This is a genomic window from Winogradskyella haliclonae (assembly GCF_014635865.1).
In the GTDB taxonomy this organism is placed as follows: domain Bacteria; phylum Bacteroidota; class Bacteroidia; order Flavobacteriales; family Flavobacteriaceae; genus Winogradskyella; species Winogradskyella haliclonae.
This window is the reverse complement of the sequence record NZ_BMDQ01000001.1, coordinates 1,556,399-1,734,228: the sequence shown is the minus strand read 5'-3', so window position 1 is coordinate 1,734,228 and position 177,830 is coordinate 1,556,399. Positions and strand designations below refer to the sequence as shown.

Annotated in this window: 170 protein-coding genes and 4 tRNA genes (1 of these 174 cut by a window edge); 103 read left to right on the top strand and 71 right to left on the bottom strand. The window is 33.1% G+C overall.

Features of this window, described 5'->3' with window-relative positions; all coding sequences use genetic code 11:
- Positions 1-296: 296 nt before the first annotated feature.
- The 4 genes from thrS (at position 297) to rplT (ending at position 3,517) form a co-directional block, all read left to right on the top strand.
- Complete coding sequence (gene thrS / locus IEV10_RS08050) at positions 297-2,237, top strand: threonine--tRNA ligase (RefSeq protein WP_188374157.1); 1,941 nt, start codon at positions 297-299, stop codon at positions 2,235-2,237.
- Positions 2,238-2,264: 27 nt separating this feature from the next.
- The gene (gene infC, locus IEV10_RS08045; protein WP_262890109.1) at positions 2,265-2,816 is read left to right on the top strand and encodes a translation initiation factor IF-3; all 552 of its coding nucleotides are present in this window, start codon (positions 2,265-2,267) and stop codon (positions 2,814-2,816) included.
- 57 nt (positions 2,817-2,873) lie between these two features.
- Positions 2,874-3,071 (top strand): 50S ribosomal protein L35, encoded by a 198-nt coding sequence (gene rpmI / locus IEV10_RS08040; RefSeq protein WP_188374156.1) that lies wholly within the window; start codon positions 2,874-2,876, stop codon positions 3,069-3,071.
- A 101-nt stretch (positions 3,072-3,172) separates the two neighbouring features.
- Positions 3,173-3,517 carry a 50S ribosomal protein L20 gene (gene rplT, locus IEV10_RS08035; protein ID WP_188374155.1) on the top strand — a complete coding sequence of 115 codons (345 nt, stop codon included), beginning with the start codon at positions 3,173-3,175 and terminating at the stop codon, positions 3,515-3,517.
- A gap of 69 nt (positions 3,518-3,586) precedes the next feature.
- Here the strand turns inward: rplT and IEV10_RS08030 are convergent, their stop codons facing one another.
- From IEV10_RS08030 to tgt, 8 genes are all read right to left on the bottom strand, one after another.
- Positions 3,587-4,660: an adenylate/guanylate cyclase domain-containing protein gene (locus IEV10_RS08030; protein WP_188374154.1), complete on the bottom strand. Its 1,074-nt coding sequence runs from the start codon at positions 4,658-4,660 to the stop codon at positions 3,587-3,589.
- A gap of 9 nt (positions 4,661-4,669) precedes the next feature.
- Complete coding sequence (locus IEV10_RS08025; protein WP_188374211.1) at positions 4,670-5,854, bottom strand: asparagine synthetase B; 1,185 nt, start codon at positions 5,852-5,854, stop codon at positions 4,670-4,672.
- 168 nt (positions 5,855-6,022) lie between these two features.
- On the bottom strand, positions 6,023-7,063 hold the full coding sequence (locus tag IEV10_RS08020; protein ID WP_188374153.1) for an AI-2E family transporter: 1,041 nt from the start codon (positions 7,061-7,063) through the stop codon (positions 6,023-6,025).
- Between the two features lie 70 nt (positions 7,064-7,133).
- Positions 7,134-8,666 carry a replicative DNA helicase gene (gene dnaB, locus IEV10_RS08015; protein WP_188374152.1) on the bottom strand — a complete coding sequence of 511 codons (1,533 nt, stop codon included), beginning with the start codon at positions 8,664-8,666 and terminating at the stop codon, positions 7,134-7,136.
- Positions 8,667-8,923: 257 nt separating this feature from the next.
- Positions 8,924-9,877 carry an acetyl-CoA carboxylase carboxyltransferase subunit alpha gene (locus IEV10_RS08010; protein ID WP_188374151.1) on the bottom strand — a complete coding sequence of 318 codons (954 nt, stop codon included), beginning with the start codon at positions 9,875-9,877 and terminating at the stop codon, positions 8,924-8,926.
- 135 nt (positions 9,878-10,012) lie between these two features.
- Complete coding sequence (locus tag IEV10_RS08005; protein WP_188374150.1) at positions 10,013-10,921, bottom strand: DMT family transporter; 909 nt, start codon at positions 10,919-10,921, stop codon at positions 10,013-10,015.
- Complete coding sequence (locus IEV10_RS08000; protein WP_188374149.1) at positions 10,908-11,987, bottom strand: LptF/LptG family permease; 1,080 nt, start codon at positions 11,985-11,987, stop codon at positions 10,908-10,910. The genes IEV10_RS08005 and IEV10_RS08000 overlap by 14 nt, the downstream gene beginning before the upstream one ends.
- A gap of 3 nt (positions 11,988-11,990) precedes the next feature.
- Positions 11,991-13,121: a tRNA guanosine(34) transglycosylase Tgt gene (gene tgt, locus IEV10_RS07995; protein ID WP_188374148.1), complete on the bottom strand. Its 1,131-nt coding sequence runs from the start codon at positions 13,119-13,121 to the stop codon at positions 11,991-11,993.
- Between the two features lie 169 nt (positions 13,122-13,290).
- Here tgt and IEV10_RS07990 point away from each other — a divergent pair, with 169 nt between their 5' ends.
- Genes IEV10_RS07990 through IEV10_RS07980 form a run of 3 tightly spaced genes read left to right on the top strand, consistent with a single transcriptional unit; the run spans position 13,291 to position 15,766 of the window.
- Positions 13,291-14,136: a transketolase gene (locus tag IEV10_RS07990; RefSeq protein WP_188374147.1), complete on the top strand. Its 846-nt coding sequence runs from the start codon at positions 13,291-13,293 to the stop codon at positions 14,134-14,136.
- Between the two features lie 35 nt (positions 14,137-14,171).
- Positions 14,172-15,125 (top strand): transketolase family protein, encoded by a 954-nt coding sequence (locus tag IEV10_RS07985; RefSeq protein ID WP_188374146.1) that lies wholly within the window; start codon positions 14,172-14,174, stop codon positions 15,123-15,125.
- 53 nt (positions 15,126-15,178) lie between these two features.
- Positions 15,179-15,766, top strand: a complete 588-nt coding sequence (locus tag IEV10_RS07980) for an outer membrane beta-barrel protein (RefSeq protein WP_188374145.1) — start codon at positions 15,179-15,181, stop codon at positions 15,764-15,766.
- Between the two features lie 76 nt (positions 15,767-15,842).
- Here the strand turns inward: IEV10_RS07980 and IEV10_RS07975 are convergent, their stop codons facing one another.
- Positions 15,843-16,874: an FKBP-type peptidyl-prolyl cis-trans isomerase gene (locus tag IEV10_RS07975; RefSeq protein ID WP_188374144.1), complete on the bottom strand. Its 1,032-nt coding sequence runs from the start codon at positions 16,872-16,874 to the stop codon at positions 15,843-15,845.
- A 126-nt stretch (positions 16,875-17,000) separates the two neighbouring features.
- On the opposite strand from IEV10_RS07975, the gene IEV10_RS07970 reads away from it, so the two are divergent.
- The 3 genes from IEV10_RS07970 to IEV10_RS07960 are packed head-to-tail and all read left to right on the top strand — an operon-like array spanning position 17,001 to position 18,455.
- Positions 17,001-17,372, top strand: a complete 372-nt coding sequence (locus tag IEV10_RS07970) for an RNA-binding S4 domain-containing protein (protein ID WP_188374143.1) — start codon at positions 17,001-17,003, stop codon at positions 17,370-17,372.
- Positions 17,359-17,949, top strand: coding sequence for a methyltransferase domain-containing protein (locus IEV10_RS07965; protein WP_188374142.1), 591 nt, complete (start codon positions 17,359-17,361; stop codon positions 17,947-17,949). Before IEV10_RS07970 ends, IEV10_RS07965 begins: the two co-directional genes overlap by 14 nt.
- A 2-nt stretch (positions 17,950-17,951) precedes the next feature.
- Positions 17,952-18,455, top strand: a complete 504-nt coding sequence (locus tag IEV10_RS07960; protein WP_188374141.1) for a phosphoribosyltransferase family protein — start codon at positions 17,952-17,954, stop codon at positions 18,453-18,455.
- Here the strand turns inward: IEV10_RS07960 and IEV10_RS07955 are convergent.
- Complete coding sequence (locus IEV10_RS07955; RefSeq protein WP_188374140.1) at positions 18,447-18,968, bottom strand: shikimate kinase; 522 nt, start codon at positions 18,966-18,968, stop codon at positions 18,447-18,449. The two genes, IEV10_RS07960 and IEV10_RS07955, sit on opposite strands and share 9 nt — an antisense overlap.
- Before the next feature lie 131 nt (positions 18,969-19,099).
- Between IEV10_RS07955 and IEV10_RS07950 the strand changes: the two genes are divergently transcribed.
- The 6 genes from IEV10_RS07950 to IEV10_RS07925 all read left to right on the top strand — a co-directional run bounded on the left by IEV10_RS07950 (position 19,100) and on the right by IEV10_RS07925 (position 23,099).
- Positions 19,100-19,172: transfer RNA gene (locus IEV10_RS07950), tRNA-Lys, on the top strand.
- A 53-nt stretch (positions 19,173-19,225) separates the two neighbouring features.
- A tRNA-Leu gene (locus IEV10_RS07945) sits at positions 19,226-19,310 on the top strand.
- 110 nt (positions 19,311-19,420) lie between these two features.
- A complete protein-coding gene (locus IEV10_RS07940; protein WP_188374139.1) occupies positions 19,421-20,323 on the top strand; it encodes a MerR family transcriptional regulator in 903 nt (300 codons plus the stop codon).
- Between the two features lie 3 nt (positions 20,324-20,326).
- Positions 20,327-21,787, top strand: a complete 1,461-nt coding sequence (gene crtID, locus IEV10_RS07935; RefSeq protein ID WP_188374138.1) for a bifunctional phytoene desaturase/3,4-desaturase — start codon at positions 20,327-20,329, stop codon at positions 21,785-21,787.
- Between the two features lie 12 nt (positions 21,788-21,799).
- On the top strand, positions 21,800-22,639 hold the full coding sequence (locus tag IEV10_RS07930; RefSeq protein WP_188374137.1) for a phytoene/squalene synthase family protein: 840 nt from the start codon (positions 21,800-21,802) through the stop codon (positions 22,637-22,639).
- A gap of 13 nt (positions 22,640-22,652) precedes the next feature.
- Complete coding sequence (locus IEV10_RS07925; protein WP_188374136.1) at positions 22,653-23,099, top strand: sterol desaturase family protein; 447 nt, start codon at positions 22,653-22,655, stop codon at positions 23,097-23,099.
- On the opposite strand, the gene IEV10_RS07920 is transcribed toward IEV10_RS07925, so the two are convergent.
- The 5 genes from IEV10_RS07920 to IEV10_RS07900 form a co-directional block, all read right to left on the bottom strand.
- Positions 23,092-23,658 (bottom strand): TlpA family protein disulfide reductase, encoded by a 567-nt coding sequence (locus IEV10_RS07920; protein ID WP_188374135.1) that lies wholly within the window; start codon positions 23,656-23,658, stop codon positions 23,092-23,094. The two genes, IEV10_RS07925 and IEV10_RS07920, sit on opposite strands and share 8 nt — an antisense overlap.
- 71 nt (positions 23,659-23,729) lie before the next feature.
- Positions 23,730-24,611 (bottom strand): hypothetical protein, encoded by an 882-nt coding sequence (locus IEV10_RS07915; protein WP_188374134.1) that lies wholly within the window; start codon positions 24,609-24,611, stop codon positions 23,730-23,732.
- A gap of 80 nt (positions 24,612-24,691) precedes the next feature.
- Complete coding sequence (locus IEV10_RS07910; protein WP_188374133.1) at positions 24,692-25,363, bottom strand: Crp/Fnr family transcriptional regulator; 672 nt, start codon at positions 25,361-25,363, stop codon at positions 24,692-24,694.
- A 106-nt stretch (positions 25,364-25,469) separates the two neighbouring features.
- A complete protein-coding gene (locus IEV10_RS07905) occupies positions 25,470-26,990 on the bottom strand; it encodes an OmpP1/FadL family transporter (RefSeq protein ID WP_229719633.1) in 1,521 nt (506 codons plus the stop codon).
- Between the two features lie 35 nt (positions 26,991-27,025).
- A complete protein-coding gene (locus IEV10_RS07900) occupies positions 27,026-28,126 on the bottom strand; it encodes a hypothetical protein (protein WP_188374132.1) in 1,101 nt (366 codons plus the stop codon).
- 102 nt (positions 28,127-28,228) lie between these two features.
- On the opposite strand from IEV10_RS07900, the gene proS reads away from it, so the two are divergent.
- From proS to IEV10_RS07880, 4 genes are all read left to right on the top strand, one after another.
- On the top strand, positions 28,229-29,707 hold the full coding sequence (proS, locus tag IEV10_RS07895; RefSeq protein WP_188374131.1) for a proline--tRNA ligase: 1,479 nt from the start codon (positions 28,229-28,231) through the stop codon (positions 29,705-29,707).
- A gap of 144 nt (positions 29,708-29,851) precedes the next feature.
- A tRNA-Glu gene (locus tag IEV10_RS07890) sits at positions 29,852-29,923 on the top strand.
- A 24-nt stretch (positions 29,924-29,947) separates the two neighbouring features.
- Positions 29,948-30,199: a 30S ribosomal protein S20 gene (gene rpsT / locus IEV10_RS07885; RefSeq protein WP_188374130.1), complete on the top strand. Its 252-nt coding sequence runs from the start codon at positions 29,948-29,950 to the stop codon at positions 30,197-30,199.
- A gap of 96 nt (positions 30,200-30,295) precedes the next feature.
- Positions 30,296-30,673 (top strand): nuclear transport factor 2 family protein, encoded by a 378-nt coding sequence (locus tag IEV10_RS07880; protein ID WP_188374129.1) that lies wholly within the window; start codon positions 30,296-30,298, stop codon positions 30,671-30,673.
- A gap of 77 nt (positions 30,674-30,750) precedes the next feature.
- Here the strand turns inward: IEV10_RS07880 and IEV10_RS07875 are convergent, their stop codons facing one another.
- The 5 genes from IEV10_RS07875 to IEV10_RS07855 form a co-directional block, all read right to left on the bottom strand.
- On the bottom strand, positions 30,751-33,018 hold the full coding sequence (locus tag IEV10_RS07875) for an aconitate hydratase (RefSeq protein ID WP_188374128.1): 2,268 nt from the start codon (positions 33,016-33,018) through the stop codon (positions 30,751-30,753).
- 263 nt (positions 33,019-33,281) lie between these two features.
- Positions 33,282-34,235 carry an AAA family ATPase gene (locus IEV10_RS07870; protein WP_188374127.1) on the bottom strand — a complete coding sequence of 318 codons (954 nt, stop codon included), beginning with the start codon at positions 34,233-34,235 and terminating at the stop codon, positions 33,282-33,284.
- A 3-nt stretch (positions 34,236-34,238) separates the two neighbouring features.
- Positions 34,239-35,615: a peptidylprolyl isomerase gene (locus IEV10_RS07865; protein ID WP_229719631.1), complete on the bottom strand. Its 1,377-nt coding sequence runs from the start codon at positions 35,613-35,615 to the stop codon at positions 34,239-34,241.
- Between the two features lie 25 nt (positions 35,616-35,640).
- Entirely contained in the window at positions 35,641-36,495 is an 855-nt protein-coding gene (locus IEV10_RS07860) for a peptidyl-prolyl cis-trans isomerase (protein ID WP_229719629.1), read from the bottom strand.
- Positions 36,496-38,436, bottom strand: coding sequence for a peptidylprolyl isomerase (locus tag IEV10_RS07855; RefSeq protein WP_188374125.1), 1,941 nt, complete (start codon positions 38,434-38,436; stop codon positions 36,496-36,498). It abuts the gene before it with no gap.
- Positions 38,437-38,615: 179 nt separating this feature from the next.
- Here IEV10_RS07855 and IEV10_RS07850 point away from each other — a divergent pair, with 179 nt between their 5' ends.
- Positions 38,616-38,858 (top strand): hypothetical protein, encoded by a 243-nt coding sequence (locus tag IEV10_RS07850; protein ID WP_188374124.1) that lies wholly within the window; start codon positions 38,616-38,618, stop codon positions 38,856-38,858.
- On the opposite strand, the gene IEV10_RS07845 is transcribed toward IEV10_RS07850, so the two are convergent.
- Complete coding sequence (locus IEV10_RS07845) at positions 38,850-39,983, bottom strand: lycopene cyclase family protein (RefSeq protein WP_188374123.1); 1,134 nt, start codon at positions 39,981-39,983, stop codon at positions 38,850-38,852. The genes IEV10_RS07850 and IEV10_RS07845 overlap by 9 nt on opposite strands.
- Positions 39,984-40,195: 212 nt before the next feature.
- Here IEV10_RS07845 and IEV10_RS07840 point away from each other — a divergent pair, with 212 nt between their 5' ends.
- Positions 40,196-41,470 (top strand): aminotransferase class V-fold PLP-dependent enzyme, encoded by a 1,275-nt coding sequence (locus tag IEV10_RS07840; RefSeq protein ID WP_188374122.1) that lies wholly within the window; start codon positions 40,196-40,198, stop codon positions 41,468-41,470.
- A gap of 65 nt (positions 41,471-41,535) precedes the next feature.
- Positions 41,536-42,288 (top strand): FISUMP domain-containing protein, encoded by a 753-nt coding sequence (locus IEV10_RS07835; protein WP_188374121.1) that lies wholly within the window; start codon positions 41,536-41,538, stop codon positions 42,286-42,288.
- A gap of 66 nt (positions 42,289-42,354) precedes the next feature.
- Here IEV10_RS07835 and guaB read toward each other — a convergent pair whose 3' ends face one another.
- From guaB to IEV10_RS07780, 11 genes are all read right to left on the bottom strand, one after another.
- On the bottom strand, positions 42,355-43,824 hold the full coding sequence (gene guaB, locus IEV10_RS07830; protein ID WP_188374120.1) for an IMP dehydrogenase: 1,470 nt from the start codon (positions 43,822-43,824) through the stop codon (positions 42,355-42,357).
- Between the two features lie 53 nt (positions 43,825-43,877).
- Positions 43,878-46,310, bottom strand: a complete 2,433-nt coding sequence (locus tag IEV10_RS07825; RefSeq protein WP_308694208.1) for a TonB-dependent receptor domain-containing protein — start codon at positions 46,308-46,310, stop codon at positions 43,878-43,880.
- Positions 46,288-47,670: an HTTM domain-containing protein gene (locus tag IEV10_RS07820; protein ID WP_188374118.1), complete on the bottom strand. Its 1,383-nt coding sequence runs from the start codon at positions 47,668-47,670 to the stop codon at positions 46,288-46,290. Before IEV10_RS07820 ends, IEV10_RS07825 begins: the two co-directional genes overlap by 23 nt.
- Positions 47,671-47,733: 63 nt before the next feature.
- Complete coding sequence (locus tag IEV10_RS07815) at positions 47,734-48,858, bottom strand: imelysin family protein (RefSeq protein WP_188374117.1); 1,125 nt, start codon at positions 48,856-48,858, stop codon at positions 47,734-47,736.
- Between the two features lie 102 nt (positions 48,859-48,960).
- Positions 48,961-50,181, bottom strand: coding sequence for a DUF4856 domain-containing protein (locus IEV10_RS07810; protein ID WP_188374116.1), 1,221 nt, complete (start codon positions 50,179-50,181; stop codon positions 48,961-48,963).
- Positions 50,182-50,291: 110 nt separating this feature from the next.
- Positions 50,292-50,552: a hypothetical protein gene (locus tag IEV10_RS07805; protein WP_188374115.1), complete on the bottom strand. Its 261-nt coding sequence runs from the start codon at positions 50,550-50,552 to the stop codon at positions 50,292-50,294.
- Between the two features lie 91 nt (positions 50,553-50,643).
- Positions 50,644-51,006, bottom strand: coding sequence for a DUF6686 family protein (locus IEV10_RS07800; protein ID WP_188374114.1), 363 nt, complete (start codon positions 51,004-51,006; stop codon positions 50,644-50,646).
- Positions 51,007-51,017: 11 nt separating this feature from the next.
- Complete coding sequence (locus IEV10_RS07795) at positions 51,018-53,219, bottom strand: PepSY domain-containing protein (protein ID WP_188374113.1); 2,202 nt, start codon at positions 53,217-53,219, stop codon at positions 51,018-51,020.
- 12 nt (positions 53,220-53,231) lie between these two features.
- Positions 53,232-53,726, bottom strand: a complete 495-nt coding sequence (locus IEV10_RS07790; RefSeq protein ID WP_188374112.1) for a DUF2271 domain-containing protein — start codon at positions 53,724-53,726, stop codon at positions 53,232-53,234.
- A 3-nt stretch (positions 53,727-53,729) separates the two neighbouring features.
- Positions 53,730-55,229: an ankyrin repeat domain-containing protein gene (locus tag IEV10_RS07785; protein ID WP_188374111.1), complete on the bottom strand. Its 1,500-nt coding sequence runs from the start codon at positions 55,227-55,229 to the stop codon at positions 53,730-53,732.
- A 6-nt stretch (positions 55,230-55,235) separates the two neighbouring features.
- The gene (locus tag IEV10_RS07780) at positions 55,236-56,141 is read right to left on the bottom strand and encodes a DUF6607 family protein (RefSeq protein WP_188374110.1); all 906 of its coding nucleotides are present in this window, start codon (positions 56,139-56,141) and stop codon (positions 55,236-55,238) included.
- Between the two features lie 91 nt (positions 56,142-56,232).
- On the opposite strand from IEV10_RS07780, the gene IEV10_RS07775 reads away from it, so the two are divergent.
- Positions 56,233-58,368: a TonB-dependent receptor plug domain-containing protein gene (locus IEV10_RS07775; protein ID WP_188374109.1), complete on the top strand. Its 2,136-nt coding sequence runs from the start codon at positions 56,233-56,235 to the stop codon at positions 58,366-58,368.
- Positions 58,369-58,382: 14 nt separating this feature from the next.
- Positions 58,383-59,033: an HmuY family protein gene (locus IEV10_RS07770; RefSeq protein WP_188374108.1), complete on the top strand. Its 651-nt coding sequence runs from the start codon at positions 58,383-58,385 to the stop codon at positions 59,031-59,033.
- Between the two features lie 191 nt (positions 59,034-59,224).
- Here the strand turns inward: IEV10_RS07770 and IEV10_RS07765 are convergent, their stop codons facing one another.
- A complete protein-coding gene (locus IEV10_RS07765) occupies positions 59,225-60,088 on the bottom strand; it encodes a hydroxymethylglutaryl-CoA lyase (protein ID WP_188374107.1) in 864 nt (287 codons plus the stop codon).
- Between the two features lie 46 nt (positions 60,089-60,134).
- On the bottom strand, positions 60,135-60,725 hold the full coding sequence (locus IEV10_RS07760; RefSeq protein WP_229719628.1) for a LysE family translocator: 591 nt from the start codon (positions 60,723-60,725) through the stop codon (positions 60,135-60,137).
- Between the two features lie 186 nt (positions 60,726-60,911).
- On the opposite strand from IEV10_RS07760, the gene IEV10_RS07755 reads away from it, so the two are divergent.
- Positions 60,912-62,657, top strand: coding sequence for a T9SS type A sorting domain-containing protein (locus IEV10_RS07755; RefSeq protein WP_188374105.1), 1,746 nt, complete (start codon positions 60,912-60,914; stop codon positions 62,655-62,657).
- 38 nt (positions 62,658-62,695) lie between these two features.
- On the opposite strand, the gene IEV10_RS07750 is transcribed toward IEV10_RS07755, so the two are convergent.
- Positions 62,696-63,733, bottom strand: coding sequence for a quinone-dependent dihydroorotate dehydrogenase (locus IEV10_RS07750; RefSeq protein ID WP_188374104.1), 1,038 nt, complete (start codon positions 63,731-63,733; stop codon positions 62,696-62,698).
- A gap of 114 nt (positions 63,734-63,847) precedes the next feature.
- Here IEV10_RS07750 and pepT point away from each other — a divergent pair, with 114 nt between their 5' ends.
- Together pepT and IEV10_RS07740 are read left to right on the top strand one after the other, a co-directional pair.
- Positions 63,848-65,089 (top strand): peptidase T, encoded by a 1,242-nt coding sequence (gene pepT / locus IEV10_RS07745; RefSeq protein ID WP_188374103.1) that lies wholly within the window; start codon positions 63,848-63,850, stop codon positions 65,087-65,089.
- A 41-nt stretch (positions 65,090-65,130) separates the two neighbouring features.
- Positions 65,131-65,730 (top strand): YdeI/OmpD-associated family protein, encoded by a 600-nt coding sequence (locus tag IEV10_RS07740; protein ID WP_188374102.1) that lies wholly within the window; start codon positions 65,131-65,133, stop codon positions 65,728-65,730.
- A gap of 64 nt (positions 65,731-65,794) precedes the next feature.
- Here the strand turns inward: IEV10_RS07740 and yajC are convergent, their stop codons facing one another.
- The 4 genes from yajC to IEV10_RS07720 form a co-directional block, all read right to left on the bottom strand.
- Positions 65,795-66,088 (bottom strand): preprotein translocase subunit YajC, encoded by a 294-nt coding sequence (gene yajC, locus IEV10_RS07735; RefSeq protein ID WP_188374101.1) that lies wholly within the window; start codon positions 66,086-66,088, stop codon positions 65,795-65,797.
- 9 nt (positions 66,089-66,097) lie between these two features.
- Positions 66,098-66,652: a DUF1573 domain-containing protein gene (locus IEV10_RS07730; protein ID WP_188374100.1), complete on the bottom strand. Its 555-nt coding sequence runs from the start codon at positions 66,650-66,652 to the stop codon at positions 66,098-66,100.
- Between the two features lie 124 nt (positions 66,653-66,776).
- Positions 66,777-67,721 carry a transcription antitermination factor NusB gene (gene nusB, locus IEV10_RS07725; RefSeq protein WP_229719627.1) on the bottom strand — a complete coding sequence of 315 codons (945 nt, stop codon included), beginning with the start codon at positions 67,719-67,721 and terminating at the stop codon, positions 66,777-66,779.
- Positions 67,722-67,811: 90 nt separating this feature from the next.
- Positions 67,812-68,915, bottom strand: a complete 1,104-nt coding sequence (locus tag IEV10_RS07720) for a Glu/Leu/Phe/Val family dehydrogenase (protein WP_188374099.1) — start codon at positions 68,913-68,915, stop codon at positions 67,812-67,814.
- Between the two features lie 131 nt (positions 68,916-69,046).
- Here IEV10_RS07720 and IEV10_RS07715 point away from each other — a divergent pair, with 131 nt between their 5' ends.
- The 3 genes from IEV10_RS07715 to IEV10_RS07705 all read left to right on the top strand — a co-directional run bounded on the left by IEV10_RS07715 (position 69,047) and on the right by IEV10_RS07705 (position 73,858).
- Positions 69,047-70,801, top strand: coding sequence for an ABC transporter ATP-binding protein (locus tag IEV10_RS07715; protein WP_188374098.1), 1,755 nt, complete (start codon positions 69,047-69,049; stop codon positions 70,799-70,801).
- A 67-nt stretch (positions 70,802-70,868) separates the two neighbouring features.
- Positions 70,869-71,258 carry a PUR family DNA/RNA-binding protein gene (locus IEV10_RS07710; RefSeq protein ID WP_188374097.1) on the top strand — a complete coding sequence of 130 codons (390 nt, stop codon included), beginning with the start codon at positions 70,869-70,871 and terminating at the stop codon, positions 71,256-71,258.
- Positions 71,259-71,353: 95 nt separating this feature from the next.
- Positions 71,354-73,858 carry a M14 family zinc carboxypeptidase gene (locus IEV10_RS07705; protein ID WP_188374096.1) on the top strand — a complete coding sequence of 835 codons (2,505 nt, stop codon included), beginning with the start codon at positions 71,354-71,356 and terminating at the stop codon, positions 73,856-73,858.
- A 26-nt stretch (positions 73,859-73,884) separates the two neighbouring features.
- Here the strand turns inward: IEV10_RS07705 and IEV10_RS07700 are convergent, their stop codons facing one another.
- Entirely contained in the window at positions 73,885-74,220 is a 336-nt protein-coding gene (locus IEV10_RS07700) for a tRNA-binding protein (protein WP_188374095.1), read from the bottom strand.
- A 20-nt stretch (positions 74,221-74,240) separates the two neighbouring features.
- On the opposite strand from IEV10_RS07700, the gene IEV10_RS07695 reads away from it, so the two are divergent.
- Positions 74,241-74,798 (top strand): thioredoxin family protein, encoded by a 558-nt coding sequence (locus tag IEV10_RS07695; RefSeq protein WP_188374094.1) that lies wholly within the window; start codon positions 74,241-74,243, stop codon positions 74,796-74,798.
- Between the two features lie 75 nt (positions 74,799-74,873).
- On the opposite strand, the gene IEV10_RS07690 is transcribed toward IEV10_RS07695, so the two are convergent.
- Positions 74,874-77,024 carry a TonB-dependent receptor gene (locus tag IEV10_RS07690; RefSeq protein WP_188374093.1) on the bottom strand — a complete coding sequence of 717 codons (2,151 nt, stop codon included), beginning with the start codon at positions 77,022-77,024 and terminating at the stop codon, positions 74,874-74,876.
- A 233-nt stretch (positions 77,025-77,257) separates the two neighbouring features.
- Here IEV10_RS07690 and IEV10_RS07685 point away from each other — a divergent pair, with 233 nt between their 5' ends.
- The 3 genes from IEV10_RS07685 to IEV10_RS07675 all read left to right on the top strand — a co-directional run bounded on the left by IEV10_RS07685 (position 77,258) and on the right by IEV10_RS07675 (position 78,718).
- On the top strand, positions 77,258-77,752 hold the full coding sequence (locus tag IEV10_RS07685) for an RNA polymerase sigma factor (protein WP_188374092.1): 495 nt from the start codon (positions 77,258-77,260) through the stop codon (positions 77,750-77,752).
- A gap of 4 nt (positions 77,753-77,756) precedes the next feature.
- Positions 77,757-78,398, top strand: a complete 642-nt coding sequence (locus tag IEV10_RS07680; RefSeq protein ID WP_188374091.1) for a DUF8845 family protein — start codon at positions 77,757-77,759, stop codon at positions 78,396-78,398.
- A 167-nt stretch (positions 78,399-78,565) separates the two neighbouring features.
- Positions 78,566-78,718 carry a hypothetical protein gene (locus IEV10_RS07675; protein ID WP_188374090.1) on the top strand — a complete coding sequence of 51 codons (153 nt, stop codon included), beginning with the start codon at positions 78,566-78,568 and terminating at the stop codon, positions 78,716-78,718.
- On the opposite strand, the gene IEV10_RS07670 is transcribed toward IEV10_RS07675, so the two are convergent.
- Both IEV10_RS07670 and IEV10_RS07665 read right to left on the bottom strand, forming a co-directional pair.
- Positions 78,695-79,492 (bottom strand): lysophospholipid acyltransferase family protein, encoded by a 798-nt coding sequence (locus tag IEV10_RS07670; RefSeq protein ID WP_188374089.1) that lies wholly within the window; start codon positions 79,490-79,492, stop codon positions 78,695-78,697. The genes IEV10_RS07675 and IEV10_RS07670 overlap by 24 nt on opposite strands.
- A 48-nt stretch (positions 79,493-79,540) precedes the next feature.
- The gene (locus IEV10_RS07665) at positions 79,541-80,182 is read right to left on the bottom strand and encodes an NUDIX hydrolase (RefSeq protein ID WP_188374088.1); all 642 of its coding nucleotides are present in this window, start codon (positions 80,180-80,182) and stop codon (positions 79,541-79,543) included.
- 2 nt (positions 80,183-80,184) lie between these two features.
- Between IEV10_RS07665 and IEV10_RS07660 the strand changes: the two genes are divergently transcribed.
- From IEV10_RS07660 to IEV10_RS07650, 3 genes are all read left to right on the top strand, one after another.
- A complete protein-coding gene (locus IEV10_RS07660; RefSeq protein ID WP_188374087.1) occupies positions 80,185-80,880 on the top strand; it encodes a peptidylprolyl isomerase in 696 nt (231 codons plus the stop codon).
- A 60-nt stretch (positions 80,881-80,940) separates the two neighbouring features.
- The gene (locus tag IEV10_RS07655; protein WP_188374086.1) at positions 80,941-83,085 is read left to right on the top strand and encodes a M3 family metallopeptidase; all 2,145 of its coding nucleotides are present in this window, start codon (positions 80,941-80,943) and stop codon (positions 83,083-83,085) included.
- A gap of 80 nt (positions 83,086-83,165) precedes the next feature.
- The gene (locus tag IEV10_RS07650; RefSeq protein WP_188374085.1) at positions 83,166-83,660 is read left to right on the top strand and encodes a hypothetical protein; all 495 of its coding nucleotides are present in this window, start codon (positions 83,166-83,168) and stop codon (positions 83,658-83,660) included.
- Between the two features lie 3 nt (positions 83,661-83,663).
- Here the strand turns inward: IEV10_RS07650 and IEV10_RS07645 are convergent, their stop codons facing one another.
- Both IEV10_RS07645 and IEV10_RS07640 read right to left on the bottom strand, forming a co-directional pair.
- A complete protein-coding gene (locus IEV10_RS07645) occupies positions 83,664-84,275 on the bottom strand; it encodes a trimeric intracellular cation channel family protein (protein ID WP_188374084.1) in 612 nt (203 codons plus the stop codon).
- 3 nt (positions 84,276-84,278) lie between these two features.
- Positions 84,279-85,004: an RDD family protein gene (locus tag IEV10_RS07640; RefSeq protein WP_188374083.1), complete on the bottom strand. Its 726-nt coding sequence runs from the start codon at positions 85,002-85,004 to the stop codon at positions 84,279-84,281.
- A 37-nt stretch (positions 85,005-85,041) separates the two neighbouring features.
- On the opposite strand from IEV10_RS07640, the gene IEV10_RS07635 reads away from it, so the two are divergent.
- The 10 genes from IEV10_RS07635 to IEV10_RS07590 all read left to right on the top strand — a co-directional run bounded on the left by IEV10_RS07635 (position 85,042) and on the right by IEV10_RS07590 (position 94,293).
- On the top strand, positions 85,042-86,025 hold the full coding sequence (locus tag IEV10_RS07635; RefSeq protein ID WP_188374082.1) for a stage II sporulation protein M: 984 nt from the start codon (positions 85,042-85,044) through the stop codon (positions 86,023-86,025).
- On the top strand, positions 86,022-86,942 hold the full coding sequence (locus tag IEV10_RS07630) for a hypothetical protein (protein ID WP_188374081.1): 921 nt from the start codon (positions 86,022-86,024) through the stop codon (positions 86,940-86,942). Before IEV10_RS07635 ends, IEV10_RS07630 begins: the two co-directional genes overlap by 4 nt.
- Positions 86,935-87,663, top strand: coding sequence for a hypothetical protein (locus IEV10_RS07625; protein ID WP_188374080.1), 729 nt, complete (start codon positions 86,935-86,937; stop codon positions 87,661-87,663). The genes IEV10_RS07630 and IEV10_RS07625 overlap by 8 nt, the downstream gene beginning before the upstream one ends.
- On the top strand, positions 87,656-88,855 hold the full coding sequence (locus IEV10_RS07620; protein WP_188374079.1) for a DUF4350 domain-containing protein: 1,200 nt from the start codon (positions 87,656-87,658) through the stop codon (positions 88,853-88,855). The genes IEV10_RS07625 and IEV10_RS07620 overlap by 8 nt, the downstream gene beginning before the upstream one ends.
- Entirely contained in the window at positions 88,855-89,916 is a 1,062-nt protein-coding gene (locus tag IEV10_RS07615; RefSeq protein ID WP_188374078.1) for an AAA family ATPase, read from the top strand. Before IEV10_RS07620 ends, IEV10_RS07615 begins: the two co-directional genes overlap by 1 nt.
- Entirely contained in the window at positions 89,916-91,247 is a 1,332-nt protein-coding gene (locus tag IEV10_RS07610) for a DUF58 domain-containing protein (RefSeq protein WP_188374077.1), read from the top strand. The genes IEV10_RS07615 and IEV10_RS07610 overlap by 1 nt, the downstream gene beginning before the upstream one ends.
- 48 nt (positions 91,248-91,295) lie before the next feature.
- Complete coding sequence (locus IEV10_RS07605) at positions 91,296-91,856, top strand: TetR/AcrR family transcriptional regulator (RefSeq protein WP_188374076.1); 561 nt, start codon at positions 91,296-91,298, stop codon at positions 91,854-91,856.
- A 64-nt stretch (positions 91,857-91,920) separates the two neighbouring features.
- The gene (locus IEV10_RS07600; RefSeq protein ID WP_188374075.1) at positions 91,921-92,667 is read left to right on the top strand and encodes an SDR family NAD(P)-dependent oxidoreductase; all 747 of its coding nucleotides are present in this window, start codon (positions 91,921-91,923) and stop codon (positions 92,665-92,667) included.
- Positions 92,668-92,831: 164 nt separating this feature from the next.
- Positions 92,832-93,245: a DUF2141 domain-containing protein gene (locus IEV10_RS07595; protein WP_188374074.1), complete on the top strand. Its 414-nt coding sequence runs from the start codon at positions 92,832-92,834 to the stop codon at positions 93,243-93,245.
- Positions 93,246-93,354: 109 nt separating this feature from the next.
- On the top strand, positions 93,355-94,293 hold the full coding sequence (locus IEV10_RS07590) for a LysR substrate-binding domain-containing protein (RefSeq protein WP_188374073.1): 939 nt from the start codon (positions 93,355-93,357) through the stop codon (positions 94,291-94,293).
- Positions 94,294-94,360: 67 nt separating this feature from the next.
- Here the strand turns inward: IEV10_RS07590 and IEV10_RS07585 are convergent, their stop codons facing one another.
- The 5 genes from IEV10_RS07585 to IEV10_RS07565 all read right to left on the bottom strand — a co-directional run bounded on the left by IEV10_RS07585 (position 94,361) and on the right by IEV10_RS07565 (position 97,599).
- Positions 94,361-95,401, bottom strand: coding sequence for a transporter family protein (locus IEV10_RS07585; protein ID WP_188374072.1), 1,041 nt, complete (start codon positions 95,399-95,401; stop codon positions 94,361-94,363).
- 62 nt (positions 95,402-95,463) lie between these two features.
- On the bottom strand, positions 95,464-95,847 hold the full coding sequence (locus IEV10_RS07580) for a hypothetical protein (RefSeq protein ID WP_188374071.1): 384 nt from the start codon (positions 95,845-95,847) through the stop codon (positions 95,464-95,466).
- A gap of 64 nt (positions 95,848-95,911) precedes the next feature.
- The gene (locus IEV10_RS07575; protein ID WP_188374070.1) at positions 95,912-96,109 is read right to left on the bottom strand and encodes a hypothetical protein; all 198 of its coding nucleotides are present in this window, start codon (positions 96,107-96,109) and stop codon (positions 95,912-95,914) included.
- Positions 96,110-96,264: 155 nt separating this feature from the next.
- The gene (locus IEV10_RS07570) at positions 96,265-97,065 is read right to left on the bottom strand and encodes a TIGR00266 family protein (protein ID WP_188374069.1); all 801 of its coding nucleotides are present in this window, start codon (positions 97,063-97,065) and stop codon (positions 96,265-96,267) included.
- A 78-nt stretch (positions 97,066-97,143) separates the two neighbouring features.
- Positions 97,144-97,599: a DUF4442 domain-containing protein gene (locus IEV10_RS07565; protein WP_188374068.1), complete on the bottom strand. Its 456-nt coding sequence runs from the start codon at positions 97,597-97,599 to the stop codon at positions 97,144-97,146.
- A gap of 431 nt (positions 97,600-98,030) precedes the next feature.
- Here IEV10_RS07565 and IEV10_RS07560 point away from each other — a divergent pair, with 431 nt between their 5' ends.
- The 6 genes from IEV10_RS07560 to IEV10_RS07535 all read left to right on the top strand — a co-directional run bounded on the left by IEV10_RS07560 (position 98,031) and on the right by IEV10_RS07535 (position 103,509).
- On the top strand, positions 98,031-98,477 hold the full coding sequence (locus tag IEV10_RS07560; protein WP_188374067.1) for a DUF4870 domain-containing protein: 447 nt from the start codon (positions 98,031-98,033) through the stop codon (positions 98,475-98,477).
- Positions 98,478-98,559: 82 nt separating this feature from the next.
- Positions 98,560-98,901 carry a PadR family transcriptional regulator gene (locus IEV10_RS07555; RefSeq protein WP_188374066.1) on the top strand — a complete coding sequence of 114 codons (342 nt, stop codon included), beginning with the start codon at positions 98,560-98,562 and terminating at the stop codon, positions 98,899-98,901.
- On the top strand, positions 98,898-100,757 hold the full coding sequence (locus IEV10_RS07550; protein ID WP_188374065.1) for a PspC domain-containing protein: 1,860 nt from the start codon (positions 98,898-98,900) through the stop codon (positions 100,755-100,757). The genes IEV10_RS07555 and IEV10_RS07550 overlap by 4 nt, the downstream gene beginning before the upstream one ends.
- A gap of 131 nt (positions 100,758-100,888) precedes the next feature.
- Complete coding sequence (locus tag IEV10_RS07545) at positions 100,889-101,623, top strand: head GIN domain-containing protein (protein WP_188374064.1); 735 nt, start codon at positions 100,889-100,891, stop codon at positions 101,621-101,623.
- A gap of 2 nt (positions 101,624-101,625) precedes the next feature.
- Positions 101,626-102,483 (top strand): hypothetical protein, encoded by an 858-nt coding sequence (locus tag IEV10_RS07540; protein ID WP_188374063.1) that lies wholly within the window; start codon positions 101,626-101,628, stop codon positions 102,481-102,483.
- A 183-nt stretch (positions 102,484-102,666) separates the two neighbouring features.
- Entirely contained in the window at positions 102,667-103,509 is an 843-nt protein-coding gene (locus IEV10_RS07535) for a GIN domain-containing protein (protein ID WP_188374062.1), read from the top strand.
- Positions 103,510-103,557: 48 nt separating this feature from the next.
- On the opposite strand, the gene trxB is transcribed toward IEV10_RS07535, so the two are convergent.
- Positions 103,558-104,541: a thioredoxin-disulfide reductase gene (trxB, locus tag IEV10_RS07530; protein ID WP_188374061.1), complete on the bottom strand. Its 984-nt coding sequence runs from the start codon at positions 104,539-104,541 to the stop codon at positions 103,558-103,560.
- A gap of 162 nt (positions 104,542-104,703) precedes the next feature.
- On the opposite strand from trxB, the gene IEV10_RS07525 reads away from it, so the two are divergent.
- On the top strand, positions 104,704-105,183 hold the full coding sequence (locus tag IEV10_RS07525; RefSeq protein WP_229719626.1) for a hypothetical protein: 480 nt from the start codon (positions 104,704-104,706) through the stop codon (positions 105,181-105,183).
- 193 nt (positions 105,184-105,376) lie between these two features.
- Here IEV10_RS07525 and IEV10_RS07520 read toward each other — a convergent pair.
- Positions 105,377-105,451, bottom strand: a tRNA-Pro gene (locus IEV10_RS07520).
- A gap of 282 nt (positions 105,452-105,733) precedes the next feature.
- Here IEV10_RS07520 and IEV10_RS07515 point away from each other — a divergent pair.
- The 18 genes from IEV10_RS07515 (at position 105,734) to IEV10_RS07430 (ending at position 125,947) form a co-directional block, all read left to right on the top strand.
- Positions 105,734-107,899: a TonB-dependent receptor family protein gene (locus IEV10_RS07515; protein ID WP_188374060.1), complete on the top strand. Its 2,166-nt coding sequence runs from the start codon at positions 105,734-105,736 to the stop codon at positions 107,897-107,899.
- A gap of 40 nt (positions 107,900-107,939) precedes the next feature.
- Complete coding sequence (locus IEV10_RS07510; RefSeq protein ID WP_188374059.1) at positions 107,940-109,124, top strand: PQQ-dependent sugar dehydrogenase; 1,185 nt, start codon at positions 107,940-107,942, stop codon at positions 109,122-109,124.
- Between the two features lie 4 nt (positions 109,125-109,128).
- Positions 109,129-109,587, top strand: a complete 459-nt coding sequence (locus tag IEV10_RS07505; protein ID WP_188374058.1) for a c-type cytochrome — start codon at positions 109,129-109,131, stop codon at positions 109,585-109,587.
- A 46-nt stretch (positions 109,588-109,633) separates the two neighbouring features.
- Complete coding sequence (gene udk, locus IEV10_RS07500) at positions 109,634-110,239, top strand: uridine kinase (RefSeq protein WP_188374057.1); 606 nt, start codon at positions 109,634-109,636, stop codon at positions 110,237-110,239.
- 1 nt (position 110,240) lies between these two features.
- Positions 110,241-110,567, top strand: a complete 327-nt coding sequence (locus IEV10_RS07495) for an FtsB family cell division protein (protein WP_188374056.1) — start codon at positions 110,241-110,243, stop codon at positions 110,565-110,567.
- Positions 110,560-111,921: a methylmalonyl-CoA mutase subunit beta gene (locus IEV10_RS07490; protein ID WP_188374055.1), complete on the top strand. Its 1,362-nt coding sequence runs from the start codon at positions 110,560-110,562 to the stop codon at positions 111,919-111,921. The genes IEV10_RS07495 and IEV10_RS07490 overlap by 8 nt, the downstream gene beginning before the upstream one ends.
- 9 nt (positions 111,922-111,930) lie before the next feature.
- On the top strand, positions 111,931-112,569 hold the full coding sequence (locus tag IEV10_RS07485) for a hypothetical protein (RefSeq protein ID WP_188374054.1): 639 nt from the start codon (positions 111,931-111,933) through the stop codon (positions 112,567-112,569).
- Entirely contained in the window at positions 112,569-114,692 is a 2,124-nt protein-coding gene (gene scpA, locus IEV10_RS07480) for a methylmalonyl-CoA mutase (protein WP_188374053.1), read from the top strand. Before IEV10_RS07485 ends, scpA begins: the two co-directional genes overlap by 1 nt.
- A gap of 131 nt (positions 114,693-114,823) precedes the next feature.
- Positions 114,824-117,682 carry a M16 family metallopeptidase gene (locus IEV10_RS07475; RefSeq protein ID WP_188374052.1) on the top strand — a complete coding sequence of 953 codons (2,859 nt, stop codon included), beginning with the start codon at positions 114,824-114,826 and terminating at the stop codon, positions 117,680-117,682.
- A gap of 134 nt (positions 117,683-117,816) precedes the next feature.
- Positions 117,817-118,581: a ParA family protein gene (locus IEV10_RS07470; RefSeq protein WP_188374051.1), complete on the top strand. Its 765-nt coding sequence runs from the start codon at positions 117,817-117,819 to the stop codon at positions 118,579-118,581.
- A complete protein-coding gene (locus tag IEV10_RS07465; protein ID WP_188374050.1) occupies positions 118,581-119,483 on the top strand; it encodes a ParB/RepB/Spo0J family partition protein in 903 nt (300 codons plus the stop codon). The genes IEV10_RS07470 and IEV10_RS07465 overlap by 1 nt, the downstream gene beginning before the upstream one ends.
- On the top strand, positions 119,473-120,075 hold the full coding sequence (locus IEV10_RS07460) for a DUF5683 domain-containing protein (protein WP_188374049.1): 603 nt from the start codon (positions 119,473-119,475) through the stop codon (positions 120,073-120,075). Before IEV10_RS07465 ends, IEV10_RS07460 begins: the two co-directional genes overlap by 11 nt.
- Before the next feature lie 11 nt (positions 120,076-120,086).
- On the top strand, positions 120,087-120,788 hold the full coding sequence (gene dapB / locus IEV10_RS07455; RefSeq protein WP_188374048.1) for a 4-hydroxy-tetrahydrodipicolinate reductase: 702 nt from the start codon (positions 120,087-120,089) through the stop codon (positions 120,786-120,788).
- Between the two features lie 63 nt (positions 120,789-120,851).
- On the top strand, positions 120,852-122,471 hold the full coding sequence (lepB, locus tag IEV10_RS07450; RefSeq protein ID WP_188374047.1) for a signal peptidase I: 1,620 nt from the start codon (positions 120,852-120,854) through the stop codon (positions 122,469-122,471).
- 5 nt (positions 122,472-122,476) lie between these two features.
- Complete coding sequence (locus tag IEV10_RS07445; RefSeq protein ID WP_188374046.1) at positions 122,477-123,781, top strand: ATP-binding protein; 1,305 nt, start codon at positions 122,477-122,479, stop codon at positions 123,779-123,781.
- Positions 123,781-125,013 (top strand): tetratricopeptide repeat protein, encoded by a 1,233-nt coding sequence (locus IEV10_RS07440; protein ID WP_188374045.1) that lies wholly within the window; start codon positions 123,781-123,783, stop codon positions 125,011-125,013. Before IEV10_RS07445 ends, IEV10_RS07440 begins: the two co-directional genes overlap by 1 nt.
- A 5-nt stretch (positions 125,014-125,018) precedes the next feature.
- Positions 125,019-125,633, top strand: a complete 615-nt coding sequence (locus IEV10_RS07435) for a WbqC family protein (protein WP_229719624.1) — start codon at positions 125,019-125,021, stop codon at positions 125,631-125,633.
- Positions 125,633-125,947, top strand: coding sequence for a DUF6122 family protein (locus IEV10_RS07430; RefSeq protein ID WP_188374044.1), 315 nt, complete (start codon positions 125,633-125,635; stop codon positions 125,945-125,947). The genes IEV10_RS07435 and IEV10_RS07430 overlap by 1 nt, the downstream gene beginning before the upstream one ends.
- On the opposite strand, the gene IEV10_RS07425 is transcribed toward IEV10_RS07430, so the two are convergent.
- The 8 genes from IEV10_RS07425 to IEV10_RS07390 all read right to left on the bottom strand — a co-directional run bounded on the left by IEV10_RS07425 (position 125,939) and on the right by IEV10_RS07390 (position 132,384).
- A complete protein-coding gene (locus tag IEV10_RS07425; RefSeq protein ID WP_188374043.1) occupies positions 125,939-126,952 on the bottom strand; it encodes an endonuclease/exonuclease/phosphatase family protein in 1,014 nt (337 codons plus the stop codon). The two genes, IEV10_RS07430 and IEV10_RS07425, sit on opposite strands and share 9 nt — an antisense overlap.
- A 6-nt stretch (positions 126,953-126,958) precedes the next feature.
- The gene (locus tag IEV10_RS07420) at positions 126,959-127,828 is read right to left on the bottom strand and encodes a rhomboid family intramembrane serine protease (RefSeq protein WP_188374042.1); all 870 of its coding nucleotides are present in this window, start codon (positions 127,826-127,828) and stop codon (positions 126,959-126,961) included.
- Between the two features lie 2 nt (positions 127,829-127,830).
- On the bottom strand, positions 127,831-128,592 hold the full coding sequence (locus tag IEV10_RS07415; RefSeq protein WP_229719623.1) for a rhomboid family intramembrane serine protease: 762 nt from the start codon (positions 128,590-128,592) through the stop codon (positions 127,831-127,833).
- Positions 128,589-130,457, bottom strand: coding sequence for a DNA mismatch repair endonuclease MutL (gene mutL, locus IEV10_RS07410; protein ID WP_188374041.1), 1,869 nt, complete (start codon positions 130,455-130,457; stop codon positions 128,589-128,591). Before mutL ends, IEV10_RS07415 begins: the two co-directional genes overlap by 4 nt.
- Positions 130,457-130,735 (bottom strand): riboflavin synthase subunit beta, encoded by a 279-nt coding sequence (locus IEV10_RS07405; protein WP_188374040.1) that lies wholly within the window; start codon positions 130,733-130,735, stop codon positions 130,457-130,459. The genes mutL and IEV10_RS07405 overlap by 1 nt, the downstream gene beginning before the upstream one ends.
- A gap of 9 nt (positions 130,736-130,744) precedes the next feature.
- Positions 130,745-130,960 carry a hypothetical protein gene (locus tag IEV10_RS07400; protein WP_188374039.1) on the bottom strand — a complete coding sequence of 72 codons (216 nt, stop codon included), beginning with the start codon at positions 130,958-130,960 and terminating at the stop codon, positions 130,745-130,747.
- A 144-nt stretch (positions 130,961-131,104) separates the two neighbouring features.
- Positions 131,105-131,617, bottom strand: a complete 513-nt coding sequence (gene ribH / locus IEV10_RS07395) for a 6,7-dimethyl-8-ribityllumazine synthase (protein WP_188374038.1) — start codon at positions 131,615-131,617, stop codon at positions 131,105-131,107.
- Between the two features lie 2 nt (positions 131,618-131,619).
- Positions 131,620-132,384, bottom strand: a complete 765-nt coding sequence (locus IEV10_RS07390; RefSeq protein WP_188374037.1) for a tetratricopeptide repeat protein — start codon at positions 132,382-132,384, stop codon at positions 131,620-131,622.
- Between the two features lie 138 nt (positions 132,385-132,522).
- Between IEV10_RS07390 and recF the strand changes: the two genes are divergently transcribed.
- The 3 genes from recF to IEV10_RS07375 are packed head-to-tail and all read left to right on the top strand — an operon-like array spanning position 132,523 to position 134,320.
- Complete coding sequence (recF, locus tag IEV10_RS07385; RefSeq protein ID WP_188374036.1) at positions 132,523-133,602, top strand: DNA replication/repair protein RecF; 1,080 nt, start codon at positions 132,523-132,525, stop codon at positions 133,600-133,602.
- A complete protein-coding gene (locus IEV10_RS07380; protein ID WP_188374035.1) occupies positions 133,599-134,021 on the top strand; it encodes a lipocalin family protein in 423 nt (140 codons plus the stop codon). The genes recF and IEV10_RS07380 overlap by 4 nt, the downstream gene beginning before the upstream one ends.
- A gap of 2 nt (positions 134,022-134,023) precedes the next feature.
- Complete coding sequence (locus IEV10_RS07375) at positions 134,024-134,320, top strand: DciA family protein (protein WP_188374034.1); 297 nt, start codon at positions 134,024-134,026, stop codon at positions 134,318-134,320.
- A gap of 138 nt (positions 134,321-134,458) precedes the next feature.
- Here the strand turns inward: IEV10_RS07375 and IEV10_RS07370 are convergent, their stop codons facing one another.
- Complete coding sequence (locus tag IEV10_RS07370; RefSeq protein WP_188374033.1) at positions 134,459-135,211, bottom strand: tetratricopeptide repeat protein; 753 nt, start codon at positions 135,209-135,211, stop codon at positions 134,459-134,461.
- 209 nt (positions 135,212-135,420) lie between these two features.
- Between IEV10_RS07370 and IEV10_RS07365 the strand changes: the two genes are divergently transcribed.
- On the top strand, positions 135,421-136,227 hold the full coding sequence (locus IEV10_RS07365) for a tetratricopeptide repeat protein (RefSeq protein ID WP_188374032.1): 807 nt from the start codon (positions 135,421-135,423) through the stop codon (positions 136,225-136,227).
- Positions 136,228-136,268: 41 nt separating this feature from the next.
- Here IEV10_RS07365 and IEV10_RS07360 read toward each other — a convergent pair whose 3' ends face one another.
- From IEV10_RS07360 to IEV10_RS07345, 4 genes are read right to left on the bottom strand one after another with little or no spacing between them, the layout of a single operon-like run.
- Positions 136,269-137,057 carry a hypothetical protein gene (locus IEV10_RS07360; protein ID WP_188374031.1) on the bottom strand — a complete coding sequence of 263 codons (789 nt, stop codon included), beginning with the start codon at positions 137,055-137,057 and terminating at the stop codon, positions 136,269-136,271.
- Positions 137,058-137,065: 8 nt separating this feature from the next.
- Entirely contained in the window at positions 137,066-141,007 is a 3,942-nt protein-coding gene (locus IEV10_RS07355; protein WP_188374030.1) for a DUF6443 domain-containing protein, read from the bottom strand.
- Between the two features lie 11 nt (positions 141,008-141,018).
- Positions 141,019-141,444 carry a hypothetical protein gene (locus tag IEV10_RS07350; protein WP_188374029.1) on the bottom strand — a complete coding sequence of 142 codons (426 nt, stop codon included), beginning with the start codon at positions 141,442-141,444 and terminating at the stop codon, positions 141,019-141,021.
- A gap of 18 nt (positions 141,445-141,462) precedes the next feature.
- Complete coding sequence (locus IEV10_RS07345; RefSeq protein ID WP_188374028.1) at positions 141,463-144,858, bottom strand: RHS repeat domain-containing protein; 3,396 nt, start codon at positions 144,856-144,858, stop codon at positions 141,463-141,465.
- A 278-nt stretch (positions 144,859-145,136) separates the two neighbouring features.
- Here IEV10_RS07345 and IEV10_RS07340 point away from each other — a divergent pair, with 278 nt between their 5' ends.
- The 11 genes from IEV10_RS07340 to IEV10_RS07290 all read left to right on the top strand — a co-directional run bounded on the left by IEV10_RS07340 (position 145,137) and on the right by IEV10_RS07290 (position 159,026).
- A complete protein-coding gene (locus IEV10_RS07340) occupies positions 145,137-147,344 on the top strand; it encodes a RelA/SpoT family protein (RefSeq protein WP_188374027.1) in 2,208 nt (735 codons plus the stop codon).
- 111 nt (positions 147,345-147,455) lie between these two features.
- A complete protein-coding gene (locus IEV10_RS07335) occupies positions 147,456-147,911 on the top strand; it encodes a Fur family transcriptional regulator (RefSeq protein ID WP_188374026.1) in 456 nt (151 codons plus the stop codon).
- 9 nt (positions 147,912-147,920) lie between these two features.
- On the top strand, positions 147,921-149,195 hold the full coding sequence (locus tag IEV10_RS07330) for an adenylosuccinate synthase (protein WP_188374025.1): 1,275 nt from the start codon (positions 147,921-147,923) through the stop codon (positions 149,193-149,195).
- A 91-nt stretch (positions 149,196-149,286) separates the two neighbouring features.
- Complete coding sequence (locus IEV10_RS07325; protein ID WP_188374024.1) at positions 149,287-151,035, top strand: OstA-like protein; 1,749 nt, start codon at positions 149,287-149,289, stop codon at positions 151,033-151,035.
- Position 151,036: 1 nt separating this feature from the next.
- Positions 151,037-152,212: an aspartate aminotransferase family protein gene (locus tag IEV10_RS07320; protein WP_188374023.1), complete on the top strand. Its 1,176-nt coding sequence runs from the start codon at positions 151,037-151,039 to the stop codon at positions 152,210-152,212.
- 159 nt (positions 152,213-152,371) lie between these two features.
- A complete protein-coding gene (locus tag IEV10_RS07315; protein ID WP_188374022.1) occupies positions 152,372-153,784 on the top strand; it encodes a tetratricopeptide repeat protein in 1,413 nt (470 codons plus the stop codon).
- Between the two features lie 36 nt (positions 153,785-153,820).
- Positions 153,821-154,795, top strand: a complete 975-nt coding sequence (locus tag IEV10_RS07310; RefSeq protein WP_188374021.1) for a DUF368 domain-containing protein — start codon at positions 153,821-153,823, stop codon at positions 154,793-154,795.
- On the top strand, positions 154,796-155,815 hold the full coding sequence (locus IEV10_RS07305) for a DUF368 domain-containing protein (RefSeq protein WP_188374020.1): 1,020 nt from the start codon (positions 154,796-154,798) through the stop codon (positions 155,813-155,815).
- Positions 155,784-156,542 carry a shikimate dehydrogenase family protein gene (locus IEV10_RS07300; protein WP_188374019.1) on the top strand — a complete coding sequence of 253 codons (759 nt, stop codon included), beginning with the start codon at positions 155,784-155,786 and terminating at the stop codon, positions 156,540-156,542. The genes IEV10_RS07305 and IEV10_RS07300 overlap by 32 nt, the downstream gene beginning before the upstream one ends.
- A gap of 92 nt (positions 156,543-156,634) precedes the next feature.
- Positions 156,635-158,608, top strand: a complete 1,974-nt coding sequence (locus IEV10_RS07295; protein ID WP_188374018.1) for a DUF349 domain-containing protein — start codon at positions 156,635-156,637, stop codon at positions 158,606-158,608.
- 205 nt (positions 158,609-158,813) lie between these two features.
- Positions 158,814-159,026, top strand: coding sequence for a hypothetical protein (locus tag IEV10_RS07290; protein WP_188374017.1), 213 nt, complete (start codon positions 158,814-158,816; stop codon positions 159,024-159,026).
- Between the two features lie 193 nt (positions 159,027-159,219).
- Here the strand turns inward: IEV10_RS07290 and mazG are convergent, their stop codons facing one another.
- The 4 genes from mazG to ruvX all read right to left on the bottom strand — a co-directional run bounded on the left by mazG (position 159,220) and on the right by ruvX (position 161,574).
- Positions 159,220-159,993 (bottom strand): nucleoside triphosphate pyrophosphohydrolase, encoded by a 774-nt coding sequence (gene mazG / locus IEV10_RS07285; protein WP_188374016.1) that lies wholly within the window; start codon positions 159,991-159,993, stop codon positions 159,220-159,222.
- A 66-nt stretch (positions 159,994-160,059) separates the two neighbouring features.
- Positions 160,060-160,485, bottom strand: a complete 426-nt coding sequence (locus IEV10_RS07280) for a DUF5606 family protein (protein WP_188374015.1) — start codon at positions 160,483-160,485, stop codon at positions 160,060-160,062.
- A gap of 11 nt (positions 160,486-160,496) precedes the next feature.
- Positions 160,497-161,087, bottom strand: a complete 591-nt coding sequence (gene def / locus IEV10_RS07275; protein WP_188374014.1) for a peptide deformylase — start codon at positions 161,085-161,087, stop codon at positions 160,497-160,499.
- A 73-nt stretch (positions 161,088-161,160) separates the two neighbouring features.
- Positions 161,161-161,574, bottom strand: a complete 414-nt coding sequence (gene ruvX / locus IEV10_RS07270) for a Holliday junction resolvase RuvX (RefSeq protein WP_188374013.1) — start codon at positions 161,572-161,574, stop codon at positions 161,161-161,163.
- Positions 161,575-161,712: 138 nt separating this feature from the next.
- Here ruvX and IEV10_RS07265 point away from each other — a divergent pair, with 138 nt between their 5' ends.
- From IEV10_RS07265 to IEV10_RS07250, 4 genes are all read left to right on the top strand, one after another.
- The gene (locus IEV10_RS07265; protein ID WP_188374012.1) at positions 161,713-162,528 is read left to right on the top strand and encodes a 2,3,4,5-tetrahydropyridine-2,6-dicarboxylate N-succinyltransferase; all 816 of its coding nucleotides are present in this window, start codon (positions 161,713-161,715) and stop codon (positions 162,526-162,528) included.
- Between the two features lie 95 nt (positions 162,529-162,623).
- On the top strand, positions 162,624-163,682 hold the full coding sequence (locus IEV10_RS07260; RefSeq protein WP_188374011.1) for a glycosyltransferase family 9 protein: 1,059 nt from the start codon (positions 162,624-162,626) through the stop codon (positions 163,680-163,682).
- A gap of 68 nt (positions 163,683-163,750) precedes the next feature.
- On the top strand, positions 163,751-164,431 hold the full coding sequence (locus IEV10_RS07255; protein ID WP_188374010.1) for a phosphocholine cytidylyltransferase family protein: 681 nt from the start codon (positions 163,751-163,753) through the stop codon (positions 164,429-164,431).
- Positions 164,432-165,469 carry a CDP-glycerol glycerophosphotransferase family protein gene (locus IEV10_RS07250; RefSeq protein WP_188374009.1) on the top strand — a complete coding sequence of 346 codons (1,038 nt, stop codon included), beginning with the start codon at positions 164,432-164,434 and terminating at the stop codon, positions 165,467-165,469.
- A gap of 27 nt (positions 165,470-165,496) precedes the next feature.
- Here the strand turns inward: IEV10_RS07250 and IEV10_RS07245 are convergent, their stop codons facing one another.
- Positions 165,497-166,321 carry a glycosyltransferase family 2 protein gene (locus IEV10_RS07245; protein WP_188374008.1) on the bottom strand — a complete coding sequence of 275 codons (825 nt, stop codon included), beginning with the start codon at positions 166,319-166,321 and terminating at the stop codon, positions 165,497-165,499.
- A 40-nt stretch (positions 166,322-166,361) separates the two neighbouring features.
- Between IEV10_RS07245 and IEV10_RS07240 the strand changes: the two genes are divergently transcribed.
- Complete coding sequence (locus IEV10_RS07240) at positions 166,362-167,123, top strand: glycosyltransferase family 2 protein (protein ID WP_188374007.1); 762 nt, start codon at positions 166,362-166,364, stop codon at positions 167,121-167,123.
- 1 nt (position 167,124) lies between these two features.
- Here the strand turns inward: IEV10_RS07240 and IEV10_RS07235 are convergent, their stop codons facing one another.
- Positions 167,125-167,883 carry a lipopolysaccharide kinase InaA family protein gene (locus IEV10_RS07235; protein WP_188374006.1) on the bottom strand — a complete coding sequence of 253 codons (759 nt, stop codon included), beginning with the start codon at positions 167,881-167,883 and terminating at the stop codon, positions 167,125-167,127.
- A gap of 63 nt (positions 167,884-167,946) precedes the next feature.
- On the opposite strand from IEV10_RS07235, the gene IEV10_RS07230 reads away from it, so the two are divergent.
- From IEV10_RS07230 to IEV10_RS07185, 10 genes are all read left to right on the top strand, one after another.
- The gene (locus IEV10_RS07230; protein WP_188374005.1) at positions 167,947-169,035 is read left to right on the top strand and encodes a glycosyltransferase family 4 protein; all 1,089 of its coding nucleotides are present in this window, start codon (positions 167,947-167,949) and stop codon (positions 169,033-169,035) included.
- A 41-nt stretch (positions 169,036-169,076) separates the two neighbouring features.
- On the top strand, positions 169,077-169,916 hold the full coding sequence (locus tag IEV10_RS07225) for an FkbM family methyltransferase (protein WP_188374004.1): 840 nt from the start codon (positions 169,077-169,079) through the stop codon (positions 169,914-169,916).
- A 10-nt stretch (positions 169,917-169,926) separates the two neighbouring features.
- Entirely contained in the window at positions 169,927-170,598 is a 672-nt protein-coding gene (locus tag IEV10_RS07220) for a class I SAM-dependent methyltransferase (protein ID WP_188374003.1), read from the top strand.
- Positions 170,599-170,683: 85 nt separating this feature from the next.
- A complete protein-coding gene (locus tag IEV10_RS07215) occupies positions 170,684-172,099 on the top strand; it encodes a CCA tRNA nucleotidyltransferase (protein WP_188374002.1) in 1,416 nt (471 codons plus the stop codon).
- A 24-nt stretch (positions 172,100-172,123) separates the two neighbouring features.
- The gene (locus tag IEV10_RS07210; RefSeq protein ID WP_188374001.1) at positions 172,124-172,576 is read left to right on the top strand and encodes a GNAT family N-acetyltransferase; all 453 of its coding nucleotides are present in this window, start codon (positions 172,124-172,126) and stop codon (positions 172,574-172,576) included.
- 1 nt (position 172,577) lies between these two features.
- A complete protein-coding gene (locus IEV10_RS07205) occupies positions 172,578-173,618 on the top strand; it encodes a COX15/CtaA family protein (RefSeq protein WP_188374000.1) in 1,041 nt (346 codons plus the stop codon).
- 33 nt (positions 173,619-173,651) lie between these two features.
- Positions 173,652-174,167, top strand: coding sequence for an IS1096 element passenger TnpR family protein (locus tag IEV10_RS07200; RefSeq protein ID WP_188373999.1), 516 nt, complete (start codon positions 173,652-173,654; stop codon positions 174,165-174,167).
- 125 nt (positions 174,168-174,292) lie between these two features.
- Positions 174,293-175,192: an ABC transporter ATP-binding protein gene (locus tag IEV10_RS07195; RefSeq protein WP_188373998.1), complete on the top strand. Its 900-nt coding sequence runs from the start codon at positions 174,293-174,295 to the stop codon at positions 175,190-175,192.
- 54 nt (positions 175,193-175,246) lie between these two features.
- On the top strand, positions 175,247-176,074 hold the full coding sequence (locus tag IEV10_RS07190; protein WP_188373997.1) for an ABC transporter permease: 828 nt from the start codon (positions 175,247-175,249) through the stop codon (positions 176,072-176,074).
- Positions 176,075-176,102: 28 nt separating this feature from the next.
- On the top strand, positions 176,103-177,830 hold the 5' portion of the coding sequence (locus tag IEV10_RS07185; RefSeq protein ID WP_188373996.1) for a T9SS type B sorting domain-containing protein. 1,629 nt of this gene lie beyond the right edge of the window; 1,728 of the gene's 3,357 nt are visible here — the first part of the coding sequence; it begins with the start codon at positions 176,103-176,105; the stop codon falls past the right edge of the window.

The following is a 177,830-nucleotide window of genomic DNA, read 5'->3' as shown; positions in this document are numbered from 1 at the left end:
CCCATTAAAAAACACATTAGGGATAGAACCTTTGTTGGAACCCTATAAACCTAATAGTCTATAAGCAACTCGCAATAGCTCAACCAAGCACAACCCTTGGGAACGCCATAATAATTTTAAAGAAAGAAGTTCGGTTTAACTTTATGCTAGATTACGGGGACTTGAATCCTAAAGCTCGACCTATTTTTAGTAAGAGAATCCCCATTAAAGAATATTACACAGTTATTAGCTCCTAGACTTTGCCAGTTGCTGATATACCTATATATTTGTCAGTTATTAAAAACTTATAATATATAATGATACAAATTACTCTACCTGACGGTTCGGTGCGCGCTTTTGATAAAGGTGTGACACCTCATGAAGTGGCTGTAGATATTAGCGAAGGGTTTGCTCGCAATGTGATATCTGCAAAATTCAATAATACAGTTATTGAAACCACCACTCCATTGACCACTGACGGTAGTCTTGTTTTATATACATGGCGCGATGATGACGGCAAAAAAGCTTTTTGGCATTCTTCCGCTCACGTACTTGCACAAGCTTTGGAAGAGTTATATCCTGGTGTAAAACTATGGGTTGGACCAGCCATTGAAAATGGTTTTTATTACGATGTTGATTTAGGAGAAGGTTCTATTTCTGAAAAAGATTTTAAGACGATTGAAAATAAGATGCTTGAGATTGCTCGCGGTAAGCACGATTTTAAGATGCGCTCTGTTTCTAAAGCCGATGCTTTAGATATGTATAGAGGTAAGAATGAATACAAGGTTGACCTGATTGAAAATCTTGAAGATGGTACTATTAGTTTCTGCGACCATTCTACATTTACTGATTTATGTCGCGGAGGACACATACCAAATACAGGAATTATAAAGGCCGTAAAAGTACTTAGTGTAGCTGGAGCTTATTATAAAGGTGATGAAAATGAAAAGCAACTGACTCGTGTTTATGGAATTTCTTTCCCTAAGCAAAAAGAGCTTACAGAATATTTACACTTACTAGAAGAAGCTAAAAAACGTGACCATAGAAAATTAGGTAAAGAATTGGAGCTTTTTACATTCTCTAGGAAAGTAGGTCAAGGTCTTCCGCTATGGTTACCGAAAGGTGCTGCTCTAAGAGAACGTCTGGAGAATTTCTTGAAAGCCGCACAGAAAAAAGCTGGTTACGAAATGGTTGTAACACCACATATTGGACAAAAGGAACTCTATGTCACTTCTGGTCACTATGCGAAATATGGTGAAGATAGTTTTCAACCTATTAATACGCCTGCCGATGGTGAAGAGTTTTTATTAAAACCCATGAACTGTCCTCACCATTGTGAAATATACAATACGCGACCTTTTTCTTATAAAGAATTACCAAAGCGTTATGCTGAGTTTGGTACGGTATATAGATATGAGCAAAGTGGTGAATTGCACGGCTTAACTCGTGTTAGAGGTTTTACTCAAGATGATGCTCATATTTTTTGTACACCAGATCAGCTAGATACAGAATTTAAAGAAGTTATTGACCTTGTACTTTATGTTTTTGGCTCTCTAGGGTTTGAAAATTTCACAGCTCAAGTTTCTATCAGAGACCCTAAAACTCCTGAGAAATACATAGGAAGTCTTGAAAATTGGGAAAAAGCAGAAAATGCTATTCTAAATGCTGCAAAAGACAAAGGCCTTAATTATGTTGTTGAAGAAGGGGAAGCTGCTTTTTATGGTCCTAAGCTAGACTTTATGGTAAAGGATGCGCTTGGCAGACAATGGCAATTAGGAACGATACAAGTAGATTACAACCTACCTGAACGTTTTGATTTGACTTACAAAGGAAGTGATAATGAGTTGCACAGACCAGTAATGATTCACCGTGCACCGTTTGGAAGTATGGAGCGTTTTGTTGCTATATTACTAGAGCATACTGGAGGAAACTTTCCGCTTTGGTTAATGCCAGAGCAAGCTATAGTATTATCAATCAGTGAGAAATATGAAAAATACGCTGAAAAAGTTTTAAATTTGCTAGAAAATGACGAAATTCGCGCCCTCGCAGACAATAGAAACGAGACTGTAGGTAAGAAGATTCGTGAAGCTGAAATGCAAAAGTTTCCGTTTATGATTATTGTCGGTGAGCAAGAAGAGAAGGATAATACAATAACGGTAAGGGCTCACGGTGGTGAAGACCTTGGCACAATAAGTGTAGATGCCTTTTCAGAAATTGTAAAAAAACAAGTGAATGAAAGTCTTAAGACTTTCAAATAAATAACGTTTAATTAAAATATATAAGCCATAGCAATACGTAGAAGAAAAAATTTCAGCAGACGTGTAGTCCAAGAGGACAAGCACAGAATTAACGGAAAAATTAGAGCCGAAGAGGTAAGACTTGTAGGTGATAATGTGGAAATAGGTGTATACCCTACACGAAAAGCCTTAGCCATAGCAGATGAGCAAGGGTTAGATTTAGTAGAGATTTCGCCAAATGCCAATCCACCTGTCTGTAAAGTTATGGATTATAAAAAGTTTCTTTACGAACAAAAGAAACGTGAAAAAGCTTTAAAATCTAAAGCGACTAAAGTCGTCGTTAAGGAAATTAGATTTGGACCACAAACTGATGACCACGATTACGAGTTTAAAAAGAAACATGCAGAAAAGTTCTTAAAAGATGGTGCAAAGCTTAAAGCTTTTGTATTCTTTAAAGGACGTTCTATTGTGTTTAAAGAGCAAGGTCAAATATTATTATTAAGATTAGCTCAAGATTTAGAAGAAGTTGGTAAAGTAGAACAAATGCCAAAATTAGAGGGTAAACGTATGATTATGTTTATTGCTCCAAAGAAAAAGTAAACTGAAATTATTCAGTATTAAAGATAATAAGCGAAACGTAATTAAAAATAGGAGAAAATGCCTAAAATGAAAACTAAATCGAGTGCTAAGAAACGTTTCAAACTAACTGGCACTGGTAAGATTAAAAGAAAGCATGCTTTTAAGAGTCATATATTGACAAAAAAATCTAAAAAGCGTAAGCTTAAGTTAACTCATGATGGTTTGGTACACGAATCTGATGAGAATAACATTAAAACAATGTTACGTTTAAAGTAATGATGTTTTAATCGGTTAAAACAATTTATAAACCCTGGAGTTAGGCAAAATTATTTAGCAAGTACCAATTTGGTCGCCTACTACAAAAAACAATTAAAGAAATGCCAAGATCAGTAAATTCAGTTGCAAAAAGAGCTAGAAGAAAAAAGGTTCTTAAGCAAGCAAAAGGCTATTGGGGAAGACGTAAAAACGTTTGGACAGTAGCAAAAAATGCGGTAGACAAAGCGATGCAATATTCGTACAGAGACCGCAGAAACAAAAAAAGAACATTCCGCGCGTTATGGATTATGCGTATTAATGCAGGTGCTAGACAACATGGAATGAGCTATTCAAAATTCATGGGAAAATTAAAAGCTAACAATATTGAATTGAATCGTAAGGTTCTTGCAGATTTAGCTATGAATAACCCTGAAGCTTTTGAAGCAATAGTAAACAAAGTTAAATAAGGCTTTTAGCCAAATTAATAACAACATTTCGCTTAAAAAAACCCAGCTCTTTCGAGTTGGGTTTTTTATTTATCCTTGATTAATGGCATAAATCCTCAAGCGTTCTTCTTTACCTCTTAATTCCATATCATGAGATAGAAGCTCATAATGTGTATCAGATACACTTAACTTTTCAATTACAGATTCTGAAACCAATAGTGATTTATTAAACGTATTACATAAACTCTGAATTCTTGAAGCCGTATTTATAACATCGCCATGAAAAGCCAAATCTTTTTTAATAGTACCTATTTCTGCAACCATAAGCTTACCAAAATGTAGTCCTGCTTTAAATTTTGGATTGAAAGCATACTTATTTGTGTAATAACTTTGTTTCTTCTCTAATCTCTTCTGAAACGCAAAAAACAAATTGATACAATTATTGTTTTTAAATCCTCTATTGCTTGGCCAATATATCACTGCTTCATCTCCTACATATTGATAGACTTCTGCGCCATAATTATTTAAAGACATATTTAAATCTATAAAACAATCTTGTATAAATTGACTATACTTTTGATGTCCTAACTTCTCAGCAATCTTTGTAGAGTCCTTTAAATCAATAAACATCAAAATATGCTCTTGTTCTTTAGGTCGTTTATATTTTCCAACTAAAACTTGTATAAAATTACCTCGACCAAACCTATCATTTGCAACACGAATTAAAGAGAATATGATTGAGGCTACAACAAAGTATATTACAGTAATCCAGAAGAAAGGATCATCTCGCCACCACCCTTTTTCATTTGGCAAATCTCTATCAATTTGTTCTTCTAGTAAAAATGAAATACCACTTAATACAACTATAATTAATACAAAATATACAAGCGACTTAAAAACTATACTAAGTCCTAAAACTACTCTTTTGCTTAATCTGTCAAAAACAAACTCTATAATAGCATAAAAAACACTAATAATTAAGCCGACAATAATAGCATGCTTATAATAAGCATTAACAGGTAAATACAGAATATCATCCGTAAATAAAGACAATTCTTCCTCTAAACCATTATATCGTATAGCTGTAAACAATACAAATGCAAATACCCAGAAAATTGATGATATTAAAAGTAGTTGAAAAAAAGATTTTATTTTGTTAGACATCTACTAAAATCAGGTCTTTTGTTTTTTCTTTTTTGCAGCAGGAAATAAAACGTTATTGAGAATTAGACGATAACCGGGTGAAGTCGGATGCAAGTCTAGCTCCGTTTTTGGGTCACCAACTCTATGCGTATAATCTTCTGGATCATGACCTCCATAAAACGTAAAAAAGCCTTTTCCTTTAATCCCATGAATATATTTTGCCTCACCATTAGTTTTATTCTCGCCCATAACCAAAACATTAGACTTGATTTGGTCTCTTGTGAAAGAGGTTGTTTGCCCCATAAATCCTTTGACTAACGCTGTGTGATTTTGAGTCAGCATTGTTGGTATAGGATCCCATTTAGCAGAGTATTCCATTAAGGAAAAATAGTCTGTTTCTTTTGGTATTCTTCGTTTTCTGGTCATATCTATTGAAGAGAATTCATAGATATTAGGGTTACGTTCTAAAAGGAAATCTTTGAACGCAAATGTATTTGTAAAGTCAATTTTATTCTGATATCCTGGATCACTACCATCACCATCAAACATGGGCTCGCAGATGTCTACATTTTCGGCAGAAAGTGCAATATCAAAACTATCAGTTGCTGAGCACATTGCAAACATAAAACCGCCGCCAGCAACATAGTTTCTTATTTTTAACGCTACTGCTAGCTTAGCATCAGACACCTTATTGTAGCCTAATCGTTTTGCCAAAGCTTCTGCTTCTTTCTTTTCTTTTATGTACCAAGCTGCTGAACGATATGTTCTATAAAATTTACCATATTGCCCAGTAAAATCTTCGTGATGCAAATGCAACCAGTCATACAGCAGTAACTCATCTTTTAAAACTTCTTCATCATAAATAGTTTCATAAGGAATCTCTGCGTAAGTTAATACCATAGTTACTGCATCATCCCAAGGTTGTTTTCCGTAAGGTGTATACACAGCTATTTTAGGTGCTTTCTCTAAAACTACCGCTTCTTGGTTAACGGAAGGGCTTGAAATTTCATTTAAAATTTGTTCTGCTTGCGCATCTGAAACGACTTCGAAAGAAACGCCACGGATTTGACATTCTCGTTGAATAATTTCGGCATCTGGCAATAAAAACGAACCACCTCTATAATTGAGTAACCACTTAACTTTTAAATCACGTTCTAGTGTCCAATAGGTCACACCATAGGCCTTGAGATGGTTTTCTTGAGACTCTGCATCCATAGGAATTAAAATATAGGATGCATGCGAAAGATAGCCAAATAAGGCTAATAGAATAAATAGAGTATGCTTTTTCAATTTCATAAATTTCAATTGAAAGATACTTAAAAAAGTAAACTAAGCGAAGTCTTTATTATTCTTTTAAGATATTTTGAAGTCAATATTAATGAACTAAATATTTTCTGGCTTAGAATCACTACCAGAAAGCAAACTGGCAATAATCTTAGTGCCCGAAAATTGTTCCATAATAATCTTAAGAAATACTGTTATTGGTATGGCCATAATTAATCCTGGAATACCCCATAAAAATCCCCAAAACATAAGCATCACCAATACGGCAATAATATTAATCGAGAATGATTTCCCCATAAAAATAGGTTCTAAAATGGCTCCAAAAACAACTTGAACCATTGTTATAGAAAGTATAAAAAACAATAATGTACTAGACGTATCTAACTCTACAAAAGCAAAAATTGAAAGTAAAATTACTGAGACAAATGAGCCAACCATTTGTACAAAGTTGATGGTAAATGCAAATAAACCCCAAAATATTGGGAAGCTCACATCAAAGAATACACACATCAATCCGGTAAATAATCCTGTTAATGCACTTACTAGGAATTTAACTTTTAAAAACTTAATCAAGTCTTTTTCAATTTTCATAAAAGTCTTAACCGAAGTATATTTCTTTTTAAGAATTGTATTATTAAGTAATTTATGAACATTGATGGATTCTGCTAGCCATAAAACGACAAAAAAAGCAGTCATTAGTAACGTAGTGAGGAATTTTCTAAGAAATCCGATTGTAGAACCAATATTCTCTTTCTGGAAGAATTGGGCAAATACATTCTTTTTAGATTCAAATTCAAAACCAAAACTATCAGATAAATAGTCTTTTAAGCTGGCAATTTTTGGTTCGGCTTTTTGTAAAAAATCTCCATTATTAGCCAATATTTCTTTGCTTGATAGCTGTATTAACTCTATACCTATTTTAAGACCACCTGCAACTAATAACAAGACAACAATGATACTAACAAATTTTGGAATTTTTCGACGTTCAAGCCAACGCATTAACGGCAAAAACAATAATGCAATAAACATTGAGAAAATCAATGGTATAAAAATAAAAGAGAGTACTTTAAGTAAATAAAATACGATAGGGATTGCTATTATTAACAACAATATATTTGTAGTGCGTCTTTCGTTAAGCATGGGGATTAATAATTGGCTTGCTAAGCTAGTTGTAAATTTCTTTAAAAACTCTCAAAGAAATTATAAAAATTTAAAAAGGTACGCCATCGTCATCTGGTGCATCAAAAGCATCACTTGCGGATGGGAAATTATCTGTTTTAAAAGTATCGTCATTAGCCGCTGCATTCATCTTTGAATGGAATTCTCCAAAAGGTGTATCAAAATCATCTAGGTTATCAAATTTACCTAAATGACCAATAAATTTAAGTCTTATATTCTCTAAACCACCATTTCTATGTTTAGCTACAATAAATTCTCCTTGCCCTTCTGTTGGTGAACGTTCTTCATCATCCCACTCATCGATTTTATAGTACTCAGGTCTATAAATAAATGATACAATATCCGCATCTTGCTCAATAGCACCAGATTCACGTAAATCTGATAGCAATGGTCGTTTACTACCACCACGGGTTTCTACAGCACGTGATAACTGGGATAATGCAATTACTGGCACATCTAATTCTTTTGCTAAAGCTTTTAAATTACGAGAAATCATAGAAATCTCTTGCTCTCGATTGCCTCCTTTTTGGCTTCCTCCTGCTGTCATTAATTGCAGATAATCAACAATTATCATTTTTATGCCATATTGTGATGATAAACGTCTGGCTTTTGCTCTTAAATCAAATATTGATAATGAAGGTGTGTCGTCAATAAAAAGTGGTGCTTTTTCTAAGGTTTTAACTTTTACATTAAGTTGTTCCCATTCGTGCTTTTCAAGCTTCCCTGTTCTAAGTTTCTCAGATGATAATCCTGTCTCACTAGAAATTAGACGCGTAATTAACTGTACAGAAGACATCTCCAATGAAAAGAAAGCGACTGGAATATTACTATTAACAGCAATATTTCTTGCCATTGTAAGCGTTAAAGCTGTTTTACCCATACCAGGACGAGCGGCAACAATAATTAAATCGGAAGGTTGCCAACCCGATGTTAACTTATCTAATTTATCGAATCCCGAAGGAATGCCGCTAAGCCCTTCTTTATTAGAAATTTCTTCTATCTTCTTCTTAGCTTGTATCACTAAGCTCTGAGCTGTCTCTGTAGATTTCTTTACATTACCCTGAGTGACTTCATACAATTTGGCTTCTGCATTATCCAAAAGATCAAAAACATCTTTGCCTTCATCATAAGCATCTTCAATAATTTCGTTTGATATTTTTATGAGGCTTCGTTGTATATACTTCTGAAGGATTATACGAGCATGGAATTCAATATGAGCCGATGATGAAACACGTTGGGTCAATGAAATTAAATAAAAATCACCTCCAACTATATCTAGCTTACCATCCTTGCGTAATTGGGTGGAAACTGTTAATAAGTCAACAGGTTCACTATTTTCAAAGAGTTTGAATATTGCTTCAAAAATAAAACGATGTGCTTCTTTATAAAATGCATCTGGGCTTAATATATCTATAACCTCATCCACACCTTTCTTATCAATCATCATAGCACCTAGTACAACCTCTTCAAGATCTAGTGCTTGAGGTGGTATTTTTCCTTTCTCCAAGCTAATTATGGAGCTTTTATCGACTTTGTAGCCTTGTACTGGATTAGGTTGCTTCATTATGTAATGAAAGATTTAGTTGGATTAATTTAATAAAAAGAAACTTAAAAATGGTGAAAAAAACCTTAAGAAAGCCCTCGAATTTTAACAGCTTACGAATGTAACCAAAACGTTTAGAAAACCTTGATTTATTATTAAGTCAATCATCAACAGTTCTTCAACATTTTAACTGTTAATAAGTTTGGTTTATTGTTAATAGCGACAAAAAAACTGAAGTCATAGACTTCAGTTTCAAAAATTGCTATGGTTTAATAGGGTTAAGATTTGTAAACTCCCATATCATCATATTTTTCCATACGCTGATTTACCAATTCTTTTGGTGATAAGTTTTTGAGTTCATCAAAAGTTTTGACAATAGCATCTTTTACAGCTAGAAATGTTTTTGCTCTGTCTTTATGAGCACCTCCTAAAGGCTCTTTTATTATTTGGTCAACAAGTTTCATACGCTTCATATCTTTTGCTGTGAGCTTTAATGCTTCAGCCGCTTGCTCTTTATATTCCCAGCTACGCCATAAAATTGAAGAACAAGATTCAGGAGAAATAACAGAATACCATGTATTCTCTAACATTAAAACTCTGTCTCCTACACCAATACCTAAAGCACCACCTGAAGCGCCTTCTCCAATAATTATGGTGATTATAGGGACTTTAAGTCTTGTCATTTCCAGAATATTTCTTGCTATAGCTTCACCTTGTCCGCGTTCTTCAGCTTCAAAACCTGGGTATGCACCAGGTGTGTCTACTAAAGTTACTACAGGAATACCAAATTTCTCTGCTGATTTCATTAAACGCAACGCTTTGCGATAGCCTTCAGGATTAGACATTCCAAAATTTCTGTATTGCCTAGTCTTAGTATTATACCCTTTTTGTTGACCTATAAACATGTAGGTTTGGTCTCCTATTTTACCCAAACCACCAATCATCGCCTTATCATCTTTGACGTTTCTATCGCCGTGTAGTTCTAAAAATGAATCGCCGCAAAGTGCATTGATATGGTCCAATGTGTATGGTCTATCTGGGTGACGTGATAATTGTACACGTTGCCAAGCGGTAAGGTTTTTATATATGTCTTTCTTAGTGTCTTGGAGCTTCTTCTCTATTTGCTTACAAGTTTCCGTAACATCTACATCACTCTCGTCTCCAATGAGTTTACATTTCTGTAATTGTTCTTCTAATTCTTTTATTGGTAATTCAAACTCTAAATATTCCATACAATTTGAAATTAGTTTTTTGTTAGTTAGTTGACAAACCTACGTATTCTGTTATAATTCTAATAATAAAGTATTAGAAAATTAAGATTTATTCAGTTTACAAAAATATAAATAACTGTTTAGGTAATCGAAATTTTAACCAGATAAATTAGTCTTTGCTATTTTATTTTTACGTCTATTTTTAAAAATTGCATCTAATATTACTGCACAAATAATTACAATAGCACCGTAATAGAATTGTGTAGACATTTGTTCTTTTTCAGGAAAAAAATATAATGCAAGTAATATACCATATACGGGCTCAAGGTTGTAACTAAGAATCACAGTAAATGGTGAGATGTATTTCATAATTTCAACAGCGGCAATAAAAGCATATGCAGTGCATATTGATGCTAGTATAAAAATGTAAATCCAATCGCTATTAGACAATGAAAAGAATTCTTTAGTAAAGCCGTCGTAAAAAAATAAGATACCAATAGTAATAAAGAAAACACCACTGACAAACTCATAAAACGAAATAACACTAGCCTTATGCTTTAAAATCAGTTTTCCATTAATAACAGCAAATAAAGTAGAGAACAAAGCAGAAGATAATCCTAAAACTATTCCATTAATATATTTAAGCTCTCCTTGCGTTATAAGTGAAACTCCAAAAATTACAATAACTCCAAATAAGATTTCATACCATAAAACGCTTCTTTTAAAAAAAATGGGCTCAATAAAAGATGCAAAAAATGCTCCTGAAGAAAACATAGCTAGTGTAATAGATACATTTGATTGATTTATTGCTTCAAAAAAAGTAATCCAATGTGCAGCAATAATTGCTCCAGCAATAGCTAGTTGAAGTGCTAATCTTTTATTTATTCTCAGTTGCTTTTTTGTAATCTTAATGTACAATAACATTAATACTGCCGCTATTAACATTCTAAACCAGACTAATGCAAATGATCCAATAGTAATTAACTCACCAAGTATGGCTGTAAAACCAGCAATAAAAACTAGAAAATGTAAGTGTAAATAATGCTTTAGGTTACCTTTTGGCATTGTAGAGTAAGTATATAGCTAAGATACCGAAAATTATGTTTGGGAACCATACAGCTATTAATGGTGAAAAATTTGATTGCTCGGCCATAACTCCAAAGATTTTATCAAAAAATACATAAATCATGGCTATAGTAATACCAAATGCTAGGTTTACTCCCATTCCTCCACGACGTTTAATTGAAGAAACTGCAACTGCAATAATTGTTAGTATAAATACTGATGCAGGCAAACTCCATTTCTTATATTTTACCACTTCATATCTACCAATATTAGATGAACCCCTAGCTTTTTCTTTATCAATAAAATCAACAAGCTCGTGATAAGGCTTCGTTTCCGCTATGTAATTTACTGGCGTTAAATCTTCTACATCGAAAGCAAACTCAACATTAACTTTACGCTTTTCTTCAACTGTTACATTACCAATACTATCATAGCTTCTTTTGTAGTATGAAGATAAAACATAAATAGAATCTTCTTCTACATATCTAATGTTATTAGCAAAGATTTTGTATTGTAATCTATTATCTTCAAAATGTTCTAAAGTAAAATTCTGTCCTCTTTTAGATTTTGGATCATAAGAACTTACATATATAATGTCATTATCAGTAATCCGTCGAAATACATCTCGAGTTTCTTGTATTTTTTTATTTCGAGATAAATACTTGTATTTAAATTCATTAAACCCTTGACTTGCTTTAGGCGCTAAAAACATCCCTAATATTAAAGCCAAACCTGCAATTATGGTTGCACCTATTATATATGGCCTTAAAAACCTGGAGAATGAAACGCCAGAACTTAAAAAAGCAACTATCTCAGTATTGTTGGCTAACTTAGAAGTGAAAAATATAACAGATAAAAATAGAAATAAAGGAAATAACAAGTTGGCAAAATAAATCGTAAAATTCAGTAAATACTCAGCTAGAGCATCAAAAGGCACATCATTATCAATAATTTTTCCAATTTTTTCTGCTAAATGAACCATTATTGCTATTGGAATAAAGAGCAATAACATCATTAAAAATGTAAATAGATAACGCTTAAGTATGTACCAATCTAAAATCTTCATCTATTACAAACGTTTATCCATTTGTTTAACCATTTTATCTTTCCAATATCTAAAATCTCCCGCAATAATATGCCTACGAGCTTCTCTTACTAACCAAAGATAAAAACCTAAATTATGTATTGTAGCAATTTGCTTACCTAATAATTCATTTACAGAAAATAAATGTTTTAGATACGCCTTACTATAATCGGTATCAACAAAAGTAATTCCCATATCATCTATTGGTGAAAAATCATCTGCCCATTTTTTGTTTTTAATATTAATAGTGCCATGAGCTGTAAATAACATTCCGTTTCTGGCATTACGAGTTGGCATAACACAGTCAAACATATCTACTCCTAACGCAATATTTTCTAAAATATTTATTGGCGTACCTACTCCCATCAAATATCTAGGCTTATCTTCTGGTAAAATTTCACAAACAACATCTGTCATTGCATACATTTCTTCAGCCGGCTCACCAACAGATAAGCCTCCAATAGCATTACCTTCAGCTCCGACATTAGCAATATATTCTGCAGATTGCTGTCTTAAATCTTTATAAGTGCTTCCTTGCACAATCGGAAAAAATGCTTGAGAATAATCGTATTTAAAAGGTGTTTTCTTTAAATGTTCTAAACAACGTTCTAACCAACGATGGGTCATATTCATAGAGCGTTTTGCATAATTATAATCACAAGGATAAGGTGTACATTCATCAAAAGCCATAATAATATCAGCTCCAATAGATCTCTGAATTTCCATCACATTTTCAGGGGTAAATAAATGCATACTTCCGTCTATGTGCGACTTAAACTTCACACCTTCTTCTTTAATCTTTCTATTTGCAGAAAGAGAGTAAACTTGATAACCTCCAGAATCAGTTAAAATATTTCGGTCCCAGTTCATAAACTTATGTAAACCACCTGCCTTTTCTAAAATTGAAGTTTGAGGACGTAGATACAAATGATATGTATTTCCTAATATAATATCTGGATTAATATCATTTTTTAATTCACGCTGATGCACGCCTTTAACACTTGCTACAGTACCAACGGGCATAAAAATTGGTGTTTCAATTTTTCCGTGATCAGTAGTTATTTCTCCAGCTCTTGCTTTACTCTGAAGGTCTTTAGCTATCTTTTTAAATTCCATGAAAACAGTTGTGAATGGGCAAATATAATTAACTCTTAAGCATATGCTCATAATTAAATTTAAAATTGTTAGCAATTCACTTAAATCGTTAATAAATGACATAAATCTTACTTTGTCACACTAGCTGAAACAACTATTTTTGAAACACTAAAAACAAGCTAAATTTAAGATGCCAAACATTCAAGAATTAAAAAATTTAACAATACAAGTCCGAAGAGATATTCTTCGCATGGTACACAAAGTAAACTCTGGACATCCAGGTGGTTCATTGGGTTGTGCAGAATTCTTTGTAGCACTTTACCAAGATATAATGAATAGAAAAGACCATTTTGAAATGGATGGAATTGGCGAAGACTTATTCTTTCTTTCAAACGGTCATATATCTCCAGTATACTACAGTGTCTTAGCACGTTCTGGCTATTTTCCTGTCGACGAATTAAATACATTTAGATTAATTGATTCTAGACTCCAAGGCCACCCTACAACACATGAGGGATTGGAAGGTGTAAGAATTGCTTCTGGGTCTCTTGGCCAAGGTATGTCTGTTGCAATTGGTGCTGCAGAGGCAAAAAAATTAAATGGAGATTCGCATCTAATTTACAGCCTGCATGGTGATGGTGAATTACAAGAAGGTCAAAACTGGGAAGCCATAATGTACGCAGCTGCGAAAAAAGTAGATAATCTTATTTCTACTATTGATTTGAACGGAAAACAAATCGATGGTTCCACGGATGATGTTTTACCAATGGGAAGTATTAAACAAAAATTTGAAGCTTTTGGTTGGATTGTTATAGATATTGAAGAAGGCAACTCTATTGAAGCAATATTACAAGGCATGGCTGAAGCAAAATCTAAAACTGGACATGGAAAACCAGTGTGTGTATTACTAAAAACAGAAATGGGTAATGGTGTAGATTTTATGATGCATACACATGCTTGGCATGGTAAAGCACCAAATGATGAACAGTTAGAAATTGCATTAATACAAAATGCTGAAACTTTAGGCGATTATTAATATTAAAAATATTTCCGCCTAAGGTGGACTTTATTATGAAAACATACGAAAATACAGGAAATAAAGATACACGTTCGGGTTTTGGAGCTGGTTTAACCGAACTTGGACAAACCAATGAAAATGTAGTAGCACTCTGTGCGGACCTAATTGGGTCATTAAAAATGGATGCTTTTAAAGCAAATCACCCTGAACGCTTTTATCAAGTTGGTATCGCTGAAGCAAATATGATTGGTATTGCAGCTGGGCTTACTATAGGAGGAAAAATACCTTTTACAGGAACTTTTGCTAATTTTTCTACGGGTCGTGTTTATGACCAAATAAGACAAAGTGTAGCCTATTCTGGAAAAAATGTAAAAATATGCGCTTCACATGCAGGAATAACTCTAGGTGAAGATGGTGCTACACACCAAATATTAGAAGACATAGGCTTAATGAAAATGCTTCCTGGAATGACAGTTATCAATACTTGTGATTATAACCAAACTAAAGCAGCCACCTTAGCTATTGCAGAACATAATGGACCTGTTTACTTACGTTTTGGACGTCCAAAAGTTGCTAATTTCACTTCTGAAAATCAAAAATTTGAAATTGGAAAAGCTATAAAGTTAACCGAAGGTAGCGATATTACTATTGTGGCAACAGGTCATTTAGTATGGGAAGCGTTGGAAGCCTCAAAAGCATTACATCAAGAAGGTATCTCTGCTGAAGTTATTAATATTCACACCATAAAACCTTTAGATGATAAAGCTATTCTAGAGTCTGTATCAAAAACTGGTTGCGTTGTAACTGCTGAGGAACACAATTATTTAGGTGGTTTAGGAGAGAGTGTGTCTAGAGTTTTGGTAAAAAACAATCCTCTACCGCAAGAATTTGTAGCAACTAACGATACTTTTGGTGAATCTGGTACTCCTACTCAACTTATGGACAAGTATGGATTAAACAGTAAAGCCATTGTAAAAGCAGCAAAAAAAGCGATAAAAAGAAAATAAGTTGAGTTTGGCAGCGTTTTTGTTAAAGTAATCTAAATCAAAAACGAATAATTATGAAGAATTTATTTTTTACTGCACTTTTAGTTGTAGGATTTTCAACAAGTTTATTTGCCCAAAAAGGGAGTGGCTTTGGTATCAAAGCAGGTTTAAATTATGGAGGTAACGGCGATTATTTTGAATCCGTAAACAACAATTTTCAGAATCCAGACCAAAATATCGGTTATCATATTGGTCTTTTCGGAAAACTTGGAAACAAAATATACTTTAGACCAGAGCTAGTGTATACTAAAATTAAAAGTGATTATAATGCTGGAGATTTTGATATGCAAAAACTTGATGTTCCATTATTAGTTGGACTAAAAGTTCTAGGACCAGTTAATGTTTTTGCTGGACCATCATTACAGTATATACTTGATACAGATTTTGACAACTTAAGAGTTGATGATATTGAAAATGACTTTAGTGTTGGTTTAAACTTTGGTATTGGTCTTAACCTCAATAGACTTGGTATCGATTTAAGATATGAAAGAGGTTTTAGTGATAATGAAGCTACATTTATTGATAACAATAATATCATTTCTTTAGACCGTCTAGACACAAGGCCAGAACAATTAATCTTAAGCTTATCTTATAAGATATAAGCCTTTAGTTAAGGGCAATAAAAAAAACCGCTAAATAAATTTAGCGGTTTTTTTATGTAAAATCATCAACTTGATATTAGTTATCTTCATTATAATCTATAGTAATATCAGCATCTAAGTAATCCATTATTCCATTATTATCAGAATCAATAATGGTTCCTGTTGTTATAGTAATCATACCCATCTCTTCAACTCTACTTAATTCAAATTCATTATTAGCTAAAGAAGGTTCTTCTCCTCCTACACTAATAATGTATTCTCTTCTTTCAAGTTCATTTATTGTTAGTATACCATCCCCATCATCATCTGGATCGAGGTAATTTGACACAAGATTTTCATCGCTGTCTTCATCAAAAACATCAAGATTCTCATTTAAATCTTCAATGTAAGAAGGTATACCATCATTATCATGATCATTAACTTCTGTTTGGTATAAAGCAAACTTAAAAATCAAATTTGAGTAAGATGGTATACCTAATAATTGAGTAGAGAAATACCCTAATCCTGAGGGCAAAAACATAACTCCTAAACCATAATCATCAAACTCTACATTTGCACCAGTCGTAAAACTTATTGCTGTATTAAATTCAGGAAATACTCTCTGCCAACCAGTTATTACACCTCCAGCATTACCTGAAAAACCAACAAGATTAAAGTCTACTGGGTTTATAGCACTGTCAAAAACTGAGGCATCCTCAACTAAATTACCTTCATATTCGACTCTTATTTTATCAGTAAAATTTGGCGCTGCATCTCCTCCACCTTGATTTATTCTTAAAATATAGTATTCATATAATGTGTCTTCAAAAATAGTTGTTTTAGTCTCTACTGCTGCCAATAATAATGTATGACCTGTAGGAACAGTCTCTCCTTCTAAAAGTTCAGTAATAACTATATCACCAACTTCAGGGTTTTGAATACCAGCTAATGTGCCACTATTGTAATAATGACTTTGTAAATACTCTAACAATATAGCTTTATCAGTTACTTGTTGCTCAGCCCTATCTCTATCAGGAACTATACTTACACCAGAATCATCATCCTGCGAGCAGGCTAAAATGATTAAAGAGAAAAGAGCTGCTATACTTAAGGTTTTTCTTAATTTCATAAAGTGTTTAAATACATGTTTGTAATAGTTACAAACTAGGTTCAATACTGCTTAATTTTTGGTCGCAAGATACAATAATATAATACCTTTGTGCAAATTCATTAACGCAGTTTTTAGTTAAATTATATGCGCATAGATAAGTTTTTATGGTGTGTTAGATACAGTAAAACCAGAAATCAAGCTTCAATAGCATGCAAAAAGGGTCAGGTTAAGGTAAATGATACGATAGTTAAACCAAGTAGAGAAGTATATGTTGGGGATATCATAATATTCAGAAAAAATCAGATAAACTATAAAATAAAAGTTAATGATATTCCTCCAAATCGTGTTGGCGCTAAACTTGTAGATATTTATAGAACAGACTTAACACCAAAATCAGAATTTGAAACTCAAGAGTTACTAAAGTATAGTAAAGATTATTACAGAAAGAAAGGTACAGGAAGACCAACGAAAAAAGACAGGCGCTCAATAGAAAGTTACACAAGTGAAGAAGAATAATTTAGATGCAAATTATTGGGAAAACAGATACCTAAACCAAAATACAGGTTGGGATATTGGTGAAATATCAAATCCTATTAAAAAATACATAAACCAAATTCCAGATAAAAGCATCAAAATCTTAATTCCTGGAGCTGGTAACAGTTATGAAGTTGAGTATTTATGGAAATTAGGTTTTAAAAATATTTATGCACTAGATATTGCTGAAAGCCCATTAAAGAACTTAAAAAAAAGAATACCTAGTTTTGCAAATGAACAATGTTTGCAAATGGATTTTTTTGATTTGAACATGAAATTTGATTTGATTATTGAACAGACATTTTTTTGTGCCTTAAATCCAAGTTTACGTAAAAATTATGTCTTAAAAATGAATGATTTGCTTAATACAAATGGCAAATTATCAGGCTTATTTTTTGATTTTGAATTGACAGAAAATGGCCCTCCTTTTGGCGGAAACAAAGAAATTTACTATAGACTATTTAAAGATAATTTTAAAATTAAAACGCTTGAATCTTCATTCAATTCTATAGAAGGTAGAAAAGATAAAGAACTCTTTTTTATATTTGAAAAAAAGTGAGTATGAGCGCAGAAAAAAATACCATTCTTAATCACCAAGAAATTCAACATAAAATAAAGCGCATTGCATATCAGATATATGAGAGTAATGTTGGTGAGGATGAATTAATTATTGCAGGAATTGAAAAAAACGGGTTCCTATTGGCTAAAAAAATTAAATCAACTTTAGATAAAATCTCTCATATAAATAGTACTCTCTGTAAAGTAATTATAGACAAAAAGTCGCCACTAAATACTATTACTACTTCAATAAATGCTGAACAGTACAGTAATAAATCTATAGTACTTGTTGATGATGTCTTAAATTCCGGAAGTACTTTAATGTATGGTGTTAGGCATTTTTTAAACGTACCAATAAAACAGTTTAAAACAGCTGTCTTAGTAAATAGAAATCATAAGAAATATCCTGTAAAGGCAGATTTTAAAGGTATTTCTTTATCTACTTCCTTAAAAGAACATGTCAATGTTAATTTAAGTAAGCAGCCTTATGAAGCTTACCTAGATTAATTTTAATAGTATCTGCTCTACAATTTCTGAAATCATTTTTCCATCTGTTACGATTGAGTGATGACTTCTAGAATAAAACAGAGAACGTTCAAATAAGTGTTTCCCTATATACTCAGTTAAATTCTCTTTTGAATTTATATGACTTATTAAAGGCCTATTTTGTTTCTCAATCCAAAGTCTATTTAATAATTCGGGAATAGATGTCTTTAAATAAAATGACTCAACACTATTATTGTTCATTATTAAGTCCATATTATTTCCATAACATGGTGTACCTCCACCTAGTGACAAAACAATTTTAATCTTTGAAGAAATTATATCTTTTAAATAGTGTGTTTCTTTTTTTCTAAAATAAATTTCTCCTTTTTGACTAAATATTTCTGGAATTGACAAGTTTTCATTTTCAGCAATAACAGCATCTAAATCAACAAAATCGTAATCTAAAACTTTAGCCAATTCTATTCCAATTGTAGATTTACCCGACCCCATATAACCCACTAAAACTATAATCATATGTGCTTATAAATTGATTGTGAAACTCCTAGCTAGATACTACACAAAAAAACGAAAAAATATCTAAAAAAAGCATTGTTTTATTAATTAAACATTTTATATTTGCACCCTCATTTAGAGAAACAAATAATGACTTGGTAGCTCAGTTGGTAGAGCATCTCCCTTTTAAGGAGAGGGTCCTGGGTTCGAGCCCCAGCCAAGTCACAAAAGTTAAGCAGTATAGCTTAACTTTTTTTTTATATTTACATCTCATTTATGCGCACGTGGCGGAATTGGTAGACGCGCTGGCTTGAGGGGCCAGTGACCGTTTAGGTCGTGGAAGTTCGAGTCTTCTCGTGCGCACTTTTTACTCTTAAATTTTATTGTTTATAGAATTGTTTATTTAATTTTTGTTAAATACACCCTTTTTTTGAGTTAAAAACTTATTTTTGTTTAACGATTAGCTATAATTAATGAACAATTTAAAGAATAAGTTTAGTATAAAGGATTTAGAAAATCTAACGGGTATCAAGGCGCATACTATTAGAATATGGGAAAAGCGTTATAACTTACTTTCCCCAAAAAGAACAGATACTAATATTAGATATTATGATTTAGCAAGTTTTCAAAAATTGCTTAATGTAAGTTACCTTAATAATAATGGTTATAAAATATCTAAGATTGCAACCCTAAAAGCTAACGAAATACCAAGCTTGGTAAGAGATATTGCATCCCAAACTAATCTTGAGAGTCATGCTATCAATTCTTTTAAATTATCAATGTTAAATTTCGACCAAGCATTGTTTTACAATACATACGAGTCCTTACTTAAAGACAAGTCTTTTGAAGATGTTTTTTATGATGTCTTTATCCCCTTATTAACAGAGATTGGATTGTTATGGCAAACAGATACAATAACACCTGCACATGAGCACTTTTTAACAACACTTATTCGTCAAAAAATACTAATAAACACGGAGTTTATTCAAGCAGAGGCGCAACCTACATCTAAAAAGACATTTGTACTTTTTCTACCAGATAATGAGATTCATGAGCTTGGTTTAATGTTTTTAAACTATCAAATAGCATCTCGTAATTATCACGCCATATTTTTGGGTCAAAGTGTACCTATAGATAGTCTTAGTGATATTCTGGGTTATTATGATGATTTAATTTTCTTATCCTACTTTACAATTAAACCTCTTAAGAATGATATAGAGGATTATATTAAGGACTTTGACAAGTTTATTCTTAAAAAATCTGATGCAGAGTTTTGGATTTTAGGACAAATGCTAAACTATTTAGACCTAGATAACTTGCCAAAAAAAGTCAAGTCTTTTAAATCTATAAAAGAAGTCGTTTCGCAACTAAACTAAGGTATGACAAAAGTATCCATCATAGGTTCTGGTTTCTCTTCTCTTTCAGCAGCATGCTATCTTGCTAAAGAAGGTTACGATGTCTCTGTATTTGAAAAAAATAATACCATTGGCGGTCGAGCAAGACAACTAAAAAAAGAAGGGTTCACTTTTGATATTGGTCCAAGTTGGTATTGGATGCCTGATATTTTTGAGAAATTTTTTAATGATTTTGGTAAATCTGCTAAAGATTATTACGAATTGGATAAACTAAGTCCAGCTTATAAAATCTTCTTTTCTGATGATGAAATTACCATTGGTGACACCATGGATAAAATTTGTGATGAATTTGAACGTATAGAAAATGGCAGCTCCAAACCTTTAAGAAAATTTATATCTCAAGCTCAAGAGAATTATGATATAGCTATCAACAAAATAGTTTTAAAACCAGGGCTTTCTCCATTAGAACTTGTTACGAAAGACACTATTACAAGAGTTGACCAATTTTTTAAAACAATAAGCAGTCAAGTTAGAAAGAACTTTAAAAACCCAAAATTAATATCAACACTAGAGTTTCCTGTTTTATTTCTAGGTGCGAAACCAAGTAAAACACCGTCATTTTATAGTTTTATGAACTTCGCAGACTTTGGTCTTGGTACATGGCATCCAAAAGGCGGAATGTATGAGGTTATAAAAGCAATGGGAGATTTAGCAGAAAGCCTAGGAGTGACTATACATACCAATTCTGCAGTTAACGAAATTAATGTATCAAAAGGAAAAACTACTGGTATCGTTGTTAATGGTGAAACTATAAAATCCGACTATGTTCTTAGTGGTGCGGATTATAGCCATTCTGAAACACTTCTGAAACCTCAATTTAGACAGTATAGCGAAGCTTATTGGGAAAAGAAAATTTTTGCACCGTCATCATTATTATTCTATGTAGGTTTTGACAAAAAACTAAACAACGTAGAACATCACAATCTATTTTTTGATACAGATTTTGAGGCTCACGCTGAAGACATTTACGATAATCCTAAATGGCCTGATGAACCATTGTTTTATGTCAATTTTCCATCTATAACGGATACAAGTATGGCTCCAAAAAATTGTGAAACTGGTTTTTTTCTAATACCAATTGCCCCAGACTTGGAAGATACTGAGCAACTTAGACAGCAATATTTTGACATTATTATAGAAAGATTCGAAAGAAAAACTGCACAAAAAGTTACAGATAATATTATCTTTAAAGAGTCTTTTTGTGTTAAAGACTTTAAAAAAGAGTATAATTCATATAAAGGAAATGCTTATGGTATGGCAAATACGCTTATGCAAACAGCATTTCTTAGACCTAATCTGAAAAGTAAAAAAGTACAGAATCTATATTTTACTGGACAGTTAACAGTACCTGGGCCCGGTGTGCCACCTTCATTAATATCAGGTAAACTGGCAGCAGACTTAATAAAGAAGCATCAATCAAATTAAAAACTTAGTATCATGAAATCAATCTTCGACAAGGTATCAAGAGAATGTAGTAAGTTAGTGACGACGTCTTACAGCACTTCGTTTTCTATGGCCACAAAAATGCTTTCAGAAAGTATTAGACAAGATATTTATAACATCTACGGATTTGTAAGGTTTGCAGATGAAATTGTAGATACGTTTCATGACTATGATAAAAAAGCATTGTTCGATAAATTTTCTCAGGATTTAGAAGATGCATTAGAAATGAAAATTAGCCTTAATCCTATTCTAAATTCATTTCAAGAAACATATCATAAGTATAATATTGAAAAGCATATGGTCGATGCGTTTATGAAAAGTATGCATCAAGATTTATATAAACAAGACTATCTTACTGATGAAGAATACAAACAATACATATATGGCTCAGCTGATGTTGTGGGTTTAATGTGCTTAAAAGTATTTGTTAAAGGAGATAATGAAAAATACAATCAGTTAAAGAGCTCTGCAATGCATTTAGGATCAGCTTTTCAGAAAGTCAATTTCCTCAGAGATTTAAAAGCTGATTTTGAAGACCTAAGTCGTACATATTTCCCAAACACAGATTTAAATCATTTAGATGAATCTTCAAAAAAAGCAATAATTGATGATATTGAAGAAGATTTTAAGAAAGGTCTTGTGGGTATTAAAAAACTACCACTTGATGCGCGCTTTGGTGTATTTATGGCTTACAGATATTACAGTAAATTATTAGAAAAGCTTAAAAAGACACCTGCTCTTGAAATAAAATCTGCCCGAATTAGAGTTCCTGACTACAAAAAAGTAGAACTTTTAACTCGTAGCTATGTAAAATATCAATTAAACTTACTTTAAAACTTAACCCCAAATGCAAATACTTTTCTGGATTCTTATATTTTTTGGAACGTTTTTTATAATGGAATTTAATGCATGGTTTACGCACAAGTACATTATGCATGGCTTTTTATGGAGTTTGCACAAAGACCACCATCATAAAGACCATGATAGTTGGTTTGAGCGTAATGATGCCTTCTTTATTTTTTATGCTGTTGTTAGCATGGTATGTTTTTATTTATGGAGCTATGAAGGAATCTGGTTCACTTTACCAATAGGATTAGGTATACTAGCTTATGGTATCGCGTATTTTATTGTTCATGATATTTTTATACACCAACGCTTTAAGTGGCTGAGAAATATTGATAACAAATATGCTCGTGGTGTTAGACGTGCACACAAAATACATCATAAGCATTTAGGGAAACATAAAGGCGAAAACTTTGGGATGCTTATAGTACCGTTTAAATATTTTAAATAGTTTTTTCTAAAAGTTTATCTATCTCTTTTTTCACCTTTTCTCCAAACCAATCTACAGCACCTGATTTATCTATAATAATTTCTCCTTTAGGGTTAATTATTAGAGTTCTAGGAATTGAGGACGTTTGCAACTCTTTGGGTGGGTTAGATAGTATTTGATATACCGGGAATGTATAATTGTTCTTTTCTTTAAAAGCTTCAATTTTATCTATTGAATCATTTGTGACAAATAGAAAATCTATATCTTGACCATATTTATCGTATAGCTTTTGTAAACTTGGCATCTCAGCAATACAAGGCGGACACCATGTTGCCCAAAAATTTACAATCACAATTTTATCTTTAGATTGATTAAAACTATAAGGCGTCTCTTGCTCTGTTTTTAATTGCCAATCATAATTACTTAAGGTAACTCTTTCTGTTTCTTCTTTAATAGTCACAGGGTTAATCAAAGCTATACCTTTATGCAAAAGCACTTGTATTGGTTGTCGAGTTTGTGGTAAAATCAGTAAAACTATTACTACTATAAAAAGAATATTATTTCGTTTGGTCTTATTCATTTATATAAAATATAAAGCGTAGCTTCTTAGACGAAACTACGCTTTATAAATAACATTTATGTGTTATAAAACTATCTTGTTACTGTACCAGTAGGTAAAGACGCAACATTTGCAGAAAAATCATGAGTAGAAGGCGCTGTTTCAGTACCTGCTACACCAACTAAAGGTTTAATTGCAAAAGGTGCCGGAGAATCATCTGGAACTGGCTCAAGTGAAATTACTACCATTCTATTTCTAACATCTAAAGGAAATACTTCTCCTGTAGGTGCATTTAAAAAGAAATCTTCTCCTGGTACTGGTGGACCTTGATTAAATTCAGTACCACTAAAACCTGTAAAATTATCACGACCTCCAAAGTTATCGAATGTACCAGTACTAATTGGTCCTGAATCCCCAATTACCCAACCTTCATAAGTCCAACCTGCATTCTGAGATACATCTGGTAAAGTTAAATTTGCTGTTGGAGGCATTCCAGGAGTACCGAACCACACGCCATACTCATCATTACCATTATTACCTGCTCCAGGCATCATTTCGTCTGTCGGTGTTCTTAAGAAAAAAGTTCCTGAAACATTGGTTAAATCACCAATTAAATCTGTATTTACACTTGCGCTATTACCTGTAAACTCTCCTCTAAGCACTTTTGTTGGTGCTGGTGCTGGGTCTGGATCTACAAGGGGTTCGATTGATAATACAAAAGCGGTTGCATTTGAAAGCTGCGTTGCATCTACAGGAAAGTTTTGAGGGAAATTAACACTTGTAAAACGACCTGTAGTTACTGGTTGTCCATCTACGATAATCCATCCTTCATATACAAAGTTAGAACCTAGAGCTTCTAATCCGTTTAGATTCAAAGTTAAGGTTTCTAAATTTGATGCATTATCATCATCGTCGCTACAAGAAGTTAGCATTAGTCCTAATGCTAAAACTCCTAAAAACATTTTTTTAATCATTGTCTTATTTTTTAAGTTCATATAATTTGATACTGCTAAATTATATGCCGACAATAAGAAAAAATGTTAGCTAGCTAACATTAGGCAATTTTTTTAAGGATTCTTATTTCTTTTCTATTGAAATTAATGATGTTATTATCCTTTAAATCATTTAAAAGTGTATTTAAAGTTGGTCTAGATATACCTATAAGCGAAGCTATATCTTTCTGTGTATAAGGGTGTTTGATAACGTGATCTCCTGTTCTATCACAGTTATAACCATATTCCAGACACAACTCATCTAAAAACTCTACAAGTCTTGTTTTTGCATCTTTAAATAACAAAAGCTGGAGTCTACGCTCAAGCTTCTTAAATTTGAAACCAATGAATTTATATATCTTGAAACTAAATGTTTGGTTATCTCGCATGAGCTCATGCATGGTACTAACACCTACTGGGCAAATAGACGTATTATTATCCAAAGATTGCGCAAACTCATCACGGATATTTTCTCCAAGTATGGCTTTTTCACCAAACAATTCGCCTTTTCTTAAAATGGCTTTCACAACTTCTTCACCATTTTCATTATAATACCCAATCTTCACTTTACCTTTTTCTATAAGGTAGACTTTATTGGCAGCATCTTCCTCAAAATAGATATAATCACTTTTCTTATAAGCATCAAAATCATGTTCGCTTTTATAAGCCTTAAACTTGTGCGGGCATAACAAACCAAAGAGGTTAACATCTTCAAAAACCCATAAAGAATTCATAATAAAAAAATTGATGATATTCTAACGAGTCGTAATCTTATAATTAACCTTACAAAAAAACTCCTAACATTTCTGTAAGGAGTTTTTATAAATTTTTAAAATTACCTTATATCCCAAAAGTAAGTGTTAAAACCACATCTGTAAATTTAGTATCTAAGTTTGCAGTTTCTCTAAATGTTGGTGCATTAGAATATAAGAATTCATTACGCTCTCTTTCTGCTTGGCTGTATGCTATATCTATGGCAAAATCACCAAACTTATAACCAAATCCTAGTGAATATGCTGTTAAATCTCCAACAAAAGTATCATCTATATATGGACTTTCTTCCATTCTATAGCCGCCTCTAAAGCTAAATTGTTTGTGTCTAAGCTCTCCTCCTATTCTATAGGTATTAGAAACTCCAAGTAAGCTAGATATTTCATCATTCTGAAATGCAAAAAATGGATCATCTGTTGGTCTAAAAACAGTATCACTAAAATCCTTTCTGGAATAATCAAAACTCAACAAACCTCTATCTCCAAAAACATATGCTAAACTTCCTGTCACCTTTCCTGGAGTACGTAATCTATATGCTGGATATATGTTTATAATGTTTGGACTAATAACTATCGGGTTACTAAAACCATCTACTGTAGTTTGCAGAAACTGAGTAGTTTCATCATTAATACGATACCAAGTAGGAGAATTATAGGTAAGTCCGACTCTAAATTCATTTGTAAGTTTTACAATAGAACCTATCTGGAATGACACACCTGTTCCTGTTGTTAAAAGCGTATTATCAAAACCAACTGCAGTAACTGTAGAGCCAGCATTAGAATTTGTCTCATCAAATACTGTAGAACGCTCATAGTTTAGGAAATGTGCATTAATATTTACTCCTATGTTTATTCTCTCGTCGTATTGTGCTGCAAAATTAAAAGCCATTTTGCCATTATATCCAGTAGAAGCTAAAGCATATCTTTGGTTATAATTTCCACCAACTATATTACTATCATAGTCTATATTATCGTCAACATCTGCAACAGGTTCTAGTATAAATGACTCAAACCCAAGAAATGCCTGTTGATGTCCAAATCCAAATACACTACCTATATCCGCATAAGCTTCATTAATAGTTTCTCCAGGTAATGCAGATATTTCATCCAGTCTCAAACCATTGGCAAAGCCATTAAAATATTCAGCAATAGAAGTATTCGTATTTACACCACTTGCAATCCAACTATCACTAAAATCTCCTGTTCTATCATATGCAATTCCTAAAGAAAATTTATTCCATTTTGTATTAGGGTTATTACTAGCATATACAAAAACACCACCACCTTGTCCTAGGTTAAAACTATTATCTTCAGAAGATCTGTTTATATTAAAATAATTGACATCATTATTTTTTGCCGATAAGCCTAAAGTAAATGAAGCTTTACTTTGCGCAAAAACTGCCGAGCTCGCAGGGTTTATATTTATTGCAGAAATATCTCCACCAAGTGCACCAAAAGCGCCTCCCATGGCTCTAAAACGGGCAGTACCACCAATTTCATCATTTGCATATCTTAATGCATCTGTAATATCCTGAGCGTTAACAAAAGACATAGAAATGGCCGTTATGAATAGTATAAGTACTCTTTTCATAATATATTTATTATAGTAAACTTAATTTGAATTATTTATCCTCTTCTACCGCCTCTTGAACCTCCTGAAGATCGAGAACCTCCTGAAGATCGAGAACCACCACCAGAACGTATACTTCCTGACGAACGTGAAGGACTACTTGATCTTCTTATAGTAGTACCTCTAGATGGCCTGGTTGTTGTACCACGTGAAGGCCTAGTTGTTGTACCTCTTGGCCTTGAAATAGTACCTCGTGAAGGTCTAGTCGTAGTACCTCTTGGCCTTGAAATAGTGCCTCGTGAAGGTCTTGTTGTAGTACCATTACCATTACGTATACGAGAATTACTTATTGCTCTTCTTGATCTAACTTCAGTTGTAGTTCTTGACCTTGCTATTGTTCCATCAGCATTTCTTCTAACTGTTCTTGTATTACCATTATTTGACGTTATTCTTCTAGAAACGGCGCTTCCTCTTCTACTTGCAGTTCTTCTATCTAATTGAGCAATAGATCTACTATTTAGTGCAGAGTTTCTTCTACCATAAACCGCTCCTCGTCTTCCTCTATTATATGCAAAACTATTACCGTAATAACCGCCAAAGCGACCATAACCAAAATTGTTCCAACCCCAGCCAAATCCTGGAGGGCAATAAAAAGGATCATTCCAACCCCAGCCCCAGCCGAAACCATAGCCGCCCCATCTATTCCATCTGTTCCAACGCCAATTGTTCCAACCCCAGCCAAAACCACCATTCCATAACCATGGGTCATTCCAACCCCAATTATTCCAACCCGTATTATAAAAATTTACAATAACTTGGTCATTAACTTGACCCCAACCACCATAATTTCCTTCTAAAACAACCTCTTCATTAACTTCCTCTCCACTACTGTAGGAGTCAATATCTGTAAAAATTTCAGACTCTTCTTCTATAGATTGCAACTTTTCAGATGTTTCAGCAAAATAATTTGTGTAGTATTCAGAGTTTGCTCTACTATTAGATGCATCATCTACTTCTACAACGACTTGGTCAGAATTGTAGATGCCATCATTATCATATCCAACGTATTGATAGGCACCGCATGAAAAAAGCATTAAAATTGCTCCTAATGCCATAAATGGTGCCGCTAATTTTTTGAGTGTAGAAGTAAATCGCATATCTATGATGATTTAAATTGTTGAACTTTACAAAAATAGTTAGTTTTGCCCTACTATTTTTTTATTTAACATAGTCACAATATTTGTGCCAAATAACAGAGAATGAGCAAAAATCTTACAAAAAGAGCAGAAGATTATTCAAAATGGTATAATGAATTGGTTGTAAAAGCTGATTTAGCTGAAAATTCAGCTGTTAGAGGTTGTATGGTTATCAAGCCCTATGGTTATGCTATTTGGGAAAAAATGCAAACTGAATTAGATAAAATGTTTAAGGCAACTGGACATCAAAATGCATATTTCCCTCTTTTTGTACCTAAGAGTTTGTTTGAAGCTGAAGAAAAAAATGCTGAAGGATTTGCAAAAGAATGTGCTGTAGTTACGCATTACAGATTACAAAACGACCCTGACAATGAAGGGAAGTTAAGAGTCGATCCAGATGCTAAATTAGAAGAAGAACTTGTAGTCAGACCAACGAGTGAGGCCATTATATGGAACACATATAAAGGTTGGATACAAAGCTATAGAGATTTACCAATCTTAATTAATCAATGGGCAAATGTTGTTCGTTGGGAAATGCGTACACGCTTATTTTTACGTACTGCCGAATTTTTATGGCAAGAAGGTCATACTGCACACGCCACTGAGGCAGAAGCAATCGCTGAAACCAAACAAATGAATACAGTATATGCAAATTTTGCTGAAAATTTTATGGCCATACCGGTAATTAAAGGTGTTAAGACTGAAAGCGAACGTTTTGCTGGCGCTATTGACACCCATTGTATAGAGGCTTTAATGCAGGACGGAAAAGCATTACAGGCAGGTACATCTCACTTTTTAGGTCAAAATTTTGCTAAAGCTTTTGATGTTAAATTCACAAATAAAGAAGGTAAACAAGACCACGTTTGGGCGACATCATGGGGTGTTTCTACTAGGCTAATGGGAGCATTAATCATGACACATAGTGATGATCAAGGATTAGTATTGCCTCCTAACTTAGCTCCTAACCAAGTCGTTATTGTACCTATATATAGAAACGATGAGCAATTTGAAGCTATTAAAGAGGTAGTGTCAAAAGTTAAATCTGATTTAGAAGCAAGAAACATTACGGTTAAGTTTGATGATAGAGATACTTTTAGACCTGGAGCAAAATTTGCGCAACATGAGTTACAAGGTGTTCCTTTACGAATAGCTATTGGACCAAAAGATTTAGAAAATGGAACTGTAGAATTAGCTAGACGTGATACCTTAACTAAAGAGGTTGTTTCAATTGAAGGCATAGATGAGAGAATATCTATTTTATTAAAAACGATTCAAGAAGATTTATTTAAGAATGCTCAAACATTTAGAGACAATCATATTACAGAAGTAAACGACTTCGAAACTTTTAAAACCATTCTCGAGACAAAAACAGGTTTTGTTTTTGCGCATTGGGATGGCACAGAAGAGACGGAAAATAAAATAAAAGAGCTTACAAAAGCGACGATTAGATGCATCCCTTATGATAATAAAATAGAAGAAGGAAAGTGTATTTATACAGGTAAAGTTTCTAAGCAACGTGTGCTCTTTGCTAAAGCATATTAATTTTTTTTAAAAAAAATTGCTTTGGTGTTGCAACATTTAAAAATAGTTGTATTTTTGCATCCGCAATGGAAACATTGTTGTTCATTTAAATTTTAAATTGATTTTTATAGCCTTTAAAATTGCTTTAAAAATCTGAATATAAATGGCCCGTTCGTCTATCGGCTAGGACGCCAGGTTTTCATCCTGGTAAGAGGGGTTCGATTCCCCTACGGGCTACAATTTTTTAATAAAATAATAGACATGGCAAATCATAAGTCAGCATTAAAAAGAATTAGAAGTAACGAAAAGAGACGCGTGCTGAACAGATACCAGCATAAAACAACACGTAATGCTATCAAAAAATTACGTGAGTTAACTAACGCAAAAGAAGCACAAGCAATGTTGCCTACTGTTGTTGGTATGATTGATAAGTTAGCAAAGAAAAATGTTATTCATGCTAATAAAGCTGGTAACTTAAAATCGCAATTAACTAAGCACGTTGCTGCATTATAGTTCATTAACGTTTACAATATTCATAAAAGCCTTTCTAAATAGAAAGGCTTTTTTTGTGATGAGTAATTATTATTTTTAACTTAGAAAGACATAATTATGACTTTACATCAAAACAAACAAAATGCGATTGCATTTTACAAAATGGCATACGAAGGTAATCCCAAAAGAGCAGTTGAATTATTTGTTGGTGATGACTATATACAACATAATCCATTAGTTGGTGATGGTAAGCAACCGTTTATTGAATATTTTGAACGCATGCAAAATGAATATCCTAATAAGTCAATTGAATTTGTTAGAGCTATAGCTGAAGGAGATTTAGTTGCCTTACACACTCATCAAACTTGGCCAGGAAATCAAGAATATGTAACTATGGATTTCTTTAAGTTTGACCTAAACGGAAAGATTATAGAGCATTGGGATGCTATGCAAGAAATTCCTAAGAGTTCTGCTAATGGAAATACAATGTATTAATAAAATAACCCACATAATATTAAAGAAAAAAGGCTTTGATTTTCATCAAAGCCTTTTTAAATTTTACAATTACCTAACTAAGCATTCTGCTTTTTAATTAGGTTTAGCGCAGAACCTTCATGATACCATTCAATTTGAGAATCGTTATAAGTATGGTTTAACTTAATAGTATCAGAACTGCCATCAGTATGTATAATCTCTAAAGTCAATTGTTTTCCAGGGGCAAATGTCTCTAAATCTACGAAGTTAAACGTATCGTCTTCTTGAATTAAATCATAATCAGCTTCGTTTGCAAACGTTAATCCTAACATGCCTTGTTTTTTAAGGTTGGTTTCGTGAATACGTGCAAAGGATTTTACTATTACAGCAGCAACGCCTAAATGACGTGGCTGCATAGCTGCATGCTCTCTAGAAGAACCTTCTCCATAATTATGGTCTCCAACAACTACAGACCAAACACTATTTTTCTTATATTCTCGCTGTGTGTCTGGCACTCCTCCATACTCACCAGTCAATTGGTTCTTAACAAAATTTGTTTTCTTATTAAAAGCATTAACCGCACCTATTAATGTGTTGTTGGCAATATTATCTAAATGTCCTCTGAAACGTAACCATGGTCCAGCCATAGAAATATGATCAGTCGTACATTTGCCAAAAGCTTTTATCAGTAATTTTGCACCACTAATGTTACCTTTAATAGGTGTAAATGGTGTTAATAATTGTAAACGTTCAGATGTTGGGTTTACAGATACTTCCACTCCACTTCCATCAGCAACTGGTTCTAAGTATCCATTATCTTTAACGTCAAAACCTTTAGGAGGTAATTCCCATCCGGTTGGCTCATCGAACATAACCTCTTCTCCATTTTCATTGATTAATTTATCCGTTAATGGATTAAAGTCTAAACGGCCAGCTACAGCAATTGCTGCTGTTAACTCAGGAGAAGCTACAAAAGCATGGGTGTTAGGATTCCCATCTGCACGCTTCGCAAAATTTCTATTGAATGAATGCACTATACTATTTTTAGGTGCATTTTTTGGGTCACTATATCTTGCCCATTGCCCAATACAAGGACCACAAGCATTGGTAAATATTTTAGCGTCTAGGTTTTCGAAAATTCCTAAAATACCATCGCGTTCAGCAGTGTAACGCACTTGCTCAGAACCTGGATTAATCCCAAGCTCAGCTTTCATTTTTAAGCCTTTATCTATAGCTTGTTGTGCAATAGATGAAGCTCTAGATAAATCTTCGTAAGAAGAATTGGTACAAGACCCAATTAATCCCCATTCAACTTGAAGAGGCCAATCATTTGCTGTAGCCTTTTCAGTCATTTCACTACCAACAGATGTAGATAAATCTGGTGTAAAAGGACCATTTAATAATGGGCCTAATTCAGAAAGATTAATTTCTATAACTTGGTCAAAATACTGTCCAGGATTTTCATAAACTTCTGCATCTGCAGTTAAGTAATCTTTAACTTGGTTTGCTGCATCTGCAACATCTGCTCTTTCTGTTGCACGTAAATAACGCTCCATAGATTCGTCATAACCAAATGTAGAAGTGGTAGCACCTATTTCGGCACCCATATTACATATTGTTCCTTTTCCGGTACATGACATTCCTGTTGCTCCAGGTCCAAAATATTCTACAATTGCACCAGTTCCGCCTTTTACAGTCAAAATTTCAGCAACTTTTAAAATGACATCTTTTGGTGCTGTCCAACCAGATAATTTACCTGTTAACTTTACACCAATCAGTTTAGGGAATTTAAGTTCCCATGCCATACCAGCCATAACGTCGACCGCATCAGCTCCACCAACACCAATAGCAACCATACCTAAACCACCAGCATTTACAGTGTGAGAATCCGTACCAATCATCATTCCTCCAGGGAACGCATAATTTTCTAATACCACTTGGTGAATAATACCAGCACCTGGTTTCCAAAAACCAATACCATACTTATTTGATACAGATTCTAAAAAATTAAAAACCTCACTACTTGTACTATTTGCATTTTTTAAATCTGTTGCTGCGCCTTCTTTTGCTTGTATAAGATGATCACAATGTACTGTTGTTGGCACAGCCACTTTAGGCTTTCCAGCTTGCATAAATTGTAGTAGTGCCATCTGTGCTGTTGCATCTTGGCAAGCAACACGGTCTGGAGCAAAATCCACATAGTCTTTGCCTCTAGTAAAAGCATTAGTGGGTTTTCCATCCCATAAGTGAGCGTATAATATTTTTTCAGAAAGGGTTAATGGTTTACCAACAATATCTCTAGCAGCATCTACGCGCTCAGTCATGTTAGCATAAACCTTTTTAATCATATCAATGTCAAAAGCCATATAGTATTTTTAAAGGTTGATAATTAATTTTTAGCAGCACAAAATTACAAATTTTAAAGCATTTTTAAAAATATGTAATAGAATTGAATAATCATTGAAAATAATTCAATGTGAAGCAATAAATTCGTAAGTAAATTGAATAAAATTCAATTTTATGGTTAATAGTTTAATAAGTTAACAATTGCAGATTAGCTAATAAGCTTTTCTTTTTGCAGCCTAATCATCAGAAAAACTAAAAAAGAGAAAAATTGAATTGAAAACTATTAAAATAAACTCTTAATAACAGTCTCATCAGTTACACCTTCTGCTTCAGCCTTATAGTTCTTGATAACTCTATGACGTAATATAGACGTTGCTACAGCTTGAATATCTTCGGCATCTGGAGAAAACTTTCCTTTAGTAGCTGCATATGTTTTTGCTGCTAAAATAAGATTTTGAGAAGCTCTTGGTCCTGCACCCCAATCTACAAACTCCTTTACCAAGTCAGTTGCCGCAGTACTGTTAGGTCTTGTTTTACCCACCATAGTTACCGCATACTCTATAACATTATCTGCTACAGGAATGCGACGTATCACATTCTGAAAATCTATAATCTCTTGAGCTGTAAATAATGAGTTAACAGAAACTTGAACATCTGTGGTTGTTGCTTTTACAACGTCAACTTCTTCCTGAAATGAAGGATAATTCAAGTTAATTGCAAACATAAAGCGATCTAGCTGCGCCTCCGGCAAAGGATATGTTCCTTCTTGCTCAATTGGGTTTTGGGTTGCCAAAACAAAATAAGGTAATTGCAATTTATATTGATGTCCCGCAACTGTAACAGCACGCTCTTGCATTGCCTCAAGTAAAGCCGCTTGAGTTTTTGGTGGTGTTCTATTAATCTCATCTGCTAAAATGATATTCGCAAATATTGGTCCTTTTATAAACTTAAACTTACGATCCTCATCTAATATCTCACTACCCAAAATATCACTTGGCATTAAATCTGGTGTAAACTGAATACGTTTAAAATCTAATCCTAGAGCTTGTGCAATGGTATTAACCATTAAAGTTTTTGCTAATCCTGGAACACCTATAAGTAAAGAATGTCCACCAGAAAATATAGATATCAATATTTGATCTATAACTTCTTCTTGTCCGACAATAATTTTTGCAATTTCTTCTTTAAGTGCTTTGTACTTTTTTACAAAATTTTCAATAGCAGTTACGTCTGACATCTATTATTTGTTTTTTAACCAGTTACCATTAAAATCACAACTTCTATAATCGCCATTGATTTTTATATAAGTAGACATAATTGTCTCTTCTTGCCATTTACCAAGAGCATCAAAATGTTTATTCTGAAGTGCTAAGCGCTTAATTTTTAAATAATCTCTAGCAAAATCTGCTTCATGATCGTCAATACGGTTAGTCACTGTCATGATTTTAAACTTAATCGGATTTTCTCGATCACCATCTTGAATAATAGGACTCACTTCCCCATCCTTTAAATCTTGTATCTGACCATAAATTTCTGGATCCATTTTAGTCAACTCAAAGTTAAAATCTTGAGTGGTAGGATTTGTCATCTGACCACCTTCGAATTTTGTTTCTTCTTCATCAGAAAATTCACGGGCAGCCTCAGCGAACGTAACAGAACCATCTACAATTCTAGTTCTTATATCTTCGATTTGTTTTCTTGCTTTTTCAATGGCATCTGGTGTAATTTCTGGTCTTAATAATATATGCCTTACATCATATTCTTGTCCTCTAATCTTTTCTAGTAATATAATATGGTAGCCATAAATAGACTCAAAAGGTTCAGATATTTCTCCTTCTTGAAGTGAAAATGCGACATCCCGAAACTCTTTTACCATTCGAGGACGCTTTCTATTTAACGTATACTTTCCTCCAGTAGATTTAGAACCTGCATCATCTGTGTAGAATAAAACTTTTGTAGTGAAACTTGCTCCATTTTCTTCGACATCCTTTTTAAACCCAGCAAGTTTATCTATAGCTACTTGCTTAGACGCTTCGGTAACCTCAGGAATAATAACAATATTTGCTATCTGTAATTCTGTCCCAAAAGTTGGTAACCCTTCTTCCTTTAAATCATTATAAAACTGACGAACTTCCTCAGGTGTAATTTCAATTTCTTCTAAGACTTTATTACGCATTTGTGAGGCCAAAGATTGATTTTTGTTAATTTCATAAATCTCTTCACGTAGAGCATCTTCAGAATCTTTTTTGTAAAAATTAAGCATCTCTGTCATAGAACCATTAAACTGACCTAAAATGCCTTGAATTTGTTGGTCTATCTGAGAACGAATCTGCAGTTCGTTGACAACGATACTATCTTGAATAGCTTGATGTGCATAGAGTTTTTCTTCAAGAATACTACCAAATATTTCGCAATTTGTAATATCTCCGATATCTCCACCAGCAGCTTTAATTTGTGCAATTCTTCTATTTACATCTGAGTCAAGAACTATATAATCTCCAACAACAGCTGCAACGCCGTCTGCCTTAATACGGTTTCCTTGACGTTTCGTTTCTTTTACTTCAGTTTTAACTTCGTCTTTAATAATCTCTTGAGAAAATCCGGCTGTAATCGTCATTAAAAAAACTGCAGAAAGCAGATTTTTACTTATAGACTTCAAATTGTTTATTCTTAATAGCATCCTTTGTAATTCCATTTTCTATCTCCTTAATCAACTCTAGTTTACGTTTATTACTTATAATTTGTTTAACTGTAGGCTTTACGTAATCTAGAGGCGCGTAATCGTTGCGCAAAAGTACATCATTTATTTGGATCAAATATAGGTTTAATGAGTCTTTGAGTTGTATAAAATTAGATTTTTTTAACAGTTGATTTTTATTAGACAGGTTTACCACAGGAATCTTATCTATAACCTGAGAAGCCTTAACCCAAACAGAATCTTTGAGCGAATACGATTTAAACTGAACAGCTATTGAATCTAAATAGACTTTATCTTCACTTTCAAAAGTTTTGAAACGTGATTTTATATTATCTAAATTCACTGCATTTTGAGGTAAGCTCAAATAACGAAGCATTAAGAGCTCGTCATTGAGCTTAAAGGATTCTTTATTTGTTTGATATATAAGCTCTGCTTCTTCAGTAGTAATTGTTGTATCAATCGAACGTTTAACCAAAGCTTCTAAATAAGCTTTTGTATATAAATCTGTTTCGTATTGTTTAACTAGTAAATTAAAATCTGATTGCTGCTCAGCTGACAAATTTAGCTTGGCTTTATCTATTAAAAGCAATCCGCTTGCCCATTTATTAATATAACTATTCGCTAAAAGCGTACTATCTGCTTTTGAAGCACCTTCAGGGATTATTTTTTCTATATCAGCTCTGTATAAATACGTATCGTTTACGCGTGCTACAGCATTTTCTGCTTCATCTGATTTAAAACGATTACAACCAACCAATATGGCAAATACAAGAAAACAATATGTTATATTATACTTCAATTAGTTATTGATTTTAGATTTAAGCTGTTTAAGTACTTTTTTGTCAACATCTACTTTAAACTTTTCTCGTAGCTTAAGTAGCCAGTCTTCTTCAATCTTATTTTGATAATCATTAACCACACTTCCTTTAGCGTCTTCTAATGTTTTGTTACCCGACAGCAATATCTCCTTTATATTAATTACATGATAAGCTTGGTTGTGCTCATATATGTCCGAAACTCCAGTAACCAACTCCATATCTTTTGGAAGTTTTGAATTAGACACTTCAAAAACACCTGAGGTAAAAATGACATTTTGTTTATCATTAGAGTTTAAAGCTTTTTTTATTTCTTCTTGTGTCTTACCGCTTTTTACTAAATTCTGAACGCTTTTAGCAATAGCTTTGTCTCCTGAAGAAGCGATAATTACATCAACTCTATCTTCCCAAATGTATTTTGCTTTATTAGCTTCATAATAGGTCTTTAATCCTATTGTATCTTTAGAGGCTTTGTTCCAAATCTGTTTTTCCATTAATGCAAATAACAATAGACCATCTCTGTATTCCTGAAGAATATCTGCGAATTCTTGATTTTCATTTTCTAGATTATCTTCTCTAAATTTTAAAACAGAGTTCTCATGGAAAAGCTCTAATTCTTTATCAAGAATTTTCTTTATTGATACTTGCTGACGCATATACTGACGCTGTTTTGCTTTTAAATGCTGAAGGAAATCATTGTTTGTAAAAACGGCATCATTAACGGAAAGCACAACATCGCTGCCATTATAATCTTCAGGCAAATCAAATTTACCAGCCAAGTACGATTCAGCAATAATAGACTTAAAATAAGCTTTCGTTTTTGGGTTTCTAGCAATCTTATAACGCTTAGATAACTCCTCGACCATAGCGCTATTTATAAGTTTTGAACGCGCATCACGTTTTATCTGTGCTTCAAGTGTAGGTTTTAATTCGTCAAATCCTTTAATAGCTTCTTTACTAATAAGCTTTATGATATGCCAGCCATATTTTGTTTTAATAGGCTCCGTAACATCACCTGGATTTTCTAAAGCAAATGCTGCATCCTCAAATACTGTTGAAGATAATTGTCCACTTTTAAAGGCACGAAGCTTGCCACCACTTCTAGCAGAGCTCTTATCGTCAGAGAATTGTTTTGCTAATGCTTCAAAAGACTCGCCTTGCTGTAGTTTTTTATAAATTTCTTTTATACGTTCTTTAGGATTTATAGTGCTATCTTTTTGTTTATCAGCAATCATAATATGTGCAGCAGTTGCAGTACCTCGAGATGGACGCTTCTCATCAACTCTAACAACATGATAACCAAAATCTGTTTTAAATGGCATAGACACATCCCCAGGTTTTGTTTCATAGGCTTTAGACTCAAAATCATAAACCATTTTAAATGTTGAGAAATACCCTAAATCTTCTACTAAAACCGTTTTACCATTATGGTATTGTTCTTTTGCAGATTCAAACCCCTTTTCTTGCAAAGTTTTACGATACTCTAAAAGTTTATTATAAGCGACCAATGTGTCTTCTTCTTCGGGATTATCTAGGATTAAAATATGAGAGGCTTTGACATCATATTGCATTCTATCATAGGTCTCTTTTACAAGATCATCAGTAACTTTATTATCCGAAAGATAGTTTTTGGTTAGCTGTTTTTTATAGTTTTCGAACTCACGCTTGTAGTTTTCATCTTTATCCAAACCTAGGCTAACAGCTTCTTTAAGTTTCAATTTATAGTTTACAAATAACTCTAAATAATTATCGAGTTGCTTTTGAGATTCGTCTTTAACCAAATCTAGATTCTTATTATAAAGTTTCATGAATTCGTCTGAAGTCACAACATCATCATCGATAGTAAGAAGAATCTGCTGCTTTTGAGCATGAGATAGGTTTAAGCAAAGAAAAATGAGCAAAATGTTTAGAAACTTAATACGCATAATTTATCTTGTAATTTATCATTTAATTGATTGTCTAAATCTAATCAGAATCGAACAAAAATAAAACAAATAGAGTATTCCACAAGTCAAAAAACATAACATATTTACACTTTAAATATTGTTCTGTAATCACATATATGTCTATTTTAGCGCAAAGTTTGAAATCGTTTTTTAGATATATGCGAAAATTAAAACTCATTTGGGATTTTAGAGGGCCAACAGCAAAGAAAACCGCCGAGCATCATCTTATACATCTCAAAGAATATATTGAAATTGAAAAGTTAAATATCTCAATTACTGGAATTGAAGATTTAAGCAATATGCATAGTCTTGCATATTTAGTGGTTGATGAGGCTAGTATGAAACCCATTCGTGATGCTTTGAAACCTCATCGTGGACAAGTTTATCAAGACCTAAAATAAACGTTTAAAAAAAGACGTGATAAAATGCTTTGGAGGAACAGAAAGAATAATTTTTAAGTCCTCAAGAAGTGATGATTCTTCATCTAAAAATTTAAAAATTGTTTTAACATCAGTTTTTTTGAATAAGCTCGAAAACAACTTCGCACCACTTGCATTATAATTTGCTAGTACATCTAAAAAGATTAAATCATAAAACCAGAACTTTGGCTTAGAAAGTGATTTAGAGACATCCTTTTCTTGTTTTAATAATGCAGTTATTTTTTTGGTATGCTTACTCGTTGCCCTAAAGGTATAACCAGTACTTGCTTTGGTCCAGCCACCTGCTGTACCAATATTTAAAACACGAGATGTGTTTAATTCAGAAAACTTAAAAGATGTCATTGGTATAGAACCTTGTTCGGTTTCTAAAATCTCAAAATCTGATACGCTTTTTTCTTTTAAATAATCCTTAATCGCAGCTTCATATTCTGATAGTTGCAATATATCTTTAGAGAATAACGTGTACTCAAAAAGTGCTGTTTGCTTATCAATTGGCAGCATATACATAAAACGCGTATTACCATTTTGAGGTACAGAAAAATCCATAAACGTAGCCAAAGTATCATCAAAAATTTCGGTTTTTGTCTTTACAAACCAACCTACAAAGTGTTGCTGCAAAACCGGGTATTTTTTTTGTTTTAAATACGATAAATCTGGAATACTATTAAATAGCTTTGTAGCGGTAAAGTCACCTTTAGAAGTTGTTACGTATACATTTTCTTTTTCTTGAAAATCTTTAATTGAAGCTTCTAAAAATTGAATATTACTTTTCTGATTAATCTTTTTCCAAAGCTTATTATAAAATGCTGCACTACGAATCATTTTATAGCGATAAGGTGAGATATCTATAGTTTTGGAAAATGTTTGACTTCCAAAAAAAACTGAGCTCCAAGATTTCTCTAGTATATCATCCCATTCGCCTTGACCTTCTTCCCAAAAACACCATGTTCGATCATTACCTTTGTTACTACTTTTATCAATAATAAGGATAGATGTATCATCAAAAAAGGCATCACTAGCTATACGGTAGGCTAATAGTAATCCCGAAGCTCCAGCTCCTAATATGATATAATCAAAGTGTTTCATCAAGACATCAAAATTATTTAACGAAGATACACTTTAAGACTATCTGGATACAAATTATGGTTTCACTTTCTAGTGAATTTCAACCAACTTCGTTTAACAACCTATGAAATCAATAAAACTCAAATCTATTTAAGCTTAAAGCTGAAGAAAAACCACCTTCGCATTTCTCAATATTATTCAATATTTTAGACGCTTATCTAATTGTGCAGTTTATGAGTAATTCTGATCGTCGTTCATTTATAAAAAAGATTACTGCAGGTACAGCAGCCTCTCTATTAATACCTCAGCTCTACGCAGATAATAAAGAGCGACTTAAACCTCTAAATGATTATAATGCAAATGATAGTTCTGAAGCATTTTGGGAAACTGTAAAGGCTCAATTTCATTTTGCACATGGGCTTTACTATTTTAATAACGGTTCTCTAGGACCATCACCAATGTCTGTACAAGGCGCTACCAACAGTTATAGAGCTACATTAGATGGGTTTCCGTCCAGATATATGTGGGGTGAATGGCAAGATGAAAAAGAAAAAGTGCGTCTACAAGTAGCGCATTTATTTTCGGTAAATAAAGAAGAGATTGCCATTACACACAATACTACAGAAGGTATGAATCTTATTGCTAAAAGTATAGATTTAAAAGCCGGAGACGAGGTCATCTTATCTAACCATGACCACGCTAGTGCATATGTTCCTTGGGAAGTTTGGCAAGAAACAAAAGGCATAAAATTAGTACGCCCAAAATTACCACTACTACCAAAAACAATAGAAGATATAGTTGCTGTCTATGAAAATGCAATTACTCCCAAAACAAAAGTGATAAACATCTGCCATATTGTAAACACTAATGGTATGCTTTTACCAGTAAAAGAAATTAGTGAAATGGCACACAAAAAAGGCATTCTAGTTGCAGTCGATGGCGCGCAAACAGCCGGTATGTTTACCATTAATCTTAAAGATTTAGGTTGTGATTTTTATACTGCCAGTGCGCACAAATGGTTATTTTCTCCAAAAGGTATAGCCGTGTTTTATGCAAAGCAGGAAAGTCAGAAATATTTAAAACCATTAATCGTAGCTAGAGGTCATAAAGACAAAAGCGTAAGACGTTTAGAAAACTACAATACTAGAAATCTTCCTGAGTATCTGGGTTTGGGTGACGCTGTTGCATTTCATAATGCTATTGGAGGTGAAAAAATCACCAAACGCTCATATGCGTTGAAACATTATTTTAGAGACAAAGTAAAGGCTAATCCAAAATTTAAACTAAAAACACCAGAAAATGACCAACTATCATGTGCTATACAAACATTAGAAGTTATTGGGAAACCTGTATCTAAAGTAAAAAAGCAACTGTTTGATAACTATAGTATAGATACTAGGCCTATGTCTACTTTTGGCTTAAATGGCGTTCGTATTTCTTTTGGAATTTATATAACCAAAAAAGATATCGATTATTTAGTCAATGCGCTTGAGACTATAGCCGGATAATTTCTAAACTATATATAATTGAGGTAGGTAAATTAAAAACTTGCGTGTTATATAAGAAAACCCTTATGAAAAATCCAATTAGAATTATAGCCGCTTTATTAGTATTCACTTTCTTTTTCAACTGTTCTAACAGCGATGACAATAATACTCAAGAACAACAAGAACTTACATTTACAGACATAGATGGCAACACTTACAATACGATTACCATAGGAAATCAGGTATGGGCTGCTGAAAACCTAAAAACTACAACTTTTAATGATGGGACTCCAATTACTGAATATACTTTTGAAGTCTTCGGTAGTAACTGGGGTAACTTAAATAACCAAACTCCATTATTTCAATGGGCAGATACGAGTGATTTTAATAATGCAGTTGATGAAGAACTGCCACCTCGGTATTATGCAGCTATGTACAATTATTTTGCTCTAGAAAATGGAAATTTAGCTCCTGAAGGTTGGCGTATTCCAACTGAAGCAGATTTTAGAGAGCTTGAAAGTTTTTTGGCTGCTAATGGCCAATCTGGTAACGAAGCTACTGCTCTAAAATCTGAAATTGGCTGGGTAGAATCTAGTGGTAATGGTAATGGTGGATCTATCTTTAACGCTTTACCGAATGGATATGTCAGTGCTGGAGGTAGTTCCATTTTCCCAGGAGGTATATGTACTCTTGCAACTTCTGACATTACTAATCCTACAGGAGGAACAAGTTTAGGTTCTCAAAGGCGAATATTGGTTCAACTCTTTGATGAACCAGAAATTCTTTTTGATGGTAATGCGATACAAATTGGAGCTGGAGTTAGACTCATTAAAGACTAATTTTTCAAATAGCATAAAAAAGCAGCACCCGTTTGGATGCTGCTTTTTTATTATGTGTAAGATAGCTTATCTCGAATAATTAGGTGCTTCCTTAGTAATGGTTACATCGTGAGGATGGCTCTCATTAATACCACTTGCTGTAATTTTTACAAAACGTCCAGTTTCCTTTAGAGTATTAACGTCTTTGGCGCCACAATAGCCCATACCAGCACGTAAGCCACCAACAAACTGGTGAATACTTTCAAATAACTCGCCTTTGTATGGTACACGACCAACAATGCCTTCTGGCACTAATTTTTTAATATCATCTTCTACATCTTGGAAATAACGGTCTTTACTGCCTTGTTTCATAGCTTCAACAGAACCCATACCACGATACGATTTAAACTTTCTGCCTTCATATATAATGGTCTCTCCAGGACTTTCTTTTGTTCCTGCTAATAATGAGCCCAACATTACCGTATCTGCACCAGCTGCAATGGCTTTAGGTATATCTCCTGTATATCTGATTCCGCCATCTGCAATAACTGGAACACCAGAACCTTTAATGGCTTCAGCGACTTCTAATACAGCAGAGAATTGTGGAAAACCAACACCTGCTACAACACGAGTGGTACATATAGAACCAGGTCCGATACCTACTTTTACAGCATCAGCACCAGCTTCGACCAAATATTTAGCAGCTTCAGCAGTTGCAATGTTTCCTACAACGACTTCAAGGTCAGGGAATTTAGATTTTATTTCTTTTAAGACCAATACAACACCTTGAGTATGTCCATGTGCTGTATCAATAATTACAGCATCTACGCCAGCATTAACCAATGCTTCTGCTCTATCAACAGCATCACCTGTAACACCAATGGCAGCTGCAACACGTAATCTTCCGTAAGAATCTTTATTAGCAATTGGTTTTTGAGTGACTTTGGTAATATCTCTAAAGGTAATTAAACCCTCGAGCTTATCGCCATTGACTATGAGTAGCTTTTCAATTTTATTTTCTTGAAGAATCTTTTCAGCATCTTTTAATGAAGTTCCTTCAGGAGCTGTCACTAAATTTTCGCTTGTCATAACCTCAACGATAGGTCTTTCATTTCTGTGCTCAAAACGCAAATCACGATTGGTTACAATCCCTTTTAATTTTCCATTTTCATCAACAATAGGAATCCCACCAATACTATGCTCGCGCATCGCATTTTTTGCATCACTAACTTTAGCATCCATTGGCAGAGTTACTGGGTCGATAATCATGCCACTTTCTGCACGTTTTACTTTACGTACTTTAGTAGCTTGAGCCTCAATAGTCATATTTTTATGCAAAACACCTATCCCACCTTCACGTGCCATGGCAATAGCCATACGACTTTCTGTGACCGTATCCATTGCTGCAGATACAATAGGCACATTAATAGTAATGTTTCTTGTAAATTTTGATTGAATATTAACTTCTCTAGGAAGCACTTCGGAATACGCTGGAACTAATAGGACATCGTCATAAGTTAGACCTTCTCCTAATATTTTGTTGTTGTGTGCTGTCATTGCAATTAAGATATAATTGCATGCAAATATACGACTAATATTTGGTTATTATATTAAAACTTGATTTGTAGCGTAGTAAACCAATTTCTTGGTGGTGACGGAATTATTCCAGGACCAGGATAGGCTTCTGCACGTCTGGTAAAATACGCATTATCTAAAAGATTATTAATACCCGTTTCCAGCTTAAAGTTCTTGTAAGTATATGACATCGATAAATCTAAAATATCGTAAGATGGAATTTTACCAATAATACCTGAACTTCCTCCTAAACTTGTGCTAGAATTAGACGCATCCGAAAATTGTTCAGACAAATAGGTGTATTGCAAACTACCTTGAAAATCTTTATAGCCAAATCTAATGCCAGTTTTTAGATTCAGTTCTGGTACATATTCTACGTCATTACCTTCTATCCCTGAAACATCAGAATTAGTGTATTCCGATTGAATAAAAGCTAGATTAATAAAGTAATTAAGTTTTATATCTTCATTTTTAATTAATGTATTATTGAGGTCAAAATCAATTAAAGTCTCTAAACCATAGATTAAGGCATCACCAACATTATCTCTTACTAAATCCACATCATTTCCTGGAAAGGTTCTTAAATCTAAGCCTATTCTATCATCATAAAATAGTGCAAACGTACTGACATCGAAAGAAACCTTATTATCAATTCTACCACGGATTCCTATGTCTATTGTTTGTCCCGTTTCGTCGTCAAGTTCTAAAACTCTAAAGTCTGGATTTACGAGATTAATATCTGAGAATGTCACAGAACGGTAATTCTGAGATGCATTTGCATATAATTCAATCTTTGGCGTAGGTCTGTAACTTGCTCCTAAACCAACCAACGCAAACGACCGCTCATTGGTGTCACTAGATAAAATCGTTTCGTTCAAAATTACATTGCCCGCAGCATCCAAATTAATTCGTTTTGAAAAACCGTCACTTTCTGTTTTAATATACTCAAAACGTGCTCCAGGCGTAATTGATAACTTATCATTTAAGTAAATTATATTCTCTCCAAAAAAGGCAATATTTAAGTTAGGATTGCTGAAATTAGATTGGTTTTGATAATTAGGGAACACGTCTGTTTGTAAATCAAAATTCGGATCAATACCATCACTTCCAGGTCCTTGTATAGAGGTATTATCCGCTGAATAGAATTTGGTTCCTATTAAGCCAGTAGAGGACTTTCCTAAGAGTTTGTATTGAGTTAATAATCTTGCTTCAAAACCAAAATTATTGAATTCGCCTTTTATTAAATCCCTCTCAATAAAGTTGTCAGGAATGTCTTGTCTATTAGTTCTAAAACCTAAAGCATTTCGTTCTGCATCAAGACCGAAGAAGTTGAATGTAAAGTTTGTATTCTCTGAAAACTTGTGAGCGACTTTAAAATTGTACAATAGCCAGTCTATTTGAAACCAATTACGTGTGCGGTTACCTTGAAATGGGTCTTGAGCAAACTGACTATCGTTAAGACCTCCAGGTTGCTGTACTAAATATCTCAGGTATGTGAGTTCGCCCGATAGTTTTGTTCTATTGGATAACTGATACCCTAAGTAGGCGTATGCATTTTTAGATTCGAACTGGGAATTTGGTCTAAACCCATCACCTTTTTTGTAATTGAAATAAGTGTAATAGCTAAACTTGTCTTTTGTTCCACTTAAACTCGTAAAATTGGTATACAATCCAAAGCTACCCAAAGTATTTCTTGTTATAAACTCAATTGGTTTATTAGGATTTGGTGATTTTAATTTAAAATTAATTAGTCCTCCAAACTGTGTCCCGTATTGTAATGATGCTGCGCCTCGTACCACTTGGATTTGGTCAACAGCTTCTGCTGGTGGTGTATAGTAACTTTCAGGATAACCCAAAACATCTGCGCTAATATCGTAACCGTTTTGCCTCGTATTAAAATTAGAGGTACGGTTTGGGTCCAAGCCTCGACCTCCAATATTTAGTTGTAATCCTGCATCATCATTCTGAAATATATTTAGACCTGCAACCTGGCTATACAATTGCCTTGCATTATTTGTCGCAATATTAGCCATAGATTGATCTACAAGAATAACTTCAGTTTTTTTACCCGCGTATATTGCGGTTTCTTCAACATCTCTCAACCTAGAAAGCTCAAACTCTTCAGCTCTTTTGGCAGTAATTTCTACAGCAGTTAAGACTTCAGCATAAGGTTCTATAGATTGATTCACTGTAGTATCACCATTTACTTGAACAGTCACCTCAAGAGACTTATACTCAAAAATGAAGAATACCAAGGTCAATCTTTCGTCATTGGTATTAAACTCATAATAACCTTCTTTATTGGTCTTTGCTAGTAGTCCCCCTTTTTTACTATAGACTTCAACATCAGCAACGGGTTGTCGCGAGACCTGATCTTGTATTACGCCAGAAACTTTATTCTGCGCAATTCCTAAAACACTTATCAAACAAATAACTAACGTAATGCTATAATCCTTTAATCTCATCATTAAATGGTAATATCCAATCTTTAGGTTGAAACGATTCTTTTAATTGATATAAATCTACTTTTGGGTTGATATATCTTTGGCTCATTCGTCCGTTAAGAGCCACATGACAATCTACAAATACTTGTATATTCTCATGGCCTTGGCTTTTAAAGTGGTCTCCTAAAAAATGAGCATATTCTAATATAAAATCTGGTTGAAAACTCATTTGCTTTTCTTGAAACGGTGTGAGAAAATCACTATTTTCAACATAAAAGAATGAGTTTGTTTCTGAGTTAACGATTTTAAAGTTTGTGTATCCAGCTTTTTCCATAAGCATTACACGCCAGCTAAAACGATAACCTTCTTCTGTCCAAAATAATTCGTTTGGATAAAGCGCATATCGCCATGGCAATAGTATTTGAATACTAAAAAATACTACCAATATAGAAAGTATAACACGTTGGCGTTTCTCTACAAAGGTATCCATCACTTTAATCTGAGTAATACTTCCTGACTGTATTCGAAGAGACAACAGATTCATAATCTTTCTAAGAACTTTAATAATCTTATTATGAAAACCAGATTCAAAGAAAATCAAGGTAGAAATTATCATGATATACGGAAACATGCCTATAGGGAACAGAACTCTGGTAAATACATGAAATATGACTACTAAAACAAATGCAAAAGTTCGAGTACGTTTAAAAAGGAGCAAAAAAGGGATTGCTAAATCATACAACATTCCTGACCAACTCATTGCAAAATGAAACCAGTCTTTATGCATTAGTGTTTCACCTATAAAAGGAATATCATATTTAGATGGCAACCATATTTTTAGTGGCATGGCTTTAAATAACCAATCGCTATTTAATTTAGCTAAACCAGCATATATATAGACTATGGATAGTAATAGTTTTATGCTATCTATGGTCCATTTAGGTATTTGGGAATAGTCTTTTTTTCTAACGATGCTATCTAAAGAGAAATAAGCATTAGCAGGTAAAAAAATCATTAGAAAACTAAGAATACTCGTAAAGTAGTAATGGTTAAGATAGGTGGTTTTATCCATCAGTTCGATGTATGTAAAACTCAAAAAAAATGCAATAATAGCTAAACGATATTTTAATCCTAAAGCCACTAAAAGAGCCGCTAAGCCACATATAAAAAATAACAAATACGTATAATTCCCCATTGGTTTTATCCACTCAAAACCAAAATAAGAGAAGTGAAATTTTGGCTGTAAATAAAATGTCTCTATCCAGCCTTTGGACCAAAACCTAATGATGCTTACCAACATCATAAGACCAAAACCAATTCTAAAAACCGCCAAAGGAGCAGCATTAGTATTCTGATTAAAATATGATTTTAGCTTTGTTTGCATTAATTGGTTTAAAAAAAAGAGGCTGTCAATGAGACAACCTCCTAATTTTATAATATTATTATGTTAGTCGCCATCGCTATCTTGGAAATCAATAGCAAAGTCTAATGCTTGACGCATATCTACTTTTATCAATGGTACCATAGCCTGCATGACTTCATAAGTTGTTAGGACTTGTGTGTTGTTATTTTCTATTTCGTTAGAAAAATTGTTACCTAAACCATTAATCGAAGTTCTTACCGCAGTAAATTGGCTTTGTATTGCGGTTACGATATCATCAGAATCTAAAAACTGTAAATATGTACGTAAAGAAGATCCTGTAGTTGAACCATTATAAGCTCTACCAACAAAGAAATTTTCTAAAGCAGTTAAAGACTCTAAGGCTAAGGTTTTAGACACATCACCTTTATAAAAAGCTTCTACTCTATCTGGAAAAGTTTGGCCTGCAGAAAAAACACCTGCTGGAGTTCCTACTTTTTGAGCTCTGAAGCCTTTCTCATAAGCGAATATAAAATCATTGGCAATCTTATTGAAGGAACCGTTTAATCCATTTTCTGTTGCTGAAATAAATTGATCTTTATAGGTATTTTGCCAATCATTCAAAATCTGGTTATTAAGCGATAACATTCTAGACATGACATCTGTCATGTACGTCATATAACCTGATGCATTTGTATGAGTTGTAAACTTATCTAAAGCAGTAGCATCTCCTGTAGCTATACCATGAATTAAATAATCGAACGCTGGAAAACCTTGATCAACTAATACAGACGTTAAATCATAAGTACCAGAAGCCGCATAACCATCTATCTCAGTTTCAGAAACAGGATAGATGTTAAAAAATCTAACAAAACCTCTATCATCCGAAGTTGTATTTACATCCTCAGCCTCACCTATGTTAAAAAGCTCTACATGTTGCCAAACGCTATAGGCTTCTAGCCAAGCTGCACTTAAAGCGTCAAGATTAGTTTGTGTTTGCGAGTTAACAAAATTTGCTCGAGCTACATCCATAGCTGATAACTTTACGCCTAAATCCTGAAATGCAGGAATTATGATATTATCCGCTAGATTGGTTAATAATTCTGTACGATTAAAACCATCTCCGTTGTTTCCATTGTTACCATCATCAGATGAGCTACATGCAGCAATTGCAACACATAAAATCAGCCCAAAAATTATTCTTTTTATCATAGTTTTATTTATACAACAAATGTCATTAACTCATCGGAAATGACATTTGTATTTTTAGTTTTTGCAAATATATAGCATTTATTCAATCTAAATAAATACTTTTTAAGGTGCAGCTTGAGCTACTGTAAAATTACCAAAACGGTTTGCAATTGCTGTAGATATAGTATCTAGTATTGTAGTATCACTAGCTATATCCCAAAAACCATTTCCTTCTAATAAATCCGCTAAAAACGCATCAACTTCTGCTTTTGTAAAATAAGCACTGTTAGAATTAGGCTGACGTGTAAACTGTAAACTGTAAATAAATCCGTAACCTTCAGATAAATCATGGAAAGCGGAACCATTATCACCGTTTAGGAATGCATTTTTTGCAGATTGTAAATAGTAAACACCTCTTACACCTATTACCTGTGAAACTTTTTCTCTAATGATTTCTGCTTGCTCGTTACGTACATCATAGTTTTTCTCTACAATTGCAGCACGACCTAGTTTTAAAGCATCGTAAATATCTTGAGCTATACCATTAAAATCAGGGTCATCATTTACTCTGTCTAAGTATTTATTTAAGAAGCTATCCGATCCTCCTAGACCTTCGCCTATATCTAATAATGGGTTAGAAACACTAGAAGCGGTACCAAATAAGTATCCATAAGCCTCATCCCAATCGTGCTCCATATCTGTGTAGTTTTTACCTTCAACTAAAGTGCCGTTATCATTAGCTTCAGTAAAACCAGATAATAAGCCTTCACTTATATAGTTATTAAGCATTTGATCTGCCATCATAGCACCTATCAAACTTTTATTGAATGCTTGATTAAGCTCTAAACCTTTAGCATTTACATAACGTGTAGAACCATCTTGCGCAACACCTTCATTAATAAATCCAGCGTTTCCTGCACTTGCGGCATTTCCCCATTCAGGATATACATCATTTACTTGTTCAGCAATCCAACCATCAAAGTCAGCTAGATTAGAAATATTAGCAGAACCTCCGAAAAAATCAAAAGAAGCAGCAGTTTTGCTTCTTACTTTTTTAGTTGTTGCAGCATTTAACTCAGCATCTGAGAAATTATCACCTGTATTATTAAACATACCGTCGATTTGAGCTTCAGTAAATGAAGTATTCTTCAATGCAGAAATAATTTCTTCAGCCATTTCAATTCGTTGAGTCTGACCGGTAAAACTAATTGTGGTTTGACCATTTCTTAAGAATTCATATGTTGCCGGTGCAACGACTTGATTTGGATTACCACCGTCATCATCACTTGAACAGGATGTAAACAGGCTTCCGATTACAAATAAACTTAGAGCTAACTTTTTCATTATTTTGATTGTTTTTTAATTTTATTTAGACTTGTTATAAATAATTTGATGCAAATATAAACGCACAATACTATTTGCCAAAATTTATTTAGATTAATTTTAAATAAGTTTTACGCACTTACCAATTGTTTCACAATCTGATTTAAATTTAGGTGGAATAAAGTCCCATTTACAAGGTCTTTTAAAGCTTTTAATTCTAAAAAATCAAAGTTTATTTTTTCGTCAAAAACTTCAATTACGACATTTAAGAAATAAGTGTCTTCATTAAAATCACTGTTAGTTTCTAATATTTCTAAAGATGATTTTAAAATATTTTGAAACTTAAGAAGTTCATCTTCTGTAAAAGAGAATACCTTTTTATTAAATCCCAATTGTATTCTATTAAATTGGTTAATTATGCAGCGCTTTAAAAAAAATGATGTGCCAAAATAATTGCAATAGATTAAATTGATATCATCCATGTCAATTGAGGATTAAGTTATAATCAATATCATCTAAACCTAATAGAACATCTTTTTTTTGAGATTTTTTATCGGTAAATGATAATAGGGTTTGTAACTCAGTAATCTCTTGTCTATTGAACATCATTATCAAATTTTCTTGATTAGATGGTATGGGTATTTTTCTTTCCATATTAGCACAAGCATATTTATGCTCCCAATATTCAACTTCTATACCATCAACATAAGATTTAAGCCTTTTTAGTTCCTTTTTTGTTAACGCAAAAAATAAATTATTAAAAATAAGGTGGAATGATTTACAGTTAGTACAAAATGAAAGTTCTCCACTTTTAACCCTTGAAATTGTTTTTATACTATTACACATAGATTAATATTTTAATAACAGTCCATTTTAATCTGCTCATTATTTTCGAATGTACTTAAGGGCTGTTTTAGTTTTTCTGTTGTTATATCATTGAGTACTTCTAATACTCTATTTTGCATTGCTATTGATCCACAAATCATCACCACTCCGTCAGTATTTAAAATCCTAGCTATCATGTCAGCATTTTCTTGGATTACATCTTGTACATATACCTTTTTTCCCTCTTCTTGAGAGTACGCGACATGAAAACTTGATAAGGTTTTTTTATTAAAAGCCTTATCAATAAATTTCGAATAAATTTCTAAAGAGTCATGGGTGCGACCACCCCAAAATAAATGAGCTTTTACATCATTACTTTTGTCATTAATCATTCCTAGAAAAGGTGCTATACCAGTACCATTAGCTATCATAACAACTTCTTTTGCGTAAGTTGGAAAATGAAAATCTAAGTTTCTTCTTATTTTGGCTTTAATCATTGTTTTTTGAGTTAATTGACTTAATTGTCTGGAACATACGCCAAACTCATGTCGCTTGATACTTAAAAGGATATTATCTTCTACGCGACCAATAGAATATAAACGTTCGACGTTATCGTCTTCTGGGTAAAATGCAAGCAAATCGCCAGATTGAAATTTTTGGATAAACTGAGGTCTTAATTGTAGTATAAATGTATCGTCTACATTAATTTCAGTATGACTGATAACTTCAAAATTGCTTAGCTTCTTTCTATTTATTGTAGGCTTATTTAATTGTATTTTTAGATTTAGAGATGTGCTATCGTTCCATTGTCCTAACCAGGTCTTAAATGCTTCTAAAGACTGATTATTGATTTTGAACAAAGGGAGATTGGGCATAAAGCTTTTATTCTTTTGAAGTAATGCATCTACAATTATTGCATATTTACAAAAGTTTGGATACATTAATGAGCCAAAACCAACAACCGAGTATTGTATGGTCTGATTTTGTTTTATGACATCTAACAAAGTTTCAAAATTCTTAGCATTACTTGGTGCTTCACCTTCTCCATAGGTTGCTGTAAATACAATAAGATGCTTAGCTCTTTTATATGATGTATAATTGTTTAGTTGGTCTATAAATACAGAAGTTGTTTTTAAACACATTGCTTCAAAAAACTGTTTAGCAAAACGCTGTGTATGTCCAGTCTCAGAGCCCACCAAAATGATATACTCAGCGGTATCTTTATCAGAAATGTTTTGCATTTTACTACTACTCCTTTTTTTTCGTTTTAAAGTCATCGCAAATCCTGAATACATAAAGAATAGAATTGCAAAACAAGTAAGCAATAGCAATATTGCCCATAGAAAATTTCCTTGACCGGTATGCAGTTTTAAACTTAAATTTGAAGCTAATAGTGGCAATGGGAAATCACCTTTACTTATAATATCACCTGAGTATTGGTTAATGTACAATTCCTTATTTTCTAGCTTTAAAACAAAATAATCTTCTTCATCGTCCGAAAACGGAAATTCTAAATGCTTGAACTCATTTAATAGTGTTGCATTAAATATTTTAAAATCCTTAACTGCAATTTTTTTAGAATTTTCGCTTATTTGGGTTTTAGTGTGTGTTATTTTATTTGATGGTAGAACATCAAATTTTTCAAGCGACAAATAAATTCCTGAAATAGTTATAATTACCAATGGAATTAATGCATATCTACCAATAATAACATGATAATATTGTGCAAATTCTTCCTTGACAACCTTACTAAAGAAACGTTTAAAACCGCCTTGTCGTTTTATGATTAATTTGATACCAGTTATGGCTATTAAAAACAAAAAGAAAGAAAACAAGCCTACTAAAAATCGTCCGGTTGATTTAAGAAATAAAGACCTGTGAAGGTTAGTGGCAAATTCAAAAATCGATGCTTTTTTAATGATGTCACCAATTTTTTTTCCAGTAAATGGATTGATATAAAATCGATTACTTCTCCCCTCTTTTGTAATGACCGATGCTATTACAAAATCATTTTCATCTTTTTTTAAAGTAACAACTTCATTATACTCATTTTGCAATGTTTCAATGGTTTCTGCCAATGATAAGTTACTTGCAGAAGTTATTGCATAAGGCTTTATTTGATTTGAAATAGGCTCAAATGCTAGAATTATACCTGTAACTGTTGCTAAAAAAATGAATATAGCTGAAGACACAGCCAGTATCATATGGCTGTATCTCCATATAGAAATTGTCATTTACTTTCTAAATTATTGGGGTATTAAACGAATATATCGGATAAATCCTTTTCCGTCTACTTTGCTTTTAACAGATTCAGAAGTTAACTCGAACTCAACATCATCTTTAAAATAATCTTGGTCTTCCACAGCCGACTCAAAACGGATTTTATATCCTCTATCAATAAACTCATCTTCTATTTCAATGATACTAATAGCACGTTCTCCTCCACTAATAGTAGCTCCAGTAATGGCATCAATATCTGTGCGCTTTCTTCCTTGGAATTTCCACCATTCAGTAATATCATGATACCATTCTTCATCATCACCTTGTACATATATCGTTTTTTCATAATCGCCTTGCGGATTTAATAATGAAATTACAATATAAGCACCTTCACCAGTGTAATTTGTCATCTGAATCATACACTTGTATGCAGAAGATGGTTGTTTTGTTGTAAACCCAAATAATAGTAAAACAGTTAAAGCCAGTAAAGGTGCTATTTTGAATGTATGTGTATTTTTCATATTCTATTTTAAGAAATTAATCTTGATTGCATTTTTTTTAAGCAGCTCGTTTTCTTTTGCTAAATCGTAAACAGTTTCATCAAAATCTGTTTTGATGGTTTTATCAGCCCCAATAGATATTAAATATTTAAGAATGTCTTGATTTTTAGCCTTCATTGCCGCCAAATGTAATGGTGTTAACCCATCATCGTTTTTGGCATTAACATCTATCTTAAATGACTCTATTTCCTTTAGCAAAGCAATGTTATTCTTTTCTATAGCTAAATGGTAAAGTGATTTTCCTTTGCCTTGAAGTTTTTTAACATCCAAACCTGCTTCTATGAGCAATGCCAATTTAGCATTAAAAGTTTCTGGTTTGTCACTTCTGTAGGTATTCAATAAATAATACATTAATGTGTTTCCGTCAGCATCAATAGTATTAATATCTGCTTTATTTTCTATCAAGAATTTAGCAACTTCAACTTTATTTCTATCAATAGCCATAGCTAAAGCAGAGCGTCCGTTTTTATCCTTTGCATTTATATCATTTACATAAGCTGAAAGAAATTTTACAACTTCTAAAGAATTGCTATTGGCTGCATTCATAAATGGTGAGTCTCCACCTTCATCTTGAAGGTTAATATCTACACCTTTACTTATAAAATATTTGTAAGTCCTTAAGTCATCGCTATTATACGCAATAGCATGTAATGGGTTTCTTCCTCTGTTCCCAACAACATTCGCTGAAACGCCTAGACTTTCTAGATACTTGTATAATTCTAAAGTATTTTTCTTACCTCTAGTCCCTTGGCTTGCCATAATCATGGCATTGCCGCCTTTTATATTAGCTTTCTTATATGGCAAGTCTTGCTGAATTAACCAGTCTAACATTTTTATGTCACCACCTTTTGCAGCATAATTGAAGATGCCATTGCCGTTATTATCAGTACTTGTCAAATCAACTTTATGAGACAAAAAATAAGTAACTAAATCTCCATTTTTTAAGAAAGGAGCGACTAATAATAAGGCGTTGGCACCGTCATGATTTTTCTCTTTTATAGGGTTAGCACCGTGTTCTAATAAAAAATCATAGAGCTTAGTATTTGTTTGTCCGGTAACAGCTGCAAAATTTAAAACAGAGTATCCATGGCTATCAATCAAATCTGTCTTTGCACCATTTTCAACCAAATACTTCATTAACTCTAAATTGTCCTTATATGCTGCCCAAAAAATATAGGTCCGACCATCATGAGTTAATTTATTAACGCCATTCCCTTTTTTTGACAATAAATATTTTATGGTTTTATTATCTACTTTTTCTATTAAAGCATAGGACACTGCATCAAAAGCAGAACGATTAAGCTCAGCCACATCATGACCTTGATTAATTTTGCTATCAATATCTGAGATAGAAGGATTAGACTTCCAAAAGTCTCTATCATGAAAAATATTAGACTTTTGGGCAAAAAGGGATGTTGAAACAGATACTATTAAAAGTAATGTTATAAAGACTAGATTTTTCATACGTCATTACTTTTTTACAAATGCTTCAATTACTTTTTCTATATCGCCTTTTGCAGTCATATCATCATCAAAAAGATGTTTATACAGTACTTTATTATCAACTTTTTTCCTCAAGTTTAAATCCATATTACGTCCATAAACATCATCCCATTTTGTCCTTACAAAAACCCATTTTTCGTAATGTTCTTTCCACCAATCTTGTGCCGCTTGGCAGCGACTATCATCAACTTTTTTATAGGTGTTATATCCTTTTTCATGTGCTAGTACTACGTCATCTTTACCGTCTTTTCTTATTATCTTAGCATTGTCTTGGTCATGAACCCAACCATAATCAGTAACCTCATGTCTATTACCTCTCATAGTAATGTTATAATCGCTTCGTTTTGTATACTCGCGTCTTGGTAAAGGCGCTGTTGTTGTATTCTCCCAATAACTCTTTCCATCTACATGTACCCAAGTTCCTGAGCCTTCGTAACGAGGGCTATCATCAACTTGAAATACCTTTTGAGTCCACTGCCCTTTTACATCGTTTTTATCTTTCTGCATAAAGTTCCACTCATTATCTCCATTATACATATAGAAATCTGTATTCTCGTATAACCAATCTTGTCTCCAATGCTTAACTATATATGGCTTGTTTGGAGGTCCTACTTGTAATAAGTGCTGAATAGATACTTTATCTTTACCATCATCCACGAGTTGCGCCCACTCTAAACCTTTGTCTGTTTTTGTTTTTGATGGCTTATAGAGTGAATCTTTAGAAAATTGAAAGGTTTCTGCAAAATTGAAAGTCACCTCAAAGCAACCACACATTTCTTTAATAGCCTCTTTGTCTTTCTTCTTCTTTTTTTGGGCATTTACAGTAAGTGAAAATGCTAAAATTAAACCTGTAAGTAGTATTGCTTTTTTCATTTTAGTTAATGATTAATTTTTTTGAAAATATTTTATTCTTATTTAGATTGAATTAAAATAACTTATATATTTGCAGCAAAAATAATTAAGAATGAGTCTAAATAAAAATTATTTCTGTATTTATTTTCTACTTTTTTTTCTGAGTTATTCACAGGCTCAAGAAACCAAACCTGTAAAAAAAGATTCTACAGATACAGAGAAATTAGATGAAGTCTTGATTACTGCAACAAGAACTATAAGGCAACTATCTACTGTGCCACTTCCTGTACAAATTATAACCAGAAAACAAATACAAGCTATTAATTCTGTCCGTTTAACTGATTTACTTAATGAATATACTGGTCTTATTACAGTCCCAGATTTTGGTGGTGGTGAAGGTATTCAACTGCAAGGTTTAGACTCACAATATGTTCTTATTCTTTTGGATGGTGTTCCGTTAGTTGGACGCTCTGCAGGAACATTAGATTTGAATCGTGTTACTGTAGGCAATATTAAGCAGTTAGAAATTGTAAAAGGACCTTCGTCTGCTTTATATGGGAATGAAGCTTTGGGCGGTGTTGTGAATATAATAACTGCTGACCCTATAGAAGGTTTCTCGGGCGATATTAGTCATAGATTGAGTACATTTAATAATAACGATACTAATCTTAATTTAAGTTTTAAGGAAGAAAACTTTGGTATTACTGCTTTTGTCAACAGGTTTAGTAGTGATGGCTATGACTTAAATCCTTTTAATCAAACCCAAACCGTTGAGCCCTTTAAGACCTTCACTATATTTTCAAAGCTTACTTATGACTTTAATGACGATACTCGACTTACTTTTTCAGGAAGGTATTTTCAAAATGATCAAGATAATGTTGGTGAAAACGTCTCTACAGGAGAAGTCTTTAGAGGCGAAAGTAAAGAAGAAGACTTGAATGGCACACTTTTACTAAATCACACTTTCAATGAAAAATGGAAAGGACAATTAGAATTTTATATTTCTAATTATAACACTATTGAGTTTCTGAATGATGATGTTGGAGATAACTTCACCCAATCTGAATTTGACCAATATTTTATAAGACCAGAAGTAAGGGCAGTCTATACAATAAATAAAAACAATGAGTTTGTATTAGGTGCTGGCTATACTAAAGAGACATTAGATAGAACTAATTTTTCAATCTCACCAGAATTTAACTCACCATATTTATACGGACAATATGATTTTAACCCTATCAAAAAAGTAAATATTATTGCTGGATTTCGCTATGATTCTCATAATGTATATACTGATCAATTGAGTCCAAAATTGGCAATCCAATATGATATTACTAAAAAACTATCCCTAAAAGGCTCCCTAGGCTATGGTTATAAAGCCCCAGATTTTCGACAACTATTTTTAGACTTTACCAACAGTCTAGTGGGTTACACTGTATTGGGTTATAATGTAGCTCCTCAAAGATTACAAGATTTAGCGGATAATGGCTTTTTAACCGCTGGTAGTATAGCCAACCTACCCAATATTCTGTCAATGTTTAATGAAGACCTACAAGCTGAAAGTTCTGTAGGAATAAATATTGGGGCCGAATTTAAACCAACCAATTCTATAAAAGCGAGTATTAATTTCTTCAGAAATGATGTTTCTAATCTAATAGATGTTATTCCTGTTGCACAGCGTTCTAATGGGCAAAATGTATTTAGTTATTTCAATCGTAATGAAGTCTATTTTCAGGGATTAGAATTGAATTCGTCTTGGGCAGTCAATAAAAACTTCACCATATCTGGTGGATATCAATACTTAATTGCAAAAGACAAAGAAGAAAAACAAGACTTCGAAGACGGTAGAGTCTTTGGAAGAGACCAAAGTACCGGCTTAGACTTTCAGTTAGATAAAAATGATTATTTCGGGCTTCCTGGTCGTGCTCGTCATCTTGGGAATTCTAAATTATTCTACAAGAATATAAAGGGAAATTTTGATGCAAATCTTCGTGTACAAGTTTCTGGAAAGCAAGGTTTCATGGATACTAACGGCAATGGTTATGTTGATAATTTTGATGACTTTTTGCCAAGTTATGCTATTTGGGACATAGCATTGAACAAAACATTTTTCGAAAATTATAGGATGAGTCTTGGTGTAGATAACCTTTTTGATTTTACCGACCCAATCTCTAATCCGAACGATAATAATTCTATTACACAAATACCTGGTAGAATGTATTATGCAAGAATAAAAGTGAATTTTTAAAACAATAAATAGATATGAGAAAATTTAAATTTTTAAGCTTATTTGCACTACTGACAATTCTGATAACATCGTGCAGTAGTGATGACGACGGTCAAACACTTGTTCCTATTGAATCCGAACAAATCACAAATTTATTTGCTGATATTACTGGTGGAGGTATGGGACAACCAGATGAAGGTCCCTTTACTAAATTCGATTTTGAATCTGGTAGTATTACAACTAGTGATACAGATTGGGATATTGCATTTAGAAGTACCGCAATAATTGTTAATGGCGGAACTACTCAAGGTACAGTTGGTGAACCAGAAAGAAATGGTAACGCAGCAGCATATGTCGCAGAAGATACTTTTGCTAATGTCACAGAAGTAGATGAAAGCCTCTTTAGACAAGATTCGCCGACTGAATTAGCAATAATAAGAGCATCAGGAATGGGTTGGTATACCTACACAGGGCCACCACCTTTTGGTACTAATCTAATTTTACCTACACCTGGTAGAGTATTAGTTTTTAGAACGAGAGATGGAAAGTATGCAAAAGTATCAATCGACAGTTATTATCGAGATAATCCGCCTGAGGACCAATTAGACGCTCTAGTTAATGAGCCACGCTACTACACTTTTGATTATGTGTATCAACCAAATGAAGGTGTAACTACATTTGAATAATCTTCCTATTCAGGTTTAATATAGAAATAAAGGCTTTAGATAAATTTTATTTTTCTGAAGCCTTAATATATTTTTTACTTTGAAACTAAAACTAATAGCAAAGCGTATTTTAATACTTTTCGTTTGTTTAATCATGGCCTCAATGCTAGTGACAGTATTATACTTAAGTATGTAAATTTTGTTCTAGAATACTAGTGGTAATAATTGAAGATTTTACTAGCTTCATTATAAGCACTTTCAAAAGCCATAGCGCTTAAATCATGTGCGTTTTGCTGGGTAAAATACGATAACATTTTCTCGGTTGGCATGTTGCCAGTAAGTTCATCTTTTGCCATTGGACAACCACCAAATCCTTGAATAGCACCATCAAAACGTCTGCAACCCGCTTTAAATGCAGCATCAACTTTCTCATGCCACGTTGTTGGTGTTGTGTGTAGATGCGCACCAAATTCGATATGAGAATATTTTGGAATTAAGTTTGAAAACAGATAATCTATATTCTCTGGATTAGAGCTGCCTATTGTATCGCTTAAGGACAAAATTTTTACGCCCATATTGGCCAATTTTTCGGTCCACTCACCTACGATATCTACATTCCATGGATCACCATATGGATTCCCAAATCCCATAGAAATATAAACAACAACTTCTTTGTTACTTTTATCTGCAATTTCTAAAATCTCAGAAAGTGTGATTACAGATTGCGCAATAGTTTTGTGTGTATTACGCATCTGAAAGTTTTCAGAGATAGAAAACGGAAACCCTAAATAGTTAATTTCTTGATGTTTTGATGCATCATTAGCGCCACGTGTATTAGCAATAATAGCCAACAACTTACTTTTTGTCTTACTTAAATCTAACTGAGATAAAACCTCAGCAGTATCTACCATTTGAGGAATAGCCTTTGGCGACACAAAACTCCCAAAATCAATAGTATCAAAACCAACACGTAATAAAGACTGAATGTATTGTACCTTCTTTTCTGTAGGTATCCAATCCTTTATGCCTTGCATAGCATCTCGTGGGCATTCAATAAGTTTTACGTGGTTTTTCATGTAGGTCAAATATAAGACTTAGTAGGTCGATATCATAGCCTGTAAATTACAACACTATAAAAACTGCTATCCCAATAAAAACAATAATCTGAAGCCATTTGAACATCAAACCAGAGTTTTTATTTTTCAGTAATGAACGCTTTATAGTATTCGCTAAAAGGGCTATTGACGAAAAAATAATAAAAGACACCACAATAAATAGACCTCCTAAAACATAAAACTGTAGCACAGGGCTCAAAGTCTCACTAAATAAAAAAGTAGGAAAGAATGCTAAAAAGAAAATGGTCACTTTAGGATTAAGTACATTCATAAAAAATCCCTGAATAAAGAGCTGTTTCAAACTTTTTTGAGGCGCATTTTCAGTATCGATGTATATTTTGCTATCAGATTTATACACCTTATACGCTAGATACAAAAGATACACTGCACCAAGAATTTTTATGCCTAAAAAAATATTATCATTATCTCTAATTACTGCAGATACACCAAATGCAAGCAAAGTTGTATGTATAATACAACCGATCATTAATCCAGCTACAGTAGCTAGTGCGTGAGTTTTACTATTAGTTAAACTCTGAACAAGCACATATATATTATCTGGCCCTGGAGATATGGCCAAAGCTGCTGTTGCAGACATGAACAACAAAAGTGTTTCGTAATTCAAACTATAAATTTTAGCTAAAATAAACGAAAACACGTAATAACAAAGTTATAAACAATAAAATTTGTAGCAATAAACTTACTTAATTTTTCGTTTTATCTGATTTTTATTGTTTTTCATAGTTAAATTCTTATTTTCGGCACTATATAAAACTATCAACCAATGTTATCAAACATTTCCCCTAAGCAAATTTTACTTATTGCTGTTGTTTGCTTACTAAACTTAACAAGCTACGGACAGGCTGATGAGTGTGGGTTTAAGTACACGCCTGAAGCACAACAGTATTTCAATTCTATAAGACAAAAAATTAAATCTCTAGAAGAAGAATTTATACAACAGCGCCTATCATCAAACTCAACGGTGATTACATCTGTACCTATAAAAGCACATATTATTCGGCAAACTAATGGTTTAGGTGGACTTACGGTTTCAGAACTCAATGACGCCATTACTGAGATGAATGCTATTTATGTAGATGCTGGACTAGAATTTTTCCTCTGTGACGGAATTAACTTCATAGATGATGATAACTTTTACAGTTACGAGACCAATGACGAAGCACAATTATTTGCAGACCATAGTCAAACAAATATTATGAATATCTACTTCACCAATTCTGTGGTAAGTAGTACATCTGGAGGAAGCTTATGTGGTTATGCGCGTTTCCCAGGTGGTGCAATTACCGAAAATATTTTAATGGCTAATTCATGTGCTACCAATGGCAGTACACTATCTCATGAGGTTGGCCACTTTTTTGCTTTATCGCATACTCATGGTAATAGTAATACACCAGGTTCAACTGCTGAGTTAGTAGATGGATCTAACTGTGCTACTACTGGAGATTTTATTTGTGATACGCCTGCTGATCCTCAACTTAGTTATGGAAACGTAAACTCTAGCTGTATTTATACTGGTAGTACTCAAGATGCCAATAGTGATTTTTATACACCAGATCCAGAAAACTTAATGTCATATTCCAGAAAAGAATGCAGAACTCAGTTTTCTTTACAACAATTAGCTAGGATTAGTGCAATTTATCAGTCATCACGTAACAATTTAATTTGCCCTAGTTTTAATGCAGATTTTACTGCTAACGAAACACAAAGCTGTTTACCTAACCTAACCGTAAACTTTACTGACAACAGTATAGGTGCAACATCTTGGTCATGGGATGTAGATGGAGATGATATAATAGATTACACAACTCAAAATGTAACACACACGTACAATACAGCTGGCGACTATGACGTAGCACTTACTATTTCTGATGGAACGACTAGTATTAGCAAGATGAAATCTGACTATATTAATGTAGGTGCACCAGAAATAAGTACAACCACTATAGAATTAACCCTAACTTTAGATGATTGGCCAGATGAAACCACATGGCAACTTTTAGATGAAAATGATATGGCTTTGTATTCTGGCGGACCTTATATTGAAGGTACTGATGATTTTACTACAAAGATAGAAGTCTTTAACATAAACCCTAATTCATGCTACTCGTTTGTAATCGCTGATGCATATGGAGATGGTATTTGTTGTGCTGAAGGTAATGGCTCTTATGAGTTAAGAGCGGCCGACAACACCTTATTAGCAAGTGGAGGGTCTTATGGTTTTGGCACAACAGATAATTTTAGAAGCGCAAGTGTTTTAAGCTTGAACAAATTTAAGACATCAACCATAAAATTATTTCCTAATCCCTCTTCAAATATTTTAAATATACAATCAGAATATCTTCCTGACTCTTATGAAATAATAAGTACTTTAGGTCAGGTTTTAAGAACTTCCGAAATCAATTCAATTTCTGAGTTCTCTATAGATATTAAAGAATTAAAAGAAGGTTTATACTTTATAAAACTAAATAAAGATAATGCTAGTCAGACATTAGCATTTGTAAAAAACTAAAATTTTTGAAAAAGAATACATTATTAAAAAGGGCGTATTTATTGCGCCATTTTTAATATCGCCTGATTAATAGCTTTAACCAAGCTCGGACCTTCATAGATAAAGCCAGTATATATTTGTAGCAAGTCAGCACCAGCTTCAATTTTTTCGAGAGCATCTTCTGCCGAATGAATACCTCCTACACCTATAATTGGGAAAGACTTTCCGCTTTTATCCGCTAGGTATTTTATAACTCTAGTTGATTTTGCTTTTATCGGTTGTCCGCTCAAACCACCGTTTCCAATTTGAGCCAAGCGTTCGTCAGATGTTTTTAAATCATTTCTATCTGTTGAAGTATTACTTGCAATAACACCATCGAGATGAGTTTCCTTTACGATTTCTACAATTTCATCTAGCTGACCATCATTTAAATCTGGTGCTATTTTAAGAAGAATAGGTCTCTTTATATTGAAAGCTGTATTGGCTTGTTGAACATCCCCAATTAACTCTAATAAATAATCTTTATCATTAAGCTTGGCATGACTATCCACATTTGGGCAACTCACATTCAGTACAAAATAGTCAACGTAAGGATGCAGCGCATTAAAACATTCTAAGTAATCTTTAGTATAATCTTCGGGCTTGGTTTGGGTGTTTTTACCAATATTTCCACCGATAATCAATTGCCCTTTATTTTTTTTGAGTTGTGCTATTGCAGCTTCTAAACCTTCATTATTAAAACCCATTCGGTTAATAATCCCTTGATCTTCTTTTAATCGGAATAAGCGTTGTTTGGGGTTTCCTGCTTGACCTTTAGGTGTTACAGTTCCTATTTCAATAAATCCAAAACCGAAATTTGCCAGTTCGTTATACAACACTGCATTCTTATCAAAACCCGCAGCTAGACCAACAGGGTTCTTAAATTTTAATCCAAAAAGCTCACGCTCTAGCCGCTTGTCTTCTATTAGATATAGGCTTCTAAACAGTGCTTTTAATCCTGGAATTTTAGACAAACCCCTAATTAATGAAAACGTAAAATAATGAATCTTTTCAGGGTCAAATTGAAAAAGAATAGGACGGATTAGCGACTTGTACATGCCTTGTGTTTTACCCTGCAAAAATACATCAATTTATAGCAAATAAAAAGAAAGTAAATCTGTGCTTGCACTATCCTTTTTCAATCTCTATTTTTGGATAAAATGAAACTAAAAATGATAAACAAACAACAACTCATAGACCGCTTTATAAGTTATGTTACCATAGATACCGAATCTGATCCAAACTCAGATACGACACCAAGTACAACAAAACAATGGGATTTGGCAAACAAACTTGCCGATGAACTTAAAGCCATGGGCATGAGTGATGTCTCTATAGACGACAACGCTTACATTATGGCAACCTTGCCTAGCAATGTAGACCATGACGTTCCGGTAATTGGTTTTATCTCTCATTTTGATACTACTCCAGATTATACAGGCGCCAATGTAAAACCACAGATTGTAGAAAATTACCAAGGCCAGGATTTGGTGCTAAATGCTGAAGAAAATATTGTTTTGTCACCAGATTATTTTGAAGACTTACTACTCTACAAAGGACAAACCTTAATCACCACAGATGGCACAACACTTTTGGGTGCTGATGATAAGGCTGGCATTACCGAAATTATGGAAGCCATGAAACACCTCATCAATAATCCCGAAATAAAACACGGCACTATAAAAGTTGGCTTTACACCTGACGAAGAAATTGGTCGTGGTGCACATAAGTTTGATGTTCAAAAATTTGGAGCTGATTGGGCGTATACTATGGATGGTAGCCAAATTGGCGAATTAGAATACGAGAATTTTAATGCTGCAGGTGCCGTTGTAAAGGTAAACGGAAAGATTGTACATCCAGGTTACGCTAAAGGCAAAATGGTAAATAGCATGTATTACGCTAGTGAGTTTGTTAATGCCTTGCCAAAACACGAAACACCAGAACATACTGAAGGTTACGAAGGTTTTTTTCATTTATATGCTGTTAATGGCGAAGTGGAATCTACAAAGCTAGAATATATTATTAGAGACCACGATAAAGACAAGTTTGAAGCACGCAAATCACTAATGCAAAAGATTGCTATTGACCTCAACAACAAATATGGCAAACCTGTTTTTGAAATAGAGATTAAAGACCAATACTACAATATGAAAGAAAAGGTTGAACCTGTCATGCATATTGTTGATATTGCTGAAGAAGCGATGAAAGCTCTAGACATAACTCCTTTAATAAAGCCCATACGTGGTGGTACAGATGGCTCACAGTTAAGTTATATGGGATTACCTTGTCCTAACATTTTTGCTGGCGGGCATAACTTTCATGGACGCTATGAGTATGTACCGGTAGAGAGTATGATTAAAGCTACTGAAGTGATTTGTAAGATTGCCGAATTGACGGCGGACAACTATAAATAAGAATTTATTGAGTAACTTCATATTACTTAAAATCAAAAAATATGAAAAAAGTCTACTCCGTTGAAGAATATATAGAAACTAATAATCATTGGCAAGATGCTCTTGAGCTGTTGCGTGGTATTGTTTTAAAAACAGAACTAAATGAGGCTATAAAATGGTCTGCCCCAGTTTATGATCTTAATGGAAAAAATGTATTAGGTTTAGGCGCTTTTAAACACCACTTCTGCATTTGGTTTTTTAATGGTGTGTTTTTAAAAGATGAACACAAGCTTTTAGTCAATGCACAAGAAGGTAAAACAAAAGGCTTACGTCAAATGCGTTTTGATAAGATTGAAGATGTTAATAAAGACCAAGTATTGGCCTATGTAAAAGAAGCTATAGAAAATCAGCACGCCGGCAAAGAAATAAAAGTTGAACGTAAAGGTAAAACTGTTGTTATCCCTGAAGAATTAAAAGCAGCTCTAAACAATGACCAAGATTTGCAATTGGCCTTTGAAGCTTTGACGCCAGGAAAACAACGTGAATATTGTGAGCACATTGCCTCTGCAAAAAGAGAAGCGACTAAGCTATCTCGATTAGAGAAAATTACACCTATGATTCTTAACGGGGTTGGGCTTCATGATAAGTATAAGAATTGTTAGCTTTAGATATTACAAATAAAAAAGCCACTCTTTCGAGTGGCTTTTAATATTATATACCAAGCAATTACTTTGTAGTTGCTGGTTTATTTAGCTTGTTACTCATTTCCATAGAAATTGCAGAACGATCAAACTTAATTTTTCCAGCTTGTGTTTCTATAACACAGCTATTGTCTTTATCGTTTAGCTCTGCCACCTTTCCGTACATACCACTTTTGGTAATAACACGATCACCACGTTTTAATGCTGATGCAAAGGCTTTTTCTTTTTTAGCACGTTTCATCTGTGGTGCAATCATAAAGAAATACACTACAGCAAACATAGCTATAAATGGTAAAAATGAGCTTATTCCTTCTCCCATGAATTTTAATTAATCGTGGTTATGACCTTCGTGACCTGGTCTTGTACTAGATTTCTTTGGTTGAGCTTGTAAGATGCTTGAAGTACCAGCATTTGCCTGAGCTGGAGTTTTTGCATTAGGGTCTTTTTCTACAAAAGCTGTAATCTTTACTTGCTCATTACCTTTAGCTGTATTAGTAGTCATAGTAATGGCTTTAGTAACTTTGTTACCATTACCTTTTCCATTAAACTTTACTGTAAATTCACCTGTCTCACCAGGAGCAACTTGTTTTGTGTAGTTAGATGGTACTGTACAACCACAAGTACTTTTTACATTACTTACTACTAACATTGAGTTACCAGAATTTGTGTACTTAAATGTAGTTTCAACCGGTGTCCCGTTTTCTATTGTACCAAAATCGTGAGTTTCTTTATCAAACGTAATCACTGGTAAATTTCCAGCATTAGCATCACGCTCTGCTGCTAGTGCAACATTTTCAGAATTCACTTTGCTAGAAGCATTATCCTTACATGATGTAAAGGCTAGCATACATATTGCACCAAGGCCTAAAATAACTTTTTTCATCGCTATGTTTTTAAATTAATTTTAAATATTTCTTAATCTATCGCCAAATGTAATAATAATTTCAACGAATAAAAATTTTTAATACACCCTTAACAGATAGTAAACTATAGAATTTACGGGCTTTTTACATCAAACCTCGCCCAATCTTGTTATGAATATTATTTTGCTTATACTCTTTTACAATCTTATCCAAAATACCGTTAATAAACAAGCTACTTTTTGGTGTTGAGTATTCTTTAGCAATCTCTAAATACTCATTAATGGTCACTTTTACAGGTATTGAAGCAAATTTTTGAAACTCACATAGTGCCATTTGCAATAAGACGCCGTCCAAGCTTGCCAATCTATCAGCATCCCAGTTGGTCGTTTTTGCCGCAATTTCTTCTGAAAATTTTGATGCATTTAAAAGTGTTTTAACTAATAAATCCTTAGCAAAAACTTTATCATCCTCATCTTTATATAATTCAGGAATTAAATACGTTTCAGGTTTTGTTAGTTTAAGCTTAGTGAAAGTTTTAACAATAGCAGTATTTACAACTGGTAAATCGTCTACCCAAGTGATTTGTTTGTCTTCAAAGTAATCAAAAAGCTTTTCGTTTGGTGCGATAATTTCAGAGTAGATATCTACCATAAAATCTTTATCTTCCTTTAAATCAGAAGCACCTTTAGACATATATTCTTTGTAAATATCACTTTCTAGAATCGCCTTGTAAATAATATCTACATACTCAAAATCTAAATCCCAAAAATTAAGTTTTCGTTTTTCGATGATTTCCTTAAGCATTGTATTATTACAAATAAACTCAAGCACAGCATTATCAGCAAACTTTCGGTTTGGATTGATATCTTCTTCTGTAGCAAGTAATTTTTTTTGAGAGAGTTCTAGTTTAGAATTCGCTTTCTTTTGCAACTCAATCAATAAAGCCATCATGGCGAAGTATAAATCAGACATTTTATCGATACTCTGAAAAAGGAATTTTTCATCTTTTGAAAAGTCATCACTTTCTGTGCCTTTAAAGGCGAATAAAGATTGCATAACCTTAATACGAATGTGTCGTCGATTGAGCATATGTAAAGAACTTATTTTAAATCATTAAAAAAGGTGAAACCGTATTTAGTTTCACCCTGCAAAAATAGTATTTCTTACTATTCTAAAAAATTATTTTGCGTTTTCTCTTTTTCGAGTTTCGATACGATCTTTAGCAATATTTAATGCTGCATTGTGTGTTGTCACATTGTTAGACTTAGCATTTTCAAAAATCTCTAAAGTTGTGTTATAAATGTTCTCAGTTTTACGCATAATCTCTGCTCTATCATAGTTTTCTAGCTCAGCATAAACATTGATAATACCACCAGCATTAATTAAGAAATCAGGAGCATATAGAATACCTCTATCTTGCAATATTCTACCATGTCTTAATTCATCCGCTAATTGGTTATTTGCTGCACCAGCAACGATATCTGCCTTTAGCCTGTCTATAGTATTATCATTTACAGTGGCTCCTAATGCACAAGGTGCATAGATATCCATGTTTTCACTATAAATGTCGTTTCCTCGATAAATACTTACACCATATTTTGCTTTAACCTCTTCAAGACGTTCTTCACTAATATCAGCTATCGTAACTTTTGCACCTTCATTTACTAAATGTTCAACTAGAGCTTCACCAACATTACCAATTCCCTGAACATATACATTTTTGTCTTCCAAAATATCAGAACCATACTTATATTTAGCAGCAGCCTTCATTCCCATAAAAACACCATAAGCAGTAATTGGTGAAGGATTACCTGCGCCACCTTTACTTTCAGAAATACCAGTGACAAAAGGCGTAACTTCTCTTACAGTATCCATATCTTCAGTTGCCATACCAACATCTTCAGCAGTAATGTAACGTCCGCTTAAAGAGTGTACAAACTCTCCAAAACGACGCATTAATTCTGGTGTTTTTTGAGTTTTGGCATCTCCTATAATTACAGCTTTACCACCACCTAAATTTAGGCCAGTAATTGCAGACTTAAAAGTCATTCCTCTTGACAAGCGTAAAACATCATTTAATGCTTCCCACTCACTATTATATTGCCACATTCTAGTACCTCCAAGAGCTGGTCCTAAAACTGTATTATGTATTCCAATTATTGCTTTTAAACCAGTATCTTTGTCATTGCAAAAAACAATTTGTTCATGGTCATCAAATGACATTTGCCCAAAAACTGGGTCAGCTTTTACTAAGTCTTTTGCGTCAATAAGGTCTGTTGTCATGCTTTTTTTATTTTATTGCTGTTGCAGATTATTTAAAAACAGCGTGCAAAAATAAATTATTATTAAAGCATTAGCAAAATATTAACTGAAAAATAAGATTATAGCAATAGCTTTGTCATCTTTTATTTTTAATGAAAGCATTAAAACATCTAAATAAATATTTTTACAAATACCGATATAGACTTGTTATTGGTATTTTCATTACAATAGTTGCAAAGATTTTTGCGCTGTTTACACCGCGATTAATCGGAAACTCTATCAATGTCATATCTGATAAAGTCAATGGAAAAATATCTCTTGACGTTTTTGAAGATCAACTCCTGATTAATATCTTATATCTCATAGGTGCAGCTATTATTGCTGGATTATTTACCTTTTTAATGCGCCAGACTATTATTAACGTGTCTCGCTATATTGAGTTTGATTTAAAAAACGAAGTCTATAAACATTACCAAGTACTATCATTAAGTTTTTATAAAGCAAATAGAACAGGAGATTTAATGAATCGTATTAGTGAAGATGTTGGAAAAGTACGCATGTATGTTGGCCCAGCTATTATGTATACAATTAATACTATCACTCTTTTTGTAGTAGCACTAACCTATATGATTAGCACGGCACCAAAGCTTACGCTTTATACCATGCTACCCTTACCTATATTATCTTTCATAATATATAAACTAAGTCGTTTAATAAATCATCGAAGTAAAGTCGTACAAGAATCATTATCTGGTCTTTCTTCGTTTACACAAGAGCAGTTTAGTGGTATTTCTGTAATAAAGTCTTATACTATTGAACCTAGTGTTAATACTGAGTTTGAGCATTTGTCAGTAGGTAATAGAAAAAAACAAATAGATTTAGCTAAGGTGCAAGCACTTTTCTTTCCATTAATGATTTTGCTTATTGGTCTTAGTAATTTATTAGTCATTTTTATTGGCGGTAAACAATATATAGATGGCGAAATTGAGAACATAGGTACTATTGCTGAGTTTATCATTTATGTAAACATGTTGACTTGGCCAGTAGCAACTGTAGGTTGGGTGACCTCTATTGTACAACAGGCTGAAGCTTCTCAAAAACGTATAAATGAGTTTTTAAAACAAGAACCAGAAATAAAGAATACGGTTGATAACCCAACGAAGATAGATGGTGCTATTACATTTAACAATGTTACGTTTACCTACCCTGATACTAATATTACCGCATTAAAGAATGTAAGTTTTGATTTAAAGTCTGGAGAGAAGCTTGCCATATTAGGCATGACTGGTTCTGGCAAGTCTACTATTCTTGATTTAATAGGTAGATTATATGACACTGAAAATGGAAGTATCCTCATAGATCATAAAAAAATAACAGAGCTAAACCTTTATAGCCTTAGAGAGAGTATTGGTTATGTTCCTCAAGATGCTTTTCTATTTTCGGATTCTATTAAAAACAACATTAAATTTGGTAAAGAAGATGCTACTGATGATGACGTTATAGAAGCTGCTAAAAATGCTAAGGTCCACAAAAATATAATTGGTTTTAAAAATGGTTATGAAACCGTTTTAGGAGAACGAGGCATTACACTTTCTGGAGGACAAAAGCAACGCGTCTCTATTGCAAGAGCCATTATAAAGTCACCCGAGATTTTACTATTTGACGATTGCTTATCAGCAGTAGATACAGAAACTGAAGAAAAAATACTTAAAAATCTTGAGCGTGTCTCTAAAAACAAAACAACTATAATTGTAAGCCATCGAATTTCTTCTGCTAAAAATGCGGACAAAATTATTGTTTTAGACGAGGGGAAAATTATTCAAAAAGGAACACACAAAACCCTCAAAGAAATAGATGGTTACTACAAAGACTTATACATTAAACAACGCTCCGAAAAAGAAATGTAACTATTTGTTGGTTACTATACTTTTTTTTTAGATTTTTGGATTGAATTTAAAACTCAAATCTCAAATTATGAGCGATTACGAAATGATGGATAAAGAAGAAATATATTCTAAAGTATTACGAGCTGGACGTAGAACTTACTTCTTTGATGTACGAGCGACAAAAGCAGGTGATTATTACCTAACTATTACAGAAAGTAAAAAATTTACTAACGATGATGGTTCGTTTCATTATAAGAAGCACAAAATTTACCTATACAAAGAAGATTTCTCTGAGTTTAGAGAGATTTTAGCTGAAATGACAGATTACATTATCAATGAAAAAGGTGAAGAAGTCATTAGCGAGCGTCATCAAAAAGATTTTAAAAGAGAAGATAATGAGTTTGTAGCACAAGAAGCAAAAACTTCTGAAGACACAAGCACAGAAAGTTTTACTGATATCAGTTTTGATGACATTTAGAACTTATCTTGTTAAATAATATTAAAAACCGTTACCTCTGTAACGGTTTTTTTATTTTTATACCTTGTCAAAAAAAACTAACCAAACTCACTCACATGCGTCGCATTCTATTACTATTATTTACAGTAGTTTCATCTACATTATTTGCTCAAGAAACTCTCAATTTGTCCTATTATCTTCCCCAAGATGTACAATATAATTCTGAAATTCCTACACCAAAAAGTATCATAGGGCATGAAGTTGGTGAATGGCACATTACTCATGATAAGCTTGTACAATACATGTATGCACTTGCAGATGCATCAGATAGAATAATTATTGAAAACAGAGGAAAAACCTTTGAAGACAGACCCTTATTATTATTAAAGATAACATCCCCAAACAATCACTCAAATATAGAAGCAATACAAAAGTCGCATATTGATGCCACTAAAACTGACAACATATCTACTGATAGACCTATTGTCGTTTATCAAGGTTTTTCTATTCATGGCAATGAGCCAAGCGGATCTAATGCAGCTTTAGCAGTTGCCTACTATTTAGCAGCAGCTCAAGGACCAAAAATCAATGAACTTTTAAACAATACTGTAATTCTTTTTGACCCGTCATTTAATCCTGATGGTTTGCAGCGTTTTGCGTATTGGGCAAATACCAATAGAAGTCAAAATTTAAACCCAGACCCAAACGATAGAGAATATAGTGAGATTTGGCCTGGTGGGCGTACAAATCATTATTGGTTTGATATGAATAGAGATTGGCTTCCTGTTCAGCTTCCTGAGTCTAGAGCCCGTATAAAAACGTTTCATGAGTGGATGCCTAATATCTTAACAGATCATCACGAAATGGGAACAAATTCAAGTTTTTTCTTTCAACCTGGAATCCCATCAAGAACGCACCCACTAACGCCAAAATTAAATCAAGCATTAACTAAGCAAATAGCAACCTATCATGCCAAAGCATTAGATAAGATAGGCTCACTTTACTATTCGGAAGAAAGCTTTGACGATTTTTACTACGGCAAAGGATCTACCTTTCCTGACATTAATGGCGGTATTGGTATTTTGTTTGAGCAAGCAAGTTCCCGTGGACATATCCAAGAAAGTGTAAATGGTATACTAACATTTCCTTTTACAATTAGAAATCAATTTACTGCTGCTCTTTCTACACTTGAGGCAGCAAATGCTATGCGTACTGATATTCTTAATTATCAGGCCAACTTCTTTAAAAATGCTAGAAACGAAGGCAATAAAGAAGGCAATAAAGCTATTGTTTTTGGCGATGAAAAAGATGCTGCGCGAACGTATCATATGGCAGAAATATTAAAACGTCATAACATTAAATTTCATGATATTGATGATAATTTTGAGGTCGATGGAAAGCAATTTAAAAAAGGCTATAGTTATATCGTGCCAAAGAATCAGAATAACACACGATTAATTAATGCCATGTTCGAAAAACGTACAACATTCCAAGACAGTTTGTTCTATGATATTTCTGCTTGGTCATTCCCTTTAGCTTTTAATTTGGATTATGCCGAAACCTCAACAGCTAAAGCTGGTGCTGTAGTTACAGATTTAAAATTTAGAAATGGTGGTGCTAACTCAAAAAGCAATTATGCCTATCTCACCGAATGGAACGAATATTATACACCAAAATTCCTATATGCCCTTTTAAGAAAAGGGATTCGAGCTAAAGTAAGTCAAAAGCAATTTAACGCCAATGGTAAATCATACGATTATGGTACTTTGATGATTCCTGTACAAAATCAAAAATTATCTGCATCGCAATTGCATACGTTTTTAGACAAACTAGCACAAGAAAGTCATTTGACTTTAGATACCGTTTCGACTGGTCTTAATGATGGTATTGATTTGGGAAGTAATAATTTTAGACCATTGGAAGTTCCTAAAATTGCACTATTAGTTGGTGATGGCATGACATCTTATGATGCAGGCGAAATCTGGCATTTATTGGATACTAGATACAATATTCCTGTAACAAAATTAGATACTAAGAATTTTTCAAGAGCAAACATAAGCCGTTACAATACCATAATTATGGTCAATGGTTCTGGGTTAGATGAAGGCAATACTAAAAAACTTCAATCTTGGATTAGAGACGGTGGTACTCTGATAGGCTACAGACGTGCATTAAATTACATAAATGACAAAAAACTATTGAAAATAGAATTTAAGAAACCTAAACTAGTTGCCAAAAATATTACAAGAGAGCAACGTAGTGATTTTAGAGGTGCTCAAGTCATCGGTGGCGCTATTTTTGAAGCTGAAATCGACCGTTCTCATCCTATAAATTTTGGTTATAACAACAGTACATTACCAATGTTTAGAAATACTACATTATTTGTAAAACCAAATAAAAACAGCTACGATAATCCAATACAATACTCTAAAAACCCACTACTGAGTGGTTATATATCGAAACAAAATTTAGATAGTATTTCTGGTACTGTACCATTAAAAATTGGCAATTATGGACGAGGGAATGTTGTTGCATTTACGGATAATACGAACTTTAGAGCTTTTTGGTATGGTACAAATAAGCTGTTGATGAACGCTATATTTTTTAGAGAAGAATTGTAATTTAGTATCTCATAAACTTAAAATTTTTAGTTTACCGTACTGCCATTTCTAACTTTAGTTTCAGGATGTAACAGGTACACATCTTTTTCTTTTACAGCACCCATAACTAAACATTCACTCATAAATTTGGCAATTTGTTTTTTGGGGAAGTTAACTACAGCCACTATTTGCCTGTTTAATAAATCTTCTTTGCTGTAAAGTGTCGTAATCTGTGCTGAGGATTTTTTAACGCCTAAATCTCCAAAATCAATAGTTAATTGATATGCAGGGTTTCTAGCCTCAGGAAAATCATTGACTTCTACTATTGTACCTACGCGTAAATCTACTTTTGTAAAATCTTCAAATGTTAGTATCTTATCCATAAATTAAAACTACAAAAATTATGGCATTAACGCCTTCAAATATACTACCATTAGGTACTAAAGCACCAAATTTCGATTTGGTAGACACTAAAGATAATATATGTAAATCATTAACTGAGCTTAAAGGTGCTAATGGCACACTTGTAATGTTTATTTGCAATCACTGCCCTTTTGTAATTCATGTTAATGAAGCATTGGTGAAATTAGCTAACGATTATAGCTCTAATGGTATTAACTGTATTGCCATATCTAGCAATGATGTGATTAACTATCCTCAAGATGGACCAGAACTGATGCGCAAACATGCAACAGAGAGCAACTATCCTTTCCCCTATTTATATGACGAAACTCAGGATATAGCAAAAGCTTATGATGCAGCATGCACTCCTGATTTCTTTTTATTTAATAGCGAATTAGAACTCGTTTATGCAGGTCAATTAGATGACTCAAGACCAGGAAATGGAATTCCTGTTACCGGCAAAGATATACGTGCTGCAATTGATGCTCTTATAAACCAAGAGCACATTAACCCAAATCAAAAACCAAGTATGGGTTGTAATATTAAGTGGAAAAATTAAAAAGAATCTAGACCGCTTCGCTGTTAGAAAAGAGATACTAGACTCTTTAAATTTTTCATTTATAACTTTTCACTCTTAAAGATTATTCAGCTGATTGTCAGTTCCTTTTTCGCTAATCGTCCAAAAGAATCCTACAAAAAAGAATTGGTCTGCAGCAGGTGTTAATGCGCGTCTATTAAAATTACCATTTGCATTCGGCGTGTTTGCATATTGATAACCGTTTATATTATTAAACCCAAACACATTATTTACTGAGAAGTACAAAATCTTCTGCTGACTTATTAAATACGCCCAATTAAAACTTATATTATTAAAACTTTTAGTGCGAGCTCCCAAAAATTGGTTTGTATTTGGATCAGTATATGGTCGACCAGAAGCATGCACATAATCCAAGCCTATTTGACTTTTTAAGCGCTCTACCCAATATTTACCTACTACAGAGAAATTATGCTTACTCGCAAAGTTTGGCTGAGCAGCATTAGGAAAATTACGGTGATTACGCTGTGTATCTAATAACGAGTAGCTCACCCAATAATCTAAGTTTTTAATACTTGTGTTATCTCTCCAAAAAACATCTAAGCCTTGAGCGTATCCACTACCGTCTGAATTAAAATTACTATTAGGCTGCTCAAACTGAGTATCGAATTTTACCAAGTTGTCATAATCTTTTCGATACAACTCTGCTCTAAAAATACGACCATCATTAACATACTGGTAATTAAATATGTAGTGGTCTGTTCTCTGTGGCACTAAATCTTGAGTAAATTTTAAAGCACCTGCACTTGGATTCTGAAAAAAGTTACCGTAAGCCAAAGACACTTGAGAATTATCAGATACTTTATAGGCTAATGCTGTACGTGGCGCTAGATTAAAGCTTTCAAAAATAGAACTATAGTCTGCTCTTAAGCCTACTTTTAAGGCTAAGTCTTTTGAAAACACCAAATCTGCTTCTGCAAAACCAGCAGTTATGTTGTTATTAAATCCGTATGAATCACTAAAAAATGAATTAGAAAAATCTTCATTAAAATCAGTTAAAAACTGCTCCACGCCAAAATTTAGTTTAAACCTACTACTGAAACGTTTTTTAAGCTTCAGCTTAGCATGAAACGAATTTTCAGTATCATCTATATCATTGATCTCAACACCTATTTTATTTTTTGCATGGGTATAACTTAAGCCTGTAACTATACTCCAATTATTGTCTAATATACCTTTGTAAGATGCGTTTGTATAAAAGTTTTTGTTATTTAATTTAAACTGTAATCCATCAGCTTCATTAATGTCTTCTTGAGTTAATTCAAAATTTGTAGTATCAAAAGCGGCATAAAATTTTAAGGTTCCATTTGTAAACTTACGTCTAAACACTGCTTCTCCTTGAGCAGCTTCAAATGGTTTTTCCCAATCATTTCTATCTTCAAAAACTTGTAAATATGGTGCTAGGTTTATATAAGTTGCATTAACACTCAATGAGGTTTTTTCCCATTTTTGAGTATTACCAAGTGCGGCACCAACCGTCATAATTCCAATATCTGTCTTTTCTTGGTCTGGCTCATCTATAGTATTTAGTAATAATACACTAGATAAGGCTTGTCCATATTCTGCAGAATAACCACCAGTTGAGAATGTAATCCCATCAAATAAAAATGGCGAATAGCGACCTCGAGTTGGCAAATTATTAGTGGTTGGTGTATAAGGCGTAAATACTCGAATACCATCAATGAAAATCTGAGTTTCACCTGCATCACCACCACGTACAAAAAGCCGTCCATCTTCAGCATTGTTAGATGTCCCTGGTAAGGTTTGTAGCGCCCCAACAAAATCACCAAGAGCACTTGCTGTAGTCACCACATCTAAGGGTTTTAATACAGAAACTTTACTATTATCATTAGCTTCAAAAGTACCTGCAGATAACACCACTGTATCTAAAGCATTCACATCTTCGCGTAGCTTAACTTCTAATTTGTTTAATAGTGAAGTATCTAATGTTACTATTTTTGTCTCATAGGATAAGAAAGAAACTACCAAAGACTGAGTCCCTGTTTCTTTAGTTTCAAAAGAAAACTTACCATCTTCCATAGTTGTAGCACCATCATAAGTGCCGTCTAGGTATACGTTAGCGCCAAATATTGGATTTCCTTTAGTGTCTATGACTTTTCCTGAAATTGTTGTTTGAGCTTGGCTGATAAGGCCAAAAGCTATAAATAAAATGATTGATAAATACTTCATGATTGATGATTTACTGTTCGTGTTAATTGATGAAGCAAACTTCTTCTCTTTTGAAGACATTAAAAATTATAAATTACCGAACTGTATTTTTTTTATGACGAATTGCATTTTTATGCATATTTGTGTCTGTAAGTAAATCAATACGTATTTATTTCTAAATTTTATCTTTATAAGTGTAACATAAGTATATCTTTGACTACTTACAGAGTAACTAAATCAACCACCAGAAACTATTGAATAAAGAACTTGAACATAGCTTTGTAGAGCAGCTTCAAAAACATCAGAATATTGTGCATAAAGTATGTAGGCTTTATACCAATAATCAGGATGCGCATAACGATCTCTTTCAAGAGATTACCATACAGTTATGGCGTGCGTATCCAAAGTTTAGAGGTGATAGTAAGTTCAGTACTTGGATGTATAGAGTAGGCTTAAATACGGCTATTACATTATATCGAAAGTCTAAACGCCGTATACAAACTGATGATTTTGATGCTTACCAGTTTAAAATAAAAGCGGAAGAATATGATCGTACAGAAGAAGAACAATTAAAGCTGTTGTACAATGCAGTACACCAGTTAAATGATATAGAAAAAGCACTTGTATTCTTATATCTTGAAGATAAAGATTATAAAGAAATTAGTGCTACCCTTGGTATTACTGAGGTTAATGCACGAGTAAAGATGAACCGTGTAAAAAAGAAATTAAAAACAATATTAAATCCGTAAGATTATGGATGAGTTAGAATTATTAAAAAAAGATTGGCAGCGTGATGCGGTTGAATATCCCGAGCTCACATACGATGAGATTTACAATATGTCTCATGCCAAATCGTCGAGTATTGTAAAATGGATTTTCTATATAAGCTTAATTGAATTTGCGTTTTGGTTTGTAATTGCCTTTGCCCTTAAAGGCACTGCATTTAGTGAGAAGGTTCAATCTTTAGAATCCAGTACAGCATTCACTGTACTTAGCATTTTTAGCTCCATTATTCTGCTTTATTTCTTATATCGATTTTATATGAATTATAAGAATATTTCTAGCATTGATAATTCACGTCGATTGATGAAAAATATTTTAAAGACTAGACGTACCGTGAAAATGTATGTCTACTTTAATTTGATTTTTTTGGTTATATCCACAGTTTATGGAGTCTTCTATGTTATAGACCATGACAGCACCACGCAAGAATTAGTCTCTAAAGCAACTGCAAATGGAGAAATGTTTAAATTCTATGCAGGTATTATAATCGTAACCTTACTATTGCTAGCCATAGCTATAGGTTTTTTACTATTATTTTACTGGTTAATATATGGGATTTTATTAAAGCGTTTAAATCATAATTATAAAGAATTAAAAAAGTTAGAAGTATAAATTAAAAAATATATGACTCTACAACGGAAAACAACAATTTTAAGTTTTGTTGTATTATATCATTCTTATCACTCTATTTAGTTAGTACATCTACATTTTTTATATCTGAAGCTAATAAAGATTTTCAAAAGCTATCTCTACTTGGTGGTCTAGAAAGCCACAATACAATGATTCACTTAAATAAAGTCAATACAATTACTGGTTTGTATGGAAGTAGAAAGACGTATAAAACAATAGCAGTGAGTATTGATGATGCCATAGGTTTTAAGACTAAAGTTGAAAGCGCAAAAACTGATTTACCAATCTCTAAGCTTATTTAAACGTTCTCTTTCTTCTAGCTCTTCTTGAGGAATTACCTTTAAAAATGAAGGATGCTGCTCAATGGCATATTCTATTTTTTCAACAATCTCAGCAATTGATTCATTTTCATAATCTATTTCTAAAGGCTGTTTTACTTCAAAAGATTGATAGATATTCTTCTTCTTAATTCGGAGTCCTTTCTTATCAAATGAACGTCTAAAACCATCAATAACTATAGGTACAACTACTGGTTTGTATTGTTTAATAATATGTGCTGTACCCTTTCTAATAGGCTTAAAAGGTGTTGTAGTTCCTTGTGGAAATGTTACTACCCAACCATCATCTAGCGCTTTCTTTATAGCACTAATATCACTCATCTTTACTTGACGGTTTATATCTTTTCCTTGCGAACGCCAAGTACGTTCAATACTTATAGAACCTGTATAAGCAAAAATTTTAGGAATCAAACCAGACTTCATAGTCTCCTTAGCAGCAACATAATACATGTTTAGTTTAGGGTTCCAGAGATAACCCACATTTTTAATGTTGTCTAATCGTCCGCTAAGACTAGCATTAAATACATGAAACATGGCAATAACGTCAGCAAAATATGTTTGGTGGTTAGATATAAAAAGTACGTTAGTATCTGGTAAGTTTTTAATAATCTCGGAGCCTTCAATTTGTAAGTCATTAAAACCTCTAAAGCGCCTATGAGTTAATAAACCCAAGATTCTGATTAGCCATTTTTTTACAAAAAGAATATGCCCAAAAGGATTGGTTTTGAATAAACCCATAATATCAAATCTAGTTAGTCGGATAGCAAATGTAAGAAAATCTACTACTTAGAGTATGTCTTTTAATAATACTTTAATTTCGCTAAGCATCATAGCTGTTGCTCCCCAAACAATATGCCCATTAAGTTTAAAAGCGGGTACCTCAACTTCCACATTGTAACTCGTTGGCACTTTTGTGCTTACAATATTGCGGTCATCTAAAAAGTCATTTAATCTAACTTCAAGAATTTCCTCGACCTCAGTCTCCTGTTTTACAAATTGTAATGTGTCTCTAGAAATGCCTAAAAAAGGATGTACCATAAAATTACTTGGCGGAATATATAGTGGCGATAAGGTTTTAAGTACTTCTACTTGTTTTGTTGGTACGCCAATTTCTTCTTCTGTTTCACGAAGTGCTGTCTCCATAATATCCAAATCTGTTTTCTCAAATTTTCCTCCAGGAAAGCCAATTTGTGCTGAATGTACACCTTTGTATGATTTTCGCAGTATAAATACCAAATGTGTTTTACGATTCTCATCAGGATAAAATAATGCCATTACACCAGCTTTTGATGCCGACTTTCTTTTTTCTTTATATTTTTCAGCTAAATCTAATCGGTAAGGTGGCGATAGTTTTGCATGTGCTTCTTCCCCTAAAAGTGGAAGATGTTTTATATTTACAATTGATTCTAAAAACGTATTAAAGTCCATTTATGAGAATTCTACTTTTTTGTTGTGTTTGTGTTTTATTGAGTTGTGAAGATAAACAAACTTCAAAACAAAACACCAAAGTCGAAAAGGACACAATTACAGTAAAAACTGAAGTCCCAAAGAAAAAAAAGCAAGAGCGTAAATACCCAAAATTAACGGATGATAATGCTTTGCAATTCTTTTTGGATTATTCTGAAGCTCATAAAGAAAATAAAGTGCGCATTGTTACAGACTTTGGTAACATTGATATTCTGCTCTATGAAAAAACAAAGTTCCATCGTGCTAATTTTATATTTCTGGCAAAACAAAAGTATTTTGATTATACACAATTTTATCGTGTAGTTCCAAATTTTATAATTCAAGGTGGTAGTAGTGATGGTATGAACATTGCCAAGCGTCGTAAAAAAATTGGACGGTACTTATTACCACCAGATACAAAAAATGGTTATAAGCATAAACGCGGTGCAGTATCAATGCCTAGTAGCGAGATTGAAAACCCATATAAATTGGCTTCACCATATCAGTTCTTTATTGTAAACAGAAAAGGAGGCGCCCCTTTTTTAGATGGTGATTATACCGTTTTTGGAGAAGTGATTAGTGGTATGGATGTGGTTGATAAAATTAATGCCGTTGAAACTGACGATGGTGAATGGCCTGTAAAAAGTGTCTATATAAAAACTGTTGAAATTATAGAATAATTAAGATTCTAAAATTTCAATTTTCATAACTTGTACACACTAATTTTTAACTTCAATATCATGATTTCAAAATCTATAAAAACTGCAATAATTTGCAGTATTATATTAGTATCTAGCTGTAAAGAAGATACTAAAGCAACCGACAAGCTCATGACAGACAATGTATTATTACAAGAATGGACTGGACCTTATGATGGTGTACCAGCTTTTGACAAAATGGATGTCGAAAATCTAAAAGAAGCTGTAGAAAAAGGCATGGAACTCAATCTTGCAGAAATTGACGCTATTGCTAATAATACCGAAGCACCTACTTTTGAGAATACTATTGTAGCTATGGAAGCTGCTGGTAAAGAGCTAAACCGTGTATTTGCATATTATGGCATTATGTCTAGTAATGTATCTTCACCTGAATTCAGAAAGGTTCAAGCAGAATTAGCACCTAAACTATCAGAATTTAATTCTAAAATCTCACAAAACGAAAAACTCTTCCAGCGTGTAAAAGCAGTTTACAAAGCGTCACAAAAAACACCATTAGAACCCCAAGCACAACGTGTTGTAGATTTAACCTACAAAGGTTTTGAAATGAATGGGGCTAACCTTGATGCTGATAAGAAAAAACGGTATGCCGAAATCAATAAGGAACTTTCAACCTTATATACTAAGTTTGGTAATAATGTGCTTCATGACGAGGAAAACTATGTCACGTATTTAACCAAGGAACAATTAGGTGGTTTATCAGAAGGCTTCATAAAATCTGCTGCAAAAATTGCAACAGACAAAGGTCAAGACGGAAAGTATGCCATAGTAAACACGCGATCATCAATGGATCCGTTTTTAAAATATTCTACTGAGCGAGAGTTACGTAAACAAGTATGGGAAAACTATTATTCTAGAGGTGATAATGGCGACGAGTATGACAATAATAAAATTATAGCTGAGATTTTAAAACTCCGTAAAGAGCGAGTTGGCTTAATGGGCTATGAGAACTATGCACAATGGCGTTTACAAGATCGTATGGCAAAAACTCCAGAAAATGCTATGGGTTTGATGCTTAAGGTCTGGCCAGCATCTACTGCTCGTGTTAAAGAAGAAGTTAGAGACATGCAAACTATTGCAAATGAGCTTGGAGATAACATTACTATAGAGCCATGGGATTATCGTTACTACGCTGAAAAAGTACGTAAAAAGAAATATGATTTGGATAGTGACGAGGTAAAGCAATATTTACAGTTAGACAAATTACGCGAAGCCATGTTTTTTACAGCTGGCGAATTGTTTAATTACAAATTTACTCCTGTTGAAGAAGGTTCGGTACCTGTATTCCATGAAGACGTAAAAGTTTGGGAAGTCACCGATAAAGATTCTGGTAAGCATATAGGTTTGTGGTATTTAGATACTTATGCTCGAGAAGGTAAACGTTCTGGTGCTTGGGCCACTACCTACAGAAGCTATACATCTTTTGAAGGTGAAACAAATGTTTTAGCCTCAAACAATAACAACTTTGTAAAGCCAGCACCTGGTGAAGCTGTGTTAATTTCTTGGGATGATGCCACAACATTTTTTCATGAGTTTGGGCACGCGCTTCACTTCTACTCTTCTAATGTAAAGTATCCAACTTTAAATGGTGGCGTTAGAGATTATACTGAATTTCAATCGCAATTATTAGAACGTTGGTTATCTACCGATAAAGTCATTAATCAATTTTTAGTCCATTATAAAACTGGAGAGCCAATCCCTGCAGAATTAGTAGAAAAAATTAAAAATGCTGCTACCTTTAACCAAGGATTTGGGACTACAGAATATTTAGCATCAGCCTTAATGGACATGAAATTGCATTTGGCAGATCCAACAGATATAGACATTGATACGTTTGAACGTGAAACCTTAACAAAACTAGGCATGCCAAAAGAATTACCAATGCGCCATCGCACACCTCATTTTGGTCATGTGTTTTCTGGTGAAGGTTACGCCACAGCTTATTATGGTTATATGTGGGCAGATGTATTAACAAGTGACGCTTCAGAAGCATTTAGAGAAGCTCCAAATGGATTTTACGATAAAGATGTTGCTGATAAATTGGTAAAATATTTATTTGCTCCTCGCAATGCTATGGATCCAGCAGATGCTTATCGTCTTTTTAGAGGTCGTGATGCAAAGATTGAAGCCTTAATGAAAGACAGAGGTTTTCCTGTTACTTTAGAATAAAAATATATTTATACTAATATCCCGAAAATAATTCGGGATATTAGTATAATACCTAAGTGTATTACCAGTTATATTCAATTATGAAAAATTATATATTGATATCTATTCTATTAGTTTCTATTGGGGCTTATGCTCAAAAATCTAAGCTCACAGTTTTCGACAATCTTGTAGATAAGACATGGAAAGCAAATGGAAATTGGGGAGACGGAAGTAAATTTTATCAAGAAATAAATTTTGAATATTCTTTAGATGACTCAATAGTAATTGCTAAGTCTATTGGGTATATTGATAAAGAACAAACTAAATTGGGATTACGAAATCACGGAATTAGAATGTATGATAAAGTCTCAAAAAGTTTGAAGTTTTGGGAGTTTGATGTTTTTGGCGAATTAACTAAAGGCAGTGTTTTCTCTAAAGGTAAAACTATTATATATCAATACACATATGGAACTTCTACCGTAACAGACATGTGGGAATATGTTAATGATTCAACATATAATTTTAAAGTTGGAAATTATGTAGATGGAGAATGGAAACAACTATATCTGAGTACTCAATTTAAAGAAGTTAAATAGTATTTAACTATTTTTTTTATACAAACTCGGTAAACTAATCTTAAATATAACTGCTACTAATCTAATAGCAATTACCACAGCTCCAGCAATTAAAAACAATAGATTTTGATCCTGTAAAAAAGCATCTAGACCAAAGTAAGCAAGTCCACCCAAAATACATGCTGTTGCATATACTTCTTTTCTAAAAATTACTGGAATCTCATTACATAAAATATCTCTAATAACACCGCCAAAACAAGCAGACATAGTCCCTAAGGTTACACAAATAACAGGATGCAAATCTGCAGAAATACCTTTTTCGATGCCAATTACCGTATAAAGTCCAATACCTATTGTATCGAACAAAAACAATGAGCGCCTTAAATGCTTTATGTAATTTCTAAATACTACTGCAAAAACTGACGCTAAAGAAATAACCAATATAAAGGTCATGTCTTGCATCCAAAAAACTGGCGTTGCACCAATTAAAACATCTCTTAGAGTTCCACCACCAACCGCAGTAACAAAAGCTATAATAAAGACACCAAATGGGTCCATTTTTTTGTTCATTGCTACCAGAACTCCCGAAATTGCAAAGGCGACCGTACCTAGTATATCTATAGTTTGAATAAACATGATTTACATGTTTTGGGTGTAGTAATTATAGTCTTTTAAAATGGTATCTATGAATTGTAAATCGTATAATTCAGATTTAATCTGTAATATATCACAGATTTTCTTTCTCAAAAGATTTAGAGTTTTATAATCTGTATTTTTCTTAGATATTAAAAATGCTTCTTTTATGATTCTCACATCTTTATCAGATAATAGCGTTACATTATTAAATACAGGTATGTAATCATCGGTTATATCTTCTAAAATAGTACTTGTAATTTTATGTTTCTTTTTAATACTAATAACTACAGTGCCTGCCGCAGCATCACCGACGCGTTGTTTTCTATCAGATAATAAAATACTCAGAACACCAATAGATGAAAAAAACATCCAGATATCAATAATTCGCAGCATCCATCTTACAAAGAGATTATACCACTGAGTTGGTGCACCATCAAGACGTACCACTTTAATTTTCATAATCATTTTACCGATAGTGCGTCCACTAAAAATGATATGACATATCAATGAATAAAAAAACGCTGGTAAATAAAACAGTCCTAAAAAACCTCTTCTTGTCCAACCATCTGCATCAAAAATTTGAGATAGGTTTACAAGGTTTTCCATAATGGTCATATATGTAAGTAAAATAATGCCATCAATAAGAAATGCGACCATGCGTTCGCCAAGACCAATCAGCTTATAATCTAGGTTTACATTTTGTGCAGTGTTAATTGCTAATTTGCTCATTGAAATGTATATTCGTTTTTAAAATTAAAAAGAATTTATGCGCGAAGCATCTTTCGTCAAGCAAAATAAGGAAAAATGGATTGTATTTGAAAAAGCATTAGATAATAATGTAAAAATAAATCCTGATGATTTAGCTTCTTACTACATACAACTCACTAATGATTTGTCTTATGCGCAAACCTATTATCCTGAAAGTAAAACCCTACTTTACCTAAACTCCTTAGCTTCGCAGGCGCACCAAAAAATTTACATCACTAAAAAAGAATCAAAGAATAAAATTGTTTCGTTTTGGAGAGATGAGTTTCCATTGTTCTTTAGACAATATCATAAAACATTATTGCATACATTTTTAATATTTATGGCAGCTGTAATCATTGGTGCTGTATCTACTTTAAACGACGATTCTTTTGTGAGATTAATTCTCGGCGATGGTTATGTAAATATGACTATCGAGAATATCGAAAAGGGAGAACCTATGGCTGTTTACAAAAGTGGAAGTAATATCGGTTCGTTTTTAGGCATTACCATAAACAATATTAGAGTAGCTATTATCGCTTTTGCTTTTGGTGTGTTTTTTAGTGTTGGCACCATTTATGTCTTATTCAGTAATGGTATAATGCTTGGGGCTTTTATTACATTTTTCTACAACTATGGCATTCTAGAAAAAACTTCTACCGTTTGGCTACATGGCACTATAGAGATTTCGGTTATTGTAATTGCAGGTTGCGCAGGCATAGTTATGGGAAATAGTTTTTTGTTTCCTAAAACCTATTCACGTCGTATTGCTTTTATGAAGGGTGCTAAAGATGGCTTAAAAATTGTCGTGAGTACGATTCCGTTTTTTATTATTGCAGGTTTTATCGAAGGGTTTATCACACGCTATGGAGAGCAAATGCCTTGGCCAATTGCTTATGGTATTATATTACTGTCATTATTTATCATCATCTATTACTATATCGTTTATCCGATAGTACTCAACAGAGCTATAAATAGAAATGTCCCTAAACTACAACTCGCGTGAAACAAACATATATAGAATTTAGAAACCGCAGTGGTTTTGGAGACATTATTAATAATTACTTCTTATTCCTAAAATATAATTTTAAGCATTACAGCATGTTATATCTTAGGTATAACGCCGTTAGTATTGTCTTAACGATTGTGGCTGCTTACTTATTAGTCACAGGTTTTATGGGGTTAGCCAGCCGTGATTTTAGATTTGGAATGGGGAACAACTTAGATACTGAAAGTTACTTTTTTGCTGGTGCTATAATTTTGTTTTTAATTGTATTTATCACGTCCCTAATTAATTATAGTTTTTCGAGTTCTTATATGGCGCAGTATGTAAATACTGGTGGTAATATAGAATCCAAATCTATCTGGAAGCAGATATTAAAAAATATTGGAGCCATAATTATCTTAATTATCGTAGGGGTACTTATGTATATTGCTTATTTGATAATTTCACTAATGCTAGCTATGATTCCACTCTTAGGCTTTATAGCACAATACGGTATAAGCTTTACCCTATCAGCAATTTTTGGCCTCACTTTTATGTCTATGTTTTCTAAAAATAATGGCTTTAGTGATGCCATTTCTGAAGGTTTTAATTTCACATTTGCTAATTTTCTAAAAGTCATTGGCTTTGGATTAGTTATTGGTATCCTTAATCTTATGATTACAGCTCTTATTCTTGCAATACCTGGGTTCATTATTGGTATATATACCTATTTTTCAGTAGAAAGTAACGCAGATTTAATTGGCAGCACATTTACTACTCTTGTTTTTACCTTTGGCTTTGCTATTTTCATTTTATCATTTATATACACACAAGCCTTAAGTCAAATAGCCTTTGGTGTCCTATATTATAATTTGTTTGAATTAAAGCACAACACTTTTCTCCAAGAAAAAATTAATCAAATCGGTATTAATGAATAGTCTAAAAACTAAATACATTACCGCTTTAGGTTTAGTTTCTTCAATAGCTTTGAGCGCACAAGAATCCGTAAAGGAAGTTGCCCTAGATTCTTCAAGTATAGATATTACACCTTTTAAAGAAGGTCTTTCAGAACGTTACTCAGGTAACGACTTTAACTATTCAATAAATGATACAGGCGGTGTTAATCTAGTTCAGCAAGTATTACGAAAGTTTTTTGGATGGCTTCGAGATTTGTTTGGTATAGATATTAGTTATATAAATTACAAAACATTAGAATACATTATCTATGGCCTTTTAGGCTGTGGTGTCCTTTATCTACTGATTAAATTTCTTTTAGAAAACCCTGTAAGTTCTGTTTTTAAAACTGAAAACAAAACAATTGATGGCTTTAATTATATTGAAGAAAATATTGAAACCATTGATTTTGATACGCTCATTAGTAATGCCCTAAAAGAAAACAATTTTAGACTAGCGACACGTTATATGTACCTAAAATCTTTAAAAGCATTAAGTGCTAAAGGTGTTATAGAATGGCATTTTGACAAAACTAATAACGATTATCTGCGCGAAATAAAAGATAACCAAGTTAAGTCTCTATTTAAACGTGCCTCATACATATACGATTATGTTTGGTATGGCGAGTTTCCTATTAATGAAACTGATTTTAATCAAAATAAAAACGACTTTAATCAACTCATAAAACTTAAGTCTAATGGATAAACGCTCAAAAATTGCATTGTATGTTATTTCAGCGGTTATCTTATTAATGATGATTGCTGAAGTCACAAAGCCAAAACCCCTAAATTGGCGTGACTCCTACTCCGCTGCAGATAAAATTCCTTTAGGTTGTTACGTGCTATTTAATGAACTTAAAACCTTTAGTGATGGTGATGTTTTAGAAAATACCGAATCTATTTTCTTATACCTTAATAACAAAGAAATCTCCGACAAAAAGCAATCTCTCTTCATTATCAATGGATATGTAGGACTTACTGAACAAGATGCAGATGCCTTAATGGATTTTGTAGACGATGGAAATAGCGTTTTTTTAAGCAGCAAGACGTTATATGGCAATTTAGCAGATACATTAAATTTAAATATAAAGATGGATTATTCTGGTTTGTTAAAAGAACCAGCAAATAATGAATTTACTAGTCCAAGTCAAGAGGAGAGTAATCGTCTCTTTGAAGATGTCATCGAAAATGCTTACATCACATCAGTAGATACATTAAACACAACTATTTTGGGAACAATGTCTATTGAAGACGAAGATGAATCACATCCAAATTTTATCAAGACTAAATTTGGTGAAAACGGTGGCGCTTTCTATATACATACCAATCCATATGCTTTTACTAATTACCATATTTTGAATGGCAACGAAGATTATACTGCAACAGTATTATCCTACTTACCTAAGCAACAAATCATTTGGGACAATTATTATAAAAGTGGTCGAAAAATAATCACTAGTCCTTTGCGATATATTTTAGCTAGTCCAGCACTAAAATGGGCATTTTATATTAGCATGTTTAGCTTAATTTTATTTGTGATTTTTAAAGGAAAGCGTACACAAAGAATTATACCTGTTGTAGAAAAGTTAGAAAACACTACTGTAGAGTTTACTCAAACCATAGGAGAGCTCTACTACCAACACGGAGACTTTACTAATATCATTTCAAAAAAGATTCAGTACTTCTTAGAATTTGTACGAACAAAATATTTTTTAGATACCAATAATCTCAACGCAAGTTTTATTGAAAAACTCGCACTAAAATCAGCTAACACAAAAGAAGATTCTAAAGCTATTGTTGACTATTTATTATATCTAAAATCCAAAACTTTTCATACTGAAACAGAACTTGTAGAATTGAATAAAAAAATTGAAACATTTACGAAAAATAATTTCTAATGGAAGAACAAAATACATCACCAGAAGCTGAGAATACAAAACCGCAGCAAGAAGAAACAATAGCTCAAAATAATGAGCAACAGCAAGACGCACAAACTTTTGAAAGTCGTATCGACCTCAAACCACTTCAAGATAGTGTTAAGCACATTAAAAACGAAATAGCAAAAATTATAGTAGGTCAAAACGAAATGATAGAGCTACTCATTATTTCTATTCTTACTAACGGTCACGCATTAATAGAAGGTGTTCCTGGTGTTGCTAAAACAGTTACTGCAAAACTGTTAGCAAAAACTATGGCTGTAGATTTTAGTCGCATACAATTTACACCAGATTTAATGCCTAGTGATATTTTAGGAACTTCTGTTTTTAATGTCAAAACCAATGATTTTGAATACAAAAAGGGGCCTATTTTCTCTAACATAGTTCTTATCGATGAGATTAATAGAGCTCCAGCAAAAACGCAAGCTGCACTTTTTGAAGTGATGGCAGAACGACAAATAACTATGGATGGTACAGAATACAAAATGTCAGCACCTTTCTTGGTATTTGCGACACAAAACCCAATAGAACAAGAAGGGACATATCGCTTACCCGAAGCACAATTAGACCGTTTCTTATTTAAGATTAATGTAGACTACCCTACTTTAGAAAATGAGGTTCAGATTTTAACAGACAATCATAGCCGTCAAGACAAAATGGATTTTGATAGTATTGCCGCTGTACTGTCTTCAGAAAATATTATAAACTACCAACAGCTTATCAAACAAGTTGTCGTAGAAGATAATTTATTGAATTACATTGCCTCTATTGTTCATAATACCAGAACCAATGCCAACTTGTATCTTGGCGCTTCTCCGAGAGCATCTTTGGCTATTTTAAATGCATCTAAAGCAAATGCAGCAATCAATGGTCGTGATTTTGTAACACCAGATGATATTAAGCGCTGTACAAAAGCTGTTTTACAACACAGATTAGTATTAACACCTGAAAGAGAAATGGAAGCCTTCACAGTAGATAAAGTTGTAGATCAAATACTTGAAACAATTGAGATTCCTAGATAGTGAAACGTTTGTTTAAACATACCTATTTAACTTCCCGCTTTTTTACAATAGTTGGTATATTAGTTGGCCTTTATATTATAGCCTACCTATTCCCTGGATTATTCGCTATTGTAAAAATGCTATTCTATGTTGCATTAGCTTTGGTCGTTATAGACTTGATTTTATTGTATAAACAAAAAGGAATTAATGCCATTCGAATATTACCCGAGAAACTTAGTAATGGTGATGATAATCCAATAGAAATTACATTAAACAATAGTTACAATTACAATGCTGAACTCTTACTCATTGACGAACTACCGTTTCAATACCAAAAACGTGATTTTGAAATTGAAACCTATTTAAAAGCCCAAGAAAAAAAGAAGATTACATATACGCTTAGACCATTAGAACGTGGTGAATACTATTTTGGCAACCTGAACATTTATGTAAACACGCCTATAAAATTAGTCACACGAAGATTTCAATTTGGTAAAGATGCTATGGTACCCAATTATCCATCTTTTTTACAGTTACGTAAGTTTATGCTTTTAGCTTTTTCTAATAAGTTATTTGAATATGGTCTTAAAAAAATAAGACGTATTGGACATACTATGGAATTTGAGCAGATCAAAGACTATGTCATGGGCGATGATATAAGAAACATTAATTGGAAAGCCACAGCAAAGCGTAACCAATTAATGGTAAATCAGTTTCAAGACGAACGCTCTCAACCAATTTACAGTGTTATTGATAAAGGGCGCGCCATGAAAATGCCTTTTAAAGGCTTAAACCTATTAGACTATGCCATTAATGCCACATTGGTAATTAGTAATGTTGCCTTAAAAAAGCAAGATAAAGCTGGAATGTTTACTTTTTCTCGTAAGGTGGAAAATAGAGTTATTGCAGAGCGGCGACCTTCGCAAATGAATAACATTTTAGAGACACTTTATAATGTAGATACAGATTTCTCTGAGTCTGACTTTGCAAGACTCTATGTAGATGTTAAACGAAGTATAACACAACGAAGCTTATTATTACTGTATACAAATTTTGAAACTTTAGACGCCTTACATCGCCAATTACCATATTTGCAAGCTATTGCAAAAAATCATCTATTAGTGGTTATCTTTTTTGAAAATACCGAGCTACATCAGCTTACAAAAGATAAGGCCGAAACAACATATCAAATTTTTCAAAAAACAATTGCCGAAAAATTTATCTATGAAAAAAAGCTTATTGTCAATGAGTTACATAAATATGGCATACAAACTATCTTAACGGCTCCAGAGCATTTAACAGTGAATACAATTAACAAGTATTTAGAGATTAAAGCCAGAGGTTTATTATAGAAATAGACAGACTTGTCTATTTTTGTAGAATTTGCTTATATTTGTAAAATGAAACGTGCTTTAGTTAAACAACATATTATAGAAACAGCTTCTAATTTGTTTTATAAAAACGGCTATAATCGTACCGGAATAAATGAAATAATTAAAGAAGCAAATATTGCAAAGGCAACACTTTACAATCATTTTAAGTCTAAGGAAGATATTTGTATTGCCTATTTAAAGTACAAAAATCAAGGTTTTACAGAAGATTTAAAAACATTTATAAATGCTAAAACCATTGGTAAACAAAAGTTATTAGGCCTTTTTGATTTTCTTCAATCATTCTACAGCTCCAAGGAATTTAATGGCTGTTGGTGCATTAATACAGTGTCTGAGATTCCAAAATCTAATGTTGCCATTAGAAACGAAATAGTAGCTCAAAAAGAGGCATTGATAGAATTTATAAGTGATCTAGTTCAAGACAATTTAAAAGGGTATACAAAAGATGAAAGCTTTAAAATAGCTAAACAAATATTCATTTTATATGAAGGTGCTATTTCAGAAAGTCATTTGCAAGACAATCCATGGCCAATACAATCGGCTAAATCTATTTGCGAACAACTAATATAAAAAAAATTTACTTTAATAAAGACTGACTTGTCTGTCTATTTACTAATTTTAAAACAAATAATAAATGAAACCATTTGAAAACAAAACTGCTCTTATAATTGGAGGAACTAGTGGCATAGGTTACGCCACAGCTAAACAACTATTAAAAAACGGTGCAACCGTACACATTGTAGGAAGAAACCCTGACAAAATTGAAGATCAATCAAATTTACTGAAGCATAAAATAGACATAACCAATGCTGATGATATAGATGCATTATCAAAAAAAATTGAAAGCTTAGATAAACTGGATTATTTAGTAAATGCTTCAGGTATTTTTGGTCCTAAATCATTTCTTGATCATACAAAAAAAGATTATGATTCTTATCTAGACCTAAACAGAGGTTTCTTTTTTGCAACACAATCGAGTGCTAAAAAAATGAAAGAAACTAACGGTGGTGCTATAGTTAATGTAGGCTCTATGTGGGCAAAACAAGCAGTTAAAGCAACGCCTTCATCTGCATATTCTATGCAAAAAGCAGGATTACATTCTTTGACTCAACACCTAGCTATGGAACTATCCGAGCATAACATTAGAGTAAATGCTGTATCTCCTGCAGTCGTAAGTACTCCAGTATATCATAGTGTATTTGGAGGTAAAGCTGAAGCAGAAAAGGCATTAGAAGGTTTTAATAACTTTCATCCTATTGGAAGAAACGGAACAGCTCAAGATGTAGCAGAAAGTATCACATTTCTATTATCTGATAAAGCATCATGGGTAACAGGAGCTATATGGGATACCGATGGAGGCGTTATGGCTGGGCGAAATTAAACATCACCTATATAAGATTTAGAAGCATTAATTTCATTGAAGTTGATGCTTTTTACATTTCATCATAGAAAAATTACAATTCGGTAAGTAAGATTATTTTCAGCTTGAATTTTATTGGATATTTGAATCATCAATAACACATAAACCATAAAAATCATTCAATCATGAAAAATTTAATTTTAACAATCGCCTTTGTATTTTCCTCATTATTAACCATCGCTCAAGAAGGTATTACCATTACTGTAACTGTAGATAATGTTGCCAATAATAATGGTGTTGTATCCATGGCTTTACATACAGAAAGCACTTTTATGAAGGCTGCTCCTATACAAGGAAAAACTTCAAAAATTGAAAACAATAAAGTAACAATCACTTTTGAAAACGTAACACCTGGAGAATACGCAGTATTAGGAAGTCATGATGCTAATAACAATGGCAAAATGGACTTCAGAGAAAATGGAATGCCACTAGAAGCTTACGGCGCATCTAACAATGTTATGAACTTTGGACCTCCACAGTTTTCCGATGCTAAATTTACTGTAGCAGATAAAGATTTAGAACTCAACATCAGATTCTAAAAAATACAACTCATCAATCATCATTTAAAAGCTGCAATAATTTGCGGCTTTTTTGTGCAATAGTTAAAATGAATAGTTTTTACTATTTTTATAGTCTAAATAAATACTTATGACTATTACACAACTTAAATATACGCTAGCAATAGCAGAGCATAAAAACTTTACCAAAGCGGCTGAAAAATGTTTTGTAACTCAACCGACCTTGAGTACACAAATACAAAAATTGGAAGATGAACTGGATGTTATCATTTTTGATAGAGGAAAAAAACCAATAGAACTTACTGATGTAGGTCGAAAAATAGTATTTCAAGCACGTAACATTGTTAATGAAGCTGAACGTATTCAAGATATAGTAGATCAGCAAAAAGGGTTTATAGGCGGTGAGTTCAGGCTAGGTATTATTCCAACAGTTATGCCAACGCTATTGCCTATGTTTCTAAAGAATTTTATTAAAAAACACCCAAAAGTAAAGCTCAAAATCGAAGAGCTTACTACAGAAGAAATATTAACACGTATTAATGAAGGGCACTTAGATGCTGCTATTGCTGCTACTCCTCTAGAAAATGAAACTATAAAAGAACGTGTACTTTACTACGAACCTTTTGTAGCTTACATTCCTGATAATCATAGACTAAAAGATAAAAAGACTATCGAGGTATCTGATTTAGAAATAGAAGACATGCTCTTATTGGAAGACGGGCATTGTTTTAGAGATGGTGTTATTAATCTTTGTAAAACATTTAAAGACCAAGCTGAAGATAGCTTTCAATTGGAAAGCGGTAGTATCGAGACACTTATAAAGTTATCAAACGAAGGCTTAGGTATGACACTTCTTCCCTATTTACATACATTAGATTTTAGAGAAAAACTAAGTCCAAATCTAAGGCACTTTACTGAACCTTCTCCTGCAAGAGAAGTTAGTATTATCTATCACAAGAGCGAGCTTAAAATGCAAATTATAGATGCAATGCATAATGTGATTTCTGGTATCATAAGAGGTGCAATTGCTTTTCAAAATGTTGAAATTATAAGTCCTTTATCTAAATAATAGAATAAAAAAAGCGCAGCTAAGTTAAACTTCAACTGCGCTTCATTTTTAGTATATCGTCTTTATATTAAAAAGCGTATTGCAATCCTAGAGTTATTGTTTCTTTAGTTTCCAATTGCACACCATTAACATCTTGATAAATTGGTAATGCAAACTCAAAGCCTAAACGAAAGTCTTTAAATGCTCCTTTTGGTGCATAAAGATTAAAACCTAAACCTGAGTTAATAAAATTTGCTCCTGAATTATCAGTGTCAGCTGTAATTACCATGTTTGGGTTTAAATCAGGATTTACGCCGCTGATTTTTCCAACTATGGCGCCTTCCAATCTAGCAGAAAAACTTAACCAATCTGTAGCTTTTACAGCAAACCAATTATTAAAACTTATACGATTTCCTAATCTATAATTGTTATTGTTATCTCCTAACCTAAATAACCATCTAAGCTGAGAACCAAAAGATAGATTTTCTCCTTGAGTCAAATACGTTAAAGCCAATTCTGGATCTATTGTACCACTGCCAATTTGCATTGGATAAGGCAATATAACTTCTACCCCACTAGAAGCCGGAGTTATATCTTTATTTTCTATAGTACCTGTTGGAAATGACACTCCTATTTGCCCATGTAATTGTTGCCTTTTAGCATTAAAAAAGCGATACATCACAGCAAGTTTTGTATCTCCAAATCCTTTAGACTTAGTCACAAATGTACCGCCCATTCCTGTTAGGTGGTCCATTTCCATATCAATATAGTTTAACATAGCCATGAGTGTAACCTTATCACTAGGTGCATACATAGCACCCAACATATGCATACCCATTGGCATACTTGTTGGTGTTACCATATAATTTCCTCCATTAGGAACTAAAACATCAGCAAAAGCTTCATCATCAGAGCCACGTTTTAAATCTTCCATATTCATATACATGTATCGATAAGAAAACATCCAACCGCCTTTGTTATGCATATGATCTCCCATTACAGATATAGGCGCATGCCCATCTGGTCTATTTGTCTTTAAGAATTCTATATTCTCGTCTGTATTTTCTTTAGTTTGTGCGCATAGCACCATTGATGCCATTAAAAAAATGGCATAGATATATTGCTTCATTACGTATTATTTAGAATGAATTATTGATTTATAAATTTTTAAGCTGAAACAGCTTGCCCTAATTAGATTAAGGTTTCTGGCGGATGAAACGAGTTATAAATCAATTGAAATTGAATAACATTTAAATGTCTCCAATTCTCTTTTTTAGGTATACTAGTTGAATTACGAAATTTCTGTTTCTCGCAATCTTGAAAATATAAAGGGTAAAAAGACTCATGTATTAAAGCCATCTGCTTTTCTGGCACCTCTGTGTCCGATGCAGACACATCTACAGATTTAGCTAAATGACACTTTCCATTACATTGCAGTTTGGGTTTGTCTACATTTACACAATACGTCTCTATAATGTAATCTATGTTAAGTTGGTAGTAAAGAACATTTCCGACGAAGCAAATAGGTCTTAAAGCAAAGGCCAGAAATAAGATATATACCATTAATTTCTTCAAGGAAAAAAATTTTCGCAAAAATAGTCTATGAAACTAAAAAAAGCGACTCATAAGTCGCTTTTTTTTATGCTTTAAGATAAACCAAACATTGGTTTAATTCTGGGTTTTGATGTATTAAACTTTGAATAAATATTCGCAATTCCTCTAATTCGTATGGTAATAGGCGTTTTACTGCTTTTTCAACTTCTTTACAGAAAAGTGTGGCATCAAAACTCACCTTACTGAGTACAGTTTTCGTGTACTCGAACATTGCTCTCGCCATAGTTATAATGGGGGTTTTTAGTTAAACGAAAGGTAGTTTTAATTCAATAGGCTATTTTTTAATAATACTTAAATTTAGAAAAAAAATAGTTTAGTTTAATTTTTAGATCTAAAAATTAACAGCTTCTTATGTTAAAAAAATCCGATTAACGAAAATTAAAATCGATTATCTCCATCTAATAAATCTCCTAAACCTCCTAAAATACTACCTTCTCCTCTACCTTTACCACCTGCTTTTGGAGCAGAAGCAATAACACGGTCAGCTAATCTACTAAATGGTAACGATTGGATATAAACTTTTCCAGGCCCTTCTAACTTTGCAAAAAACAGACCTTCTCCACCAAAAATTGAATTTTTGATACCACCTACAAATTCAATATCATAATCTATATCTTGAGTAAAACCTACAATACACCCGGTATCGACACGCATAATTTCACCAGCTTCAAGTGTGCGCTCAGCCATAGTGCCTCCAGCATGGACAAATGCCATACCATCACCTTCTAACTTTTGCATAATAAAGCCTTCACCTCCAAATAAACCTCTTCCTAATTTTTTGGAAAACTCAATACCTATACCTACACCCTTTGCTGCACATAAGAAAGCATCTTTTTGGCATATAAACTTGCCTCCAAATTCTGTTAAATCAATTGGTATAATTTTTCCTGGATATGGTGATGCAAATGATACATTGCGTTTACCTACAAGGTCATTGTAAAATGCAGTCATAAATAAACTCTCACCTGTAAGAATACGTTTTCCTGCACCTAATATCTTACCTAAAAAGCCTTTGTCTTTTTGCGAACCGTCTCCAAAAATAGTATCCATTTTTATCCCATCATCCATCATCATAAAACTTCCAGATTCAGCAATAACGCCTTCTTGCGGGTCTAGTTCTATTTCTACATATTGCATTTCTTCTCCGTAAATGCGGTAATCTATTTCGTGTGCTGTCATTTTATTGATTGTTTTTTTTGTTGATTTACTTATATGTTGGATAGATAATAGTTTTGTTACAAGTTATTATCAAAAGTATTAACACTTTACTTTAAGCGTCCATTCAAAATTAAAATCAGATACTTGTACTCCTTCTTTATTAATACCTTTAGCATTTAACCAAACGGTTTGACCTTCTTTAGTATCAATAGCATTAGCAATAGCCTCATCAATTTTATAACCCTCATTACATTCAAAAGTAATTCTTCCTGTGGCTTTCTTTGTAAATGATGCATTGTTATTAGCCACTAACATTGATATTTTTTGACCACTATCACTAATCTTTTTCATTACTAAAGCACCAGTAGTAAGTTCAGCTGCCATGCCCTGTACAGCCCAAAACATTGAGTTAAATGGATTTTGATTAATCCAACGATGCTTTACACTAACCGTACATTTATTATAATCTAAATACTTAGTTCTTACGCCTGTAAAATATGCTGCTGGCAATTTGAATAATAAAAAGGAATTTAATTTTCGTGGTGATATTTTCATAATGAAACCTAATGAATTATAAGTTATAAATATATCACATTGGCAATAACTAGTTATTACCGAAGTTCACATTTTATTAAAAAAGTAGGTGTTATTACGTCTTAACTGTTATATCAATAGACGATAATCAATCATTATGAAGTTTATATATATTCTCGCTATAGCATTTCTACTCTTCTTAGTATATAAACTACGTGAATATTTATACTTGAGGAATCTCTAAATAGTTTTGACTCTAGTTTACAATATTTTTATTTACCAAATCATCTCTTCATAAAGCACCCATAATAACTGTATGATTTCACTTATTTAAGCAACATATTTACGTACTTTAATATGTTAATAAATTGTTAATTTTTAGTACTATGTTTTGCATAATACCTTTTTTTGGATATATATTTGCATAAGAAACTATTATATAATTTTGTAAAATGACAACAGAGCATCATAAAAACATAGCAACTTTTATACATTTATCTACTTTTTCAAGATTTCTAATCCCTTTTGGAAATTTTATAGGTCCTATTGTATTATGGATAACTAATAAAGATAAATCAGACTTTGTTGATAAACATGGTAAACAAGCCATTAATTTTCAGATTAGTATTCTTTTATATGCCCTAATTATTGGTACAATTAGTATCCCATTTTTCATTTTTAAAGTCTTTAACGGTATCGACTTTATAGATTTCAATGGGTTTTACGATTTTCATATTAATATAGTAAGACCTTCTCCGCTACTATACATAACTGGTGGCATAGGTATCATTGCTTTTCTTGGGTTTTTAATAGAGTTAGCGCTTATTGTAAAAGCTAGTATATCTGCTAGAGATGGAAAAGACTATAATTATCCGCTTACAATCAATTTTTTAAAATAATATATGCTGGATTATTTCAGCCAATCATCAATCAAATCAATCAAAAAATGAACAGTTTATTAAATGTTAATCTCATAAAAGTATGAAGATAGAAAACACAAAAGCACAAATGCGTAAAGGCGTTTTAGAATACTGCATTTTATCCATCTTAAAAGATGATGATGCATACGTTGCAGAAATTCTTGGTACGCTTAAAGACGCAAAAATGCTTGTTGTAGAAGGAACAATATATCCGCTATTGACAAGATTAAAAAACGCAGGGCTTCTCAATTATCGCTGGGAAGAATCCACTTCTGGGCCACCAAGAAAGTATTATGGTCTTACAGAAACAGGAAAGCTATTCCTTAAAGAATTAAACACGACTTGGAGTGAATTACAAAATGCAGTAAACCTAGTAACACGTACAAAAACTACAAAAAAATGAATAAAACAGTCAATATAAATTTAGCAGGGGTATTCTTCCATATAGACGAAGACGCATATCTTAAGTTATCGCGCTATCTTGAGGCTATAAAACGTTCATTTACAGACTCTCAAGGTCGTTCAGAAATCATATCAGATATAGAAGCACGTATCGCTGAACTTTTTAGTGAGCGTATACAAAACGATAAACAAGTTGTAGGCATAAAACTCGTTGACGAGGTTATTACAATCATGGGACAACCAGAAGATTATTTGGTTGACGATGAAATTTTTGAAGATGAACCTCAGCACAAAAAACAAAGACAAACCAAAAGCGGACCAAGCAAAAAACTATACCGTGATACGGACAACTCTTATATAGGCGGAGTAGCAGCTGGTCTTAGCCACTATTTAGGTATAGATATGGTCTGGGTACGCTTACTTTGGGCATTATTTGCTTTACTCTCTGGTGGTACCTTCATTTTAATCTATCTCATCTTCTGGGCTTTAGTCCCAGAAGCTGGCACAACGGCCGAAAAGCTAACCATGACTGGTGAGCCAGTAAATATTAGCAACATCGAAAAAAAAATTAAAGACGGTATTGATGTTGTATCCGAGAAGGTTAAAAATGTAGACTTTAAAAAACACGGAGACAATATTAAAGAAGGTTTTGAAAACGTCGCTGACAATATCTCTGAAACTGTAAAAAGTGTCGATTTTGAAAAGCAAGGTAATCGCTTAAAAAACAAATCACGAAATTTTTTTGAAACTATAGGAGACATCGTCATGTTCTTTCTTAAAGTCTTTGCTAAGTTCTTTGGGATTATAATGATTATTACAGGTATAAGCGCCTTATTAGGACTTCTTATTGCTTTCTTTACTATAGGAATTACAGATGCTGTACACTTTCCAGGAATGGATTTTGTAGATGCAGCTAATACTGCTAATGTTCCTATTTGGTTAATGTCCCTTCTGCTATTTTTTGCTGTAGGAATACCATTTTTCTTTTTATTTTATCTAGGCTTAAAAATCTTAGTAAATAACTTAAAATCTATAGGAAATCCAGCAAAATTTACACTCTTAGGATTGTGGATTATTGCTATAATAGGATTAGCGGTTACTGGTATTAAGCAAGTTACTGAACACGCTTTTGACTCAAGAGTTACAGTTAAAGAACAATTAGACATTAGACCAAATGATACTCTAACAGTAAAAATGGTCACTAATGAAAATTACAATAAATATTTCTACAGACACAACAATAGTTACAGTTTAGCTAGAGAAGAAAACGATGACCGCATCATTTATAATTCAGACATAAGACTTATAATAAGGTCTACAGCTGATTCAATAGGCAGAATAGTTATAGAGAAAAGGGCTTCAGGGAGCAACTACGATGTTGCAAAACAAAGAGCTCAAAACATAAATTACAATTACGCATTTAGTAACAACGAATTAAAACTAGATGCATATCTGACCACTAGCTTAGACAATAAATTTAGTGAACAGGAAGTCACAATTATAGTTTATTTACCTGAAGGCTCTATACTTTACGCAGACAATAATACTTATAGTTTTCACAGAAATTCAAGTTATTACAATGACATATTAGATAATGGCATGGAGGAAAAGTATTTAAGAATTATTGAAGATGATGTTATTTGTGAATCTTGCACCGAAGAAGAAACTCAATACGAGACTAGAAACCAAAGAGCTTCTCTAAAAATCAATTCGGATGAAGGTATTGTTATTAAATCTGGTGATAGCGTAAAGCTAAAAATCAGTTCCGATGGCATTAAAGCTAATGGTTCTGATGTTCAAGTTAGAATAGATGACAAAACTGGTGTCGAAATCAAAACAAATAATAACGATAATTAAATGGTCTAGTCGTCAAGACTGGCAATTCAGACCAATCAATCGACAGTTCAGGTATTTAAAGTTTTACCAACCAATCATTTTTTAAATATTTGAACTGTTTTTAAATCATCAATCAAAAAAAACAAATAATCATGAGCACATTAGCAAGAATTATCGCAGTTAGTATAGTTGCATTATTTATGACATCCTGCGTCTTTGATATTAACCTTGGACCTGGTGTTTCTGGAGATGGAAATGTCACCATCGAAACACGTAATATCTCTGACGATTTTGATAAAATAAAAGTAAGTAGAGGCGTAGAAGTTGAATTAACCAAAGGTAATACAGTCTCTCTTAAAGTAGAAGCAGATCAAAACTTACAAGACGTCATTACTACAGAAGTAGATGAAGACAATGGTATTCTTAGAATCTCAACTAACGAAAACATAAAAACATCTACCGCAAAAAAAGTCATCCTAACAGTAAAAGACTTAAACGATATAGAAACAACAAGTGGTGCTTATGTAATATCAGAGAATACATTTGATATGGACAAGCTAACCATCGAATCTACTAGTGGTAGCCATATAGATATTGATGTTATAACCAACAGACTTAAATGCGAATCTACAAGTGGAGCGGGAATTAAAATCAGTGGACGTACTGATGAACTCAATGTCTCTGCTACTAGCGGAAGTTATGTAAGAGCTGGAGATTTAAAAGCAAAAACAACTAGAGTTTCTGCAACAAGTGGTGCAAGTATTACTGTAAATACATCTAAGGAGTTAACAGCTAACGCCACAAGCGGTGGAAGTATTAAATACTCAGGCAATCCAGAAAAAGTAAACAAAAATGACGGTGTTTCTGGTAGTATTAGAAAGCAGTAATAATGGCACGAAGAGTAATATATAGTATTCTTTTATTAATTTCATTAGTAGTCATACTATTCTATTTTGATGTTATATGGAGATCCCCATCTTATTATAAAACTAAAAATAAAGTTGAGCTTGTTAGTCCAATAATGGATATGAAGACTTATATGAAAATAGCTAGTGAACATCGACGACCATACATATTTACACAGAATTCGAAGTCAGGTGGAAAAGTAATTGTAGTAGGCACTAATCATATAAACGATCCTAGCCATAGTCAATTTGACTCAATTAGACACTATTGGAAAGCATATAAACCAACAATTGCGTTGGTAGAAGGTCGACTAGGCTTTTTCTTTAAATGGATTCACAACCCAATCAAAAAATATGGCGAAAGCGGATTAACTACTCAATTAGCTAAAGAAAGTAATATAGATTTATATACTTGGGAACCGTCTAGAGAAGATGAAATTGAAATGTTATCAAAAAAGCATTCAGCAAAGAAACTAGCAATGTTCTATTCATTGAGGCCTTATTTCCAATTACCTGAAGGTGAAAGAAATGAAGAAAATTTACAAGCATTAATAGAAGAACGAACAGATTATAAAAAATTAAAAAACTCAATTTCCCAATGGCAAGAAATTGATAGTATATGGAGAGTAGACTTCCCAGAATTGAATTGGAGAACCTTTAAATCGGGTTATGGTTATCCTGGATATCTCCATGATATATGGAATGATTCAAATCTAGCAAGAAACAAACACATGCTAAATATCATACATGAGCAAGTAAATATGGGAGAGACTGTATTCATAACTATGGGCGCAAGTCACGCTCCAAGAATAGAGAAAGCTCTTAAGAGTATTATATATTAAATCAATCAATAACCAAACTGAACAACAATTCAGTTTAAAAAAACCATCTCAAATACATGACATTGTTTGGGATGGTTTTTGCATATATTTGTTTAGTTAACACATTTTAAACTCAAATAAACATCTGTAACGCCAAAAAAAGCGTATAATTACAAGTAAGATGTTTATTATAAATAAATAATTATGAAACTAAACAGACTCATATATATTCTATTTCTAACATTTGGAATTGTACATTTTAGCAATGCACAATCAAAAGAAAAAATAAAAGGAAATAGAAATGTAACTATCAAACAAACCTACATTGATGATTTTAATGCTTTAATCATTAAAAATAATTTTGATGTAAAAATCGCCTATAACAGTAAAGCCTCAGTAGAAATAGAAACAGATGATAATCTTCATGACGTTATTGATGTTAATGTAAGTGCAGGTATTTTAAGTATTACAACAAATAAGCGTATTACCTCTAAAAAGAAACTCATTATCACCGTAAACTACAGTAATGCCCTTGAAGAAGTAGAACTCTATGACAATGCTGAGTTGCGCTCATTAACATCTATGGAACTTAATGATTTTAAATTAAAAACAGAAAACAACTCAAGAGCATATCTTAACGTTAAGTCTAACAGTTTTAGCTTCACCTCAAGTAACAAATCAAAAAGCAGACTTAATGTAGTTGCAGATAGCACATCCTTTATAATGAGTGATAATAGCAAACTTGACGCTCTAGTTAGTGGTAAAATTTCATCTTTTGACCTTTATCAAAGTGCTGATGCTTCTATAGAAGGTGATGCAGAAACTGCTACATTACGATTCGATAATTCAGCAAACTTTACAGGAAAGAACTACACGATTAAAAATGCAGATCTTTTAATAGAAAGTAATAGTGATGCTACATTAAATATTATAACTTCATTAAAACTCAATGCCTCAGGTAATAGTGAAACTTATATATATGGTGAACCCAAAATAGACTTAGAATTATTTACAGATACTGCCAGACTTCAAAAAAAGAAATTATAAAAAAAGCCGAAGATAATCTTCGGCTTTTTTTATAGTTGTAATAATATCTTAGTTATAGGTCGAAGTAGCAACTTCAAAAGAAGAATCTTTAGCTGCTAAATAGCGCTCTGCATCAAGTGCAGCCATGCAACCTGTTCCTGCTGCAGTAATTGCTTGTCTGTAAACATGATCAGCAGCATCTCCACTAACAAAAACACCTTCAACATTGGTTTTACTAGTTCCAGGAACGGCATTAATAATGTAACCCGTTTCGTCTAAATCTAAATAATCTTTAAAGATGTCTGTATTAGGTTTGTGACCAATTGCTACAAAGAATCCTGTAGCTGGAATATCATGTACATCTCCAGATATATTATTTTTTACTCTCACTCCAGTAACAACTTGCCCATCTCCTAAAACTTCTTCTGTTTCAGTATTAAAAAGTATCTCTATATTTTCGGTATTCTGAACACGAGCAGCCATAATCTTTGAAGCTCTAAACTCATCTCTACGAACTAACATTGTTACTTTTTTACACAACTTAGATAGGTAATGTGCTTCTTCACAAGCAGAATCTCCTGCACCAACAATAACTGTTTCTTGGTTTCTATAAAAGAAGCCATCACAAACAGCACATGCCGAAACACCTCCACCTAATTCTAAATACTTTTGTTCTGAAGGCAATCCAAGATATTTGGCTGAAGCACCTGTAGAAATTATAATGGTATCCGCATGCATTTCCTTTTCACCATTAATCCATACTTTATGAATATCTCCAGAAAAGTCAACTTTAGTAATCCAACCATGACGCACATCTGTTCCAAAACGCTCCGCTTGCTTCTGTAACTGTATCATCATTTCCGGACCCGTAATTCCATCTGGATATCCAGGGAAATTTTCGACATCATTAGTTGTGGTTAACTGGCCACCAGGCTGCTCACCTTGATATAAAACTGGAGCCATATTTGCTCTTGCTGCATAAATCGCTGCAGTATAACCTGCAGGTCCAGAGCCAATAATTAGGCATTTAACTCTTTCTATAGTATCTGACATAATTGTATTCATTTAATCAAAACAAAAGTAGTTTTTTTAGGCAAAACCTTACATAGAAGTTATCAACAGAAACAATGGTTTTATTCATAAATTTTATGACTCCAAAACCTATCATTATTTTTTGTAACTTATTGAGTGTTAAACCACTCAAACCTACTCGCCATGAAAACAACGATTTACAGCTTACTCGTTCTATTTTTTTTAATATCATGTACCAACAACAAATCTACAATACCAAAATCTAAAGAAGTCTCTGAATCCAATACCATTGAGCAACTCTCAATTGAAGGCAATTGGGAAATGGTTGGCTTTTATAATTACAAAGACAATGTATTGATGGACTCTTTTAAAACAAATATGGGCTACAGACAAGTAAAAATGTTTAATAAAAACAAGGTCATGTGGAGCAAACTTGTGCCAACAGATTCTATCGAATGGTTTGGTTACGGAAGTTACACTGCAACAGATTCTACGCTTACAGAACAAATGGAATATGGTTCTAGTGTAATGAATAAAGTTATAGCAGAACAACAAGAGTTTAACTATAGATTAGTGCTTACACAAAATACATTTAGTCAAATACAAATGGATGAAGAAGGCAATATGGTTTATTCAGAAAACTATAAGCGTATTAGAGAATAACACCTGAGCTTCTATAAAATTGAAAGAAATAAAAAAAGCTCAGTAAAAACTGAGCTTTTTTGTCGGGGTGGCAGGATTAACTGCGTTCATCCCTTTAGGGTTGTTGCAAATTAAAGCTTTGCTTTAATTTAGTAAAAACTAAAAATCCTCTTAAGAAAATAAATTTCCTACGAGGATTCTCTGTTTTAATTTGTCGGGGTGGCAGGATTCGAACCTGCGACCTCCGCGTCCCAAACGCGGCGCGATAACCGGGCTACGCTACACCCCGAATAGTTATCATTTTAGGAGTGCAAATATAGATAAAATACGAGGTTTACCAAATAAGTTTTCAAAACTATTTAACCTTAACAAATAATTTAGAAAACATCGTAATTTATATCTGTTATTTTGTAACAATTAAAACCTAACTACCATCAAGCATAAACCAAACTTCGTAATAAAGCATATTCTAGTCATAGTTTTCTGTTTTTATAGTTTAACTCTACTGTCTCAAATAAAAGGAAAGATAATTGATAGTCAAACAGGAGTTGCTATACCAAATGTCAGTATTATGTCTTCTGATAATTCAAAAAGCTATTCAAATTCGGACGGACTCTTCCAAATAGAAAGAAAAGGGTCTTATACTTTTGAACACCTAGGCTATTTAAAACTAGTTAAGCGCATTGAGTCAGATGATTACTTAATCATTCAAATGACTATAAAGCCTTCAGAATTAAATGAAGTTATTATTGATGCCAACCACATCCCTAAAGCACTAAAAAAAGCAGTTACAACTACCGAGATAGTAACAAAAAAAGATATTGAATTAGGGAATAACATAAACATCGCACAAGTTCTCAACCGAACGCCTGGTCTTTTTATGCAAAGTGGTGCTTTAAACACCAATAGACTAACTATAAGAGGCATTGGTTCTCGCAATCTTTTCGGAACTTCAAAAATAAGAGCGTACTTTAAAGATATTCCTTTAACTAATGGTAGTGGCGAAACTAATATCGAAGATTTTGAACTTAACACAATTTCGCAAATAAATATTACTAAAGGCGCAACATCTAGTATTTACGGTGCTGGCTTAGGAGGCACAATTCAACTTACACCAACAAACGCAAATTTAAATGAGACTTCTGCCAATTCAGAATTTTCTTTTGGTTCTTTTGGCCTTCTTAAAGCCACCATTAATTTTAACCACGGAACCACAAAACATAGTTTTAGAGGCGTATATAGCAATACTACCTCTGATGGGTTCAGAGACAACAATAATTACGATAGACAAACTTTTACATTGACCTCTAATCATTTTATAAATGAAAAGAATGCATTGACTTTTCTTGGAAGCTATGTCGATTTAAAAGCTTTTATTCCAAGCTCAATAAATGAAGACACTTTTATAAATAACCCAAGTGCCGCAGCTTTTACATGGCGTCAAGCACAAGGCTTTGAAGATTCTCAACGCGGTATCTTTGGTGTGACATGGAATCATTCCTATACTAAAAACATAAAACAGATAACTAGTGTTTTTACATCCTTTAGAACTAATTATGAACCTAGGCCTTTCAATATTTTAGATGAAAACACATTCGCATATGGTGCAAGAAGTCGTTTGTTAGGCAATGTTCAACTTTTTAAAAAACCTCTTAACTATACCATAGGTGGCGAATATTTTAAAGACAATTACACTTCTAAAACCTTTCAAAACCTATATCAAGATTTCCCTGAAGGTACAGGAAGTGTCCAGGGTAATGAACTGTCTAATTTTAAAGAAGACAGAAACTACTATAATTTATTTTTTGAAATAAATTACGAGTTATCAGATAAAACTGCATTAGTTGCTGGGCTTAATTATAACCAAACTTCTTATGATTTAGACGATCGTTTTCCTGCATCTAATACCAACCCCAACCAATCAGGAACATTTAAATTCGACGGTATTTTCTCACCTAAAATTGGATTATCATATTTAGCAACCAAAACTATCAGTCTATATTCGAGTATAAGTCAAGGCTTCTCTCCTATTTCGTTGGAAGAAACCTTGTTGCCAGATGGACAAATAAACACTGAACTTGAGCCTGAAACTGGCTGGAATTACGAAATTGGTACTCGCGGAACTCTTTTAAATAACAAACTGCAATTTAATCTTGCTGTATATCGATTAGACGTTAGAAATTTATTAGTAGCAAGACGCACCGCTGATGACCAATTTATTGGTGTTAATGCTGGCCAAACACTTCATGATGGCTTAGAGTTAGGGTTAAATTCTAAGCTCATAGACAATGAAAACTTTAAACTGAATGCATTCTTTAACTATAGTCTTAACAATTACAAGTTTGAAGATTTTATAGATGAAGAAACTGATTTCTCCGGTAATGATTTAACTGGTGTCCCGTCTGATATCTTAAACGCTGGTATAGATTTTAATTCTAAGATTGGTATTTATGGTAATATTAATTTTCAACATGTTGGTCGTCAACCTATAACGGATAGCAACAGTTTATATAGCAATAGCTATAATCTTACCAATATCAAAGTTGGTTTTCAAAAAAGCATTTCAGAAAAACTTACTCTAAATATATTTTATGGTTTAGACAATATTTTTGATGAAGATTATGCCTCACAAATTCTTATAAACGCACGTAGTTTTGGAGGTAGTCAACCACGCTACTTTTACCCTGGAAATCCTGTAAATTATTATGCCGGATTAAATATTAACTATATGTTTTAAACAAATATGTCTAACTTTAAATCGTAAAAACCTCATTATCATGAAACAAATAAAGTTATTAATTGTTGCCTTAAGTATTGTCTTTACAGCTTGCGGACAAAAACAAGATAAAAAAACAGAAACAGCTACAGTAACAGAACTAGAAACACAAATTGAAGTTGGTACAGAATCTTCTGTAAAAGCTGATGCTGCTACAAACATAAATTACAAAGCCGAAACTGTAGTTCCAGATTTAAGTATTCCCTGGGGAATGGCTTTTTTACCTGATGGGTCAATGTTGATTACAGAAAAAGCTGGTGAATTGATACATTTTAAAGATGGCAAAAAAACAAGTATTGAAGGTTTACCAGACATATATGTTCGTGGGCAAGGTGGATTGTTAGATATAGAATTGCATCCTGACTATGCAAACAATGGTTGGTTATATATTACACATGCCTCCGAAGATGGCGGTGGTAATGGTGGAAATACAGCATTGTTAAGAGCAAAACTAGAAGGCAATAGATTAACTAATGTAGAGCGTTTATACAAGGCTAGTCCAAATTCTCGTCGTGGCCAGCATTTTGGTTCTCGTATAGAGTTTGACAATGATGGTTATTTATACTTTTCCATTGGTGATCGAGGAAATAGAGATGAAAACCCTCAAGATATTACTCGTGATTGCGGAAAAGTATATAGATTAAATGATGATGGCTCAATCCCAAAAGACAATCCTTTTGTCAACGAGGCTAATGCTAAAACCGCCATATTCAGCTATGGTCATAGAAACCCTCAAGGTATGACTAAGCATCCAAAAACTGGAAAAATATGGGTGCATGAGCATGGGCCAAAGGGTGGCGATGAAATTAATGTTGTACAAAAAGGAAAAAACTTTGGATGGCCAGTAATTAGTTATGGTGTTAACTACAGTGGGACAAGATTTACAGATATTACTGTAAAAGAAGGCATGCAGCAACCTTTATTTTATTGGGTGCCATCAATTGCGCCTAGCGGAATGGATTTTGTGACATCTGATAAATATCCTGATTGGGATGGAAACTTACTTGTAGGCTCTTTAAAATTTGAATACTTAGAACGATTGGTTATCGAAAATAATGAAGTTACTAAGCGCGAAAAATTATTAGAAGGTATGGGGCGTGTAAGAGACGTTAAGCAAGGCCCAGATGGTTTTATTTATGTAGCATTAGAAAATGTAGGTATCGTAAAAATTGTCCCTAATTCATAACCACATGAACACAAAATTAGTATTGCCTTTTCTAATATTAGGCATTGTTTTCACAAGTTGTAATGATAAAAAAGCTGATGTAAGCTATAGCAAAAAAAGTTCACTTAAACCTTCAAAAGAGCTATCGCCTTTGGAGAAGAGTATTAAAACAGGTAAGGTCATATACAAAGATATGTGTGTTACATGTCATCTAGATAATGGCAAAGGTGTGCCAAAGGCGTTCCCACCATTAGCAAATTCGGATTATCTAAAAGATAATCAAGAAGAAAGTATTCTGGGTTTAAAAAACGGTATGAAAGGAGAAATCGTTGTTAACGGAGAAACCTATAACAGTTATATGGCACCACTTGGGCTTGGCAATGATGAAATTGCTGATGTCATGAATTATATTAATAATAGTTGGGGAAATGATTTTGGTAAAATGATTACAGAAGAAGAAGTTACAAATCTCATCAAAAAATAAGCTTATTTAGCTAACTTTGTACCTTAAACGAAAACTAAGCCAATAAATGCTAATAATCGGAATTGCCGGAGGTACTGGATGTGGTAAAACTACTGTAGTGAATACTATTATTGATGAACTACCTGAAGGAGAAGTCGTCGTTATATCTCAAGATTCTTATTACAAAGAAACCTCGCATTTAAGTTATGAAGAGCGTGTTAAAATTAATTTTGATCACCCAAGATCAATAGATTTTGATTTATTAGTTAGCCATCTTAATGATTTAAAAAATAATAAATCTATTGAACAGCCTGTATACTCTTTTGTTAAGCATAACAGGACCGGTGACACTATTCTAACAAAACCAAGAAAAGTTGTTATTGTAGAAGGCATTCTAATTTTAACAAATCCTGAAATTAGGGACTTATTTGATATAAAGATATTTGTACATGCAGATAGTGACGAGCGCTTAATCAGGCGTCTAAAAAGAGATATCAGTGAGCGTGGTAGAGATATAGACGAAGTATTGACTAGGTATCAAAACACATTAAAACCAATGCACGAACAGTTTATTGAGCCTATGAAAGAGTATGCAGATATTATTATCCCTAACAATAAATACAATACCGTTGCGGTTGATATTGTAAAAACAATAATTAGCGAGCGCTTATAAGATGGCAAAATTCAACAAAAAATATCTAAAACCATTAAAAAACTTTTATGTTGTTGGCTTAATTGCCTTTGCGATATGGATGATATTTTTTGACACACATTCTTGGCTACTACATAGAGATTTAAATAAGGATATGGATGCGCTTGAAAATGAAAAACAGTATTACAATAAAGAAATGCGTAAAGACAACAAAGCTATTAAAGAATTAAGCACTGAAGAAGGTGTGGAAAAAGTAGCAAGAGAAACGTATTACATGAAAAAGCCAAAAGAAGAGATTTACATTATAGAATACGAAGACAGTATTCCAAAAAAGAAGAAAAATGAGTAAATCGTTATTCAAAGATTTTAATCCAGTGTCTTCTAAAGAATGGAAACAGAAAATCCAAGTAGACCTTAAAGGAGCAGATTACAATGATGCTTTAATTTGGAAAACATCAGAAGGTATAGATGTTAAACCTTTTTATCATTCTGATGAGTTTGATAAATACCCTAACATCTCGAATACAGAAGCTACAAACTGGAAAATTTCTCAAAGCATAGATGTAACAGATATTATTGAAGCTAATTCAGCTGCTATTGAAGCTTTAAGTAAAGGTGCTGAGCATATTGTTTTTAATTTAAAAAATGAGGACGTTAAACTGCAAGAATTACTATCTGGTATAGATACACCAATTCATATTAATCCTAAAAAATTATCTATTGAGCTAATTGAAGAGATTTCAGAACTTAACAAGTCAAACAGCATCACACTTAATAATGATATTATTGGTAATCTCGTAAGAACTGGAAATTGGTATACAAATCTGAAAGAAGACCATACCATATTTGAATCTTCTGTAAAAAACACCAATCAACTTTATATAGACCTTAGCTGTTATCAAAATGCAGGCGCTACAAATATTCAGCAATTAGCATATGCTTTAGCACACATAAATGAGTATTTAAATCATTTAGAAAATCCGATTAGTAAAGAATCTAAAGCGTCTCTTAAAGTTACTTTTAATATATCTGTCGGCAGTAATTACTTTTTTGAAATTGCAAAGCTACGAGCATTGAGACAATTATGGAGCTCACTTGCAAGTGCTTATGCTATAAATCAAGATTGTACAATAGCAGTAACACCAAGTAAACGCAATAAAACCATTTACGACTATAATGTAAATATGCTACGTACAACTACAGAGTGTATGAGTGCCGTTTTGGGTGGTGCTAACATAATTTATAACCAACCGTACAATCAATTGTTTCAAGAAACAACTGAGTTTGGTGAGCGTATCTCTAGAAATCAATTATTGATTCTAAAAAGTGAAAGTTATTTTAATGCCGTAAACAACCCTTCTGACGGTTCTTATTACATCGAGCAGTTAACAACTCAACTGGGAGAAAAAGCATTAAAGCTTTTCAAAAATATTGAAGCAAATGGCGGCTTTTTAGATCAGTTAAAAGAAGGCACAATTCAACGAAAGTTAAAAGAAAGTGCTCAAAAAGAACAAGAGGCTTTTAACAATGGTGATATCACACTTTTAGGCACAAATAAGCATCCTAATCTAGCTGATAAAATGAAAAACACGCTTGAAAAGCACCCGTTTTTAAAAATTGAAAAGCGAAAAACTATTATAGAACCTATTATAGAAAAAAGGCTATCTGAAAACTTGGAGGTCAAAAGATTAAATGAAGAATAAAACATGAGAATGAAAACATCTATAGTCCCAATTTTGTTGATTTTTATAATCACTTTACAATCTTGTAAAAATGATATTAAAATCGAAAATGTTTTTGAACAAAACGTAGAGACAAATACATTACCTGGAAAAAAGCATTTCCTTGAAGAAGATGATATTCAAATATTTCTTCCAAAAGTTTTTGAGCGTTATGCCGCTGCAGAATACGAAACTGTTTTAGACTCTCTAGTTCAAAACAAAAAACAATTTCTTTTAGAGCGAGAACGTCTTAAAAATCTAAGAGGATTAAAAGGCAATAATTATATCTTCTTTGCACCAGGAGTTAACGCTACTTATTTTGTAAATACAATTCCTTATGCTCCAATTAGAAAGCAAGACGCGCAAAAATTATTAGGTATTATTAGACAGAATCAAAATCGTGCAACAGAAAACACGCAAGTAGAATTCACAAAAATCACAGCAAAATACAGTTCATTAACTAGTGCCCAAGTCTTCAAAGCAATTTTTAGAGTAGACTTAAAAAAAGAAAAGACATTTTATTTTCAGCACGCTTATTTCATAAGCTCTAATCAAAAATCAGTGTTATTAAATTTAACAACACCGATGGATCTTGACCTTGACCCATATATTGAAAAAATGATTTTCTAATGAAAAGAAAAGACATTCAACATATTACGTTAAATACTTCTAAGGTAAATAAGTCTCCTCAAAATGAGAACGTATTTAAAACTGCTGAAGATATTGATGTAAAATCAACATACTCTGAAAAAGACATAAAAGACTTAGAGCATCTTAACTTTATTGCCGGTATAGCACCTAATCTTAGAGGCCCATATTCAACGATGTATGTTCGTAGACCTTGGACCATACGTCAATATGCCGGTTTCTCAACTGCAGAAGAAAGTAATGCTTTTTATAGACGTAATTTGGCAGCCGGACAAAAGGGCTTATCTGTAGCTTTTGATCTAGCTACGCATCGTGGTTACGATAGTGACCATGAACGTGTGGTTGGTGATGTCGGTAAGGCTGGTGTTGCTATTGATTCTGTTGAAGATATGAAAGTACTTTTCGACCAGATTCCATTAGATAAAATGTCAGTGTCTATGACCATGAATGGTGCCGTTTTACCAATCATGGCATTTTATATTGTTGCTGCTGAAGAGCAAGGTGTAAAACCTGAACAATTAGCTGGCACAATACAGAATGATATTCTAAAGGAATTTATGGTACGTAATACCTACATATACCCACCAACGCCTTCAATGAAAATTATCTCCGATATTTTTCAATATACAAGTAACAATATGCCGCGTTTTAATAGCATTAGTATCTCAGGATATCATATGCAAGAAGCTGGAGCTACCTGTGATATTGAGCTTGCATACACGCTCGCAGATGGTTTAGAATATATTAAGAAAGGGTTAGAAGCTGGTATGGATATCGATACCTTCGCTCCTCGCCTTTCGTTCTTTTGGGCCATAGGTATGAATCATTTTATGGAGATTGCAAAAATGCGAGCTGCTCGAATGCTTTGGGCTAAAATCGTTAAACAATTCAATCCAAAAAACCCAAAGTCTTTAGCTTTACGAACACATTGTCAAACATCTGGCTGGAGTTTAACAGAACAAGACCCGTTTAATAATGTTGCCCGTACATGCATTGAAGCCTCTGCAGCTGCCTTTGGCGGTACTCAAAGTTTACATACCAACGCATTAGATGAAGCCATTGCTTTACCAACTGATTTTTCTGCACGTATCGCTAGAAATACACAAATATACCTTCAAGAAGAAACACATATTACAAAAACTGTTGACCCATGGGCAGGTAGCTATTATGTAGAAAAGTTGACGCATGATATTGCAGAAAAAGCTTGGAAATTAATCGAAGAAGTTGAAAACCTAGGCGGTATGACAAAAGCCATTGAAGCAGGCATTCCAAAACTTCGTATCGAAGAAGCTGCTGCTAGAAAGCAAGCACGCATAGATTCTGGTCAGGATATTATTGTTGGCGTAAATAAATACCGACTTGAAGAAGAAGATCCGCTTCATATTTTAGAAGTGGATAACCAAACGGTTAGGCAACAGCAGATTGAACGCTTAAACCAGATAAAAGCTGAAAGAAACACTTCTGAAGTTGAAGCAGCATTATCAAAATTAACCCAAGCTGCAAAATCGAGTGAAGAAAATTTATTAGCTTTAGCTGTAGATGCAGCTCGGAAACGTGCAACCTTAGGCGAAATTAGTAATGCTCTAGAAGCCGAATTTGGACGTTACAAAGCACAAATAAAATCATTCTCAGGTGTGTACAGCAAAGAAATAAAAGACGATAGCAGTTTTAAAAAAGCACGTGAATTAGCAGATCAATTTGCTGAACAAGATGGTCGTCGTCCACGTATTATGATTGCCAAAATGGGACAAGACGGTCATGACCGTGGTGCAAAGGTAGTTGCTACTGGTTATGCCGATGTTGGCTTTGATGTAGATATTGGTCCATTATTTCAAACACCTAAAGAAGCCGCAAAACAAGCTGTGGAAAACGATGTGCATATTCTTGGTGTTTCATCATTGGCTGCGGGTCATAAAACATTAGTTCCACAAGTTATTGGAGAGCTTAAAGCTTATGGGCGTGATGACATTATGGTTATTGTTGGCGGTGTTATCCCAAAACAGGATTATCAATATTTATTTGATGCTGGTGCTGTTGCTGTTTTTGGGCCAGGCACAAAAATTAGTGATGCAGCTATTCAAATATTAAAAATACTCATCGACTAATATTTATCTTAATTATTTTAATCCTTCACAATTTTTAACTAAAAATTTAGTTAAAATATAAAAACTCTTACATTTGTCAGACTTTTATGACTAAATTGGGTGTTCAAAAAAATTAAATTAAACCATCAATTATGAAAACATTAGTTTCTGCAATACTACGTACTGCTTTATTTTGTTTAGTTGCATTTTCGATTTCAGGAAATGCACAGATTACAACCAATCCTGAGAATCAAAAAACAGGTTCAGTTCCATCGGATAACTTACCTATTACACCAGATGTAAAAATTGGAAAATTATCTAACGGTCTTACCTACTACATTCAAAATAATGGAAAACCAGAAGATAAAGTTGAATTACGCTTAGCTATAAAAGCTGGTTCCATTTTAGAAACCGACGATCAAGTTGGTTTAGCCCACTTTATGGAGCATATGAATTTTAATGGCACAAAGAATTTTGAAAAAAATGAACTTGTAGATTATTTACAAGGTATTGGTATTGAATTTGGTGCTGACCTTAATGCCTATACTAGCTTTGATGAAACTGTATATATCTTACCTATTCCTAGTGATGACCCAGAAAAATTAGATAAAGGATTTCAAATATTAAACGATTGGGCAGGAAACGCACTTCTAACTGACAAAGATATCGATGAAGAGCGTGGTGTAGTTATAGAAGAATATCGTACAAGGTTGGGTGCTGCTACTCGTATGCAAAAAAACTATTTGAACAAGATTGCATACAAGTCGAGATATGCAGACCGATTACCTATTGGTACAAAAGAAAATTTAGAAACTTTTAAATATGAAAGTGTAAGAAATTTTCAAAAAGATTGGTATAGACCAAATTTAATGGCAGTAATAGCAGTTGGTGACTTAGATGTTGAAACACTTGAAAAAAAGATTAAAGCTAATTTTGGAGATTTAAAAAATCCTGAAAACCCAAAACCAAGAGAGGAATATGGTTCTGAAAATCATGAAGGTACATTAGTTGCTATTGAATGGGATGAAGAAGCAACATCTAGTCAAGTTCAAATTTATTATAAAGACAAAGGACAGCCACAAAAAACAAGAACAGTAAAAGATTATAGGGACAATGTCGTTGAAGGTTTGTTTGACCAAATGATTAATAATCGTCTAGCTGAATTCAGTAACAAACCTAATCCACCTTTTATATTTGGCTTTTCTTACAAAGGGCAAATCATTGGTAATAAGGAAGCTTACCAATCGTTCGCACAAACTAATGAAACTGGACAAATGGCAGCGCTTAGAACTTTGCTCGAAGAAAATGAACGCGTAAAGCGTTATGGTTTTAAAGCTTCAGAATTTGAGCGTGCTAAAAAAGATTACTTAGTACGACTTGAACGTTCTTATAAAAATAAAGATAAGTTAGAATCTAATAGAATTGTTGGACGTTACGTTCAACATTTTCTAAGAGAAAATCCTATTCCTGGAGAAGCATGGATATTTAATTATGCCAAAGAGGAACTACCTAATATTAAGTTAGATGAAGTAAATAGTCTAATTAAAGATTTTTTACATGATGATAATCGTTTAGTTGTGTTAACTGGCCCAAAGAAAGAAGGTCTTAAAAAAGTTACCGAAGAGGAAGTTATTGCATTGCTAGATGAAGTAAAAAAATCTGATGTATCAGACTATGAAGATGAAGCCGTAAGGAGTGAAATGATGACTACAAAGCCAGCTAAGGGGAGTATTGTAGATATGACAATAAATAATCACGAAAAAATAAATGAAACTATTACTTTAACATTAAGTAATGGCGCTAAAGTAATTTATAAAAAGACTAATTTCAAAAATGATGAAGTATTATTTGACGCTTTTAGTTATGGAGGTTCTTCATTATATAGCGATGAAGACTTTTTACAAGTTGCACATGCAAATGGCGGTCTAGCAGAAGCTAGTCTAGATGGTTTATCAAAAAATGACATGGCAAAAATGATGTCTGGTAAAATTGCTAGAGTTAGACCTTCAATAGGTACTTATTCTGAAAATTTAAGAGGCTCTGCATCTCCTAAAGATTTAGAAACCCTTTTTCAAATGATTCACCTGTATTTTACAAAATTAGATAAGGATGATGAAGCCTTTGCCTCATATGTTAGTAAGCAGAAAGCATTTTTAGGAAATATAGGTTCAAATCCAAATATTTCGTTTCAATTAGCAGTTGGCAAATTTTTAAATGAAGGAAATCCAAGATATACAGGCCTACCATCTCCTGAGGATTTGGACAAGGCAAATTATGCATTAGCCTACGAAAAATATAAAGAGCGCTTTGCCAATGCTGGAGATTTTAATTTTTACTTTGTTGGCAACATTGATGATAACAAAATAGGTGAATTAGCAGAAACCTATATTGCATCACTTCCAGGAAATGACACTAGAGAAACTTACAAAGTACCATCTTTTAGACCAAAAACAGGTGCACATGAACTTACAGTAAGAAAAGGCTCAGAACCACAAAGTCAAGTACGCTTAAGTTGGTCGGGTGAGACAGAATACAATGCTAAAGAAGCTAGAGCTTTGGATGCTGTTGCTGAAGCATTGAGTATAAAGCTTATTGAAAAACTGAGAGAAGAAGAAGGTGGTGTTTATGGTGCAGGTGCAAGAGGTTCTATTAGTAAAATACCATATGGTAGATTTAATTTCAGTATTTCATTCCCATGTGCACCTGAAAATGTAGATAAATTAATTGCTGCATCTATAGCCGAAGTCGAAAAAATTATAGAAAATGGACCTACTGATGAAGACTTAGATAAAGTAAAAAAGGCAAAATTACTATCTCGAAAAGATCAATTAGAACAAAATCGTTTTTGGTTAAATGTAATTAGAAGTGCAGATTATAATAAATCTGATATTAACAACGTGCTCAACTACGAAAAAAACATAAATGCATTAACAAAAAAAGACCTTCAAGCTGTCGCGAAAAAATATTTAACAAAGGGGTATTTAAAAGCTATTTTATTACCTGAAGAATAGAATCATTAGATAAATAGTTTAATAAAAGAGCGGCAAATTTGCCGCTCTTTTTAATTGCTAGTATGTTAACAACTTCCGTTTTCAAAACCCATAAATAATCGTATTTTTAAACCCTTAATCAACCAAATCAATTAATGGGTAAAATCATAGCCATAGCAAACCAAAAAGGGGGTGTTGGTAAAACAACAACTTCTGTAAACTTAGCCGCTTCACTGGGTGTTTTAGAAAAAAACGTCTTACTAATAGATGTCGATCCACAAGCAAATGCAAGCTCAGGTCTAGGTATAGATGTGGATGCTGTAGAAATTGGTTCTTATCAAGTTTTAGAACACACAAAAACAGCTAAGGAAGCTATTGTTTCTTCAAACGCACCTAATGTAGATATTATACCTGCACATATAGATTTAGTAGCCATTGAAATAGAATTGGTAGATAAAGATGAACGTGAGTACATGCTCAAAAAAGCAATAGCAGAAATAAAAGATGAGTATGATTTCATAATCATGGATTGTGCGCCGTCCTTAGGTCTACTAACATTAAATGCTTTGACTGCAGCAGATTCTGTTATTATACCTATTCAATGTGAATATTTTGCGCTTGAAGGCTTGGGTAAACTATTAAATACGGTAAAGAGTGTACAAAAAATACATAATGAAGCGTTAGATATAGAAGGCATGCTCTTAACGATGTTCGACTCCAGATTACGATTATCTAATCAAGTCGTTGAAGAGGTGCAAAAGCATTTTAGCGATATGGTTTTTGATACGATTATTCAACGTAATGTTCGTTTAGGAGAAGCACCAAGTTATGGTGAAAGCATCATCAATTACGATGTTAGCAGCAAAGGCGCTGTAAATTATCTTAATTTGGCAAAAGAAATTATTAAAAAGAATTTATAATGGCTAAGGCAACAAAAAAACAGGCATTAGGTCGTGGACTATCTGCATTACTAAAAGACCCAGATAATGATATAAATTCTGCTCAAGACAAAAATGCTGACAAAGTCGTTGGTAACATTGTTGAATTGGATATTGAGGATATAGAAATGAATCCGTTTCAACCTCGTACAAATTTTAATGAAGAAACACTTCGTGAATTGGCATCTTCAATACGCGAATTAGGTGTTATCCAACCGATAACAGTTCGAAAATTAGCATTTAACAAATACCAACTCGTATCTGGAGAACGTCGTTTTAGAGCTTCAAAATTAATTGGAAACGCTACAATTCCGGCGTATATAAGAATAGCAAATGACCAAGAGTCCTTAGAAATGGCTTTGGTTGAAAACATTCAACGCCAAGATTTAGATCCTATTGAAATCGCACTATCCTACCAACGATTAATTGACGAAATTAAGCTAACTCAAGAGCAAATGAGTGAGCGTGTTGGTAAAAAACGCTCTACAATTGCTAATTATTTACGTCTTTTAAAGCTAGATCCAATCATACAAACTGGTATGCGTGATGGCTTTATTTCTATGGGTCATGGCCGTGCAATGATTAACATTGAAAGCCAAGTAGATCAATTAGAAGTTTACGAAAAAATTATAAGCAATAAGCTTTCTGTAAGAGCAACTGAGGCCTTAGTAAAAAATCTAAATAACCCTACAGAAGTTAAACACACATCTGAAGTAAACGAACTTCCTAAACCAATTAAAAAAGGTATTAAGGAATTTTCGGAATACTTTGGTCATAAAATTGACGTTAAGTTAGCTAAGAATGGTAGCGGAAAAATTTCTATCCCTTTTCATTCTGAAGAAGATTTTAACCGTATTATAAAACTTGTTAAAAGTGCTAAATAAGCAACTTACCTTTTTATTAATTTGTTTTTTATTTTCGGTATTTGGGTTTTCTCAAGTACAAAGAGACAGTACCATAGATACAACAATAGATGACTTAACACTTGACAAAGCCCTACTAACCAAAAGAGAAATAGACCCATTAAGGCCATCTAAAGCAGCATTCTATTCTGCAATACTACCAGGATTAGGTCAAGCCTATAATAAGAAATACTGGAAAATTCCTATCGTACTTGGAGGCATTACTGGTGGCATTCTAGTTTATGATTTTAATAACAGGCAGTATAACCGGTATCGAGACGCTTTTAAAAGACGTTTAGCAGGTTTTACCGACGATGAATTTTTTGGCTCTGGAGCTAATCCTGTAATTTCAGATGATGGACTTATAAGGGCACAACGTCAGTTTAGGCGCAATAGAGATATTGCAACTTTAGTCACTGTTGGCATTTATGTACTTAACATTATTGATGCTAATGTTGATGCGCACTTGTTACAATTTAATGTTGACGAAAATTTAGCCATGCGGCCTCATTTTCAGTACAATCCTATGGAAGACTCTTCAGATTTAGGAGTCACAGTCAATTTCAAATTTTAGATTTTTAACAGATGAAAATAGCTTTACTCGGTTATGGTAAAATGGGAAAGATTATTGAGCGTGTTGCTATAGAGCGTGGGCATTCAATATGCTTCAAAGCTAATAGTAAAACCAAAGCTTTACATTTTGAAGATGCTGATGTTGCCATAGATTTTAGCATACCTTCTACTGCAGTTTTAAATATTAAAAGTGCTATAAATGCCAATGTGCCTGTAATTTCTGGGACCACTGGTTGGCTTGAGCATTACACCAATATTACAGCACATTGTAACGCCAACAATGGTGCTTTTTTATATGCCTCAAACTTTAGCTTAGGTGTTAATATCTTCTTTGAGGTCAATCGTGTTTTAGCATCACTAATAGCGAAGTATCCTGATTATCATCTTGGTATTGAAGAAATTCATCATACGCAGAAGTTAGATGCACCAAGCGGAACAGCAATTTCGCTAGCTAACGATATTATTAAAACTTCGGATTACAAGAATTGGACTTTAGATAGCCCAAATTCTGATGAAATAAAGATTGATGCCAAGCGTATTGAAGACGTTCCTGGAACTCACATTATAAGCTATAACTCTGAAGTTGATTCAGTTGAAATAAAGCATACAGCTCATAACAGAGAAGGTTTTGCATTAGGCGCTGTCATTGCTGCTGAATGGATTGCTGATAAAAAAGGGGTCTTTAGCATGAAAGACGTCTTAAATATTGGTTAATTTGCACAAAATTTGAAACAAATAGTAATACTTTTCTACCAACAGTAGATTAAAACAAAATATATGAACTGGACTGAGTGGCTAATCTTATTTTTGATATTACAAGTTATACACGGACTTGGCACATGGAAACTCTATATTAAAGCAGGAAGACAAGCTTGGGAAGCATTTATCCCTGTGTACAATGCCATAATCTTAATGAAGATTATTACACGTCCTTGGTATTGGGTTATTCTTATATTCTTACCAATTGTAAATCTTATCATGATTCCTGCGACTTGGGTAGAAACCGCAAGAGCTTTTGGAAAGGATACCAAGTTAGACGCATTAATTTGCATAGCAACTTTAGGATTCTACCTCTATTATTTAAACTATATCGCTGATGTAGATTTTATCAAGGATAGAAAATTAAAACCAAAAACATCTGCTGGCGAGTGGATCACGTCTATCTTATTTGCCATTGTTGCTGCAACAATTGTCCATACCTACTTTTTTCAACCTTTTGTAATTCCGTCATCATCTTTAGAAAAATCCCTCTTAGTAGGAGATTTTTTAGTTGTAAGCAAACTACATTATGGAGCACGTGCACCAATGACAACAGTAGGTACACCAATGGTACATGACACTATACCTGTAGTCGGTGTAAAATCGTATTTATATGATGATAATTTTGAAAAGCGCAATACATCATGGAAAAACAAATTACAATTACCCTATTTTAGATTCCCTGCTTTCGAAAAAATAAAAAACAACGACTACGTTGTTTTTGGTCAGCCTGCTGATACATTAAGGGATATGAATATATTTACACCGGACCGTAATTATTACAAACCCATTGACAAAAAAACAAATCTCGTAAAACGTTGTGTTGCGATTCCTGGTGACACTCTAGAAATCAGAGAAGGTTATGTTTATATTAATGGTAAAAAGAATGAACTTCCAGATAGAGGAGAACTTCAGTTTTCTTATGATATAAAATTTAAAAATGAATTAAGAAGTCAGACAGATATCAATAGAATTTTGGCATTGCTCAATCGTGCAGATATTGATGATGGTATTATTCAAACGCCTGACGGAACCTATAGAATAAATGCCGCGTCTGATAAGGCTATTGCTCAAATAAAAAATCATCCAGAAGTATTATCCGTTAAGAGAAATATTCAAGAAAAAGGCGTTTATGGCGGAACGTTTCCACGTGATCCAAATTATTCATGGAACATAGATTTCTTTGGCCCATTATATATCCCTAAGGCTGGAGATTCAACTAAATTAACAGTACAAAATTTACCACTTTATGACAGACTCATACAAGAATATGAAGGCCATAACGTATACGCTAAAGGAAACCAAGTCATCTTAGATGGTAAAGTCGTGAATTCATATACTTTTGAAAAAGACTATTATTGGATGATGGGAGATAATAGACACAACTCCATTGATGCTCGCGCATGGGGCTTTGTCCCATTTGACCACGTTATTGGTAAACCTGTATTTATTTGGATGAGTATCGATGGTATTAACGATGGCATTAAAAATTGGAGCATACGCTGGGACCGTGTTTTTACAACCGTAAACGGAAAAGGCGAGCGAGTGTCTTATCTTATACCATTTTTAGCAGTAATTTTTGGAATTACATTCTTTAATCGCTGGAGGAAGAAGAAAAAAGCAAAAGCAAAATCTTAAAAAAGATGAATGATTCTTTACTAAACAACTTGCTAGAAGCTTTAAAGTTTTCACCTGATAACATACCTCTGAATATACAAGTGCATACTATTTATATGAATAATATGGATTATGTAAGCGCTGAGAAATATATACTTAATGTTTTAGATTTAGATTCTTCAAAAGAACATAAATACCTTTTAGCTCTTTGCTATTTTAAACAAGGAAAATATAATTTATCTGAAGTAATATTAGAAGAAATTGCTTCAAATTCAGATAGTATTGAAGTGCTAGAACTGTATTGTGAAACATTGATGAAACTCAATCAAAATAATGAAGCAAAAGAAATTTATCAATCGATTCTAGAAATAAATCCCCGATATGAAAATGCTGAGCTTGATAGCATTTTCAGAATTAAGAATGCAAATAGTTCTGATGATTTTACAGACAATGATGCTATAAATTTTATAAAAAAATCTGATATAAAATTCCAACATGTTGGAGGGATGGACAAGGTAAAAGAAGAGATTGATTTAAAAATAATTAAACCTCTTCTCCATAAAGATTTATATAAAGCCTATGGTAAAAAAATAGGTGGAGGAATCCTATTATATGGACCTCCTGGATGCGGAAAAACTCATATCGCTAAAGCAACAGCTGGTGAAATTAATGCAAACTTTATTAATATTGGCATTAATGACATATTAGATATGTGGTTAGGAAATTCTGAAAAAAACCTACATGAAATTTTTGAAACTGCAAGAAAGCATAAACCCTGCGTAATTTTTATTGATGAAATTGACGCTCTAGGTGCAAACCGAAACGATATTAATAAAAATGCAGGCCGGACAGTTATTAATCAATTTCTTGCTGAACTAGATGGTATAGATTCAGATAATGATGGGATTTTAGTTTTGGGAGCTACGAATGCACCTTGGTATATTGACCCTGCCTTTAGAAGACCTGGCAGGTTTGACCGTATTATTTTTGTCGCTCCACCAGATATTGAAGCAAGAAAGAGTATTTATCAAATTCAACTTCAAGGAAAGCCAACTGATAAAATTGATATAAAAGCGCTATCAAAGAAATCCTCCAATTTTTCTGGTGCAGATATAAAAGCAAGTATAGACATTGCAATTGAAGAAAAGTTGCAAGAATCTTTTAAAGATGGTATTCCGAAACCTTTAAATACAAAAGATATTACTAAAGCTATTGCAAAATTGAAACCTTCAACAAAAGAATGGTTTTCTTCAGCTAAGAACTATGCATTATATTCTAATGATTCAGGTTTATACGATGATATTTTATTGTATTTAAAAATTAATCGATAATGCAAAATAGTTCAAATTTTGAAAGAGGTCTTCAACTTTATGAGTTGAATAGATTTAAAGACGCCATCCCATATTTTGAAAATGAATTAACTCAAAATATTGATAATTTTGAAGCAAAACTTTTTTTAGCTTATTCATATTTTAATACTGATGATATAAGTAATGCTAAAAACCTATCGATAGAATTGCGTAAAATTGCTCCTAATTATGCACCTACATATCATATTTTATCACAAATTGCACTTCATCAAGAAGATAATAAAAATGCAAAAGCAAATATCGAGCAAGCTATAAGTCTTGATCCGTTTAATGCTGATTTTTTTGGATCTAAATCCTATATATTAATCAATCAGAAAGAATTTTCCGAAGCCTTATTTTATGCTAATAAAGGATTAGAAATAGATGCCAAAAATAGAGTCTGCTTAAATGCTAGAGCGACCTGTCTTACAAAACTAAATCTAAAAGAAGAAGCGCAAGAGACTATAGAAAATTTATTAAATGATGACCCAGAGAATTCATTCTCACATGCCAACGTAGGCTGGAGTCATTTAGAAAACAACAATTTAAAAAGTGCTCTTCATCATTTTAAAGCATCTTTAAAAATAGACCCTAATGATGAATACGCCAGAGATGGTATGCTAACTGCTGTAAAAGCAAAAAATGTAATATATAATTGGTACTTACGTTATGCCTTTTGGATGCAAAAAAAATCTGGGAAAAGTCAGATATTTTCTTTGATAGCCATCTATTTAGTCTATAGGTTTTCAGTGAAACTTTTAGCTTTTAGTGGTTTATCTTTTCTAGCGTTACCATTAATTATTCTTTATCTACTTTTTGCTTTAGGCACATGGATAATGGAACCAATATCTAATATGATATTGTTATTTGATAAATATGGAAAATATTTACTAGATAAAGACTCTCGTCAAAGTGGTCAAACTATGCTTGCACTATTTTCAATTTCAATAGTGAGTTATTTGGCTAATTTATTATTAAACCTTGACATATTATTCCTATTAAGTTTATCAAGTTTAGCAGCAACGCTGCCATTATCAAAGGCTCCATTAAATTATAAAAAAGACTCAAAAATCTTTGATTATATCTATGGTTCTATAATTTTGTTAGCACCAATTATTGGTTATATTATAGGTTATGATTTAGAAACACTACTTACTACTTTAATAATTCTTTTTGTAGCTTATACATGGTTAGCAAGTTTAATTTTTAGATAATATAATTGTTATTACATCCTACATATTTTCCTAATATTTCGCATTTTGTAGCAATATTAACTTCTGAAGATTTAATTTTTGAAGTCTGCGACAATTACCAAAAGCAAACCTATAGAAATCGTAGTGAGATTTATGGCGCCAATGGCAAATTAGTATTATCAGTACCTGTTTCTTACACGCAAAAGCTACGACAACAATCAAAAGATGTTCAAATTTCAACTACAGACAACTGGCAATTGCAGCATTTAAAATCTTTAGATTCGGCCTATCGCATGTCGCCTTTTTACGAGTTTTACATTGACGACTTAAAACCAATATTTGAGACGCCGTTTAAATACCTATTAGATTTAAATCTAAAATGTTTCGAGTTGATTTTAGAAGCTTTAGAACTACAAAAAAGCTATTCGTTATCTGAAGATTTTATAGTACCAGACCATACTACAAACGACTATAGATACTTGGTAAATGCAAAAAAAAATACCAATTTTCAATTTAATACGTACACTCAAGTCTTTACTGATAAGCATGGTTACTTTCCTAACCTAAGCATCTTGGATTTATTATTTAATGAAGGTCCTAATACTCTCAATTACCTAGAAGCACAAATACCAAAACTGTAATGTTGCAAACAATACTACATTACGGTATTCATTTTATAGGCCCATTACTTATGGCCTTATTTTTTTTCAGGAACAAATGGAAAACAGCTTATGCAATTATGCTCTTAGGAATACTTATAGACCTAGATCATTTGTTAGCAAATCCAATTTTTGACCCAAATCGCTGTAGTATTAACTACCACATTCTACATAGCTATTATGCTATTACCATATATTTAATTTTAGCATTGCTAAAACCAACACGTTTACTTGGGCTAGGGCTATTAATACATATTATTGCTGATGCTGTAGACTGCAGTTTTATGTTACTTTAAAACAGCCTTAATTGGATAATGGTCAGAGAGTTTAATATCATAGTTTTTAAAACCATTAACTGTGAAGGACTCATCTACCAGAATAAAATCGATTCGTAATGGAATTATATTAAAATCAAAGGTTTTACCAAAGCCATTACCAGCCAGTTCAAAAGCATCTTTTAGGTCTCCTTTAATTTTGTCATAAACATAAGAATAAGCTGTGTTATTAAAATCTCCAGTAATAATAGATTTGTATGGGCATTTGGCTTTATGTGCCAATACTAACTCAGCTTGAAATTGCTGCATTTGAAAAACTTCTCCGATGCGTCTGGTTAATTTTTCTGAACTTTCCTTTTTAAGCTCACTGACTTCTGTACTGATCTTTGAAGACTGTAAATGCAAATTATAAATCCTAATCGTATCTTTTTGCCTCACGACATCGACAAATATGGCGTTATTAGACGTGTTTGGAAATGCAATAGAGCCAGAATTAATTATAGGATATTTTGAAAAAATAGCTTGACCACTTTTTACCTTCCCATCAGAAACACTCTCAAATTTCTCGTAACCTTTCAACTTAAAATCATCACTTTTACGGTATTCTTGAAAGCTAATAATAGTTGGGTTTTCAGACTTTATAAACTTTAAGATATCCGTTTCTACAGTTTTGCTAGGAAGCCATTCAAACAAATTAAAAAGCCTCACATTATAATTCATTACTGAAAAGTTAGAGGCGTCATCTACGGTTTTAGAACCCGTAAATTTGTATATAGATGTGATATAGCTAAACCCAATTAATAAAACAAAAAGTGATAACAACAGCTGCTTTTTTGCATTAAGCAACCAATACAAAAAGAACAATATATTTAAAACAATAAGTACCGGAACAGCTAAACTTAATACAGAAAGCAAAGAGAAACTTTTAGGCGGAATGTATGGTAATATGTATGATACTAGTAATAAGAAAGCAGCCAAAGAATTGACAAAAAAGATAATCTTATTTATAAATTTAAGTTTGCGCATATATCGCTATTTCCCAGCCTTGAATAAGAATTCTTTTTCTTCTGCAGTTAAACTCTCATAACCACTTTTGCTTATCTTATCCAATATTACATCTATTTGCTTCTGTTTATTAAACGTATCAAATTCGGTTTTGGTCTTTCCGGCATAACCAGACTTCCGGTTTTTACGATATACAGTTTTTAGATTAGACTTAGGTTTAAACAAACTCATAAAACGGTCCATAAGACGTTCAAAACCTGAGCCAATGTCTTTACCCTCAAGTAATTTCTTAGCGTAGTAAAATCCTAACAAATAGCCACCAATGTGAGAGACATAACCTCCTGAGTTGAGGCCAAGTAACATTCTAAAAACATCTAGACCTATAAATATCAGAGCAATGTATTTCCATTTAATATTAAATAAATTAAACAGTCGTATTTCTGACTCTGGCATATAAGTCGCAACAAATAATAACAATGCAGCAACACCAGCAGAAGCACCACGTAAAGTACCACCAGCTCCAAAGAAATCAGTAGGCCAAAGATTAGCAATAGACATGTACAACACACCTCCTATAATAACGCCTAATACATACACATTGAGCACGAGCTTAAGTCTAAAAAGATTGACTGCTATGCGTGATAAGTAAAACAGAAACAGCATATTGAATAACAGATGCCATAAATCTGTATGTATAAAGCTATACGTAACTATAGACCAAGGTTGCCATATAAAATCATCAAAATCAGAAGGCAATACAAAAAAGCGACTGACTGCTCCCAATCTTAAAACTCTTAATAAAATAATAGCTATAAAAATAATGCCATTGGCAACTATAATCTTACCAAACGTATTAAGGCCATTGTATTTATATTTTAAGTCTTGAAACGTACTCATTTCTAATTCCAACGGTATTTATTCATACTATTCTTTTTCCAAAACCAGAAAATGAGAGCTCCAGTTATAGCACCACCAACGTGAGCAACATAACCAATGTTACTCTGACCTAATAATGGTGTTCCCGTAAGTAATGCTGAAATAAAATCTGAACCTATCAATCCAACTACCAAATACTTTACTTTCAAGCGAATGGGAGGAAATATCATCTGTAGTTCTCTATTGGGATACATTAAACCTAAAACAGCCAAAATACCAGTAATAGAACCAGAAGCACCAACTAAAGTCGTATTATAATTTCCAACTAAATGCTTCAGTTCATTCTGACTTAATACTTCCTGCCAACTCAGGGCATACTTACGTTCTTTTATTAATTCAAAAACTTCAACTTTACTAAAACCTGCATTCAACAAATCATTTAGTGCCATTTGAAACTGAATAAAATCAATAAGATATGTTAATAACAATCCTCCTAAACCTGCAGAAATAAATAAAAATAAGAATCGCTTTGAACCCAATCCCATTTCAACAATTGGACCAATAAAAAATAGCATTAGCATATTGCTGAAAATATGATTCTGGTCACCGTGCATAAACATGTGGGTCAAGGGCTGCCATAACTTGAAGTTATCATTCAAAGGAAAAAATGCAGAAAACCATTCATATAATGGATAACTATTTCCTAATAGTTGTACACCTACAAAAATCAGTATATTGATAATAAGCAAATGCTTAACACTATCTGTTAATCTAAATCCAATCATGACATAAATTTCTTTTCAATATCATCAACACTTAACGTGATAAACGTGGTTTTATTTGTTGGTGACACCGATGGTTCTTTACAAGCAAACAAACTATTAAGTATATGCTCTTGTTCTTCTGAATTTAAAGTCTGACCTGTTTTTATAGCCAAACTTTTTGCCATAGATTTTGCCAATAAATCCGAAGCACTAAAATTTTGGTCTGGCACATCATTTTCTACATCACTTATCAATTGTTCTAAAACAATAGACACCTCACTCTCCGGAACACCTACAGGAACTCCAGTAATAATGACCTGTTCTTCCTTAACTTCAGAAAATTCAAAGCCAGCAAACTCTAAATCGGATTGCAATTGCTTAATAATTTGGACATCAGCTATTGAAAAACCAATATTTATGGGAAATAACAGTTGCTGCGTTGTGGCTTCTTTTGAGGTTAATTGTTTTAATAAGTTCTCATACAAAATACGTTGATGCGCACGATTTTGATCTATAATTAGCATCCCAGATTTTATGGTACTTACAATATATTTTTGACGGAGTTGATAGGTTGTTTTCTCCTGCTCAACGTCTTCTGTCTTAAAAATAGAGGCCGTCTCAGGATGGCTCTCAAAGGTAACTTCGGCAAAATCATTTTGAACCTTATTCCCTTTAGATTCTAAACCAACATACAAACTCTCCCAGTTTGCAGCAGGTGCTTTAGTATATTGTCTTTGCTGCCCGTGTCTAATCGACGAAGGCGCTACAGTTCTTTCATTGGCAAAAGGATTAAACGTACTGTCAACTTCTATAGTTGGTGTTTTGCCTGCTTTATCTTTATAATCGTATGGTGTGTCTAAATTTGTGTTGCTTTCAAAATCTAGAACTGGCGCAATATTAAATTGCCCTAAACTGTGCTTAACTGATGAACGCAAGATGGCATAAAGCGTATGTTCATCATCAAATTTGATTTCAGTTTTTGTTGGGTGAATATTAATATCAATAGTTTTAGGGTCAACCGTTAAGTTTAGAAAATAACTAGGATGATAACCCTCTTTTAGCAAACCTTCAAACGCTGCATTAATCGCATGATTTAAATATGGACTTTTTACAAAACGATGGTTCACAAAAAAGAATTGTTCTGACTTTGTTTTTTTAGAAAACTCAGGTTTACCAACAAAGCCAGAAACTTTTAATACTTCTGTTTCTTCTTCAACTGGGACTAACTTCTCATTTGTTTTAGTTCCAAAAACATTAACCACTCGTTGTCTATAGTTACTCGATTGAAGACTAAACAATTCACTGCCGTTATGGTACATCGAAAAACCAATATTTGGATGTGCCAAAGCCACACGATGAAACTCGTCAGAGACATGTCTCAACTCTACAGTATTTGACTTCAAGAAATTTCGTCTTGCAGGAATATTAAAAAATAAATTTTTTACAGAAACCGATGTACCTTTTGGTGTTACAACGACTTCTTGCGACTTTACTGTACTTCCTTCTATAAGAATATGTGTGCCTAACTCATCACGGTCTTGTTTGGTTTTTAACTCAACATGAGCAATGGCAGCAATACTTGCTAAAGCCTCACCACGAAACCCTTTTGTATGTAATTGAAATAAATCTTCTGCAGACCTAATTTTTGAAGTGGCATGGCGCTCAAAAGACAAACGCGCATCAGTTACACTCATGCCCTTTCCGTTATCTATGACTTGAACCAATGTTTTGCCAGCATCTTTTAAGATGAGTTTTATTTCTGAAGCATTAGCATCTATAGCATTCTCTAATAATTCTTTGACGACTGAAGCTGGACGCTGTACGACTTCACCAGCAGCGATTTGATTAGCTACATGGTCTGGTAATAGTTGAATGATGTCTGACATTAGCTCTTGAAGAAAATAGATAAATCAAAATCAATAATAAACAAGAATATCAAAATAAGCACAGCTACAATAATAAATACACGCTTATTTACAGATTCGTCTCTATTTTTGTAATCGTCTAAAGCTGCATTAAACTTAGCTTTTAAGCCTTTTGGAGGGTTTACTGTTGTACGATAGTCATCAAATTTATGCTTTAACTCATAAGGACTTCCTTCGCCTTTATAATATCGTGGTGTATAATTATACCTTTTATTCTTTCTCGTCTTAAGTAATCCCATAATCAATTCTTATTTCATATATCCATTAAGAATATACATTAGTACAATGACAGCTATTAACATAACAAACATTACTGGCAAAGTAGAAAAAACTCGACCTCTGCGCTTTGAATCTCGCCTAACTTCTTCCCATTTGGTTTCAAAATTTTTTTCCTCTTTAAGTTCTTCAGAATTTTGAAACCGTGGCTTATAGTTAAACTTTCTATTCTTTCGTTGTTTAAACAAACTTGTCTAGAGTTACTGTGATTAGTATCAAAAATACTTAAAATACAAGCAAATTGATGATTGCAACTCCTAAAAATTGTTAACAAAAAGCCTGCCAAAAGAAGATTAGCTGACAGAAATGGAATTTACAAGAATTCTAAATTATTAATACCCAATACGCATTCCCAATCCGTTGGAATCTTTGCGTAGTTGTGCCATTTTTATAGCGGCTATGGCGGCTTCAGTCCCTTTATTGCCATGTTTGCCTCCCGAGCGGTCAATAGATTGCTGCATATTATTATCTGTGAGTACGCAGAAAATAACAGGAACATCACTAATAACATTCAAATCCTTAATGCCTTGAGTAACACCATCGCAAACAAAATCAAAATGCTTGGTCTCGCCTTGTATAACAGAACCAATAGCAATAACGACATCTACATTTTGGTGTTGCATTTTTTTGCATCCATAGATCAATTCGTAACTCCCAGGGACATTCCAACGTGTAATATGTTTATCTAAAGCACCGCAATCTTTAAGTGCTTCAAGAGCGCCTTTATAAAGCCCTTCAGTAATGGTGTCATTCCATTCTGAAACAACAATCCCAAACCGAAAGTCTTTCGCGTTTGGGATTGTAGCTTTATCGTAGTTAGATAAATTTTTATTTTCAGTAGCCATATCTATAAGCTTGCTGATGCTTTTCCTATAAGTACATCAATGTCTTTAGCCTCATTAGATTTTGAAAACTCTGTTTTCACTCGATTCAAATAATCTAATGCTTTTTGATATTCGCCTAAATCCATAGCCACAATTGCAGCTTTCTTTAAGTACAACGGTGTTGTATAATCGTTTGCATTAACCTTAATCGCTTTTTCATAATACTCTAAACCATCCTTAGATTGGTTTAACTGTACAAAAGCATCGCCAATACCACCTTTAGAAATCGCAGATAAGATAAGGTCATCACTTGAGAAATCACTTAAGTGCTTTATGGCCTCATCGTATTTTTTCATGTTAAGGTAAGCCATACCTGCATAATAGTTAGCAAGGTTTCCTGCTGGCGTACTGCCATACTCTTCTATAATATCTAGCATCCCATATTTTCCTTCGCCACCTTCTAATGATAATGTAAATAACGAATCTTTATCTGTAGCGTTAATAGCTTCATCAAAATAACTCTGCGCTTTAGACATCTCATTCATTGCATCTTTAGCATTTGGCTCAGCGATAAACTTATTATAACCCATGTATGCTAAAATCACTACAGCTACAACACCAACGATTCCATAGATAATGTTTTGGTTTTTAATCACCCATTCTTCAGTTTTGGAAGCAGACTCATCTAAGGTATTAAATACCTCAGCTGTTGTTGAATCTTGTTCTATTTCCTCAACCTTTTCTTTCTTGGTTTTTGGTTTGTATCCTCTTTTCTTATATGTTGCCATGACTTCGTATTTGTGCGAGGGCAAAAATAAAATTTTTATTGGTAAATAAAAGCCTATTTATTTGTTATTTTTCAATAATTTGCAGCCGCTTTACATCTTAAGCTAAAGCTTTTAAATACTACGCTTACAACAAATTTTATGTTTCTAAACCGACTCTCTTTAGTCAATTACAAGAATTTTGAAAGTTCTACTTTCGATTTTGATACTAAAATTAACTGTTTTGTGGGATCAAACGGTATCGGAAAAACAAATGCTTTAGATGCCATTTATCATTTGGCCTTTGGTAAAAGTTATTTTAACCCTGTAGCGACGCAAAACATCAGACATGGTGAAGAATTTTTTGTTGTTGATGGGCAATTTGAGAAGAATGAGCGTGACGAAAAAATTATAGTTTCTCTTAAAAAAGGACAGAAAAAAGTCATTAAACGTAACGGCAAAGCCTACGAAAAATTTAGTGAGCATATTGGCTTTATTCCACTCGTCATCATTTCTCCTGCAGATCGCGATTTAATCTCCGAAGGTAGTGATGTGCGTCGCAAGTTTGTAGACAGCGTTATCTCGCAAAGTGATAAAGCTTATTTAGCAGACTTAATTAAATACAACAAAGTCTTATCCCAACGTAATGCTTTATTAAAATATTTTGCGGCCAATAACACCTACAATGCAGATACTTTAGACGTCTATAACGAGCAATTAAAAACCTTTGGACAACCTGTTTTTAAAAAGAGAGTGGCTTTTCTAGAGACGTTTATCCCCATTTTTAAAGAACGGTATGCCACCATAAGTAATAGTCATGAAACTGTAAATTTGGTCTACAAAAGTGATTTGTTTGAATCTGACCTGGCAGAATTACTACAAAGCAATCTCGCCAAAGACCGTGCAATACAATACACCAGTGTGGGCATACATAAAGATGATTTATTATTTAAAATTGATGACTACCCAATTAAAAAATTTGGTAGCCAAGGCCAGCAAAAATCCTTTTTAATTGCATTAAAATTAGCACAGTTCGATTTTATAAAGCAGCAAAGTGGTGTGCCGCCTATTCTACTTTTAGATGATATTTTTGATAAATTAGACGAAAATCGTGTGGCACAAATCATAAGCATGGTAGATGACGCCCATTTTGGACAAATATTTATTAGCGACACCCATGCAGAGCGTACAGAAAATGTTGTCAAACAGATACACCAATCGTATAAAATTATAAAGTTATGAGACGTTATTTAGTTTTATCAGTTTTTGCATTTTTAATGTCTTGCGCTCAGAATCCAGAATCTATTTTAGAACATGTTAATGGCTATTGGGAAATTGAAGAAGTGGTTTTTACTGATGGCAATAAAAAGGAATACAAGTACAACGACACCATAGATTATATTAGGATTAATGACAGCTTACAAGGCTTTAGAAAAAAGCTGAAACCAGGTTTTAACTCCAAATACGTGACCTCAAAAGATGCTGAAGGCATTACTGTAAAAATTGAAAACGATAGCTTAAATTTTTATTACAAAACACCTTACGCGAGTTGGAAAGAAACGGTTTTAAGCGCAGATGAGAATAGTCTTAAGGTTATTAATGACAGAGCAACCATCTATCTTTACAAACGCTATCAACCTATTGAATTGGATTTAGAATAAACATGGCAAAACGCAATAACGATAATCAATCTATAGAAGACGTCCTCAAAGAGTTTGTGGTCACTAACAATCTACAAAGTGGTTTAGACAAGGTTAATGTGCGCGAAGCTTGGGCAAAACTTATGGGTAATGGCGTTAATAATTATACCACTGCTATAGAGCTCAAACACGACACACTATATGTACAATTAAGCTCTAGTGTGTTGCGAGAAGAATTAAGTTATGGTAAAGAAAAAATTATTGCCATGCTTAACGATGCTATTGGTAAAGAGGTGATTAAATCTTTGATGCTTAGGTAATACTTTTAAATACAAAAAACGCCCGTTAATTACGGGCGTTTTCTATATCAATTCCCTTATAGGGACAAGTTATTATTTCTAAATTTCCAGAGTTTTAATCTGTCCTATTTTTGAAGAACATCATCCTAACTGCCCAATTCATTTCTCCCTAACCTTTCTCTTTAACATAGCATGATACATTATAATTAAGTAACCCGCATTTTGAAAATCTATATTTTTGTATATGGAATCTTGCAATAATCTTATCGATTTATCTGAATTCCCTTCTAAATCATAAACCATGGCTAAGTATAAATAAACCCTAGGAACTGTTGAGTTTAATTCTAAGGATTTTTCTAAATCCTCTTTTGAATTATTAATATCTCCTTTTCCTAAATAGATTAACCCTCTCTCAATAAGCTTAAAAGCATTATTAGGATCTTTGCTTATTTGATTTGTTAGCGAGTCAAGATTTTTTTGATGACTATGTTTGACTAAATTCGTATGCATTTCTTCAAAAAGATTTATTGAGAATTTATAATAACTGTCACAGTCATTAATTATACTTTTGTGAATATTCTCCATTAATTTTCCTGCATAATCTGAACCCATTAAATAGGCTTTATCATTATTTATGTCAGATGAATCAACTTTTTTTAAGAACATATCATTAACATCATCTTTGATTTCTTCATAAGCAGATATAAAACATTCTTTAATTATATCTAAATCTAAATCATTAGCATCATAGTTCTTGTCAAAACATTTGCACAATTCCTTAGAGAATTTTATCTCAACCTCTTGAGCATTAATAGGGATGGTGATTAAAAACAAAAAAAGAATAAAATATTTCATCAAATTATTTTGAGTAGAAATTTTACAACTATTATTGGTATAATTTAATTTAATCATGAACAATTTTTATAATAAGTTTGGTTTTGAATTCCCCCATGAGTTTAAATGTTTTACGTTTATCTTTCTAAGATAATGATAACATTTATAATTAAAAAACGCCCGTATTATTACGAGCGTTTATTTAATTGTTATGCCTATAAATTAATTCATTAACTAGTTAGTACTATTATTTTCCATTGATTTGTATATTAGTCAAAATTAAAAAAATGAAAAAAGTCATTCTTGCATTTTTTATTTTATGTCCATGGTTGTTTTTGGCTCAAAATTATTTAGAAGGAAAGAGGTTATACTGTGAGTCAAAAAGTCCAGAGGCTTTAAGACTTTTTAATATTGGTATCAAAACGCTCAATTTAAATAAATCATTAGAAAAAAAATATTTAAAAAAAACTTCTGAAGTTTTTCTAAATGCTTATAAAGCAGATTCTACATTTTGCGATGCTATGTTTTTTGCAGGTTACAGTTTGAGATTGATGAATGATGAATATGCAACTGTTTGTTATTACATGGCTGACAGTTTATCTAATAATAAGTCTATTGAATTTAAAATAAATTTAGCTGCTGAAGCTATGAAGTTTGGGAATAATGAAGGTTTCCAGCTAGCTAGGAAGAAGTATATAGAGACTATTAAATATTTTCCCGAAAGCCCAGAAGGCTACTATGGATTGGCTTTGACTTCTACTATATTTAAAGATTTGGAAGAAGGTTTAGAAAACTTAAATATAGCAATAAAAAGATATAATGAATTAGGACTAAAAATAAACGAAGACTTATTTTTCCTTAAAGGAACTCTATTAACATTAAATGGAAATTACTTAGCGGGATTGGAATATCTTGAGAAAAGTTCTTCTTTTAAAGACAACGAAAATTATAAGATTTATTATTCTCTGTGTTTGCTAAAAACTTCTGAAGTAAAAGAAGATAAAATCATGAGACGAAAGGCTAAAAGAGTTTACAATAAAATAGTAGATAAAAATAAAATACCAGAAGATATAAGATTACTTCTGGTATTTTAGAATAATTGTGTTTTTATAATACAATATTTTATTCCCATTTTTTAATTAGGGGAGACTTGTATTTCTTTTGAGCTAAACTGAATATCTCTAATAATAATATTTTCTCTTTTTAAACTATCCAAAATATGTTTTGGCAAACTGTTTTCAATATCCTTCTTATTAACTAGATAATGGAGTCTCAATCTGTAGATATTATTTTTATACATTGGTAGAGCCGTGTTATAATCAAGAATATTATTATAGTCTATAGGAATTGGTAAACTTAGATTAGCTTTAATGGTTATAGTCTCACCTGGGTTCAATATCTCAAAATTTTTAAGTCTTTTTTCGTCATCAAAATTATTATAAATGGTATTTTCAATTGCAGAATTTAATTTTTGAAATTGCTCCTTATATTTTTTGATGTCATTATGAGGAATAGTTCCATTATTAATCCAATGTAATGAGCCTGTCCAACTCAATTTTCTTCCTAATGAATCTTTAACTTCAAAATAAATATCAGAGTCGAACTTTTCGGAATAGGTATCGAGTTCATCCTTATATGCTTGATTAATAATTGTTTTCCTATTGACTAGGAAAATTTTGTTTTCAGTTTTATTTTTAATCTTAAACTCAATTTCATTTAATGACTTTTTCCAATCAGTCTCACTTAAATATCTTGAATAAACACTCTGTATAGTATCTATACGAGTTAACTCTTTTCCTTTAGGTTTATTGAAAATTGCAGAATAAAACAGCTTTTTGTCAACTAATTCTACTTCTATTTCTTCAGAATTACAACTAACTATTAAACAGCTCGCAAGTAATACAATAAATTTGGTCTTTATCATTTTCATATTTAATATCCTAAATGTACCTTACGAAGGTTCAAAGCTTTAAGATAATCTATGGAGTTGTCCATTCTTGCACCAGTCTGAATGTTAGCTTTTTCGTAAGCTCTTATTTCCCCTAAAGCCCAAGTAATTCTTGCCGCTCTATTATCACTTCTACTACCTCTGAAATCATAATTTAAAGAACCTCCGTTAGCTAAGTAGCTATTATGATAACCACCGCTCATCATATCTTGAGCATGAATGAATTCATGAAACATTGTTTGAGCCAAACCTTTTACTGTATTGAAAGCACTTAAATCAAAGTTTATTCCTATTTCTGTATATGTATCAGGATGAGCATAATCACCACCTCCATATCTTTGCGTACCTACAGCATAAGTGATAGCTTTTGTAGATGTATCTGTATTTATGATATCAAAGTTTATGTTTTTATCAAAATTATCAAACATTTTGGTTAGTGTTGGAACGTTATCTTTCATATCAATCAAAGTCTTTTTCGTTGCTGGCAAAGAATTATCAAGATTGTCTTTTCCGTAAGCTTTCTCTAACTCATTATTAAAAATAGCTTGGAGTATTTTTATATTATTTTCAACTTTTGCTTCACCACTTTTGCTTAATGTAAAATCCATAGAGTAGCTATCAACAGCCCCAGAAACTTGACTGGCTTTAGCTGTTCTTCCGTAGCCTAGATTAACCACTTGCTCAAAGTCTCCACTATCTAACTTTGATATCTCGGTACCTCCAACAGGCATCATACCATCTGGATCCATAAAATAAATCGGATTATTAAAAGCATAGTTATACGGACTATGGCGCCTCATTTGCTCAGCCAAAGGGTCAATATTCATCCAACGCCCCAAAGCTGCATCATAATTACGAGCCGTAATATCTATCCAACCAAGGCTTAAACCATCATCTTGCTCTTCTTTGCCACCAAAACCATATGGGTGGTCGCTTACTACAAACCCATTATACCCTTTATGTTTTAAGCCAAATGGATAGTAATTATTTTCTTCTTGTATTTGCAGGTTAATACTAGATGCAGTGCCTACATTTTTATAGTTAAGACGTATATTACCTACATGGTCTGCGTACTGGTATACATACTCGTAATTAGAACCATTTTTTTCTACAAAGCCTTCTGGTTGTGAAAAGTATTTAAGCATCTCACCACCACTGGTTTGGGTTTCGTATATGTAATTACCAGCGTAAGTCACCGTTTTTGGATTTGGACCTCCAGATACTATCTTTTTTAATTTAATACCTGTAGCATCGTAAATATAGGTAATACTCCCTACACCTAAAAATACATCTGTTGGTAAGTTAAGATGGTTGTATAATATACCATTACCACCAATTACGGTTTCTATATTTTTATTTAAGTCTTTTACTAGATTACCGTTGGCGTCATAAAAATATTCATTGGTTGCTATTTCCCCATTGTTAAAGCCTTTATCAAAGCCTGTACCACTTCCATCTTCTACAGCTTTAAGACGGTTACTATCATCATAATACGTATAGACTAGGTCATCTATAGTTCCAAAATTAGAGCTATTGTCTACACGTTGTCCAATGCGCTTTAAACTCATAATGTTTCCATTTTTATCATAGGTAATACCTGATACATTATAATTTCCGGTGTTATCTGTAGCTCCAATTAATCGGTTGAGTGCATCATAAGTATAGCTATACATACTACTTATAGGGTTACTTCCTGGGTTTACAGATGTACTGGTCCATAAGGTCTGGCTTACGTTACCATTGTATAATGGAGTAACGTTACTACCAGATGCATTGTTATAATTAATCTGGAAACCAAACAAATCACCACTCCCAAGAGTAATGGTAGCATTATTGCGGTTTTCGTTATTAATACCTAATAACCAACCTCTTACATTATAAGTGTAATTTACATCTTGTAAACGCTGTGCTCCAACACCGCCACCAACACCTTTGGATTCTAATTGCCCCAGCTCATCATAAATATTCTCTACAATAACTTCAGCAGGTTGACTATCTATGGTTTGTTCATGGTTTTTTAAACGGTTCATATGATCATAGACAAAACTATCTACAGTAGTTATCGTTGATTGATTGGTTTTGCTATGTACAGTTGTAGATGTGGTAACATTTCCTGTAAAATCTAAGGTAGATTCAACAACATCTGTGGTTTGTAAATAGGGATTATTACTTTTTATAATGATTGGTCGACCCTTAAGGTCATAACCCGTCACCGTAGTTATCCACTGTGCAGGAGATACATCTAAAACTCGCACTTTACTTCCTGTTGCTAAACTCTTAGTTAATCGTTGTGTATTTGAGGCATTGTTGTAATTAATCACCGCTTGCCCATCTACAGATGCAGGTAAGGTGAGTCCTGTAGGTATATCAAAACCATAGTTGTCATAATAGTTAATAGTATGTAACTCTAAGATGTTATTTGTTGGATAAGCCCCATTATTATAAAAAATGGTTGTTCCTGCAATAGTTGTTGAAGAACTCATTTTATTGACGTACTGTGTTGAAGCGGTATCTGCCTCAGCTTGCAAATCACTACGTGATATATTACGATCCATAATGCCTGTATAAGCCACACGTCCAAAAGCATCATATTTGGTAAATAACCACTGATTAAGTCCATCTAATCGCGCGTCTTGACTAAGTATTGGTTGATCTAATTTGTTATACACAACAGACTCCCAACCTTTACCTGGTAGTTTCTTCTCGACTAGTCGATTACGTTTATCGTATTTGTATTGGTAGCCTAAACCGTCCATTATGGGCGTTGTAATACTCGAACTGGTGTCTATTTTTGGTGGTAAGACATACGTCAAGTTTCCATGATCATCATAAACATAATACGTATCGTGTTTTAATTCTGCTTCATTAGTTGTAATGCTTCCATCATTATTAAGATCAGAATCGCTGTATATTCGTTTTAGTATAACTCGACCTTCCGTATCTTTAAATTCTTCTACCGTATGATTTTTACTATTTGTACTTGCTATATGGTTTTCATCTTTGACGATGGTTTTAAACACCTGTCCTTCGTTATAAAAGCCATTGTCATCTAATTGTGTATTGTAGATATCATTTACAGGATCATAGGCTAAAGTGACTTCGTAGCGCTTAACTTCATTGTTAGCGTTAGTTAGATAACTGGTTTCTACTTCATGATCACTACCCATAGCCCAATCGTTACCAGGTGCAGCTAACTTAAGCACACGATTCAATGGTGAGGCTTCAAAATCATTTTCTGTAAATGGGTTGGTTGTATTCTCATACTTTGTTGTATTGTAAAACGATTGTGTAGCACTTAATGCATTAGATACTATTGCTCCACCATTATTACTTTGTGCATAAGGCAGAAACTCTTTTTGTGCCCTGCCATATTGATCGTACTCAACATGAGTGACAATATCCTCATAGTTCCCACCTGCTCGTATGGCATTAGATTGCTTGGCACGCCCTAAACCGTCATAATAGGTTACCGATTCTATTTTCTCCAAATTGTCTAAAGTAGCCACATTAGTAGTAGCTACTAAAGGCGCAATGGTATGTACATAATTTTCGTTAGAAATATTAGTATTGACAGGAGTGCCTCCACCGCCACTATTAGTCCCAATAGTAACATTTAGATTCAAAACAGCTTGTCCTCTACGTTCAAAAATAACTTGTTGCGTAGGACCTGTAGTCCATGTTATTTGTGCATAATAGGTCAAAGTTGCAGGGTCAGTCCATTGTGATACCACTGTACCACCTCCAGATACAGACCAAAACGTTCTGTACAAAAAGCCATCATTGTAGCTATAGGTATGCGTGCTATTAGGCGTCACCGATGTTGGTCCGTTGATAGACTGTGATAGGCCTACAGTTGTAAACGCCAAAAATAAAACACAGATAAGATGACGCTTTAAGTTTACTGTATGTATAAAATTGTAAGTCATAATTTCTGGTTTTATTGGTAGCTAATACTACTGATGTTAAACAAAATCTCACTTGCTGATGTGCTTGATGCATCAGTAGTATTTTCATTCATGGTTAAGGACAAATCATCACTATCTCCTATAATCCTTATAGTTTCTGAATAATCATTCGATGTCACCACAAAACTGATATCACCATTAGACGTTGCGCTATCCCATGAGCCCGATGTCTCAACAATAGCAAATTGAGCGGTCATACTATTTGTGTTAGTAGTTTGTGTCCATGTGATGGTATTTCCCGTTTTTGAAAATGTAGAACTGACATTTACAGCATCACCATTGATAGTAGATTGACTACACTGAATCGTGAAATCTGGCATGCTGTTACTTTGCACTAAGACTGTTTGAGTATTAGTAAGTAGATATAGACTCACTAATAAGATATATATCGTTTTCATTGTTGTTATGCTTTTATATTAATACTCATTGATGTAGTGATACGTGTTCTCCCCAACAATATTACCGTCGGCATCTTTAACACGTTTGAGTCTATTAAAGTCATCGTACTCGTAGGTCATGATATAACCTTTATCATCAGATGTACTAATGACACCTTTTAACGGATCGTAATTAAATACAGAAATCATAGCATCGGGAAATAAACCCCTAAGTGCACTTTCTTGAGATGGGCTAAAGTTGCCATTTACGGTCTTATATGAATTTGGAATACTATTATAAGCGACATTGCTTAGCTGAGCTATTGGTCTGGTCCTATTCTGCCCCCAGAGATAGCTTATTCTTGAGCCGTCTGTTTTACTTACATCAAGGATATTTCCATGGGTGTCATAATCATGAAATTGAATACGGGATATCGCACCTTGATTGGCTTTTTCAACTTTGATTTCTTTTAGAGCTACCAAATCCGTGTGGAACTCATCATAAATATTGTGAGTCTCATTTATCTTTTCTTGAGTGGCGTGTTGGAGTGTTTCATTTCTATAAACTTGAGTTTCCAAAACAGTATTAACCATATTGAGGTCTCTCATTTTACTACGTATATGACTTGGTGTAGTATTTAAAGTAGCACCAACTGGGTAGTAGTATTTAGTCAATATACGTTCTGTGGACCCACCTTTATCATAAGACGCTTCTTCATAACTTACTTGAAAGTTCTCAATGTTGTACGAGTAAACTTGTTTGGTTTTCTTAGTTCTTGTAACTCCACCATCATAGAAATAGTCTGTGGTATAAACTTCTTTTGGTCGTGCCCAGCCAGATTTAAAGACTGTGGCATGGTTTAATAAATCCCATGGATCGCAAACTTGATAGCTTGGTGAACCTTCACCTGGTGGATCACAGCTTGTAACTTGGCCATCTTGAATATTTGTAGTGTAAGACGTCCACCAATCGTAAAACGGAAACCATGGACAATGTTGAGATTTAGAAATTAACCGAGAAGTGAATAGTGTGTTTTCCGTAAAGTCGTATTTAAGTGTATTGGTATCATCATAGTGTGATACTTCTTGAAGTATATTGCCATCTTCTCGATACACACGTTTTTTGGTTAACAACCCTCTTTTATAATCCAAGTTTGGTGCTGGATAAGGGTTAGGCATATCAAACACATTGGCAGGACTTGGAGACTCAAAAGCCGATGTGTGGTTGTATATAGTATAACCATTTCCTGTTTCTGATACTTTAACCGATCTATAACCCACATATTCCCCTTGACTTAGTTGTGCTCTATTACCGCGCTCCATAACATCGTAAGTCACATAACCATCACCATTTTCTAAGTTGACATAGTTTTGAGATAAAGTATAATTACGTGTTAAGCGATCAAGCTCTGCGTCAATGACACCTGAGGATTTCAGGTTATTCTGCTCATCTTCGTAATAATAGTTTGTGGTTTTAGCAGTAGTATTAGGTGTGTCTTTAAAGCTTACAGACTTTATCCGTACACCACCACCAATCATTTCTTCTCTTGGCTGAAGGGATTGTTCTAAATAAGTTACTCTATAATCTCCTGCTATCTGGTATGTCGCAAAATTAATATTGTCCCATGGGGTAAGTGCCATAGTGTACGTGCCTGGTGGAAGATTTTTTACGACTTGACATTGTATATCTAACTCAAGTACGGCAAAACTCTGTTGAGGCGTTCCCTGGTAGATCATTATTCTATGATCTTGCAGATATTGACTTGGTGTAGCAGTTACCCACGAGGATATATAAATATCTTGTGTAAAGCCTATTGTAAAAGTGTCTATAGGTACAGTAGGCGCAGATGTACCCGTATGATTATAAATAAAATCATCTGTGAATTGAGATTGCAAACTGGAATTTCGTGGATTAACAATATAATCATCAAGACCAATAGCTTGGTTACCTTCATATGAATAGGTATGATGCTCAAAATCAAATGATTTAACTCCTCCTGATGGATATGTGATTGAGGAGAGCAAACCTGTTTTTATAATATCATCTGAATATGTGGTTGGGGTTGCTCCATTACAATTTACGGAAGCAAAATCAATACCACTATAATAGCCCCAATTATCTTGATCATTGGAATTAAATCCAGGCAAGTTTTCTTTACTATTGTAGTCTAAGATATAGTCATGATTCGTACTACCTGCTGTTTCTGTGAGTTTGGTTAGCCATAGTCTACTACGTGGAGATGTCAAACTGTTATCTACTGTTGTCTCATAAGTTAGGCTGTAGCTTTTATTAATTGCGTTATTAGCATTTTTAATATGCACGGTATTAAGCTTACCACCTCCTGTTTCTGGGTGCGTGTTATCAGAAATAAGTTCAACTGAAGTCCCATCTTTAAAAGTTACACTGGATAGTTTCTTAGTCCATGACGTATTATATAGCCATGATAATGTACCGAAAGGCTTTAATTTAGCACTTGTACAAGGCTCTCCTAAATCACTTAACGAGAAACTTGTATTACCTAATAATGAAGTGACTCTATTTATAGTATGGGTTACTGAAACCGTATAGTTCTCATATCGATCTGCGTAAGCAAAGCTTGCAAGTGTAATACCATTAGGAGTCTTAATGGAGCTAATATGCCAGGCAGAGTTTATCTGAATGATTTCAGGTAAGTTATCCAAAGTAATATCGTAAGTAGTATCTGTACCCTGAGCTTTAGACCCAAAAGCAGTTTCCGATGAAGACCGCTCAACGGTATTAAATTCATAGATGTAACCCTTTGTGTCTCTTATGGTAAAAGCACTGATTTCTTTAGTGGAATTATCCATAGTAAACTCAATATCTAAAGCTTGACCCTGAGAAATTAATTTTGGAACAAAAACATGATTCTCTTTTACAATAACAAATCGTCCTGTAATGCCCATAAAGTTAAATTGATACAAATCAACGTCTGAATCATATTTATTTAGACTTGTCCCTACTGCTTTATAATTAAATTCTTCTTTTTCTATTGGTGTGAGATTATTATAATTCCAATACTCATCTAAATGAAAGACACCAGTTTTTATCCCAGAATAACCATTTGAGTTTATCAGCAAATCATCTGGGACATCTCGAACTGTTCTTGAAATTGACCCACCTGCAATCAAGTTCCACCCTGTACCTGTCCAACTAGAATAATTGTTTATTTTGATACCTTGGGTATTATAGCTTAAAGCCATATTAAAATCTAAATCACCATTCAGAGATTTTGAATGTAGTGGAATAGAAATGTTAGGTTGCCCAGTGTAATGACTTACTGGGATTTCTTCAAACTGCATCAAATTGGATACAGTGGGCGAGGCTGGCATTACTTCTGGGAGCTCTTGAGCATTTAAACTTATAGTAAAAATGCATACAAGCCATTGTAAAAAGCGATTTAATAGTGTTTTCATTTGCTTAAAATTTTATAATTACACATCAAATAAGGAAGGCGGTTTCATCCACTTAAATGATTCATAAAACTAGATGAGAAAGGCTTAAATGCATTGAGGGCTTTCCTTAATATTTCTGTGGTAAATCCTTAATTCTGTTAATAATTAAATCATTAGTTTCGCTATTTTTAAATAAATGGATATACTTATTAAACCTGTAAATAGGTGACATTTCTCTAAAGTAGAATTCTAGCTACAAAACAATTGTTTATTACAATTGGTCTTCTTACTTTAGTTCTATGACAGAGGAAGCTATTGAAAAAGAAAATGCTGCAATTGCAAAAGCTTACAAAGAGTTACTTAAAGTAAGCTATCAGACCTTGAGTCGTGAGGATAAAAAATTAATCCGTCATGCTTTTGATGTTGCTGTTGATGCGCATAAAGACCAGAGAAGAAAGTCAGGTGAAGCCTACATCTTCCATCCAATAGCTGTGGCCAAAATAGTAGCTCAAGAAATTGGTCTAGACGCAACAAGTATTGCCGCTGCCCTACTTCACGATGTTGTAGAAGACAATCCTAATTATACCATCGCTGATATGGAACGTCTTTTTGGTGAAACTGTTGCGCGTATTGTAGATGGCTTAACTAAAATTTCGTCTTTAAAAAAGGATATGGATGTCTCTTTACAGGCAGAGAATTTTAGGAAAATGTTATTGACCTTAAATGAAGATGTCCGAGTTATTATCATAAAAATTGCTGACCGTTTGCATAATATGCAAACCATGGATTCTATGCGAGATGATAAGCAAGTAAAAATCGCATCTGAGACACTATACATTTACGCACCTCTTGCCCATCGTATTGGACTCTATAACATTAAAACTGAGCTTGAAGACCTGGGCTTAAAATATACCCAGCCAGAAATATACAATGATATCTTAAGTAAAATTGAAGACAGTAAAGAAGAGCAATCTGCCTACATAAAAGATTTCTCTAAAGTCATAAAAGATTCCTTAGATAAAGAGGGCCTTGAATACGAGATTAAAGGACGTCCAAAATCCATCTTTAGCATACGTCGTAAAATGGTAAAACAAGGCGTCTCTTTTGATGAAGTTTACGATAAATTTGCGGTAAGAATTATATACAAATCAGATATTCCAAATGAAAAATTTCTAGCTTGGAAAATCTATTCAATTGTAACCGATCATTTCACACCAAACCCAATCAGGTTGCGTGATTGGATTTCATCCCCAAAATCAACAGGTTACGAAGCCTTGCATATTACCGTAGTTGGTCCTAAAAGTCGCTGGGTAGAAGTACAAATTCGAAGTGAACGTATGAATGAAATAGCAGAAAAAGGCTATGCTGCGCACTACAAGTACAAAAACCAAAACGAAAAAGAAGACAGCCTTGATCTTTGGATAAACCGTCTTCAAGAAACCTTGCAAAGTAACGAAACAGATGCTGTAGATTTTGTAGAACAGTTTAAGCTTAATTTATATTCTAAAGAGATTTTTGTTTTTTCGCCAAAAGGTGATTTAAAATCATTGCCAAAAGGTGCTACACCATTAGACTTTGCATTTAGCATTCATACTGAAGTTGGAATGAAAACTCGAGGTGCCAAAGTCAATGGAAAATTAGTACCGCTAAGTTACGAGCTTAAAAGTGGTGATCGTGTAGAAATTCTGACTTCTGAAAATTCAAAACCTAATAGTAATTGGTTGGACTACTCCACTACGGCTAGAGCCAGAAGTAAAATTAAATCTTATCTCAATGCTGACAAAAAAGAAATGGCAGAAGAAGGCAAGGAAATTTTGCGCAGAAAGCTAAAACAATTAAAAATTACGCTTAATGAAAAGTCGGTTAATGAGCTTGTAAATCATTTTAAGCTCAATACTTCATTGGATTTATTTTATCGTGTTGGTCTCGGAACAATAGATAATACAATGCTTAAAGGTTATGCCGCATCTCGCAGTAATGCCTTTGTGAGTTACATAAAAAATAAAATACGAAAGCCAGACATTCCAAAAGATATTGACAAAGATGAGATTACTTCTAAGTACGATATGCTTGTTTTTGGTAAAGAAGAAGAAAAACTTGACTACACATTAGCTAAGTGTTGTACACCAATCCCTGGAGATAAAGTTTTTGGTTTTTTAACCATTAACGATGGCATTAAGGTTCATAAAAAGAATTGCCCAAATGCAGTGAGTCTTCAGTCCAATTACGCCTACAGAATTATGTCAGCTAGATGGATTGATTCGTCACAGCAAGAATATACTTCGCAGATTGTACTCTCTGGCTTAGATGATTTAGGCTTGGTAAATGATATTACAAAAGTCATTTCAGCCAACATGCATGTCAATATGAAAAGTCTAAATTTTTCTAGCGATGACGGGATTTTCTCAGGAAAAATTACAGTTGTTGTTAAAAACAAAACCATGCTTAAAAAGCTGATTGAAAATCTTAAAAAAATCAATGGTATTGACAAAGTTACAAGAGTGTAACTATCAAATTTCAATAACTTTACACCCCTTGAAAACTTGTTGATTTCTTTTACTTTTTAGTTAAACTTTAGCGTTCAAATAGTACAAATTTGTTTAAATTTACACCTTATTATGAATGCAAAAAAAGAAGAAACTAGTCAAGAGATTGTAAAACGCGTTTTTACTCAGTTCTTAGAAGAAAACGGCCATAGAAAAACGCCTGAGCGTTATGCCATCCTTCAAGAGATATATGATAGTGAAGAGCATTTTGACATTGAGTCCCTTTATATCAAAATGAAAAACAAAAACTATCGTGTCAGTCGTGCTACGCTTTACAATACGATTGAGTTGCTATTAGAATGTGCTCTTGTTCGTAAGCACCAGTTTGGACAGAATCAAGCACATTACGAAAAGTCATACTTTGACAAGCAACACGATCATGTTATTTTAACAGATACTGGTGAGGTTATAGAATTTTGTGACCCACGTATTCAATCCATAAAAAAAACCATAGAAGAAGTATTTGATATCGAAATCAATAACCACTCACTTTATTTCTATGGCAACAGAAAAAACAACACTAACTAATTTTTTATAATGGCAGTAGATTTACTACTAGGTTTACAATGGGGTGACGAAGGCAAAGGAAAAATTGTCGATGTACTCACCTCAAAATACGATATTATTGCACGTTTTCAAGGTGGACCAAATGCTGGTCATACACTTGTTTTTAATAACCGAAAACACGTACTACATACTATTCCTTCAGGGATTTTTCACGACAATACTGTGAATTTAGTTGGTAATGGCGTAGTTATCGACCCTGTGATTTTCAAAAAAGAATTAGACAAGTTGGATGAGCAAGATGTAAATTATAAAAAATCTTTACTTATCTCAAGAAAAGCACATATCATCTTACCAACACATCGCTTATTAGATGCCGCTAGTGAAACTGCTAAAGGAAAAGCTAAAATTGGTTCGACTTTAAAAGGCATTGGTCCTACATATATGGACAAAACCGGAAGAAATGGTATTCGTGTTGGAGATATTGAATTAGCGGATTGGAAGAACAAATACAGAGCTTTAGCAGATAAGCATCAGGCTATGATTGATTTCTACAATGTAGATATTCAATATGATTTGGACGAGCTAGAAGCAGAGTTTTTTAGTGCTATCGAAACATTAAAGTCTTTAAAATTTATTGACTCCGAAGAATATGTACATCAAGCTCAAGCATCAGAAAAAACGATTCTAGCTGAAGGTGCTCAAGGCTCTTTATTAGATATTGATTTTGGAACGTATCCTTTTGTGACCTCATCTAATACTACTGCAGCAGGTGCATGTACAGGTTTGGGTGTGGCGCCAAACCAAATTGGTAAAGTTTATGGTATTTTTAAAGCCTATACAACACGTGTTGGTTCTGGCCCATTTCCAACAGAGTTATTTGATAAAGACGGGGAAACTATGGGACGTGTTGGTCATGAGTTTGGCGCTACCACAGGTCGCCCAAGACGTTGTGGCTGGTTAGATTTGGTAGCCTTACGCTATGCTTGTCAAGTCAATGGCGTTACCGAGTTAATTATGATGAAAGGCGATGTACTTTCTGGTTTTAAAACTTTAAAAGTATGTACAGCATACAAGTATAAAGGTGAAGAAATCACACATTTACCTTACAATATTGAAGACCAGAATGTAACCCCAGTTTATACTGAAATTAAAGGTTGGGATGCTGATTTAACAGGAATGACAGAAGCTTCACAATTACCAGAAGCATTAAACGGCTATGTAGAATTTTTAGAAAAAGAATTAAACATCCCTATTACTGTAGTTTCAGTTGGACCAGATAGAAAGCAGACAATTCGCAGGAAATAAGGCATAAACTTTGCATTATTGCTGTTAAAAAAACTGTTAATCGATACTAAAGCAAAAGTATAACGGTTACTAGTCAATAAATACTAAAGTTTTGAAACGACTTCAATTTACATGTCTTATACTTTGTTGTGCTCTAACAACTATATGCTTCTCTCAAAAAAAGGAAAGTATAAACATTGTATTTGCTGGTAAAGGTTTTACTGAGAAAGGTAAAGAGGAAGGCTCTTTTACGTTTTTAAGAGACAACCAACAGCAAGTCCATTTTGTTCATAATGGTGTAAATGTCTATTGTGATAAAGCCATACTTTATAAAAAAGATGATTTTATAGAAGCTTTTAGTAATGTGCGTATGGTGCAAGGCGATACCATAACCATGACTGCTAAATACATTGAATATAGCGGGAAAACAGAACTGGCTTTTGCTCGTGGCGATGTTATTCTTAAAGACCCAAAATCGACATTAACCACCGAAAAGCTTCATTTTGACCGTGCAAAACAGCAAGCATACTATGATGTTTCCGGAAAGGTAGTTAGAGATTCTTCAGGTACAATTACAAGTAAAATTGGACGCTATTACATGCAAAATAAAAAGTATCAGTTTATTGATAGTGTTGTACTAGTTAATCCTGAATATACGTTAAAGACTAAACGCCTTGATTTTTTTAACGATTCTGGTCATGCCTATATTTTTGGACCTTCAACCATAAGTGGTGAAGGCAACGATATCTATTGCGAACGCGGTTTTTACGATACACAAGAAAATTTTGGACATTTTCAACGTAATGCAAAAATAAATTATGATGACAGAGAGGTTATTGGTGATAGTATTTATTTTGACCGTAACCTAAACTTTGCATCAGCAACTAACAATATTAAAGTTACAGATACTATAAATAATAGTATTGTAAAAGGGCATTATGCAGAAGTGTGGAAGGCCAAAGATTCTGTTTTTATTACAAAACGTGCGCTTGCCATAACCGTACAAGAAAAAGATTCAATTTATATGCATAGCGATACGCTGATGCTTACTGGTCCAGAAGACCATCGTATTACAAGGGCTTTTTACAATGTCAAAATTTATAAAAAAGACCTAGCTGGGAAAGCGGATTCTATACATGCAGACCATAAAACAGGTTTAACAGAAATGATAAACTTGGCGCGTTTTAATTCTAAAGATCCATTTGCTGCTAAACGAAAACCTCTACTTTGGAATATAGGCAATCAAATGTCAGGAGATACTATCCATTTAATATCTAATGTAAAAACCGAACAGTTAGATTCTCTAAAAGTCTTTAATAATGCATTTTTAGTAAGTAAAGACACCATAAGTGATGATGCCTATAACCAAACTAAAGGAAAAGAACTCATTGGTCTTTTTAAAGATAATGAATTATATAATGTAGATATCATTAAAAATGCCGAAGTCATCTATTATTCTCGCAATGGCTTGGGCGAACTTATAGGTATTAATAAATCAAAATCTGGAAGTATCAATATTAAAATTTCTGATAACGATATTGAAGAGATAAACTTAATTAATAAAGTAGATGGTGATTTAAGCCCAGAATCTCTATTTCCTAAAAATGCGAATAGACTTCGCGGATTTGATTGGCGAGGAGATGAAAGACCAAATAGTGTAGAAGATTTATTTAAAGATGACCCACCACTAAACCTCCCAATTATAAAAGGTCTAGATGATTATGTTCCACCTGAAGATTTCTTTGATGAAGATGTGAGACAACGTGTTGAAGCCGCCAAACCCAAAGATCCGAAAAAAGAGAATAAAGCCGCAAGAAATCTGCCAAAGAAGAAAAAAGAAGAGAAGCCTTCTGGTAACTAATATGCAAGACGATTTCTATAAATATCAAGCGCAGACAACGCCACATCCATTGGCAATAGAAGTTAGTCATGCAGAAGGTAGCTATATCTACGATACTTCTGGAAAAGGTCACCTCGATTTTGTTGCTGGTGTTTCGGCAACACCGCTTGGGCATCGTCATCCAAAAGTCGTTTCTGCAATAAAAAATCAGTTAGATCAATACATGCATGTTATGGTCTATGGCGAATACGTTCAAGAGCCTGCAGTAGCACTGACAAAGTTATTAGCTAAGCATCTTCCAGAATCTTTAAACACGACTTACCTTGTAAATTCGGGAACTGAAGCTATAGAAGGAAGTATTAAATTGGCACGTCGACATACTGGTCGCAGTGAGATTATTGCTGCTAAAAATGCATATCACGGCAATACAATAGGCGCATTAAGCTTAATGGATTATCAAGAACGAAAACGTCCTTTTTTACCTTTACTACCTGACATAAAGCATATAACTTTTAATCGCGATGATTGCTTAAATCAGATTACAGAAAAAACAGCTGCTGTAATTTTGGAAACCATACAAGGTGGCGCTGGTTTTATAGAACCAACAAACAATTACTTACAAAAGGTACAGCAACAATGTAATGAGGTTGGTGCCTTACTAATCTTAGACGAAATACAACCAGGTTTTGGACGCACAGGAAAGTTATTTGGCTTTGAGCATTATAATTGCATTCCTGATATTTTGGTCACAGGAAAAGGTCTTGGTGGTGGCATGCCTATTGGTGCCTTTACAGCTTCTCAAGATATCATGGCTGACTTAAAAGACAACCCAAAACTTGGACATATTACTACATTTGGCGGTCATCCAGTTATTGCTTCAGCTGCATTAGCAACATTAACAGAAATTATAGAATCAGATTTAACGTCTAAAGCTCTAGAAAAGGAACAATTATTTAGAAAAGAACTTCAGCATCCAAAAATTAAAGCCATTAGAGGTCGAGGTTTAATGTTAGCATTGATGATGGAGTCTCCAGAAATTACAAATCAGGTTATCTTACAAGCAAAAGACAAAGGTTTAATTCTTTTTTGGTTGCTTTTTGAACCCAAAGCCATCAGAATAACACCACCACTAACCATTTCAGATAAAGAAATTATCAAAGGATGCCAGATTATTAAAAGCATTCTAGACACTATATAATCTTCAATTTATCAGTAAGAATAAGCGCTATGGTACGACTATTGCGTCATTTTTATTAAGAATTACGCTGTTAACTATTTTGTTAAAAACATTAAGACCGTAAAATTAAAACTTCAATCTATAACACTAAATTTATTTTATTGAACAATATATCTGCCTATGGAGTATAGTCAAAATGGAGATTTTAATAATATGTCCCTCACAAAGTTTGAGTCCATGCTAAAAACAAATGACGTTTTGTTTTTTGATTCAGACGAATTCGAAAACATCATTCACCATTACCTCGAGAATGGAAAAATCTCACTAGCAAAAAAAGCTATAAAACTTGGCTTACAACAGCATCCAACATCCATAAACCTTCGGCTATTTAAAATTGAAATACTTGTTATTGAAAACAAGTTTGATGAAGCTAATGATATCTTAGAAGAACTCCATTATCTAGAACCAAATAATGAAGAAATCTATATTCAGAAAGCTAATGTCCTTTCTAAACAAGACTTACACGAACAAGCTATAAATGCCTTATTAATTGCTTTAGATTTATCTAGTACAATTGAAGGTGAAAGTGATTTGTACGGCCTCATTGGTATGGAGTATTTATTTTTAAATCAATTTGAAAATGCTTTAATATATTTTCAAAAATGCTTAGAAGTAGATCGCACAGACTATTCAGCTTTGCATAATATTATCTATTGTTTTGATTTTTTAGATAAGAATGAAGAGGCTATAGATTTTCTTAATGCCTATCTAGATTCTAATCCTTATTGCGAAATTGCCTGGCATCAATTAGGACGACAGTATTTTGCTATTAAAGATTATAAAAGGGCAAGTACAGCTTTTGATTTTGCCATAATTTCTGACGATACATTTGTTGGTGCTTATCTCGAAAAAGGTAAGGTATTAGAAAAGCAAAAAAAATATAATGAAGCCATCGAGAATTATAAAATAACTTTGGCGCTTGAGGACCCAACATCTTTTGCGCTTTTAAGAATTGGGCACTGCTACGAAAAACTAGACCAAGACGATTTAGCTGTTCAGTTTTTTAATCGTACTGTAGAAGAAGATCCGCTTCTAGACAAAGGATGGATAGCTATTACTAAGTTTTATGCAAAGCATCAAAATTACCAAAAGGCATTACATTACATTAGAAAAGCTGTAAACATTGATAGTGATAATGTGTTGTATTGGAAGCTATACGCTAAAATTAATCTACGTTTAAATTTTTACGAAGAAGCAGAACAAGGTTTCAAGCGCACATTAGAACTTGGCAACTATGAGATAGACACATGGTTAAACCGCACAGATATACTCATTAAGCTAGGTGAATATGAGGCGGCTATATTTAATCTTCTTCAGGCTATTGAGTTTTATCCAGAATCAGCTGAGATAGAATATCGTTTGGGAGGGCTTTATTTTAAAACTCTTGAGCAAGGTAAAGGACGTTATCATCTTAAAAACGCATTACGACTTAATAGCGAATACGATTTTATAATTGAAGAGTTATTTCCTAATCTTTTAAATAAGCCAATTGTTAAGGATATTATTTCGGCTTCAAAAAAATCTTCAGACTAAAAATCCATACCTTAGCGTTTCATTTACAATCTAATTATGCAACGCAGTTTTTTTAGCTATCTAACGATTTCCTTAAAGGGCATTGCCATGGGTGCTGCAGATGTTGTGCCAGGCGTTTCTGGTGGTACTATTGCTTTTATTTCTGGTATCTACGAAGAACTTATAGAGAGTATAGATAATCTTAGCTTAAGTTTTTTTAAAACATGGAAAACTTCAGGTTTTAAAACTGCTTGGATGGCTATAAACGGTAGTTTTTTACTAGCATTATTTATGGGTATTGCCATCAGTATTTTGTCTTTAGCAAAATTGATAAAATGGTTACTACATAATGAACCCGTTTTGCTATGGTCATTCTTTTTTGGATTGGTTTTAGCGAGTATCCTATACATTGCTAAGCAAATAAAAAACTGGTCGCCAATAGTGATTTTAGCTATACTATTAACCTCTATCCTATCCTACTATATTACATTAGCAGAACCTTTTGCTTCACCAGAAAGCCCATATTATCTGCTATTTTGCGGATTCATAGCCATAATAGCTATGATTTTACCAGGCGTTTCTGGTGCATTTATTTTACTAATACTTGGCGCATACCAAACAGCAATTGATACAATAAATAACCTAAGAGATGGCTTGTTTACTGGTAACATAGAACTGTTTAAAGACGCCTTAATAAACTTTATACTATTAGCTATAGGAGCTGTAATAGGTATCAAAGTTTTTAGTAAAATCTTGAACTGGATGTTTAAACATAAAAAGAACATCACTCTAGCTATTTTAACCGGTTTTATGATTGGCTCATTAAATAAAATATGGCCTTGGAAAAAAGTCTTAACAACGAGACTAAATTCTGAAAACATAGAAGTACCGCTTTTAGAAAAAAGCATTTTACCGCAACATTTTAATGGTGATAGTCAATTGGTAATGGCAATTGTATTTATAATTATTGGGTTTTTAACTATTCTCATTCTTGAGCGTTTAGGAAAAGGGAAAGAAAACACTAAGGTCTAAATGGAAAATACCCGCTCATTAAAAGATCGTATATTTTTAGTTGTTAAAGGACTAGCAATGGGTGCTGCCAATAAAGTCCCTGGAGTTTCAGGTGGTGTTGTCGCTTTCGTTGCTGGATTTTATGAAGAGTTTATTTACTCACTTCAAAGGGTCAATAAAACGGCATTTAAACTTCTTTTTAATGGTCGTTTTAAAAGCTTTTATACCTATGTAAACGGTAAGTTTCTTTTCCTACTTTTTTTCGGAATGATTATCAGTTATTTTAGTGTTTCTAAAATTTTAGATTACCTCATTGATCATTACCAACTTTATGTGTGGAGTACATTCTTTGGGATGATACTAGGTTCTATTTATTACATTAATAAAGACTTTAAAGAATGGAGTGCCAAAACTGTTATCGCATTAATCATTGGTACAATAATAGGTATAAGCATAAGTTTTATGGATCCCGCAATGGAAAATGATAATTTAATTTTTGTCTTTTTCTGTGGTATTATAAGTGTTTCTGGGATGACTCTTCCCGGGTTCTCCGGCTCTTTTATACTTATCTTGCTAGGTAATTACGTATTGCTACTCGTAGATTCTGTTAATGCATTATATGACACTATCGCAGATATCTTTACAGGTAATTTTGAATTTGTAAAAGACCAAACACGTATGCGCATGCTTAAAGTACTATCTGTTTTTACATTAGGATCTGTGACTGGTTTAGTTACTTTTTCTCATGTTTTAAATTATATCTTAAAGCACTACAAAAGCATTACTCTTTCCACAATCATTGGATTTATTATTGGCTCACTTGGCGTTGTATGGCCATGGAAAGAAACCAAGTATAAAATAGCTGAAGATGGCTCTCAAATATTAGATTCAACTGGTGCTCCAGTTATAGAAAACTATAAACGCTTTTTACCAGAATTAAATTCTGAAACCTATATCGCCATTGCTTATATTGTTTTTGGAATTTTAATAGTTTTAGCATTAGAATGGTATGGACAACGTACAAAACGAGTTAACATATAAATTTGGATTAATCGGTAAAAACATCGATTACTCATTCTCTAGAGGTTATTTTGCTGAAAAGTTTCAAGCAGAAAATTTACCACATAAATATGTCAATTTTGACCTAGAGCATATTTCAGAAATTGAAAACATTTTTCAAAATTCTGAAGCTATTAAAGGTTTAAATGTTACCATTCCTTACAAAGAAGCTATAATTCCTTTTTTAGATAAATTGAATAAACGCGCAAAAAAAATAGGTGCTGTCAACACCATAAAAATTAACAAAAAAGGAACGTTGATTGGCTACAATACCGATTATTATGGTTTCAAAAAATCGCTTAAACCTTATTTAAGCAATAATCACAAAAAAGCATTAATTCTTGGTACTGGCGGTGCTTCTAAAGCTATTGCTTATGCTTTAAAGCAGCTAAAAATCAAGTTTCATTTTGTGTCGAGGGCTAAAAAAGAAAATGCCACATTTGTCTATTCAGAATTAACTGAAGAGATTATAAAAGCACATCAGATTTTAATTAATTGCTCGCCAGTAGGTACATACCCAAATGTAAATGCCTGTCCAGATATTCCTTACGATGCCATTTCTGAACATCATATTCTTTACGACCTCATTTACAACCCAGAGCAAACAAAATTTTTGCAATTAGGAGCTTCCCAAAATGCAGTGACCATAAATGGCCTAAAAATGTTAGAGCTACAAGCCGAAAAATCTTGGGAAATCTGGAATAGTTAAAGTCTTTAATTTAGACTTTTGTTTAACTTTTAAAAACTTTGTAATTCTAAGGCATTTCTTATCTTTAACGTCCACATTTAAATTTTTGACAAATGTCTGAGATAGATAACCTGCAAGACGCAGATGGAAAAAAAGAGGTTGATGAAACAAAAGCGGAAGCAACCCCAAACCAAGAACAAGTTGAAGCAAAAACTGAAGAGCGTGTTCCTGAAGAGACTTCAGACACTATAGCCGATGCGACTAAAGTTGTAGATGAGAATACTTCAGAAGAAACTCATGTTGAAGAAATTGAAAGCTCAAATGCTGAAGATGCTGAAGATGAGTCTAATGCAGAGCGCCATAAATTAGAAGACAAGGATTATCATGCTATGAGCATGGAAGACTTGGTTTCTGAATTCGAAAAACTTCTCAAAAACCATAAAATACAAACGATTTCTTCTCATGTAAAAGAGATTAAATCAGAGTTTAATTCAAAATATTCTGCACTTTTAGAAGAGAAAAAGGAAGAATTTATTGCTGATGGAGGAAATAGTATTGACTTCTATTACTCCAACGATACAAAAAAGAGTTTCAATTCTGCTGCAAAAGAATACAAGCAATCTATAAATGCGTATTATAAAGACCGTGAAAAATCTCTAAAAGATAATCTTGAAAACAGATTAGCCATTATTGAAGAGATCAAAGGCCTTGTTGGTGTTGAAGAAAACATGGGAGAAACTTATAAGCACTTTAAAGAGCTACAAGAAAAATGGCGAAATGCAGGACCAATTCCAAGAGACAAATACAATAATGCATGGAATACCTACCATCATCATGTAGAGCGCTTTTATGACTTTTTACATCTTAATCGCGATTTACGCGATATGGACTTTAAGCATAATTACGAGCAAAAGCTTAAAATTATCCAACGTGCAGAAGAATTGGCAGCCGAAGAAAATGTAAATCATTCTTTTAGAGAGTTGCAAGTATTGCATAAGTTATGGAAAGAAGAATTGGGTCCAGTTGGCAAAGAACATCGCGAAGAAATTTGGCAACGTTTTAGTAATGCCACAAAAACAATACATGACAAACGTCAAGACTATTACGCTGATTTAGATAAGGCTTACGAGAAAAATTTGGTCCGTAAAGAAGATATTATCGAAAAGATAAAAGCACTTAATGCAGAAGAGTCTAACTCGCATAACGTTATACAAAAACGTATTAAACAACTCGAAGCTTTACGAGAGGAGTTCTTTAATGCTGGTAAAGTCCCTTTAAAACAAAATGAAGCGACTTGGAAAAAATTTAAAGATGCCGTAAGAGAATTTAATCGTAGTAAGAATAAATTCTACAAGAATTTAAAGAAAGACCAATATGCCAACTTACAACAGAAGTTGGAGTTGATTAAAGTTGCTGAGGGCAATAAAGATAGTGATGATTTTGCTACGGTAACACCTTTAATGAAAGACATACAAAACCAATGGAAAACTATTGGTCACGTGCCACGAAAAGATTCTGATAAAATCTGGAAGCAGTTTAAAAATGCCTGCAACCACTACTTTGATCGTATGCATGCCGAACGTAAAGCCGAAAATCAAGAACTCTACGATGCCTTTGATAAGAAGAAAGAATTATTAGAAAGCTTAAAATCTTTTGAATTTTCTGATGATGCAAAAGCGGATATTATCAAACTACAAGACAAGATTAAAACCTATAAAGCCCTAGGCTTTGTACCGCAAAACAAGCGTTTTATTGACGGAAAATTCTACAAAGCCATTGACGCTGCTTTCGATAAGTTGAAAATGGATAAATCTAAGTTAGAAATGATTCGTTTTGAAGGTCGATTAGAAAACCTTTCTGGTGGTGATGACACGCGACAACTGGACAACGAGCAAAATTTTATCCGTAAAAAAATTGACGAGGTTAAGTCCGAAATTAACCAATTAGAAAACAACTTACAGTTTTTCTCTAACGTTAAAGATGATAATCCATTAGTAAAAGATGTCCATAAGAATATAGAGAAGCATAAAGCATCTTTAGAAACTTGGAAGAGTAAGTTAAAGCGTGTACGTGAGATGTATTCTTAAAAAGATGATTTTAATCCAAAATTCACTTATTCAAGATATACTCATATTTGGTAAAGCAAAGAAATATACTTAGGCAAATAACTGATATCCAAGCTCAAGCTAAACGTCTTATTAAAACTAAGGCTCCTCTGATTGAAATTGAACAATTTGCTGATTACTCTAACGAAATCAAGTCGTTTTTAATAAAAACATTGATAATGATTTCATGCTTAATCATGTGAATGAGATTCCTGATTTAAATATTAATGAATTAGATGCCAAATCAGATATACTGCATTTAGTGTTTAATTGGTTTGGGGGTGGAATAGGAATTTACTCAAGAGAAAGAATCAAATCTGATAAAGCCTTAAAAATCGTTAGAGACATTAAAGGTAAATATGCTTCTGCTGAGTTTATGCTAAAAAACTATTTCAGTTAATTAGAATTACAATTAAATCTCAAAACCCACTTGTTCTCACAAGTGGGTTTTGCCCTAACTAAACTAAATTAACCTTAATTACAACCGCTAAATAATAATTAAGATTCTACAAAGAAGAAATCTCTTTTGAGAGTTTCTATTATAGTTACGGCTAAGATTTTTATTTGGATTTTTAAAGTGCAGACTTTAACACTTATAATTTTTTGGCCTCTTCCCAGAACACATCCATTTCGGATAAAGTCATGTCTTTTAAAGGCTTTTCGAGTTGTTTAGATTTCTCTTCTAAATATTGAAAACGCTTTATAAACTTTTTATTGGTGCGTTCTAGAGCATTTTCTGGATTTACTTTAAGAAAGCGTGCATAATTAACCATAGAGAATAAAACATCGCCAAATTCACTTTCTATACGCTCTTTATTTCCCGCAGAGATTTCTGCCTTAAGTTCTGCTAATTCCTCTTCTACTTTTTCGAATACTTGTTCTGGTTTTTCCCAATCAAAACCTACACCAGCTACTTTATCTTGAATACGATTGGCTTTTACCATAGAAGGTAAACTTTTTGGAACGCCTTCAAGAACACTCTTTTTACCTTCTTTAAGTTTTAACTGTTCCCAATTACGCTTGATATCTTCTTCATCATTGACCTCAACATCGCCATAAATATGTGGGTGTCTTTCTATTAATTTATCGCAAATACTGTTGCACACATCTGCAATATCAAAATCTTTGGTTTCACTACCGATTTTAGAGTAGAACACAATGTGCAAAAGCACATCGCCCAATTCTTTTTTCACCTCATCTAAGTCGTTATCTAAAATAGCATCACCAAGTTCGTAAACTTCCTCGATGGTTAAATGACGTAAGGATTCCATCGTTTGTTTTTTGTCCCATGGACATTGCTCACGCAACTCATCCATGATGGTTAACAGACGATCAAAGGCTTTTAATTGGGTAGTTCTTTCAGACATAAATCAGTAATAATTTACGGTCTAAATTACCACAATTTTAAATAATAAAATGCTATAGAAATAGATTTATTCTTCTTCAGAAACATCAGCGGTTTCTTCGTCTTCAAGCGCACCTAACAAATCATTCTTTTGAAGAATATTATACCACTGTACTACTTTTTTAATGTCTGAAGCATAAACACGGTCTTCGTCATAATCAGATAAAATATCGAAGAAAAACTCTTCTAATTCATCTTTACTTGCCTTATGGCTAATATCAGTTTGTTCACCATTATATTTTGTTTTAATAGAACTTAAAACATTGCGTAATGGCACTTCTTCTGCAAGCGTATATATTGCAATCTCACTAAGAATACTAATATTACTATGAGCACCAACAGTAATACGTTTTTTATCTATTAAAGACTCGACTACTGCTCCTGTGCGTGTTTGTGTTACGATTTGGTACAATCCTGGTTTCCCAGAAATCGATAAAATTTTATCTAAACTCATGTGTATATTTTTTAACGCTTTCTACTCATTGCAGGAAAGCGCATTCTGTAATCTACTCTAATTTTACCTTTAGAAATGTTAAGTAACTTTCCCTTTAGCAAACGTTTTTTAAACGATGATAGTTTGTCAGTAAACAAAACACCTTCAATATGGTCGTACTCATGCTGAATAACCCTAGCTATTAAACCATCATACTCCTCAACATGTGTATTAAAATCTTCGTCTTGGTATTGTATTTTAATCTTTGGTTGCCTAAACACATCTTCTCTAACATCTGGAATACTTAAACAGCCTTCATTAAACGCCCATTCATCACCTTCTTCTTCAAGAATTATTGGATTTATAAATGTTTTTTTAAATGCTTTTAATTGTGCAGCTTCCTCTTCTGAAAAACTTTCGTCTTCTGCAAAAGGCTCTGTATCTACCAAAAACATACGTATGGCCAAACCAATTTGTGGTGCTGCTAAACCAACGCCATAAGCACCATACATTGTCTCGTACATGTTGGCTATAAGTTCCTCAAGCTTTGGATAATCTTTATCGATTTCTACAGCCTTTTTCTTTAAAACTGGATCGCCATATGCAACTATTGGTAAAATCATGATTTTAATTTTTACGCAGGCAAAAATACAATTCTTAATGTATTTTTAAAGGTGTTTTATAATAATTGTAACGCTACTGTAACGAAGACATATAACTCTGAAGAATAAGCGTGGCACTTATCTCATCAACCAAAGCTTTATTTCGACGTTGTTTTTTACTCAAACCACTATCTATCATTGTTTGAAATGCCATCTTAGACGTAAAACGCTCATCTACTCTTACGATAGGAATGTTTGAAATTTGATGTTGCAATTTTACCAAAAACTTCTGAATGTAAACTTCGCTTTCAGAGTTTGTATTGTCCATCTGTTTTGGTAAGCCAACTATAATTTTATCCACAGTTTCTTGAGACGTATACTCTTTCAGAAAAAGAATCAATTCCTTAGTATCAACAGTTGTCAAGCCAGATGCAATAATCTGCAGCTCGTCCGTAACTGCAATTCCTGTGCGCTTTGTTCCGTAATCTATAGCTAAAAGTCTTCCCATATTTGCCGCAAAGATAGTTAGAATATAAAGATTTATAATGTTGACTATTTTACACTTTTGTAAATACTCACAAATTTTCTGAAATAGTTTCATAGATTTTTTTGAGGCGCTTATCTTTGGACTTTAATTTATAGGACCATGAGAGACATACAATCTATTATAGAAACGGCTTGGAATGACCGTTCTCAATTACAAAATACAGAAACCACAGATGCTATTAGAGAAGTCATTAACCTTATTGATAGTGGAACACTAAGAGTTGCAGAACCAACTGACAATGGTTGGCAGGTTAACGAATGGGTAAAAAAAGCAGTCGTATTGTATTTCCCAATTCAAAAAATGGAAACGCTAGAAGCTGGTATTTTTGAGTATCACGATAAGATACCACTAAAAAAAGGTTATGCAGAGAAGGGTATTAGAGTTGTACCAAATGCAGTGGCTCGCCATGGTGCATATATCTCAAAAGGTGTGATTATGATGCCCAGTTATATAAATATTGGTGCCTATGTCGATGAAGGCACAATGGTAGACACATGGGCAACCGTTGGTAGCTGTGCTCAGATTGGCAAAAATGTTCATCTTTCTGGAGGTGTTGGTATAGGTGGTGTATTAGAGCCATTACAAGCTGCACCAGTTATTATTGAAGATGGTGCATTTATAGGCTCAAGATGTATTGTGGTCGAAGGTGTTAGAGTTGAAAAAGAAGCTGTTCTGGGTGCAAATGTGGTACTCACTATGAGTACAAAAATTATCGATGTCACTGGTTACAAACCTGTTGAAATGAAAGGTCGTGTACCAGCACGTTCTGTTGTTATTCCTGGAAGTTATACCAAAACATTTAGTGCTGGAGAATTCCAAGTGCCTTGTGCATTAATTATAGGAAAACGAAAAGAGAGCACGGATAAGAAGACATCTTTAAACGATGCGCTTCGTGAATACGATGTTGCTGTTTAAAAACTCCTAGTTCAATAATAAATAAGTAAAAACATCAAAATCCTTAACGTCTATTCTTTTTGGAGTTTGGTGTTTTTTAGTTGTAATTTGCCCTAATGAAGGTATTGGTCATTCAGCAAAAAATGATTGGAGACGTCTTAACGTCTAGCATTCTATTTGAAGCTATTAAAATCAAATATCCTGATGCACAATTACATTACCTCATCAACTCCCACACTTACCCTGTTGTAGAAGGTAATCCCTATATAGATAAATTTCAGTTTTTCACTCCAGAACACGAAAAAAGCAAACTAAAATTACTCTCTTTTGCAAAACAAATAAAAAAAGAAAAGTATGATGTTGTGATTGATGTCTATGGAAAGTTAAGTAGTAATATTATTAGCTATTTCTCCAAATCTCCAATCCGCATTTCTTATCACAAAAATTATAATTCTTTTATCTATACAGATACACTAAAACGAAAAACAAAATCCGAATATGGTATAAGTTTAGCTATTGAAAATAGAATAAGACTATTAGAGTTTATTGATATTAAATTTAAGGACATCTCACCTAAAATATATCTAATAGGTAGAGAGATTAATGATGCCAAAGACTATTTAACAGGTAAAGATTTAAATCTTAAAAAACCAATCTATATGATTAGCGTTTTGGGAAGTAGTCCAAAAAAAACATACCCATTTTCCTATATGGCAAAAGTCTTAGATAACATTGCCAAAGAGAATATAAACGCACAAATTTTATTCAATTATATTCCAAAACAAGAAGAGGACGCAAAAGCCATTTATGATCTTTGCAAAACAGACACACAAGGTCAAATTTATTTTAATGTATTTGGAAAAAGCCTTAGAGAGTTTTTAGGAATAACTGCACATTGCACCGCTTTAATAGGAAACGAAGGTGGTGCAGTTAATATGGCTAAGGCATTGGATATTCCTACATTTACGATATTTAATCCTGCGCTAAACAAACAAAATTGGTTTGGAACATCCGAAACAAAAAAGCATGTGGCTGTTCATTTAAGTGATTATGTAGATATGTCTGGCTTTGACAAAAAAAGCATCAAAGATGATATATTTAATGTATATAAGAAATTTAAACCCGAATACTTTAGGTTAGAGTTAATAAAATTCTTAAGAGGTAGAAAAAAGTAAAATCTATGCTTGATAATACCTAAATTTGCGTTCTCAAAAACTGTATTTTTAAAACAAACAACTAAACAATGAAAATTATAATTCTTGCAGCTGGTATTGGTTCTCGTCTTGGCAATCCTTTTCCTAAGCCACTTACGCCATTGAAAAATGGAAAAAGCATTATGAAGATGCAAACCGATAATATTGCTTCCCGCTACGATATAGATGACATTAATGTTGTTGTTGGTTTTAAAAAAGACCTTATTATGGAACGCTTTCCGGAACTAACATATGTCTATAACCCCTTTTTTGACAGAACAAATACCTCTAAGAGTTTACTACAAGCTCTAAAAAAACATAAGGATAAATCTGTACTATGGTTCAATGGCGATGTTGTTTTTGATGAAAGACTTCTTGATATTTTAGACCCTTACATTAAAAAAGACGAATCTTTTGTTGCTGTTAACACCAGTAAAGTTGCAGAAGAAGAAGTAAAATACACCTTAAAAGATGGGTATATTAACGAACTTTCTAAAACTGTGAAAAATGGACTTGGAGAAGCAGTTGGTATTAATTTTATTTCATCTAAGGACATCAAAACTTTCATTAGACATTTAGAAGCTTGTGATGTTAATGATTATTTTGAACGAGGATTAGAAACTGGCATTGAAAATGACGGTCTAAAAATACAAGCTGTCGATATCTCTCAATATAATTGTATGGAGATAGATTTTTTAGAAGATTTAGAAAATGTAAACAATATGCTCTAAATGAGGACTATTCTTTTTTGTCAAAACAATTATGCATTTGGGATTTTAGAACCTATTAAGCAGGTTTTGACACAAAAAGGATATGACTATATTTGGTTTATAACAGATAAAATAAAAAAAGACTTCCCGTATACTTCTGATAATTATACCTTAAAAATATCGGACCTTAAAGCATTTAATAGCGATGCCATTTTTGTTCCAGGAAATGAAGTCCCACATTATTTACGAGGTTTAAAAGTTCAGATTTTTCATGGCTTAGCAGGAGAAAAAAAAGGCCATTTTAGGATTAGGCATTACTTTGATTTATACTTAACACAAGGCCCTTATTTTACAAATCGATTTAATGAACTAAAAGAAGAACATAAAAATTTTGATGTTATTGAAACCGGATGGCCCAAGTTAGATATTTACGGAAAAGACAAATCTAAATACGATAAAGAAAAAATAAAATTACTCAAAGAATCTAATGCTAAAAAAATAGTATTATATGCTCCTACTTTTTCTCCAAAGCTAACTTCTGCCCCATTTTTAATAGAACCCTTAAAAGAAGTTTTAAAAAATCCTGATTATTTAGTTTTAGTAAAATTTCATCCACTTATGGATAAAGGCTGGGTTGAAAATTACAAAGCATTTGCCTCTACCAACAAAAGAATCATAGTGGCAGAAGAGAAAAATATAATCAAGTTTTTGTTAATGGCTGATGTGCTAGTAAGTGATACATCTTCTGTAATCTATGAGTTTCTTTTGTTAGACAAACCGGTCATAACATTTAAAAATATTTCTGAAAAAATTTACTGGAATGATGTTGACGATTACGCAAAGTTAAATACACTAATTGAACACAATTTATACGAAGATTCTTTTGCAAATCAACGTCAGACTATTTATAATGATTTTCACCCCTATAATGATGGTAAATCTGCCTTGAGAATGGTTGAAACTGTTCAAAATTATATAGAAATTAATGGGGTTCCTAAAAGAAGAAAAATTTCTTTTTTAAGGCGTATGAAGATAAATTCTATTTTTGGGAAGGCTTAAAGATTTTTTTAATTCATCTCAATTTTACTAGTTTTTACGTATACCAAATTCAGTAAATTTAGATTTTGCTTTTTTTGTTTCCTTACGTATTGATTTATTTTCTAGTAACACCTGTTCATTTTTATATGGTCTATCATGATATAGATGCAAACAAATAGCACTATATCTAATCTGAAGAAATTTTACTCCATTATTCATCATACGTTCACCTACTTCTCTATCCTCTCCACCATATTTCATGCGCTCATCAAAACCATTTACGGCAATAATATCAGATTTATAGCAAGAAACATTCATACCATCAAAAGTTGCCTTAGTTGGAGTTATAGTATTTAAAAATCTAGACTTAAAGTCTGATGTTGTGAGCTTATTGAGTTTAAATGTTTTTGGTTGTCCATTTTCTAGAAGCCAATCCACATCAAAGCATTTTTGATTTTTAATTACATGGTTATCAATCAATCCAGATACTTCTTCTGTAAGCTTAAAATAACCTCCAGAAAGTGCACAAGAGGGCTTTTGGAGTTTTAAATGTGTTTCAACAAAGTCTTGTCTAGCTATACAATCTCCATCAGTAAAAATGAGATACCTCGAATCAGAAGCAAGAATAGCTTTATTCAGTATTTCTGTTTTTCTAAAACCATCATCTTCCTGCCAAACATGTACAACTTTTAAATCTGTTTTGCTTTTAAAATCTTCAACAACAGTTTTAGTATTCTCATCAGAACCATCATCTGCTATAATAATTTCAAAACATTTTACAGATTGTAAATGATAACTATATAACACTAATTTCAACCATTTTGGTTGATTGTAAGTACTTATAATTACAGATGCTTTTAATTCTTGCGACATGAAGCAAAAATACTACTTTTACAACATAGATATTTAAAGGATGATAAAACTATCTGGAGTCATAATTACATATAATGAGGAACGCAATATCGAAAACTGTTTACAGTCTTTGATAGATGTTGTTGACGAAATAGTGGTTGTCGACTCTTTTTCTACTGATGATACAAAAGCAATCTGTCAAAAATTTGATGTAAAATTTATAGAGCAAAAATTTTTAGGCTATGTAGAGCAGAAAAACTTTGCATTAAATCAAGCTTCTAATGATTATATCGTTTCTCTAGACGGCGACGAATCCTTATCCAAAGAACTTCAAAAATCGATTTTAGCTATAAAAAATAATTGGAAATACGATGGTTACTATAGCAATAGATTCAATAATTTTTGTGGACAATGGATAAAACACTCTGATTGGTATCCTAATAGAAAACTACGTGTTTTTGACAGACGCAAAGCCTCATGGAAAGGTATAAATCCACATGATAGTATTGCTTTAAATAAAAATACAGCTACAGGATATCTCAAAGGAGATATTTTACACATTACATATCAATCGTATTCAGAATTTAATAAAAAGACAGAATACTTCTCGACTATTGCTTCAAAGGCATATTATAAAGAAGGTAAAACATCTAATTTTTTTAAAATATTCTTTAATCCCACTTGGGCTTTCTTTAAAGCCTATTTTCTGAGATTAGGTTTTCTAGATGGTTTAAATGGATTTATAATTTGTGTTCAGACTGCTAACATTACTTTTTTAAAGTATAGTAAGCTTTATGAGCTTCAGAAAAAGAATAAAGACTAATTTAGTTTTTCCAGAATTTAAGCTTCTTTTTTAATCGCTTTTTTCGGTGATAACGTTCTTGAAAGTCTTGAGTCTCCTTCCACATGGTATTAAAAATCTGGATTTCATCTTCTCCAGAAACTTTAGCATATTCATTACTCATCACTTTAATCATAGATTCATGAATCGTAAGTTTTGAGAGGTTCTTCATTCGGGTTTTAAAATCCATTTCTCCAAATTTCATTCTGTTTAAGTCCACCAAATAAAATTTATAATTGCCATTATTTAACTCAATAAGCGTATTACCTGGAGAATGGTCTAAAAAATTAATCCCCTTTTGGTGCAATTGATAAGAAAACCTAGTAAATGCTCTAAGTATAGCTTCGTGATTTGGATATTTGAAGTTTGTTGTTAATTCCCGGTATGTTAAATCTGCCTGTAAATGTTCACTTGCATAATAACTGTCCTCAAAAGATAGTATACCTGTATTCTCAAAGTAACCATAAGGTTTTGGAGTACCAATATCATTATTTTCTAGATATTGTGCATACTCGAAAGAACGTTGTGCTTTTGATTTCCTAAAAAAACGATACACAAATTTATTAACAAGATTAGGTGTTCTAAAGGACTTTACATTAATTGTAACATCATCAATAGTATTAGTTTTTATGACATTACGATCACCATCATTAAACATATCGCCTTCACTTTTAAAATTAATTATAAAATCTAAAAGTTGGTCGTTAAATGTTTTATTGTCTAATGCAAAGACTTTTTTCATGCTGCGAAATTACAATTATTGAACAAAAAACAATTAGTTCTATTTTTTTTATTTCTTTGCATCATGTCCAAAAAACCACAAGTCTTTCTTGAATCTCATAACATCAAAAACTTAAATTTTGGTTTTGGTCAATTTAATTATCATTTAATTAAAGGGATCGCTGCTTTAAATACTGAAGATATAGACATTACACTAAATGTAAAAGATACTCAAAAACTAAAATCAGAATTCGGGAATATTTTTAAATACCGTACTTACAAATCACTGAGTAGATATCCGCTATTTAGGATTAAGAAAAAATACAATCTATGGCATTCTTTAAATCAAAATATAAAGGTTGAGCCTTTTTTTGATATTCCTTATGTTTTAACTGTGCACGATGTAAATTTTGTTGATGAAGTCTCTAATGACATGTCGCATAAACGTAACGTTAGATTTCAAGAAAAACTAAACAGGTGCAACGCTATTACTTACATTTCTAACTACGCTAAGATATCAACACATAACTATTTTAAAATCCCCAATGTACCAGAGTTTGTGATATATAATGGAAATCCTATTACAGATGTAGATATTCCAGAAGGCTACACTCCAAAAGTGAATACTAAGAGGCCCTTTTTCTATTTTATAGGTGAATTTTCAGAACGAAAAAATATACACACACTAGTAGAAATGTTAGCTCATTTACCTGAGTTTGACCTTGTCTTATCTGGTAAAAATGAAACAGATTACGGTAAAACAAAACTTGCTAAAACCATATCACGTCTCAAACTCGAAAATCGTGTACTCATCACTGGAAAAGTTTCTGATACTGACAAACAGTATTATCTAAAAAATTGTACCGCTTTCGTGTTTCCCTCTCTTAGAGAAGGGTTTGGTATTCCGCCTATTGAAGCCATGCGTTTTGGTAAACCTGTTTTTATGTCTAACAACACATCATTACCTGAAATTGGAGGTAACCATGCTTTTTATTGGGATAATTACAATCCTGATTATATGGCAACAGTTGTAAAAGAAGGTCTTAATAAATTTGATAAAAATAAAACTGACCTTTCTAAAGCCTATGCATTACATGCCAAAAGTTTTGACTGGAAAAAAGCAGCTTCAGAATATTTAGAAGTCTACAGAACTGTTCTAAAGAATAATCAATAAAAAGGTTAATTTTATACCCTGATTAAATCAACCAACACTCCATGAGTAAACTAAAATATTTTTTCAAAAATCTTAAATCTCAGAAACGTAAAAAAATCTTTGGCGAGCATGCAAAAGGTATAATTTACGAATCTCAAAACGGAATAATAGCTTTACCTATTGAAGATTTAACTATTGGTAAAAGCCTTGGTTTTAAAGGGCATTGGGATATTAATGAGGCTAATAAAATTAAAGAAAAGTGTTCGGAAGATGATATCGTTTATGTCATTGGAACTCATGTTGGGACGCTTTTAATTCCCTTGGCAAAAAAAGTAAAGCAGATTATAGGTTATGAGGCCAATGAAAATACGCATTGGTATGCTGAGAAAAATCTAGATTTAAATGACACAAAAAACGTTACAATATACAACTACGCCGTGGGTAATGAAAATAAAGAAGTTGAATTTTATCAAAGTACTGTAAATACTGGCGGAAGTAAAATAAAGCCCATAAAAGAAGCCGCTCAATACACTTATGACAATCCAAAAACTGTAAAAGTAGATATGGTTGTTCTAGATGAACATATCAAACAACAAAACCTTCCTGAACCAACAGGTTTTATAATGGATATTGAAGGTGCTGAGTATTTTGCTCTTCAGGGTATGCAAGAGAGCTTAAAAAAGGTGAAATTCTTATATGTTGAATATGTACCTCATCATTTAGAAAATGTTTCAAACGTATCAAAAGAGGTATTTATGGAGTTGATTTTACCACATTTTAAAACAGCATCATTTATAAAACGAAATAAGACATTTTCTTTAGAAAATGAATCAAATGAATTTTTTGACTACTTAAACGAATTACAGCTAAACGATAAGGCTGAAGATATTTTATTCGAATAAAAACACAACCATGATTTTATATTACATTCTTGGAGTTATTGCTCTTGCATTACTAATCCATTTTGGAATTAAATTTTCGAAGCATAAATCCTTATATCCATTTATGCCTTTTAAATACAACTTTAGAAGACGACGAAACACATTTAAAAAAACCTTAGAGCTTTTAGATAAAAGAAAATCTAAAATTATTGTCGAAACAGGAACATCTCGTAAAGGTCTTGAAGCTACTCGTGGTGATGGTGCTGCAACTATAGTTTTTGGAAAATGGGCAAAACAAAATGATGCCAAAATGTACTCTGTAGATATTAGTGAAGATTCCGTAAAAGGTTCGCAATCTGCAGTTACTGAACAAGGTTTGGATAAAAATGTTTCTGTTTTACTTCAAGATGCGCTTGTTTTTCTAGCAGAGTTTGGCCAAAAAATAGATTTACTTTATTTAGATAGTTATGACTATTCGAGGACAGATGTAGATATTCAACAAAAAAGTCAAGAACATCATTTAAAAGAGTTTCAACTTGCAGAAGATAAACTTCATGAGCAAACCATTGTCCTTATTGACGATTGTGGCTTACCTGGAGGTGGAAAAGGCAAGCTTGTTGTCGAGTATATGATAGAAAAAGGTTGGGAAGTTTTAATTGACGCTTACCAAATTCTATTGATTAAAAAAGGCACCTCGGTTTAGTATTTTCTTGTATACACAATTAGGGTCTTCATTTACTATGTTGTAAATTTGCATCTTAAAATCGAAGTCTATTTTATTCGATAAAATGAAGTACAAAAACGCACTACAACATCCTGTTTTTAAAACTATTTCGCAATCCGCAGATGCTTTAGGAGTTGATGCTTATGTGATTGGTGGTTTTGTACGTGACTATTTCTTAGAACGCGGTAATGCTAAAGATATAGACATTGTTGCTATAGGTAGTGGTATTGAGTTAGCTCAACATGTTGCCAATAATTTACCAAACACTCCAAAAGTTCAAATTTTTAAGACTTACGGAACTGCGATGCTTAGACATGATGATATTGAGATAGAATTTGTTGGTGCTCGTAAAGAGAGTTATAACGAGAATAGTAGAAACCCTATTGTAGAAAATGGCACATTAGAAGATGACCAAAATCGTCGTGACTTTACAATTAATGCACTAGCATTAGCGCTAAACAAAAATAGTTTTGGTGAACTTCTTGATCCTTTTAATGGTATTAATGATTTGGATAAAGGCATCATAAGAACGCCTCAAAATCCTGATATTACATACTCTGATGACCCGTTACGTATGATGCGGGCCATTCGTTTTGCAACGCAACTTAATTTTAAAATTGAAGATGCCTCATTAAGTGCCATATCAAAAAACAAGGAGCGCATAACTATTATTACTAAAGAACGTATCGTGACAGAATTGCATAAAATTCTAGAAAGTGGTACGCCATCTATTGGATTTATTCATTTAGAAAAAACGGGACTTCTAGACTATATAATGCCAGAGCTCACAGCTCTTAAAGGTATTGACGAGAAAGAAGGACAACGTCATAAAGACAATTTCTATCACACTTTAGAAGTTGTAGATAATATTTGTAAAACTACGGATAACCTTTGGTTACGATGGGCGGCTTTACTACATGATATTGGTAAAGCACCGACTAAACGCTTTCATAAAAAAATTGGATGGACCTTTCATGGTCATGAATTTGTGGGCTCTAAAATGGTATACAAGCTTTTCAAAAGATTAAAAATGCCATTGAATGATAAAATGAAATTTGTTCAGAAAATGGTCTTTATGAGTTCTCGTCCAATTGTTTTAGCTTCAGAAGTGACAGATTCTGCGGTACGCCGTTTAGTCTTTGACGCTGGAGATAATGTTGAGGACTTAATGACTTTGTGTGAAGCAGATATCACAACAAAGAATCCTAAAAAGTTCAAGAAATATCATAACAATTTTAAAATTGTAAGAGATAAAATAGTTGAAGTTGAGGAACGAGACCATGTACGTAATTTTCAACCACCTGTTACTGGTGAGGAGATTATGAAAACCTTTAACTTAAAACCTTCAAAAGAAATTGGCATTATTAAAGAAGCTATTAAAGAAGCTATTCTTGAAGGTGATATCCCAAACGAACATGCAGCAGCTTTTAAACTTATGTTAGAAAAAGGTAAAGCATTAGGATTGATGATTGAAGAATAAGGAATTAATAACTTATAATATCAAATGTTTAAACTCATCAGAACCACTTCAAATAATAAAGACTTCATCAATTTGGTGAAAGATTTAGATGCCTATTTGAAGATTACTGATGGTGAAGAACATGATTTTTATAATCAATTTAACGCTTTAGAAAGCCTAAGCAACGTGGTTGTACTTTACAATGATAAAACACCTGTTGGTTGTGGCGCTTTTAAAAAGTTTGATGAAACTTCAGTCGAAATAAAACGAATGTACGTCAATCCAAATACCAGAGAAAAAGGTTTAGGAAAACAAATTCTTAATGGTTTAGAAGATTGGGCCAAAGAAATAGGTTTTACATCATGTGTTTTAGAAACAGGGAAACGTCAAATAAAAGCTGTTAAGTTTTATAAAAAATGTCATTATATTCCCATACCTAAGTATGGTCAATACAAAAACATGGATAATAGTGTTTGTTTTAAAAAGGAGTTAACCTAGTATGAAACAGAGATTCAGAAAAACGGCTAAAGTTGCATTAGTATTGGTCTATCTAGTTATTATTGCTGGCGCTGTAGTGCGTATGACAGGTTCTGGAATGGGCTGCCCTGATTGGCCAAAATGCTTTGGGTATTATATTCCTCCAACCGATATTTCTGAACTTCAGTTTAAACCCAACCATGATTATAAAAAAGGTATCGTCATTATTGTAAATGAAGAGTTGCAAGTCGCTTCAAAAGACTTTACCTCTTCTAATGAAAGAAATGCCTCTAATTGGAAACCCTACACAGAACACGATTATGCCATATTTAATCCATTACACACTTGGGTAGAATATATTAATAGGCTTTTGGGTGCACTTTCAGGGCTACCTATTTTAATTTTTACAATCATGTCTATTTGGCTGTGGAGAGACAAAAAACGGTTCTTATTACTGTCGATTTTTACAGTTTTAGGAATGGGGTTTCAGGCTTGGCTTGGCAAGACCGTTGTCGATTCTAATTTAGCGCCATACAAGATTACCATTCACATGGTTATGGCACTGGTTATTGTTGCTGTAATTCTATATCTGATTTATACCTCTAAATCAACGTGTAAAGATCAAAAATTCGATTTAAGATTCAGAAATGTCCTTATTGTAGCCACTATATTAACTCTTATTCAGATTATTATAGGAACACAAGTACGTCAATTTGTAGATGTACAAAATAAGTTAAATGGCTATTTTAATTGGGATATACAAAGCTTAGCACCACTAAACTTTTACATTCATCGTTCACTTTCAATCTTAGTGCTATTATTAAATGTCTGGTTGTTTTTGCGAAACCGCAAACTCAAACTGGGCTATAGTAAATATAAACTTGTTTTAGTTTGTATTGCACTAGAAATAGTTACTGGTATTGCTATGTATTATTTTAACTTTCCGTTTTCTACGCAACCATTACATATAGTTATTGCTACAATATTAATCGGAATTCAGTTTTATATTATTTTAGAAAGTCATAATTCTCATCGTCTAAAAAGTATAGAAACTTCAGCTTAAATCGTATCTTTGCATGCTGATTAATATTATAACATGATTTACAGATTTAGAGTTATACTCGATAATGATACCGAAGAAGATATTTTCCGTGATTTAGAAATTCGCGAAAGTGATTCTATGGAAGACCTCCACAATATCATTACACAATCTTTTGGTTTTGATGGTATGGAAATGGCATCGTTTTATGTTAGTGATGAAGAGTGGAATCAAGGTGAAGAAATCGCGATGTTTGATGTTAGTGAAGGTCACAACAAAGTAAAAGTCATGAGCAGCACTAAAATCAATGATTTAGTGCATGAGGCTTCTACTCGACTGATTTATATTTATGATTTTTTAAACATGTGGACCTTTTTTGTAGAGCTTGCTGAAATAGTTGAAGAAGCTGAAAGCACAGATTACCCAAATCTTATGTTTGTCCAAGGCCAAGTACCAGACGAAGCGCCAATCAAAAACTTTGAAGCAGACACAGACGATGCGTTTAACGAGTTTGAAGATGATATAGACGTCGATGATTACAGTGATTTAGATTTTGACGAAAACTGGAATTAACCCATAGAAAAAAGTACTTATACCCAAAAAGCATTTCTGATAGAAATGCTTTTTTTTATTTTACATTGTAACAAAAAAATAGTTGGCTCGTCTTACTCTCATAAACCAATCAAAAACTAATCACTTTGGAGAATATCCTTACCATTAATAACCTGACTAAAAAGTTTGGTTATCTCACAGCAGTTAAAGATTTAAGCTTTACCATTCAAAAAGGTAATGTTTATGGCATTTTAGGACCCAACGGAAGCGGGAAATCTACAACATTAGGTATTGTGCTTAATGTCGTCAACAAAACTAATGGCGATTTTCATTGGTTCGATGGTAGCGTAGACACGCATGACGCCTTAAAAAAAGTTGGTGCAATTATAGAGCGACCAAATTTTTACCCATACATGACCGCTGAACAAAACTTAAAATTAGTATGCAAAATTAAAGGGGTTTCTACAGAAAAAGTTGAAGAAAAACTTGATGTCGTTGGCTTATTAGACAGAAAAGACAGCAAATTTAAAACCTACTCATTGGGTATGAAACAGCGTCTTGCTATAGCCTCTGCACTACTTAACGACCCCGAGATTTTAATTTTGGATGAACCAACTAATGGTTTAGACCCGCAAGGCATACACCAAATACGACAAATTATAAAAGACATAGCTTCTGATGGCACAACTATACTATTAGCCTCTCACTTATTAGACGAAGTTGAAAAGGTATGCTCGCATGTGGTTGTCCTTAGAAAAGGCGAAAAACTTTATTCTGGTCGTGTAGATGAGATGATAAATAGTCATGGCTTTTTTGAATTGAAAACCGAAAAGCAATCCGAATTAATTTCTATCCTAGAAGACCATAAGCTTTTTGATAAAATTAAAACTGAAGACGATTTAATTACTGCATTTTTAACTGAACCAATGTCAGCATCAGATTTTAATAAGTTGATGTTTGAGAAAGGCATAGTGCTTTCGCATTTAGTAAAACGAAAAGAAAGCTTGGAAGAGCAATTCTTGCAATTAACAGACAACCTAAATTAACATCAATCAAACCATATATAATTCTCACAGAATTCATATAACCAATCAGAAAAAATGATACGACTCATACAACTAGAATTACAAAAACTTTGGCTTAACAGAACAAGTAAGGTTCTCATATTTGTTAGCTTTATACTTCCATTTACAGTCTTAGTTTTATCATCTATAAAAATAAATTTCTTCGGATTTTTTACCTTAGAATTAGGAGAATTAGGGATTTTTAATTTCCCAATCATTTGGCACATCACAACCTTTTGCGCCTCATATTTTAAGTTCTTTTTTGCCATTGTGGTAGTAAGCATGATAGGTAATGAATACAGTAACAAAACGCTTAAGCAAAATCTCATTGATGGTTTAAGTAAAAAGGAGTTTATACTTTCAAAATTCTACACTATAGTATTTTTCTCTCTAGCAGCAACACTTTTAATTGGATTAGCTACATTCTGTATTGGTATGTATTATTCAAGTTATACTGAAGCTAGCATTATTTTTAGAGAAGTTGAGTTTTTACTAGCCTATTTTGTTAAGCTTGTTGGTTTCTTTAGTCTATGTTTATTCTTTGGAATGTTGTTAAAGCGTTCGGCATTTGCTTTAGCCTTTCTATTTATTCTCTACATTGTAGAATGGCTTGTGTTTTGGGGTGCATATGAGATATTTGATAGTGCTGATAAAGCATTCCAAGTCAAAAATTTTATGCCTTTAGAGTCTATGTACAAATTAATAGACCAGCCTTTTCAGCGTGTGGTGATGACTAAGTTCCCTGATAAAATGGACTTGGCTTATGACTATTCTGTACATTTTAGTGAAGTCGCTATAGTTATGGGTTGGACGGCGCTTTTTATCTTTTTATCTTACCGATTATTAAAAAAGAGAGATTTGTAATATATTTGATAGCTAGCGCTTATCAAATATGAAAAAGATACTTTTTTTAATAATTTTCACAATACTAGGATTATCAGTAAATGCACAGAATGAAGCCTCAAATTGGTATTTTGGAGATAATGCAGGTATACGTTTTAACCAAGATGGTTCCATTACTGCGCTTAGTGATGGACAATTAAGTACCGATGAGGGTTGCACGAGTATATCAGACACAAATGGTCAACTTCTTTTTTACACTGATGGTATTACTGTATTTGACACTAATGGTAATATAATGGCCAATGGTTCTGGTCTCCATGGAAGCCCTTCAAGCACCCAATCTGCTATTATTATACCTAAACCCATGGATGACGACATCTACTACATATTTACAGTAGACACCAATTCTTTTGACCAAACTGATTTAGGTTTTAAATATTCTGAAGTTGATATCACTCGTAATGGTGGTTTAGGCGAAGTCACTCAAAAAAACGTGACATTGTTGCAAGATAGTTCTGAGAAGATTAGCGCAGTTTTAAAAGACTGTCAATCACAATCTATATGGGTAGTTACGCTCGCGAACCAATCTGGGACATTAACAAATCCATTTGCATTTGATACGTTTCATGCCTTTGAGGTCACTTCAGCTGGTGTTAATACTACAGCTATGACATCACCTGCTGGTGTTACGATATCTGACCAAAGAGGTTATTTGAAATTTTCACCTGATGGTACAAAATTAGCCTCAGCCAATTCGCAAGGTGGATTGTATCTATATGACTTTGATTTAAATAACGGAATAGTAACTGGAGCTCCTATATCGCTAAGTGTTAATGTTTCAAATAATGCTAATGCTGAATATGGGCTAGAATTCTCTCCAAATAGTGAAGTATTGTATGTATCTTCTTCCAACGATTTTTTTAGTCAAACTCCCGGGCAAAACAATAACCCCGCAAATCATTTTTCCTCTTTAGTTCAATTCGATTTAACTGCTGTTGATATTCAAGCAAGTCAATTTACTTTGGATGCTGGAAATGGTTATCGATCTGCATTACAACTAGGCCCTGATGGGAAAATATATAGAAGTATGAGTGCTACCTACAATCAAGGTCTGCCATCATTATCTGTAATAAATAATCCTAATGAATTAGGAGATTTATCTGATTATGTCGAAGGTCAAATACAACTAACCAATAACTCTAGACAAGGTTTACCGCCTTTTATAGCATCGTTCTTTGTAGAAACAATTGATATTATAAATGACCCAGAAATTACAACTACATTTTTACCACTTTGCGAAGGTGAATCTTTCACATTAAATACTGATAATATAGCTGGCGCCACATACACATGGAGTTTTAACGGTGTCGTACAACCTACACCTCCTATTCCATACGAATTTGAAGTCTTTCAAAATGGTCTTTATGAAGTATTAATAGAATTAAATAATGGTGATTGTGAAACTTTTGAAGGTGTTGCTCAAGTAGAATACTCTCCTTTTCCAGAAGCATATACACCTCCAAAAATTGATGTATGTGATGATAATCTTAATGATGACTTATACTTATTTGATTTGACGCAACAAGATACTTTTGTACTCGGTGGGCAAGATCCAAATGACTATACAGTCCATTATTATACCACTGAAATGGATGCTATTAATGACGAAAATGAAATTATTGGATTATATGAAAACACAACTAATCCCGAAGAAATTTTTGTACGTGTAAAAAACGTTATTAACACTAACTGTTTCCAAATAAATGACCAGAATACA

What these genes read in the sequence shown, in the direction of transcription:
- thrS (WP_188374157.1), top strand. Translation starts at nt 297, where the DNA reads ATGATACAAATTACTCTACCTGACGGTTCGGTGCGCGCTTTTGATAAA.
- rpmI (WP_188374156.1), top strand. Translation starts at nt 2,874, where the DNA reads ATGCCTAAAATGAAAACTAAATCGAGTGCTAAGAAACGTTTCAAACTA.
- rplT (WP_188374155.1), top strand. Translation starts at nt 3,173, where the DNA reads ATGCCAAGATCAGTAAATTCAGTTGCAAAAAGAGCTAGAAGAAAAAAG.
- IEV10_RS08030 (WP_188374154.1), bottom strand. Translation starts at nt 4,660, where the DNA reads ATGTCTAACAAAATAAAATCTTTTTTTCAACTACTTTTAATATCATCA.
- IEV10_RS08025 (WP_188374211.1), bottom strand. Translation starts at nt 5,854, where the DNA reads ATGGATGCAGAGTCTCAAGAAAACCATCTCAAGGCCTATGGTGTGACC.
- IEV10_RS08020 (WP_188374153.1), bottom strand. Translation starts at nt 7,063, where the DNA reads ATGCTTAACGAAAGACGCACTACAAATATATTGTTGTTAATAATAGCA.
- dnaB (WP_188374152.1), bottom strand. Translation starts at nt 8,666, where the DNA reads ATGAAGCAACCTAATCCAGTACAAGGCTACAAAGTCGATAAAAGCTCC.
- IEV10_RS08010 (WP_188374151.1), bottom strand. Translation starts at nt 9,877, where the DNA reads ATGGAATATTTAGAGTTTGAATTACCAATAAAAGAATTAGAAGAACAA.
- IEV10_RS08005 (WP_188374150.1), bottom strand. Translation starts at nt 10,921, where the DNA reads ATGCCAAAAGGTAACCTAAAGCATTATTTACACTTACATTTTCTAGTT.
- IEV10_RS08000 (WP_188374149.1), bottom strand. Translation starts at nt 11,987, where the DNA reads ATGAAGATTTTAGATTGGTACATACTTAAGCGTTATCTATTTACATTT.
- tgt (WP_188374148.1), bottom strand. Translation starts at nt 13,121, where the DNA reads ATGGAATTTAAAAAGATAGCTAAAGACCTTCAGAGTAAAGCAAGAGCT.
- IEV10_RS07990 (WP_188374147.1), top strand. Translation starts at nt 13,291, where the DNA reads ATGCCAAACATTCAAGAATTAAAAAATTTAACAATACAAGTCCGAAGA.
- IEV10_RS07985 (WP_188374146.1), top strand. Translation starts at nt 14,172, where the DNA reads ATGAAAACATACGAAAATACAGGAAATAAAGATACACGTTCGGGTTTT.
- IEV10_RS07980 (WP_188374145.1), top strand. Translation starts at nt 15,179, where the DNA reads ATGAAGAATTTATTTTTTACTGCACTTTTAGTTGTAGGATTTTCAACA.
- IEV10_RS07975 (WP_188374144.1), bottom strand. Translation starts at nt 16,874, where the DNA reads ATGAAATTAAGAAAAACCTTAAGTATAGCAGCTCTTTTCTCTTTAATC.
- IEV10_RS07970 (WP_188374143.1), top strand. Translation starts at nt 17,001, where the DNA reads ATGCGCATAGATAAGTTTTTATGGTGTGTTAGATACAGTAAAACCAGA.
- IEV10_RS07960 (WP_188374141.1), top strand. Translation starts at nt 17,952, where the DNA reads ATGAGCGCAGAAAAAAATACCATTCTTAATCACCAAGAAATTCAACAT.
- IEV10_RS07955 (WP_188374140.1), bottom strand. Translation starts at nt 18,968, where the DNA reads ATGATTATAGTTTTAGTGGGTTATATGGGGTCGGGTAAATCTACAATT.
- IEV10_RS07940 (WP_188374139.1), top strand. Translation starts at nt 19,421, where the DNA reads ATGAACAATTTAAAGAATAAGTTTAGTATAAAGGATTTAGAAAATCTA.
- crtID (WP_188374138.1), top strand. Translation starts at nt 20,327, where the DNA reads ATGACAAAAGTATCCATCATAGGTTCTGGTTTCTCTTCTCTTTCAGCA.
- IEV10_RS07930 (WP_188374137.1), top strand. Translation starts at nt 21,800, where the DNA reads ATGAAATCAATCTTCGACAAGGTATCAAGAGAATGTAGTAAGTTAGTG.
- IEV10_RS07925 (WP_188374136.1), top strand. Translation starts at nt 22,653, where the DNA reads ATGCAAATACTTTTCTGGATTCTTATATTTTTTGGAACGTTTTTTATA.
- IEV10_RS07920 (WP_188374135.1), bottom strand. Translation starts at nt 23,658, where the DNA reads ATGAATAAGACCAAACGAAATAATATTCTTTTTATAGTAGTAATAGTT.
- IEV10_RS07915 (WP_188374134.1), bottom strand. Translation starts at nt 24,611, where the DNA reads ATGATTAAAAAAATGTTTTTAGGAGTTTTAGCATTAGGACTAATGCTA.
- IEV10_RS07910 (WP_188374133.1), bottom strand. Translation starts at nt 25,363, where the DNA reads ATGAATTCTTTATGGGTTTTTGAAGATGTTAACCTCTTTGGTTTGTTA.
- IEV10_RS07905 (WP_229719633.1), bottom strand. Translation starts at nt 26,990, where the DNA reads ATGAAAAGAGTACTTATACTATTCATAACGGCCATTTCTATGTCTTTT.
- IEV10_RS07900 (WP_188374132.1), bottom strand. Translation starts at nt 28,126, where the DNA reads ATGCGATTTACTTCTACACTCAAAAAATTAGCGGCACCATTTATGGCA.
- proS (WP_188374131.1), top strand. Translation starts at nt 28,229, where the DNA reads ATGAGCAAAAATCTTACAAAAAGAGCAGAAGATTATTCAAAATGGTAT.
- rpsT (WP_188374130.1), top strand. Translation starts at nt 29,948, where the DNA reads ATGGCAAATCATAAGTCAGCATTAAAAAGAATTAGAAGTAACGAAAAG.
- IEV10_RS07880 (WP_188374129.1), top strand. Translation starts at nt 30,296, where the DNA reads ATGACTTTACATCAAAACAAACAAAATGCGATTGCATTTTACAAAATG.
- IEV10_RS07875 (WP_188374128.1), bottom strand. Translation starts at nt 33,018, where the DNA reads ATGGCTTTTGACATTGATATGATTAAAAAGGTTTATGCTAACATGACT.
- IEV10_RS07870 (WP_188374127.1), bottom strand. Translation starts at nt 34,235, where the DNA reads ATGTCAGACGTAACTGCTATTGAAAATTTTGTAAAAAAGTACAAAGCA.
- IEV10_RS07865 (WP_229719631.1), bottom strand. Translation starts at nt 35,615, where the DNA reads ATGACGATTACAGCCGGATTTTCTCAAGAGATTATTAAAGACGAAGTT.
- IEV10_RS07855 (WP_188374125.1), bottom strand. Translation starts at nt 38,436, where the DNA reads ATGCGTATTAAGTTTCTAAACATTTTGCTCATTTTTCTTTGCTTAAAC.
- IEV10_RS07850 (WP_188374124.1), top strand. Translation starts at nt 38,616, where the DNA reads ATGCGAAAATTAAAACTCATTTGGGATTTTAGAGGGCCAACAGCAAAG.
- IEV10_RS07845 (WP_188374123.1), bottom strand. Translation starts at nt 39,983, where the DNA reads ATGAAACACTTTGATTATATCATATTAGGAGCTGGAGCTTCGGGATTA.
- IEV10_RS07840 (WP_188374122.1), top strand. Translation starts at nt 40,196, where the DNA reads ATGAGTAATTCTGATCGTCGTTCATTTATAAAAAAGATTACTGCAGGT.
- IEV10_RS07835 (WP_188374121.1), top strand. Translation starts at nt 41,536, where the DNA reads ATGAAAAATCCAATTAGAATTATAGCCGCTTTATTAGTATTCACTTTC.
- guaB (WP_188374120.1), bottom strand. Translation starts at nt 43,824, where the DNA reads ATGACAGCACACAACAACAAAATATTAGGAGAAGGTCTAACTTATGAC.
- IEV10_RS07825 (WP_308694208.1), bottom strand. Translation starts at nt 46,310, where the DNA reads ATGATGAGATTAAAGGATTATAGCATTACGTTAGTTATTTGTTTGATA.
- IEV10_RS07820 (WP_188374118.1), bottom strand. Translation starts at nt 47,670, where the DNA reads ATGCAAACAAAGCTAAAATCATATTTTAATCAGAATACTAATGCTGCT.
- IEV10_RS07815 (WP_188374117.1), bottom strand. Translation starts at nt 48,858, where the DNA reads ATGATAAAAAGAATAATTTTTGGGCTGATTTTATGTGTTGCAATTGCT.
- IEV10_RS07810 (WP_188374116.1), bottom strand. Translation starts at nt 50,181, where the DNA reads ATGAAAAAGTTAGCTCTAAGTTTATTTGTAATCGGAAGCCTGTTTACA.
- IEV10_RS07800 (WP_188374114.1), bottom strand. Translation starts at nt 51,006, where the DNA reads ATGTGTAATAGTATAAAAACAATTTCAAGGGTTAAAAGTGGAGAACTT.
- IEV10_RS07795 (WP_188374113.1), bottom strand. Translation starts at nt 53,219, where the DNA reads ATGACAATTTCTATATGGAGATACAGCCATATGATACTGGCTGTGTCT.
- IEV10_RS07790 (WP_188374112.1), bottom strand. Translation starts at nt 53,726, where the DNA reads ATGAAAAATACACATACATTCAAAATAGCACCTTTACTGGCTTTAACT.
- IEV10_RS07785 (WP_188374111.1), bottom strand. Translation starts at nt 55,229, where the DNA reads ATGAAAAATCTAGTCTTTATAACATTACTTTTAATAGTATCTGTTTCA.
- IEV10_RS07780 (WP_188374110.1), bottom strand. Translation starts at nt 56,141, where the DNA reads ATGAAAAAAGCAATACTACTTACAGGTTTAATTTTAGCATTTTCACTT.
- IEV10_RS07775 (WP_188374109.1), top strand. Translation starts at nt 56,233, where the DNA reads ATGAGTCTAAATAAAAATTATTTCTGTATTTATTTTCTACTTTTTTTT.
- IEV10_RS07770 (WP_188374108.1), top strand. Translation starts at nt 58,383, where the DNA reads ATGAGAAAATTTAAATTTTTAAGCTTATTTGCACTACTGACAATTCTG.
- IEV10_RS07765 (WP_188374107.1), bottom strand. Translation starts at nt 60,088, where the DNA reads ATGAAAAACCACGTAAAACTTATTGAATGCCCACGAGATGCTATGCAA.
- IEV10_RS07760 (WP_229719628.1), bottom strand. Translation starts at nt 60,725, where the DNA reads ATGTCTGCAACAGCAGCTTTGGCCATATCTCCAGGGCCAGATAATATA.
- IEV10_RS07755 (WP_188374105.1), top strand. Translation starts at nt 60,912, where the DNA reads ATGTTATCAAACATTTCCCCTAAGCAAATTTTACTTATTGCTGTTGTT.
- IEV10_RS07750 (WP_188374104.1), bottom strand. Translation starts at nt 63,733, where the DNA reads ATGTACAAGTCGCTAATCCGTCCTATTCTTTTTCAATTTGACCCTGAA.
- pepT (WP_188374103.1), top strand. Translation starts at nt 63,848, where the DNA reads ATGATAAACAAACAACAACTCATAGACCGCTTTATAAGTTATGTTACC.
- IEV10_RS07740 (WP_188374102.1), top strand. Translation starts at nt 65,131, where the DNA reads ATGAAAAAAGTCTACTCCGTTGAAGAATATATAGAAACTAATAATCAT.
- yajC (WP_188374101.1), bottom strand. Translation starts at nt 66,088, where the DNA reads ATGGGAGAAGGAATAAGCTCATTTTTACCATTTATAGCTATGTTTGCT.
- IEV10_RS07730 (WP_188374100.1), bottom strand. Translation starts at nt 66,652, where the DNA reads ATGAAAAAAGTTATTTTAGGCCTTGGTGCAATATGTATGCTAGCCTTT.
- nusB (WP_229719627.1), bottom strand. Translation starts at nt 67,721, where the DNA reads ATGCTCAATCGACGACACATTCGTATTAAGGTTATGCAATCTTTATTC.
- IEV10_RS07720 (WP_188374099.1), bottom strand. Translation starts at nt 68,915, where the DNA reads ATGACAACAGACCTTATTGACGCAAAAGACTTAGTAAAAGCTGACCCA.
- IEV10_RS07715 (WP_188374098.1), top strand. Translation starts at nt 69,047, where the DNA reads ATGAAAGCATTAAAACATCTAAATAAATATTTTTACAAATACCGATAT.
- IEV10_RS07710 (WP_188374097.1), top strand. Translation starts at nt 70,869, where the DNA reads ATGAGCGATTACGAAATGATGGATAAAGAAGAAATATATTCTAAAGTA.
- IEV10_RS07705 (WP_188374096.1), top strand. Translation starts at nt 71,354, where the DNA reads ATGCGTCGCATTCTATTACTATTATTTACAGTAGTTTCATCTACATTA.
- IEV10_RS07700 (WP_188374095.1), bottom strand. Translation starts at nt 74,220, where the DNA reads ATGGATAAGATACTAACATTTGAAGATTTTACAAAAGTAGATTTACGC.
- IEV10_RS07695 (WP_188374094.1), top strand. Translation starts at nt 74,241, where the DNA reads ATGGCATTAACGCCTTCAAATATACTACCATTAGGTACTAAAGCACCA.
- IEV10_RS07690 (WP_188374093.1), bottom strand. Translation starts at nt 77,024, where the DNA reads ATGAAGTATTTATCAATCATTTTATTTATAGCTTTTGGCCTTATCAGC.
- IEV10_RS07680 (WP_188374091.1), top strand. Translation starts at nt 77,757, where the DNA reads ATGGATGAGTTAGAATTATTAAAAAAAGATTGGCAGCGTGATGCGGTT.
- IEV10_RS07675 (WP_188374090.1), top strand. Translation starts at nt 78,566, where the DNA reads ATGATTCACTTAAATAAAGTCAATACAATTACTGGTTTGTATGGAAGT.
- IEV10_RS07670 (WP_188374089.1), bottom strand. Translation starts at nt 79,492, where the DNA reads ATGGGTTTATTCAAAACCAATCCTTTTGGGCATATTCTTTTTGTAAAA.
- IEV10_RS07665 (WP_188374088.1), bottom strand. Translation starts at nt 80,182, where the DNA reads ATGGACTTTAATACGTTTTTAGAATCAATTGTAAATATAAAACATCTT.
- IEV10_RS07660 (WP_188374087.1), top strand. Translation starts at nt 80,185, where the DNA reads ATGAGAATTCTACTTTTTTGTTGTGTTTGTGTTTTATTGAGTTGTGAA.
- IEV10_RS07655 (WP_188374086.1), top strand. Translation starts at nt 80,941, where the DNA reads ATGATTTCAAAATCTATAAAAACTGCAATAATTTGCAGTATTATATTA.
- IEV10_RS07650 (WP_188374085.1), top strand. Translation starts at nt 83,166, where the DNA reads ATGAAAAATTATATATTGATATCTATTCTATTAGTTTCTATTGGGGCT.
- IEV10_RS07645 (WP_188374084.1), bottom strand. Translation starts at nt 84,275, where the DNA reads ATGTTTATTCAAACTATAGATATACTAGGTACGGTCGCCTTTGCAATT.
- IEV10_RS07640 (WP_188374083.1), bottom strand. Translation starts at nt 85,004, where the DNA reads ATGAGCAAATTAGCAATTAACACTGCACAAAATGTAAACCTAGATTAT.
- IEV10_RS07635 (WP_188374082.1), top strand. Translation starts at nt 85,042, where the DNA reads ATGCGCGAAGCATCTTTCGTCAAGCAAAATAAGGAAAAATGGATTGTA.
- IEV10_RS07625 (WP_188374080.1), top strand. Translation starts at nt 86,935, where the DNA reads ATGAATAGTCTAAAAACTAAATACATTACCGCTTTAGGTTTAGTTTCT.
- IEV10_RS07620 (WP_188374079.1), top strand. Translation starts at nt 87,656, where the DNA reads ATGGATAAACGCTCAAAAATTGCATTGTATGTTATTTCAGCGGTTATC.
- IEV10_RS07615 (WP_188374078.1), top strand. Translation starts at nt 88,855, where the DNA reads ATGGAAGAACAAAATACATCACCAGAAGCTGAGAATACAAAACCGCAG.
- IEV10_RS07605 (WP_188374076.1), top strand. Translation starts at nt 91,296, where the DNA reads ATGAAACGTGCTTTAGTTAAACAACATATTATAGAAACAGCTTCTAAT.
- IEV10_RS07600 (WP_188374075.1), top strand. Translation starts at nt 91,921, where the DNA reads ATGAAACCATTTGAAAACAAAACTGCTCTTATAATTGGAGGAACTAGT.
- IEV10_RS07595 (WP_188374074.1), top strand. Translation starts at nt 92,832, where the DNA reads ATGAAAAATTTAATTTTAACAATCGCCTTTGTATTTTCCTCATTATTA.
- IEV10_RS07590 (WP_188374073.1), top strand. Translation starts at nt 93,355, where the DNA reads ATGACTATTACACAACTTAAATATACGCTAGCAATAGCAGAGCATAAA.
- IEV10_RS07585 (WP_188374072.1), bottom strand. Translation starts at nt 95,401, where the DNA reads ATGAAGCAATATATCTATGCCATTTTTTTAATGGCATCAATGGTGCTA.
- IEV10_RS07575 (WP_188374070.1), bottom strand. Translation starts at nt 96,109, where the DNA reads ATGGCGAGAGCAATGTTCGAGTACACGAAAACTGTACTCAGTAAGGTG.
- IEV10_RS07570 (WP_188374069.1), bottom strand. Translation starts at nt 97,065, where the DNA reads ATGACAGCACACGAAATAGATTACCGCATTTACGGAGAAGAAATGCAA.
- IEV10_RS07565 (WP_188374068.1), bottom strand. Translation starts at nt 97,599, where the DNA reads ATGAAAATATCACCACGAAAATTAAATTCCTTTTTATTATTCAAATTG.
- IEV10_RS07560 (WP_188374067.1), top strand. Translation starts at nt 98,031, where the DNA reads ATGACAACAGAGCATCATAAAAACATAGCAACTTTTATACATTTATCT.
- IEV10_RS07555 (WP_188374066.1), top strand. Translation starts at nt 98,560, where the DNA reads ATGAAGATAGAAAACACAAAAGCACAAATGCGTAAAGGCGTTTTAGAA.
- IEV10_RS07550 (WP_188374065.1), top strand. Translation starts at nt 98,898, where the DNA reads ATGAATAAAACAGTCAATATAAATTTAGCAGGGGTATTCTTCCATATA.
- IEV10_RS07545 (WP_188374064.1), top strand. Translation starts at nt 100,889, where the DNA reads ATGAGCACATTAGCAAGAATTATCGCAGTTAGTATAGTTGCATTATTT.
- IEV10_RS07540 (WP_188374063.1), top strand. Translation starts at nt 101,626, where the DNA reads ATGGCACGAAGAGTAATATATAGTATTCTTTTATTAATTTCATTAGTA.
- IEV10_RS07535 (WP_188374062.1), top strand. Translation starts at nt 102,667, where the DNA reads ATGAAACTAAACAGACTCATATATATTCTATTTCTAACATTTGGAATT.
- trxB (WP_188374061.1), bottom strand. Translation starts at nt 104,541, where the DNA reads ATGTCAGATACTATAGAAAGAGTTAAATGCCTAATTATTGGCTCTGGA.
- IEV10_RS07525 (WP_229719626.1), top strand. Translation starts at nt 104,704, where the DNA reads ATGAAAACAACGATTTACAGCTTACTCGTTCTATTTTTTTTAATATCA.
- IEV10_RS07515 (WP_188374060.1), top strand. Translation starts at nt 105,734, where the DNA reads ATGTCTTCTGATAATTCAAAAAGCTATTCAAATTCGGACGGACTCTTC.
- IEV10_RS07510 (WP_188374059.1), top strand. Translation starts at nt 107,940, where the DNA reads ATGAAACAAATAAAGTTATTAATTGTTGCCTTAAGTATTGTCTTTACA.
- IEV10_RS07505 (WP_188374058.1), top strand. Translation starts at nt 109,129, where the DNA reads ATGAACACAAAATTAGTATTGCCTTTTCTAATATTAGGCATTGTTTTC.
- udk (WP_188374057.1), top strand. Translation starts at nt 109,634, where the DNA reads ATGCTAATAATCGGAATTGCCGGAGGTACTGGATGTGGTAAAACTACT.
- IEV10_RS07495 (WP_188374056.1), top strand. Translation starts at nt 110,241, where the DNA reads ATGGCAAAATTCAACAAAAAATATCTAAAACCATTAAAAAACTTTTAT.
- IEV10_RS07490 (WP_188374055.1), top strand. Translation starts at nt 110,560, where the DNA reads ATGAGTAAATCGTTATTCAAAGATTTTAATCCAGTGTCTTCTAAAGAA.
- IEV10_RS07485 (WP_188374054.1), top strand. Translation starts at nt 111,931, where the DNA reads ATGAAAACATCTATAGTCCCAATTTTGTTGATTTTTATAATCACTTTA.
- scpA (WP_188374053.1), top strand. Translation starts at nt 112,569, where the DNA reads ATGAAAAGAAAAGACATTCAACATATTACGTTAAATACTTCTAAGGTA.
- IEV10_RS07475 (WP_188374052.1), top strand. Translation starts at nt 114,824, where the DNA reads ATGAAAACATTAGTTTCTGCAATACTACGTACTGCTTTATTTTGTTTA.
- IEV10_RS07470 (WP_188374051.1), top strand. Translation starts at nt 117,817, where the DNA reads ATGGGTAAAATCATAGCCATAGCAAACCAAAAAGGGGGTGTTGGTAAA.
- IEV10_RS07465 (WP_188374050.1), top strand. Translation starts at nt 118,581, where the DNA reads ATGGCTAAGGCAACAAAAAAACAGGCATTAGGTCGTGGACTATCTGCA.
- dapB (WP_188374048.1), top strand. Translation starts at nt 120,087, where the DNA reads ATGAAAATAGCTTTACTCGGTTATGGTAAAATGGGAAAGATTATTGAG.
- lepB (WP_188374047.1), top strand. Translation starts at nt 120,852, where the DNA reads ATGAACTGGACTGAGTGGCTAATCTTATTTTTGATATTACAAGTTATA.
- IEV10_RS07445 (WP_188374046.1), top strand. Translation starts at nt 122,477, where the DNA reads ATGAATGATTCTTTACTAAACAACTTGCTAGAAGCTTTAAAGTTTTCA.
- IEV10_RS07440 (WP_188374045.1), top strand. Translation starts at nt 123,781, where the DNA reads ATGCAAAATAGTTCAAATTTTGAAAGAGGTCTTCAACTTTATGAGTTG.
- IEV10_RS07430 (WP_188374044.1), top strand. Translation starts at nt 125,633, where the DNA reads ATGTTGCAAACAATACTACATTACGGTATTCATTTTATAGGCCCATTA.
- IEV10_RS07425 (WP_188374043.1), bottom strand. Translation starts at nt 126,952, where the DNA reads ATGCGCAAACTTAAATTTATAAATAAGATTATCTTTTTTGTCAATTCT.
- IEV10_RS07420 (WP_188374042.1), bottom strand. Translation starts at nt 127,828, where the DNA reads ATGAGTACGTTTCAAGACTTAAAATATAAATACAATGGCCTTAATACG.
- IEV10_RS07415 (WP_229719623.1), bottom strand. Translation starts at nt 128,592, where the DNA reads ATGATTGGATTTAGATTAACAGATAGTGTTAAGCATTTGCTTATTATC.
- mutL (WP_188374041.1), bottom strand. Translation starts at nt 130,457, where the DNA reads ATGTCAGACATCATTCAACTATTACCAGACCATGTAGCTAATCAAATC.
- IEV10_RS07405 (WP_188374040.1), bottom strand. Translation starts at nt 130,735, where the DNA reads ATGGGATTACTTAAGACGAGAAAGAATAAAAGGTATAATTATACACCA.
- ribH (WP_188374038.1), bottom strand. Translation starts at nt 131,617, where the DNA reads ATGGCTACTGAAAATAAAAATTTATCTAACTACGATAAAGCTACAATC.
- IEV10_RS07390 (WP_188374037.1), bottom strand. Translation starts at nt 132,384, where the DNA reads ATGGCAACATATAAGAAAAGAGGATACAAACCAAAAACCAAGAAAGAA.
- recF (WP_188374036.1), top strand. Translation starts at nt 132,523, where the DNA reads ATGTTTCTAAACCGACTCTCTTTAGTCAATTACAAGAATTTTGAAAGT.
- IEV10_RS07380 (WP_188374035.1), top strand. Translation starts at nt 133,599, where the DNA reads ATGAGACGTTATTTAGTTTTATCAGTTTTTGCATTTTTAATGTCTTGC.
- IEV10_RS07375 (WP_188374034.1), top strand. Translation starts at nt 134,024, where the DNA reads ATGGCAAAACGCAATAACGATAATCAATCTATAGAAGACGTCCTCAAA.
- IEV10_RS07370 (WP_188374033.1), bottom strand. Translation starts at nt 135,211, where the DNA reads ATGATTAAATTAAATTATACCAATAATAGTTGTAAAATTTCTACTCAA.
- IEV10_RS07365 (WP_188374032.1), top strand. Translation starts at nt 135,421, where the DNA reads ATGAAAAAAGTCATTCTTGCATTTTTTATTTTATGTCCATGGTTGTTT.
- IEV10_RS07360 (WP_188374031.1), bottom strand. Translation starts at nt 137,057, where the DNA reads ATGATAAAGACCAAATTTATTGTATTACTTGCGAGCTGTTTAATAGTT.
- IEV10_RS07355 (WP_188374030.1), bottom strand. Translation starts at nt 141,007, where the DNA reads ATGACTTACAATTTTATACATACAGTAAACTTAAAGCGTCATCTTATC.
- IEV10_RS07350 (WP_188374029.1), bottom strand. Translation starts at nt 141,444, where the DNA reads ATGAAAACGATATATATCTTATTAGTGAGTCTATATCTACTTACTAAT.
- IEV10_RS07345 (WP_188374028.1), bottom strand. Translation starts at nt 144,858, where the DNA reads ATGAAAACACTATTAAATCGCTTTTTACAATGGCTTGTATGCATTTTT.
- IEV10_RS07340 (WP_188374027.1), top strand. Translation starts at nt 145,137, where the DNA reads ATGACAGAGGAAGCTATTGAAAAAGAAAATGCTGCAATTGCAAAAGCT.
- IEV10_RS07335 (WP_188374026.1), top strand. Translation starts at nt 147,456, where the DNA reads ATGAATGCAAAAAAAGAAGAAACTAGTCAAGAGATTGTAAAACGCGTT.
- IEV10_RS07330 (WP_188374025.1), top strand. Translation starts at nt 147,921, where the DNA reads ATGGCAGTAGATTTACTACTAGGTTTACAATGGGGTGACGAAGGCAAA.
- IEV10_RS07320 (WP_188374023.1), top strand. Translation starts at nt 151,037, where the DNA reads ATGCAAGACGATTTCTATAAATATCAAGCGCAGACAACGCCACATCCA.
- IEV10_RS07315 (WP_188374022.1), top strand. Translation starts at nt 152,372, where the DNA reads ATGGAGTATAGTCAAAATGGAGATTTTAATAATATGTCCCTCACAAAG.
- IEV10_RS07310 (WP_188374021.1), top strand. Translation starts at nt 153,821, where the DNA reads ATGCAACGCAGTTTTTTTAGCTATCTAACGATTTCCTTAAAGGGCATT.
- IEV10_RS07305 (WP_188374020.1), top strand. Translation starts at nt 154,796, where the DNA reads ATGGAAAATACCCGCTCATTAAAAGATCGTATATTTTTAGTTGTTAAA.
- IEV10_RS07300 (WP_188374019.1), top strand. Translation starts at nt 155,784, where the DNA reads ATGGACAACGTACAAAACGAGTTAACATATAAATTTGGATTAATCGGT.
- IEV10_RS07295 (WP_188374018.1), top strand. Translation starts at nt 156,635, where the DNA reads ATGTCTGAGATAGATAACCTGCAAGACGCAGATGGAAAAAAAGAGGTT.
- IEV10_RS07290 (WP_188374017.1), top strand. Translation starts at nt 158,814, where the DNA reads ATGCTTAATCATGTGAATGAGATTCCTGATTTAAATATTAATGAATTA.
- mazG (WP_188374016.1), bottom strand. Translation starts at nt 159,993, where the DNA reads ATGTCTGAAAGAACTACCCAATTAAAAGCCTTTGATCGTCTGTTAACC.
- IEV10_RS07280 (WP_188374015.1), bottom strand. Translation starts at nt 160,485, where the DNA reads ATGAGTTTAGATAAAATTTTATCGATTTCTGGGAAACCAGGATTGTAC.
- def (WP_188374014.1), bottom strand. Translation starts at nt 161,087, where the DNA reads ATGATTTTACCAATAGTTGCATATGGCGATCCAGTTTTAAAGAAAAAG.
- ruvX (WP_188374013.1), bottom strand. Translation starts at nt 161,574, where the DNA reads ATGGGAAGACTTTTAGCTATAGATTACGGAACAAAGCGCACAGGAATT.
- IEV10_RS07265 (WP_188374012.1), top strand. Translation starts at nt 161,713, where the DNA reads ATGAGAGACATACAATCTATTATAGAAACGGCTTGGAATGACCGTTCT.
- IEV10_RS07260 (WP_188374011.1), top strand. Translation starts at nt 162,624, where the DNA reads ATGAAGGTATTGGTCATTCAGCAAAAAATGATTGGAGACGTCTTAACG.
- IEV10_RS07255 (WP_188374010.1), top strand. Translation starts at nt 163,751, where the DNA reads ATGAAAATTATAATTCTTGCAGCTGGTATTGGTTCTCGTCTTGGCAAT.
- IEV10_RS07250 (WP_188374009.1), top strand. Translation starts at nt 164,432, where the DNA reads ATGAGGACTATTCTTTTTTGTCAAAACAATTATGCATTTGGGATTTTA.
- IEV10_RS07245 (WP_188374008.1), bottom strand. Translation starts at nt 166,321, where the DNA reads ATGTCGCAAGAATTAAAAGCATCTGTAATTATAAGTACTTACAATCAA.
- IEV10_RS07240 (WP_188374007.1), top strand. Translation starts at nt 166,362, where the DNA reads ATGATAAAACTATCTGGAGTCATAATTACATATAATGAGGAACGCAAT.
- IEV10_RS07235 (WP_188374006.1), bottom strand. Translation starts at nt 167,883, where the DNA reads ATGAAAAAAGTCTTTGCATTAGACAATAAAACATTTAACGACCAACTT.
- IEV10_RS07230 (WP_188374005.1), top strand. Translation starts at nt 167,947, where the DNA reads ATGTCCAAAAAACCACAAGTCTTTCTTGAATCTCATAACATCAAAAAC.
- IEV10_RS07225 (WP_188374004.1), top strand. Translation starts at nt 169,077, where the DNA reads ATGAGTAAACTAAAATATTTTTTCAAAAATCTTAAATCTCAGAAACGT.
- IEV10_RS07220 (WP_188374003.1), top strand. Translation starts at nt 169,927, where the DNA reads ATGATTTTATATTACATTCTTGGAGTTATTGCTCTTGCATTACTAATC.
- IEV10_RS07215 (WP_188374002.1), top strand. Translation starts at nt 170,684, where the DNA reads ATGAAGTACAAAAACGCACTACAACATCCTGTTTTTAAAACTATTTCG.
- IEV10_RS07210 (WP_188374001.1), top strand. Translation starts at nt 172,124, where the DNA reads ATGTTTAAACTCATCAGAACCACTTCAAATAATAAAGACTTCATCAAT.
- IEV10_RS07205 (WP_188374000.1), top strand. Translation starts at nt 172,578, where the DNA reads ATGAAACAGAGATTCAGAAAAACGGCTAAAGTTGCATTAGTATTGGTC.
- IEV10_RS07200 (WP_188373999.1), top strand. Translation starts at nt 173,652, where the DNA reads ATGATTTACAGATTTAGAGTTATACTCGATAATGATACCGAAGAAGAT.
- IEV10_RS07190 (WP_188373997.1), top strand. Translation starts at nt 175,247, where the DNA reads ATGATACGACTCATACAACTAGAATTACAAAAACTTTGGCTTAACAGA.